The following is a 230,686-nucleotide window of genomic DNA, read 5'->3' on the forward strand; positions in this document are numbered from 1 at the left end:
GGGTTTTTCTGTTTTGAGGACGAGCCGAACGCCAATCTGCCAGGAAATCACGCCCGGCGACTTGTACATCCGTCCTGTTGAGCAGCTCTGCTCGATTTGAAAGGCATTGGGGGCCACACACGAAGGGAGCGTGCCGCTCTTCTGCAATTCCGGGCGAGGAATGCGTCGTCAGCATGAGAAAGCCGTTCCGGACCCGCCCCCGACACCATCGACAGCAGGCCTATGGCAGCAGAGGGGTTCCGACACCCTCTGTGAGCAGGATTGGTCCTTCGGCCGTCACTGCGATCGTATGCTCGAAATGAACGCTCCGCTTACCGTCAGCGGTCACTGCCGTCCAATGGTCCTTCAGGATGCGGACGCGTGCGGTTCCTGCGTTCAGCATCGGCTCAACCGCGAGCACGAGGCCGGGCTGAATGGGGAAGTCGTCCCGCTCCATCTTTTTGATGTACAGGTTCGGCACCTGCGGTGGTTCGTGCATCTCGCGGCCAATTCCGTGGCCCACGAAATCCTCCACCAGCGAGAAGCCGGCATCCACTGCAACTTTCATCATCTTGCGGGCCACGGCAGACCAGCGTGACTCCTGTCCCAGTCCGATGATCGCCGTTCGCAGAATCTCCTGGCCAACATCCATCAGTCGGCGACTTTCGGAGTCGATCTCGCCCACGGCGTAAGTCCAGGCGGAGTCGCCACACCAGCCATTCACCCGGCAGCCCGTGTCGATACTGACGATGTCCCCGACCTTCAGAACGTAGTCGCCGGGAATTCCGTGCACGATCTGCTCGTTCACGCTGATGCAGGTGACGGCCGGAAACGGAACCTTGCCGGGGAATCCCTTGAAGAGGGACTGGGCCTGTCGGGCGTCGAAAAGCTTCTCGATCTCCTGATCGATCTCGCGGGTCGTGACACCGGGGGCCACCATCCGGGCGGCAATCTGATGCGCCTCGGCGACCACTTGTCCGGCCGCCCGCATCTGTTCGATCTCACGCCTGCTTTTGAGAGTAATCATCGCCATGACGGGCCTTCTGCAGTGTCTTCAACAGGGCTCGCAGCTCAGAGCGCCCCGGATGCACCGACAGTCTCTCAAGGCCCGAGTTTCCAACTCGAAAGGAATCAGACGTCTTCGGAATCGAGCAGACCAGCCTTATTCCGCATCACCAGATGGCTGTCGATCTTCTGAACCAGATCCAGGGCCACGGAGACGACGATCAGCAGACCCGTTCCGCCGTAAAAGCTGGCGATCAGGAAGGAAATATCCATTCCCGAGGCGACTGCGGTCGGAATCACCGCGATCAGGGCCAGGAAGCCGGCACCGACATAAGTGATACGGACCATCACCTGATCGAGGTATTTCTCGGTGTGACTGCCGGGACGGTAACCGGGAACGAAACTTCCGTAGTCCTTCAGATTCTCTGCCATGTCCTTCGGATTGAACGTGATGCTCGTCCAGAAGTAGCAGAAGAAGTAAATCAGCAGAATGAAGAGCAGGTTGTAAGACAGACCTCGCCCGCTTCCACCAAAGGTGTTCGCAAAGGCCGAGAGCATCGAGCTCCCCGGGAACATCTGCGAAAGCCAGGTGAACACGAACATCGGGATCATCAACAGGCTCGAGGCGAAGATGATCGGCATCACCCCCGCCTGATTGACACGCAGCGGGAGGAACTGCTTCTGGCCACCGAGGACGCGACGTCCACGGACGTGCTTCGCGCTCTGGATGGGAATGCGGCGCTGGGCCTGCGTGATCGCGATCACTCCCATCACCACCGCGACGAACAGAATCGCCAGCGGAAGCAACTTGTCGATGCCACCCGCTGTACCCAGTCCGATTCCCTCTTTGAGAGCAGGACGAAGAAGTTCGAGTCCGGCGGCGGGCATCTGCGCGAGAATACCCGCCATGATCAGCAAGCTGATTCCGTTACCGACACCATACTCGTCGATCTGCTCGCCGATCCACATCAGCAGCATGGTCCCGGCGGTCATCGTCAACGTGGCGACGAGTCGATAGAACCAGGTGTCGTAGGCATCGAGAATGACACCCTGACCCATGCCGAGGCGATTATTCGCGAGCATGTTGATCCAGAAATAGCTCTGTCCGAGTGCAATGAGGACAGTGGCATAGCGCGTATATTCATTGATCTTCTTGCGTCCGGTCTCGCCCTCTTTCTGCAATTGCTCGAGAGGAGGATAAACCTGGCCCAGCAGCTGGAAAATGATCGATGCCGAGATGTACGGCATAATTCCCAGACCGAAGATCGTGGCGTTCCCACGGCCGGATGCCGATAAGAGAGCAACGGCTTGCATGAACTGGCCGATGCCGGCCTGGCTCTGCATCTTCTTGAAAGATTCAGCAAATGCTTCCTGATCAATGAACGGAAGCATGATCGAAAAGCCCATCCGATAAACGGCGAGCAGAATCAGCGTGATGAGGATTTTCTGGCGGAGTTCCGGAATCGTAAAAATGGTTCGCAGTCGCGACAGCATCGAACAACGTCCTTATCGTGTGCCTGCAGGGTGATCCGCTCTGCAAATCGCGGCTGCTTGACCCGCCTATCCTTCGTTCTGTTTTCGCGATCGGTCGCCAGCCGACAAATAAAACGCAGACTCACGCTGTCAGATCGGGAACCGATCGCAGCTTACTCCAGAACTTCAACGGTTCCGCCGGCTGCCTGAATCTTCTCAGCAGCTGATTTCGAAAACCGGTGTGCCTTGACCGACAGCTTCAAATTCAGTTCACCGTCACCAAGAATCTTGATGACGTCGAACTTCCCTTTGGCCATTCCCTTGGCGTGGAGCGTCTCAGGGCTGACTTCGGCCCCATTCTCGAAACGTTCTGCCAAAGTTGCAATATTGATTGCCAGAACCTTGGTGGCGAACTGGTTGTTGTTGAACCCCTTCTTCGCCACAACGCGGAACAGCGGCATCTGGCCCCCGGCAAAACCGATTCGCGCATGATATCCGCGACGGCTTCCGGCACCCTTGTGACCGCGACCCGACGTTTTGCCATGCCCGGAGCCTGGACCGCGACCCAGACGCTTGCGCTTCTTGTTCTTCTGTATCCCGCGGTGGACGTCATCAATAATCATGGCAAATCGTTCAGATCTGAAGTAGCTCTACTCGAAATTTCCGCAGCTGATCACACCGACGAGGATCAGATCTCCACGCCCCGGAGACGGGCAACGTCTTCCCGGGTCCGCAGCTTGGCAAGAGCGTCAAATGTCGCCTTGACTAGATTGACCGGATTCGAAGAACCGCGGCTCTTGGAGAGAATGTCTTTGATACCTACCAGCTCCACCACCGACCGGACGGTCGCACCGGCGATGATCCCGGTTCCGGGAGCCGCTGGAATCAGCACCACGCGAGACGCCCCGAAGCGGCCCTCGACCTGGTGCGGGATCGTTGTATTCTGCATCGAGACCCGTTGCAGACGGCGATTTGCCTGCTTCGTGGCCTTCTCGACAGCGATCGGAACTTCCGATCCCTTGCCGTACCCATAGCCGACGCGGCCGCTCTCATCGCCGACAACCACGAGAGCTGCGAAACTGAAACGACGTCCACCCTTCACGACGCACGCACAGCGTCGGATCTGAACGACACGTTCCGGATTCTTCGAACCTTGTCCTGACTCTGAAGCCACGAGGCTACTCCTGGGAGAATTCTTTTGTCTCGAATCAGCCGGCAGTCAGTCGGGAGAACCCGCACGACGTTCAGACTGACAGAAATGTATTCCTGCGAACCGCCTGTTGGCGGCAACGATTAAAAATCCAAACCGGCTTCGCGGGCGGCGTCGGCCAGAGCGGCGACCCGACCATGATAGCTATATGAGCCACGATCGAAAGCGATCTGCTTGATCCCGGCCGCCTGGGCCCGTTCTGCAAGGGCCTTGCCGACCCGTGCAGCGGCAGCTTTGTTTCCGTGACACTTGCCGACACCGCCGAGGCTCGCCTCGTTGGTGCTGGCCGAAATCAATGTCCGTCCCGCTTCATCATCGATGATCTGGGCGGAAATATGCTTGTTGCTGCGGAACACCGAAAGACGCAGCCGACCAGCGGTCGAGCGGATCCGGTTCCGGGTGTGATTCGCCCGTCGCCAGCGCTGCTTTGCGATGCGTTGTTGAACTCTCATGTCTTAGCCTGCCAGTCTCTTCCCGGGATGTACCGTCCGGGCTTGAATGTCAAATAACGCCGTGAGAACCGCGTCTGCCGAACTCACGTCAGCTACCGAATGCCTTACCGGCCTTCCGGCGAACGACTTCGCCCACGTAACGGATTCCCTTGCCTTTATAGGGCTCGGGCGGACGAACCCGACGGATATTCGCAGCAAACTGACCGACGGCATGCTTGTCGGCGCTTTTGAGGATAATTTGCGTTGGGGCGGGGATTTCGCAGAGGACGCCGGTCGGAATCGGAAGCTTCACGACGTTGGCATAACCGACCTGCAAAGCAACGGTCTTCCCCTGCAGGGTCGCCTGATAGCCGACACCCTGAATCTCGAGACGCTTCTCGAAGGGGGTCTGAACTCCCTGAACCATGTTGGCAATCAGAGCCCGGGTCAGCCCGTGCAGCGCCCGATTCTGGCGCTGATCATCCGGACGTTGTACGACGATCTGGCGACCATCGGCATCCCATGCCACAGTGATGTTGGGGTGCCATTCGTGAGCGAGCTCGCCGTTCTTCCCCTTCACCTTGACGGTGTTACCCTGGATAGCGACATCCACTCCGGCAGCCACAGGGATCGGCTTCTTACCAATTCTCGACATCTTGATACTCGTTTCGGGTTCGTTAGCCAGCCGTGGTCCAACGGCGACCGTGACCGCAGAAAATAACTACTATTACCAGACTTCGCAAAGGATCTCGCCGCCGACGTGCTTGGCCTTGGCTTCGCGGCTGCTCAGCATGCCCTGATTCGTCGAGAGGATGGTAATTCCCATTCCCTGCATCACGTCGGTCAGCTTCCGCGACTCGGAATAGACGCGGCGGCCAGGCTTGCTGACACGGGTCAGCTTCTGGATGACCCGTTCACCGGTCGGACTGTACTTGAGATGGATTTTCAACGTGGCCTGTGGCTCACCGGGGACCACTTCGAAGTCCCAGATGTAACCTTCACGCTGCAAAACTTCAGCGATGCCGACTTTGACCTTCGAGGTCGGCATTTCGACGTACGGATGCTCGATCATCAGGGCATTCCTGATACGGGTGAGCATGTCGGCAATCGGGTCGGTCATCATCGGAAGTTTGTCCTCTGGAAGCAGCAATCCGCTTCCGTCAACTCTGCAAAAGATTGAATCAAATCGTCATGTCGGCCGGCATGAGTGCCAGGCGACTGAAGGGAGACTACCAGCTGGCCTTTTTGGCACCGGGGACCAGTCCATTCAGGCAGAGCTTGCGGAAGCAGATGCGGCAGATTTTGAACTTCTGGTAAACAGCCCGGGGCCGTCCGCACAGTTCACAGCGACGGACGATCCGGCTGCTGAACTTCGGCTTACGCTTGGATTTTGCTACTTGAGCTTTGGTCGCCATGTCAATTGTTCCTGGTGCCTGTGATCCGGGCGAATTCTACTGCCCGGCGGGCAGCCGACTGTTGTTTACTTCTTGGACCCGGGTTCACGGAACGGCATGCCGAATTCCTTCAGCAGCAGCCGAGCTTCGTCATCCGTCTTGGCCGAGGTCACGATTGCGATATTCATCCCCTGGATATTCTTCACCTTGTCGGCGTTGATTTCCGGGAACACCACCTGTTCGTTCAGACCGAGGCTGTAGTTCCCCCGACCGTCGAACGCTTTCGGGTTCACTCCGCGAAAGTCACGGACGCGAGGGAGAACCAGTGTAATCAAGCGATCGAGAAATTCATACATCCGCCCTTGGCGGAGTGTCACGCAACCCCCGACCCGCATCCCCTCGCGGAGTTTGAACTGCGCGATGGATTTTCGAGATTGACGGACGGAAGGCTTCTGCCCGGTGATCTGACCCAGGTGTTCCATGGCTTCATCGAGGATTTTCTGATCCCCGATCGCCTTGCCGACACCCATGCTCACCACGATCTTCTGCAGCGCCGGCAAGCTGTGCGGATTGGTCCGTCCCAACTCTTTGGCGAGCTTGGGAGCGATCTCCGTACGATATTTTTCCAGAAAACGGGACATGTGTACCCAACCTCAATCCAGCCAGATTTTGATTTCGCTGCGTCAGACGCGCGAGAAAAGTCTCAACTACTTCGCTGCTGTGGCCTTGGCATATGCCGGACGGGGAGGGCTGACCTGCCCCACGGTTTTGCTGCATTTGCGGCAGAAACGCTCTTTGGCCCCGGCGGCAGTGTAACGCAGTCCGAGACGAACACCAGCGTTGCAGCTGGTGCAGAAGAACATGATGTTCGAACTCTGAATCGGCTTTTCCATCCGCAGGCGGCCCCCTTGAGGGCTCTTGGGATGTCCGCGACGGACATGCTTGTAAACCAGGTTCACACCTTCGATGACGACCTTCTTGCCGCCATCCAGTACCTGTTCCACGACGCGCGGAGTGTCGCTTTTGTCGTCGCCGGCAACCACCAGCACCATATCACCACGTTTGATTTTCATCGTTACACCACTTCAGCTGCGAGGCTGATAATCTTCATGTACCGGCGATCGCGAAGTTCGCGAGCCACAGCGCCGAAAATACGAGTACCGCGCGGATTGCCATCGTTATCGACGAGCACGATAGCGTTGCTGTCGAAGCGGACGTAGCTACCATCTTCCCGGCGAGTGCCGTAACGGACCCGTACAATCACTCCGCGGGTGACCCGTCCCTTGCGGAACGCTTCCGGTGCACCGGCGATGGACTTCTGGATACTGACGACAACGACGTCTCCGAGGCTGGCGGTCCGTCGCTTGGTGCCACCCAGCACGCGAATGCAGCGGACCGTCTTTGCGCCGGTGTTATCCGCAACATCCATAATTGTTTGCATCTGAATCATGACGACAGCACCTTCAAACTGGCTCTATCTGCGTATCACTTCGCGATCGGCACGAGTCTCAACGGAGACCTAGGACTTCGGTCCCTCGGTCGCGGCACTGACCGCTGCCTGATCGATGTCCGTTGCGGCGGAACGGGCGGCTGACTGAGCAGCCACGTGTTCACGAGCGAGGCGGCTTTCGATCTCATCGACACTGGTCACCACGCGGAGAAGTTCCCAACGCTTGGTCGCCGATTTCGGGGGGCATTCCACGATCTCGACCGTGTCGCCAACCTTTGAGACGTTCTTTTCATCGTGCACATAGCAGACGGTCCGGCCGCGGACGATCTTCTTGTACTTGGCGTGCTGGTAAACGCGCTCAACGTCAACGCGTCGAGTCTTGGCGTTGCGGTCACTGACCACGGTTCCGATCAAAGTTCGTCGCATCTCAATTACGCCTGGTCGGCTAAAATGTTTTTGTGTCGATCACGGGCCGGCCGCGAATCGATAGATCAATGAATTACTTGGCAGCCTTCAATTCGCGCTCGGTCAGAATCGTCTTCAACCGGGCAATCGAACGTCGCAGCTTCTTCAGGTTGCTGGGGGCGTCCAGCTTCTCGGTCGAGGCCTGAAATCGCAGCTGGAACAGCTCCTGCTGAGTCTGCTTCAGCTCAGACTTCAGCTGCTCGTCGTTCATCTCTCGAAGTTCTTTGGCCTTGGACATCACTCTACTCTGATCTTGATTTCAAATCGCTCGCGCGAAGACCGAACCCAGTAAGACAAGTCGCAGTGGCGATAACCCGCACGTCAAGGGTGCGGGTCACGGATCACTATGTTCCCGGCTGGCGCTCGACCAGGCGGACGCGAACCGGAAGCTTGTGGGCCACGCGGTTGAAACAATCGCGTGCAGCTTCCTTGTTGGCTCCAGCAATCTCAAACAGCACGGTACCGGGCTTCACGACAGCCACCCAGTGATCCGGCTCCCCTTTTCCCTTACCCATACGAGTTTCGAGCGGACGGGCCGTTACCGGCTTATCCGGGAACACCCGAATGTAGACCTTACCGCCCGAGCCGCGAATATACTGCGAGGCTGCAATACGGCAGGCTTCAATGGTTACCGCGGTCACATGGCCAGGCTGGGTCGATTGCAGGCCGTATTCGCCGAACACCACCGTGTTTCCACGGGTGGCATTACCTTTTATGCGACCTCTTTGGTTTTTTCGATGCTTGACCCGTTTCGGCATAAGTGCCATCGGTATTTTCCTCGTCCGTATAGTCGCCTAAGTCGACCCAAACTTTCACGCCAATAACGCCCTGTGCCGTTTTGGCTTCCGCGAAACCGTAATCCACATGCCGTTGCAAGGTCGACAAAGGAATCGAACCTCGGCTGGCCTTCTCGTTGCGGGACATTTCTGCTCCGCCCAACCGGCCTGACAGCTCGACCTTGACTCCAGCCACACCCGCTTCCATCACTTGATCCAGCGTCCGCTTGATCGCCCGACGGAAACTTCCCCGTTTGTTAAGCTGCTGAGCGACGTCTTCGGCGATCAGCTGAGCCCGACGGAACGGGTTGTTGATTTCAATAATCTTGACTTCCATCCGGCGTCCGAAGGTGTCTTCGAGCCGGGCCTTCAGGCGGTCGATCTCCTGACCCTTGCGACCGATAATGATCCCCGGCCGGGCAGAGTGCAGATAAAGGACGACCTGATCACGGGTCCGCTCAATCTCGATCTTGTCGAGAGCGGCAGACTTGTATTCTGTGTTGACGAACTTGCGAATCTTCTGGTCTTCGACCAGGAGATCACCGAATTCTTTCTTGGACGCATACCACCGGCTGCGCCAGTCTTCGGTGACCCCGATGCGGAATCCCAGAGGATGTGTCTTCTGTCCCATGAATGAATCTCTCGCTAGATCACGCCGCTAAGTCGTTGGGTGATTGTCTTACTGCACTTCAGGTGCGTCGATCGCCACGTGAATGTGAGCGAACCGACGACGAATGACGAAAGCCATCCCGCGGGCACGAGGACGCATCCGCTTGAACATCGGGCCGCCATCCACCTGGCAGTCGACGATCGGCAGGTTGTCCACATTGCGTGCGCCCCGATCCTCTGCATTGGCAGCTGCACTCCGCAGCACCTTTTCAAGGAAGCGGGCACCCCGATTGGGGACGTACTTCAAGGCTTCCAGCCCTTGCTGGACTGACATGCCGCGGATCAGATCCGCGAAAGGACGGACCTTGGTCGCGGAAATACGTGCGAAACGGTGTGAGGCTCTAACGTGTGACATCTTCGATTTGCTCCTGACTCCCCAGCAGACGGCGAAACGCCATTGACTACCGGTTCCCCTTGGCTCCGTGACCACGGAACGTACGAGTGGGAGCAAACTCTCCCAGCTTGTGCCCAACCATGTCTTCCGTCACATACACCTGGAGGTGGGCCTTGCCGTTGTGCACCAGGAACGTATGACCGATGAACTCGGGCGAAATCGTCGAACGACGTGCCCAGGTCTTGATCTGCTGCTTGGAACCCGAGGCGTCGAGCCGGGCGATCTTCTTCAGCAGGTTTTCATCGACATACGGGCCCTTTTTCAGTGACCGACCCATACTCACCTCTCCAGTAACTCTAATTCAATTCTGCAGCGGCCAATCTGTCCTGCTCGCTGCCCGATGTTCCAATCAAATCTTCTTCAGGCCGTTTCGACGTGACCGACGACGGCGAATAATCGCCTTCGACGATGACTTCCGACGCTTCCGGGTATTCCCACCCTTGGCCGGTTTGGCGGTCGGGCTACACGGATGGCGACCACCGGACGTACGGCCTTCGCCCCCACCCATCGGGTGAGCAACAGGGTTCATGGCCACACCGCGGACGTGAGGACGACGCCCCTTCCAGCGGGTACGGCCTGCTTTACCCAGGTTAATCTTCGAGTGATCGGCGTTACCGAGAACACCAATCGTGGCACGGCAATGACCCGGCAGACGACGAACTTCGCCCGACGGCAGAGTGATCTGTGCCCACTCTTTTTCAGCAGCATTCATCACAGCCCGGTTTCCGGCACTGCGAACGAGCTGGCCTCCACGGCCAGGCTGCATTTCAATATTGTGAATTTCAGTTCCCGGAGGAATCTTCGACAGCGGAAGGCAGTTCCCGACCTTCGGCTCTGCATCCGGGCCGTTCATGACCACGTCGCCCGCCTTGAGACCATCGGGTGCCAGGATATAGCACTTCTGGACGGTCTTCGTTTCCGGGCACTCGAATTCCAGCAGTGCAATGCGGGCACTGCGGTTCGGATCGTATTCGATGTGAGTCACGTTGAACGGGATTCCGTTCAGCACGCGCTTGAAGTCAATCTTCCTGTACAACTTCCGGTGTCCACCCCCACGATGGCGGGAGGTAATCTTCCCGTGGTGGTTGCGACCGCCGGTGCGGGTCAGGCGAACCGTCAGCGATTTCTCGGGTCGTTTCTTACGGTCCGTAATCTCTGCGAAGTCGCTGACGGAAGCGCCGCGACGTCCAGGAGTAACCGGTTTGTAAAAGCGAATTCCCATTTGACTCAGTCCAGTTCGTCCGCGTTGATCTCATTGAGGGCAGGAGCAAATCCTGCTCTCGGAATCCTAGAAGAAGTTGATGCGATCATCTTCATGCAACTGCACAATCGCCTTCTTCCAATCCGCTGTATGTCCCATCAGGGTTCGACTCCGGCGTGGCTTGCCGCGACGGGTCTGTGTCCGGACATCAACAACCCGCACATTCCACAGCGATTCGACAGCTGTCTTGACGACAGCCTTGTCGGCCTGCGGATGCACTTCAAACGCATAGGAATTGAAGCGCTGAGACTGGTGCACACCTTTCTCGGTGACGAGCGGACGCACGATCACCTGGTGCGGTTCCAGTTGAATTCCCGACGAAACATACGACATCTGACTTCTCCACAGGTCACTGCTCAAAATTCGCTCCTGCCCACGTGGCAGCGAACAATCATCCTGCAGTCACCGCCTCTTTCTGAGCTGCACGTGCCTGATCAAGAGCTTCACGCGTAATTAGCAACCGCTTCTGGTGCAGCAGTGCGTAGGCGTTGAGGTCCTTGACCGGCGAAATCCACAGATTTTCAATATTCCGGCCTGACTTCCAGGTCTTCAGGTCATGCTCGGGGATGACCAGCAGACAGGAGTCGGCAGCCACACCGAGGGCCTTCAGCATCTCGGCAATCGTCTTCGTCTTGACTTCGTTGACAACGAAGGAATCGAGCACGATCGCTTCCTGATCCTGAAACTTGCTCAGCAGGGCCATCCGGGTTGCGAGACGGATGGCCTTCTTCGGCAATCGGTAGCTCCAGTCCTTCGGCCGCTTTGCGAAGGTATGTCCACCCCCACGACGAATCGGGGACCGCTTCGTTCCGACGCGGGCATTCCCTGTTCCCTTCTGGCGGAACAGTTTCTTGGTGCTGCCGGCCACTTCGCCGCGGGTCTTGGTTTTGACCGAACCTTGACGCTGATTGGTCTGGTACATGACAACGACGTCATGCAGCAGCTGCTTGCTGACGCGATCCGCCAGCTCAGCGCCATCGAACGTGTAGGTTCCGGCGTCTTTGCCATTCATTCCGCGAACCGGTGCGGAAATTTTTGTTGTGTCTGCCATCGCTGGTACTTTCAGCATGCCGGGGTGAAAGAGCCCTGGCCACTCCTGACTGAACTATTTCGCCACCCGAATCATGACGTAACCGCCATTCGGCCCGGGGATGGCACCACCCACCAGAAGCATGTTGTTTTCTGCGTCCACGCGAACCACGCGGAGGTTCCGCACGGTGGAGCGGGTGTTGCCGTACTGGCCGGCCATCCGCCGACCCTTCTTGATCATGCCGCTGGTACCGCGATTCTGGGAGTTCGAACCGATACCCCCCACGCGGCGATGCACCTTCTTTGTACCGTGTGCACTTCCCTGGCCCTGGAAGTTGTGCCGCTTCATGGCACCGCTGGTTCCACGCCCCTTGCTTGTTCCGACGACATCCACTTCTTTGACGCCGTCAAACAGGCTGGTGGTCAGAACCTGTCCCACTTCGAGTGAGGCCTGTTCGCCATCGAGGCGAAACTCACGCACGAACCGCTTCGGCTCGCAGTTGGCCTTGGGGAGTGCCTGCACTCCGGCTTCAGCCAGGCGGCGCTGCCGCTTGCTTTTCAGCACAGCCACGTGACCCCGCTCAGCGCGGTTGGCACGATTGCGATTCCGCTGGTCCTCCGAACGAGCCTTGTCGCTCTCGCTCAGTTTGTCGTCGAAGCCGAGCTGCACCGCTTCGTAACCGTCCCGCTCCTGAGTCTTCAGTTGCAGCACGGCACAGGGGCCCGCTTCGATCACGGTGACCGGCACGAGTTGGCCGTTTTCACCGTAGACCTGCGTCATTCCGATTTTTCTTCCGAGAAGCCCGACGGGCATGGCTCGACCTCTTCAATGATTTCGCGTCATACATCACAACAAGGCGGGCAGCCGGCGAAACATCATCGCCCAACTCCCAACTGGCACCACCATCGCCAGCACGGCGAAAGCGACTCCGCGCCTTACGTGGATGCCTTGATCTTGATGTCCACACCAGCGGGCAACGAGAGCTTGTTCAGAGCGTCGATCGTCTTGCCTGTTGGCTGAACAATGTCAATAACACGCTTGTGCGTGCGAATCTCGAACTGTTCCCGAGACTTCTTGTCAATGTGCGGACTCCGCAGAACGGTGTACCGCTCGATCCGCGTCGGCAGCGGGATTGGTCCATGAACAATGGCACCCGTCCGCTTCGCGGTGTCAACAATGTCGGAAGCCGACTGATCAAGGATGGTATGGTCAAAAGCCTCCATCCGGATCCGGATACGTTCATTCGCAGCCACTGGTCAGCATCCTTCGCCTTAACGTACTCGCTTCAAACGCTTTACAATTTCGACAGCTTTCCCGCAGATGGGGGAAACGGAGGATGTTAGTCGCCTCTTTTCACTTTGTCAACGAACCACGCGAGCGGAATGACCTGATTTGTGCTGATTCGAAGCGATCCCGTGGCTTTTTTCAGCTTTCTTCTTCAGCAGGATGTGCGGCGGCATGCAGGATCAGCCGGGGAATCCAGCGGATGAGGTAGTAAATGCCCATTAATCCAAGCCCGTTGAGGATCAGGGTTGTTACCAGCATGGTGTTGGTATTCGTCGTCCCCGAGCGGTCGAGAAGTTCACCTGCCAGTCCGTTGACTGCCTGAAATCCACCGATCCAGAGTGAACCCTGGATGGCAACTGCGAAGGGAAGCGTTTTGGGCGTTCCGAGTTTCGTGGAGAGGGCGATGACAAGGCCCCAGTGGAGGGGAAATTGAATACAAATCGTGAGCAGCGCTAACAGGATGAGTCCGTAGTGGTCCCGGGCAGCTTGCCAGGTTTCACTGGCGTTCAGGCAGGCTGCCAGTCCCAGGCAAAACACCGCAAGCGGACCTCCCACGGTCCACCCGAGTGCTGCTCCTTTGAGTTTCTCGCGGAGCAGTTCCCAGGTGGTCAGTGGCAGCAGGACGATGGAGTCCAGCGTGTTTTGTCGGCGTTCATCTGCAATCAGCTGTGCTAGTGAGTAGCTGATCTGGGCGAGGAGCATGAGGCCGCCGGTAAGCCCGGTCGCGTTGAGCTGTCGCAGCGCCGTGCTCAGGTCCGGGGGGCTATGGTCGATTGTTGCGAGCCCAATGAGGAGTGAGGCGAAGAAGTAGCAGAGGCCGATCTGCAGGAGCCCGGTTGTGCCACCCGTGGCGTATCGGAACTCTTTGCAGGCAAGTGCGTTGTTCCATGTGCGAGGGCGTGTGCAGATTGCCGTGCCGGGAAGCTCCAGCTCTGGCGGTGGGGAAGGTGCCGCGGGGACGCCGTCCTGGATCGGTGCCAGAGGCTTGCCCCGTCCCTCTGTCGGGTAGCGAAGTACTCGGATTCCCAGCCGGGCAAAGAGGGAAATCGGAATCCCCAGAAGCAGCAGTGCCACGGAAAACTGCACAAGAGAGGCAGTTCCGGCTGCCAGCGCAAGGGTCAGCCCGACAGGAGTATAGGGGGTGATGGGAGAAACCAGCGATAGAATTCCGCTCGCCACCTTCGGAGCAATTCCATCGGCGATGCAACCTTGGGCAACCGCAGCGACAACATTGGGCACGAAGCAGAAAAACAGCTAAATCGCCCACGCGAAGATCCGTGCGATCTGGAATCGGCCCGCGGCGAGTGTGGCGTAGGACTCCACTCCCCCCACTGTCAGGGAAAAGGCCACGAGATAGGTCATGGCGGGGGGGATGGTTTCCCACCGCAGCCCGGCAACAGCCGTTCCCAGGGTCAGCAGGGGGAGGAACAGCAGGAAAATAGCTGCCTGCAGGAGCACCGGTGGAATTGCGGTCAGCCAGAAGACGCCTGCGGAATTCAGCTGGGTCAGCAGCAACAGCTCGTGAATTCCCTCAGAATCCTGCGATGCCCCGCGGCTGATTCGCGTGGCGACACGAGTCGCAGACAGTGCCAGACCGAAGCCGAAGAGAAACGCGGCCGACCGATTTCCCGGACTGGAGACTCCAGCAGCGATCTGGCCGCCGATCGAGCACAATCCGGCGACCCATCCAGCCGCCTCGGCCCAGAACTTCCAGCGCCGCATTTGATGAAGTGTGGCGTACAGCAGGAATCGGGCAAGCTGTCGCCATTTCATGGAAGTTCCCCAAGGGGTGGAATCGCCATAGAGAGTGGATTCAGATTACGTTACGTGAGGGTGGCAGGCAATTCGGGGGGATTCCGGTCAATTTCTTCCGTGTCGGCGTCGAATCACTCTGGGTGAGGCGATTTTTTTCTCCCAACGGCCTGTGCGGGTATCACTTCCGCAGGAATACGGGGAAACGTGGCTGTGACCAGTTGCAGCGTTCACGCTGATTCGCCATAATGCCCGATTCCTATTTGAACCCTAGCAATGTGTCCCGGGTGTGATTGATGGCGACGCTGAACAAAGTTGATATCCGCAAGATTCGTAAGAAACGTGCCCGCCTGAAGCGGAAGCTCAAGTGCCGTTTCTGTCCGGATGGGATCATTCCGCGTCCCGTCTATGTGGACTACAAGGATATCAAGACCCTGAAGCAGATGGTCGACCGCGAAGGTCGTATTCTGCCCCGTCGCCGCACCGGCACCAGCGCCATTTACCAGCGTGCTGTTCGCGCCGCTGTGTTGCGGGCCCGCTTTATCGGGCTGCTGTCTTACGTTGCGGAAGAGTGATCCGCCGTCTTCTGTGATTCGCACAGCAGAGCGTGAGACGATCGAAATGAGACGGGGAGAGCTTTGGGCTCTCCCTTTTTTTATTGGTGAGTCCGCTTCTCGCGGGACACCTTATTCTTCGGACATGACGACGAGTCACTGATGCTGCCACTCGTACGTGACCGCATTGCACTCAATCTGGCCGGCATTCGCGAGCGCATCGCTGCCGCCTGTGCCCGGGTGGGGCGTGCTCCGGACGAGGTCCGACTCGTGGCGGTGACCAAGTATTCTCCGCTGGCGGCAATCCAGGCGCTCACATCGCTGGGGCATGTCGATCTCGGGGAGAACCGCCCTCAGCAATTAATGGAACGGGCGCAGGCTCTTGCCGCAGGCGAAACATCCGATCTCTCCTCCGCTGCAGCAGCCCCGATCCGCTGGCACCTGATTGGTCAGCTGCAACGGAACAAGGTACGGGCCGTTCTTCCGTATGTGGCGCTGATTCACTCCGTCGATTCTCTCAAGCTGCTGGAGCGGATCAGCCAGATCGCCGGGGAATTGCAGCTGCAGCCGCGCGTCCTGCTCCAGCTGAGTCTGGCCGGCGAAGAAACAAAAAGCGGCTTCACCGCAGCAGAATTGCGAGCGGAGTGGTCGCAGCTGAGCGCGCTCCCGCATGTGCAGCTGTCGGGGCTGATGACGATGGCGCCGCTGACGGAAGATCATGATCTGATCGACCGGACGTTTCGCTCGCTACGGGAACTACGCGATGAGCTGCAGGCGGGCTCTCCCCAACTGAAGCTCACAGAGCTTTCGATGGGGATGAGCGGAGACTTCGAACAGGCCATCGAAGCGGGGGCGACGCTGATCCGGATTGGTTCCACGCTGTTCGCCGGAACGGATGAGCTGCTCTCCCGCTCGCCCGTCGAGTGACCCTGGCTACTCCGGAAAGGGAGGAGGGAGCGCGGGAGCCGGATTCACGGGGGCTGCGATCACGGGCTCAGTGTTTACCGCGGTCGGCAACGGCGGTTCCATCGCCGGCGGCAGACCGTTGAACGGCGGCTCGGTTCCGGTGGAAATCACTCGGTGTTCCGGCAGGTGTTGACCGTGGAGATTGATGCGTCGCTCGAGCCGCTCCAGAGCATCTTCGTAGGCGGTGTTCGGCCAAGGACCTTCGGAGAGATGGACTCCGGCGTATTCCAGCAGTGTCCCTTTCTCGAAGTGGACGTTCTTCACGGCGTTGTTGTATTCGATCACGCACTGATAGTAGTTCGTTTCGGATGCCGCCAGTCGACGCTGGGCATCGAGAACAAGATTCAGGGGAGCCTTGTCCGCTTCAAAAGCTGCCTGCAGGGCTTTGACCCGTTCGCGGGCCGCTTCGCGCCGGTTGTAGACGGTCAGCATCACCTGATAGGCCCGGTCGATATCGGCCATTGCGTTGCTGAGGTCATGGACGACCCGCTGTTCCTGTTCCTTCAGCAGCGCCTTTTCGCGGGCGAGCAGGAACTCGGCATTGCGGACCGCCGCGTGTCCCTGTCGAGAACCGAAGGGAAAGGCCATTTCCACACCGAACCGCGATTCCTGAAAATCGCCGCCGATCAGATTGTCGTAGGCGCTGGAGAACCGCTGAGGATTGTTTTCCAGCAGCAGGTCATTTCCGAATCCACGCCACCGCTGCAGTGCCACGACATCCAGATCCGGAAGGAGGAAGTTGCGACTGGCCAGGAGTTCGAGCTCGCGGCGTTTGACCATCCACTTCTGGCGACGCAGTTCTGACCGCTTCTCCAGTGACTCGCGCAGGCTCAGATCCCAATCGAAGACAATCTCCGCCCGGGTCGGTTCTTCGCTCGGTCGCAATAACTCGTGATCGCTCGTGGCGATGCCCATCAGGAAGCGCAGCCGCCGTTCGGCGACATGGACTCCGCCGATCGAGCGGAAGGTCCCGCCGCTGCTGCCGTTAAAGGTGCGGGTTCCATCGATCAGCCGACCGGTCAGAGCGTTTTCGACTTCTTCCTGAAAGCGGTAGTACTGCTCACGGGCTTCGGCCTCTTTGTCCGCTTCGCCGCCGATTCGTCCCCGCTCGTTGAGGGCCTGGACCCGTCGCCAGGTTTCCAGCGAGGAGTTTCTTGCGGTGATTTTGGCATCCAGATCGCGGTAGGCGAAATAGAGGTCCCAGTAAGCGTTTTCCACGTCGCTGACGAAGTCCCGCACTCCCGATTCGAAGTCGGCGATCGAGACGTCGGTGTTGATGCGGGCGACGAGAATTCCGGTGTAGACCCCGGGAATTTCACTCACGCCGGCGATGCGGCCAAAGTCGATGCCCGCACCACGCAGCAGCTTCTGGCGGTATTCCATTTCAAAGTTGACGTCCCACGCAGACGGGAACATGTTCCCCGGAGCATTGTTGGCGTCGTACTCGACATTGTGCCGCAAGGCATACTGGCCGCCGAACGGGGTGCGTTTGGCAATCTGCGACTGGAAGACTCCGGTCTCCTGGGCGAGCAGGCGCGTTCCGCCGCCGAAGAACTGGTTATTCAGGGCACGGTCATTGTGTTCGTAGAACAGGCTGGTGGCGAACGTTGCATCGAACGCCGCCAGAGCCGCCTGCGGACCGAAGCGGGGGTCGGTTTCCTGAATCGCGGGGTCGTAGGTTGAACGGTTTGCGAGTGGATTTCGCAGGATGATCCCCCCCAGATCCCGGAAGATCTTGGAGTTCGCCAGAGCGGACTGCATCGTCTCCTGCAGCGTGATATCGCGGAACTCTTCCGGCGCCGGGGAATTGATGGAGATGGGGCGGGGGGTGTAACTCAGCTGCGCGATGTTCGGATCGTCAACGTCCGGATATTCGATGGCGGTGGCCGCCTGCACGTAGGGGGTGGCGCTCAAGCCGGTCGGACGCTGCGATTTGCACCCGTTGAACCCCAGAGCCAAGGCGCACAGCGTGGCTGCGCCCAGAACTTTCCAGCTGAGTGGAAAGCACTGAATGCCGGTCTGGTCTTTGAGCCGCTGGCGATCCATGCCGTCGTGCTGACTTCAATTCGTTCGAATCGGAAGATTCCGCCGATACCCGACAACAGACTCATGTGGAGTGATCGGCACGTCTGCACCGATCGGCATTGCCGGACGGATCACTTTGCGGGAATCAACCGGAGGGGAGCGGGGGTGCCCTCGCATCGTCCGTTCCTGTCAGTTGGTCCGGTCGTACCGGTCGTAGGCCCTGCCGCGATGGAAGACTTCGTCGACTTTGCCGGGCATCACGGTCATTTCGACTGCACCGATCAGCAGGGTCCTGCCGGAAAAAGAGTGGCGGGCCACGTGACCCATCTCCGTTACACGTGCACTCTCTCCAGAATGTGAATCATGTCCGGCAGCCATTCGAGATGCTCGGGTTTCATCAACGTCGAGCGCAGGCAGGTCACCTCCGGTTCATCCCATTCTGCAATTGCCTGCAGCGATTCGAGACAGCTTTGCGGGAGCTTCAGCAGGGAGAGGTGTAAGTTCTGCTCCGCAGCCGCAGCGAAGATCCTCCGCGAGGCGGCGCTCGCATCCGTAGCCCGTTCGCTGCGGACGAACCAGACCACGATATCGAGTTCGGGGTCGGTGACCGCGCAGAGTCCCGGTTGACGGTCGATCCAATTTTTCAGCAGCAGCGCCGCCTGTCTTCCCCGCTCGAGGCCTCTGGCGAAATCTCCACCCCGGATCAGGGGCTGAAACTGAATCGTCGCCCAGAGGGCCACCGCTGCCGCTCCGTCGCGCGAGCACTCCAGCGAGATTTCACCCAGATGCAGATCCTCGGATGTGAAATAGGTGTAGGGAGAATCGTGCCGATAGACCGTGGCCACTTCCCGGTCGCGGAACAGCACACACCCGCAGCCGTAGGGCTGTAAACCGTGCTTATGCGGATCGACAACAATCGAGTCGGCGAGCGGCAGGGCATCGAAGGCCCGCCGCGCGGCGGTTCCCAGATTGCGGGCAAGAGTAAAGTAGCCACCATAGGCCGTGTCGACATGCAGCCGAAAGCCATAGCGTTCCCGCAGCTCAACAAGTTCTGCCAGCGGATCCACCGCACCCAGCCCAGTTGTTCCGAGAGTGGCGACCACGGTGCCGACGTCGCCCCCCTGCAAGACCTGCTCCAGATGAGAGAGGCTCATGCGGCCTGCCGAATCAGATTCGACCTTGGAGAAGGGGACGTTGAGTACCTGGGAGAGTCGCGAATGGGTGTAGTGGGCCTGCGCTGAAGCGACGATCCGCTTTCCCAGCGTCCGCTCGCGCGCGATCCACAGGGCTTCGAAGTTGGCCATCGTGCCTCCGCTACAGAGATGGCCCAGCGGGTCAGGCCAGCCGAACATCGCTCCCAGTTGCCGGATACACTCCTTTTCCATGGCGGTACTGACCCGACCACCGTCGATGGAGTGGTTATTGGGGTTCAGGCACATCGCCAGAAAATATGCCAGCTGCGCAATTTCAGCGGGGGGCTTCATCATCGCTCCGGCGTAGAGCGGATGGTGATACGGAAAATTTTCCTGCAGCCGCACGGCAACCGCCTCCAGCACGGGGCGAATGAGGTCGGGTTGGCGTTCGACGCCTGTCGGGGGAAGATGCTCAAATCCTTCCTGCAGTCGGCTGAGAGCATTTCCCAACAACTCCAGCGATTCGCGCGAAATCTTCATTGTTTATTGTCCATCGATGCTCTGTGCCGTGACCCGGCCGTAATACAGGCGGGTTTCGTACTCCAGCTTGACCGTCCCGTTGACTTCACAATCAGAGAAAATCTGTTGAATTGCCTGCAGCAGCGGAGAGTGGCCTGCGTGTTCCGGGCCGGGCATAAACGATGAAGAGAGCACCCGTCCCTCGAAGGCCTGTTGATCGAGCAGCTGCTCACTCTTCAGTGTCTGCTCCGCAAAAGTTCCGGCATCGAAGAAGGCTTTCAGTTCTGCGGTCTGCCGACGGGTCCGCTCCCGGATTTCGAGGTAGTCGACTCCATGTTCCGCGAGCAATCGTTCATACGCTTCGAGGAACGGTGTCCCGGACTCCCGACGTTCGTTCCAGACCAGCATGACCCAGCCCCCGGGCCTGAGGATTCTCGCGAACTCGGCCCGAGTCGGCTGCAGATCAAACCAGTGGAAGGCCTGCGCGGCGGTGATCAGGTCGACCGACTGATCGGGAAGAGTGGTTGCTTCCGCCGTGCCGTCGACAGCTGTGAAGTGCGGGTCTGAAGCCAGAGACTCTTCCAGAATTTCCCGCATCGCGGCGTTCGGCTCAACGCCCAGCACCCGGTTGCCGCGAGACAGCAGCAGCCGCGAGAAAATGCCGGTCCCCGCACCAATGTCGGCAATGACCGAACGGGCAGTCAGACCAAACTGGGCGATGGCAACGTCCAGAATCTCGGCAGGATATCCGGGCCGGTACTTTGCGTAGTTCTCGACGCGGTCGGAGAAGCGCTCGAGAGGTCGCAGCGGGAGAGACGCCATTTCCACACCATTTGCCGGGAGGTCAGGAAATCCGCGGGCTGTCAGAACCTGCCCGTCAGGGGACAGATCCTTTCGCCGTTCAAGTCAGACAGCCTGACGTTCACTATACTGGGGAGTGAACCGGTTTCGACAGGCGAGCGGGGGCGATTCGCCTCGTCAATCCGTGTTGTCTGGCGGGTGTCAGGTCCCGCGACCGACTCGATTCGCCGCCAGCGGCACCGGCTCGCTGGCAGAGGTCCAGTGGCTCCGGACAACCGGTTCGCTGCGCGGGCTGTTTGCCTGCGAGGAAGCCAGCGATGCCCCTCCTCCTTGGCGTCGACTTGGTTCGTCCGGTAAAAATGAGTCCTCAACGATGTTTCTTGAATTGTGGATCCTGTGACGTTCATGCAGCTGCGACTGACCAATCTGAGACTTCCCGTAGAAGCGGCTGAAGACGAACTTCCGCGCCAGCTCAGCCAGAAATTAGGCATTCGACGCGACGATCTGGGATCGTGGCGGATTCTCCGGAAGAGTCTGGATGCCCGTGCCAAAACAGACCTCCGGTTTGTCTACACCATCGCCGTCAATGTTCCGGATGATGACCGGCTGCAAGCCCGACTCATTGCCAAACGGGATGTTGAAGCGTTTGTCGCAACGCCGTTTGACGATCCCGGCTCCGGAGCGGAGCCGATGCCGCTGCGTCCCGTCGTCGTCGGTGCGGGTCCAGCCGGACTGCTGGCTGCGTACTATCTGGCAATTCGGGGGTATCGTCCACTCGTCATCGAGCGGGGCTATCCCGTCAAGGAGCGGGTCCCCGCCATTCGGGCGTTCGATCACGCACATGCCCCGCACGATCCGGAGAACAACTATTTGTTCGGCGAGGGGGGGGCGGGCTGCTTCTCCGACGGCAAACTGACCTGCCGGCTGAGCGGACCCGATGTGGACTGGGTGCTGCGGGCCTTCGTCGATTGTGGCGGCCGCGAATCGATTCTCTACGAACATCGCCCACATCTCGGCAGTAACCGGCTGCCGCTCATCTGCCGGAACTTCCGCAGAAAGATCGAGTCGCTCGGCGGCGAGTACCGTTTCCAGTGTCGCCTGGAAGGGATCGAACTGGGTGAGAGCGGGGTGACCGGGATTCACACCTCGAGTGGATTCATCCCCACGAATCATCTTCTGCTGGGAACAGGTCACAGCGCCCGGGATACCTACTCGATGCTCTACGGAATGCGGTTGCCGATGCAGGCCAAAGCTTTTCAGCTGGGGCTGCGCATCGAACACCCGCAGGCGAACGTCAACAACTGGAAGTATGGCAAGCGGGAGTACCTCGAGCTGCTCGGCGCTGCCGATTATTCGATGTCGGCCAAGGGGACGCGCGACCTCTACTCGTTCTGCATGTGTGCGGGAGGTTACGTGATTCCCAGCGTGTCGGAACCGGGTCAGTTCTGCAGCAACGGCATGAGCAACTCGCGTCACGATACCGAATTCGCCAACAGCGGGCTGATGATCACACTGGAAACGGACCAGTTCGGCAGCGATCACCCTTTGGCGGGCGTCGAGCTGCAGCGCAAGTACGAAGCGGTTGCCTTCGAGCTGGGCCTGCGGGAATACTACTGCCCGATTCAGCGGGCCAGTGACTTTCTCAAAGGGAAATCACTGATTGGTGACCGGAGCTATCCCAGCTCGTATCAGCGGGGAACCATCAGCAGCGATCTTCGTCAGGTGCTGCCTCCCGCAGCCTTACAAGGGCTGAAGGAAGGGCTTCCCATCCTCGATGAGAAATGGCGAGGGAAGTTCCTGAAGGATGCCACCCTCGTCGGTCCGGAAATGCGCGGGAGTTCCCCGGTCCGGATGCCCCGCGACCCGATCACTCGGGAAGCGCCCGGCATGAATGGGATTTATCCCGTCGGTGAAGGGGCGGGCTATGCCGGAGGAATCATCAGTGCGGCAGTCGATGGCCTGCGCAGCGCGCGGGAAGTCGTTCGACGGTATGCGCCTGTCGGCTGAAGGTGCCAACCCGCACGCGATTGCATTTCCGCCGTGATGGCTCGTTCTGATAGCATCACCGCTGAGGAACGGAGGCCCGCCCCCATTGGAGATTTCTGTTCCGCTTCTCCGCGCCACAGGAAAGAAAACCACATGCAGCTTGCCAGAGAGTCTCGTTCCCTGTTCCCGGTGTCACGATTCGTGCTCGGCTTGCTGGTGCTGCTCGCGGTGAGCGCCCGCCTGGCTGCTGAAGAGCCCGCGGATCGGATCCTCGCCAAGGTCAACGGTCAGCCTGTGTCTGCCGCGCAGTCGCAGTTCTTTCTTGCACAGCTTCCTGCGGATGCGACGTCCGACGAAACAAAACAGCTGACAGAGCGTCTGATCGAACGGGAGCTGATTCGCCAGTACCTGCACAAACGGAAGGTGGTGGCCGATCCGCGCGTTCTCGAACATCAGGTCGCCATGTTAAAGCACGTCATTACCGCCAAGGGGGAGGACGTTGATCAGGTTCTTTCCCGGCTGAAGCTGACGGACCAATCGCTGCGGGACTATCTGTCGCTGTCGATTGCGTGGGACCAGTATGTCCGCAGTGTCGTGACCGAACAGCAGATCCGGCAGGCGTGGGATGCCGATCGTCGCGAGCTGGATGGAACCCGGGTCCGCGTCGCAGAAATTCAGCGGGTGATTCCCCGCAAGGCGTCACAGGCCGACATTGACCGGGAAATTGACCTGCTGCAGGAGATCCGGAAAAAGCTGAACTCCGGCGAACTGACCTTTGCAGCCGCCGCGAAGCAGTCTTCACAAGGGCCGACGAAGGACAACGGGGGCGAACTGGGCGAAATTGATCTCACGCTTCTCCGTGAACCCGCTGCGAGAAAAGCGATTCTGTCGCTGCAGCCAGGTGACATCAGCGAGCCCGTCCGCACCGCGACCGGCGTTTGTCTGATTCAGTTGCACTCGATCACGCCGGGGGACCTCAGCCCTGAAGATGCCCGGCCGCAGATCCTGTCCCGCCTTTCGGACCATCTGTGGAAGGAACAGGTCGAACGGGAACGGCAGCAGGCTCGCATCGAGCTGCTGCCGAAGTGAGAGCAGTCATCTGTGAGCGTCCACCGCGCTGCCTGCACCTCAATGCTGCAAACCGGGTCTCTGCGCAAGGGAATGGTCGCCGTTTCACTTGATGCCATCGTCGCCACCCCTCGCTCCTTTTTGATTCTTGATTGACACCGATCTCTCTTCACGGAGTTTTGATGTTCCGTAATTGAAATGCGGTGCACCTACAGAGGAGCGAGGCACCTGGACTCGGTCGGAATTGACGGTGCATCCCGAGCCGAATACTCTTTCGCCTGCAAGGTTGGCTGGAATCTCGACATGAGCTGTGGACGTGCCGATGCTGGTATTCGGTCGCGTTCGACGTGTGAGAGCGAGGCCGTTGCAGTCGCAGGCCGAGTGGCGGAATAGGCAGACGCTCAGGACTTAAAATCCTGTGTCCGGCAACGGACGTGCGGGTTCGATCCCCGCCTCGGCCACTTGGTATCACCAGGCTTATGGCGAAGTTTGAGTCGGCAGGATTTGGCGCATCGCGCGACTGGTAGTGCCTTGGCAGTGGACTTGGGCGCGATTACCCGTCAGGCCTGTCAAACGCGGCCCGAGTTGCTTCAACTCGATAGGGGGGGCTCACGATTGCCGCGCACTTCGCAGCGGCAAGCCAGCGCTCAATTCAGGCCCGTCACAGCCACCCGGGCACGCGCCGCTCGGGGGGGGCGGTCAGAATAGATACGCTTTGGGAGTCCCCGCTTTTGCCAAGCGGAAATGAGCATTTCAACACACGAAACGCTTGCTGCGCCGGGGCCGGAAAGAGCAACCTGCTCTAGCGATCGTTGTCGACCAGCCGTGAGAAGATCATCCGGCCGGCGCTGTTCTGCAGGACGCTGGTGACCACAGTGTCCACATCGCGGCCGATCTCCCGGTTCCCCTGTTCCACCACCACCATCGTGCCATCGTCGAGGTAACCGACCCCCTGGCCGGCTCCTTCACCCTCCTTGATGATCCGGATGCGGACGTGCTCTCCCGGAATGAATCGGGGCTTGAGAGCATTGGCAATGTCATTCAGATTGATCACCGCGACCCCCTGAACGCCCGCCAGCTTGTTCAGGTTCACATCGTTCGTCACCAGTCGGCCATTCAGCTCGCGGGTCAGCTCCACCAGTTTCTGGTCGACAGTCTTCGCACCCCGGGGCTCGAACTCATGCACACGGATGTCGACCTTGGGGTCCTGCTGCAGTTTCTTCAGAACGTCGAGTCCACGCCGCCCTCGGCTGCGACGGAGTTTGTCGTGGCTGTCGGCGATGTCTTGAACTTCCTGCAGGATGAACTGGGGGACGATGAACTCGGAGTCGACAATGTTGGTATCGACGACGTCGGCGATACGGCCATCGATCAGGGCGCTCGAATCGAGGACGAGCGGCCGCCCCCCCTTCAGCTCACGGGAGAATTCGACGTAGGGAATCACGAAACGGAACTGGTTTTTCGTTTGTAAGAGAAACGAAATGCACCAGTACGGCAGCATGAGTAAGGAGAGGAGTGTCATACCCCCCTGGAAGGCTGCTCCCTCCCTCCCGAAGATCTCGGGCATGTCGAAGAGAGGTTTCATCGCCAGGTTGAGCAGGTACGCCAGCATCACACCGATCAGCAGGCCGAAGTAAATGGCTGAGACCGTTTCCACCCGTTTGCGGGGGGTGGCGACGTCGACGAGCAGGATGAACATCGACAGGCCGACGGTCACGAAGAAGGCCTGAACCGGATAATTCCGGACGATTTCCGGGACAGAGCGTTCGTTGCGGAATGAAAATGTCGCCAATGCGCTGACGCAGATGACGATGTAGATGCCTCGGATGATAAGCAGCAGCATAGGACAATCTATTCAATGCTCAGGGGACCGATTCCCGGAAATGCCCGGCAGATGCATTCCGCTGTGACCACCCGGCACGAAACCGGGATCACCACAGAATGACCACACTGGAAGGTCGCAGGTGAACCGGAATTCTCCCTCGTAATTTTCGCTAAAAACAGCAAGTACGGCCCCAAACGTCTGCTGTCTCCAGCAGTCACGACGTCGCAACACCAATCAGGGTCATGCAATATGCCGAACTTTCAGGTTGCCCAACCTGTGAGTTGTTCACTGGGCATCATAGTTGGATCAGCGGATGAATACTACCGGAGCTATGGAACTGTCGCAATTTGAGACGAGCACGGGTTCGGTGAGGGAGGGGCGTTCGAACGCGAAGTGACGATCGTCAGACCAGCAAATGACAAAAAAACAGCGGCCCGAGAGGACTCGGACCGCTATTTGTCGAATCTACTTCAGGTAAGCGTGACGCAGATACTAGTAGTCTGTTCCAGAGAGGATCGTTTGCCCATAGATATTCCCGTTTGGCGAAAGCAGCCTGGCGTAGACACCGTCATTAATAGTCTGTGAAATCGACCGACCGCTCCCGTCGCAAAAGATAACGTTCACGATCTGTGGGTGGAAAGAACTGGGGCGGGGAGCGGTGCCTGAGTCTGCGGAAAGATTACTGTTAATGCGGCTTGAACGCTCCGTGATTGACGTTGACGAAATTGGATCTCCAGAAAGCAAGAATCCAGCAGTCCCAATACCCCCAGAAGTGTCTGTCGACGAATTCTTGTCTAAATTGTCAATTGGGGTCCCTGGCGTTGTATCGGTGACACAAAGGCCGAAACCGACATCTCCAGTGGGAGCCCCTTCATAAATCGGATTGGCGCTTGAACCGCTGTTGATTGGAGGCGGAAGCCAACCACCGTTGTTGATGTTTTCGGAGATCATAATTGTCTGAGTCGTTCCGTCTCGCATACGATCAACAACCATTTTCTGAGAAGTCGGATTAAATGGAATCGAATTGTCGGATGTGCTCTGGCTCCCCTGTCGCCAGAATACACCAGTTGCTACGGTGCGTTTGGCGTATTCTTCATTGGACTTGGTTGTGCTTCCATCATCCAATATTTTCCATTTGTAGTAAACAGCTGCAGAGGGCGAACCCGCTTGGGTTTGAATTCTATGGACTGTATCTGATGCAGCGGTACTCCAAAGTGAGGAGCCTATATAACCTGCATTCGCTGCAAAGCTGAGGGAGCCTGCATTCTCCGCGGTTTGGTCATCCGGGCAGGTGTAAACCTTGATGTTAATATTGCGAAGAGGAGACAAGCCTGTGAGATCATTGACGTTTGTGGTCTTATGGGGGTCAGTGAGGTCGTCGTAAAGACCGGCTTGCTCCAAATAGGGAAGCAGCAAGACGGTCCAAGGGGCGGGTGAACGCATTGCATCTGTTCGGGGACCGGCCCCGGCTTCAAAATAATCCACTTTGCCCACGAGTGGTGGAAACTCACCATTATTAGCGGTGACATAACCCAAGGTCGCAATCCCGACGTTTCGCATATTGTTGAGGCAGGTCATGCGTCGTGCTGCTTCACGGGCATTCTGCACACCGGGCAGAATCAACGACGCCAGCACCGCGATGATGGAGATCACCACCAGCAGCTCGATCAGAGTGAACCCGCTCCGACGCGGAGTTCTGGTTTGCAAACGACTTCGACTTTTCATGGTTCTCTCCGCCTGGTCGAGGGGCTGCTCGTGGAACAATTCCCAATCAACTTCGCCCCGAATGAAATACTAATCCAATTCCCCTGACGTTCGCCAACACGGGAGGTTCGGGAAGCTGGCGGCTCGACCGGGGACAGCTGCTCGAATTTCATGCTGGGACTGTTTCATCACTCCGGACTGCTGTGTTGTTTTGCAGCAGTTTTGACGGTTGTGTCGCTCGTCGAGAATTCTTCGTCTGCTTTAAGTCTCAATTGTTTCTAGACTTCTGACAGATTTCAGGTCACTCGTCAACACAAAAAGGCAAATCTCACACCAGAAACGGAAACCTCCACGGACTTTTTACGGCAAATCCTGTCGGTGGATAATGAATTTCCGAAAATCAAACGTGTTGTCGGAAGGGTTGTACGCCTCTTCCAGCCGGGACATATCGACCACTACGAATTGCCGGTACGTCGGCAGGTCGTCCGCCTTCGCTCCCACCTGAACCGCACCCGCTGTGGCCCCCGATGAAATCTGGTGAGCGTCATGGAACTGGATTTCGATCCACCCACTGAAGATGTGGCTCCGATTGGTCGTGTTGTTCAGGACCTTGGAAAAGATCCGGTGCCGGGTGTGGAAATCGACCTGATCGCCGGTCGTGCCGGACGTATCGGTATCGGCTGTCGCCCGAGCTTCGAACAGGTGGAGTCGTTCCACATCAGCGCCGCCGTCGATTCGTCCCCAGGGAGATTCGGGATGACCCGTGACCGGGGGGACGGTCTGGGCGACATTCTTCCGGAGTACGGTGTCGACCTGCCCCTGATTCGCCGGAGCGGACATCAGCGAAGTGGACTGGAACGGCCGCGACCCGACCAGCCCCGGTATATGAATGCGGGGCGAGGCGGCTGACCCGTTATCAATACCAAAGAACAGGAACGGGTCGATCATGTCGCGTGAACGTAACAGTTCCCGGTACCAGTTCCGACCGATGTCAAAGCCGGCGTTCTGTTCGGCACTGGAGTCTGCAAAGGCGGGGGTGTCGCTATAGAGCATCGGGTCGTCGATCAGTGCAGCCAGCACCGATTCGTCGCGGACCAGATTCAGGTTCACCTTTCCGGGAGTCCGCCGCATCTTCGGCAGCAGCCCAATGGAGGGATCACCGTACTGCTGCAGATTCTGGGGAATGACCATCAGAAATTCGAGGAGCCGGTGCCAGCGATTGCCGACTGCGACCGGCAGCCGCGGCTCTTCCGGATCGAGGAACAACGTCCCGGCGACAGCTGGAATACGGCTGGCGTCCCCCGGACTGAGCTGTGCCTCGCGGTTGTAGTAACCGGACATGCGGGCATTCACCCCGAAGTTGGTTGTCGCGCGAGATGTGGCAAACTCCGGTCCATACAGCGGAATGGAGAACAGTTCCGCGAGGGAAGTGAAATCCCGGTCGAAATGGGGCTGCCAGAGGTTGAACGAGTCCGGAGTATTTTCATTCTCCTCTCCGAAGCTGTTCACGATGGTCGGATCGGGATTCATCGGCTCCGTGCCGTTCCAGATGTTTTCGCCGCGACGATCAAACGGCTGGGGACGTTCTCGCGATTTGAGCTTCTTCATTTCCTCGGTGAAAGTGGCACCGATATCGAACAGGGCAAAGCCCGGCACCGGAGTCCCCACACCGATTTCATTGATGAAAACCTTGTCGACTTCAACCCAGGGGTTGTCTTCGTTCTCCGCGTCGATGTTGTATGCGGGTCGGGCTCGGAGTGGGTTGAGCCGACGCCGGAGTTTGACGCGAATCTGCCCCCCCTCCTCCTTCACTCGGGTGGCGACATGCGGAGGGAAGAAGTCCCCCAGAGTCGTGATGGGTGTGACTGAAGAGAGCGGGGTGATGCTCCCATCGATCAACCGGAAGTCGTCCGTCGGATTATCGGTGATCAGATCGAGGTCCAGTGCTCCACTGGCCGGGACGATGGTTGTGAAATCTGTGGCGCCGTATTCATTGACCCGCATGTAGCTGGGACGGGGGACCCCGGCATCCTGATTGTGTGAATCTCCCGCCGAGCCGATAACGAATCTGCCCCCCGCATTCACCGTGGCAGGGCCAATGGTGAGTTCGCGGATGTGTGCGGCCGGCATTTCGAGGGGCTCTTCAGTGGGAATTGGCGCGGTCACGGGGCCAAACGCAACCTCCAGGCGGATCTGCCAGTCCCAGTTCAGCGTCAGGTTAAACGGCGTGCAGTTCTGCAGCTCAATATAGCTGAAGGAGCGGTCCGCTGTGTCGTTCCATTCGGTCTTGGAGTCTTCCGTCCCCTCTTCCGTATGCACAAAGAGCACTTCACTGAGTGTGAGGAGTTGAGCCTCGACCCCCCGAACCACGCCACGCTGGGCACCTGGGTTGGTGTCGGTGTCGTCAGAGAAGGGGTCGTCATCCAGATTCCAGCCGTCACTCAGGTCGTAGTCGTACTCGAACTGGGTGATCACCGAATCGGTATCGAGGGCGTCGACAAGGTTGACGGCAAACTGGGCCATCTGCTCGACCTGATCGTTGATGCCGTTGTTGTTGAGATCGTAGGTCGTCGCAGGTGTCACCGGATAATGCAGTAACGGATCGGGCGATGTCGGATCAAAGTTGGCAATGCCGGTCGCCACGGAATCCGGGGCACCCAGGACATACAGCAACACAAAGATGTCGCGGGCGTACTGCTGCCGTTCCTGCCGCGCGATGAATTCCTGATCACCTGAAGCCGGAGGAGTCGCATCAATGGAAGGGTGTTCGGTCAGCCGGGTGAAATTTGGAATGCCGTTGGCGGCGATCCCTTTCAGCACACGGTTGATGTTAATCCGTTGCCCCATGGAGCCGTTCTGTTGTGCGGCGCTCCAGGTAATCACTGAGGATGAAGACCCATTGTCGATCACACAGCTCAGCAGTTTCCGCAGCGAATCGCGGAAGGGATCTGTTGGGGAGTTGACGGGGTCGTTGCCGAATTCGGGTGGGAAGGCTCGCGGGTAAAGCGTGGCCCCACCGCTGGTCCATTCATTGAATTCATAAGAGCGATTGCCATTGTCAGCGCGATGACTGAATTCCAGCCGGTCCCAGCTGTCGGTCGTAAACCGCTTGCGGATCAGGGGAGCCAAACGGTTATCGCGGAAATTGTACGAAGCCAGTTCTTCAACCCGTGAACGCTGCCCGCTTGCCTGTTTGTCCGCATCGCTCCCCTGTAGCGCGAAAATCTCGCTGGGGTTGAACAGGGCATCATCCCCGTTGCGGATGGCGGGCTCGATTCGAACCTCGTCCGGTTCATCGATAATGGTGCCCGAAATGGGAGTGGGAGAAAACATGGCCGGCAGACGACTCTGCGTCCAGTATTCATCGTAAGAGGGATAAGCGAACTTGCCGTTGACCGTCAGGCGGCGGACCCGACCGTGGTTGTCTCCCGTCGGGGCCTGTGTCGCGTTACCGCTTCCGAACGGATCGATCGGATGACCGTAGTCATCGTAGTGATTATTAATTGTTGAATCGTCGTCATCGTTCAGTCCGCTGCCCCCCGGCTGAGGGATCACCAGACCGGTCAAATCGGGGGTCGGCTGGTTGATGCGGCCATTGGCCCAGTTCCGGAAGGCGGAGATGCTGCCGCTGTCACCGTATCGCCCCAGCAGCGGGGCATCGCCAATCAAGTTGCTTCCGGTAGAATTGAACTGCATGCGACCCGTCAGCAGCTGCACCAGTTCGACGTTCGAAAGCGCCATCCGCGTGGCGGGCTGTTCGCTGGTCAACCCGGTGTGATTCCCCAGAAGGTTGCCTAGCGTATCCTTGGTATACGCGATGTTGGAGGGGTCTGCGGTCAGCCCCAGACCGAGGTTGACTTCGAACGAGGAGAGACCCTGATTCGAAACCGAGAACGGACCGGAATTCATGCCATGTCGGCGAACCGTCAGCCCGGACAGGTTGCCGTGCGCATTCAGATTGAGGAGCCCGTCGTTGTCGGTCCATTTCATCATGGCCATCGGCACCACCTGTCGACCACCAGGGAGGTTGATGATCGGATGACCGATGTCCAGCAGGATCGAATCCCGGATGCCGTCGCGATCGACATCGCCATCGAGTTCGTACCAGATGTTGTTCAGATTGGTCGTCGAGAAGATTCCCATTTCGTTCACGACGCCGTTGTTGTTGGCGTCCAGCCGAAACGGAAACGGGCCGATCAGGCGATTCCGGTCACCGCTCTGCGCGACGGTGCCGCCGGCCCCCACATAGCGGTTCTGCGTCCAGCTATTGGAGTTGTCTTTTGCTTTGTGAAGGCTGTGGGGCCGCAGGACTTTATTGGTGGAGTTCGAGTTTTCAGCGTAATCTTCAAAGCCGGAACCGGTGCCGGTCATTGCGTCCAGCCGGCGGCGTGTGAACAGTTGCGGGCGAAAGTACGAGGGAATGACCACGCGGTAGCGGTTTGCGGTGTCTCCCAGCGTGGTCTCCAGCGGGACCGCTTCGTCAAACGCGAGGAACATGGAGTTGACGTCGGGATAGGTGTAGCCCGCGTTGGAGTGGAAGACATTGGCCTCTGCGGGGGTCGAGCCGGCATTGGCGGCCCGGCTGAAGTTCAGAATGAAGTTGTCCTGATCGCGAACTGTCGTCGGGTCGTAATAGACATTGAACTCGCCGGGCGTATCGTTGGTGCTGCCCCCCACGTTGAACGTCGGATCAGGGAAGCCGTCGCCGTTGAAATCGGCATTCACGACCATGCCGCGGCCACTGTACGGAAAGGGGCGGTACTGCAGTTCGTCGCCGCTGGCGAGAGGTGTGCCGAAGATGTGCGCCAGCATCGAGTAATGGGCGCCGGAGAGGACGCTCTGCTCTTCCGACTGCGGACGCGGACCGACAATCGCCTGCCGCAGCACGACATCGATAATGCGGTCAGGATCAAGCTCCAGCGACTCGGCACTGGCGAAGTACTCAGCGCTGTTCCGCTCCTGACTGGTCCAGCTGTAGAAGAACAGTCCCAGCACCAGCAGCGTCGACATCAGCGAGAGGACCACGATGATCACCGCTCCCCCGCGTCGACGATCTTCGGGCCAAGGCTTCTGGTTCAGGTGCATGTGACTCTCCTGATTCGCAACAGATTCACAAAACGGGGACCGAGGGGAATCCGTGACGAATTCTATGCAGTTCAGCGGGCTGCGTGTGCGGTGCATGTTGTTTACTCCACGAAGGAATGAACAACGCTGACGTAACGCGCGGCGTCATTCTGCGTATCGCGGTAACGGATGACGATCTGAATTCCCTTGAGAGGAACCCGGTTGTCAACACAGGTCCACTCGCTGGTCCCGTCCTGAATGACAGTGCCGGGAATCAGCGGATAGACCGGCTGCTGGGTGCCCATCTGCCCCGCCTTGGTGCAGACATAGACAAACGGACCTCGCACGGCAGCCGGAGCGCCCGCCAGCGAATCTGGCACAATGGCTGCGTTGAGTGAGGCGGTGCCGCCGCTTCCCCAGGTTGCAAACGTCTTGATTCGCCGATCGCGCCAGGGAATGCTGTTACCGGCGGAAGGATGCCAGGTGTCGAAGGTCGTGACCGTGCTGAAGTTCCCCGAACCTGTGCCGAGGTCGGTTCCCAGCAGTCCGGGAAGGTTGCTTGTCGGTGTATTGATGAAGGTGCTGTGAAGCCCTTCGTCAAAGATATCCACGTCAAACGCATCGACATTGGTCAGCACCACTTCCTCGCCGAGGTGCGTGTCGTCACCGTTGTATTGCTCAATTCTGCCATCCTCTCCCAGTGTGAGGTCTGGGCGCGTGAAGGGATTGGTGGTCGGTACTCTACCCGGCCAGCCAAACGTACCGTCCGCCATTTCGGCTTTGGTGTAACGTCCGAAGAATTGCCCCGTACTGTCGAACTCGACTGTTGCCCCATTTGCCGGATTGAACCCGAAGCGGTTCGCCGGAACCCCCAGTGGCATGTTCGCCAGGCCGAGATGGTTATCGAGTGACTGCAGGCTGTGGAACCAGAGGTAATTGCTCCCCCCCACAGACCGGCGTGTGGCGGAGTAGTCGAAGTCCTGATAAAACTCGCCCTGCGCACCGCCCACCGTGTAGTTCGGGTTCGAGAGACTGTAATAGGTGGCCCCCGAAGCCAGCGTCGGCTGGCTGTTGGTTGTCGCGGCTGAGGGATCAGGAGGATCCCGCAGTAGCAGCACCCGACGATACAACGTCCCGTTGCGACAGAAGTAGGCGATCTCCGCCGCGCGGGAAACACTCATCTCGTTGCTGGCATCTCCGTCATCCCGTTCCGGTTCGTTCGTTCCGTTAAAGGGAGTGAGCGGTTTTGACCCGCCGGTGTAAAGGTTGGTCGGGCCTGATTTCGAGGCATCACCCCGCTGGCCGACCCGGACCATGGCCGTGAACTGCAAAACATCGTCGATCTGATTGTTGTCATTCGAGTTGTTCTCGGAGATATACAGATACCCTCGCTGATTCACTGGATCGACGATGAGCTCGTCCCCGGGAGCAATCGGCACAATCCCCTGCACGGTTCCATAGGGAAAGGCTGCCTGCCGATAGGTCAGATTGGCCAGATCGCTGCGCAGCAGGGTGGCGACATTGCGGGCCCGCTGGTCATTGTTGGCCAGTGCCCGCTGGTCAGTGATCGTCGAGACCGCCGACCCATAGATCTGGGCGAACAGCATCATGATCAGCGCCACGAGTCCAGTCGCCACCAGCATTTCCACCAGCGTAAAGCCGGTGGAAACGGTCTGCGGATTCGAATTGGCGGGCGAGCGCCTCATGGGTCATCCTAGAAATTGTAAACGGTCACGATTCGTGGCATCAGGATGGCCTGCCCCACATCATTGGCCGTTGTTCCGATGGTCTGCTCCATGCAGGGGCGATCCAGCGTCAGGATGGCGGAGTTCGTGCCTTCCTTGATGTGCACGATCTTGTAGAATCGTGCCTGCCTCGCGTCAAACACGTAGCCGCCTTCCTTCAGGTTTGGCTGCGGAGCGCCGCCGCCCAAGAAGACAAGCACCTGATCCAGCGACAGCGTTGGCTCCTTAACGTCGGTATCTGCGTTGAATGCGTAGTTACCGAAGTTCGCCTTGTAAACGTACTCTGCATCGAGAGAGTAGTTCCGGTTGAAGAAGACGGCGCACGACACTTCCGGCTGTGCCAGAAAGCCGTTGAAGTGGACAGCGAGAAGGCTGCTATAACGAGGCTGATAACTTTCGACCTTCACGTAGGCATCGTAGCCGGTGGGAATCGGTCCACCTGCAATCGTGAAGGAGTTTGAACTGGCAATATCCACCTCGCGCCTGACATTCTTTGTCCGGTTAGAATTGTACAGATACACACTTGTTTTTGGTGGGATTCCGGCAAGGTCAACACCTGCTGGAGCTTGGATCATTGAGGAAGAGACCGAGGCAGGGACAAACGACAGATCCGTGGTGTAGGAGTCGATCACCCGGAAAATAGCATCGGTTTTTCCGCTCAGGCCGGAATTCATCCGGGTGCCGTCGAAAGCATTTGTTCTCCGTAGCTCGAATGCAGGCTCTTCGGAGGTGGATTCGCGGTTTCCAAAGATGTGCGGCTTGTAGGCTGTCGACACCAGCAGGCCGACTGGATCAACGACATAGTTGTAATACTCCGGATTGGTGACTGGATTAATGACGGTCCACTGCGCTGTTCCGTCGATGGTCGCACCGCTCAGGTTCCATTGCGGTTCACCGGCACCAGACGTACCTGCGGTCGTGCAACGAAGAATGGCATTGGGCTGCGGAAACAGTTGTCCCGGTGGCAGATTGGGGATAATGACCTCATTCACTGCGTAAGTGGTGTTCGGCTTCCAGTCTCCCCTCCACGTAACATTGAGCCCGTCACTCCAAGTCGAGTTATCTGCAGGTGGAACCAGCATCGCTGGCATCATGCGCGTCAGTTCCTTGACGTTGTCCACCAGCAGCTTCGAGTTCGTCAGTTCCGTGGCACGAATGGAACTGGCCACACAGAGCGGGAACAGCGTGAAGATCGGAACGATGCCCAGTCCCATGATCAGCAGCGACATCAGCACTTCCATCAGAGAAGCACCGGAGCGCGGCGGGACGATCGGAGTGGGGAGGATGCGGTGCCGTCTGTTCATGGCTTGGCTTCCTTCCCCTGGACGGCGAAGCGGAAAGGCTTGCTCGCGAAGTCATTGTTGTAGCCAGCTGTCTCGGCACTGGCCGTGGTCGGATCGACCTCAGAGACCACGATCGCACCGGTACTCGGAAACAGCGAGACGAGCCGTTGACCTTTTTCGGGATCGGCGGGGACTTGACCGGCAGGGATGGGACCTCCAGCACTGAGATTGGATCGGGCCAGCATGACATCAGAAGGATGGGCGATCCGGAAATGCAGCAGCTTGCCGGCGTTGGCGGAAACGCCGGTCAGTGTTCCCTGGGGTGAAAACAGAATATCGAGCGGTGCCCTGTAACTCGGGTCGAGATATGGTGATGGACGCCAATCACTGGGGACCATACTGCTGTCGAGATCGATGCAGGCCATTGGGCCGAGCGTGATGGGATCACTCGGGAGTAAAACTGGCGCCAGTTGCAGGTGATATCGAACATTGGTTCTTTGGATCGCGACCTGTTGTGTCCCGTTCCAAGAACTGGGTTGGTATCGTCCACCCAGGAGGAGTTCATCGGGCATCAGAATGTCAGTGACCGGCTTGATGGTCGTATACCAATTTCCCGAACCGACTGGGATTTCCATTCGACAACCGGGGCGAATGAGTCCAGTGTCATCAGAATTCATGAGCGGACCCCACGTGCCCGTACCCGCGTCAGTCACCTTAAATCTCTCTGGTTCGGTCGGGCTGGCAGGCATGATCACGATATCGGACAGCGTCCCCTCCAGCATTTCGGAAGACCCGACATAAGCCAGGCTGGTGACGATGCGGGGATCGTTGGCGTCCAGCAGCAGCCGCAGGCCCCGGACTTCCCCCGCTTTGATGGCTCGCGAGCGGGCACCTTCCAGTGCGTTCTTGAACGTGGCGGCTGCGTTGCTGATCCGGTCATTGTTGTCGGTGCGGAAGGCACCGATCACGACCGTCGTCAGGACGACGAAGATCGAAATGACCACGAGCAGTTCGACGAGTGTGAACCCGTCCCGCCGTCGCCTGTCGAATTGTCGGTGTGGACCGTTCACACGCATGCCTTATGGTTGCTGGCTGGTAATGTTGTCGCTGGCCTGATCGACGTTGACGATCTTGCCCAGCCGGTTCACCGCAAATGAATTGTCAGTGGGGAGCCCCAGGCCGAGCGCCTCGTCGGGTCCGCCAGAGACGACGAGCGGAACGTAATAGGTTCCGGGCTGGTGGTAGTAGTCAATGTTGAACGACTTGAAATCGGCAGGGTTCAACGGCGCAATGGTCAGCGAAGTTGCCGAAGTGAACGGCGTCGCGTTCGTGCCGAGCGGATCGAGCGGATCCACATTCACATTCTGCGGCAGCGTCGGGATCAGGGTCTTGACGATCGGACCGTTGGTCGCGTCCGTCACATCCAGTATGAAGCTCGTCGGAAAGTTGTAGAAGAACAGCGGCCGTTCCCAGGCATCGACAAAGGCTGAGAGCTTGACGCTGCTGATTTCGCTGACAGCTTGCTCAGCGACATGCCGGGGATTGATTCCATCGACGGTCAGGACCGGCAATGGGTAGGTCTTTCCGCCGGGAAGGACCTGCACTCCGCTTCCCTGGGTCAACGCCAGGTACAGCAAAGCGGAGCTGGCAGCGTCCTTGCAGTCTTCTGATTTTGTTGCTCCGGCCCAAAGTCCAGCCAGCGGGGCATCATCGTCACCGGTGCCGATTTCAAGGTTCCAGCCCCCCAGATCTTCCGGACGCTGCGGCAAGGCTTGGCGGTACATCATCTTCTTGAGGATGAAGGTGGCTCGAGGGACGGTGATGTTGTTAGTGGAGTTCAGCTGCGCGAGCTTCTTCGCCTCTACCGAGACGTCGGCCCGTTCAATCGCATCGACCCGCTGCTGGATGATGTCGTTCAGTTGACGGAGTGTCGCCTTGGTGGCGTTCACCCTGGCGTTTTCGGTGCTGCGTCCGATCGCCACAACCATCATCGAAATGACGAGCGCCATAATGGCGATGACCACCAGCAGCTCCACCATGGTGAAGCCGGCGCGACGCTGCGTCGGGGGATGTTTCTTAAGTACGTGCATGGGGACACAGAAACCTATGGCGCCAGAGGACCGGGATGGAAGTTGGTAATGTTGTCCTGCTCGACATTCCGGGCGCCGGAGAGCTGGCCCTTCGGGTTCTGAGGGTCGAAAGTTCCGCCTGCGCCATACTCACCATCTCGGCCGGGAGAGATGATCTGGTAAGTCTTGGCGTTGAACGCCAGGTTGGTTACAGGTTGTTTGTAGGTGTTCAAAAAGTTCGAGGCATCAGTCTGCAGATCGGGGTTGCGAGTATCAGGAGAGGGAAAAAGGTTGTATCCACGACCTTCGTTGCTGCTGGCAAAGAGATAGGGCTTGAGCTGGCCGGGGAGGGGGTCCCGGTATTCCGGCATGTAGGTTTCGGTATCTTTGAAGAATTCGTTGCACATCCGTGCGGGGTCGAACTCGAAATAGGGACCGTGTCGCTGACCTCCTCTGCGAAATGGATCTGCGGGGTTCGTGGAAAAGCCAAGGGGCGCCCAAGTGGAAGGATTTCCAGCACCTGATGCGACCCCATTCTGATCGATGAAGTCAGTCGCGCAGACCCCACCCAAAAAGAAAACGAGACATTCAGACCCGTTCAACGTAATCTTGTCGTCATCGTCGCCATCTCCATTGATGTCGCGGTTAATTGCGAAGTTGAAATTAGGCCAAGCTTGAAGAATGAAGGCCTTGGCTTCTCTCGTTGGCAAGTCGGTATCACCCCAGTCGGAGCCCTGTTCACACAGCACGATTGAACTCGGTGGTTCCACCCCGAACTTCAGTTTGAAGTCGGCAATCGCCTTTTCCAGATTCTTGATCTCGACCGTCACGGCGGCATTCCGCGCGCTGATTCTCGCGCTGTTGATCGCCGGAAAGAGCAGCGACGCGAGAATCGCGATCACAATGATCACGACCATCAGCTCGATCAGTGAGAACCCGCTCCGGCGGTTCGTGGCGATGAGCCGCTGCCGGGTCAACCGACTCTGTCGACGATGGGAAATGAAACTCGAACGCTGCATGGAAACCGCTCCGCTCGGAGGGGACAAAACTGATCGGGATTCGGGAGCGATGCCGGACAACAGTGCGGGAACACGCTGTCCGGAATCGCGGGAATGGCACCTTGGGGCGGGCTGGATCACCTGTGGCGAAATGATGCAGGCCCTGTTTTTTCTTGAACAACGGAACGCGTTGTTGCAAAACGGTTTTTGTCGAATTCCCCTCTTCGGCAGGAAAAGGCACGTTTGGTGCCGGGCACTGCCGGGGTCAGGAAGATTCTGCCCGACGCTGCAACCGCATCGGGCCCGGATCGATTACGACAGTTCGTTCAGCAGCTTGACCAGCGGCATGAACAACGCAATCACGATAAAACCGACGATCAAACCGAGGACCACCACCATGAGTGGTTCCAGCAGGTTGATCAGACCTTCCACCAGCACGCTGACTTCTTCGTCGTACACGTCGGCGACTTTGTACAGCATGTTGTCGAGGGCACCGGTCTCTTCCCCCACGTCCACCATGTTGACGACGAGGTCGTCGACGATGCGGGTTTCCTTGAGCGGCACAGCCATCGATTCCCCCTCGCGGATGGAGGAGTGAATATGGTCGAACGCTTTCCGGAAGACTTCGTTCCCGGCGGTGTCGCGGGCAATGGATAAGGCTTCGAGAATGGGGACCCCCGAGGCGATCAGGGTACCGAGAGTTCGGGCGGTCCGGGCAGTCGTCGATTTGGAGACGATCTGCCCGAGCACGGGTATTTTGAGTGTGATGCGATCTATTATGTACGCCCCGGTTTTGTTTTTCCTGATGAGCTTGTACATGATCAGAAGTGAGATCGGCACCACCGGAATCAGGTACCAGTAGTTGACCACGTTGTCGCTCATGTTGATGAGCACCACCGTGATGCCGGGCAGCTCCACGCCGAAGTCCAGGAAGATCTGCTTAAACTTCGGAATGATGTAGTACATGATGAAGCCGACGATCAACGTCGCCACGGTGATCACCGCGACGGGGTAAACCATGGCCCCCTTCACCTTCCGTTTCAGGCTCTGCGACCGCTCCTGGAACTCGGCCAGACGTTGCAGAATGATTTCGAGTGCTCCCCCTGCCTCCCCGGCTTTCACCATGTTGACGTAGAGGTTGTCGAACGCCTTGGGCTGCTTCGCCATCGCCTCCGAGAGGGTATTTCCCGACTCGACGTCCTCGATGACGCCCATCAGCGCGTTTTTCAGCGGTCCGGGCTTCGACTGAATTTCCAGAATCTTGAGGCTGCGGAGAATCGGCAGTCCGGCGTCCTGCAGGGTCGACAGCTGGCGGGTGAACATGGTGAGCTTCTTGGCGCTCACGCCGCCGATAGAGAAGGTCGCCTTCTTTCGGGGTCCGGCCTGCTTGGTCTGTTTGGTTTTGTCATCTTTCTTTTTGCGAGAGGTCTTCTCGGAGATCTTCGTCACGAAGAACCCCTTCTCGCGAATGATCTGCTGTGCTTCCTGCTCTGTCGGGGCTTCGATGGTTTCCTTGATTTCGAGCCCGGTATTATCCATGGCTTCATATTGAAAAACCGGCATCGAAAGCTCCTTCAGTAATCAGCAGCGAAAAGTGCGATTCGTTTCGAGTTTCAAATCTGGGGGAATCACTCAATCACTTGTTCTGGTCGGTCGACCTGCCCGTCTGGAATGTCAGTCGAGGTCTTCCATGACGGTTTCCCGGGCCACTTCATCGATCGTGGACAGACCGTCGAAAATCAGTTTCAGTCCCGCTTCCCGCAGTGTCGTCATGCCGTGGCTGCGGGCGAGGTTTCGCATTTCGTCCACGCTCGCATCGGAAGCGATCATGTCGCGGATGTCATCGTTGACTTCCATCAGCTCGTATATGCCGATGCGTCCCTTGTAACCGGAGTTGTTACAACGCTGGCATCCCTTGCCGTAATAGAATTTGTAGCGCCGGGCCTGCTCCACGGGAAGCTGGAGTTCCATTAACAGCTCATCACTCGGTTCAAACTGCGTCCGGCATTCCACGCAGATCCGGCGCACGAGACGCTGGGCGAGGATGGATTGCACGGTGGCGGTGATGAGGAACGGGGGGACTCCCATATCGCGGAGTCGGGTGATCGCGGAGGGGGCATCGTTCGTGTGCAGCGTGGAAAACACCAGGTGTCCGGTGAGGGCACTCTGCACGGCAATTTCGGCGGTTTCGTAGTCGCGAATCTCTCCCACGAGGATCTTGTCGGGATCGTGACGCAGAATCGCCCGCAGCGCCTTGGCGAACGTCACATCGATTTCCGAGTTGATCGGCACCTGCACCAGCCCGTCGATGTCGTACTCGATCGGGTCTTCGGTCGTGATGATCTTGGTTTCGATGTCGTTGAGTTCGTTGAGTGCGGAATAAAGCGTCGTGGTCTTGCCGGAGCCGGTCGGGCCCGTCACCAGCACGATTCCGTTCGGCCGTTCGATCATTTCGCGAAAGCGGCTGAGCGTCTGCGGGTCCATTCCGATCTTGTTCAGGTCGAGCTGCACGACGGTCCGGTCGAGCACCCGCATGACCACTGCCTCGCCGAACATGGTCGGCAGCACGCTGACTCGCAGGTCGACGGGATTGCCCCCGACGTTCAGTTCGATACGACCGTCCTGCGGGAGGCGGCGTTCGGCGATGTCGAGGTTGGCCATCACCTTGACGCGGCTGACGATGGCGGCAGCCAGGTGGCGGGGTGGGGGAACCATTTCGTAGAGCACGCCGTCCGCGCGGACTCGGATCTTGAACTCGTCTTCGAACGGTTCAAAGTGAATGTCGCTCGCCTGATCTTTGATGGCGAGGAGAATCACCATGTTCAGCAGCTTGCGAATGGGATGCGAGCCGGAGATTTCGTCATCCCCGCCGATCTCGTGCGGGCCCATCGCTGCGTTGAGCGATTTGGTCCCGACTTCCAGATCCTCCAGCTCGCTCATCAGCCCTTCCATGTCATCGGACTGACGGGTGGCGTAATGGCGGCCGATGGCGGCTTCGACTTCAGGGAGAGAAGAGACGGCTCCCCTCACGTCAAAGCCGAGGAAATTGCGCAGGTCGTCGAGCGCTGCCAGATTCTGGGGATCGGCCATCGCCACCGTGAGGACATTGTCCTTCAGGGAGATCGGCATGATCTTGTAGACGCCGGCCATGGTCTCGGGGACCAGTTCCAGCACCTTGGGGGGAATGTTGGTCTCTTCCAGATTGACGACCGGCATCCCGAACTGTTCGGCGAGGGCTTCGGTCACCTGGGCTTCGGTCACCAGCCCCATCCGCTTGGCGACCTGGCCGATCACTTCTCCGGGACTCTGCTTCTGTTCTTCGAGAACATCCCAGAGTTGGTCCTCGTTCAGATAGCCGAGGTCGACCAGAATTTGTCCCAGCTTCCGTTGAGCCATTGAAAAGAGTCCTGTGCGGGCAGCGGCAGTCAGTCAGATTCAGAAGAAGGTGCTGTGAACGGAAAAGGACACGACGGTCACGAATCGTCGTCTTCGTCCTCGGCATTTTCGTCGAACACCCCTTTCTTGGCGTTCGCGATACGGGCTTTCAGCTCTCCCGGATTATTGGAACGGGTGACGACATCTTTTTCCTCGCAGAGCCCTTTGCGCCACAGGTCGAACAGGGCGTCATCGAGGAGCTGCATGCCGTACTTCCGCCCCGTCTGGATGGACGAATTGATACGGAACGTTTTGGCTTCGCGGATCAGGTTGGCGATGGCAGGGGTGACCACCAGCATCTCGTAAGCCGCCACGAGCCCTTTGGGTTTACGGGGGAGCAGTGCCTGACTCAGAATGCCGATGATGGCCGCGGACAGCTGGGTCCGGATCTGTTCCTGCTGGTTGGTGGGGAACACGTCGATGATGCGGTCCACGGTCCCTTGAGCACCCGTCGTGTGCAGCGTTCCGAACACGATGTGTCCCGTTTCCGCCGCGGTGATGGCGGAAGAGATCGTTTCGAGGTCGCGCATTTCCCCCACGAGGATGATGTCGGGGTCCATACGCAGAGCACGACGGAGGGCCTCCGGGAAGCTCGGCACGTCGACACCGACTTCGCGCTGGTTGATCGTCGACTTTTTGTGGTTGTGGTAGTACTCGATCGGGTCTTCGAGCGTGATGATGTGATGCGATTCGTGCTCGTTGAGGTAGTTGATCATACTCGCGAGCGAGGTGGTCTTACCGCTTCCGGTCGGCCCGGTCACGAGGAAGAGACCGCGGGGGCGGGTGATCAGCTCGGAGATGATGGGCGGCAAGCCGAGTTGCTCGAAGGTCAGGAAGTCCGTCGGAATTCGACGGAGCACCATGCCGATGTAGCCCTTCTGCTTGAACACAGCCACGCGGAAACGGGCTTTGTCTCCGAAGGCGAACCCGAAGTCGGTTCCCCCTGTCTCCTGAAGTTCCTGCTGGTTCCTTTCCGGCGTGATGCTTTTCATCAACGCGGTCGTGTCTTCGGGAGTGAGCGACTTGGTCTCCAGACGCTGCATTCGTCCCCCCAGACGGACCACGGGGGGCTGTCCGGTGGTGATGTGGAGGTCGCTGACCCGCTCGCGAATCACGGTTTCGAGCAGTTTGTCGATCTGAATGGTTGCCATTACGGCCTTTCGTCACGCCGGATCACGAAACTCAGAACTGAGCGAGGAGAACCCTGTCCCGGCTCCCAATTATTGACTTCAATCCTGCGGCCGCACGTCCATGAGCCTTCCAGCCGCGCTTCACTTCTCCTTCGGAGATCCCTCGTTGCAAGACGAGGAGCCTATCTCGTAAGTATTTCCAGTTCAAATCTTAAGGCCACCGCCACGGGCGCGGTCCCGCAAAAATTTCCTTTCGCTCCGACCGTAGGGATGCTGCAAATCGCAGCGATGCTCGATCGGCTAATGTGTGTTCCGCCTGATGGCGCACCGCCTAGCCCCTTCTCTCAAGGCAGGGAGGTTCCGACACCTGTCCGGATCAGTGACCACCGCTCCGCAGCTTGTAGGCTTCGGTGAGTGTCGAAAGTCCCTGAAGTGCTTTGTCCACAGCATCTTCCACCAGGGTCTTCATTCCGAAGAGGCGGGCTTGGCGGCGAATGTTCTGGGCCGGTTCACTGCGGAACGCCAGATCACGAATTGTCGAATTGATCATCATCAATTCGAACACAGCCTTACGGCCGCGATATCCGGTGTGCTGGCAGTTCTTGCACCCCTTGCCCCGTCGGAAGACGGCGGTTGCGAGTTGCTCCGGTGTCAGTTCGAAGTAGTCGAGTTCGGACTGTTCGGGGACGTAGGTGTCCGAGCACTTCTGGCAATTGAGGCGGAGGAGGCGCTGAGCCATGACGGCCATGAGGCTGGAGGCGACGAGAAATGGCTGTACACCCATATCGATCAGGCGCGTAATAGCTCCGGGCGCATCGTTCGTGTGAAGTGTACTGAAAACCAAGTGTCCAGTTAAAGAAGCCTGAATAGCCATTTCCCCGGTCTCGTTGTCCCGGATTTCGCCGACAAGAATCACGTTGGGGGCCTGCCGCAGCATCGCACGAATGATCCGGGCGAAGTCGAGCCCGATGCTGTGCTTCACTTCCACCTGGTTGATCCCGGGGAGGTAGTACTCCACCGGATCTTCTGCGGTGATGATCTTCCGGTCCGGGCGATTCAGCTCCCCGAGGGCACTGTAGAGTGTGGTGGTCTTGCCGCTTCCGGTCGGGCCTGTCACCAGAAAGATTCCATTCGGCCGGCGAATGATCGTATGGAACCGCCGGTAGTTTTCCTCGCTGAATCCGAGGTTCCGGATCCCCACCTTGATGTTGTCGCGGTCCAGAATGCGCAACACCATGGCCTGTCCATGGTTGGTCGGCAGCACGCTGACCCGCATATCGATCTCTTTGCCGCCGACGCGGGTCTTGATTCGACCGTCCTGCGGCCGGCGTTTTTCGGCGATGTCCATGCGCCCCATGACTTTCAGGCGAGACGTCAATGCTGCCAGCAGCCGCCGTGGAGGGCTGTCCCGCTCCACGAGTGCTCCGTCGATTCGGTAGCGGATCCGGACGCGGTCCTCGAACGGCTCGATGTGGATGTCGCTGGCACGCATGTTCACTGCTTCGTTGATGATCAGATTCACCAACTTCACAATGGGGGAGGCCTCTTCTTCCTTGTTCGCCTTCGCGGCTTCGTTCATCTCCGTGTCGGTGAAGTCGATCTGCGTTTCCGTAAACTCCATCATCATGGTGTCAACGGATTCCGTTTCCGACTGGCCGTAGTTGCGATTGATGGCTGCCTGAATCGATTCCTTGGAGGCGGCGGTCAGCTCTACGTCCCGCGCAAGGAGAAATCGCAGCTTCTCCATGACCTCAAAGTTCATCGGATCGGGAACGGCGACCACCAGCTTTTCACCCCGTTCTTCGATCGGGATGCAGGTGTTTTCGCGAGCGACCGATTCCGGCACCAGTTCCACGAGCCGGTGGGGGATCTCGATCTCATCGAGGTTGACAAATGTGTAGCCGTACTGGACTGCCTTCGCCTGCGCGATCAGGGTCTCATCGATGTACCCGAGCTTGATCAGGGCGTCTTCGGGGTGCAGACCAAGATTGCGGGCCATCCCCTCCGCCTCTTTCAGCTGGTCGGCGCTGATGGTCCCGTCATCTACAAACTGATACAGCCAGTCGTTTCCCGCCATCGACGTCAATCCTCAATGCAGGTCATTAAATCTGGAATCGGGTCTGAACAGACCATCAGCGCAGCCAGACAGGACAGGTCATTGCCTGTGAGCCGGCGCCCGCAGTGTACGGTGGTCGCGGACCGGGCAAAAGCCTGCTGGCAACTGCTGAATTTGAATTCGCGGAGGAATCAAGAAATGAACCGGAAACAGGCAACTGATTTCCCGCTGCGGCAGCGCTCTCCCGAGGCGGAGAAGGCTGAAGTCAACGTCGCCGGGTACCCGGTGGCTTTCAGGGAACCGCTTTGCGGCGACGGCGGGGCATACAGCACCTGGCGCGACAATGCCGTGAGGATCACAGCACTGCCACGCTTCGAGTCTCTACAGGCACATGGGCTGCGTCAAGCGCAGCCCGCGTCGATTCGTCGGCAGAATCGTTCCGGTCAGGAGAACCGGAATCGTTCGGTTCATGTGGGTGGAAGCAGGGCGTCGATCTGCTGACGGACCCGAAGCCGCGCCGACCGGAAGACAGCCACGGAATCCGGCGGAAGCAGTCGCAGGCCGACTCTCCGCATGACCTGATTCAGTCGTTTCAGTAGCAGCGTGTCACTCGTGTAGTCCTCCAGAAACCGCTCGCGCAGGTACAGCTCGATGAATCTGCCGAGTTCGACGGGATCTCGCGTGGCGAGTGAACGGACCCCCTGTTCCACGCGGAGGGTGTCGACATTCTGCATCACCCGGTAGTACTCGTGAATCGCCTGCGGTTGATCTTCGATGAGCGTGGCGTCGATCAGCAGTTCGAGAACGATGTGTCCCAGAAAGCCGCAGTGCCATTCCTCTGCCGTGCCGAGGACCTCACGAAAATCCGCTGTGATGCCTCCGGAAACGTCATAAAAAGCGGAGCTATTGTGGAACCACTGGTCATCGTCCAGGTGCCTCAGGATGCCCCGTGCCAGTTCCAGTTCCTCTCCTGTCAGGGTCGGGATTCGTTCGTTCAGGACGCGTCGCCGGACCCGGCATTGGCGGTCGAGAACGCTCAGCCAGTCGGGGACCGCCAGGCCGGCCAGAAAGTAAGGGCGATCGAGATGCGGCAGAGCGTGGGCGAAATAGTTCACGACTTCAATGATAGCAGGCAGCCGCTGCGCGACGAGGTGCCGCCGGGTTTCTGCATTGTGGGGAATGTGACGTCGGATCTCCCCCGGAGGCCTCTGGAAATGGGTCTCCTGCTGGAAATGCCGTTTAGACTCTGTATAGTCTCAAAGGCTGCAGCACCATCCTTACTCTCTTCTGTACGGGTTCCGCTTCTGATATGTCCATTGATCAATCGACCCGCAGTGCGCCCCGGGCCAAATCGAAAATTCCCTTTGCCGGTGCAGCCGCCTCTGGGATGCTGTTTTACCGCCAGTTTCGCGAACAGTTTCATTTCACTGGAGCGGTGCTGCCCAGCTCTCGCGCGCTGGCCAAAGAGCTCTCAAGGTATGTGACGCAACAGCGTGTCCCGGGCAAGAGCCTGAGGATTCTGGAACTCGGTCCCGGAACTGGTCCGGTGACCGCGGAGATCTGCCGGGTGATGCAGCCCGGCGATACACTGGATCTGGTCGAGGTGAATGACCAGTTTGTGCAGCATCTGGAACATCGGTTCGCGACTGAGCCGGATTTCCAGAAAGTGGCGGATCGCAAGTTGATTTTTCACGGCATGGTGCAGCAGTTTTCACCGGCACAGCCCTACGATTTAATTATCTCCGGGCTTCCGCTCAACAATTTTGAAGTCCAGGACGTGCGTGACATTCTCCAGTTGATGGGAGAATGGACCAAACCCGGTTGCCGTTGTTCGTTTTTCGAGTATATGGGAATTCGCAGGCTGAAAAAGGCGTTCACTCGTCCTTCACCCAGCGAAAAGACCCGCCTGCAGGGGGTCGAAGCGGCAATCAAGGAGTTCCTGAAGAACGAAGAACACAAAGAATCCGTCTGGATGAATATCTTTCCGGTCTGGATTCATCACTTGAAGAAGCCTCTCTAAACGATGTCTCAAAAAGATCTCGATGATCTGCGCGCTGGCGTTCTCCGTTATCAGGCGCTTGTCTTTCCCACGCAGCAGCGCCGGTTCGAAGAATTGAGTGGCCGACAGTCACCCAAGTTTTTGTTTATCGCCTGCTCCGATTCCCGGATTGATCCTCAGACCTACACACAGAGCCAGCCGGGCGAACTGTTTGTGCTGCGGAATGCCGGCAATCTGATTTCCCCCTATGGAACCGGTCCTGCCGGGGACAGCGCCACCATCGAATTTGCGATCCGGGTTCTCAAGGTCCGGCACATCATCGTCGCCGGACATTCCGACTGCGGAGCGATGAAGGCTTTGCTGAATCCGGTCGACCTGGATCATCTTCCCGAGGTGCGTGGCTGGTTGAAATACGCACATGCCGTGCGGGAAGCTGCGGACGCCAGCTGGAGCGATCTTGATCCTCTGACCCGGCTGCGAAACGCGACGCAGTACAACACGCTGATCCAGATCAATCATCTGCGAACGCTCCCCTGTGTGTCGGCTGCATTGCAGCGTGGGGAACTGCAGCTGCATGCGAGCTATTACGAGTTCGGCACCGGGCAGGTGTGGGGATACAGCGTCGAGCGGCAGGAATGGGTCAGCATTGTGGAGCAGCTCGGTGCTCCGGGCATTGAAGAGCCGATTGAGTTGTAATTCTTTTCAACCGGTTGCCCGTAGCCGGTCGCCCGCAGATTTTTGAGTGTTCGGCAACAGTTGCACAGCGCACTCTTGTGCGGAAAGCTGTCTCCTGTCCATCAAAGCGCGCAGGCGGAAGCAGCTGGGCTTCAGGAAGTCGATCTGTTCTACGGCGTTGCCGGTCGAGCTGGCTGCGTTGTTCCATAATCCGCTTCGTCTTCCGCCAGGAGCGGTCGCGACGGGTCGACACGCAGGAACAGAAACGCTGAGATCGCGACAGCGACTGCCACCAGCTGCAGGGAGTGATCGTAGTTGGCGAGTGGTGATGTGGCTGCATCGGCTGTTGTTACGGCGGGAGTGGACCATCTCGCGACATGTCCCCAGACGATCAGGCTGGTTGCCCCTCCCATGTTCCCGCACATGTTCATCGCTCCCGAGACTGCTCCGGCATAGCGCCCGCCGAGGTCCATGCTCATGGCCCACACGGAGGCGAGCATCAGGTCGAGAAACCCGAATGCGGTGATGAGCAGGACTTTGGTGGTGGTCGGGTCGCGGGTGAGGCTGACGCTGGCCAGCAGGGCCGAAGTGGTGAGCAGACAGGTAAACGGCAGGATTCTCCTGCCAGTTTTCAGGCCGAAGCGTTTGACAAATCGGTCGCTGAGCCAGCCTCCGAAAGTGCAGGCGAAGACGCCTGCCAAAAAGGGATATTTCTGAAACTCTTTCGCTTCGCTGCCGACGATGTCCCGCCCCCGCTCCAGAAAATTGCCCATGTTGCCGAAGTAGAAGTTGGACGCCCAGGCATAGAAGAAATAAGCCATCAACAGCGGCCACAACCGGGACGCCCCGAAGATGCGCTTCCACGGAATGTTGGCATGCGTCCCCCCCTGATAGATCGGACCATCATTGTCAGGGCCGGGAGAATCGTCGTAGGTCGAGTACCAGGTGACGGCCCATACCATGCCGACGATTCCGAAGATGGTGAAGACATCGCGCCAGCTGCCCGAGTGTAAAATCCAGCCGATGGCCATCGGGGCGAGTGCTCCTCCGATCCGGCTGGAGCCCCAGATCACCCCTTGCATGCGGGCTCGCTGGCCGGCGCCGAACCAGCGCGAGGCGCAGCCGGAGATATTGGGAAAGGCTCCGGCTTCTCCCATGCCGAACAGAAAGCGGACGACCACCATCCCTGCAAAGGACGTGACCCGGCCGGTCAGCATCGTCAGTGCCGACCACCAGACCACGATGCGGGTGAGGATGCGACGATGTCCCCAGCGATCGCCGATAGCGCCCGAGGGGATTTCGAACAGTCCGTAGGCCACGGTGAAGGCGGACATAATCCATCCCCACTGCACATCGTTGAAGTTCAGGCTCTTCATGATGTCGGGCGCCAGTGTCGACATGCAGATGCGATCGAGATATGTGACGATCGCCAGCAGGGCCAGCATGAAGCCGACGCGGTTGCGTCGCCGGAAATGATTCGGCATGACGGGCAGCCCGAAGAGGTGTGGGTGTCAGGAGTCGCAGTCACCAGCGGTCGCTTGGGACAGTTCAGCAGGGCTGAACCGGCATTCACCCCGTCTATATGATGGGGATGTGATTATGAATTCGAGGAGTATGATGACTTCAGCCATCGACCGCAAACGATGCGCATGCTGCGGCGGGCAGCACGGAAGCGATCTCGCAGGATGTGGAGGGCCGTCGTGTGGGGGGCTGGGCCCGTTTCTGCTCAAGATGTTGAACCACAATCACGACGCAGGCCCAAGGACTCCTGCTTCCTAGGGATTCCCGGCGTGAAAGCGGGCAGCAGCCACCGGCACTATTCGGTTGTGGCGTATTCCGAGAAGCTGATCTTATTGAGAGGGCTTCCGTCCGAGAATTTCTGCCGCGTACAGATGTCGATGACCTTCATGAGCTCCGCATAGGGAATACGTGGTGCGACCATGATCAGCACCTGATCGAAGGGGGTTTCGCGGATGCTCAAGGTTTCCCGGAGTTCCTTGTCGAGCAACGCCAGTCGCGCCGGGGTCGCTTCCCCTTCAAAGATCGTGCGCTGGCCCACAGACACACTGCTGATCGCTCCATTGCCATCGTCGCGAATGGTGATGGGCAGCGTTTCCTTGACCATGATCCCTTCGCCCGCTGCTCCCTGGGGAGCATCGATGGCGACGTTGGTCATGGGGACGGGGGGTGGCAGGTTGACCAGAATTTCCCCTTCAATCGGGGAAGGGCGGAAGGTCAGGATAAAGAAGGCCAGCAGCTGAAAGGCCATGTCGAGCATGGCTGCCAGATTCAGCTCCACTTCACCCGGAAGTCGACGTTGTCGGCGCTTGCTCACGGTGCCACCTCGCGGTTCATCGCCTTGAGCGCAAACTTGCGGAAGCCCTGAGACTGACACGCCTTGATGGCCCGATTCACATCGGCGAACGGTGTCGACTGGTCAGCCCGGATGACAACCGTGGTGGGCAGCTCGGCATCGTCGGCCAGAGGTTTCCCGCTGAGTCGACGAATCTCGCGGATGCTGTGGGCCTGCTGTCGGACGAACTGTTCGACATCTTCAGCCTGCTCAAAAACGATCAGCTGGCCCTGGGCGTTGATGTTCATCACGATGCGGTCGGGATCGTTCCCGACGTCGACCGGACGGGCAGACCCGACCACCGGCAGCTTCAGGTTCATGTCCAACGACGCCGTCTTGAAGTTGACCACCAGCATAAAGAAGGTGATCAACTGAAAGACCATGTCGAGGATCGGTGTCAGATTGGGTTCGCCCCGCTCTGAGAAGCTAGCACTCATAAGGAATGATGGCTGAAGTCATTCGTGGCGGAAATCCTGGAAACGACATCGGGACGAAACCGGAATACTGTCAGCTGGCTGCGGGGGGAGGAGCAGCCCCTTCGCTGGTCGCCGGAGCTTTGGAACGCATGCCGTCATAGACGCGACGGAGGAATCCGTCCGCGACTGCCGCGGCTTCCGAACTGAGGCCCATGATTCTGTTTCGGAAATAAGCGAAGAAGAAAATCGCGGGGATGGACAGTCCCACGCCTTCGAAGGTCAGCACGAGGGCCTCGGAGATCCCCCCGGCCACTTCGCTGGGCCGGAGTTGTTCATTGGAGATGGCGATCACGCTGAAGCTGCTGATCATCCCTTTCAGGGTTCCCAGCAGTCCGATCATGGGGCCCAGGGTTCCCAGCACGGCAATCATGCTGATTTTCCGCTCCATATCGATGATCTGGGCGTCGGCGACCCGTTCCATGGCTTCGCGGGCTTCGGCGAGTCCGTTGCGGAGTTCGGAAATTCCCGTGGAGAGGAGCAGGCTGAAGAACGATTCGTCGCCACTGACCTGCTTGTAGATTCCCAGGAAATCACGCGATTCCGCCAGACGGGTGCATTCGTCGACGATGTCGTCCGGCAGGAACCGGGGCCGTCGCAACTCCATAAAGTTTCTTGTCACGGAGGCGACCAGATAAAACGAGAGCCCGAGAATGATCGCTCCGATCCAGCCCGAGGTGTGGATCAACCAGACCAGCATGCTCGGTTGAGCGGGAGCCTCTTTGGGGGCAGCTGTCGTACCGGCCGGTGCTGCGGCTGCTGCTTCGGGAGCGGCGGCCTCCTGAGAGTAGGCTGTGTCGCACACCGCAGGAGCCAGGCAGAACAGGCTGAGACCGAAGAAGAACCGAAGAGCCGAGCAGCGAAATGTCATGGAGGCACTCAAGTTTGAATCCGATTCGGCAAGGCAGGGTGTCGTCAATCTACACAATCACTCCGTCGATGGGCAGCGTTCGTGGGATTTGTTGCACCGCCCGGGATTTTGTTGGTGATTGTCAGGTGGCTTGGTTGACGTCTGTGGAAAAAACGACACCGGACCAAGTGGTCCACCTCGTTTGGGGGAAGGATCCGAGCACCGGCAGAGACCAGAGACACCCAGTTGGCCTGAGGGGCTCCTCCCGAGGGAGACCGGCCGGGCGTCTGGAGTCGGAGAAGCGCCATCCCTTGCAGGTTGGGGAGGGTTTTCCGGGCATTTTGTGAGGCTGCCACGCGGGGTTCCTCCCTGGACTGCCATTTGACAGACGGGGGCCGGTCTGCGAAACTTAGCGATTCAGATTTCGGGAATTCGCGGCACTCCGATGTGCCGCGTTTGTTTTTGATGTGCGCATAGGGACCGGTATGGCTTCCAAACGGCTTCTGGATAAACGACGCGAACACGAAGCGGCGGAAAAGCAGGGAAAAGTCAAAGCCCCCGCCGAAAAGAAAAAATCCGCGCGGAAGGCAACGACAACCCGCAAGCGAAAGGCCAAGGCTCCCGACCGCAAGCGGCTGTTGTGGGGGGTTTTCAGCGGTACGCTGAAAGAAGAAGGCCGCTTTGCCTGGGATGAAAAGGACAAGGCGGAAGAGAAGCTGGCTCAGCTGCGGGCCAAGAGCAAAAAGCTCTACTTTATCCAGCCCATCAAAGAGGTTCTGTCCGAATCGGCACGCCCGACGGAAGATGCGGCAATTGTCGAGGATGAAGAACTGCTCGTCGATGAAGACGCCGATCTGGACGATCTCGACGAAGAAGATGAGGACGAAGACGAAGACATGGATGAAGACGAAGGGGATGAAGGGGACGACTAGAGTCGAACCCTCGTTCCTGATGCCTCGCCGGGGGCTGTCGCTCTGAAGTGGCCCGGTCGGCAGGTCTTCGTGAAAATTCAAAAGCTGCACGCCGAGATCCGGGGTGCAGCTTTTTTTATGACCGTTGCAGGCTTTCTGTCGCGGGGGCGCCCCCTCGTCGTTGCCGCTTCTGAGTGTGAGTCAGTGTGCCCGCCAGCGAATCGCAGGGACGCTTGGCGTTCTGCCGGCGGAAAATCCAGCGTTCAATCAAGGTTTGTCGCTGAAACGTCGCCACGCTCCCTACGCCAGGTGCAACCGCACGTTGGTCTCTCCGGTGCCCGCGTAGACAGCATTTCGAGTGGTGAAATGCTGGACTCCACAGGGCGAGGACGGGTCGGTCAAGAGTCAAAATGCTCTAAAAGCGGTACTTGGGATTCCGCGTACTGAAGTCGTTTTCAGCCAGCCCGATGTTGGTCTTCAGTTCGGTATAGAAATAGTCCTCAGCCAGTGGCGGTTCCTTGTCGCGCCGACCGGGAAAATCGTAAGCCTGCACGCGCACCGGCAGACTCGTCGAGTCATCGACGTACAGACGAGTGGTCTGGAACTTCAGGCCCCCCTTCGCCTGTGAGTAGCTGACTTCGACCCCCCGGCAGACCACTTTCCCAAATGTAGTGGCTGGGAGGACTTTGACCGTGGCCCCGCCGAGATTGGCCTCGTTGACCCACTGTTCGAGGAGTGAGGTGACCATGTTCCGCAACCCGATCATGGTGATCGGATGGCGGTTCTGGTCCATTGCAAAGCTCCCTTTCGGGTCCAGCTCCAGTGTTCCGGCCAGTCCGGCGAACCCCACATCGTGGGCCAGAACGTTATTCTGGTTTTTGCCCGCAACGTACAGGGCTTCGCGTCCGGCGGAAGGCTGTTGAAACTTCAGATAAACACTGAAGGGGTTTTCGCGGATTTTCAGCTCGATACGGGAGTCCAGCAGCTTGTTGCCAATCCGTTCCCGGCGGACAAGAATCGCCTGGTAGTTGTCAATTGGCGCCAGTGCGGTCAGTCCCTCCTGGGCCAGTTTAATTGCGGGCGACAGGGGATGCTCCGCAGGAATGGCCTGGGCGCGCGTGAGCAATTCTTCTGCGGCGCGGGCGGAGCTGTCGCCCGAGTGAGTCACTCCCCAGGCAGCCACGCCTGCGAGTGTAGCCTTGAAGAAATCGCGCCGGCTGCAAAAAACAGACGTTCCCATGCTGACTCCATTCGAAAAGGGAGGATGAGCGGGTCTCCATCCCGTGGAACTGATCGGTTGGCCGGTGAACCCAACTTGCCGATGTTCTGTGTCTTTCAGATTGTAACGATGATTCCGCTCCGAATGTTCCCGGCCTGACAGTCTGGGCGGGACTTTCCGGCGAATTCCAGGCGGCGAGTGGAAAGTGGGCTCGAGCAGATTGCTCCTTTTTGTTCTTTGTGCGAGCGGGCCCCCGGGGAACCAAGGCATCAGGGAATGGTTGGAGCGGCAAGTCGGATCCCGATTTCCTCAAAAGGGATCGGAGGGGGGTACCTTCCAGTTCCGAACGCGGGAACCCCTTCTCAAATCCGGGCGAATGCAGAGCGGCCCGTGTACGACCGGGGAGTCGGCTGGCTATAATCGGATGTTGATTTTTCCCCTGCCGTTCGGGCTCAGGCCCGATGCCCCCGAAAGTTGTGTCCCGCCCCCCGCTCCTTTCAAGAATCATTCATCATGCTGCATCCCTGGACGCGATCGGGTTTCTCCTCTGCTGCGCGGCATCTGCGGCAGTTTGCAGTGCTGTTAACTGCTCTGGTAGCAGCAGGTTGTGGTGAAGAGTCGCAGATTCGCGAATATGCAGTGGCGAAGGTCAAATCGGCACCGGCCGCCAAGCCGAAAGCGGAGATGCCGGCGGTCAGTCCGGATAGCAGCTGGTTCCTCAAGCTGACCGGACCGAAAGACGAAGTTCTCCGCCAGATCATCCCCTTCTCTGCGATGCTGCGGACCTTTCGGGTGAACGAGAGTGGCGCTCCGGTCTTTGACGCACCCGAAGGCTGGGTCCGAACAGCCGGTCCAGCACCGCGTTACGAAACCTGGACGATCCCCGGGACCGAACCGCCGCTGGAAGTGACGGTCTCCGCGCTTCCGAGCTCCGGGGCGGATGTCCCCGGCTATCTGCTCGCGAATCTGAATCGATGGCGCGGGCAACTGGGGCTGGAACCATGGCCGGCAGAGGGCTGGATGGAAAAGGCACGCGAAGACCGCGAAGTCCTGATCCTCCCGACGGATACCCGGACGGTGGCCTTTGCCAATCTGACTGGCCAGACGAAGGAATTTGGGGAAAGCCGAGTACTGGCAGGGATCATCGTTCCCCTGCCCATGCCGGAGAAGTCGACCCCTCAGTTTGACGAGCCGTTTACCTATACCTTGCCCGAGGGGTGGAGCAAATCGACGGGAAGCTCCATGCGGCTCGCCTCCTTTGCTGCCCGGCACGAGTCTGGCACCGCCGATGTCAGCATCACCAAGTTCCCGGGGGGCGGAGATGATCTGGCGAATGTCAATCGCTGGCGCGGACAGGTCAGTCTCGAGCCGATCGACGAAGAGACACTCAAGAGCACAGCCGAAAAGTTGGACGTCGACGGGAAGTCGGCTCTCTATGTGGAAGCTCCGGGGAGCGAGCAGTCGATTCTTGCAGCCATCATTCCGGAGGGGGATTCGAAGTGGTTCTTCAAGATGCAGGGGCCCAAGGCGGCCGTGGCGGCTGAAACCGAACATTTCAAAGAGTTTTTGAAGTCGGTGAAGTTCAAATTACCGTGATGCAGATTGCAGTGCGGGCCCTCCGCCAGCATTCACAAGTGCAGAGCTCTCTCAGTCAGTCGGAAATTGCGGGAACAGGAAACGCGTAACATGGCCATTTCTGAATTACCGATTGAAGCCGACCATGAGACACCGGTCCCCCCGCGAGTTCTTTACTCGGCGAAGCCCGGATTATTGGTGCGGGCACTGCTGTCTCTGGCCTCCCTGAAGCTCACGGTCGCGTTGTTTGCCGCTGCCATTCTGATCGTGCTCTTCGGCACGCTGGCGCAGGTCTACGATGATATCTGGGAGGTGATGCGGACCTACTTCCGTGTGGACTTCCGCGAGTTGTTTACCGGGACGTTTCCTTATATCAACCTGAGCGAAGTCTTCGTCTGGATCGAGCCGAAGCTGTTTTTTCCGCCGGCATTTTTCCCCCGGGAGCCCGTGTTTCCCCGCGGGATGGAGTGGATGGGGCTGTTCTGGCCGCGAGGCTTACCGCAGTTTCCCAGCTGGGTTGGTTTCTGGTTTCCAAAAGGATGGTGGATTGGCGCTCTGATGCTGATCAACCTGTTCGCCGCACATCTCGTCCGTTTCAAGGTGCAGGCGAAAGGGTCGCGGCTGTTCCTGGGCTGGGGGACGATTGCTTTTGGAGCGCTGGTCACCCTGGGGGTGATCTCCAGCGGCTCCAGCGACGAGGGACTGCAGGCCAAACCGCTGATCGGTTATGACACCATGTGGTGGTTCCTGCAGACATCGCTCTTCGGTCTGTGTGCTGTCTGTATTTATGCCGCAGCATCCTCTCCGAAAGACCAGAAGCAGCAGCGCTGGGTGTATGGCGTACTGGCTGTCATGCTGGGGATCGCTTCGATGATCGCCTTCCGGTCGGACGCCGCCAGTGAAGCGACAATGCGCATTCTCTATCAGGTGATCAAGGCCACCGTCGCGGGGGTCGTGCTGCTGGCTGGCTGCATGATGGTGTTCAAGAAGCGGGCAGGCATCGTGCTGCTGCATGCCGGGATCGGCCTGATGATGCTGTTCGATGTGCTGGTCGGTATGAAGCACATCGAAAGCCAGATGCAGATCGTGGAAGGGGAAACCGTCAATTACAGCCGTGATACCCGGGAAATCGAGCTGGCCATTGTTGATCACTCGGACCCGGAGCGTGATCGGGTGCAGGCCATTGATCGCAGCCTGATCAGTCGCGACGGCTCTGTCGTGAAAGATCCCCGGCTTCCGTTTAACGTGGAAGTTCTGCGGTTCTACGGGAACGCGATTCCTCGCAGTCCGAAGTCTTTCGGGCCGATGGAAACTGTCCCCGAGAATCTGGCGACGGCCGGGATCGGGCAACAGTTGGTCGCTGACCCGCGGGCGACCTCCACCGGCACCGATGCCGAAGCTGCAGTGGATGTCCCGGCGGCATATGTGAAACTGACGACACCGGCTGGAGCCGACCTCGGTGTGTATCTCCTTTCGCCCTATCTGGATTTCGCGGGTGACAACCAGACCGTGCGCATTGGAGACAAAAGTTACGACATCGCTCTCCGTTTTCGGCGGTACTACAACGATTACGCCATCACGCTGAACGACGTCCAGAAGAATGACTATCAGGGGACCGATCGGCCCAAAGACTATTCGTCGTTTATTACACTCTCTGATCCGGGACGTGACACCACGTTTGATCACCGCATCTGGATGAACAATCCGATGCGTTATGCAGGCAAGACTTATTATCAGCAAAGTTATGCCCAACTGCAGGAAGGGGAGATGACGACCCTGCAGGTTGTGGATAACTATGGCTGGATGACCCCGTACGTGGCCTGCATGATGGTGGTCGTCGGTATGCTGTATCACTTCGGCGAGACCTTGCGACGGTTTCTATCCCGCCGGGCACGTGAGCAGGATGTCGGTGCCCAGGTGGCCGGTGGACTTGATGCGGAAGCCGTCGATCGCTTGCGGCAGTCTCAACGGAAGCTCGACCGCATCGGCTGGATCGTCACCGGAGTAGTCACTTCACTCGTGGCGCTGGTCTTCGTGGCTGTGGCGATGCCTCGCCATTCGAAGCCTGAAGAATTCAACCTGGCCGAGTTCCGGAAGCTGCCGATGTTGTACAAGGGGCGGGCGATGCCGCTTGATACTTTCGCCCGCAACTCGCTCATGCAGCTGTCGGATCGTCAGTCTTTCAAAGACAGCGATGATCCCAAAGCCCGATCGCAGCCTGCGATTGTCTGGCTGCTGGACCTCATGGCGGACAAAGATCCCTTTGAGCACCGTGTGATCCGCATCGAGAACGAAAGTGTGCGGGAAGCGATTGGGGTCCCCAAGCGGGAGAAGATGGCCTATTCACTGAAAGATCTGCAGGCTCATGCAGATGTGATTATTAAAGAGGCTCAGAAGGCCAAGGATGTGGCTCCCAAGGACCGCACCCTGTTTCAGCGGAAGATGTACGAGTTGGCCAATCGCGTGCTGTTCTACAGTTTCCTGCAGCATACTCTGGGAGATGCGCCCGAACTGCCCCAGAGTGAGCCGCGCGAAGGACAGTCCGAGATGGAACGGATGACGGTCCGTGCCGATCAGTTCCTCAGGTTCATCGCCGCCGGGAGAGAGGCACTCGCCGAAGCGAGTAAGGGATTTGGTCCGCTGCCGCTCGTCGTCCCGACTCATCTGGATGCGGGACCGCGTCCGAAGATCGAGGCTCTGAATACGGAGTGGGAACCACTCAGCATTGCCCAGGTGTATGACCAGTTCTATAGCGAATTCCCGGCACCGCATCCCCCCGCGCTCGATCTGTTTTTAAGCATGCTGAAGTCTTACAAGGCAGGAGAACCGAAGGAATTTAATCAGCAGCTGGAAGCTTATCGCGCCCTGCTGGCCAAGCATTCTGACCGGAGTGATCTGCCGGTCACCAAGGTGAACTTCGAAGCATGGTATAATCAGGTCGACGCTTATAATCTTTGCTCGTGGATGTATGTGTTCGCGTTTGCCCTGGCCGTTGCCGGCTGGCTCTGCTGGCCCCAGGTGTTTGGTCGGACTGCGTTCTGGCTCACAGTCTTTGTGTTCTGCATTCATACCGCAGCATTGATTGCCCGGATCTATATTTCCGGTCGGCCTCCCGTGACGAATCTCTATTCGTCCGCCATCTTTATTGGTTGGGCAGTTGTGCTGGCAGGTCTGATTATTGAGTCGATCACCCGTCTGGGCGCGGGAACTGTCGTGGCGACAATTGCCGGATTCGTCACGCTGCGAATCGCGCACGCCCTTGCAGCCGATGGCGATACCTTCGTGGTGCTGGAAGCGGTCCTCGATACCCAGTTCTGGCTGGCGACACACGTGGTCTGCATCACGCTGGGTTATGCGACAACCTACCTCGCGGGTCTGCTGGGAGTGCTGTATGTCATCCTGGGAGTGCTCACGCGACGGCTGGTGCCGCAGATGGAAAGGGAACTGACCCGCATGACCTACGGAGCGGTCTGTTTCGCCCTGTTCTTCAGCTTCTGGGGGACGGTACTGGGCGGACTCTGGGCCGACGATTCCTGGGGCCGGTTCTGGGGATGGGATCCCAAGGAAAACGGGGCCTTGATCATTGTGTTGTGGAACGCCCTCATGCTCCATGCCCGTTGGGGGAATCTGGTTCGTGACCGTGGTTTCGCACTGCTGGCAATTCTGGGGAACATTGTGGTCAGCTGGTCCTGGTTTGGAGTCAATGAACTCGGAGTCGGCCTGCATAGTTATGGCTTTACCGAGGGACGGTTGCTGTACCTGGCCCTGTTTGTGATGTCACAGATGGCGCTGGTGATGTTGGGGTTGTTGCCGCAGAAACTCTGGCGGAGCAGCAAGTCGCTGCCGGCCTGAGTTGTTTCGGTCGCGTGACGGATGCTGCACTGGCAGAGGTCTGGGGGGGCTTCTACAATCGCCGGTTGCCGGTGCGGCCCTCCCCGGATTGAGCCGCACGTTCCCGTTTTTAAACACGATGCACTAGCGATTTTCCATGCCCGATCCGCGCATCCCTTTGAAGCAACCCTGGGTCGCAGGACTGCTTGCGTTTCTGCTGCCGGGGGCGGGTCACCTGTATCAGGGCCGCTACTTCAAGGCCGGGGTCTTCTTCGTTTCCATTCTGGGCCTCTTCCTGACGGGCATGGCGATGGCGGAATGGCAGGCGGTGCAGCCTCCCGAGAAAAATGCCTTCAGCGCCCGCCCCGGAACGGACTGGCTCAAATACGGAGCTCAGTTGGGGGTCGGTCTGCCAGCGATGTATGGCCTCATTCAACGTGAGCGCTACGACAGTCAGGCCAACGTCCCCGTCAGCGAGATTGATCGGCCGCTCACGGCTCCCTTTGTCGGCGCGCTCGAATACCGTGACGAAAGCAGCCTGCAGCCGAATCAGATCATCTCGGGAACCATTCATCTGGAACCGACTCCCGAGCAGCTTGGCAAGCGGATGATTACCGGCACGCTGGAGACGACGGTCGGGGATCGTCCGGTCACATTCAAACTGACCAACCGGGTCGAGTTGGGGAAACCGATCGATGCCTCCAAAGGGCGGGAAGTGACCGCAGGCATTCTGGAAGACCGTGATGGCCGGGAGCAGGCGGTCGGCCGGATCGCCGGGGAGATTCCCCGTCCCTTCCTGAACTGGTTTGAAGCTCCGATGGATGATGAGCAGCAGCGGGACCTGAACCGTCGACTGGGAAAATTTCATGAGTTGGCGATGGTTTTCACCTGGGTTGCGGGCCTGTTGAACGTCCTCGCCATCTGGGATGCGATCGAAGGCCCGGCGCTGGGATATGGCGATGAGGAACCCGAGCCCGCTCCGGCGACCTGAGGAGCGGATTGACCCCCGGCGGAAGACGTCAGCGGAACATCGTTTATGAATATGACCTGGTATCTGTTTCCATTGGCGGCAGCGGTCAGCTTTGTCTGGACCGCCAGCCGCTACGAGTCGACGCCGCTGATCCTGCAGCGGGCGACGAAGCTGTTTCTGCAGATTCTGTTTTTCATGGCGATCATTCTGGTGGTGCTCTGGGCTCTCTCCTACAAGCTCTGAGATCGTCGGGCCGGTCCCGCGGGCCGAACCTTCACCACGGTTTGCCCGTCTGGAGGAGGCAGAGGGGCACCATGCCCTCTGGGCATCTGCAGATCTTCCGCTGCCGCCATGACATGGCCGACTGCGTGAGAATCCTCTACTCTGCATCCTGTACCTGAGCCGTGGACAGAAGGGGATTTCCGGGGGGCGATCCCGCGAGAAAATTCCCGAGTCTGTCCACTCCGGCGATCAGGTTCCGCAGTCCAGGTGTTGTGTGACAACCGATTCCGCATTTTTCAAAATCTGAGTTCAGCACTCCGCTGAATTCCAGTACGCATGACCGACAAACATGTCCGAAATTCCAAAGCTTTACGAGCCTCGTGCGACCCAGGAAAAATGGTTCCCGTATTGGGAACAACATGGCTTCTCCAATGCGGAGCCCGATGCGTCCCGCAAGCCGCACACCATCATGATTCCGCTCCCCAATGTGACGGGGGCGCTGCATATGGGACATGCCCTCAACGGCACTCTGCAGGATCTGATCACCCGCTGGCGACGGATGCAGGGCTTCGAAGCCTTGTGGATGCCGGGAACCGACCACGCCGGGATCGCCACGCAGGCGGTCGTCGAACGTCGCATGCTCGAGGAAGAGGGACTGACGCGGCATGATGTCGGTCGCGAGGCACTCGTCAACCGTATCTGGCGCTGGAAAGACGCTTATGAAACACGGATCATTGGCCAGCTGAAATCACTCGGCGCGAGCTGCGACTGGCGTCGAATCCGGTTTACGCTTGATCCGGTCTGTGCCGCTGCCGTGCGCCGCACCTTCTTCAAGATGTTCAAGGACGGCCTGATTTATCGGGGGAAGCGGCTCGTCAACTGGGACGCCCATCTGCAGACCGCCGTCGCCGATGACGAAGTGTTCGATGAAGAAATCGCCGGCCACTTCTGGACGTTCAACTATCCCGTTGTCGACGACCAGGGAAATCCGACCGGCGAACGCATCCGCTTCAGCACGACCCGCCCGGAAACAATGCTGGGAGATACCGCCGTCTGCGTGCATCCGACCGACGAACGTTATCTCGGTCTGATCGGCAAGCGCGTGCAGGTTCCCGTGAATGGCCGTCTCATTCCGATCATCGCCGATGCCCTCCTGGCGGATAAAGAACTCGGCACCGGTGCGGTGAAGGTGACTCCGGCGCACGATCCGAATGACTACGCCTGTTATCTCCGCAATCCGGAGATCGGGATCATCAACATCCTGAATCCGGATGGGACCCTCAACGAGAACGGGGGCGAGTGGCAGGGGATCGACCGACTGGCGGCGCGGCCCTTGATCGTCGAGAAGATGGTCAGCCTCGGCCACTTTGAAGCGGTGGAAGATCGCACCATTCCGCTCAAGCACAGCGACCGGTCCAAGACGCCGGTGGAGCCGTATCTGTCCGACCAGTGGTTCGTGAAGATGGACACGCTGGCACAGAACGCCATCGATGCGGTCGCAGACGGCCGCGTGCGGTTCTATCCGTCACGCTATGCGAAGACGTATCTCGACTGGCTGGGTGAGAAGCGGGACTGGTGCATCAGCCGGCAACTCTGGTGGGGCCACCGGATTCCGGTGTGGACCCGGACCTTCGACTCGGAATCGGAAGCTCAAGCTGCACGGGCAGAATTGAGTCACCCGCAAGGTTTCGCCGAGTCACGGATCCTCGATGCCGCGCCAACGACGGTGCTGGTTTGTCTTGATGAACACTTCGAAGAGGGCGATGACGGGTTCATTGCACTGCTGGAAGGGAAGGGCTTTGTTCAGGACCCCGATGTTCTGGACACGTGGTTCTCCTCCGCACTCTGGCCGCATGCCACACTCGGCTGGCCAGACACCCAGCACAACCCGCCGCTGGATCCCAACGAAGTCGCGAAGCAAACGCTTGTGGGACATTCCGTTACGGGACACGAACCAGAGACCGGGAATACGGTCTTGCCGTATTTCTATCCGGGGAACGTGCTGATCACCTCGCGCGACATCATCACGCTGTGGGTCGCCCGCATGGTGCTGACCGGCCTGTACAACATGGGAGACGTGCCGTTTCACCATGTGCATGTCCATCCGAAAATTCTTGACGGCTTCGGGCAGACGATGTCCAAGTCGAAGGGGAACGGCGTGGACCCGGTCGACCTGATCAACAAGTACGGCACCGATGCGGTCCGGTTCACCATCGCCTCATTTGCCGGTGAAACACAGGACGTCAAGCTGCCGATCAGCTACGAGTGTCCGCAGTGCGAAACCCTCATTCCGCAGACGCTCAAGCATCAGAATGCCAAGCCCGAAGGGGGCCCGAAGCCGACGATTCACTGTCCCAAGTGCAAGGCGAACTACCAGTACACCAGCCCGAACTACGACCCGGACCCCGGTGCGCCGGTGGCCCGCATGGTCAGCGAGCGGTTCGAGTACGGCCGGAACTTCTGCAACAAGTTCTGGAATGCCGCCCGCTTTGCCATGCTCAATCTGGAAGGCTACGAACCGGGTGAAGTGACCGCCGACCAGCTGCAACTGGAGGACCGCTGGATTCTCTCCCGATTGTCGACCGTCGTCCACGAGGTGACCGAGTATCTCGGACGTTATCAGTTTGATGCTGCCACGCGGGCACTCCGGGACTTCACGTGGAATGAGTTCTGCGACTGGTATCTGGAGATGATCAAGCCGCGGTTGCGGAAGCCGACCGCCGATTTTCCCGGTGCGGATCCCGTCACCCGAGCCACAGCTCAAAGGGTGCTACTGTCGGTGCTCGATTCGCTGGTGCGGATGCTGCAGCCATTCACTCCTTTCATTGCGGAGGAACTGTGGCAGCGTCTGCGGGAGATTGCCCCGGTACGGGCGCTGTCGACCGCCTTGAACAGCGGCCAGATCGGTCGAGTGGACCAGGCCGCCGGGGGGAACGGAAGCGAGATTCTGATCCCGCAACCGGTGGAAGAGGCGGCGATCATTGCCGGCTGGCCCGGTCTGCCCCGTGACTGGCAGGACGAGTCGCTGGAGAAGCGGTTCGCCCGTCTGCAGGAGACGATTGTGGCGGTACGGAACGTTCGCGCGATCTACAACATTCCGCCGGGAACCCCGGTCAAGCTGTTGATGCGGGCGACGGCCGACGTTGCCGGAGACATGCAGGCCGTGGCGGCACAGTTCGACAATCTGGCCAAGGCGGTGCTGGAAGCGGCCGGGGCGGAAGTGAGCCGTCCGAGTGGGGCTGCGACGTTCTCGCTGGAAGATGCGGACGGCTATATCCCGCTGTCCGGGCTGATTGACACCGCAGCGGAGCTGGAACGCCAGCAGAAGGAGGCCGAGAAGATCCGCAAGCACATTGCCGGCCATGAAGGGAAGCTGAACAACGAGAGCTTTGTCAGCAAGGCGCCGGAAAACGTGGTGGCCCAGGTTCGCGAGACGCTGGAGGGGCTGAAACGGCAGCTCGCGAGTATCGAAGCGGTGATTGCCGATCTCCGCTGAGCCCGCGTTCCGGCAGCACAGTAGTCAGCCCAGCAGGCAGCAATGAGAAAACCCGGCCACAAAGGACCGGGTTTTCCTGCACCTGGAAGGATGCCTGATCCTACGGGATGATCGGTCCCGCACAGCGGATCAGGTGGTCGTGGTCGATATAGACCACGTCTTCCGTCTGATCGACATGCGTGAAGGGGACCGGCCAGCTCGACCGCATGGTCTTCTCAAAGGTGACTGTGCACTTGTAGTGACAGTGACGCAGGCGGGCGGGACCGACTTGCGGATAGAACCGACACTCATCCGTCCGGTCGACGATGAGGTCAGAAACCATACGGACATTGTTCCGGAAGGTTTCTGCAAGATAGGGGACGCCACCCGCCGTATCGTCCGGCAAGGCACGAATGATTTCGTCCGGCGTCGGCGGATCGAGGCAGAACAGCGGAGCGTTCTCCCCTTCCACCGGGTCGAGAATCGGCACGCGTTTGTAGCGTTCCTCTTCCCAGTAGGTGTCTTCGATTTCTTGGCTGAAATAGGGAGTCACCGGAATCAGTGGTGTTGTCCCAAAGAACCATGAGAGGATAAACGCATCCTTCAGGAATCCGAAGAACAGCGTACAGCCGCTATTCGGAACGACTGTCATGGCCAGTGCCGCCACAAGCAGCCAGCGTTTCATCCGTGTCTTCCAGGTTGTCATCCGATCGCCTCCAGGTGCTGCGATGACGCAATTCAGGCGGGCTCGTCTTAAGACCATCCATAAAGAACGAACCTCTGCCCGGCATCTCTGTTATCGATCCGCAGGTTGTGCCAACTTGTGAAAATATTCGGGTTTTGCGGGATCGTCCGACGATGATGCGGTTGCGGTGGAAGACTGGGCAGACAGGGATGTCTGGTGTGAATTAGGGAAACAATCTTCGCGAAGTCTCAGGACTTGGGCGATTCTTTTTGCAGGGCAAATTCTGTGTCGCCCCGCTGAGAGTGTGTCAGCTCTCGCGACCTTTCAGGGCTTGAAAGGTTCCCCCTCTGAACGGAATCCACCGCGCGATCCCTGCGGCAATTTCTGCCGACAGGCTGGACTGGTCTCCATGCGTATTATCTACGGGTGCAATTCACAAGGGCAGGGACATCTGTCGAAGGCGGCCACGCTGGTCCCGCTGCTGGAGCGCCGTGGGCATGACGTGCGGGTGATCTCATCCGGTCCACAGCCCCCCTCGATTTACCAGTTTCGCTGGCACCGGCACCTCCCCGGTCTCCCTTATTCGCTACAACAGGGGAGAACCGATTACCTGGGAACCATGAAGCTCTGGCTGCGGGGGATTCCGGGGTATGTCACCGGCCTGACCGAACTGAAGCGGATTGTGCAGGAGTTCCAGCCGGAACTGATCATTTCCGACTTTGAGCCAATGACCGGCAGCCCGGCTCTGAAACCGGGATGCGAGGTCGTTTCGATGTGCCGCCAGGCGGCTTTGCTCGACCCCCAGTTGAGATTTCCGGATGAAGAAGTGTTCCAGTGCCGGATTGCCCGGGCCATCATCCGGCTGTTCACGATGGGAGCCGACCGGATGTATGGTTTCCACTATGAAGGGGGCTCACACCGCTGTCTCCCCCCCGTGATTCGCGAGGATCTGTGGTCGTACCCGCTGATCTCCGGGAAGCACATTTTCATCTATAACTATCACCCCACTGCCACCGCCAATGCACAGCACCTGATCGCCTGGTCGGAACGGACAGGAATCCCGGTGCGCGCCTACGGGTATCCGGGCGAAATCTCGCGAGGTCTGCACGGCAACGTGCTGTTTCAGCCGAGTGACCGTGTGGAGATGATGAAGGATATGGCCAGCTGTCGGGCTGCCATCGTCACGGCCGGGCTGACCACGCCGCTGGAATCATTTCTGATGCAGAAACCGACGATGGTGATTCCGCTGGAACAGCAATGGGAGCAGTTGACGAACGCCTGGCACATGGAACATGCCGGCATCGCCCGGATGTCGCACATCTGGGACTACGATGCTGCTCTGGAGATTCCTCCGCCCGGAACAGATCACCCGGCGTTTCAGTGGCTCACAACATCGCCGCAGCGCATTCTGGACGCCGTGCTGATGGAACCGTCACAACCGGAAAGAAAATTGCATCGCGAAGTGGCGGCTTAATCGCTCAGTTCGCCTGCAGTTTCACTGGCCACCCGCAGAGCGAGGGGGCGGCTCAATGCTCGCCGCTGAGACACAGCTCGCCGTTGCTGTCAATCACGGCATACTCTGGATCCCGCTCACTTTCGCGGCGGTTGTATTGCTGCAGCTCGTCAGTGCGATCGAGGTTGACTGCTCGACTCTCCCCGGGCCCCAGATGCACCCGGAATTTGATACTGGCAAAACTCAGTTCGTCACCCGGAAGAAGTGCCCCGCGAGTCACTCGCTGACCGTTAACCTTTGTGCCATTGGTACTTCCGAGGTCACGGATGAAGAGGAGTCCGTCGGTCCGGGCAATCACGCAGTGCAGCTTCGAAATACTGCCATTGTCGATCACCAGATCGCACAAACCCCGCTTGCGTCCGACAAGCGTCAAATCGCGTGTGATTGTGATTGGCTGTGATCCGTCGTAGGGAATCAACTGAGCAATCATACACGGAACCGTTCTTAGAAGTGTCTCACTGACGGGGGGCGTGGCGGTTCGGCAGCGTGTGTTGTCGCCAGAACGGGACGCGTGTTGCCGAATCACCTCGCCAAACTATTGTCCAACACTCTGTTGGAGAGTCAAGAGGACTCCAGATGCAACTTGCGCACCTAAACTCTGTATTTGTCCCAGCTTTATTTTATCGGTGCACCTCTCCCGGGCCTCAGAGTTTTTCCTGAAATTATTCAGGTGTGACGGCCTCGGGGGAGTCGTTCAGTTGTTCGCTTTTGGGCCAGTAGAACAGCACGATCGGAAGAATCAGGAGAGCCGCTGCAAAAAACATGGTATTCGGTGCCCACCCGCGTGAGGTGAAAACCTTGTTGAGCAAATGGTAATAGGCCCCCGAACTGCAGATGCCGATCCAGTTCGCGAGGTTCATGGCGCCGATCACGCGCCCCTTGTGTGCGGCCGGCGTCCGGGCCTGCAGATAGACCTGCAAGGGGACCGTAAACACTCCCGCACAGATTCCCAGTCCCACCAGTGCCAATGCCGAGCCGGGGACCCCCAGCCAGGTCCCACCGGTCCGTTCTCCCGGTAAACCGAGAAGGATCATGCCGGCGAACATGCCGGTGCACCCCCAGCGGACCAGTGCCGCATTGAAGCGATTGTGCGAGAGAATGCCGCCGATCACGCAGCCGATGGCGATTCCGATTCCCGTGCAGGCCGCCAGCTGTCCGGTCTGCGAATCAGTCAGCTGAAACTGCAATCGCCCCAGATCATTCACAGCGGCTGGATAGATCACTCCGCCGGCCATCCAGAACAGGGACGTGGCAGCCAGCACGAAAAACAGACGCTTGTTGCTCCAGATCACGCGCTGCGTGTCAGAGTTCACCGCCAGTGACGAGATGTGAAACGGAAGATCGGGGCGGGCGGGAGGCGTGGGGCGGACCAACAGCGACGTCATTGTCCCGAGCAGAGCTATTCCAATGGCGATGACAGAGGCCATCCAGAGTTCGCCACCGATTTTCTCCTTTGTCATTCCCGCGGCTGTGAAGCCGAGGATGATGGCCAGGAAGGTGGTCATCTGCACCATCCCGTTCACTTTGGGAAGTGCCTGCGAGGGAAAAAGCTCGGGGAGAATGCCGTATTTCGACGGACCGAACAGGGCACTGTGAGCCCCCATCAGGCACAGGACCGCCAGCATCGCGTAGACATTCCCCACCAGAAACGCGACCAATCCCATCGCCATCACGACGATTTCCAGCCCCTTCACCAGCACCACGATTGTTCGTTTGCTGTAGCGGTCAGAGAGGAAGCCGGCGTAACCGGAGAGCAGAATGAACGGCGCCGCGAACAGGATGGTGGCGATCCCCTGCAGATTCTCGCCACGGTTCGTGAGTGCCCGTTCCACGCAGTACAGCAGAACAATCTGCTTATAGAAATTGTCGTTGAACGCCCCCAGGAATTGCGTCGTGACCATCCCCCAGAAAGAACGGTCACGGGAGAGAGGAGGGTGATCCGGTTTCGTCGACGACATGCTGAAAGTCCTTTTCGAGCAGGTTGCTCTTTTCTGTCCCCACGCAGCAGGCGTTTCGATGGATGAAAGGCCTGCCTCCGCGTGGTGACGACGCGGAGATCAAAAATCAAAATGTGTCGAGGACGCGGCTGCGGATTTCCTGTCACCGGAGCGGATGCCATGCGGGCACCTGGAGCACGCATGCTCAGAACGTTACAGGTCGAGGTCGTCGACCTCTGCTGCTTCATCCATGATGATGCGATAACGCTCCGAGGCATCTTTCCCCAGCAGTTGGGCGAAGATCGCATCGGCTTCGACAGCGCTTTCGATGTCGACTCGCAACAGGGTCCGGGTCGCGGGGTCGAGTGTGGTCTCCTTGAGCTGGGAGGCATTCATTTCGCCCAGTCCTTTGAACCGCTGGACATCCACAGTTCGATTGGCGGGAAGCGAAGCCAGGAACTCTTCCTTGTCGCTGTCGTCACGGGCATAGAACCGTTCTTTACCCGCTTCGATCTTGTAGAGCGGCGGCTGTCCCAGATAGAGCTTGCCGACCTGAATCAACTCCCGCATGTGACGGAAGAAAAACGTCAGCAGCAGCGTGCTGATGTGATAGCCGTCGCTGTCGGCATCCATCAGCAGAATGATGCGGTCATAGCGAAGCTTGTGGATGTCGAAATGGGGGCCGATGCCGGTCCCCAGCGACTCGACGATGTCCTGGATTTCCTGATTCTGCAGGATTTTTCCCAGTGAAAGGGCTTCTGTGTTGAGGATTTTCCCCTTCAGCGGCAGCACGGCCTGAGTTCGTGAATCGCGGCCGCTGGCAGCCGTGCCACCTGCCGACTGACCTTCCACGATAAACAGTTCGCACTCCTCCGGATCGGATGAGCGGCAGTCGAGCAGCTTTCCCGGGAGATTGCTGCGGCGGGTGCCGGCCGACTTGCGTCGAACTTCCTTGACCGCTTCCCGGCTCGCTTCCCGGGCCCGGGCGGACAGGATGATTCGTCCCACAATCGAGTCGGCGACCGACCGGTTGTTGTTGAGCCATGTCTCGAGGGCTGCCCGGGTCATGCTGTCGACGAGTGACGTCATTTCCGGGTTGTTGAGCCGGTCCTTCGTCTGGCCCTGAAACATCGGGTCGTTGTGGAACACGGAGATGATCCCGACCGCTCCCTCCCGGATATCATCCGGCGTGATCGTCAGCCCCTTGGTCTTGATGTCGTGGACATCCATGTAGTTCTTGATCGCCTTGGCGATGCCGGAGCGGAACCCGGATTCGTGGGTTCCTCCCCCCCGGGTACGAATGCCGTTGACGTAGCTGCGGAGCTGGTCGTCGGTCGATTCGGTCCAGCGCAGCACCATCTCGACCCGGATTTTTCCTTCGTCTTTCTCGGCGGTGAAGACACTGTCGTGGACCGGCTTGCGCTTGTCATCCTGCATGATGCGGTCGAGATAGGCCGCAATCCCGTTGGGATGATGGAGCTCGAAACGCTCGTTCTTCGCTTCATCGAAGAAGGTGAGCTTCAGGCCGCCGTGAATGTAGGAAATGTCTTCCAGATGCTGGCGGATCGTCTCCGCATGGAAGGCAACGCGACGAAAGATTTCGTCGTCCGGCTTGAAGAAGATCTCGGTTCCGTGGCCCCGGAAGGGACGGACCTTTTCGACCTTGGTCGTGGGGCGTCCCCGCTTGTAGCGCTGCCGCCATTCGAAGCCGTCGCGGTGCACGGTGGCGATCATCGTCTCGGACAGAGCGTTGACAGCCGACGATCCGATCCCGTGCAGACCGCCGCTCCGCATGTAATTCTTCTCCGAGAATTTTCCCCCGGAGTACAACGTGGTCAGAATCACTTCCAGTGCGGACTTGCCCGTTTTCTTGTGCACGTCGACCGGAATTCCGCGGCCATTATCAGCCACACTGATCGAACAGCCGTCTTTGTGCAGCGTGACATCCACTCTGTCGCATTCGCCCGCCAGATATTCGTCGACGGAGTTGTCGACGATTTCCCAGACCAGATGGTGCAGACCGCGGGAGTCGACGCCGCCGATGTACATCGATGGCCGCTTTCGGACGTGCTCCAGTCCTTCCAGAACTTCGATATCGTCAGCGACGTAGCTGGACGAACTTTTGACAGTCGCAGCCATAACACTCCCGGTCTCATCGATTCGGTTACCGTTTCACGGCGAAACGGCAGGAATTCATTATTCAAATGCATTGTTCAATGGGATCAAGGGCTGCACGGTGACCCCGCTCCATGAAACGAGGGAAGGTGTCATGCCATACCGGCGACAGTCGACCTTCGAGCAATCGGGACTTGCGCCCTGATCCGCAGAGGGCGCATTCGTCCGGACCCGCAATTTGTCCGTCTCAGCACCCCCTACCCCGGAGAATAGGGGCGCGGCAGAGACCGGAGCAACTCCGGATTCAGGTCTGGAGATCGGCGGCGATGAAAATCCGCGAATTCGTGTGAGCGCGGGGCGGAAGAGTCGTCACCACTCTCGGCAGCTCTGCCTTTGGGAGTGACCGGCCCAATGGGGAAGGTCTTTGAACCTGTGTCGTCTTTCTCTGGAATCACTCAGTGAGCGGGATCGTAACAGTTTGACTGACATGCCAGAGGGTCGCGTCCTGAACTGCTGCGTTCTGCATCGGGGACAGCATCTTGTCAGCGATGGTCAGAGCGTAAGATGAAATTTGACAAGAGGTTGTTGATGACCGACGGGAGGCCTCGAGCCGGACGCGACTGCCGGATTTGAAGGAGTTCATCCCCGGCTGCGAGGCTCTCCCGCTTGAATAAACTTTTCAAATGCCTGCAATTCCGACAGAACGGCTTGATCCGTCTGGAACACCTATAAGGGGTTCAAGGGGGCTGCGGTACAAGCCGATAAGTTCTATCGTCGCACTCACAGCGATTTTTCCTGTGAACAGTGGCGACGACGTGTGTATCAGGGAAGACTGCACATGCGACCTCGACTCCGCTTATTCAACGGCGAAGATGATCTGAACTGCGTGGAAACACCCACAATGACGATCAGCTTCGGTGAACTCGCAACGATTATCGAAGAAGCCGGCCGTCTGCATCGGGCGTGGCTTCGCGATTTCTCGCATGACGATGTTCAGATTCCGGAAGATCTCTACGAAGTTCTGACGGAATACTCGCGACTCCGCCCCGGAGCCTGACATCTCCCGGCCGTAGCGATGTGCAGACCGACTGTCCAGCGCCTCGTCCGACTCAGGCTGACCGACTCCGGCGGACAGGAGTGTTGCCACCCAGGTGGGAACGGCTCTTCGTCGCTGATGCTGCCGGCGGTGCCGGGTGACGACAGAACTGGAAATGGCCAGGCTCGTGTCCCGCTCACGATCCTGATCCGTCGCGCTCAGGCCCCCGCGTCACTTCTTTTTTTGAGCAGTGGCTCCGACCCGTCTCCGCGCAGCCGGCATTTCATTTGGTGAAATGCTCGCTTCCGCGTGGCGAGACCGGGCCGTCAACAACCAGATTGTCTTAGTGAACGCGGCCACCCGCCTGCACCAGGTGGGCCTTGGCCTTGGCGTCTTCCGCTTCGGGAATCTTGCCGCAGCGGACATAGATCACCGACAGCTGCGTGTAGGAAAAGACATCGTTCGGCGCCAATTCGCACACCTTTTTGGCGTGTTCAATGGCCTCCTCAGGACGGCCCGCCCGCTGCAGATAGACCGCAAGCGCAGAATGGGAATCGAGGTGGTCAGGGGCGATCGCGACGATTTCCTTCAGTTTCTCGATCGCTCCCGGCAGGTCCCCTTGATTCTTCAGTTGAACGGCGGCGTCGTACATTTCGTGCGGAGTGGGCATCATCTCTTCCTGGCGCTGGCGAAGTCGAACTTCGAGTCTTGTTTTTCCAGATCATAGAGGCTGGAGGACAGGTGCTAAAGGACACGCCGCGGAATCCTGCGGCCCGTCGATAGCGGAGTGGCTGCGGGCGATTCCGCCGTCGGAGCCGCTTTCACATCCAGGAGGCTCCCCGTAAACTGTGATCGACCGGATGTTGCCTCTTATCAAAACCTTGCGACGAGCCGATGCCGACACTCAAGGGCGTGGACATTGTCGATACGTTCGCGGAAGCATTCCCCATCAAGGGGGCGCGGCTGATCATTACCGCCGCGCAGCTCCGCTGGGCGGTCACGGCTGCCACGGTCTTCTGCGGCAATGCCACCAGCGTGATTGCCTGTGACATTGAGGCGGCCATCGAACGGGAACTGACCCCTCAGGAGACCCCCGACGGTCGGCCCGGAGTCTCGGTGCTGGCGTTCGGGTTCGACCGCGATCGTCTGGAGTCCGCGCTGCAGCGCCGGGTGGGGCAATGCATCCTCACCTGTCCAACCACGGCCTGTTTCAACGGCATCGACGAATGTCCGCGGGACAAGCAGATCTCCATCGGCGGGGCGGTTCGTTTTTTTGGGGACGGTTTTCAGACTTCAAAGCTCCTGGCGGGGAAGCGCTATTGGCGTATTCCGGTGATGGATGGTGAATTCGTCTGCGAAGATCGGTTCGGAACGGTCACCGCGATCGCCGGAGGAAATCTGCTTCTGTGTGGACGCGATGCCGAGCGGACCCTGCTGGCGACCGAGGCGGCAGTCACGGCGATGCGTCAGGTTCGCGACATCGCGCTCCCGTTTCCCGGGGGAATCGTCCGCTCGGGAAGCAAGGTGGGCTCGAAATATTCCAAGCTGCGGGCCAGCACCAACGATGCCTATTGTCCGACACTCCGTCCGCTGACAACCTCGGCATTGCCCCCCGAATGCGGCGCCGTCTATGAAATCGTGATTGACGGGCTGACGTTTGAAGCCATTCAGACAGCCATGAGAGCCGGCTTGCAGGCCGCGGTCGATTATCCCGGAATTCTACAGATCACCGCCGGGAACTACGGCGGCAAACTCGGCAAACATCACTTTCACTTGCGCGAGCTGTTGTGAACGGATCAGAAACTCCTCCTTCTCCGAAACTGTTCCGCTGGTTCAGCGCGCTGGCAATCCTGACGACGCTGAGCATGGTCACCGCGCGGCTGATCGACGCCCCCCCTCTGCAGAGTGCGAATGACCGCTCTCGCTGGAGCACTGTCTGGTCGCTGGTCGAGCGGAATACCTACCAGATTGACGAGATCCGGCAGCATCGGGGCTGGGCATCAATCGATATGGTGCAGCACGAGGGGCACTTCTATTCCAGTAAGCCCCCGCTCCTCCCCCGGCTGGTCGCGGAGCTGTATCGCGGCATCAAACAATTCACCGGCTGGAATCTGCTGGAGCAGACGCACGAGATCACCTGCCTCATTCTCTTTCTGGTCAACATTGTGCCGATGGGATTGGCACTCTGGTCATTCGCACGGCTGGTGGAACGCCGCTGCAGCGATTTGTCCGGTCAGATTTTTCTGGTGACGGCTGCCTGTTATGCCACGCTGCTGCTGCCGTTCCTGCTGGTCTTCAATAATCACACGATCGCCGCCAGCGCCTTTTTTCTCGCACTGCCGCTGGCAATCGATCTTCTCTCCGGAGAGCGAACCGAGGAGTGGCGATTTGCACTCTGCGGGTTTCTGACGGCCTTTGGAGTCTGCAACGAGTTCCCGGCGGCCGCCTTTGGCACCGGACTGTTTCTGCTCCTGCTCTGGAGCTCGCCTCGGAGGGCCCTCACCGGATTTCTTCCCGGTGCCCTCATTCCGCTGATTGCCTTTTTTCTGACCACCTACGAAGCGACGGGCGGTTTCAAGCCGTTTTACATGTATTACGGAACCGACAAATACAATTTCATTCACGAGGGAGTTCCGAGTTACTGGATGGAGCCGCGGGGGGTCGACAGAGCCCGCGATTCCTTCGGGACCTATCTGCTGCACTGCACGCTTGGTCATCACGGCATCTGGTCTCTCTCTCCGATTTACCTGCTGAGTCTGCTGACCTGGTGCTGGCCCCGCTGGTGGGGCAGGTCGGAGTCGTTAACCGGTTCACCAGCGCCGACTGTCAGCCGCGATCTGACCTGGATTGTCTATCCCGCAACCGCCGCGATGACGTTGCTCGTGCTCGGCTTCTATCTCACCAAGACGGAGAACTACAACTACGGCGGAGTGAGTGTGGCACTGCGGTGGACGTTGTGGCTGATTCCGTTCTGGCTGCTCTCCATGATTCCCGTTCTGAATGCGTGGGGCCGCAGTGCCTGGTTCCGCTGGCTGTGTGGAGCGTTGCTCAGCGTCTCGGTCTTCTCGGCGTGGTATCCCGAGAATGCACCGTGGACGCAGCCCTGGCTGTTCCGGTGGATGACGCAACAGGGCTGGATCGATTACAGCGATCCGCCGGAGAAGTTTCAGCCGGCCCGTTTCTCCTGGATCGGTTCGATTCCGGACGGTGAGTTTAATCCCGCCCAGCCCGCCACAGCGGAATATCTGGCATACGATCTGCCGGAGATGCAGGACCGGCTCCGTCTGATTGACGGAGGAGGGGATGACCTGCAGCGGATCATTCGCATCGAACGAACCGACGCCGGAGGAGCGAAATTCACAACGGGCTACCGGATTGATGTGCCCAAGTTCCGTGCCGGGCTCCCGCCAAAAGAATTTCTGATCGGTCGCGACGATGGGGCGCCGCTGACGATCAGCGATTTCGAGTTGCTGGCCGGGGGAGGAGAAGACCGCCCGTATGTCAGCTCCGGGATTCGCTACATCAAAACCCGCTTGCGACGGGACGCCTTCAAATGTCACATCGGTTACGCCTGGCGGCATATCGAGACCCCCGAAGGCCCGCAGCGACTCTATCGGACCGTCTGGTTCTGTGATGAGCTTCCGTTCGGCATTCTGAAGTTTGAAGACCGCGTCAGCGATCGGGAAACGAATGCGATTTTGATGCGGCGGCAGTGGGAGTTGACGAGACTCCCTTAAGGAGCGGCAGCCCTCGCTGACGCTACGGGCTTTGTTCACACGGTGGGGAACCATTGTTGAGGCAACCCTCGCTGACGCTTCGGGCTCTGGTGGGATGGGCGGTGCTGCAGACGGTGCCAGTCAGTTCCCCTTGCCCATCTTGATTCGCGTGACGTGCCGCAATCGTCCACTTCCGTCGGCCGGTGGGAGCAGTCGTAACTTGGTCGGAAGCCACGCCGGCTTCTCCGACCGCTTTTCCGGCAGCGAGGTGATGGCCGTCAGTTGAGGACGCTCCTGCGGGAGATAATCCTCGACCGTCACCGGATGCAGATACAACCGCTTCCCCTCGATATATTCGCACAGAATGTCAGCCAACTCGCGGCTGATGCGCAGAGTCACTGCCACCCGGGGATCGGAGCGGAACGCGATGCCATAGTCCCCCTGCACCTCGGCATAGGGGCTGAAGTCGGTCAGCAGCCGTCCCCAGGTGACGTGATCGACATGTCGGATATGCTCAATCACTGCCGCGGCCAGCTGGCCATGCTCGGCGAGCTGCCTCCATTTGAGCTGCTCAACCGGCCCGGTCTGAATGTCTCCCCGGCGGACTTCTTCCTCCATGACCTGGATCACGCGATGATCGAGGGTCGCGGGGCGGCAGCGGGTGCGCGCCCATTCCCGGAGATGAAAGATCTGATCTTCCATGGTGATCGACAGGGGAATCGTTCGCTCGATCGCTTGCAGCAGGTCGTGCTGCTGCGGCATGCGTTGTCCGGCATAGGCCTCGATGATGGCGGTATTCACGATCTGTTCAATTTCCGCTCCGCTGTAACCGTCGGTCTCGGTCGATAACTGGTCGACGTCAAATTTCTCCGGCTTCCAGCCACGCTTGGCGAGGTGAATGTCGAAGATCGACTTTCGTTCGTCAAAGTTCGGAAGGTCGATGAAGAACAGGTCGTCGAACCGGCCCCGTCGTAACATTTCCGGAGGGAGCGCGGCGACCTCGTTGGCGGTCGCAACCACAAACACCGGGGCGGTATGTTCCTGCAGCCAGGTGAGGAATCGCCCCAGCATGCGGGTCATGGTGGCATCGGTGCGGGCTTCGCTCCCCAGACCGGCAAAGGCTTTGTCAATTTCTTCGAGCCACAGCACGGCGGGGGCGATCGCTTCCATCAGTTGCAGAACGTCGCGGAGATTCTGTTCCGAGCCTCCCCGACTCGATTCCAACAGGGCGCCGATATCCATACGGACGAGCGGGAAGCCCAGGATGCGCGCGATGGCCCGGGCGCTCAGGCTTTTCCCGCAGCCTTGCACCCCCGCCAGTAGAACCCCCTTCGGATTGGCGATGCCCTGAGCTCGTGCTTCAGGAGCAAATGCCGCGGCCCGCTGCTGAATCCATTCTTTCAGGCCGTCCAGACCTCCGATGTCCTTGAGACCTTCATTCAGGTCAAAGAATTCCAGCAGATTCGAGCCCTGAATCAGATGCCTCTTTTCCGTGACCAGATCCACGATCACGTCTTCATTCAGCTCTTCCCGACCGGCGAAGACCTTGTAAAAGGCGTGTCGCGCTTCCAGCAGTGTCAGTCCGAGCACCGCCTGCACGAGTCGATCCTCGAGAGCCCTGTCCAAAGACTCCTTGAGTCCCCGGGCCGTCGCCATGACTCGGAGCAGTTCGTCCCGGAGTTCTTCGGTGCCGGGAAGAGGGAGTTCGAGAACGGTGACATTCTTGACCAGCTCAACCGGCAAGGTATCGACGGGCGACATCAGGAGAATCGTTTTTCGCTGCGCTGCCAGCACCGGCAACAGGTCGCGAAGTTGACGAGTGACCGTCGGGTCGTTGAGGAACGGGTGCAGGTCCTTGAGCAGGAAGAGGTGTTCTTCGGGATAGGCGGGGATCGACGCCAGAAACGGGAGCGGTTGTCGGTCTCCCTCGGGGTGCAGGGAGGGTTGTGCTCCGGAGGCGACGGACCAAGTCACCAGGCCCCGTTCAAGATCCCCAGCCAACTCGGCGAGTTCCTCTTCCCAGCGCTGTTCCTCGTAGGTGTGCAGCAGCAGGAGAGGATTCCCCGCCAGAATCCGTGAGCGCAGGTCAGCGAGGATCTCGGTTGTTGACATGGGCTGCTCACCAGGTGATGTGTTTTGGCAACGGGTGCGATGCGTTCGGGAAACGGCAGCCGCTGCAGCAGGTCACGGTGTAGCACAATCGCGAGTGAAAATCCCGGAAATCCTGCTGATTTTGATGTGCTGTCTCCTGATTCCGCCAGCATCCCGAAATTGGCATGCGATCCGCTTTGTCCCGGTCCGGAGTCTGATTCTTCTCACGCGGAGCAGCGGTTCGATGTTCCTGACGGGCGCGACCAGCCGGACAGTTCAGTCCGTCTCAGATCGTTTTTTCTCACATAACATGGAAAGCACACTGCTGCTCAAAGCGTGTGGTTTCATCGAGGCGCATCGCGCCCGGATTATTGATGTCACCGAGCAGCAACTGCATGTGCGGATTGGACAGAACTGGCTGACGCGCTGGCTGAAAGGTTGTCACACCGCCTTGCCGCTCGATGTTGTGCTGAACTTTCGGAGCGTCAGGGACTGCGAGGAGTTTGACCGCAATCGCTACCGGCGACCGGTCGATTCGTATCTGGCGATCGATGTGGCCATCCACCCCGCTTCCCCCGCATGGGATGATCAGCGGTTTCAGGAGCACGCCCGCCAGCTAGTCTGGGTCATTCGCTCGCATTTCATGGCGTGCTGAAAAGTGCTTGAGAGGAACGAAGGACCCTTTGGCGCGTCGTGCCGGTCCGTGCAACAGACCTCACTGGCCTCACATCGTGAGTCCATTCATCCGGTGAACAAGGCAGAGTCAAGAAGCACACCGGGAGGGAAACAGTTCCCGACGCAGCAGGGCGGACCGGTCCCGCTTCCTCTCCGGGTTTTTTCGTGGCCTCGGGGGGAGGTCGTTTCTTGTGAAGATCCCCCTATTTCAAATCTGACTCCTCCAGCTGCTCGACAATTGTCTTGCCGATATTCAGCGAGGCGGTGGCGGCAGGCGACGGGGCGTTTCCGACATTGATGACGCGACCATTGCGCTGAATGACGAAGTCGTCGATCAGCTTGCCATCCCGGTCGACGGCCTGCGCCCGGACGCCGGACGGTGCGGTCACCAGATGATCCTCGCGAATCTCGGGGATCAGGCGTTGCAGCGCTTTGACAAACGCAGACTTGCTCCAGGATCGGTAAATCTCTCCCAGACCGGTGCGCCAGTTTCGCATGACCAGTTTGCGGAAGCCAGGGTAGGTCAGCGTTCCGAACAGGTCCCGGAGATTGATATCCGCCTTGCGATAGCCCGCGCGGGCGAACGCGAGAACCGCGTTGGGACCACACTCGACGTGGCCGTGAATCGTCCGCGTAAAGTGCACGCCGAGGAAGGGAAAACTCGGATCGGGAACTGGATAGATCAATGTACGGCAGAGGTGATGTACCGCCGGTCGCAGCTCATAGAACTCGCCACGGAACGGGATGATCGGGCCTTTGGGACGGTCTCCCGACATCTGGGTGAGCCGGTCCGACCACAGGCCTCCGCAGGTGATCAGGCAACGGCTGCGGATGTCGCCGGCGGTGGTGATGATGTCCACACCGGCGTCATCACGGCGGATGGCAGTCACTTCCGCATTCAGCAGGATCGTGTGTCCGGCATCGCGGATCAGTTGAGCCAGCCGCTGTGCCACCTGGTTGTAGTCGATGATCCCCGCTTCAGGGACATGAATCGCTTCGATCCCCGCGGCATGCGGCTCGAGTTCACGGAGCCGCTCCTGACCGATGATTTCACAACGGACTCCGTTGGCGAGTCCCCGCTCATAGATATTCCGCAGACGTTCCCGCTCCAAGTCGTCGATGGCAACGATCACCTTGCCGCAGAGTTCAAACGGGATTTCCTGTTCCGTGCAGAACTGTTCCATGGCCAGCTTGCCGGCGCGGCAGTTGAGGGCCCGCAGGGAACCAGGTTTATAGTAGATCCCGGAATGCAGAACCCCGGAATTATGGCTGCTCTGATGGGCGGCAACGCGAGACTCTTTTTCAATGATCGTAATGGAGATCTGGGGCCAGCGGCGCATCATCTGATACGCGGTCGCCAGGCCCACAATGCCGCCGCCGACGACTGCCACTTGACAGGATTTCAACCGGTGCTCCTTGAATGGAAACCAGAGGTAAATAGAACGTTGGGAATTCCGCCCCCTATCTTGAGGGTGAGGTTCCAGAGGGTCAACCCACTCACATGAGATGCGGTTTTCGAGCCTTCGTCACCACGGCATGAGCAGAAATCGTCAGTTGCTCACGAATTATCCTTTTCGGGAGGCGGCCCTGCGTAGAATTGTTGCCGTCGGAATGGTCCAGCACAGGTTCGGCGTTTTGTCCAATTTCACCTTCTTCACATTTGCCTGAACAACCTGCTGTGACGATTCCATTTGTGTCGCGAGGAAGAACTGGGGAACACGCCCGAGACCCTCGCAGTTGTTCGGAATCACCAGTTGGTCACCACCCAGTGGATCTTGCCTTGAGGAGCAGGGAGATTCACTACAGCGAGGAGTCAGGAAGATGCTCGTTCTCTCACGCCATCGGGATGAAAGTATCATGATCGGCGACAATATTGTCATTACCGTCGTCGACATTCGCGGGGACAAGGTCCGTCTGGGGATTCAGGCCCCGACCGAAGTTCCTGTGCACCGGCAGGAAGTCTATGAAGCCATTTTACGTGAACGGAGTCAGAATCTGGGTGACCAGGCAGCATCGGCCTCTTCCTGAGCAGACATGCCCAGTGAACGCCGTTCCAAATAAAAAGCGTCGTCGGAGCCTTTTCCGTCGACGCTTTCTTTTTGCGCCTCCCCTCGCAGGCTGATTGTCCCGGTCTCCGGCTGGTTCACATTTGCGACGTCCCAGCCTCCCTTTTCAAAAATGAATCGCGACGGCAGGCAATTCCAGATTGCACATCGTCGATCCAACAAGACAATTCCCGCATGTTCTGGTTTGTTGCAGCCTGTCTGGTTCCGGCCTTTGTCATTTCCTGGGCAGGAACGTTGCTCATGCGTCGATGGGCTCCCCGCTGGGGGCTGATCGATCAACCCGCTGCGCGCAAAGTGCACCTGAACCCAACCCCCCTGGGAGGGGGAGTGGCGATTTATGTGGGAGTGCTGGCTCCGTTGCTGACAGCACAGTTCGGGGCCTGGCTGCTCCTGCGTCTGCAGCCGGACTGGATCACCGAAACGCAAAGCAGCTATCTCGGCGGAATTCTCTACCGGAGCGGACAGCTCTGGGGCATTCTGGCCGCCGGCACGATCATGATGGTGATGGGGCTGCTCGATGACCGGTTCGGACTGTCGTGGAAATGGCGTCTGCTGATTCAGTTTCTGCTGGCCATCGGTCTGGTGAGTGCGGGGGTTCGCGGGACGATCTTCCTCGACCAGCCCTGGATCGGAATGGTGCTGACGGTTTTCTGGATGGTCGTGCTGATCAATTCGCTGAACTTTCTGGACAACATGGACGGCCTGGCCGGGGGGATTGGCCTCATTGCCTCGCTGATGTTCGCGCAGGTGATGCTGGGGACGGGGGGCGAGGTCCGCTGGCTGGTCGGGGGCTGTCTGCTGGTGCTCGCCGGATCCATTGCCGGCTTTCTGCTGCACAACTGGACCCCCGCAAAGATCTTCATGGGGGATGCCGGCAGCACATTTATCGGACTGCTGCTGGCCAGTATGACAGTACTCGGCACGTTCTACGACGATTCCTCGCGTGATCGCCATGTGATCCTGGCACCGCTCTGCATTCTGGCCATTCCTTTCTACGACTTTTTCTCAGTGATTCTGATTCGTCTCTCGCGCGGCAAGAGTCCCTTCCAGCCGGATCGGAACCATTTCTCGCACCGACTGACAGATCTCGGCCTGAGTCGTAGAAATGCGGTATTGACCGTACACTTCGCCACGCTCACAACCGGATTGGGGGCGCTTTTGCTGTACGAAGTGGAGGGCTGGAAAGGGGCGTCGCTGGTGATCGCCCTGGAGCTCTGCCTGCTGGTGATTGTCTCGATTCTGGAGACGACCGGTCGCCTGCGAGCACAGGAACTGAAAGAGGGGCAGGCTCCGAAACCGTAGTGCATCTTCGCTTCTGAGGTCCCCCTTCTCGCCACGCGGAGATGAGCATTTCATCACACGAAGCGTTGGCTGCGCCGACCTCACCCGAACACCGGGAGACGCGATCAGTTGGAAGGGGCGAAAAGCAGAATGCTGCGCGCAGCGGGCTGACGGTGTCAGCGGACCTGATAGTAATTGAGATACCAGTCCACGAACCGGGGAATCCCGACCTGAACTGGTGTTTTGGGCTGAAACCCGACATCCCGGATCAGATCGTCGACATCGGCGAATGTGGCGGGAATGTCGCCCGGCTGCAGCCCCAGCATTCGCTTGTTTGCAGTCCGTCCGAGGCTCTTCTCGAGTGTCTCAATCAATGTCATCAGCTCCACGGGAGAGTGGTTCCCGATGTTGTAGAGACGAAACGGCGCGGTGCTCGTTCCGGGGTCGGGCTGGGTGCTGTCCCAGTCGGGGTTCGGTTCGGCAATCCGGTCGAGCGTCCGCACGACCCCTTCAGCGATGTCGTCGATATAGGTCATGTCGCGACGCATCCGGCCGTTGTTGAAGACGTCGATCGTCTCCCCCGCGAGAATTGCCTTGGTGAAGAGGAACAACGCCATATCCGGACGGCCCCACGGACCGTACGCGGTGAAAAACCGGAGCCCCGTCGTCGGCAGGCGATAGAGATGGCTGTAGGAATGAGCCATCATTTCATTGGCTTTTTTGGATGCGGCATACAGGCTGAGGGGGTGATCAACAGCCTGATGAACCGTGAACGGCATGGCGGTATTGGCGCCGTAGACGGAGCTGCTTGAGGCATAAACCAGATGCTGCACGTCGTTACGGCGGCAGCCTTCCAGAATGTTACAGAAGCCGACCAGATTGCTCTCCACGTAATCGTGGGGATGTTCCAGCGAGTGACGCACTCCCGCCTGAGCCGCGAGGTGCACGACCCGGTCGAACTTTTCACTGGTGAACAGGTCGGCCATCCCCTGCCGGTCGGCCAGGTCCATTTTGACAAACGAAAAGTTCGAGAGCTGTTGCAGCTGCTTGAGGCGGTCGAGCTTCAGCTGCACGCTGTAATAGTCGTTGACATTGTCGAGTCCGACAACCTGATCGCCCCGGTCGACCAGGATCCGACTGACGTGCGATCCGATGAAACCGGCTGCTCCAGTGACCAGAACCTTCATGAAATCTTGATCCGCTGACGAAGTCTGGACGAGAGCGGGTTGCTCTGGCCTGTGTCCACTCGACACGAATTCCGGCGTGCAGAACGCCAAAACCGAGGCGGCAGAACAACGATGGGGTTGATGGAAACTCGACCGGTCCGCCACAGGAAATCTGCCGCGGAACTGGGGAGGGTGCCGCACGCGCGAAATCACATCTCCCCTCTCCATCTTGGATACCAGAGGGCCGCGCGTCAATTCGTCTCGCCGGGGAACGTGTGGAGAACTTACGGGTTGTCGAAGCGTGGACTGCCCGGAATGAACTTCGCGTCCGGATGGGACGGCGGGAGATCCAGAGACAGAAAGGCAAACAGATCGGTGAACTCCTGCATGGTCATGGTCTGTTCGAGTTGATCCGGCATCAGGGAACGGTCGCTGACGCGATACTCTTCGATCTCCGCACGGGGAACAGATTCGGTTTTGCCCCCCTGGATCTTCAGCAGCACACGTTCGCTGGTTTCCTCGATCGGCAGCCCCGTCAGTACCCTGCCGTCAGTCGTCACCAGGAGCCGCGCCTGATAGGCCTGTCCAATCACGGCAGACGGCTCCATCACGTTGGTGAACAATTGCTCCCAGTTGCTGCGGCCGTTCGATGTCAGGTCGGGGCCGACATCATTTCCCTCGCCGTAGATTTTGTGACACTGGGCGCAGACACGCTTGAAGACCTCGCTTCCCCGCTGCGGATCGCCTCGATGCGATCGGACATGGTCGCGGCGGTTCGTCAGGATGGCCCGACGCTCGCGGGTGGTTTGAAACTGCACCGTGCCGTAGACCTTTTTCAGCTGCTCCTGAAGTTCCGGATTCGGCAGCCGCGCGAGCCGTTGCAGCTGATTCATGTTGAGCAGTGATTTCTCGACTTGGCCATCGGCAATCTTCCGGAGCAGGGCTGTTGCCCATTCCGGCCTTTGGGTCAGAATTTCGACCGCCATCGGCAACTCTGATGAATCCAGTTGCGCGAGGTGATCGAGGATGATGTTCCCGATCCGCGGCTGAGGAGATTGCGCGAGCGTCGACAGCAGCGCGAACCGGAATTTTCCCTGCTCCTGAAGCTGCTGGAGCACCCGCTCCGCACTGCTGATGGCCTGAGGGTCGTTCAGGGCCAGCAGCGTTTTGAGGATTTCAATCCGCTGGTCTTCCGAAAATTGCGAAGATTGAAAAGCGGTTAAGAGGGCAGCACGGGCTGTGTCGTCGTTCCAGTAAGCGGTCAGCAATGTCATGAGAAACTGGAACTGTTCCGCTTCGTTCTGCTCCTCTTCTGCGGACAGCAACACCGGAGCCAACTGCTCGCGAGCCGATTCGAACCGCGGCCCCGACAGCACTTTACCGCGCACGCATTCCAGAAGTTCCTGCAGGCATTGCAGCCGAATGTTCTCTGGGAAGCTGCAACTGAGCCCGGCGCGTTTGGGCGCGATCGCCTGACCGCTGATTTGACCGAGCAGTTCGCCCGGAACCGATTGCGTCTCTGCCAACAGCCGGATGATTCGGGGGAGAAACGGAGCGACGGCTGCTTGCTGTGCAGGAGTCGCAGTGTCCAGACGGTCCATAATCGCCGCAAACTTCTCAGGCTGGGCTGCGATCTCACGATGACAGTTTTCCCAGACCATCTGCTGCAGATACTGGTCGTCGGGTGCCCGTGCGACAAGGTTGAACATCTGCTCCAGTTGCCGCGAGGCGCGCTGGGCTTTACCGAGGGCCACGGCGATTGCCGGCAGTTCCCAATCCTGGAGATCGTCGCGGTTCAGGCAGTAGTTGTGGGCGGCGAGAATTGCCTCGCCTTGAGGGCCGCGACTGGCGGCGAGCCGGACGCCCCAGTTTCGCTGAAACGGATCGGCCGAACTCAGGAGCGGGGCGAGCCAGCTCTGGTCGTGGTCCGGAAAGCCGGCGCGGGCCCACAGGGCATGCCGTTGGAACACTTTGGACTCCTCTCGCTGCAGGATCTGTTCGAGCTGCTTCGCTGTCTCGGGGTTCCCCCGTTCGCTCAGCAGGCGCTGCGCCGTCTCGCGGAAGAATACATTCGGATCGCCGAGCAGATTGATCAACTCGGCGTCTGAGCGGCTCGCGAGATCGAGACCGTGTGCGTACGGGGTCTGCTGATAGCGGAGACGATAGAGGCGACCTTTGGCCCGCTCGATTCCTTCGGGATCGGCCTGCGCATCCTGATAGCAGTGGTATTGGTCGTACCAGTCGAGAATATAGATGCAGCCGTCCGGTCCGATCTTCTGGGCGACGGGGACAAACCAGGGGTCATTGGCGGTCAGCAGGTCGGCCAGTCTGGGGGCGGCGGGGTCACCTGTTTTCGCGATGGACTGCTGCTCATCCTTGTTCCAGGTTCCCGCCTGAGGAGTGAAGCCGGGATGCGGCTCCCCGAAGTAAGTGCCGCCTCGACGTCGGACCACATCGGCATTTAGACTCCCGGAGTGGACATTCCCCATGTAAAGCGTGTTGCGGTATTCGGGAGGATAGGCCGGGCTGTCGAACCAGACGATTCCGCAGTACGCTGCCTGCACATGTTTGTGCTTCACAATCGATTCCAGCGGCCAGGAATGTTGACGATAAGGACCTCGCTGACGGATGTAGTAGCCTGATTCAGCCACATGCCAGAGATGATCGATGACGCACGCCGACAGAAACATGTCGCCGGCGTCGTTGATGGCAATCCCCCAGGGATTGCTTGTCCCTTCGCAGAAGATTTCAAACGCATGCGTGCGGGGGTGAACTCGGAACACTGCCGCGTTGAATGACCAGTCGGGGCGATCTTTCCGGTAGCGGGGATGGTCTTTGGGGTAGTTCACCCGGCATTGATTGAAGATGCCGTTGAGACCATACAGCCAGCCGTCCGGGCCCCATGTGAGTGAATTGGGCATTTCATGGGTGTCGGTTCTCCCGAAGCCGGTCAGGACGACGGTCGAACGATCTGCTCTGAGATCCCCATCGGTGTCCTGCAGATAGAGCAGATCGGGAGGATTCGAGACCCAAACCCCTCCATAACCGACGGCGATGCCGGAGGGAATGTTCAGTCCCTCCGCAAAGAGGGTGGTCCGATCGACTTTGCCGTCTCCATCGGTGTCTTCCAGCACTTTGATCCGGTCTCGGCCGACGCCGGGGGAAAGACGGGGATACTCGACGCTCTCGGCGATCCAAAATCGCCCCCGTTCATCAATGAACATGGCGACCGGATTCACGATGTCCGGCTCGGCGGCGACGAGTTCCACCGTAAACCCCTCGGGAACGGTCATTTTCCTGACCGCCTCTTCCGCAGGCAGCGGTGGCCCCGGGGCCCGCAGGTGTCGACGGGGGACCTCCAGCTTTTGTGCGAAGACGGGCAGGGAGAGTCCGCTGGTGCACAGCAGGCTGATCCAGACCATGGCGGAGCGCATGGGAGAACTCCAGAAGCGACAAGCGATCACCCGGGGAATCGCGTGAATTGTCGGTCAGGAGAGCACGGTTTTCAATCGAAAAGGGACATTAGCGTGCAGTTAAGTCAGTGTGAATAATGCGGACGAATGAAGTCTGTCTCATTCGGCGACATCAGAGATTCAATTTAATTAAGAGGTATATTAAGTTCCGGTTAAAACACGAGAGCTTATCGATATGAATTTAGCACGTGAGTCCGCTCGACGCTCCGTCGGAAATCGATGCAACGGGACGGTCTTCAGATAGCGAGAATCGTCAGCGTGCTCTAATCTTTGACAACTGCCGAACGGTCGGCTCGAGACAGCAGCTGCAACCGCGATTGTAAATCGGCGACAATGTCGGGCTTCTCAGCAGCGAGGTTCTTCGTTTCTCCCGGATCATGACGGAGATCATAAAGTTCAATCGCCGGGCGATCTTCCTGGGTGTTCTCGATCAGCTTCCAGTCTCCCAGACGAAGGCTTCGGGAACGGAATTGCGGACCGACTGTGTAGATTGGGTGATCGTCCCGCGTGGCAGTTCCGGTGATGACGGGCCAGATGTTGCCGCCGTCCCAGTGCAGATCCCGCTCGGGAACGACTCCGGCGAGGCTGCAGAAGGTTGGCATCCAGTCGGTCATCTGACAGGGTGCGGCACATTGGCCGGCCGGCACGACGCCCGGCCAGCTCACGATTGCGGGAACGCGAATGCCCCCCTCGTACACGTCCCCTTTTTTGCCTCGAAACGGACGGTTGTTTCCCGGAATCGGCCCCGATTGATAATCGTCAGCGGGATACTGCCGATCATTGTTTTCCGCTGTGCTCCCCCCGTTGTCACTCGTGAAAACCACCAGCGTCGACTCTCGGCGTCCTGATTGCTCGAGGGCTTTGAGAATCTGGCCGACAGCGTCATCCAGATGCATGATCGATGCGGCGTACTGCCTGGCCACGTCTCCCTGAACGGTAATGGGAACCTTGTCGAGCCAGGACTGCGGTTCCTTCAAGGGGAGGTGGACCGCAGTGAATGCGACATAAAGGAAGAAGGGATTGTTCCGGCGATCAGCCAGCCAGCGTAACGCCTCCGCTGTGATGAGATCGGTGACATGCCCCTCCTCGGTTAGCATTTTTCCATTCCGGTGCCATGTCTTGGAGTAGAGACCCTGTTTGTAAAAATGGTTCCACGGCCCGACTCCCCCCGCCAGGGAACCGTAGGTGTGATCGAAACCGAAATGATTGGGACCCCACTCCGGGGTCGACCCCAGATGCCACTTGCCTGTCAGGCAGGTGTCGTACCCCACCTGTTTTAATGCGGCGGGAAGTGTCACGGTGTCCCAGGGCAAGGCACGTTTGGCCTGGGGGCTCGTCACGCCGAAGCGGCTCCAGCAGCGGCCTGTCATCAAACCCGCGCGGGTCGGGGAACAGACCGGGGCGACAGTATGTTGCGTCAGCTCCAGATTCTCTGCAGCCAGCTGATTCAGGTGTGGAGTCGGAGCGTTACCTCCGTGGAACTCAACGTCGCCCCAGCCGAGGTCATCCGCCAGAATGAACACGATATTCGGTTTCGCGGGCTGGGCACTCCACACCGGAGGAGCGGCGATCAAGAAGAGAGCAGCGACGAACAGGCAGCAGCGAGTTTTCATGCAGGCCTCGACGGAATGTGCGAAAGACTGTAATGGGGAACTCAGCGCGTCTCGCCAGCAGACCGAATAAAATTCGCACGGTGAATGATCTGCCAGTGACTGGCGAGCAGAAATCTGATCGCCTTGGGGAGCGGACTCAGCCCTGTCCGGAGTGACCTTCTCTCATCTGAATCGGCCCGGCTCCCCCTCCCCGACCCACTGACTCGGAGTGGGGAGAGCAGAACAGCGTGGCGGCAAATACTCCCGGCGGGATTCGAACCCACGACCTTCGGTTTAGGAAACCGACGCTCTATCCTGCTGAGCTACGGGAGCGAACGCATGAAACATGCCTGCAAGGGCAATCCGGGTTCCGGTCGTGACGCCGGCCGCAACAGGCGGCGCAATCGAATTCCAGACCCGCATTGCCGGGTGTGTCGTCAGTTCCAGTCCGGTTCGTTTCACTTCAGAACGTCGACTGCGCGATGGCAATTTCTCCATTCCTGTCCCGTCAAGTTTCAGGGAGAAATGGAAACGTTCGTTGTCTCTCCACTTCGAAAAGACAGAATCCGGACCGCGACGAGGTTGGCTCTGACGGTGCACGGCAAGAGTATCTTTCCCGGACCCGAGAACTGCAAGCGGGAAGCGACGGAGGGCGAGGCAGTGCTTCGGCCTGCTTCGCTTCACTCGCAGGAAAGCCGCCACGCCAGAAAGGCCACTCCCCCTCCCCCCGGCATGAATGGGCCGCGATCGCTATTCAATGCAATGGGACCTTGAAGCCGCCAAGCTCCCAGCGGACGGTCCAAGAGGGAGTGGAGACGCGACCCTCCGGAATGGTCTCCGGAAGATATCAGCTGTGAGTCGGTTGGAATTGCAGCAATTGCGGCGTATCAGGGTTTTCGTAAAACTTACGGATGGGCAAAAAAGAAATCAGGGGTAGGGGCGGCCTGTCTCCTGCTGCGGAGTCTGATGGAGGGCGTTCATGCCGTCAGGATCGTGTGTCATGCTTGCGGGTTCACTGCGCACGTGAAAAGCGAACTGCAGGGGCGACGAATCCGTTGTTCCGATTGCCAATTGCCGATCACGGTTGCCGCAGCCGGGATGGGAGGAGTGATTTTTTACGAGCAACGATCGAAGTGACTCCTGCGGAACTCGCGGCCACCGCAAGCGGGTGAGTGCAGGCTGGCGTGAATTCCTCGTGTCACATCGTGACAGAGGGTCCACGAATGGTTATGCTGCGATCCGGACCGCTGCAGCCCGGAGGATCCGACGCAGCAGGGGGCGAGGGCTGAAATCGAACTTCTTTTCTTGCAGGGGCCTGCGGTGGAACTGAATCGCCGTGATTTCATTCACGTAGTCGGTCAGGGAGCTGCCTTAACAACCATCTCATTGTTCTCCGGGAGAAAGTCCGTGGCGGGTGACCCGAGCTTTATGAACAATCTTCCGGATCCTGTTGTTTCCGGAACGGAGCTGCCGACGTTCAAGTTCGAGCTGGATCGGTCGCAGGGCAAAGTGATCGGCGAGAGTTTTGGAAAAGAAGCGACTGTCGAACAGTTGCCGATATCCAAAGGCCTGGCGGGAGTTTCCATGCGGCTCGCTCCCGGCGTGATGCGTGAGTTGCATTGGCATGCTACCGCCGCCGAATGGGCTCTCGTGTTGTCGGGCCGGGCCCGAACGACCGTCGTTTCACCGGACGGCAGTTCCGAGACGAATGACTTCTCACCGGGTGATGTCTGGTACTTTCCCCGCGGCTATGGACACATGCTGCAATGTCTGGGCAACGAGCCGACGCATTTCATCCTGATTTTTGATAACGGCTATTTCTCGGAGTTCGGGACGTTTAGTATCTCGGACTGGCTGGGACACCTGCCACCAGAACTGCTGGCCAAAAATTTCGGTCTGCCGACGTCGACGTTTGCCACGTTCCCCAAAGAGGAAGTCTATTTCGCGAAGGGAGCGATTCCCCCTGAGCCGGCGGCTCTCCCGTTACAGGGAGAACGCCCCCCGCGGCAGACGCACAAATTCGAACTTCTGTCACAACCTCCGCATCGAACGTTTCCGGGAGGAAAGGAATGGCGCGTCGATTCCACCAATTTCCCGATCTCAAAAACGATGGCAGCCGTGGTTCTCGATCTCGAACCGGGAGCGCTGCGTGAGCTGCACTGGCATCCGACGGCGGATGAATGGCAGTATATTGTCGAGGGGGAACTGCGGGTCACACTCTTTGGTTCGCATGGCCGGGTTCGCACGGAAACTTTCCAGCAGGGCGATGTCGGCTACATTCCTCAGGGGTACGGCCATTCGTTGGAGAACACGGGCACGGGGAATTGCCGGGTCCTGATCGGTTTCAACACGGGGGTCTATTCGACCATCGATCTGTCGCAGTGGATTGCCGGCAATCCGGCGGATGTGCTGGCGACGAACTTTGGTCAACCGGCCGAACTCTTTGAGCGATTCCCGAAACAGGACGTCTTTATTACGAAGTCGATTCCGGGCCCAGCTGCGGACCAGCAGTGACTGTGTTGTCGCTTGATTCGAACGGGGCTGCGATTTCTTCGCTCAGAGTGGTCTGCACTTTCTGTCGCAGAGGTAGTTGCGGCAGCATGCAACTGATGAGCCAGCCGAACACGGCCACGGCGGCGCCGACCACAAACACGGTCGAGAACGACGCGGAGAATGCCTGCGCATATGCCGTGCGCGCCGCCTCGGGAAGTTGCTGAAACATTTCGGGTGTCAGATTCGTGCTGAACTGTTCGGCCGACATGCCTGCCGGGAGGACCCGTTCCAGATTGGTGTGCAGCCGATCTGCAAAGATTGTCCCCAGCACCGCGGTGCCCAGTGATCCCCCCATCAGGCGGAAGAGGATCGTTCCCGAGGTGGCGACTCCGAGATCACGATAAGGAACCGAGTTCTGCGTGGCGACGACCAGCACCTGAATGACCATTCCCAGCCCGAAGCCGAGAAACAGGAAGATCAGCGACGCCGTGCCGACGGAAGTCGCCTGCGTCATCTGCGACAGCAGAAACAGGGCGATCGTCATGATCGCGGTTCCCAGAACCGGAAACATCTTGTAGCGACCGGTACGGCTGACGACCTGACCAGAAATGATGGAGGTGGTGAGAATGCCTCCCATCAGCGGCAGAATCTGGATCCCGGACGCGGTGGGAGTCGAGCCCTTCACGATCTGCAGAAAGACCGGCAGATACGTCACTGTTCCAAAAAGGGTAAAGCCGACAATCGCGCCGACGGTGATCGCGACGCAGAACGAGCGGTCTGCAAACAGACGGAGCGGAATCAGCGGCTCCACAGCCCGCTTCTCCACTTGAATGAAGGCCAGCAGCGCTCCCCCTGCCAGCGCCAGCAACCCGAAGACCACGGGAGAGTTCCATGCCAGTGTTGTTCCCGCCAGATCGCTGACGAGGACCAGCGCACACAGGGCTGTCGCGAACAGCACAGCTCCCGCGTAATCGATGGTGTGCTTGATGCGCTTGTTCCCCGGGGGGAGCGTCAACGCGAGGACGACCAGTGCGAGGAGCCCGAACGGGAGATTGACGTAAAAGATCCAGCGCCAGGACCAGTTCTTTGTCAGCCAACCGCCGACCAGCGGGCCCAGGACCGCTGCGACCCCAAACACGGCACCGAACATTCCCTGATAACGTCCGCGGTCGCGGGGGGGAACGATGTCCCCCACAACGGCCTGCGTGGTGACCATCAGACCTCCTCCACCGAGCCCCTGAATCGCCCGGAAGATGATCAGCTGCGTCATGCTCCGGCTCATGCCGCAGAGGGCGGAGCCAATGAGGAACAGAACGACCGCGAACTGCACCACTCCTTTTCGTCCGTAGAGGTCACCGAGTTTCCCGTAGAGCGGGGTGACCACGGTCTGGGCGAGGAGGTACGCCGTGGCAACCCAGGCGAGCCCGGTGATGCCTCCCATTTCGCCGACGATGGTCGGGAGCGCTGTGCCGACGATCGTGGAATCGAGCGCTGCCAGCAGCAGCACCAGCATCAGTCCGGTGAAGACCACCAGAATTTGTCGCTGTGACAGGGGGGCGGGTTCTTCGGTCAAACTGACTGCCGACATGATCAGCTCTGGGGATCTGTGGGAACGGGACGGGGAAGATGGACCGCTCTGGGCGAAGATCCGCAGCACATCGTCATGAACCGGTTGGAACGGGATGGATGTGAGTCATCATAGCAGCGATCGGCAGCTGGGCAGTCCGAGTCGCGAGAGGTGAGCAATTTGTCATGAAGTTGATAGCATCGCAATGGGTTGGCGGGAGAGGTCGGGAGTGAGGCGAGCGCCGCCACGAAGCCTGAGCGTTCGAGGTGTTGTGTTATTGTAAGTTATTTCTGTGTCGTTGTTTATGAAAACGTTTTCGCGTTGGTGCTGCCAACGGTGCTCTGTTTATAAGTTGGGACGGCAGCGATTGACACAGCCAGCAGAGTAAATATACACTACTGCAGTGGTAATTGTTCAAGCCGCTGAGGGGGACCGGTCGATGAGTCGAGAACAGAATCCGCCCGCGACGGAGTTTGACCTTCCCGGGGAAGAGTCCAGCCGGAAACGTCCACCACCTCCTCGCTTCCGGCGGGGCTCCGTTCCTCAACTCAATGCCCGACCAGTGGAAGCTGCCATGTCCCCCAGCAGAAAGCAGGTCTCCGTCATGGAAAAGAATTCGACGTCCACTGCGAACCTGCAAGACGCGACTCAGCTCATTCATGAGGCTCTCAAGGGGCTGCGGTTCGGACATCTGACGATCGTGATTCAGGACGGGGTGATCGTGCAGATCGACCGGACGGAGAAGCGTCGAATCGTTTGAGTCCACGTTAAGACGCTGTTTCCGCTATTCCCCTTTTCACGTCTGTCCGAAAGGGATTCCCATGTCTGTTGACTGCGCATCGCTTCGCATCCCGGGCCGATTCCCGGCGCCTTCGAGCTGGACGCAGCAGAGCTGTGCCAGCCAGACGGATGTGAAACGTTGCGTGGACGCGGTGCTCAAGCTGATGCAGCAGCACCCGTTCAGCACCAGTGACGTGCTGGCGGTGCAGGTCTCGGTGCGCGAAGCACTCGAAGGGGCACTTTCTGATCCCCGCTCGGGTTGTCTGGGAGAAGCAGCCCCGGTGCGGTTTCAGTATCGGGTGGAACCGGATCATGTCTGGGTGGCGATCCGCGGGGAGTCGGGGGCATCGTCTACCGATCGTCCGCAGAAGCCAGGCCCCCATGCACTGTCACGGATTTACATGACCGATGTCGCGGTCAATCCGGAGGAAAACTCGCTGTTGCTGCATCGACATCGGGGACATGGGGCCGCCAGTCTGCCACATGGTTACGACTTCCAGATTTAACCTCAGCTCGACGGCAAAAGGTCGCTCGTTTTTTCCGAACCGCGGTCGGCATTTCGTGTGGAGAAATGCTCGCTTTCGCGAGGAGAAGTCGGGTTCATCAAATGTGAGTAGCCGATAAAAAATGCCTCGAAGAATTCACTTCGAGGCATTTTCAGTGAATTTCGGGGCTCTGAATCAGCAGCAGCAACAGACCGGAGTACCGTTGAAGCACAGGAAGCAGGTGCAGCCGTTCTTGATGCAGTTGGCGACTGCTTCGCAGCAGGCCTGAATCATCTGGCAGCAGGCGGCGTCGCCACTGGTGCAGGTAATGCAGCAGCCATCTTTCGTCGGTTCGTACTTGCAATGTCCGCAGCAGAGCTTGCAGTCCAGGCAGGTGACGCCGTTGAACTGGCAGCACAGCGAGCACTGGCCGCTGCTCAGCATCTGGCAAAGATTCTGCAGCGTACTGCAGGCGACTTCGTCTTCGCAGCTGCAGACGATCTTGCAGCCGTCCTTGCACTTTTCAATCCGGATTTCGCAGCGGGGGACCACGCACCAGTTGGTGGCGGGAGCGGCACCCGGTGCACAGGCGGCTGGACTTGCGGAAGCGCCAAATGAATTCCGCTCAACCATGACTGAACTCGTCATCAGAAACTCCTTTTTCGAAGTGGGGGGAAACAGAACTTCCCAAGCGAGAGCACCTCTGGAATGCCAGTCAGCTGCTCAAAATCCTGTCGCTGAATTGCCTCCCGTTGCCGGGTAAGCCCCATCCTGGTTGTACCTGACATGAAGCACTCAGGTGGTAAGGACTGTACCGCCTGTAGGGGGGGTGAGCAAGAGGCATCTCCGGAAATGGCGTTCTGGCCGCGACATCCGGCGCCCGACTCAGCAGGTTCAGCCGATGAAGAATGCCATGCAATCCAAGCTCGACAAGAATGCGTGTTGTTGTGACTCCCACAGCCTGCCAGGCGGTGAGGGGCTGATGCTGCGGTCCGCAGCAGACTGACTTCTCCAGATGACGCCCGGCCCCGCCGGGCTTTTTTATTGCCTGTCTGCTCCTCTCCAGGACGGGCAGGCGGACTGAGTCGACCGAATTCGGAGGCTGCAAATGCCCGCAAATCGTATTGCCCGCTATTATGGAATGGAATCGCCTCCTGCTGCCCGTGAAGCTTCCGAGCTCCCCGCCAGTGGATTCATCGCCCTGCCTCCCATGAGCGGGGCCTCCTCCCTCAATCCCATGCCGGACGTCTATCGGATCGCCCTGGAAGCGGCACGCAAAGAATCAGACCGCCGCTTTATTGAGCTGATGCGGTCCATCATGGAATAGCCCGGACCTCTTCAGGGTGATGTCGGCTGCAGAAGCTGCAGCGGCGACTTCAGCAGCCCGGCGACTGTCAATGATGATGGTCGTGATCGTGGCTATGGTTGTGATCATGATCGTGCCGGTGACCGTGGTGATCGTGATCATGCCCGCCCGTCGCGGCTGATGGAGCCACCACGGGATGTGGACGCTGCGTCTGCAGTTCCGGCTGCAGCTGCTCGAAGGCAATCATGGCTGCCCGGTAAATCTCGCGGAACGGGCGATTGTGGATCTGGGCGAGTCGGGCACAGTCATCAAACTCCGGGGAAAACTCCGGCTTCCCTGATGACTGCCAGGCTACCTTCCCCAGCAGGGGACCGAACGATGTCAGCACGGTGTGCGGTTGCCGAGCCCGGACAGAGCGTTCGAGCAGGTGCCGACGAATCCCCAGCGTGCCGGTCTCCGCAAACAGGATCTCTTCGAGTTTGTCAGCCAGAGCCGGGGGAGAAAGCACGCTCAGCAGGATGCCGGGCCGCTGCTTCTTCATCTGAATCGGCAGAGAATAGACATCGAGTGCTCCGGCTGACAGCAGTTGCTGCGTCGTGTAGCCGATCACCTCACCGCTGAGGGAGTCGAGATTGGTTTCCAGCAGCGTCACCAGATCCTGACCCGGACCGGTGACCGATTCACCGATGAAGACCCGCAGGATGTTCGCGCGATCGGGCAGATCGTAGGTGCCCGCACCGCACCCGATCGCCTGAATGGAAAGCGGAGGCAGGGGACCGAAGCGGTCCGCCATCACCTTGACAATGGCGGCTCCGGTGGGGGTCGTGAGCTCGGCTTCGATCGGCAGGTCACGGAGGGGAATTCCTTTGAGCAACTCCGCCGTTCCCGGAGTCGGCACCGGACAGAGTCCGTGATCGATCCGGACTTCTCCCCGTCCGGGCGGAAGCGGACCGCAGACAATCTGGTCGGCCTGCAGCAGATCGAATGCGATCGCGGCTCCGACGATATCGACGATCGAATCGATCGCTCCCACCTCGTGGAAGTGAATCGATTCCGGATCACTGCCATGGACATGTGCCTCCGCGATGGCCACGGCGCGAAAAATCTCGAGTGCCGTCTGACGTTGCCGCGGCGTCAATCCCTCCGCACGTTCGAGGAGTGCCCGAATATCGCTGTAGTGCCGGTGCGCATGCTGCTCGGGATGAACCACGCGGATCGATTTTGCCCGGAAGCAGCTCTTCATGACCTCGTGGACTTCGAGGGTCACCTCCGGCAGCTGCAGCGAGGCGATCCCGCGGCGAATGGCTTCGGCGTCGACACCAGCATCAATGAGAGCGGCCAGCAGCATGTCTCCGCTGATGCCGGTTGCACATTCCAGATAGAGGATCTTCAACGGTTGCTCCTTGGGCCGGTCACCAGTTCACGCCTTGTCGTTGCGAGGTTCTTCGGCAGGTCGGTTGTAGAGGAGTTCGGGGGTGATCCGCTGCACTTCTCCCTGCTTGTCGACGCAGGCCAGAATCGAACTGCCGGTGGCAATCAGTTCGGTCCCCCGGACCACCTCGTATTCGTGCTGCAGCTTGGCGGCCGTCCATTTCGAAAGGCGGGCTCGCAACGTCAGCTGATCGTCGTAGCGGGCAGGTCGACGATAATTGCATTCCACTTTCACGACGACGAGAAAGTAGCCCCGCTCTTCCATCGCCCGGTAATCTCCTCCCATGTGCCGAAAGAGTTCCGTGCGGGCGATTTCGAAGAAGGCAATGTAATTGGCATGGTGCAGCAGCCCCATGGCGTCGGTTTCGGAATAGCGGACGCGGATGGACGTTTCAAACCAGTCGGACATATCCTCTGCCTGCATTGTGGATCGCTGCTGCGATGCCGGTGATCTGTCGATTTCCCGGAACGTTCGGGGCCGTTCCTTCCACCCAGCACAACGCACGTGGCATTCTGCGCGGTTCGCGCCGGGCGCTGTATGAGATGGCAACCGCCGTGCGAGATCAAGGGGAACTGGAGAATCGATCCGCCAAGGAGCACAGGGAATTCTGATTGCGGCAGCCGGCAGTCGATTCCGGAGGGGACAGGAGCACGAACTTCGATTGCAAGGGCTGTTGCGAACGCCGGGTTGATTAGCGCTGCGCGGGGCCCTGCTTGCGGAGCAAGGCGAGGATTTCAGCGGTGGAGCCCGGTTTCGGGAGGTCGCTCCTGGGAGCAGGCGCCGTTGCGGGGGCGGGGGCTGGTTCCGCGGGAGCGGGAGTGGCCGCCACTGGGGGAGTCACTGCCGCAGAAGCTTCCGGCGCGGACTGCGCCTGTTGAGCCGCTTTGGCTGCTGCCTGCTGCTTGAGGACTTCGATCGGCGACAGTTTCTTTTCACCGGCGGCGGGCGGCGGCGAGGCTGCGGAAGGTTTCGCGGCTCGCAGTGCCTCGAGGGGACTCTGCGCAGCGGCGCCGGTGGGCTTGGCGGCTCGCAGTGCTTCCAGAGGGCTTTTGGCAGCGGTTGCGGGAGACGCTGCTGGTTTCGGTTTCTCCGACGGAGTCTCAGCGGCAGGCTTGGCGTGCTCTTTCGGCTTCGGAGCGGGGGCATCGACGACCTTCAGAAAGGTGGGGTCGATGTCGTACCAGCTGATGTCGACCGGATTGTCGAACTGCACGAGCGCCCGGCCGTTCATGTTCACCGTTTTGACCTGCCCGGTCAGTCCGGAGAACCGCCGGAGTTCGGGAATGCCTTCCTGAACGACAACATATTTGTCCGTCAGTTCGCGTTTGGAAACTTCCGCCTTGGCGATCATCATGGATCGAGACTTCCCAAAAGACGTGAGTCCGGTGTCGGGCAGATTTTCGACGACCGGTCCGTTGATTTCAAGCTCAAGTGGTTTTGGATGCGTTCAGGCGGGAACTTTCCCGGAAATGCGAGAGCGTCCTGGTTCAGCGTCGCCTGGCCGTTTCCCAATGGGGGCGAACCGCCGGGTTCAGCCTCTCCGAGACGCGGACCGTGGATCGAGTGGAACTATTCTTCTTCCTGCGCGTCGGTGCTCTGGCGGGTCATCTGCTCGGCAACTTCGGTCGGTGCGGCGTGTCCGGTATCGGTTTTGATCCGAACCGGCGAAATCCCCCGTCGCAGACGGGTCCGCATGTCATCCAGTGAAGCATCGCGACGGGTGAAGTATTTGAACTGGGCAGCTGCTTGCCGGATGAACATCTCAATGCCGCTCACGACATGGCAACCATGCTCGCGGGCTTCCTTGATGAACAGTGTGTTCTCGGGATTGTAGATCGTGTCGAACACGACTTGACCATCGCGGAACCAATGCTGCTCGTAAGGTGTCTCATTCATGTTCGGGAACATGCCGATCGGCGTGCAGTTGATGATGATGTCGGTGGAAACCGCCCCCCGATTGGCCCACGACATGAACTGGCACTGCAGCTCTTCCGCCAGCTTGGCTCCCCGGGCTTTGGTCCGGTTGGTGATCGTGACTGCGGCACCGGCGCGACAGGCTCCCAGCGCGATGGCCCGGGCCGCCCCCCCGGCACCCAGAATGAGCACCCGCTGACCATTCAGTGACGATTCTCCTTTTTGTTCCAGTCCCAGCTGGACCGAATCGAGCGCTGCCTGATAGTCGGTGTTGGCCGCGCACCAGCGTCCCTGTGAATCCTTGAAGAGGGTGTTGGCCGCCCCGATTTCGCGGGAGGCTTCATCAGCCAGGCCGGCAAACTGGAGTGCGGCCCCTTTGTGCGGAATCGTGACGCTGAAGCCCCGAAATCCCAGTGACTCGTAGGCTTTCAGGCTTTCGTTGAACTCTTCGGCCGGGACCCGCAGCGGCAGGTACACCGCGTTCAGCCCCATCCGATGAAAGCTCGCGTTGTGCAGCAGCGGGCTCCAGCTATGGCCGATCGGATCGCCGACCACTCCGAACAGAGCGGTCCGTTCACTGATCTGATCGTAGCGGTAGAGCTTCTTCACCTCTTCAAACGCGAGCTGGCCCGGTGCCATCACCCGGTCTTTGCTGAATGTGGCATAGGTGAACGGCGAGCCGAATCGCCCGCACAGCAGACGGCTGACCATGCCGATCTCGCCCATGCAGAAGCCGATCGTCGGAACCTTCGCCTCGGCGACGAGCTTCAGCATCCGGGCGTTGTCCAGGGGGGAGTTTGCCATCGTCGCGATCTTGACGATGTCGGCATCCAGCTTGGCCAGCCGGGCGTGAATCTCTTCGAGATTGTCAGGGGTTTTCTCGAAGTCGTGGTGGCTGACGATCCGCTTGGTCTTTCCATACCGGGGAACCTTGCGGGCGGTGTCTTCTTCGAGGTCGACGTATTCGACCCCTTCCAGAATCGCCTCGCGCAGGAGGAGGAGCCGCTTTTCCTCCGTGCCTGAGAACCGGCCTCCGTCGTCGTGCCGACGGCAGGTGACAATCACCGGCGTCGGGCGTTTCGACAGCTGCAGCTTCCGCAGCTCCGGATTGCGACCGATGTAATCGATCCGCAGCTCGACCAGTTCGGCGCCGCGCTCAGCGAGAGCTTCATGTTCTGCCACCATGCTTTTGTGGCGGGTTCGTCCGAGCGTTACGCAAATCATACTTCAGTCTACCGGCAGGCGATGGCAAATTCAGACAGGGTCCGTTACGTCGACTCTTCCACATCGGTCTCCCGCAGAAAGCGGGCGGCTTCTTCCGGGGCCACCGGGTTGATGTAGAACCCGCTTCCCCATTCAAAACCGGCGACCCGGCTGAGACGGGGGAAAATCTCAATATGCCACAAATAGTGCGGCAGGTCATGTGTGGAGAACGGAGCCGAGTGCAGGACGTAATTATAGGGGGGATCGTCAAGGCCGAGTTCAAGTTTCCGCAGGACGGTCTTCATGACCACTCCGAGGTCTTCGACCATCGGCTTGGGAATGTTTTCGAAATGGCTGGAATGCTGCCGCGGGAGAATCCACGTTTCAAAGGGAAAGCGGCTGGCATACGGACAGATCACAACGAAATGTTCCGTTTCCAGCACGACCCGCACTTCGCTGGCCAGCTCCTGCTGAATCATGTCTTCGAAGATGCAGCGTCCCCGGTAATCGTAGAACTCCCGGGCCCCTTCAAGTTCTTCCTGAATGGCGATCGGGACGATCGGAGTGACAATCAGCTGAGAATGGGCATGATCGAGTGAAGCCCCGGCACGGGCCCCTTTGTTCTTGAAGATCAGGCCGTGGACGAGACGGCGATCGCGCTTGAGGTCGACGAGCCGGTCGCGGTAGACCCAGAGAACCTCGCGGATGTTGTCGACGCTCAGCCGCGACATGTTGGTTTCGCGATGAGGACATTCAATAATGACTTCGTGAGCGCCGATGGCGTTCATCTTGTCGTAGATTCCCTCTCCCCGTTTTTCGAGCTGCCCCTCGACACGCACGGCGGGAAACTTGTTGGGAATGACCCGCACCCGCCAGCCGGGACCATTAGGAACCCCGCCATCGCGGTACGCCAGAATTTCGGGAGTGGTGGCGTCTTCATTGCCGGCGAGAAAGGGGTCAAAGGATTCGGTGGAGATCTCTTCACGGTCGCTGAAAGTGTTCGGTCGGCTCAAGCGGTCCGGGGCAATAATGACCCAGCGACCCACGATCGGGTCTTTTCGCAATTCCTGAGTCGAACGACCTGTGGTCATCAGCTACCTCTTTGCACGCAACAATACGAGCCCCAGCCAAAATCGAGAGAGCGCTCGACCCGGATGCCGGACACCGTGGAGAATTCGAAATGAATTGCGAGTACGCTGACACAGGGTAGACAATGTGGGCAACCCTGCTCAAGACGCGCAAAAAAAGAACGCGAGACGGTCCGAGGAAAGAGACCGTCTCGCGCACTCGTTTAGATCTGGAATGACGTCGCGATGATGTCAGATCCAGCCTTGCTGAACTACTTCGCCTTGGCAGGTGAAGGGAGTTCGCCGGCCTTCAGCAGTTCGCCGTAGGTCTTGCCGCTGGCGTCCTTCTGGTCTTCGATCTTGCCCAGAGCTTCCTGGACCTTGGCGACGTCCTTTTCAGGCACCACCTTGCCGCCATCGTCCTTCTTCAGGTCGAGGGCGGTTTTCAGTGCACCGGCGTAGTCGCTGAGCACTTTCTTGTTGGCTCCTTTTTCGCCACCGTGGCAGACACCGCACTTCTGCTCTTTCACCTTCTCATTATCTGCCAGCTTGTACTTTTCGGTCAAAGCTTTCAGGTAGTTGGGGCGAGCTTCCGCCTGCTGCGGCGCGGAAACCACGAGCAGCCCGGCGACGGCTGTCAGCATGAAACAAGTGCACAGTTTTCTCATACGATTAGCTCCAGAAACTCTGCGGTAGGTGAGTCGACGGCGTATCCTTCGTCTTGCCCAACAAGGGGGACGAGTTCAATGATTCAGGTGGGTACTTTGTCCATGTATCGGCACCGCCGGAGGGTCTGATTAGAATTCGCCAGTCCCCCGCTTGTCAACGTACGCTGCGACGACCGGGCGGGGGGGCGATTCGCCAGTTCATCGCAATTTAAATGCCGCAGGGTGAATTTTACCAGGAGACCAGTGCGGACGACTTTGCTGACCACAGGACAGGGGTGAAAACCGTATCGAACCTCGGTAGATTTCCTGTTCCGCAGTGGGCAGTCGGTCGGCCGCAACGAGAACACCGGTTCCCCGAGCTCTGCCGGTTTTGTGCATTTCAGCAGCAGTTACAGTATTCGCCGTCACTTTGCATGCGGGCAGAGTCTGGTCGTCACAGCAGCAGTCTGGCAGGGATTCACGGATGTCGAAGCAGTTTGATCGGGAACTTTCAGCGGCAATCCAGGCGGTCAGTCTGGCAGCGGAGATTTGCCGGACGGTGCAGGCCCAGATCACGCCCAACATGCTGGAAAAGAAGGACCGCTCTCCGGTCACAATTGCCGACTACGCCAGTCAGGCAGTGATCTGCCGTCAACTGCGCGAGGTGTTTCCCGACGACTTCATCGTTGCGGAAGAAGATGCCGCCACGCTGCGGGAAGAGGAACAACAGGGGTTTCTGGACCGGACCGTCGCCGAAATCCGGGCGGCCGGAATTGCCGCTGAGCCCGCCGAAGTGATTTCCTGGGTCGATGCGGGGAGCCACGATGCTGCGGCGCGCCGCTACTGGACACTCGATCCGATTGACGGCACGAAGGGCTTCCTGCGCAAAGAACAGTTTGCCATCTCGCTGGCCTTGTTGATTGACGGAGAGATTCAGGTCGCAGCGCTCGGTTGTCCGAACCTGCCGGGGCCGAACGGGACCGGAGTGCTGTTGACCGCCATTCGCGGCCGCGGTGCGAAAATGGCGCCGTTGACACGTGGAGTGCAGCCATCCGACTTCCATCCCATTCATGTTTCGAAGATCGCAGATCTTGCTGAGGCACGGCTGTGCGAGTCAGTGGAGTCGGGACACAGTGCCCACGACGAGTCAGCCGCCATTCACCGTCTGCTGGGGCTGCAGGCTCCTCCGCTCCGGATGGACAGTCAGGCCAAGTACGGCGTGCTGGCCCGTGGGGATGCCGAGATCTATCTGCGACTGCCGACCCGCAAGGACTATGTGGAGAAGATCTGGGATCACGCGGGAGGCGTGCTGGTCATCGAGGAAGCGGGCGGTCGGGTCAGCGATGTGCAGGGGAACCGGCTCGATTTCCATCAGGGAGCGACGCTGAAGAACAATCAGGGAGTCGTCGCGACGAACGGATTGCTGCACGATGTCGTGCTGGAGGCCTTAAAGTCGCTGCGGCAGTAGTCTGCCGCCGGGTCTCGTCAGGAATCGAGGCGTGCATCGCTGCCCGGGCTTCGGGACAGCCGAAAAAAGATGTGCAGCGCGGCGTCGACGAGCGCTTCTTCGCTTTTGATTTCGCTGTTCGCGCCCCGCGGAGATGAGCATTGCAGCTGATGAAACGCGTGCTGCGCGGGGATAGCCAAGAGCGAGCTGCTCTATTCGCCGCGCGTAATCCGGACCACTTCTTCCAGCGTGGTAATTCCATCCAGCATCTTGATGTAGCCAGCGTGCCGCAGGCTGGTCATCCCCTGCTGAATAGCCACATTGCGGATCTCTCCGGTGCTGGCCCGCTCGGCACAGAGATGTTTGATCTCGGGCGTATTGAGCAACAGTTCGTGAACACCCGTCCGGCCGGAATAGCCGGTGTCACGGCAGTCACGACAGCCGACCGGCATGTAGAGTGGAGCCGAGCCCCGCTCGGGGAAATCGGCAGGCAGGTCCCCTTCGGCCGGTTCGAACGGCTTCCGGCAGCGGCTGCAGAGGCGTCGCAGCAGTCGTTGGGCCAGCACCCCTTCCACCGTACTGGCGACGAGATACGGTTCAACTCCCATGTCGACGAGTCGGGTGAAGGCACCGGGGGCATCGTTGGTGTGCAGCGTGCTGAAAACCAGGTGACCGGTCAGCGACGCCTGGATCGCGCTGGTCGCGGTTTCGCCGTCACGAATTTCCCCGATGAGGACCACGTCCGGGTCGTGACGCAGGATGCTGCGCAGTCCGGCGGCGAAGGTCAGACCGATCTTCGCATGCACCTGAATCTGGCTGATGCCGTTGAGATGGTATTCGACGGGGTCTTCAACGGTAATGATCTTGGTTTCGGGGCTGCGGATTTCGTTGAGCGCACTGTAGAGCGTGGTCGTTTTTCCGGAGCCGGTCGGCCCGGTGACCAGCACAATTCCGTGGGGGAGCGCGATCAGCTTCTGGAATTTGTCGTACAGGTCCGGAGGGAAACCGACCCCCTGCAGGTTGAACACCATCCGCTGCTTGTCGAGCAGACGAAGCACGACCCCCTCGCCGTGAAGCATCGGAATGATCGAAACGCGGAGGTCGATATCCCGTCCCTGCACGCGGACGTTGATACGACCGTCCTGCGGGAGTCTTTTTTCCGCGATGTTCAGCCGCGACATGATTTTGAGTCGGGTGACGATCGCGCTGGCGAAGTGATTGATTTCCGGGGGAACCGGCTGCACCCGCAGGATGCCGTCGACCCGGAAGCGGACCACGAGGCCGGTTTCCTGCGGCTCCAGATGGACGTCGCTGGCCCGCTGCTCAAGTGCTTCGACCAGCAGTTCGTTCACCAACCGGATGACCGAGGGCGCCTGCGCGGATTCTGCGAGTTCACCCATTCCCTCGGGGATTGCTTCCAGCAGATCAACATCATCGGAGCGCTGGGCCACCAGCTCCTTAATGGTATCGCCGCCGACCCCCAGATTCCGTTTGATCAGGTCGAGAATTTCATTCCGGCAGGAGAGGACCGGTTCGATCCGCACACCGCCGAGCGTGCTCAGTTCATCGATCGCTTCCAGATCGAAGGGATCGCTGACGGCCACCTGAACATGTCCGTTCTGGCGAGTGAGCGGAATGACTTCGTGCCGGAAAATGGCGGTTGTGGGAAAGAGGTTGAGCAGTTCGCGATCGACGTTGAACTCTTTCAGGTCGACATAGGGCATGCCGAGTTCGTTGGAGAGCAGGCGCAGCGCGTCCTCCTCGCGGAGAATTCCCATCTCGACCAGCGCTCGGTCAATGCGTTGAGCGGGGCCGGTTTCCAGAGCCAGGTCGAGTTGCTGCTGGGTAATGAGCCCACATTCCAGCAGAAGGGAACCGAGGTTCATAGTCGTCGCTTTACTGTAAAATCATCTCAAAGGTCTGAGGTTATCGTCGGCCGCTCGTGGAGCCGCCTCGTCCACCGAAGCCGCCACCCGGCCCGCCGCCAAATCCCCCACCCCCTCCACCAAAGGTGCCACGACCACCAAAGCCACCCCCGCCGAATCCGCCGCTGCCAAAGCCGCCTCCTCCGAATCCGCTTCCACCACCTCCCTGCATCCGTTCGCGCATCCGCTGTTCGAAGAACTGACGGGCCTGATCACTGCTGGGGGCACCACCCGGGGCGGGGGCTGCACTATTTGAGGAGGTATCCGCAGTCCGGGCCCGGCTGCCGGTGGTGCTGACTTTCACATGCGGGATCAGTGAACCGAGTGTGCTCTGCATCAGGGCCGGGCTGGTGCTGTCGAGTGTCACGACACGGACGGTGCGGCGGGCTTCTTCAGCGGCCTTGTCGATCGACTGCACCAGGGCTTCCACTTCGCGGTACAGGGCTTCATCGGCCCAGACAATCAGGGAATTGGAATTGGCATCCACGCTGACTGCCAGTTTCGCCGCCGGACGGGTCTCTTCGTTTCCGCCGCGACCCCCACCGCCGAACATGGCGGCCATCGGGCTCCCCTGCTGCTGCCGCACGGCGGGAGGATCGATGTATACCTTGTAAACTTCCTTTACCGTGGTGTAGACCTCGTGGGCGTCGGCAAATTCCACGGCGATCATCCGCGAGAGTTTGTCACGGTAGGAATCTCCCAGCTCGGACGCATCGAGCACCTTCAGCATCTCTTCCACTTCGCGTACCTGCGCTGAAGGGCCGGAGACGAACAAGGCGTTGAGACGGGTGTCGGGAATCACTCTCAGCTGCGTGGCGTCGGCGGAAGACATCAGGCTGGAGCCCAGAGCAGAAAGACTGCTGGTCGAACTCGTGCTCGACGAGGCCCCCACGTTAATGCCCGGGAAGAGTCGGGAGAGCATCAGCGACACCTCGGTCGCGTCACCCGACCGCAGCGAAAAGACGGTCCACGTGACTCGCGGAGGAATCGTGGACAGCGTGTGATTCAGCAATTCTTCCAGATCATTCAGCTTCGAAGGATCGGAAGAGGAGACGATCAGTTCGTCTCCCATCACGGAGATATTGACCTTGGCGGACGAATCGTCCGACCGGGCGGGGGCATTCCCCTGTGGAGCACGTTGCCGCGGAGCGGGACGGGCGACCGAATCGGCGTAGTCCTGCAGCAGCTGCATCAGCTCAGGACTCAACCCATCATCAGACTTGGGGGCCGCTTCGGTCTGGCCTTCGGCCTGAGCGGCAAAACGGATCACCGTCCGGGCTGGCTGGTGATGTTCGGCCGCGTTGCGATCCGAGGGAGTGCCCGGGCGCGGTGATTCGTCCGTTCGGGTTTCGAGCGGAGAAATTGACTGCCGCTGCTGTGAGGAACGACCGCGCGGGTCAATGATCTGGATCGGCGTCGGATGGTTGGATTCCCACATCCGCTGCAGCAACGGAAGCAGCTCTTCGGGATCGCGTCCGCCGAGGGGAAGTGACCGGACCCGGGAGTTGTTATAGGCGTTCCGGTTGCCGGTCCCGTCTTCTCCCAGCTGGGAGAGCAGCGCCCGGATCTGAGTGAGCTGATCGCTGTTGCCGCGCACCAGCAGCTGGCGACCGTAGATGTCGGCTTCCAGCGTCGGCGCTTCCGCCCCATCCTTGAGGAAGACCGACTTCAGCATGGCGATGGCGGAGTTGACATCCATCTTCACCAGCGGGATCACGGCGACCTGCAGGCCGCCTCCCTTGCCGTCCATCTGCAGGATCAGGGCTTCCACCTGACGATGCTGATCGGGCGTGGCGAAGATATGAATCTTGCCGTTGCGGCCATCCTCATTGACGACGACTCCGGGAATCAGGGAGTCGATGGTTTTGGTCACTTCGCGCGGATCGGCCCCTTTCACGGTGTACACAACCAGATGGGGCTTGTTGCTCATGGTGGCGAATTGCTGGTTGCCGGAGCTGACATCAATCGTCTGCAGGGCCTGATCGATCAGCTGATGCTGCGCGAGCGTGGCGGTGACGAGCAGATGATTGGTGCGGGCATCGGTGGCGATCTGCATGTTCGGAGAGGCCGGAGCAGGCTGGGGAGCTCCGGGCCGTCCGCCCCGGTCCCGTTCCCCGCTGACATTCGTCACGCCGGTGCCGACTCCCATCAGGCTGCGGAGGAGAGTTTCCGCATCCGCCGCTGCGATGTTCTTGATGGCGTAAGCCTTGAAGGTGACAGCATTCGGTCCACCGCGGGCCGTCACGTCGGCCAGCAGATCGCGAATGCGACGGAGATTGGTGCCGATGTCGGTCACGAGCACCGAATTGGTCGATTTCAGCCCGACGACTTTTCCCTGCGGCCCCTTGATCTCATTGACTTCCACGGCGACCTGATCGATGTCAACTCCCTGCAGCGGGAAGATGACGGTGAGCAGTTCGTTTTTGCCGCGGCTGTCGAGGTCAGCGGGAGCGATGTTCGGAATCAGGTTCGGCGGAATCTGTTCATCAATATTGATACAGACCAGGAAGTCATTCCGGCGGACGAGGCAGTATCCCTTGGGAAGCAGATAACCATTGAGGATGTCGAGTGCTTCGGTCGGGGTGTATTCTGCCCGGTCGAAGTAGCTGAATGTACCCGGCGGAACGACGTTCAGGTCGAGGGAAAGTCCCGCTTCCTGTGCAAACAGACGCAGGACGTCGGTCCAGGGGGCATAGCGGAAGCTGAAGCTGAGCTTCTTCTCTCCGGCAGCATCCGGGTTCGATCCGGAAGTGTTGGTATTTGCTTCAGCGCTGGGAGCTGCGGGGGTCAACTCAGTCGCAGAGGGAGAGCGACCAAACGAGACCACGGCCTGAGCGCCGGGCGGGGCGGTTTCAATGAATACCTGCCGGGGTGTGACCGGTGCGGGGACCGCTGCAGCCGGTGTGGCGGTTGTCGTGGCGACGGTGGCTGCCGGGGCGCCCAGACGTTTGGTGTATTCGTCACGCTGGGCCGGTGTCAGCACTGCGAGATATTTGGCGTTCCATTCGGCGTCGAACTTCTTGCGTTCTTCATCGCTGGCGCCAAATCCGAGTTCGCGGAACGCTGCCCGTCGTTCTTCGCCGAGGGCGGCGAGTTGCGTTTTCTGGGCTTCAGACAGACCGAGTTCTTTGGCCAGTTCATCGCGCCCGATGGCGCTGGGGCCGGCTTTCTGCAGACGGAGTTCATTCGCGCGGCGGAACTGATCGGCTGAGAGGACTTCTTTGACTTTGCCTTCAGTTTCCAGGCGAGACTGCTCCATGCGGACCCGGAGTTCTTCGCGGACCTGCTCGCGCTCTTCGTCCGAGGCGGCTGATCGCATCCGCTGGAAGAGTTCGGAAGTGCCGCTATTGGAAGAACTTTCACGGGCGGCTTCCCGAAGGGCCTCGAGCCTTTGGATCTGGTCCGGAGTCAGTTTCAGTTCCCCGGCTGTGGCCTCGTCCCGGAGGTCGTCGAGCAGCGTGGCCCCCATGCCTCCGCGACCACTCCGGCCTCCAAATCCGCCTCCACCTCCGCCGAAGCCCCCTCCCCCTCCGAATCCCCGATCGCCGCCAAAGCCGCGGCCTCCTCCGGGACCTCCGCGGCGACCTTCATCCTGTGCGGCCAAAGACCCCGCAAAGAGGCTGACCAGCAGGACCAGGCAGACTGGAGAAGCGAGACGCATTGAAAATTTCATGGACATTGCGGATTTCCTGACTCACCGGAGCAGCTCATCTTATGCGGGAGCCCATCCCTGGGCCAGAAGTCGGCAGTTTGCGGGTTTTCCACAAACAATCCTGACTGGCGGTCCGATTTCCTTGAAGCGGGGTTTAACAGGTGACTTCAAATCGGAAATCGGCAATCCCCTTATCAAACACCGCCTTTACTCTTTCGGACCGGTCGTCATGCTGAAAACGAGAAAACTCCGGAAGTTCCGAATCTGTCTGTTGTTCTGTCTCGCCGTTGGGGCGGGGCGATGGGCCTGGGCGCAGCCCTCGGGGGGCTTCGCCGAGCGGATGATGTCACGGCTCGATACCAATCAGAACGGTCGTATTGATCCTGATGAGGCAGGCCAGATGTATCCGGAGCTCCGTGGGAGCCTGGAGCGTTCCGGAGTGGACATCAGTCGAGGTATTTCGGCGGCTGATTTGGAGCGGGCATTTTCCGCCATGCGTTCGGCGCAGGGCTCAGGCGGTGGACCGGGCGGCTCCCGGGGCTTCGGGGGAAGCAGCGGTGGAGGCTTTGGCGGGGACCGAGGGGGATTCGGAGGGGGCTATGGTGAACGTGGCGGCTTCCGTGGTGGAGATCGAGGAGGTTTCGGTGGCGGCCCGGGAGGGGGCGGCCCCGGAGGTGACCGGGGAGGCTATGGGGATCGAGGCGGCTATGGTGACCGCGGCGGGTACGGCGATCGGAGCCGTGGAAGCGAACGGGATGGGGATCGACGGGAGGCTGGCGGGGTGAAAGCTCCCACGGGGCCGGTCATGCGTCCGAAAGAGCGGGTCACCATTCCCCTTCAGCCCGCATTCCACGATGGGGATACCGATCACGATGGGCAGATCGGTATGTACGAATGGCAGCAATGGCGACGGGGTGCGATCGACGAATTTCTGGCGCTGGACCTGAACGGCGACGGGTTTCTGACGCCGGGGGAACTGGCCAAGGCTCCCGCACTGGCACCCGTTCCGGCGAGCCAGCTGGCGACGAATTCACCGGCTCCGATCCTCTCGGGTGGATCGGCAGGCGCGGGGATGCCGGTGTCCGCCCCCGCGGCAAAGGCGGCTGCCGGTCCGAGCGACGCGGAGAACCGGGCGGCCAAAGCGGCCGCTCGCTTCCGACTCCTCGATGGGAATAAGGACGGCACACTGAGCCCCGAGGAATTGGCAGCCTCCCGCTCGATGACAGCCGAATTTTCAGCAGCGGGGATTGATGTGAATGTTCCGATGTCGTCAGACCTCTTCCTGCAGAACTTTATCCGTTCTGAAAACGCGAAACCCAAGTAACTTTCCGCTGGAATTGACAGCCATCGTCAGCCTCGCGAACGTCTTCTGTTATGCCTGATTATCAATACACCGCCCGGGAACATTCAGGGCAGCAGGTCACAGGTGTGCTGACTGCCGCTTCGGAACGGGAAGCGCTGGCATCGCTCTCCGCGCGGCGGCTGTTTCCGATTCAGGTCTCGATCTCGGAATCGAGCAAGGCCTCGGCCCGGCAGATCACCCGTCGGGTGCCCCCCAAAGAGCTGGCAATCTTCTATTCGCAGCTGGCCGACCTGCTGAAGTCGGGCGTGCCGTTGCTGCGTTCGCTGGAATTGCTCGGCAAGCAGTCGTCCCATCCGGCGTTGAAATCCGTCCTGCAGGATGTGCGCGATCAGATCGCCGACGGCTCCCGGCTGTACGACGCCATGCGGCAACACCCGAAGGCATTCAACGAGCTGATGATCAGCATGGTCCGCGCCGGTGAGGAAGGGGGCTTCCTCGAAGATGTGCTGAAACGGATCGCAGTCTTCACCGACCATCAGGAGGAGCTGAAGGGGCGGGTGATGGGGGCCATGGTCTATCCCATCTTCCTGATGGGAACGCTCACGGTGGTGATCTCGGTGCTGATGATCTGGTTCGTCCCCAAATTCGCCACCATGTTTGAAGGGATGGCTCAGAAAGGGCAGCTCCCCTGGGCAACGACGACCCTGCTGGCCATGAGTGACTTTGCCCGCAGCTACTGGCTGGTGGTGATGGGCGCGATCGCCCTGGCCGTTTTCGGCATCAAGCGCTGGACGAGTACGAGTGAAGGCCGCCTGCAGCTGGACAGGCTCCGTATGCGGACCCCCGGGCTGGGGAAACTGTTCAGTAGCCTGTCGATTTCGCGATTCTGCCGGGTGCTGGGAACCCTGCTGCACAACGGCGTGCCGGTGCTGAACTCTCTGCGGATCGCCAAGGATGCGACCGGAAACAAGGTGCTGACTCTGGCTGTCGACAAGGCGGCGACACAGGTTTCCACCGGAAAATCGCTGGCGAGCCCCCTGCGGGCAAGTGGACAGTTCCCCGACCAGATCGTGGAGATGATTTCGGTGGGGGAAGAGGCGAATAATCTCGAAAACGTGCTGGTTGATATTGCGGACAATCTGGAACGTCAGACCAACCGGCAGATCGAACTGTTTGTGCGCCTGCTGGAACCGATGCTGCTCATCGTCATGGCCCTGGTTGTGTTATTTGTGGTCGTGGCGCTGTTATTACCGATCCTGAATTCGTCCAACATGGTTTAATACGATATCCTGATTTCCCCCCAACACTCCGCGTGTGGAAAGAGTAGAATTTACCCACCATTGTCCGTCGTCCGTCAGGGCGATGCCGTTCACAATTGCGAAGCTGGTTTCACGGATCGGAAGCGATCTTCGGGGGATGAATCCGGCAGCAACTCAGGAGAATCCATGAATCGTCGTCAAACTCTTCGCCGCCGCACCCGCACCGGCTTCACCCTGATCGAAATCCTGATCGTGCTCGGCATTATCGGTGTGATTGCCGCGATGGCGCTCCCCCGCCTGCTGGGGCAGCAGAAGACCGCGATGATCAAGACCAGTCGCGCAGCCATCAGCAATCTCGAAAGTTCGCTGGAACTGTATGCCGTCTCGAATCAGGGGGTGTATCCCTCTTCGCTGGTGGCGCTGACGCAGAAAGGGCCGGATGGCTCTGACCCGATCATCGACAAGGTTCCGGTCGATGGCTGGGGGGCACCGCTCAACTATGAGTTCCCGAATACAAAATCACCGAATTCCAGCCGGCCGGCCATCTGGTCGAACGGACCAAACCAGCAGAATGAGAACGGCGGGGGAGACGACATCAACAACTGGTCCGACCTCGTGACAAACTGAACCCGGCAGTACGCAGGATCGGCTGTCCGCAAGATCAACCGGGAAGACGCATGATGGTGTCCGAGCCATTCTGCCGGGGGCGGAGTGGCTCGTCGCCGTTCGCGAAGTTCACACCGGAGGCAATGTCCCGTCCCTGCGTTGCGGTTGTTCCTCGACAGTACGATTTCATTTTCGGCCCGTGAGGGCCTCGACCGGGGCAGGAGTCGCCCAACAGCTGAAGTGGTCATGTTTGATTCCCGGCGAATTCTGATTCGACGAAACCGCGGAGCCCGCCGGTCCCGCTCGGCGTTTACACTGCTCGAGATTCTGCTCGTGCTAGCGGTGATCGTCGCGGTGATTGCGATTTCCTATCCCCGGCTGAACGGAATGGTCCGTCAGCAACGGATGCAGGGAGTGACGGAAGAGATTCGCCGGTTTCTGGACCGCGCCCGCGTTCGTGCGATCGAAGAGGGACGAACGCTGGAAGTGCGGGTGGAAGCCAATGGCAGGCACTACCTGCTGCTGCCACACGATGCCGTCGATCCCGAAGAAGTGGCCAGCAGTCTGCGACCTGGTGCTCAGGCTGATGCCGCAACGACTCGTCAGCAGGACCCGTTCCTGGTGCTGCGAATGCCGGAGGAGTTTCACTTCTACCTGCCGAACGCCATGCTCGGCGATGCCCCGCGGGCAGAGCGGATCAGTGAGCAGCTGCTCGACATTGTGCAGAACAGTTATGTAGCGCGGGATCTGGTGTGGTGCCAGCCGATTCTCTATTTCCCCGACGGCACCGCGACGGATGGCAAAGTGACCGTCATGGATCAGAACCGGCGGTACGTCAACCTGTTTGTTCGCGGTCTGACCGGGGGCGTCGCCACGACGCCGATCAAGGTTCTCACGGAGTCGATCGGTGTTGCGGCGCCTTGAACATCCTCGCGGAGGCTCTCGACGGTCGTGGTCCGGTGCTGTCCGGTCTGCGTCGCGAAGCACTCGACGTGCGGGAATCTCGTTGTTCGAAGTCGTGATTGCGGTGTCGATCTTCTTCGGTGCGATGGCGGTGATCAGCCAGATTCTGCGGAACGGGACACGGGCCTCCGTGCGGGCCAATATGGGGTCCGACGCCATCGTGCGCTGCGAACGCTGCCTCAGCGAAGTGCTGACCGGCATCCTGCCATTGGAATCGGTGCAGGGAGTCCCCTTCGCTGACGATCCGGCCTGGACTTACACCATCAATGTCGTCGACAGCGGGACTCTGAATCTGCTGCGGGTCGAGGCGGTCGTACAACATCTCGGACCGGACGGAACGCCCAATGCCTCGTTCGAACTGGTCCGGATGATCCGCGATCCGCTGGCACTCATCGAGCCAGAGACCGCCATTCCGGAAGAGGAGGCATTCTGATGCGTCGGCCTGCCTCCCGGTCCGCCTTCTCACTGCTGGAAGTGATCATTGCTCTGGGGCTGACGGTTATTCTGATCGCGGCCATCTTCGCCGCGATCCGGCTGCAGGTGCGGTTCGATCTCGCGGGACGGGGCGAGGTCGCCTATGCGCAATTGCTGCGGGGGCTGATCAAGAAGGTCGACGGCGATCTGGGATCGATTCTGCTCGCGCTGCCCGATCCCGCATCATCGACAAGTCTCGACTCGTCTGAGTCGAGCGACAGTCCCTCATCAACCGGCGGGTCAACTTCTTCCAGCAGTGCGAGTGATTCGGCGGCATCGACGGAAACAGAACTTCCTGAGTTCATTCTGGGCGGGCTCAGCGAAGGGACGATTCCGGAAGTGTTTGGCCTCTACGGAACTCCCGACACATTGCACCTCACGGTCAATCGGCCGGCACGGGAACTCGGATACCTCGGGTTGGCCGCCGATTCGCGCGAAGTGAAAGATCTGCCGCCGGGAACCCACTACCGCAACAGCGACCTGCAGATCGTGACCTACGCGATTGCGCCGCTCGCCAGCACGTTCGCATCGCTGAAGCTGCAGTCGTCCCGTCCCCCGGTCGGTCTGGGGAGGCGATCGATCGATCTGTTTACGTTTGATTCCCCTCCCCTGACGCTGGCCCCGGAAGATGTGATCGCTGCTGAAGTAACGGAGGTCCAGTTCCGTTATTTCGACGGTTACAGCTGGATGGAGAATTGGGACAGTCGCGTCAGCAATTCGTTACCCGTGGCAGTGGAAGTGACCTTCGGCTTCTTCCAGCAGCCTCGGCCCTCCCTGAGCAATCCGAATGGTGAAGGGGGAACGGTGGTCCACATCCCCCACGTGTTTGAAATTCCCGGCGCTCCCAGGGTCGCTGCGGAAGCGTTGTAGACTCCTCCGGGACCACGAGACCGCTGGAAAGAGTTGTCGCCTCCACAAATGAACTGCACCTGGCCGACCGATGACCCCGGTTCACAGCGAGATGTGAAGATGAATGTCATGACCGTCAAACGTTCCTGTCGGCGGGCGGCACGTTCTGCGAGAGTGTCGCAGCCGGCGGGAAGTATCCTGGTGCTGGTGCTGATCGTCGTGGCCCTGTTATCTCTCAGTGCCCTGACCTACTCCAGCCTGATGACGACGGAGTACCGGGCTTCGAGTGCGTTTGCCCATCAGGCGCAGGCGGCCGCCGCCGCCAAATCGGGAGCGGAGTACGTCGCTGCGCTGTTGAGTTATGACGGAGCCGGCTGGGGAGGAGACCTCTACAACAACCCCGATCTGTTCCATGTGGCGCTGGGAGAGGGCTACGGCTTTACGATCATCTCCCCACTGGAAGAACAGGGAGTGTCTCGCAGCGGATCTGAAGGAGCGCTGCGCATGGGACTGACGGATGAAAGTGGCAAACTGAATGTCAATACGCTGGCGCTGTTTGATCCCGCGGATGGCATTGCGCGGACGATGCTCATGGGGCTTCCGGGGATGACCGAGGAGATCGCCGACTCGATTCTGGACTGGATCGATGAAGATGAGACTCCGCGCGAATTCGGAGCGGAGTCCGACAGCTCGCCGTACGCGACACCGGCCAATCGCCCGCTCAAGTCGATCGAAGAGTTGCTGCTCATTCCAGGAGTCACTCCCGAGCTTCTTTACGGAGAAGATGCGAACCGGAACGGACTGCTCGATGCCCGCGAGAATGACGGAGCGACATCGCTCCCCTATGACAACGAAGACGGCATCCTCGACCCTGGCTGGATCGCCTACCTGAGCACGCACGGGGCGGAGAGCAACCTTCGGCATGACTACGAAAAATTCGGGCAGCCCCGCATCAACCTGAATCAGTCCTCACTGGTCGACCTTTACGATCAGCTGGAAGAAGAGTTCGGAGAAGAAGTGGCGACATTTGTTGTCGCGTTCCGGAAAGGGGAACAGCTGGCCAATCAAGAACAGTCAGGGAACTCGGGCAGTTCCGGAGGGGGCAGTTCCAGTGGAGGGGGCAGTTCCAGTGGAGGGGGCAGCGGTTCGGGCTCGTCAGGAGGAAGCAGTGCGGCTGGTTCGAATTCCGGCAGCGGCAGTTCCGGATCTGGTTCCGGCAGCGGCAGCGGCAGCGGCAGCAGTGGAGGAAGTTCCTCCGGCGGATCCAGTTCCAGCAGCTCTTCCAGCTCAAATGCGAATGGCAGCGTCACGACCCAGAATCCCTTGCTGGGGCCATCGAGCTTCACCGCAGCAGCCTCGGGAGGAGCGTCCGGCAATGGTGCGGGGGGCGGTCAAATGGGCTCCTCCGGTGGCTCGGGGGGAAGCTCAGCAGGGAGCGGCGGGAGTAGCGGAAGCGGTGGTGGAGGAACTGGCGGATCGGGATCGTCCAGCGGGGGAGGGAGCAGCGGCGGCTCCTCTGGAGGAGGGACTGGTGGGGGTGGAAGTTCCTCCGGGAGTGGCGGCGGTGGAGGTGGTGGATCATCGGCAGGCGGATCGGGCGGAAGCGGGGGAAGTGGAGCCTCTGGCGGCAGCGGGAGTGGCGGAAGCGGCAGCGGCGGCAGCCAGGAGACCCGCGGGGGAATGACACTCGGAACGGCTGCGGTGACGATTCAGTCGATCTACGATCTGGTGGATGCAACGGTCGACGTGACGATTGACGGATCGCTTCAAACCCTGAAAAGCCCTTGGTCAAACGACCCGGCTGTTTTTCAGGAGACCTTCCCGATGCTGCTCGATGCCGTGGCGCTCTCCGATGAACCTGCGGTCACGGGGCGGGTGAATGTGAATCAGGCGAGTCTCGCTGTCCTGTCGGGAATCCCGGATATGCCGGTTGGGCTGCCGGAAATGATTATCTCGGCACGGCAGCAGCATGTGGCGGCGTCAAACTTTGCGGGGCAGTTCGGAAGTTCGTACTGGCTGTTGACGGAAGGACTGGTCGATCTGCCGACGATGCGCCTGCTCGACCGCTTTCTGACCGGACAGGGAACTGTCTTTCGGATGCAGATCGTGGGGCATTCGGATCAGGGGGGACCGATTGTCCGGGTCGAAGCCTTGGTCGATGCCAGCGGAACGGTTCCAACGATTGTATGGCAGCGGGACCTGAGCGAACTGGGACCTGGCTACCGGAAACAGGATTTGCCCTCATTTGGCGTTCCCTGACCTCGCGGGCGCGGTTTAATTAGAATAGGTCGTTGCCGGACAGGCAGTCCTGCTGGTCGACGAGTCACCCGGCGGAGGAAGCGATTCCGGCCCGGTTGCACAAAACAAGCTGGAAAACAGTTTAATGTCTGAGCGGATCCTGCTGGAATGGGGACGCGAGTCGGTGCGCGTGCTGACGGTCAGTGAAGAACTGACCCGTCGGGCTGCCAAACTCGCGGTGTCCACAAGCTTCATTGACCATGCCGATCCGGGCGTCCCGGCGCAGGAAGCGGGAGTCCGCCTGCGGATCTGGCTGGATGAAGTCCATGTTCCCAAAGGGAAATGTACCGTTGTCCTGCCGCGCGAAGCGGTCGTGATTCGACGGTTGTCGCTGCCTCCTGCCTCGCCGGAAGAACTGCCGGAGATGGTCCGGTTTCAGGCAGCGACGAAGGCCTCCGCACCCATCGAATCGCTGGTGCTGGATTATCTGCAGGTCCCCGGGACGGATGCCGAAGGTGGTCAGCAGGTGATCACAATGACCGTCGACCGGACGCAGCTCGACCGGATTACCCGCGTGCTCGATGCGGCCGGCCTGCAGGTCGACCACGTCACGATGTCGGCACTCACGGTGGCCCAGCTCGTCCGCGCCCAACTGGGAGGAGAGTTGGGGCAGGTTCAGCCTGACATGGTGATTTATCAGGTTGGCCGACGGGTGGAGTTTTCGATCATTGATCAGGGGACCCTCATCTTCAGTCATGCCCTGCAGCTGCCTGAAGCCGCCGCAGAGGGAGACCCGCTGAAGCCGCTGAAGAGCGAACTGACCCGTTCGATTGTGTCGCTCAACCAGACGCACCCACAGGCCGCGATCGAACGCTGTTTCTATGTAAGCGGTGATCACGATACGAATGTCATGCAGCTGCTGCGGCAGCGTTTCCCGCGCGGCTTTGAAACCATCTCGTCGACGGGAGCCCTGAAGGGGATCGAGACAGCCGGTTATGAATCGCTCGTTGGGGCAGAGCTTCCCCACGCGGATGACCGGCTGCGTATCGATCTGCTGAATCCGCGCCGAAAGGTCGAGCGTCCTGACCGGCGGAAATTGTACTGGGGTGTCGGTGGTGCTTTGGCTGCGCTGAGTGCGCTGTTTGGATATCTGGTTTTTCACACAGCCCAGAGTCGACTCAAGACCAGCATCCAGTTGCTCCAGACGGACATCAAAGACCTCGAAAAGAAGCTGGACATCGGCAAGCCCCGATTGACTGATTTTGACCGGCTGGCCAAGTGGAAGGAGAAAGATGCCGATACGATCGAGCTGTGGAATATTCTGCAGGCCCAGTTGCCGGGGACGGATCGAATCTACTTCACGAGTCTGAATATCACACCGCAGAACGGGGACGTCGTGGCCCGGTACACCGGGAAAGCGCAGGCCCGGACCCGCAGTGATGCCGACACTCTGAACCAGGCGCTGGCCGAGAATGGATTTGCGGTGACTCCCAAGGATGTCGTGATTTCTAACCGGGATCAGAACTACCCGGTGCCGATCGATCTGGATATCTCCCTGCTCCGTTCGAAGCCGGTGAACCCTCTCGAACCGGCTGTCGCACCCGCGACCTCGGTAAAAACCGCCGTCACTCCGGCTCAGACGAACGGAGGCCGCTAATGCAACAACGTGAAAAAATCCTGGCGGCCGTCTTCGCTGGCACGATCGGAGTCTTCTTCGGATTGCCCGTCCTGGAATCAACGTTTCTCGCGCCGTTGAAGATACTGGAGGAGCAGGAGATCAGACTGACCAAAGAAAAGAAGGAGAAATTTGCGAGCCTGACCGACCTGGCTCGTAAAGATGTCCGGATGAGAGAGTGGCGCGCCCGCAGCCTGCCGAAAAATTCGCAGAATGCCGTGCGGCTCTATCAGGAATGGGTGACAAACCTGGCGCTGCTGTCCGGGATCGACCTCACAAAAGTGACTCCCGAACCGGTTCGTCAGGAAGGAGGAACGTTCTCCTCCATCTCGGTGAAGCTGGTCGGGAAGGCCAAGATGCAGGAACTGGCACTGTTCCTGGAGCGGTTCAACTCTGTGGACCTGCTGCATCGCATTACTCGCTGCTATGTGGAAACTCAGGTGAACGAGGGAGATCCCGAACTGCAGGTGGAGATCACCGCGGAAGGAGCGGCACTCGCGACGGCGGACGACCGGTTGCGTCTGTTTGACCAGACCGAACTGGCTGCTCCGCTGGAAAAGAGCACCCGTGAACTGAAGGTGGCTTCATCGAAGGGTTTTCCTGCGAGCGTTCCGTTCCTCGTGCGGATCGGTGAAGAGTTCCTGAATGTCACCGAAGTCAAAGACAACGTCTGGACCGTGCAGCGGGGGGTCGGCAAGACTTTCTCGAGCCCGCACCAGGCCGGAGAAGCTGTGGAATACTTTCCGGTCCGCCCCCGGCCGGAAGCGGAAGCAGCGACCGTCGCCATGTGGAGTCACAGCCTCTTTACCAAGCCCTCGCCGGCTGTGAATTATGATCCGAAACTGGTCAGCACAACTCCTCCTCCCGCGATTCGGGGACGGAATTGGACCTGGACGCTGGAAGTGACGGGCTGGAACCCGGCCTTTGGCACTCCGACCTATTCGCTGATCAACGGTCCCGAGAAAATGGAGATCGATGAACGAAAAGGGACGTTGAAATGGACCGTCTCCGATCAAGTGGAACTCGGCGATCACCCCGTGCAGGTGCTCGTCTGGGGATCGAACGGCAAGAGCTCGGGGATCACGCCGACGGTGAACGTCCGTGTACGGAATCCCAATGAGAAGCCGGTCGTGGAGCAGCCCAAGCCGCTCCGCTTTTTCATCGGGCGTGAATCACGCTTCCCGATCAAGGCGAGCGATCCGGACGGGACCCCGCTCAAGTTCTCGCTGACGGAGTCTCCCGCAGGGATGACGATCGATGCCGCAACCGGGGAGATCCGTTGGACGCCGCCGCAGAACATGGCTCCGGCACAACTGACGGTCGCTGTGCAGGTGGCCGATTCCGATGAAACGCCTGAGATTGTTTCGTTGCGAATCCCGGCAGCACTCGAAGAAGATTCTGCCCGCTTCACCTATCTCACCGGGCGGGTCCGTCGGAACGATGGTGTGGTCGAGGCGTGGCTGCATGATCGCATTACCGGCCGGGCCACGACCGTACACGAAGGGGACAACGTCAGCATCTCTGATCTGGAAATGAAGATCGAAAAGATTCTCGACGATCACATTCTCGTCGATCGCTTCGGTCAGCGCTATCGCATTGATCTGGGGGTGCCGCTGGTGCAGATGCGACTGGAGGGGAGCCCGGCGGAAGTTCGTCCTGCCGTTCCGCCGACAGCGGCGACGGTCGCCCCCCCTGCCGATCCGAAACCGGAACCGCCTGCGAACTGAGAGCTGTCGCAGCGGGAGATCCGTTCGAACGACGGACTCAGATCTTGAACCGTTGATTCCTCAAGGGACGTCGTCACCAGCAACTGCAGAGAGCCGTCGTCTCGATCCACTGGCTTGGGCCTACGACGGAAAAAAGATGTCCGCTGCGATCCGGGGACCACAGCGGACATCGACATGTTGTGAGACCGGCGGCACTTCAAAAAGCGGTTGCCGGTCGTCGTGTCATCCAGCCCGGATGCCATGCTGAAGAAGGTTCGGAGACGAACACCCCTCACTTCATGATCCGGCATCCCTCACTTCACGAGTGAGGGAAGACTACTTCGCGCAGCAACCGGCTGCCGGGCCGACGCAGCACGCTGCTTCGGACCTACAGCAGGCGTTGTCGACACAGCACGGAGCTCCCGCGACACAGCATGCCGCTCCCGGAACACAGCATTCCGGTGCAGTTTGCGTGCAGCAGGCTGCGGATGATGTGCTGACCGCTGCCAGCAAGGCACTCCCCAACTTGACATCGGCCGGTGTGGTGGCGACTTCGCAACAAGCCGCCCCCGGGACACAGCAAACGCTGTCGGGGCAGCAGGCATTGGCAACCGGTGTTGCGGGTGCGGGAGCTGTAGCCCCGACGACAGCCACAGTGAGCAACGAAAACAGAACGGCGGAGACCGCCAGGAAACGAACAGACATGGAAAGACTCCTCAAGGATTGTCCTGAGTGCCGCAAGGGACCGCCGCGTGCAAATGACGGTGGAGACTGCAGCACATGATCATCGAAAACGGACGCGTGACCGGACGTCGGAACACGCTGACATCGCAGAAAGTCAGAGAGCAGTGTTCAGCATGACCGGGCCGCATTGCTGCTCGCGGCGAACAGGATTTCGCCAGCCGAATTCAGCTTGAGGACGCGCGGACAGCCACCTGCTCTACAGAGCGATGACCGTTTTCGGAGGGGGAAGAGGAGGAACATCACAGCGGCTCTGCCAGCTGCGTTGCTCGATTTCGAGAGTTTCGACCCGGGGAGCCACAGCCAGACGAACCACGTCGACAGCCAGAAAGCCAAGTGCAGGAACGCGGCCGCAGCAATTCTGGGTCGAACAGGGACATTCCGGCGCGGAACGCCCTGAGTCATCACCGACCGTTCCCTTCTGTCGGGTATGGTCGTGAGAGGATGCACAACAGGAAGAAGAGACCTGACTGTGAGCACAGACCCCACACCGGCAGTCAGCTCCGCAGGCGCTGGCGAGCTGAGAGGAGCACGTCCGGATGGCTCCCGTGCCGACAACCGGCAGTCCGGTCGTGAGCATCAAGGCAGTCAGAAAAAGGATCGACAGCGCTCGCATGCCCATATGATAGGACCGGACGAGCAACCGGGACAAGGGGGAAGTCGAAATCGATGACATTTCTACGGCGGTTCGTACATTCCTCTTCTGCGGCGGCGCAGGTCGCGTCTGGTGAAGGACCCACCCTACCGCTCGTCAGGTTCGAGGACAGGTTCCACAGAGGCCTGCATCGAAAATGCGACCGCGATTGATACCATAACCTGCAACTTCAACAGCGGTGGAAGACGGCAAGTTGTCGTGCCAGTTGAAACCAAGGCGCGTGAATCTCGCATGGCTTCCCGTGCGAACTGTTCAGAAAGATGGCCTTCATGACTCCCGGCGTGTGGACCGGCTGGAACCGCTTTCCCGAGTCTCCCCGAGGCCGGCTGTGGTTGTGCATTGCGATCGGGTTGCTCGCGTGGGGCACGTATCTGACCTATTACTCGGTCTGGTTTGGGTTAAATGCAGTGCCGTCGGCCACCGGCGACGAACCGAGCTATGATTCGCTCGGTTGGGAACTGGCCCACGGTCGGGGGTTTCAGATTGACACGGGAGAACCGGAATTCCGGGCCCCTTATGACGTCGCTGCCCGGCAATCGGATCTGTATGCACTGGGTGCGCCGCATGTCGGCCCGATCACGTTTCGGCCGCCCCTTTATCCTCTCGCGTTGAGTGTGGGAGACCGGCTCTTTGGCCGGCAATTGTGGTTCTCGCGGGTGCTGAATTCGTTCTGTCTGGCGACGATTTGTGCGCTCGTCTGCTGGTGGGTCCACTCCCGGTGGGGACTGGTGCCGGCCCTGCTCGGCGCTGCAATGTTCGTCCTGCTCGACACCAACACGCGGCTGTACGGCAGAGCGTATCTCACCGAACCGCTCTGTGCCCTCTGGGTGACGCTGCTGTTCGTCACTCTCTGGTGGGACGCGCGAAACCCTTCCCTGTTCAAAACCCATCTCGCAGGGCTGATTTTTGGATTGGGTGTGCTCACACGTTCGATGCTGATCCTTTGGCTCCCCGGACTGCTGCTCGTGGTTTACTGGATGGTCACGGCTTCTCAAGCGTCGCAGGGGAGGGAATCGACCTCCGCGACTCCCTTGAGTGGCGCCGGTCGTCGGCTCCCGCTCCGACTGCAGGGTGCCTCGCATGCGGTGCAGTTTCTGGTGATCGTGATGCTGGTTCTTTTCCCCTGGGGGCTGCGCAATTGTCTGGTGCTGCAACGGCTGATGCCTTTGGGAACGCAGGGAACCGTTCAGCTGACGGCGGGGTACAGTGATCTGGCCTGGGAGCGAAGAGGGATCTGGCCCAACATGGAAGTTGCCGGCCATTTTGACCCGGTGCTGACTCGTCCCATGACCATCATTGAGAAAGAACTCGTGATGGCGGATTACAGCAAGCAGCAGGCGTTCGCCTGGATCCGGCAGAATCCTCTCAAGGCGCTGGCCCTGTTCCCGATGAAAATCTATCAGGAAGTTCTGCCACGCACCTGGCCGCAGGCGATTCTAACTGCACTGGCGCTGGTCGGGGCGGCTGCGTTCTTCCGCCGGAAGGAGGTCCGGCTGCTGTTGGCGCTGATCCTGATTGATCTGACTGCGATCGGGCTGACGTGGTCGGTGGCCGATGGTCGGTTTTTGCTGCCGTTGCTCTTCGCGGAACACTTTCTGGCGGCAGCTGGACTCTGGTGGCTGGTCTGCCGGGTGAGGGGAATTCCCTGCCGACTCGAAACCTCCGTCCCGTCGTAGTAGAATCATGAACGGCACGATCAGGGAGCGAAGACATGCCGACTCTGACTTCCTTTGGATTCGGGTGGATTTTCCGTCCGCTGCAGATGGACGGAAACCCGTTCCGTCACGGCTCGCTTTCAGGGGTGAGCCGTGTGGTCTTGGTGAGCACTGCACTTCTGGGTTGCTTAGGCTCGGGACTGCCGGGGCAGGACACCATTGTCGTCGCCCGGCCGGTCGAGGTGGGGACCCCGCCGCTGGCCCGTCGACTTTCGCGGGAAGGGAGCCCCTTTCTGCTGCAGCACGCCAATGACCCTGTCGACTGGTACACCTGGGGGCCGGAAGCTCTGGAGAGGGCCCAGCTCGAAAACAAGCCGATTTTTCTGTCGATCGGCTATCAGAGCTGCCACGCCTGCCATCTGATGCAGCGGCTGGTGTTTTCGGATCCCGAAATCGCCGCCTTCATGAACAGTCATTTCATCAACATTCAGGTGGACTGCGAAGAACGCCCGGACCTGAGTGAGACCTACCTCCTGGCGCTGCAGGTCTATCTGCAGAAGACTGGTTCCGGCCCAGCAAGTGGCTGGCCCGTTTCGATGTTTCTGACCCCTGCGGGCAATCCAATCGCCGGGGGAACCTCGTTCCCGCCTCGTGATCTGGCCGACAGTCCCGGATTCCTGTCTGTGCTCAAGCAGGTGCAGGAAGCCTGGAAGACGCGCCGGCAGGAAGTGCTGGCGACGTCGGAGCTGCTGAGTAACGAAGTGGCTCACCTTTCTTCCCCGGCCTTCAGTCTGGCACCGGTGGAATTGTCGGGAAGTCTGGTGACGAATGCTGCTCGGGCGGTGGTCGACCTGCACGATGCGGAGTGGGGAGGATTTGCTTCCCCGCCCGGAGCTCGTGGTGAGAAATTTCCTGACCCCTGCCGGCTGCAACTGCTGCAGACGCTGATTACCGGCGATTCAACCACTGCGGCAGACGATGCCGCGCTGGTGGATCTGACGCTCGACAAGATGGCGGACGGAGGATTGCGGGATCATCTGGGCGGCGGCTTCCATCGGTCCAGCACCGACCGGGCCTGGCAGCTTCCCCATTTTGAAAAGCGTCTGCATGACAACGTGTTGCTGGCAGAGGTCTACCTCGATGCCTGGCGAAGAACAGGGCGGGAATACTACCGCCGGGTCGTGCTCGAGACGCTCGAATTTCTCCAGCGTGACCTGCTCAGCCCGACAGGCGGATTTCGAGCAGCGGTGGATGCGGAATGTGAGGGGGTGAATGGGGCCTTCTACACCTGGAAGCGTGAAGAGATCGAGCAGCTGCTGTCTCCCCGCGACTTCCAGCTGTTCGCGGCGGTCTATGGTTTGAATGACCGACCCTCGCTGGCGGATCGATATCTGCTGCGGCTTTCCTCGCCGTTGGAAGAAACCGCCGGTGCACTGGGAGTTCCCGTGAAAGAATTCCAGACTCGGCTCGGCAGCATCCGGGCCCAACTGCTGGCGGCACGGAATCAGCGACCACTCCCCCCACAGGATACTTTGATCCTGACCGGTTGGAATGGGCTCGCGGTTCGTGCCTTTGCACGGGCTGGGCATGTCCTGAAGCAGCCCGAACTCATTGCCGTCGCCCAGCGAACCGCTCTGCGACTGCTGTCCGCTCATCGTGATGCCCGGGGACGATTGCTGCGAACCGAAGTTCGTGACTCCGCCAACGTGCCCGGCTTCCTCGAAGACTACGCCTTTGTGGTCAGCGGACTGCTTCAGCTGCATGCGGTGACCGGCGAGGACAAATGGCTGCTCGCCGCACGACGGCTTACCGACGAACAAATCAGCCTGTTCTGGGATGCACGGGGACAAGGTTTTTATTTCACCGGGAACGATCAGCCCGTGGTCCTGGCGCGCGGCAAGTTCGCTTGTGATGGTTCCGTTCCGGCAGGGAACAGCGTGTCAGCCCAGAATCTGATGCGGCTGGCAGTGCTCACTTCGTCCGAACCGTATCGCGACCTGGCCCGCGATACTCTGGCCGCGTTTGCCGGACAGCTGGAAACTTCTCCGGACCGCATGTCCTGTCTGGCGCTGGCGGTTCAGGAATACCGGCACCAGCAAAGTGCCCAGCCACTGCCGGTCGCAGGCGGACAGCTGTTTGCGGATGATGCTCCGCAGCTGGCGCAGCGTCCCCCTCGTCCTGTGCCGACGAGTGAATCTCCCCCTGCCGAAGAGCCGTTGCAGATCAGTCTGAAGCTGGCTGCTGACGAAGCGGGCCGGCATCCGCAGATCAAAGCGGTCGGTTATCTGTCGGTGGATCGTCTGCCTGCGGGGGCCGCCTGCCGAGTGGCGGTTGAAATCGACATCGCGAATGGCTGGCACATCAATGCGAATCCGCCTCACCCCGACTTCGTGATTCCCACGCAGCTGTCACTGAAAACTCCTGATGGGGTGCAGCTGGAAGAGGTCTATTATCCGGACGGCAAACCGTTCACCGTTGCGGGGATTGACCAGCCCCTTTCGGTGTACGAGGGGAAGGTTTACCTCCTGGGGATTCTGACGGTCCCGGAAGGATTGCAGGGAGAGCAACAATTGTCGCTGCAGCTGCGTTATCAGGCTTGCAACGACCACAATTGCCTGCGACCGATGACGCTGCTGCTGACAACAGAGATTGGAGTCACGCCGAAAGGGGAAAAGGTCCAGTCGCGAAACCGGCCTCTCTTTGAGAAGCTGCTGAAGGCACTCCCGGTGAAATAAACTGGGCAGACAGCCCCTCTTTGCTGCGTGGTGCATTTTGACTGGGCGCTCGATCGGCTTCCTGGGGGCGGGGACTTGGTTTTTGGCCTTTGGGATCGGGGGTGCGCGGCGGGCTCGACTGCTCTAAAAGCAGATCCCCTGAGACGTTCCGATTATGCGGCTCATTCTGAAAAAACCGGATTTGCATTCGGTATTTTCGACAGCTAGCATGAGGCGGATCTCGTGGGAAACGGACTGAATGCGCTCGAGGAATGTGCGCGCACTATGATCGCCAATTGCAGATTTGCAATCTTCGTCACGGCGTTGATGCTGGGGAGCGGTTTCACCGGTTTCCAGGGGCTGTCGCATTCTCTCTTCGCAGAAGACCAGATCGAATCGCTGATCTTCGGCCTTCCTGTCAACCGACCGATAATCTCTCTGGTCGGCAAGGAACTGTTTGAGCCCTGGCAGTTCGTCTCGGGAAAGAAAGATGTCCCGCTGGAACAGACCTGGCGGATCGAGATGGATCCGGAGCCGGTACTGATCTGCACCGGACAGCCTTACGGATTTTTGCGGACACGCAACGAATACACCAATTTCGAGTTCGGACTGGAATGGAAGTTTCCCAAAGACGCTTGCGGCAATAGTGGCGTGCTCCTGTTCACTTCCGCTGAAGAACGTGTCTGGCCGACTGCCTTGCAGGTGCAGTTACTGCAGTCGGAAGCGGGTGCGGTCTTTCCCATTGGGGGGCAAAAGACCAACAACGAAATTCGGAATGTTCCTCCGGTGGCCCGTCCGGTCAATCAATGGAACGAATGCCGGATTACTTGTCGTGAAGGGGTCGTCACCGTGCAGGTGAACGGGCGGGAGATTGGAGAAGTCTCCGGCTGCCTGCCTCGCACCGGGGGGATTTCGCTGCAGAGTGAGGGGGCCGAAGTTCACTTTCGCCGCATCTGGATTCGCGAGATCGGCGACTCGCAGCAGGCGATCGTTTCGCCTCCAGCGCCTCCCGCTGCAGCGCGAATCAACTGAGTGATCGCAGGTTGCTCTTTCCATTCCCAGCGCAGCGAGCGTGATGTGTGATACAAGGAGCACCTCCGCATCCCGGGATGGCCTTCCCGGTTTCCCATTGTGCGTGACTGGCTGTGATGAATGGCCGCAAGCCGAACGGGCTGATCGGCACGATCACACGGTGAGGGACTCGCTTCCTGCCGGAGGTTTTCCGGCAATCTTCGATTGCCGGAATATTCCGTGCGGCCGGTATGATCGGTTCAGTCGCTGCGGGTTTTCCGTCGAATCCAAAGGAATGCTGCCTGTCGCTCCCCGCGAGACATCATTGGTAATCCAGAGTCTCAGGTACGTCCTCTCTGCCTGCCTGTCCGAAGACTATGCGCCCGCAGCTTTCCGAGATCGATCATCTGCTCCGCAGCCTCGGCTTTGCGACCGCTCTCCCGTCAACCGATTCGACGAAGCGGTCCGATGCGAGTGAGGCTGCGAACCGATCCGGCACTTCCCTCTCCAGGGAAAATTCCGAACGGATCGACGCCGCGGGACAGTCGCAGCGGCGGCCCGCTGCGGAACTTCTCAGCGGACGCTACCTGCCGCTGGCCCCCGATACGTTGCAACAGACGGGACTGACGTTGTCGGAGGTCAGTGACCTGATCCTCAAATCGCTCGCGAGCCGGGGAGTCGAGACCGGTTTCCTGATTGCGCGACAGGTGGGGATCAAGTTTCCGCTGGTGGAAAGTATTCTTCGTCAGCTCAAGATGGACCGCTACGTTGCCTATAAGACATCGATGGCGGGCGGCGACTACCTGTATGAACTGACCGATCTGGGGCGGGAACGGGCACGACTGCTGTCGAATCAGTGTTCTTACTTCGGCTCCACTCCCGTTCCGCTGGATCAATACATCGAGTCGGTGAACGCGCAGTCGATCATGCGCCGGAGACCGACTCTGAACGAGATTCGCCGGGCATTCGCCGATCTGGAACTGGGCGAGCGGATGATCTCGAACATTGGCCAGGCGATTCATTCCGGTCGGGGAATGTTTCTGTTCGGTGCTCCCGGGAACGGCAAGACGAGCATGGCCGAACGGGTCACCCGGGCCTACGGCGACACCATCTGGATTCCCCGGTGTCTGATCGCCTCGGGGGAGATACTGCGGCTCTATGATCCGAACCGGCACAAGCTCGTGGCTTCAGCCGAGACCGATCCCGATTTCATTGACGGAAGATGGGTCCAGATCGAGCGCCCCACGATTGTCGCGGGGGGCGAGCTGCGAATGGAGCATCTGGAAATTACGTATGTCCGGGGGAGCGGGATCGGGGAAGCTCCCCTGCAGCTGAAGTCCAACTGCGGGACGTTGCTGATCGATGACTTCGGCCGGCAGAGAATGGGGACCGACGAGTTGCTGAACCGCTGGATCGTTCCACTTGAGCAGCGGCATGACTTTCTGCATCTGGAAAGTGGACGGACGATCCAGGTCCCGTTCGATCAGCTGATCATCTTCTCCAGCAATATTGAGCCACGCGATCTGGTCGACGATGCCTTCCTGCGACGCATCCCCTACAAGATCGAAGTGAAAGATCCGACCGCAGAGGAGTTTCGAAAACTGTTCGTGCAGGTCGCCGAACGGATGGAACTCGAAGAGGCGGATGCGATCGTGGACCATCTGATCGACACGCACTACCGAGCTGCCGGGCGCCCGTTCCGCTATTGTCACCCGCGCGATCTTCTGCGTCAGGTCGAGAACCGCTGCACTCTGCACGATCTCCCGCGGGTGATTACGACCGAAGCGCTGGAGCAGGTGGTGGAAAACTATTTCTCGCTGATGTGACGCCGCGCAGAGTTCCGGGATGGCCCGATTTCGGCAGGCCCGGCCACGATGTCACGGGGAACTGGCGCCGGATGCAATAATGCCGACATCCAGCCGGCCATCTGTCTCCCAGTGGTCGCCTCCCCCGTTCTTTCCGGTCCGGATCTTGTGGAAGTCCGGCAACGAATAGAAGTCGGCCAGTTCACCGGTTGTTTTCAGATCGGCGAACAGCAGGTCACGTTCCTGATCGATGTTTCCCGAGATGTGATGTGTGATCTGCCCGGTGGTATGACTGAGCCCCACCGCGCGGTCGAACGTCGCTGCGCCGACCCAGACGGGCCGGTTGTCGGAATCGAGTGTGGGACTCTTCCAGAAGCGGACGTGATTCCGCTGCTTGGGGTCGTCGCCGACCGGCTTCTCGAAGGCCAGGTCTTCCTTGCGACCGAACAGATAAAGTGAGCTGACGGGGGCATCGTCGTAAGGACGACGAAAGACCGTATCGGCGGCGATCTTCAGCGAGCTTTTTAACGTGATCGGATCGGCGGGATACCAACCTGCCTTGATCATCAGGCGAATGACATCTTCCTCGCTCCCGATCAGTGCGACATTGAGCGGATCACCGGGAATGCCGGACTTCGTGGTGGTAATGCCTGGAATGTCGTCGAGCGTCGGATGTCGGTGAACGTACCTCCGCCACCAGAGAGGGGCAGCCAGGTAAGCCGTTGCCAGATACACCGCCGCACACAGACCAGCGCCGACCAGCACCTTCCGCAGAGTGTTGCGGCGATCCGGATCCGGTTCCGAGTCGGTTGGGACATCGGGGTGCGAAGGGTTGGACATGGGGCTGCTTCCGTACGCGGCTGAATTGTTGATGGACCTGCCATCGAGACCTGCTCCCGACACCGGTTCGTTCCGGACCGAGAGTAACGACTTGAAAACCGGGAAGCCGTGGCGAGTGCAGGCTGCTCTTTCCGTTGCTGACCTGTCGCAATTGCCCGACGAATCAAAATGCGTCAGACGGCGCCCGTTCGGGTGGCAGCGTCGGTCTGTTTGTCGACGTTGCTGGAGACCAGCAGGGCGACGAGTCGGGAGATGAAGATCGCAATATAAAACAGGCCGACGGTACTCTCGAAGATCGTCAGCATTCTGGACAGGTTCGTGACCGCAGTGACTTCATTGTAGGAAGTGCCGCACAGCATGGCGAAACTGTAAAAGCAGGTGTCAAAGCCGGTCGGGTTGGCGTGAATGGTTCCATCGACCTCGGTCACGACCAGCGAGCCGGGATACAGATTATTGACCAGCTGGTAGGCGAAGGCCCACATCAGTCCGATCATCAGATACGTTGAGATGCCGGCACACAGAACCTGCGAATCAACCGCAGGGGCCAGCAGAATGAATCGCAGGTGCTGAAACACGATGAACAGAGAAAAAATCACCGCCCCCGCCTGGAAGGGGGCGGCAGAAATCATTTCCGGGTAGTAATAGTGCAGCCATTTCCCGACGAGAGCCGGGACAGCCATGATCGCCGCGGCAAACAGCGTCCACCGTGTCCCACCGACAGCCGGCACCGCGGACAGAAGCACCGCCGACAGCAGAATCGTTTCGACGAGGTCGCCATGCTTGAGGTTCTCAACCATCGGCGACACGAAAAACAGCAGCAACAGCACCACAAGAAACTGTGCTGCCGAGAAACGGAACAATTCAAACGCCGCTGTCGGCAGAGACTTCCTCATGCAGCTCAGTCTGTTATTTCGAGATCGGAGCCTTGACTTTGAACCGGGATTCGTAGGACAGGCTGGCGATAAAGTGCTGGGCGGTAATGAACTGGTCGATGTTCAGGTTGTTGATGTCGGTCTTGACGGTGTTCAGCATGTCTTCGCAGGCCTTCTCGATGGCGGCATTGGAGTTCGAGCCGACACCGCTGTTCTGCGGAGTGCGGGCATCGAACAGCTGATCGATCGTCTCGCGATTGGCGCTGAAGATTTCACTGCGCAGGACCAGCGGCCAATGGATGATGCCGTGGACCCGGTCAAACTGGTCTTCCGTCAGGCGATGAGCAGCGGCCCGCTGCGACATGTCGCGTTTGTAGGCTTCCACCCGTTCACGGTCGACTTTGTATTCAGCAGCTTCCCGTTTCTGCTGATCGGCGATTCCCTGTTCGTAAGTCTGCCGCTTCAGTCCGATGTTCTTCAGATAATCGGCTTCGGCCTGCTGATAAGTAATCTGCGCTTCGGCATCTTCCTTCTCGTACTGTCCGAAATCGACAGCCATCTGTCCGAGTCCCTGTGCTGCCTGACCGAGGCCGATGCCGGTCCCCATGTTGGCGGTCATTCCGGAACCATAGCCCCAGCCGTTCCACGGATAGGATCCGAAATAGCCGTAACCGGGACGCACATAGCCGCTGTTGCGATCATAAATGTAGCGGTGCGGCAGAGGGACCTGGGCCTGTGCGAATTCTGCCGTCGCGGCCGTGATTCCGAGACAAGCGGTCAGACCCAAGGCCAGCGGAGTCTTTGCAAACCGGAAGGGGGACTGAAATGCACTCATCGGAAGAAGTCCTCGATTGTGTTCAGATAGGGAGCCGCAAGACGCAACGGGAACGATCAGCATCGGGGCTGACTACGATCGTCTCTACTGGAGGTCAAATTCGCAACACAATCCTGATTTGAATCAATGAATCCGAACTCTTTGTCAGTTTGCAGCTGCGATGAGTGGCAAACTTGATGAAATCGGACCGTCGATCGAGGCCTGTTCTGCCAGGTGATGCGGCGTGATCCCGGGCGCTGAGGGAGGAGTTTGCGGACTTCAGCGAGACACTGTAACTGTCCTGTTGGTCGTCTGGGACACGCAGATTGAATGGATTCTGCAGTCATCGCGCATTGTGATTTCCGTGCGGCGGGCAACGGCTCTAGACGGCCCGGCGATGGTTTCCCCGGGGGGAGGGGACGAGGCGAGGGGAGATGGCGAACCGACTGCTCTGAACAGGCCAGCCTGCCTGCGGAACGATTCTTGCGTTCGCCCCTCCGACCCGATATGACGATAAGGCCTCAAGTTGCCGGGTCAGCAGTTTGGGCCAGAACTCAGAGACGGAATTGAGCCCTCATGTCGGATCACTTCACGGGCGCCTCTGGCAGAAAGTCGGCGTGGTCCTTCGGTCTGTCGATCTTTCTGGGGGCCTGGCTGGTTTTTCAGATTCAGCCGGTCATCAGCAAGCTGATCCTCCCCTGGTATGGAGGAAGCCCGAATGTCTGGAACGTCTGTCTGCTGTTCTTTCAGACGCTGCTGTTCTGCGGATACTCATTCGCATTTCTGCTGTCGAGGTTCGTCCCGATCCGGGGACAGGTGGCGACCTATGTGATCTGTCTGATTGTCGCAGCGCTGGTCTCTCCGATCCGTCCCTCGCCGGCGTTCAAGCCGACTGGTTTGGAAGACCCCGCAGGGCACATCCTGCAGTTGCTGGCGTACCACATCGGCGCACCTTATCTGCTGCTCTGCGCCACCGGACCGTTGCTGCAGGACTGGTTTCGGCGGACGCATCCGGGTGTTTCACCCTATCGTCTGTATGCACTCTCCAACGCGGGTTCGCTGCTCGGACTGCTCACGTATCCATTTGTCATTGAGCTGCTGATTCCCGCATCCCAGCAGGCGAACCTGTGGTACTGGAGCTTCGTGGCCTTTGTCACCTCGATCGCGGTCTGTGGTGCGGGAGTCCTGCAGCGTGCCCGTCCGGAGGTCGTCGGTGAGACAAGGCTGGCTGTGGGAGACCGACCACGTGTGGCATTCGGGACCCGCGTCATGTGGTTTCTGCTGGCCTTGCTCCCAACGCTTCTGCTTCCTGCGATTACGGGCCGGTTGACGCAGGACGTGGGGGGGCTCCCCTTCCTGTGGATTGCGCCGTTGACGATCTACCTGGTCTCGCTGATCTGGTGTTTTTCAAGTGAAAAGGCCTATTCCCGAAATGTCTGGGGGCCGGCCTTTGTGCTGACGGTGCTGATTGTGACTGGATGTATGGTCGGATTGCGAACCCGCTTCACTCAAAGCCTGCCGACGCTGTTGCTGGGCCTGCTGTCACTCTATTTCACGATCTGTATGGTTTGTCATGGCGAGTTGTCGCATCTCAAGCCCGATCCCTCCCGGCTGACGGAGTTCTATCTCGTCATGTCGGCGGGTGGCGCGATTGGCGGAATCCTCTCGGGGCTTGTTGCGCCGCTGACGCTCAATGTGAATGTGGAATATCATCTCGGCCTGCTGGGAGTTTATCTGACGCTGCTCGCGGTCTGCTATCGGGATCCGAAGTCCCGATTTCATGGAATCCTGTCTCATCGGCCGGCGTGGTATGGGGCGAGCTTTCTTCTGCTCGGGATGGTTGCACTGCTCACGGTCGATTTTCGCAGAACGTTTCACGCCGCGATTGCGGTCAAGCGGAACTTCTACGGCGTGTTGCGGGTCGAGTACCTGCAGTCACCCGGAGCGACCTACGGCTCGCGACTCGAACTCGTGCATGGAGATATCCGGCACGGAGCCCAGTTCACGGCGCCCGAGTTTCGCAAGATCCGGACAACCTACTATGACGACCAATCGGGCGTCGGTCTGGCGATTACGAATCTCCGGCCGGGGGAGCCTCGTCGAATTGGGCTCATCGGCATGGGGACCGCCACACTTGCGGCCTATGGAACCGAACTGGACGAGATCGACTTTTTCGAGATCAATCCGGCGGTCCTCGACATCGCCGATACGCTGTTTACGTTCCGTGCTGACTGTCCCTCCCGTCAAAGGGATTTTGTCGGCGATGCACGGCTGACGCTCGAGCGGCTGGAACCGCAGGGCTATGACCTGCTGGTCGTCGATGCCTTTAGCGGTGATGCCATTCCGATCCACCTGCTGACGCGGGAAGCATTCGAAATCTATTTCCGGCATCTGAAGCCGGAGGGCATCCTCGCCATTCACATTACGAACAGCTTTTTTGATCTGGAACCGGTGCTGCATGCTCACGTCCGCGATCTCAATCTCTCTTCCGTCATGATCGATCGGAACAAGGATGAATCACGGACGATTACCCAGAGTAACTGGGTGCTGTTGTCACGTGATGCGCGGGTTCTGGCGAATCCGGTGTTTCAGAACCGGGGGAATCGCAGGAATCCCAAAAATCTCGTCTGGACGGATGAAAACAGTAGTCCGCTCCCGCTGCTGCGATTACTGAACTAAGTGAGAGGGGGAAGAAGTCCGCGAGGACATCCTCCCGGGCGAATCTTCGGGGATCGCCAACCGGTGTCACCAGTGCTGCGGCAGCCAGGAGGTTGAGTTTTCTGCCCGGATTGCCGACGATGGTTAAGACCGCCGCGCAGTCCCCTCCTCGGAGCCGGGACGCTGCATACAATCTGAGTGACAGGGCGTTCGAAAAATCCTGAAGTGTACAGGGGAGAACAGATGTTGATGATCTGTTTCCCTGCTTCTTGCCCCAGTGGTCGAACCCATGAAACATCTGTGGATCTGCGGGATACTGGTCTGGGCGGCGGCATCAGCCGTGGCTGCGGAACCGATTGATTTCGGTCGGCAGATTCGTCCGCTGTTGTCTGATCGCTGCTTCAAGTGTCACGGACCCGATGCTCAGAACCGCAGTGCCGATCTGCGGCTGGATGTCCGGGACGAGGCGGTTGCCGCCGCGATTGTCCCGGGAGCACCCGCCGACAGCGAGATCATCGCCCGCATCACCACCGATGATCCCGAGCTCAAGATGCCCCCGGTCAAATCTGACCGCAGGCCTCTTAGTCCGGACGAAGTGGCCCTGCTGAAGCAATGGGTTCAGGAAGGAGCTCCTTACGCCGAGCACTGGGCTTATACCCCGCCGGTGCAGGGGACTCCGCCAGAAGTGAAACTGCAGGACTGGCCGATTAACGAGATTGATCGGTTCACACTGGCCGGGATGGAATCGGCAGGGCTGGCTCCCTCTGCGATGGCCGATCCCCGCACACTCGTGCGGCGGCTGTACCTCGATTTAACGGGACTTCCTCCTACACCGGAAGACGTGGCGGCGTTTTGTCGCGAGCCCCTTCCCGCGACCTATGAGGCGCTGGTCGATCGTCTGCTGGCGTCAGAGCACTTCGGCGAACAGATGGCGATGTACTGGCTCGACCTTGTTCGCTATGCCGACACCGGAGGCTATCACAGCGATAATGAACGTGAAGTCGACGCCTTCCGCGATTACGTGATCGACTCATTCAACCGCAACAAGCCCTTTGATCAGTTCACGATCGAGCAACTGGCGGGAGACCTGCTGCCGGACGCCACTCTCGAGCAGCGCATCGGCTCCGGTTACAACCGGATGTTACAGACGACACAGGAAGGGGGAGCACAACCCAAAGAATACACTGCCATCTATCTCGCGGATCGGGTCCGGAATGTCTCGACAGTCTGGATGGCCAGCACAATGGGGTGTTGCCAGTGCCATGACCATAAATTTGATCCCTTCTCGCTGAAGGACTTCTATGCGCTGGGAGCGTTCTTCGCGGATCTCAGCGAAGTGGCGGTCGGTCCGCAGCCTCCCAATCTCCAGCTCCCCACGCCCGAACAGGCGAAGCAGATGGAGACGCTCCAGCAGCAGATTGACGAACTGGAAACGGCTCCTCCCGATCCGGCCGTTGTTGTGGAGTGGGTGCGGCAGCAGAGTGAAGAGCGTGCTCGGTCCGGCGGCGGTCTGCAGGTGAGCATCCCGTTGGAAGCGGTTTCCACACGGGGCACTGAACTTGTTGTCGATGCCCAGGGAATTGTTCTTGCTCGCGGGACCGATCCGGATCATGAAGAATTCCGGATCACTCTGGCGGCGACCGCTCCCGTGATCACGGGCATCCGACTGGAGGCTTTGGTCAGCAGCAGTTTTCCGAAGAAAGGATTAGGAAGAAGCAACGGCAACTTTGAACTGTCGGAGTTCATCGTCGAGGTCCTCCGTGACGGAAAAACCGAACCGGTCAAGATCACCGATGCTGTTGCCGACTACGAGCAGAAGAAATTCCCCATCCTGAATGCTGTCGATGGACGTCCGGAGACAGCCTGGGCAGTGGATGGAAATAAGCGGGCACAGAATTGCACAGCGCTCTTTGCTTTTGAAAATCCCGTGAGCGGGGGTGAGGGGGTGCAGCTGGTGGTGACGCTTCGACATGACCGCAGCGAGAATCGGAATGTCGGCAAGTTCAGGCTTTCGCTCTCGAGTGATCCTGAGTTACTGAAGCGCGGCCTCACTGAGCATTCCCCTGAGCTGGTGGCACTGTTCAACAAGCCGGAAGACAAATGGAAAGCGGCGGAACGGCAGCAGGTCGAGGCTGCGTATCTGGCTATGGCCCCCCAACACAAAGAGCGTCGGAAGCAGATTGAAGACCTGAAGGCGGAATTGGCAAACGTCCGGAAAACTGTACGGACGTTGCTGGTCTCCGAAAGTCTGCCCATGCCGCGAGACGTCCGTGTGCTGCCACGCGGCAACTGGATGGACGATTCGGGAGAACTGCTGCAGCCCGCCATCCCGTCGACCTTTGGGGAACTGCAGCATTCGGATCAGCGGGCAACCCGCCTTGATCTCGCCCGCTGGCTCGTGGATCGAAAGAATCCATTGACTGCACGGGTGTTCGTGAATCGGGTCTGGAAGCTGATGTTCGGCGCCGGGCTCGTACGTTCGCTCGAAGATTTCGGGTATCAGGGGGACTGGCCGACCCATCCCGAACTGCTCGACTGGCTGTCGGTCGACTTCATGGATCATGGCTGGGATGTGAAACGACTTGTCCGGCAACTGGTGATGTCCCGGACTTACCAGCAATCGTCGCTGGCTTCGCGCGACGCCCTGCAGCGCGATCCCTTTAACAAGTTCCTCGCCCGTCAGTCCCGATTCCGGATGAATGCGGAGACCGTTCGTGATAACGCTCTGGCTGTCAGTGGATTGCTGGTGAAGCAGGTCGGCGGGCCTTCCGTGAAGCCGTATCAGCCGAAGGGTTACTGGGTTCATCTCAACTTTCCCATGCGTGAGTGGGAAACCGATCACGGAGCCAACCAGTACCGGCGCGGGCTGTATACCTTCTGGTGCCGCACGTTTCTGCACCCCAGTCTGCTGGCCTTCGATGCTCCCAGTCGGGAGGAATGCACCGCGGAACGTCCCCGTTCGAATACACCGCTGCAGGCGCTTGTCCTGTTAAACGATCCGACCTACGTCGAAGCGGCCAGAGTTCTCGCGCAGCAGATCGCGGCGCTGAGTGGCAGCGATGAAGATCGACTGGATCGGGCCTTTCAGATTGTCCTGCAGCGATCTCCTCAGCCAGAGGAAACCGCTGTGCTGCTCCCGCTGCTGCATCGAGAACGGACGGTTTATCAGGAAGATACGTACCGAGCCGAGGCGCTCCTGAAGGCGGGAGATGCCCCGGCAGATGGAAGCCTTCCGGCTTCGGAGATTGCTGCCTGGACTGCCGTGACCCGCGTTCTGTTGAATCTGCACGAGACCGTGACCCGCGATTGAGTCGGGATTGCAGGAGAGTCACACCGATGATTGGTGAAACTGAAATCAATCTGCTCAGACGCCGGGCGTTTCTGGGCCGGTCTGCCGCCGGCGTCGGGACAGCCGCGTTGGCCTCGTTGCTCAATCGCCCCGCGCAGGGAGCGACAGTCAACGGCAGCTCACCCTGGCGGGGGACGGTGAACCCGCTGCACTTTGCTCCGCGCGCGAAGCGGGTGATTTTTCTGACGATGGCCGGTGGACCTTCTCATCTGGAAACCTTCGACGAGAAGCCGGAACTGGCTGCGCTCGATGGGCAGCCGATGCCCGAGTCATTCACGAAAGGACAGCCCATCGCGCAGCTGCAGGGACGGGCCCTGAAATGCATGGGGCCCCGGTTTCCGTTCGCACGATTTGGCGAGTCCGGGCAAAGCATCTCCTCTGTGTTGCCGCACATCAGCACGCTGGCCGACGACATCTGCATCATCCGGTCGATGAAGACGGAGCAGATCAATCACGATCCGGCCCATACTTTTCTCAATACGGGAACGCAGATTTCAGGGCGTCCCAGCATGGGGTCGTGGCTGCTGTATGGTCTGGGGAGCGAGTGCGACAATCTTCCCGGTTTCGTCGTCCTCACATCGTCCGGCGGGGGACAGAACCAGCCGATCGCGGCGCGGCAGTGGCACAGTGGATTTCTGCCGAGCCGTTTTCAGGGGGTGGAGTTTCACTCCAAAGGGGATCCCGTGCTATACGTCGGTCGCCCGCCGGGAGTCGATGAGAACTCGCAGCAGGATGTGATTGCTGCGGTCAATCAGTTGAATCAGCTGCGAAGGGGACAAGTGGATGATCCCGAGATCTCCACACGTATTGCGCAGTACGAAATGGCGTTCCGCATGCAGTCGAGCGTCCCGGATCTGATGGACCTGTCCCGGGAATCCAAAAGTACGCTGGAAATGTACGGGACGGAAGGGGGGGATGGTTCCTTTGCCTCCAACTGCCTTCTGGCCCGCAGACTGGCAGAGCGGGGTGTCCGTTTTATTCAGCTGTATCACCGGGGCTGGGACCACCATAGCAGTGTGAAAAACGGGGTCGAGAAAACGGCGTCGCTGGTTGATCAGGGGACGGCGGCGCTGATTAACGATCTCAGACAGCGCGATCTGCTCAAGGACACTCTGGTCGTCTGGGCGGGAGAGTTCGGTCGCACTCCCATGGCGCAGGGGACCGGGCGAGACCATCACATCCGGGGGTTCTCCATTTTCCTGTGCGGGGCTGGGATCAAGCCTGGGATGACATACGGCGCGACCGACGAACTGGGCTACTTCGCCGTGGAGAACGTTGTCCATGTCCACGATCTGCATGCGACCATGCTCTATCTCCTCGGAATCGACCATGAAAAGCTGACCTACCGGTTCCAGGGACGCGATTTCCGGTTGACGGACGTGTCCGGGCATGTGGTCCACGGCATTCTGGCCTAAGAGTGGGGTGCTCGTTCCGGAGCCCGCGCAGCAACCGTTTCGTCGGGAAATTGCTTCAATCCGCGTGGCCAAGACGGGGCACTCAAAATGCAAATTGCTCTCGGAGAACCGACTTCACGTGTCCCGGAGTGACGGTAAAACCGAACAATTTGCGAAAACACATCAGCTGAGCTTGATTTGTTGTCGACAAGACATCAGAGTGGACTGATCGGTTCGCTCGATGTTCCAGCCACGGAGATCCGCATGTTTGGATTCGGCCCGGTGGAAGCGATTATTGTCGGCGGCTTGTCGCTGATGTTGCTCGGAATCGTGATTGGGGGGATGGCGGGAGTTTTCTACCTGCTGACCACCGGCACAGAAGCGGCCGAGCCCAAGGTCTGACTGCTGACTGCTGGTTCTGGTTGCCTGACGCACTCCGCACCGGGGAACGGGATCGACGGGGGAGTCGACGCGCACAAACTCTCCTTTAATCCCTGTCCTTCCAGTGCACTCTGGGGTCAACAGACCGAAGAGGGGCGCTCGCTCACTGGCTTCTGATTGACGAGGCCCTGAAGTGCTCGACAGGCGTCGTTGAATTGGGGATCAGGCCTTGGGGGGATTCCAGTTGGCTTTTCACGCGCTCTGAAAAGCCGAATGGATCCCGCTCAGCTCACCTCTCGCCCAAATTGCGTCCCCCTGGTGAGAGCGGTCTTCATCTCTGTTGCAAACGTTGTCCGACGTTGTCGGAGACAGTCAGTTCTCCATCCGGTCGAATGTGAACCGTCAATGCCCCTGAGAGGTTCGTACGGAGGACGATTGCCGACGGGACCTCCCGCAGTGACGGCGCTGCATCCCGCTGTCCGGTACTCGCCAGCACGTAGTCCGGATGGGCCCATGCGTAGAACGCCGGAATGTTGGCATTGTGTCCCCCGTGATGGGGCGACATCAGCACATCAACACGCCGCGGAGGGAGCGCCAGCAGCGCATTGAGACCTTCTTTCTCCAAGTCTCCGGTTAAAAGAATGCGACGGCCCGCATAGGTCACCTCCACGACCAGGCTGTTCGCGTTGTCGACCGGAGAACGAAAATCCCCCGCCGGATGCAGCACCCGCATGTGCAAGTGAGGCGTCCCGGTGATCAGCTCATCTCCTGCCTGCAGCAACTGGATGTCGATATTCCGTTCTGCTGCCAGTTCGCAGAGCTGCGACGTGCTCTTCTGGTCGAAGTCGAGGAAGCTTTGTGCAAAGCAGAGCTTTCCGACTGAAACTTTTTCCAGCAGTCCAAACAGTCCACTGTAATGGTCGTGGTCCGCATGCGATACGAGGATGGCGTCGATTCTGCTGGCACCCCCACTCCACAGATAGTTGGTCAAGGCCCGCTCTGCACGGCGACCGTCGCCGAATGTTCCCGCGTCGTAAACGATGACTTTGCCATCGGGCAATTCCAGAACCGTCGCGAGCCCATGTCCGACCGAGAGAAGTGTGCAGGTCAGTCCTGTCTGTCGGGGTAGGGCCATTCCCAGCCACAGTCCGCACACCATCCAGACCAGCAGACCGCGCAGGGCCACTCGTGCCGTTTGCCGGTTTCCGAACCACATCCAGACTCCCGCCAGCAGGAGGTAAAAGACCACCCCCCACCAAAGCGGCGGTGTGGACCGGTAGAGGTGCCCCAACGGAATCAGCCGTTCCCAGCTGACAATGTCCAGAAAACAGCCGAGGCTGAACCGGAACAGAGCAGCCAGCGGCCGGACAATCAGCGGAATGCAGGTCGCACTGAACAGAAACAGATACCCCAGTCCGAGTACGACCGTGCTGAGAGGAATCAGCACGAGATTGAGCAGGATGCCTGCCGGGGAGATCAAATGAAAAGTGGACATCGTCAGCGGCAGGGTCACCACCCAGATGATGACAATCACGAAAAAAGACTGCACGACAGTCCCACACGAGCGCAAGAGCCAGTCATGGAGAGGTGACCGCTCGGGCGCGGTGGCTCCTCCGGTGAAGCTGGTCCACCACGCCTCCCACGGCAGCTGGTTTGTCCAGAGCAGCGCAGCGACCGCCAGAAAGGAGAGCTGTGCACCGACATCGAACAGGTCAGCCGGATGCCAGAGCAGCAATACCATGGCGGAGAGGGCCAGCAGGTTCAGACTTTCGGTGGGACGCAACTGTGAAAATCCGAACACGGACACGATCGCCAGAATCGTGGCCCGCAGGACGGAGGGCTGCTGATTTGTCAGCGCAGCGTAAGCCACGGCGCTGAAGATCAGGATGCAGGCGACAGTGCGTCCGGAGAGATTCCAGAAGCGGCAGCCGAGCAGGATGAACCAGAGGACAATGGCGACGTGCATCCCGGAGATGGCGAGCAGGTGCATCGTTCCGCTTTCAGAGAATTTCTCTCGCAGCGCTACGGTCATCAGCGTGCGATCTCCCAGCAGCAGTGACAACGCAACGGCCTGCTGCTCTCCCTTGAAGTGCCGCAGAATGGCAAGCCGGCACGCGGTGCGGGCAGATTCTCTCAGTCGGGCCAGTTGCCAGTACCAGCCCGTGGCCTGACCGACTTGCTGCACACAGCCCGGGTGGTTGGCCCGGAGAATTCCATCCAAACCCTGCAGCCTCAGGAAATCGCGGTAGTCGCCACTCCCCGGATTCTCGGGGGGGCGGGGAATCGAAAGGGTGCCGATCACCTCTACGCGGTCTCCAACCCCCGGGTGGACCAGTTGCCCTTCGACATCCAGACGGAGAAGTCCGCTGACGGGAAGCCACTCATCGCCGCTGGCGAGCTGCTCACAGCGAAACCGGCACACCGACCGGTCCACTTCCAGCCAGGAAGGGATGCGGGGACTGATTTCCGCCTCGAGAATTTCCACTTCGCTGTCGAGGACCCCGATCAGGCTGACCAGTCGCGGCTCTGTGCGCGCGTAGCTGCTCACATTGTTGGCTGCCCGGGTTGACCAGAAGAGATGAAACCGGGCTCCGCCGACGGCGGTGAAGGCCAGCAGCAGACAGACTGTTCCCCGGGGGGTATGTCGGAACGGGGGGGACCAGCCGACGATTCCTCCGACGAGGATGACTCCGGACCAGAACCAGAGAGGAACGTCGAGTGACCGATCAAGGAGAATCCCCACAGCCAGCGCCAGGCTGGCAATCAATGCCGGCCGGCGTGGAGCTGTCCGTGGAAACGCCCCCCCGCTGGTGGTTGCTGCGGCTGCCATGGTGGAGCTGCTGCCCGGCATGCTCGTCCAATCTGCGGATCACGTGGCTGTCATCGGGAGATTGACCGGAGGAGCGACCTGTTCAGTCGGTTTTCGCGGATTCTGTTGCAGCGGGTTCCGTCTGGCCCGGCTCAGACTTGGGAGCCTCAGACTTGGGAGCCTCAGACTTGGGAGCCTCAGACTTGGGAGCCTCAGACTTGGGAGCCTCAGACTTGGGAGCCTCAGACTTGGGAGCCTCAGACTTGGGAGCCTCAGACTTGGGAGCCTCAGACTTCATCGCAGGTGCGGCCGGGGCGGCTTCTTCAGTTTTCTCCTCTGTTTTCTCCTCTGTCGCTGTTGGCGTTTGCGGCTCCGTGAGATCGGGCAATGGCTCCGTCTCATTCGCCTGTGGGAACTTCAACTCGAAAGGTTTGCCGTTCAGCATCCCCAGATAGAACAGCGCCACCCCGCGCTGGTTGAAATCGGGGTGCGGTGTCAGAATTCCTTCGAGTAACTCTGTCGCGGGTTTCAGTCGGCCCGCTTCGAGATCGGCCTGGGCCTGCTGAAGTTGCAACTGACCGCAACGATCAGGTGTTTCGAACAGACTTGAGAAGGTCACCCGTCCCGTAATGGCTGCCCACAGGTCTGTCTGCTGGGGTGTGACGATGGAGGCGAACGGCTGCTGCAGCAAACTCTGCAGCGCTGTCCGCAATTGCGTGGTTTTGTCCAGTCCCCAGAGCTCCTGTGCCCGGTCGACATTCATCGAGCAGAGGTTGATGACTGCTGTCATATAACGCCACTGGGTGACCACCGGGAGCATTTCCGGCGGAATGTGTCCTTTCGGCATGCGCTGTTCCAGCGACTCGACCTGATCGTAGGCGTCAGAAATCCGACCGACATCCAGCAGCAGTGTCGCATACAGGATCTGCAGCGTCGGGATCTGACTGAGCACGGTGAGGTCCTGCTCCAGCAGCGACACCGCGAGAGCGGGACAGTTCCCGCTGACCGCGAGGCTGACGAGATCTTCAATCTTGGTTTTTGTGGCTCGAGCAGCATCCACTTTGGTGCGGACATCGTTGGTGATCTCGGTCAGCTGTTTGCCGATCTTCCGGATTTCTTCCTGACGTTCCGCAGCGTCGGCACCGGTGAAGATGGCGTCGGAGAAATCGATCTGTTCGTAGATGTTCCGGGCCATGTCGAGCTTCTGCTCCGCGAGCAGGATCTGGAACAATCGCAGAAGATCACGCTGTTCATTCCCGCTGGCACGTGCGGCATTGAACGCCGCGGTCAGAGCCTGAGTCGAGCGAATGGAGCGGCTTGTCTGTCCCCCTCCCGCGATGACGGCCTGCTGTTCGAGGCTCCCCAGAATGGAATACGCCTGACTGAGGACGCGGTACGGCAGGGGATGGTTGGGGTTCTCATGCAGTGCCTGACGCGAGTTGCGAATGGCCAGTGTCGCCAGAGCAGCGACCTGCTGGGCACTCATCCTCTGTCCGAAGGCTTCGCAGAGATAGATCTGATGTGCTGCAAGTTCAGCTGCCGAAGACGAGACCGGCAGTCTCTGGATCAGCCAGCGGTCATACTTTGAGAGGGCGGCTGGCCAGATCCGTGCCAGGTCGACAACGGCGGGTGGCTTCTCCGGCCGGAATGCAGTCTCCGAGAAACGAGTGACCCGCTTCTCTTCCACCGCCTTGCGTTCCACTTCCGGCAGATCGTCAAGACGTTCGAAGTCGGCCCCGGCGGCACCGAACGCGACCATCGAAAACTCCGGTCGAATCATCATCTGCAGCAGTGGCGTGTAGGGTGGAGGATTTCCCCACAGGCGGGTCATGACGTCGCGAATGCCGAAACGGGAGAGTTCAGACTTCCACAAATCGGGATCTGGTTCATCTGCAGTGTCCCCCTTCGCGGCGGCGACAGCCGGTTTTGCTTTCGCAGCGTCGGCTTCGGCCGGCTGGGTGTCTTCCTTCTTGGCAACTTCGGCCTTGCCTTCAGAAGCAGCCGGCTTTTCGGTGTCAGTGGCGGCACTGGCCTCTGCGGGCTTGTCGGCCGGTGTTGTCGATTCCGGTTTGGTCTCTTCGGCCTCCGGTTGCTCCTTGGGAGCATTGCGCAGGAACAATGATCCGCGGATTTCACGATGCAGCTTGGCCAGATTAGGGGCTTCGCAATACATTGTCATCCGGCTGTCGATGAAGGGCTTCTTTCCCAGCCAGATCAGCAGGTCCCCCAGATCGGGGACGGTGGGGAATATTTTGTCACCCCCCGCTTTGGAGACCACGGCCATTTCCAGATTCTCAATCCGGTTCTTCCAGCGCGGATCCAGTCCGATGCCGATTCGTCGGCTGGCCGGACCCATCAGCTGGCCATTCAACGCCAGGTACGAAATCGCGAAGAAGCCGAGAACGGTCAGCGCTCGACCCGCACGGCTGTAAAAGACGGCACCGGTGGTGACGGTGTAATCCTGTCGCAATGCACGCAGCGACCATTCCTGTGCATTCAGCCCGGCGATGACTGCGTTCACGATGGAGGCATAGCAGACAAAGCTGCCATAAAAGAGGGAGAGCACGTTGATCGCCATCCAGACGGCGACCCAGCCCAGATGGAGCTTGCGAAAATTCAGGCACAGGGTGGTGAACGAAACCGTCAGCAGGATCACCGCGAAGATGCTGAACACGTCCCAGTTCTTCCAGAATTCGGGCGCTGCCAGGCCGTAATGCAGCTGCGAGAACAGATCGCCCGCGGTTGCGTAGTCCCGTTCTTCCGCGAGGGCACGCCATTGCGTAAGCCAGGCTGTGAGGGGCCGTCCCGGCCAGGGGTTGGCAAGAATCCCCGCTCCCAGCGCAAGGCCGACGATCAGCGTGTTGCGTCCTGTCGCGGCTTCCGCCTGACCTCGTGTCGCGAAAAATTGGCCAGCTGCAAACAGGGCCAGCAACAGCAGTCCGGCCCACGCGCGAGGGTCGAGATTTCCCCACAACAGAAAGAGCACCGGCAGCAGCCAGAGCAGTCCGCAGCTGGGCTTCACCGTCCAGCGATGGCAAAGTGCCAGCAAGGCCACGAGCCCCAGCACGGTGATCGTGGCGGCGCCCGGTTGAATGATGGGAAAAATTGCGACCAGCGCACAGGCCGCGCACAGTGAACTCCACCACGATGAGACATTGCGGACTTGAATGCGTGACAGCAACCAGGCCGACACCGCCAGCGTCACCGCCCCGAGAATCGAGAGACTTCCCATGCCGCCAAGGGAGTGGACCCCCGCCAGGACAATGTCGCTCAGCCAGCCAAGGTTGACCCACGGACGGTTTTCCGTTGCAGCGGAAAAGACATCGGTTCGCGGCGGCAGGACCCCATGCGCGAGAGAGTATTCGCCACTGCGAATGCTCACGAGCAGTCGCGTGTCGGTGAGATACGTGCAGCCGAGCAGGACGCCGATCAGAATGCTGGCCCAGCGGAGCATGAAATCACCGCGCTGACATTCTTCCTCGAAGAGCTCAGGGGTCAGCTCTTCCCATTCCGGGAGTTCGTCGATCAGGTCCTGCCCCTCTTCGCTCATGCGTGAAGTCGCCGGTTTTTCCGACTTCGTTCCGTTTCCAGTTTCCACGACATCTCCACCTGTGGGGAGGAGTGGTTCGGCTGAATCGGATTGCGGATCAGTGGCCACGGGTGGAAACCTGCTTGAACAATGAGAGCGATGGTGGATGTCCCCCCTCAGCCCGTCCAATGCGTCGAGACTGCTGCCGTCCCCACCGTCAGGAGGAAACTGCGCAGGGCTCTCTGCATGGCTGGACCGGTGAACGACGACCGCCAGAAGATGAGGAAACCATTTGACTCTAAAAGTTGGCTGCGCACAGGGTCAAGTGTGACTCAGGCGGATGCCGGCAGTCCCCCGCAACTGGAGGGGAATTATTCGGGGGGAGGGGAGAGTGGCTCGACCGGAGAAACGGGTGATGCCGCCTGTAGCGGTGATTCCGCAGCAGCTTCCGCAGTTGACTGCACCTGTCCCAGTTCGACTCCCGACCGCACGAAATAATACAGTCCGACAAGCGTCACGGGGATGTATTGCGATAGATGGAAATAGATCGAAGCCGCAAAGACGGCAGAACCATCGAGCTTGCGCCCGGCGAGTGTCGGCAGTGTCAGGAAGCAGGCCTGAATCACTCCGAAGAAACCGGGGCCGGCCGGGACCGCCACCGCAAAAGCAATCACCGCCAGCAGCACCATCGCAACGACCGGCGAAACGACGATCCCAAAGCTCCACAGTGACAGCCAGATCAACGAACCATTCAGCGCCCATTTGACTGCGGAGATTACAAGAATCCCCGCCAGCAGTCGCACATTTTTCAGTGATCCCAACCCTTGTGCACTCGATTCCAGCACGCCGATCAGCTTGTGGCTGAAACTGGTGGGAATGAACTTCATCCGGGCAAGAATCCTGCGAAGCAGGTTGAGGAAGGGGACCGTCCAGAGGACATAAGCCAGCCCTCCCGCGACCGCAATCAAAGCCATGATTGCGAAGCCAATCGCCGCTTTTTCGATGGCAGGTTCCACTCCCTTGATGAACAGCAGTCCGATCGCCAGATAGGTGACAATCGTCATGCCGTCGAAGATCCGCTCGAGTGCGACACTCGTCAGCGACACAGGAATCGGAACCCGCTGCTGCCTTGAAAAAACAAAGCAGCGAATGAACTCTCCCAGTCGTGCGGGGAGGACATTGTTCATCGAGAACCCGATCATGATCGGCGGAAACAGATCGCGATACGGACGAAACTGGCCGACCGGCAACAGCATCAGCCGCCAGCGCCACGCCTTCAGCAGGTAAAACAGGAACAGCACGATCAGCATCAGCGGAAAGGTGCGGTAGTCGGCGGTGCGGAAGGCATGCACCATGTTCTTTACGCCGCCCGGCTCATTCAGAATCGGACGAATCGCCCACCACATGCAGAATGCGGAGATCAGCAATCCCAGCGACAGCTGGAATGCTTTTGACTGATAGAAGCGGGGCGGGCGGGATGTGGTCATCGGATTCTGCTGCTGCTCGACCATCTGGATTGTGGACTCCCCTATTCTCGTCATGAGGAGTGGTGCTGCTGTTCGGCCAGAGAGCGCACTGGGCGAGGAAAGGAAGAGCAACCTGTTCTGAGTCTGCGGAACGACAGCAGACGGGGTTTGTTATTTCAGTGATTTGGGCTTCACGCCCGCCAGCTGATGCACCCGCTTCCACTCTGCTTCAGTGACTGGCTGAATCGAAAGTCGCGAACCGCGCTGCAGCAGGACCATCTTCTGCAGTTCCGGGATCTCCTTGAGTGCCTCGCGCGTGAGCGGCTCCGGGAAGATCTGTACGAGTTGAATGTCGACCATGAACCAGGTCGGCTCCTCCGGTCGACTCTTCGGATCATAGTGCTGCTCGGATTTGTCGAACGCGGTGTGATCCGGGTAGCTCGAGCGGACCACTTCACAGGTGCCGACGATCGCCAGCGGATCGGAATTGCTGTGGTAAAACAGAACGCCGTCACCCACCTGCACATCATCCCGCAGCATGTTGCGAGCCTGATAGTTCCGGACACCGTCCCAGAAGGTCTGCTGTTTGGATTCGGACTGCAGGTCCTGAATGGAATAACAGTCCGCTTCCGACTTGAATAACCAATACCGCTTTTTCACTGGACGATGGCCTCGTTCCGTCATCGGACGGAGAATGTTGTCCGCCGTCCCCGCGACCGTGCGGGGGTGGACCAGAAGGATCTTGGCGGGCAGTTGCTGAAAGATGCCTGAATCAGGCGGATGACAGGACTCCGGGATGCTGCCGGGCTGCGCGGTCGACCGGGCTGCCGAGAACAGTCCGGAAATGAGCCGTTTCCGGGAATGAGCATACAGCGCCCGCGGGTCTGTTCTCAATGTGCCGCACCGTGACGGAAGGCGCTTTGCCCGGAATTGCAGGCCCCCTGACTCTGGGAGAATGGCCGTTTTTCCGGAAGAACTGGCGCAACTGCTGCGATTGCGCGAGGTCCCCAAGGCGACATCATTACGGAGGCAACCGGCTGATCGGCAAATCTTGCCTGGTTCACTCAACCCACATGTGGAATTTGGTCGATCTGTTTTTCTGTCTGTTCCTCGTTCAGGTCGATTCCATGTTGCCCGAAGCCTCACAAAGTACGATGCGCGTGCTGGCACTGTTCGCCGCCACGGCCTTCTTTGCCGGCCTCTGGAACGGAGACCAGCAAGAAACAGCACGTCCCCGGCCGGCGATGGCTGGCTGGATTCCGTATGCTCCACGCGACGTCTCCGGCCCGCAACTGGCGGTTCAAGACCGGACCGACGGGCTCGTTGCTCCGCTGATGGAGATTCGCCGCGGGGCTCAGACCCGCACGTTCTCAGTGGAGCCTGACGAGCTCTCGCTGACGTCCGCCGAAATCAGTGACCACCTGGCGCAACTCCCGATCGGGCTGGCGGCGGGGGATTACCGGATTGTGGACGATCGAGGTGGGGTCGGGTGGTTGCGGGTCCGCGTCAATGCGACCGGCGATGTTCCCGATCGGGGCGAAGGACTGCTGACGACTCACAGCGGGGGGACGGGGCTGAAATTTCTGCGGGTGAAGCCAGAGGAAATTGGCTTTACCCCGGCATTGATCCGATAAACGCGTTCAATACCGCGAGAATGATTCCGGCAGCCAGTCCGGCCAGCGCATCGTCCGCCATCACTCCCCAGGCTTTCGGGAGCCGTTCAAAACGGCGAATCGGCCACGGCTTGAGAATGTCGAACAGCCGGAACAGCAGGAAGCCTCCCACGGCTGTGCCGATGTTGAGTGGGACCAGCAGGAAGACCCAGAAGAAGGCGACGATTTCATCGTAGACCACCTGCTTGGGGTCTTTAACATTCAGCACGCGGATTCCGGCGTTGCAGATCGGAATCCCCAGCACGAAGGCGAGCGCTCCGCAGAGCGCCGTGTACCCGGGGGCTTGGCCGTCGGCTTGCAGCAGCCAGATCAGTGGTGGTCCCAGCAGGCTGCCGATCGTTCCCGGAGCTTTCGGAAAATATCCACTCCCCAACCCCGTGGCGAGCAGCGTCAAACCCCGATCCAGCAGCGTGGGAGGCGGCGTGTCAGTCATGGCAGTTCCACGCAGAGATGACCCTCTTCGACTCTGACGGCGAAGGTGCGTTGCCGGATCTGGTGGCTGAGACAGTGCCGGCCTGTGGAGACATCAAACTGCCAGCCGTGCCACGGACAGGTGACGATCGTACCGCACAGTGTCCCTTCGCCGAGTGGCCCTCCCGCATGGGGGCAGATGCCGTCGAGCGCGTACCAGTCGTCGCCCGTGTGGAAGACCGCCACAATCTGATCCCCCACGGTGAACTCCCGGGAGGTTCCCTCGGGGATCTGATCAACACTCGCCAGCCGGTGCCACATTCAATCGTGCGGGGTTAAAGACCAGTGGAAGTGCGCTCACTTCCGGGGCGGAGGGGTGAGAGAAACATTGCGCGACAAATTGTCCTGACGAACGAGGGCATATTGTTTTTTGATCTCCCCACTCTGGCCACGTGGAACTGAGCATTTCATCACACGAAACGCTTGCTGCGCGGGCACTGGAAAGAGCAACCTGCTCTAGAAAATCGTTCCCGCTTCCGGGCTGGAGGCTGTCGCGTACAGTCGTTTGGGAATCCGGCCTGCGAGATGTGCACTCCGGCCGGCGCGACAGGCGTCGCGCATGGCGTGTGCCATGAGCAGTGCATCCCGCGCCCCGGCAATTCCTGTATTCAGCAGCACGCCATCGCAACCAAGTTCCATCGCCTGGGCCACATCGCTGGCGGTTCCGACACCGGCGTCAACAATCACCGGATACTCCGGATCGTTGTCTTTCAGATACTCCAGGCAGATGCGGATGTTGTTCGGGTTGAGAATCCCCTGACCGCTGCCGATCGGGCTGCCGGCCGGCATCACGGACGTGGCCCCCGCCTCTTTGAGTCGACGGGCGGTGATCGGATCGTCCGTCGAGTAGCAGAGAACCTGAAAGCCGTCGGCAACGAGTTTTTCGGTCGCCTGCAATGTCGCCACCGGGTCCGGCAACAGGGTCTTCTTATCCCCGAGCACTTCCAGCTTGACCCAGTCTGCACCAGGGTTCCCGAGTCCAGAAAGGATCTCGCGACCGAGTCGGGCGACTCGCACAGCATCTTCGGCGTTAAAACAGCCGGCGGTGTTCGGCAGAATGGTAAACCGTTCCAGATCGATGAAATCCAGAATGCTGCGTCCCTGCGCGTCGATCAGGCGTTCCCGTCGAACTGCGACAGTGACGACTTCGGCAGCACTGGCTGCGAGACAGTCCCGCATCAGGTCGTACGTCGCATATTTTCCCGTCCCGACGATCAGCCGGGAGGTGAAGGTGTGGGTGCCGAGTTTCAGGGGAGCGAGTGCAGGTGTCGGAATTGTGGTCATCGAAAGGCAATCGTGGCTTCAAAGCCGCTGCTGGGCTGTAATCGTGTCAGGCGAAAATCGCCAAGATCGTCATTAGAGCATTTTGACTCTTTGTCTGCTCATTCCCGCCACGCGGAGTGGTCCATTTTGTCAGTCTGGACGTGCGGTGCGCCAGAACGGGAAGAGAGTCAACTGCTTCAGTTTAGCGGGAGACGGAACAGGGTCCACCCGGTCCGCCTCTTTCAGGGAATCAGGAGAGCCCCATCTTCCGCCGGTAGTGGCGGGACAGCAGGAGGAAGGCGATCAGATCATAGACCGCATGGGCGACGATCGGCCGCAGCAGGTTGAATTCCCCGGGCCCTGCTGCCAGCAGGCTGAAACAGCCCCCTAGCAGTGTGATGGCGGCGATATAGCTGAGCGAGTGAGGATGCAGGAATCCGAAGAGCAGGTTGACGGCCACAAACGACAATCCGGGGGAGTAGCGGGCTCCCCACGGTTCCAGGACCCCTCGAAACAGAAGCTCTTCGATCAAGCCGACCATTGCTGCGAGGAGAATCAGCTCGGGAAGCCGCAAGCCGGCCAGCGCCCTCCCGATCATCTCTTCGAACTCGGGAGGAACTGTCACGAAGTTGCTGGCGATCAGAACCATCGCGACTGCCGCACCGCTACCGATCAGCACGTCTCGCAGACTCCAGTGAATGTGCAACAACGGCTGCACATCGAGCAGATACGACAGACCGATGGTGATGAGCAGCATCCCGAGCAGAAAGCGGAGGGAGTGCCTGATCAGATCATCGCGGTGCTCGAGATTCACGCTGTCGGAACTTTGTCTTGCGTCAGGCAGCGGTCCATCTCGTTCAGCCGTTGTTCAAGTTCCTTGAGCTCACTCTCGGGCAGTTCATCTCCTCCGAATCGCACCTGATAAAACTTTTCCACAACATTCGCCGGCCAGGCCACCATTCCGGCTGCCGCCAGCTTCGGCTCAAGGTTGGCCAGCGAATGCATCACGAACTCCCGCTGGGTCTGCGACGGTTGCCGCAGCAGCCCTTGCCGACGCAGAATGTCGATCAGCTTCTCATAGAAAGCGATCCGGCGAATGCGGGAATCTTCATCGTCAGTCCGGCCGGTAATCAATCGGACCAGACGTTCCCACAATCCCAGCTTCCTCAAGACCCAGATGACGGCGCTGAGCGTGCAGAGCAGAACGAAGGCCACAACTCCTCCCTGGACGCTGAACCACCTGCGGGGAGAACGCAGGAAGCCGATGAACTGGTGGCGGTTGGGCTTATGTTCCTGATAAATCTGCTGGGCGACTTCCCATTGTTCTTTGACAGCGCGTGAGATCGGGAGATACAGGAGTTGCTGCTGGTTGTCACGCGACATGTGCATGCCATAGTTCCACATTCCCACCACGTCTCCCCAACGGGATTTGACGGTCTTGGCCTTGGTTTTGATCTTGGCGACCGATTCATTGCGGGCTTCGGGAGTCGGGTCGTACGTCAGCCAGTGATCGTCGATATACGCTTCGACCCAGGTATGCGCGTGCAGTTGCTGGACGAAAATGTTCTTGCCGTTTCCGACCAGCGTCCCTCCTTTGAAACCGCTGATCAATCGACTCGGAATTCCGACCGAGCGAAGCAGCATGGCCATCGCCGACGCATAATATTCACAATGCCCGGATTTGCGGTTGAACAGGAAGTCCTCCAGCGGGTCGATCCGTGAGTCCTTCACATTGAGCTTGAGGGTGTAGGAGAACTCCTTGGATCGCGACAGCCACTGATCAAGGCGATCTGCTGCCGTTTTGGGATCAGAATCGGGCCCGGCAATCTCGCGGGCCTTCTCGGCAAGCCGCTGCAGTTGGGGAGGGACGACCGTCAGTTGGTCCAGGTATTCCGCGAGAGCCTGGGGATACGGAGTTTCGCGCTCGAAGCGGAAACCGTAAGGGAGGTTGATCGGAGGAGCGTTGAGTCGCTCCTGGCGTCGATCGTAGTAACCGGTATCGGGAGGATCATCATTGATGCCGAGAATGTAGTTGAATTCACGCTCTGCCGATGTTCCTTTTGCCTTCAGCAGTTCATCGGCGAACTGGGCAATCATCAGGCGTTCGCTGTTATTGGGACCGCTCGACGACAGAACGTTGCCGTGGGAAAAAATCGTCTCGGTCCCGATCGGGCTGAGGCCGATCCGCATGCGAATCGTTGCCCCCGGCAGCGGTGTCCGCGGGAAATCGGAGATGTGTTTCTGAATCCGCTGCCATTGGCCGTTCTCGTAACGTTCCAGGACGGCTCCTCGCCAAAGCGGCTCTTTCTCAAGAAACTCCTGATACTGAGGGCGGGTAAAGTCCCGTCCCCCCGCGATGTGAGAGAGCGTGACCGACATCACGCGATCCTGATTTTCCAGGATCTCTCCGAGGTCTCCCAGGCGAACCTCCTCTGTGAAGCCTGTCAGCGGCGTGGCTGCCAGAGGGGAGTTGTCGAAAAATGAGAACGACTGCATCCAGACGCGCGGCGTAAATAGAAAGAAGACCGTGCTCAGCAACAGCGACAGACAGGTGACGACCAGCGTGCTTCCCACAAATCGGGGATTGATAATCGGCTGATGCAGGTCGCGTGAGACGCTCCCCCAAGTCGCCCCGAGTGCCGATTGCCCCTGCACGAGTGGTTTGTCAGCCGACTGGAGATCGGGATCGCCGCTCTGGGCGGACTGAATCGACCGGTACACCAGAAAGATGGCGAGCGTCCACAACGCCAGAAATGTGTACCCCACCAGCGCCCAGCCGAGCCAGAAAGAGTTCGTCAGCACCGAGGACAGCGCAATCTGCAGGATGCTGAGCGCGCACAGGCGCCAGTATTCCGTCTCAGATTTTTTCAGCAGCAGCACAACCCAGGTAATGTACACCAGCATGTGACCGGCGGAGAGCAGACGACCCAGGTACTGCGGACCCCAGATGAATTCTGCCAGCGCCGCCAGCAATCCCAGCACCGCGATCGTGGTCGGTACCCAGGTGGGGGGAACCTTTTTCTTCCAATCGATGATCAGCAGGGAGAAGATCGTCACCGGCACCGTGATGGCGGGAAGAATGGAACCTTCGGCAAACGCGAAGATGACTGCTGTGACCACGAGCAGTGCCGCGATACTGATCTGGAGAATCGGCAGGATCATGATTCGGTCACCTGGGCTGTGATCGCGGTGTGGGGCAGATCATAAAAGACGGAGGACAGGTCTTCCGAGGTCGAACCGTAGACCTGCACATCCATCGTGTTTCCATTGGTCCAGCGGGCGATCGCGCTGGAGACCACGTGCGGGCGGGTGCTGATGATGATCACGCGGCGCTGGCGGGAATAATCGGTGTCCAGGCCGTTGATCAGCGGGAAAACCTGATGTTGTGACGATTCCAGCAGCGCGAGTTCATCAAGCAGCACGTCAGCATGCTGATCACCGCAGTTCCCCCGCCAGTCGACGACTTCTTTGCCAAACAGCCGGACATTAAGCGAGGACTGGCGGGCATTGTGCAGATAGCTCATGCAGACCGTGGCGGCGAACCGGAGTGCCCGTTCCAGCTTGTCGCGGTCTGCCTCGGTCTGTGCTTCTGAAGTCCAGGCATCGACAATCAGAATCAGATCGCGGTCGCGGCTCTCCTGATAGTCGCAGACCATCAGCTCGTTCATTCGCGCAGACGTTTTCCAGTGGATCATGCGCGGGTCATCGCCGGGACGATATTCGCGGATCCGGTGCATTTCGTCCTGAAAGATTCCGGCGACCGGGCGGAGATGGTTGACCAGCTCGGCGGAATGCTGCAGCTGTCGCCGCCATTCCGGATTCAATCGGCCAAGCCTGGGATGAACCAGCAATTGCTGGCGGTCGTTGAGTCGGACGCCCCGTTCCACCAGCCCCAGGGGAAAGCGGGTGGTGATATGCACCGGCCCGAATTCGTACCGACCCCTCTCCAGCAGTTGCAGATGATAATGCCCGGTTGTTTCACGGCCTGCGGGAACCCGCATGAACAGCACTTTTGTCTCCAGCGAGCCCCGCCAACTGGTGACCCGGTCATGGACCGTCATCATCCAGACAGAGAGCCACCATTTGCGGTTTTCCAGCACGACGCTGCAGACGAAAGTTTCTCCCGCCATGACCCGGTCTGGCAGTTGACGCTTGACTCGCAGCCGCCGCAGCAATGTGAATGTGTACCAGCCGTTCATCACAAACGGCCCTGCCAGGAGTGTAAAGACCAGCAGCAGCGGGTTGTTGCGGCCCATCAGCGAGCCCACGAACAGGACCACCATGATCCCCAGGTAGAACAGGCCCTCCTTGGGAATGGAGAATCGCATCGAGCGATGTGCCGCTCCCGGCAGCATGGAGCTGATCATCTCCTTCAGTCCCCACAGGGCGATTCCCACGAAGCTGAAGAGAATCACCCAGTGACCGGCCACTCCCATGCGTCGCTGGAAGATATTGGTTTTCAGCTCGAAGACAATAAAGCCAATGCCCAGCAGGAAGGCAATGATCCCCTGAAGTGAAACCCGGCTCAGAGTGGCTTTCAATCGCATCAGCACGCAGCCCTGGTCAGCGGGAAATGAGTTCTTTCCGTTCGCAGCGGGACCCGCTTCGTGAATGCGCTCGGCGGACCCTCGCTGTCACTATCATAGCGTGGCGGAGGAGTGGTTGAGCAAGTCCGCGAAGCGGTCCGGAAAGGTCATTTTTCTTTCCCGCATGCCCGACAGGAAAAGTTGAACAGCCCGGAGGCCGAAATCCTCCCCGGATGCCGGATGACTCGTCAGCGTGCAGCAACTCCGGTTATTCGAACGGCTTCTTCTCTGGCTCCAAGGCGGGTTCCTGCACAGAGACGGGTTCCTGCACAGAGACGGGTTCCTGCACAGAGGCTGGTTCCTGCACAGAGGCTGGTTCCTGCACAGAGGCTGGTTCCTGCACAGAGGCTGGTTCCTGCACAGAGGCTGGTTCCTGCACAGAGGCTGGTTCCTGCACAGAGACGGGTTACTGCTCCTCTTCGTCATCTGCATCCCCTTCGCGGGGAGGCTTGGGGCCGAAGTACTGATACAGCGTGCACGCGATGCGGGCGTTGAACAGCTTGCGTCGACGATCGGCCGGCTTGCCGAACTCCCGTTCGAAATTCCAGGCAGAAGTCAGGATATACAGCGACCAGGTGTCGAGATCCCGCAGCAACTCTCCCATGTCGCGGTACAGCTGCTGAACCTGTTCCTCTTCACCCAGGCGTTCGCCATAGGGAGGATTGCAGATCAGCACGCCGAAATCGCGGTTGGTCGGGAACTCCACGAAGTCTTTCACTTCGAAGTGGATGTCTGTTTCCACCCCGGCGTAACGCGCGTTTTGCCGGGCAGTCTTGATGGCTCCCTTGTAGTGGTCGGTGCCGATGATGGCCATCGGCAAGGGCCGACGGTCCTCCAGATCGCGGGCCTCCTGACGGGCAGCGGACCAGAAGTGATTGGCGATCTGTGGCCATTCTTCACACAGAAAGCTGCGATTGCGTCCCGGGGCCAGATTGCGGCCGATCATTGCCGCTTCGATGGGGATCGTTCCCGATCCGCAGAACGGGTCGACCAGCAGTCGGTCCCGGTTCCAGTAACTGAGCTGGACGATGGCGGCCGCCAGCGTTTCACGGAGCGGGGCAGCGCCGACAAGCTGGCGGTATCCGCGCTTGTGCAACCCGTCTCCCGAGGTATCGAGCGTCATGAGCACCCGATCCCCGACAATCTGAACGTCGATGTAATACTGGGTTCCCGTCTCGGCGAACCAGTGTCGCTGATAGACTTTGCGGAGCCGCTCGACGATCGCCCGTTTCACCATCTTCTGGGTGCTGGGGACGCTCCGGATTTCGGACCGCACGCACCGGGCTTCCACCGTGAATTTGGAGTCGGCAGCGAGCCAGTTTTCCCAGGGGATTTCCGCGGTCTGGTCAAACAGCTGTCCGAAGTCCACCGCGCGGAATTCACCGACGACCACTTCCACCCGTTCGGCCGATCGCAGCCACAAATTGGCCCGGCAGATGGCGGATTCGTCTCCCCGAAAGCGAACCCGGCCATCTTCCACGATGGCGTCTTCATATCCGAGGGCTCGCAGCTCACGCACGACGACCGCTTCCAGACCAAAGGCTGTGGCCGCCAGAATCTCAAACTCCGCCATTACGTCTCCGTCGCCGGGGTTCCGTCTGCAGCCGCCGGAACGGGTAGAACCACATTCCATAGGGTACGAAGTTGACCGCCAGTGATTTTTCACAGCGGTCAGCGTTCTCTAGAACCCAGCTTTGCATTTGATTCAAAAGGCCCTCCGGCACACAGGCCGGTTCGGCATCGTCAGGCTGTGCGGGTCGGCAGTCACGGATTTCCACCGTACCGACCACGCAGCCACGCGGCAAATCCGCCGCGATGATTCCATAATTCTTGATTGCCTCACGCGCCGCGTCCAGTGCGGACAGCCGTTTGGAGGCATAGAGATAGATCCGTCCGCGGATCCGGGTTGGCATCCGTCGGATTTCAAGGGTTTTGATGCCTCGCAGAATCAGCTCGGCCCAGGGCTGCTGAATTCCCAGAGCAATCAATGTCGGATCCGGGTGTTGACCCCGGGGGCGACTCTCCGGCTCGTTGCTTTGCGGAATCCGGGGATTTGAAAACAGCATGAAACCGGTGACTCCGAATTCAGACCCACCGGTTTCATGAATTGGTTATTGGCTCTGACAAGAACCGCAGCCCCACTGATCAAGTCGCTGCGACGCTCTTGTTTTCCCGCCGGGACAGCCACAGCAGAACCGGACAGGCGATGAAGATCGAGCTGAACGTCCCGATGATAATCCCCAGGGTCAGGCAGTAGCAGAAGGTGTGAATCCCCTCACCCCCCAACACGTACAGGATCGCCAGCACCGCGAGTGTGGTCATCGAGGTCAGTAACGTTCGCGACAGCGTTTCGTTCAAACTTTGATTGACCATCTGTTCCGTCAGCGCCGGATTGCGGCCGCGGACTTCACGAATGCGGTCGAACACCACGATCTTGTCGTTCAGCGAATAACCGATAATTGTCAGGAAGGCTGCAACCACAGTCAGATTGATCTTGAAGTCGTCGAGCATCAGCAGCTGGCCCAGCGTGTTCCCGCTGAGGTAGGCACCGATCGCCATCAGTCCGAGCACGAGGAACACGTCGTAGAGCAGGGCGACGCAGGCGGCCAGACCGAATGTGACCCGCTGGAACCGCAACCAGAGGTACGCCACGATTGCGACCAGACTCAGGAAGATGGCCAGCAAGGCTGCTTTCTGAGTGTCGCCCGCAACGGATGAATCGAACGTGTTCACTTCTTCAAAGTGCGGCTCCGCTTCCAGCTTGTGTTCGACGGCGGTCAGCGTGGACTGGACCTGTTCCGGAGTGAGTGTGTTCGCAAACTTCAGGGTGATCTCACGAGAGCCATCGACTGCGGGATCGACAGCGACCGCTTCGACCAGCGGCTCTTTGGACTGGATTCCCAGGCTGGTCTTGAGGTGGTCGATCGCTTCCTCTGCGAGGCTGGCAGGCTGCATCGCCCGCTCCAGTGTAATCTGCGCTTCACGACCCCCGCCGAACAGGCTCTCGCTGGCGGTCGGCGTGGCCCCTTCTGCCAGGGTGGCCTTCGGGATTTCTTTCAGCTCGCCGACGCTGACCTGTTGTTCTTCCAGCTTGAACGGGGTCCCGGCGAACGCGTCTTTGATCTTTTCGGCGACCTTGTGTGCATCCGGCTCGATGGTGCGGATCTGGAAGAGCACCTGTTTGTCAGCCAGTTCATGGCGCTCCAGCGACAGCGACTTCTCGAAGTGTGTTTCGAGGGCCTTGCGGACTTCGTCAGCCTGCGGAGCATCTCCCACGAACTTGAAGGAGACCAGCGAGCCGCCGCGGAAGTCGATGTCGAGGTTTTCTTTGCCCCGGGCTGCAACAACCAGCAGGCCCAGTCCCAGCAGCACGAATGCTGCGGCCAGAATCGTTCCCCGCTTGCCGAGGAAATCGTAGTTACCCGCCTTGATCAGCGACATCATCTTCAACTCGGGCAGCCAGCGCTTCCGCTCGCCAATTTCGAAGATGAGGCGGCCGACATACACGGCCGTGAACATACTGATCAGAATCCCGATGAAAAGGGTGACGGCAAACCCCTTCACCTGATCCGTTCCAATGTAATACAGAATCACGGCGGTGATCAGCGTGGTCACGTTGGAGTCGAAAATCGTCATCCACGCTTTATCGAAGCCGTTCTTGATCGCCATGCGGGTACTGGAGCCACGCTGCAGTTCTTCACGCATACGCTCGAAGATCAGCACGTTGGCATCGACCGCCATGCCGATCGAGAGCACGAGACCGGCCAGACCGGGCAGGGTAAAGGTGGCGTGGATCATCGCCATCGCCCCCATCACCAGAATCAGGTTCAGCACCAGACAGACGTCGGCGATGATTCCCGGAACGAGGTAGTAAATACCCGTAATCAGAAAGACAGCCAGCAGGGCCCAGCCCATGGCTCGCAGTCCCTTTTCTTTCACGTCGGTTCCGAGCAACGGGCTGATGGTCGACTCGCTCACGGGCTTGCGAATCAGCGGAACCTGCAGGGCACCGGCGTTCAGCACGCTGACGAGGCTGTCGATGTCTTCCTGGCTGAAGTTTCCTTCAATGACCCCGGTTGAGCCGATGACAGCATTAATGGTCGGTGCCGAGTGGATCTCTTCATTCAGCAGGACGGCCAGCCGGTACTTGTAGCCGAGCCCTTCCTGAGGTTTGTATTTGGAGGTGAGCTGCTCCATCAGGTGCCCACCGTAGTCATTGAAGGTGAAACCGACAGCCAGCCCCCGGTCGGTCACCGTTTCACGGACGCTCTTGAGCAGTTCCCCGTCGATCCGCCGCTTCGGATCGGGATCGATGATCACGAGATACTCCAGCTCCTGCTTGTCACCAACAGTCTTGGTGCGGAAGTGGACACGGTCGCCCGGTTGCACTTCCGGTTCGCCGTTGGGACCGATCGCTGCGTGACGCCATTTGGCGACGAGGACGTCCTTGCCGTCCTTCTTGTCGTAGACTTCATAGACCGAGTCGCCCAGGCTGTCTGCCAGGCGAATAATGTCGGCATGAGCGGTTTCATTCGCCAGCAGGGCGAATTCCAGCTTTCCGAGATCGACGATCTGACGAATGGTCTGGGCCACTTTTTCCTTGTCGGCGCCGGGGACGATCACTTCCAGCCGGTCGTTCCCGACCTTGCGGACGCTGACTTCTTCGGTTCCGGTCGGGTTCACGCGGCGGGTCACGGCCTGGACCATCTTGTCCATCAGCTCATTGGTGACCGGCTTCCCGGAGGCTTCGGCCGCCTGCTTGTCGACCTGGAAGATCATGTTGGTGCCGCCGGCGAGATCGATCCCCAGCGAAATCGCGTCCAGTGGGGAGCGATCGTGGATCATCTGGTTGACAAAGGGGGTCAACCCCAGCACCAGCGTGAAAAGCACGACGCCGATTCGCGTGCCGAATTCCTTCAGCTTGAGCATCTGGGCGATCAGATTCCCCAGCACAAAGGGGATCACGCAGATGGCCACGAGCGTCAACAGAATTCCCCAGGGAGATCGCCCCGGGGGAGTGGTGACGGCTTGGGCAGTCTCTTCAGCGAGCAGCAGGAAGTTCATGTTGAAGCAGCTCATCCAATCTACTCCGTCCCTGTTTCTTGATGCCAGCGTCGTACCGGCCTATTGTGAACCCTGATGATGTCGATGGCGGTGCGGTTGTCGCGTTTTTCCGGCCGGATTGCAATCAAGCAGGCTTGTCGCCGGGAGGCGGGGCCACGGGAATGCGAATCGCTTCGGCCTGCATCCGGAGCTTTGTGTTGTCGTCGACGCGAATGGTCACTTCCCGGCGATCGTCTGAAACGCTGACGACTGTCCCCAGAATTCCGCCGATCGTGATGACGGGGTCATTCTTCTTCAGGGCGGCAATCAGCTCTTCCTTCTTCTGCCGTTCTTTGGATTCGCGGCGTCCGAAAAAGATCTGCGAGCCAATCATCACCACCAGGACGGGGCCCAGCAGGAGCAGCATCTGGGTCAGTCCACCCGAAGGGGGGGCCGCATCGACAGGTGCCGCTGGCTCGGCCTGAGCCAGCACAGTCAACAAAGTGAGACAGTGAAACATCAAACACGCCTATCCGGGGAATTGAGCAGGCTCATTCCCGTACCAGCAATGACCCTCGGCCGACGCCGTCGGGCTGGAAGAAAACGGGTAGTTTAGGGACCAACCGACATGCGAGCAAGATGGTCGCGTCGAAACTGATGTGCGGAATTTGATTGAATTGCGTTCCTTAAGTCTCGCACCAGCCGTTGGTAATACGCCAGATTGTGTATCGACAGCAGCATCGGACCGAGCATTTCCCCCACCTGAAACAGGTGCCGCAGGTAACCGCAGCTGTACTGCGTGCAGGCCTCGCAATCGCATTCGGGGTCGAGGGGCCGTGTCTCCAACTGGTACTTCAGGTTGCGGATCTTCACCTGTCCCCGACTGGTAAATGCCGTGGCGTTCCGGGCATTGCGGGTCGGCATCACGCAGTCGAACAGATCAATGCCCCGCAGGACCGCCTCGATGATGTCGATCGGCCGCCCCACCCCCATCAGGTAACGGGGCTTCTGCTCGGGAAGAAAGGGGACCGTGACGTCGAGTGTGTCGTACATCGAACTCGGGGCTTCGCCGACACTGAGTCCGCCGACCGCGTAGCCCGGAAAATCGAGCGGCAGCAGGCCTTGCGCTGAACGCTCCCGCATCGCGGGGTTGGTAGCTCCCTGCACAATGCCAAACAGGGCCTGGTCGTCCCGCTGGTGGGCTTCCCGGCAACGCTGGGCCCAGCGGGTGGTCCGATCCACGGCGATTCGCAGTCGCTCCTCGGGAACATCATGAGGCGGGCATTCATCGAGGCACATGATGCAGTCCGCTCCCAGATCCTCCTGAATCTGCATCGCCCGTTCCGGGCTCAGCTCCAGCAGGCTGCCATCGATGTGTGAGCGGAAGACCACTTTGTCGTCGCTCATGTTCCGGAGTTCGGCCAGGCTGAAGACCTGAAATCCCCCGCTGTCCGTGAGAATCGGGCCCTCCCAGTTCATGAAGCGGTGAAGTCCCCCCAGCTCCTTGACCACTTTCTCCCCCGGCCGGACCGCCAGATGATAGGTGTTGGCCAGAATCATTTGAGCGCCGACCTGACGCAGCTGCTGAGGGAAGACCCCTTTCACCGTCCCCCGGGTGCCGACCGGCATGAACGCCGGAGTTTCGACGGTGCCGTGAGGCGTCACCCAGCGACCGACGCGGGCGGCAGAATGGGTGTCGGTGTGGTCGAGATGAAATTCGAACGATGGCATGCCGGGCAACTTTGATCAATAATCGCGAAGCGAAGCTGTCAGGGTAGCCGGAGGAGCGCTCCCCTGTCACGGCTGCCGAGGGAGTTCGTCGACCGGTTCTGTTTTTCCCGGGACGCACGCCCGGAGACCGCGGCAGCGCTCGCCTGGAGTCACAATTGCCGCAAGCCTGCCGGGTAGGGAAGCGATGTCCGTTCAACCACTCATTTCACAAGCAGCCATCGCAGCGGCCGTCGCTGAGCTGGGGGAACGGATTTCCCGGGACTATCAGGGAAAAAACCTGACGGTACTCGGCGTGTTGACCGGCAGCGTGGTGCTGGTCACCGACCTGATGCGTCAGATCAACGTCCCTCACCAGGTCGGTTTCATTCAGGCCTCAAGCTACCGGGGCACCGCGACCAGTCCGGAGGAGTTGCGGCTGAATCTGGACTGGCTGCCAGACATTTCGGACAGAGACGTACTGGTGGTCGATGATATTTTCGACACCGGCAGAACGTTGAGCGCCATCCTGTCGCGACTGCAGTTGCACCATCCGCGCTCGCTGCAGACAGCTGTCCTGCTCTGGAAAAAAGAACGTCGAGAGGTGACGGCTCTCCCCGACTACTTCTGTTTTGAGATACCGGATGCGTTTGTGGTCGGCTATGGGCTCGACTTCAATGGCGCGTACCGGCATCTCCCCTACATCGGTGTGGTTGTCGACGAAGCGACGCCCCCCTGACCCCGAGAGCCTTACTTCGTGCCTTTTGCCGGCTTCGGAGTCTTTTCCGGGCGGGAAACCAGTTTGTTTCCATTGGCGATGGATGCTTTTTCCGTACTCAGTTTGGCCTGCAGCTGAGGGGAAAGCGTCTGTGGGTCGATTTTCGAACCGGTGATGTCAATCGTCGCCGTCATGGCTGCAAAGCCCTCCGGAAGTCGCGTGATCGGGCAGTTGCGGACCCGGAGCTGATAGGCAATCGGCACACTTCCGAAACTTTCCGGGAGTTCGGTGAATGGGTTGTCGGAGAGATCGCAGACCTTCAAGGCCCGCAGCTTCGAGATGGTCTCCGGAATTTCGCCAATGCGATTTTTGGCCATATTGAAATGACGCAACTCCTTCAGATTTCCAATTTCCGCAGGGAGTACCGAAATGTCGTTGTCGGCGAACTGCAGCTTCCGCAGTTTCCGCATTTCAAAGATGAATGACGGGATCTCTGTGAACTTGTTGCTGGTGTAATACATCCCTTCCAGGATTTTCATCTGTGCCAGCGACGGCGGCAACTCGTGCAACTGATTGTGTTCGAAGTAAAGAAAGACGACATTCCCCAACTCGCCGATTTCGTCCGGAATGCGTGAGATCTGGTTGCGGTTCAAGAACACATGCAGCCGGCCGACCGACTGAATCGGCACGATTTTTCCCTGATCGTCGACCATCAGCTGGCTGATTCCTTCAATGTCGGTCAGCCCCTGACTGGAGAGCAGCAGGCATTTCTCCCCTTCCTTCAAGTTGTTGGTTTGGTCGGTGGTGTTCGGCATCGTGGCGCCGGCAGTCGCCAGAAAGAGCTTGGGGGCCCCCTGTCGGGCAAGTTCCTTCAGGGTGATGGCGCTGGCGGTCGAATGTCGGCTGAGGATCAGTCCGAAGGCGAGCAGGGCAAGGCAGAAACGTTTCATGTCACGTTCTCGCTATCGATGGAAGGTTTGTCCGGAGGGAGCTGCGGGAACCTTGGAGACGACTCCCGGTCCGGCGGTCAGCCTGTGGTGGCTGCAGTGCTTCCATTCTGCCGAGTTGCGGACGCCGATACAACCATCAGTTGCCGCTGATCGGTTGTGTCGGTGCGGGATTGCCCGTCGCTCTGGTCAGCGGGCAGGGCGGGTGAGCAGCGTATTGTTTTCCAGCTGATTGTCGGGAGATTCATCCTGTTCAATGAAATTGTCGGTCGTTCCGATCAGCGTGTTGTTACGAATCACATTGTTTTTCGGAGCAACGGACGTGATCATGGCGGCCACCCCTTCCGGTCGGGAAGGGGTCGGCGGCTGGCTGGGCCAGGACTTGTTGCGATTCCTTCCAATAAGAATGGCCCACTCTCGGGCATCGACGATCAGGTTGTTTTCGATCAGACAATCATGCACGGCCGGATACGCTGCCGGGTGAGCGGGGTCCGGGGTTCCGTAATAGAGAACAATGCCGAAGGTTCGGGGCCGCACAATAGTATTGCGGCGGACCTGGTGCCCATGTCCTGACAGGCGAATTCCCCCCGTGCAGTCGATCAGCAGATTGTCCTCGATCACGCCGTTGTTTCCGCTCCGCATGACGACCTCGCCCGCGCAGTCGATAAAGCGGTTTCGTCGAATCGTGTTGCCGCCGCTCTTGCCACTGATGATCTCGATCTCGCCATTACAGCGAATGAATTCGTTGTCTTCGATCAGGGTGAGAGGTTCGACGAGAGACAACGGATAGGCTCCGTTCCCCAGCTGGATGGTTTCGCCGCCGTTGGCCTTCAGGGCGGGGCCATCGATGAAAAGATTGTGATCGATGCGGTTGCGCAGGGGTGGGCCGACTCGACGGGTATGGGCGTCGTTAGTGTGCACCTTGATGCAGCGGTGCTGGGTGTCGCGGAATCGGCAATGGTCGACCCGGTTATCCGCTGCCCCCTGCAGAAACCAGACCAGCGTTCCCCCGTACTCCATGCGGGCGGAGATGAAATCGCAGTCTGTCAGCCGGCAATTCGATGAGCCGTCGAAGAAGAAGACACCTCCTCCCCGTTTGGTGGTGACTCCCTGAAAAACGAAGCCCCGAAACTCCACAAACTTCCCTTGGGCCCGGATCTGAGTCGCTCCGGTGAAGGTGACACTGTGCGGTTGTGCCGGTCGAATGACGATCGGCGCCTTGGCGGAACCTTGGCCCTGCAGCGTGGCCTCCCAGCTGTCGTATTGACCGGGGGCAAGCAGAATTTCATCGCCGGGCTTGGCCCGTGCGAGTTCCGCCACCAGGGCGGCAGAGGTGCGGACCGTCACTTCGGCCGCCGATCCAGCATTCCCGGACAGGATCAGGGGCGCCAGGCCAAACAGCATCGCCATCCACTGGCAGCGAGCCAGAGGGCGGAGACGGGGGAGACAGGGCTGTGGGTGGAAGCAGGTTTGCGGTGTCAGTGTCGGTGTCATGGCAGTGTCATGGCAGGGGGGCGAGGCGGTGGGAAAACTGCGGGACGGGTGAAAGTGGTGTCGACGAAGAGACCTTTTGAGTGGTGTGGTCACCGCGTCGCCACCTGACTTCCTCCACGAACAGGGTCGATTCCCCCGGAATTCAGAACGCCCCCGGAAATCCGGCTCGTCACCTCATGCGAAGGGGAGGGAACGGGTCGTGCTTGATTGCGATCCTGGTTCGCAGTCGAAAGTGGGGACTGCTCGTGTCGACAGATCGCTGGCAAGAAAACAGCGGCGGGCTCCACAAGGGAACCACGCCGCTGTCAGCACTTTTCACGTTTCAGCGATCAGCCGTCTCCGGCTGAGAAATCAGTTGCATTCAGCCACCAGCGGACCGGCCAGTTCCTTCAGGTAGAACAGCTTGCCCGGCAGGGTCGGCATGTAGCTCGACGGAATCCACGGCGAGGGACCGTGACGCAGCGACATCCACAGGCTGAGTCCCTGCCACTGCATTCCGCGGCTGAGGGTCCCGTCGCAACCGCCGATGATCCGGTCAGCCTGCAGGAAAAGTCCCGGGCCAATCGTGTTGGCGTAACAGGGGACAAGCGTTGTGCGGCTCTTGAAGCTGGTAATCGCGTTCTGTTCGATCGTCAGCGGGTGGAGCTTGGCACCAATACGGTGAGTCGCGGCCTTCCATTTCGCATCGGAGTCGTACTCGGCGGCGAAATGCGGTTCCCAGAAGGCAATATGGCAGACCCGGCCGATGCCGAAGACCAGTCCCAGCTGTCCGCCGTTGGCGCGGATGTCGGCGATCTTTTCAGCGTAGGTCGGCAGGACTTTGGGAGTGGCGAAATGACGCTGCTTCTTCGGCACCGACAGCTTGCCGAGCGGACCGTAAAACGCCTGCTCCATGGCGTACTGAAACGCTCCGGGATTGTTGCTCGGGAGGGTATTCCCCTTGGCGTCGCTCCATTCATCCATGTTGAAGCCGAAGACATGGTCGCAGGAGACGTTCCACTCTTTCAGGAAGAAGACCGCCCAGCGGTACATGCCCATCGGGCCGACCGGCAGGATCAGAGCCAGCTTTTTCCCGGCGTCGCGGGCCGTTTTGATCGTCAGCGCGATTTCATGCCCCATGAACGTGTCGAAGTCACTCAGCGACTCGCAGGCGATCGGCTCAAATTTCTTGTGCCAGAAAGACTGCCGCTGTCCGATGGTGGTTGGATCGGGATCGATGCAGGCATCGATTTTGGCGAGATCCCATCCCTTCGGAAAAAAGTTCTCCAGCAACGAGCCATCAATCGTGCTGAGCATGTCCATGTGCGTTCCCTCAGGTTGCCGTTTGGCGGGTCAAAGTAATGAACGTGAGAAGAGATCTCGCTGCTTCCGGAGACCGACTGTCTCGGAGTTCAGGCAGGGATCTTCGTGCCGTCGGGGCAATTTAAGATTCTCTCGCGTCGGCGGGTAGCCATCTTGGCGGAATTGTGTCCAACGGGCGATCGTGCAGCACTTCAAACGGGCGAAAGCGGTTCTTGTAGCTCATCGACGGGCACCGTTCGATCCAGTAACCCAGATAAACGAAGGCCAATCCGAGTTTTCTGGCCACGTCAATTTCACACATCAGCGAGAACGTGCCCGGTCCGCGCTGCCGCCACTGCGGGGCATGAAAGAAGTAAGCGCTCGACAGCGAATTGGGAAGTCGGTCGATCAGGCCCACGCCGATCAGCTCACCCTGTTCGCGGTACTGCATCTCCCAACCGCTGGCGAAGCGTCCCGAGAGAAATCCCTCGGCATAGCTCTCTTCATTTGTCTGCTGGAGCGGCCAGCCGCGCCGTTCATGCATGTCCACATGCCAGGCGTTATAGAGGGCGATATGTTCATCGGTCACCGTCGGACGATGGAGCGTGACGTCGACCTGCTGGTTCTGCTTCCAGACTTTTCGCTGACTCTTCGAGGGCTCGAACCGGGGAACATCGATCCGGACCGGCACACACTGGGTACAGTGCACGCACTGCGGGCGGAAGACCCCGACGCCAAATCGTCGCCACCCCCGCTCAACGAGGTGTTCCAGTTCCGTCGGGCTGAGCGAGGCGAAAAAACGGTACTCCAGCTGCGCGGTCTCTTCGGGGAGATACGAGCATGCCCGAGGCGATTCCACCGTCTGCATTAACGGCGTGGGGAGATCAAGAGGATCGTTCACTGGGATAGTTCCGGTCTCGCTGAACAGCACAACAGCCCGCGACAATTGTAATCGCTGCGGGACGGTTTCGTCCTGAGAGCGGAAAAGGGGGTCGCTGCCGGACCCGATCGGGAACGCCGGGGGACTGTCGAGCCCCCCGGTTCATTTGGCCCTGGCGGGGGGCGGGAGTGTCAGGCGGCGTCGACAGGCGGGGCAAGAGAGGAAAGCAACCGGCGGGGGAGCAGTTTGGCTCTTTGATTGCCGCGTCCTCGCCGCGCGGAAGTCAGCATGTCCCCCTGCGAAACGCACGCTGCAGGGGAAGTGGAAAGAGCAGCCTGCTCTAAGCAGTAGCCGTCTGTTCGGAGAGATTCGGTGCGGGGCTGACCAGAGCGGCGATCTGTTCCAGATTGCTCGTGTTTCCAAATTTGATGTCCGCCAGCCAGATGCAGTCGCGTCCCATTTTCTTCGCGGTGTACAGCGCGAGATCCGCGCGACGGAGAATCGAATCAATGGTGTCGTCGCTGCTGCAGGTGGTGACCCCTGCACTGATCGTGATGTGGAAGGTCTTGTCGCGGAATGCACAGGTGGTGTGTTTCGCGTGCAGGCGAAACTCTTCCGCGAGTTTTTCGGCATCAGCGAGTCGGCAATCAGGCAGCACCACTGCAAACTCCTCCCCGCCATAGCGGGCAACAGAACCGTGGGGACGGAAGAACGACTCCATTTGTCGGGAGATTTCACGCAGCACCGCATCGCCGGCCTGGTGCCCCCACTCGTCGTTGAACAATTTGAAGTGATCGATGTCGATCATGATCAGGCACATTTCGCGCCGCGACGACTGGGCGTCTTGCAGCGCGGCGCCCAGTTTGCGGTCGAGTGCCTGGCGGTTAGCCAGACCGGTCAGACCGTCGGTCATGGCGGCGAGCATGTATTGCTGCAGGATCACTTCCTGCGTGCGCATATCAGATTTGATGGTTTCTGCCAGACCGACAGCGGAGACCAGCCCCATGAGGCCGCTGATCATCCAGACGGTGCTGATGGCTTCATTGGTGAAGGGAATCCATCCCGCGATCAGCAGACAAAGGCTGATCCAGGCGCAGATTCCCACGAGCAGCATGCGGGATGCCGTCCCGTTTTGTCGCCGCTCCATCGGTAAGTCGGCTAGGTTCAATTGACGCTCCCCCGAATCCAACAAGGTACGTTGAAACGTAGGATGAATTTCGGGTTCGACACGAGGAAGAGCGAACAATCTTGGCGAGAGAGTAGGAAAGACTTCGGCACAACCGTTAAAACCGGACCTCGATTCGTGTATGTCGTGAAATTCCGGGGTAAACGTTGGCGTGGCTCTGGGATCTCAGTTGTCTGTGGATTTGTCTCGCTCTCAACGAAAAAAGGGGTGATGACCTTTCGGTCACCACCCCAGTCTCATCTGGAGTCCGCATTGTGGAGCCGGTCTCGGAGTGACCGGCTGCTCATGAGAGCAAGTGGATCTTCAGTTCTCCCCCCAGCCCCGCGTCTGCAGCCTGCTTTACTGACAGACTTCCTCCGGGGGGACCTGGAAGGAGAGAGCAACCTGCCCTAGCCGGCCGTCACGGGAGCCGCACAGGCGGGTGCTGCACAGGCGGGGGCACAATCCGGAACACAGGGATCAACACAGACCGGAACCTTGCGGCAAACGACCTTCGGCACGCAGCGGGTCTTGGTCACCGTGACGGTCCGAGGAGTGCACTTGGACTTGGTCACGAGCTTGGTTTCGCACACCGTCCGCGGCACGCAGTAGGGAACCTTGCGGGTGCGGGTCTCTTTCACCATCGTGCAGGTGGTGTAGGGAACCTGCTTGGTCACCGTCTGGCAGGTCCAGGTGCAGGTCGTGTAAGGAACCTGGCGGGTGATGCATTCTTCGCGGTAGCTGCAGGTGGTGTAAGGAACCTGCTTGGTGCGGCATTCCCGGACCATGGTGCAAGTGGTGTAGGGAACCTGACGGGTGCGGGTTTCGCAGACGTACGAGCAGGTGGTGTAGGGAATCCGCTTGACGGTTGTCACCGGAATCTGACGGCAGACGGTGTACGGAACTTTGCAGGTCCGAACTTCCGGCACCATGCGGGTGCAGGTGACGGTGGTGTTCACGGTTTTGGGGCACCACACCTTGCGGCAGACGGTCCGCGGCGGGCACTGCACTTTTTCGATGCGGGAGCAACCCGGCTTGTAGACGCAGCAGCAGGAGTTTTCATCCCACACGAAACTGCCCGGATCCTGAACACAGCGTTCAACAACGGGGCCGGGAACGCATTCGGTGACGGTCTGCCATTCGCCGCACTGGACCGGAACACACTTGGTTTCGGTGACCGGGCGGAAATAGGTCTGGCAGACGTCGCGGTAGCAGGTCTGCATTTCGGTCCGGCAGGTGGTCACGCAGACATCGCGGTAGCAGGTCTGGTAAACCGGCTTGCGGACGGTGTAGCAGACGTCGCGATAGCAGGTGTTGTAGACCGGCCGCGAGACGGTGTAGGTCACAGTCCGGTAGCAGGTGTTGTACACCGGCTTGCGGATGGTGCAGCAAACGGTGCGGTAGCAGGTCTGGTAGCAGGGCTTGCGAACGGTGTAGCAGACCGTCCGGTAGCAGGTGTTGTAGACCGGCTTGCAGACCGTGTAGCACTCATCCCGGTAGCAGGTGTCGTACACGGTCCGGCTGCAGGTCACGGGAACCTGATAGAAGCAGGTATCCATGACCGTGTGACATTCATTGTACGTTTCGGTGCACCAGACGGTCTCGCGGACCGTGCGGTACTGCTGGGCGCTGCAGGCGCGGGCTTCGCAGTAATCGCCGCTGGGCGCGCAATTTTCTTTGGGACAACAACGGTAACGACCGGCCCCGCAGAAGAGGCCCGCTTCCGCTTCTCCCGCACCCGCCAACGCGAAAATCGCGATTGCGAGGGGCATCCACGTCATGTGTCTCATGGCTTAATCCTCGTTTTCGAACTCCAGATGATCCGCGAAACTCCTCCGACAGAGTTCCGTAGTCTGAAAGTTCGGCGTGCGCGATGATCCCTCTTCACGCAAGCTTCCCGTCTTACCCAAACGAACAAGTCGCCGTTGCGGTTCCCCCATCCGACTGTCACAACCGTCGTATCGGACGGCGCGAATGGGCCTCCGCCCCCGGCCGGGGTGCTACTTGAGGATCGACCGTTTCAGGAGTTGTCTGCAGTCTCATCGATACAGTCGACGCAGGCCGCTCACCGCCACTTGGAATTTCCCGGAAACGTCGTCACAATCCGCAATCTCGGTTCGGATGCCAGTTGCCTCCCACTGACAGGGAGTGCGCAGCGGGGCATGCAGCGGCGGAATCTGCCACACTCCATCTGCCACGCCACGAGCCTGAGGCTGCCGGCCTCTGCCCGGGACGGGACGCGGAGGCGGCCCGGTTGTCTTTCCTCTAGATACCTTCAGAAGTCGACTATGAAATTCGCGATCTGCCAGGAGCTGTTCGAAGGCTGGGACTGGGAAAAACAGTGCCGGACCATGGCGGAGATTGGATACACCGGAGTGGAGGTGGCACCCTTCACGCTCGCCGGCCACCCCCGCGAGATCTCTGCCGAGCGGCGGCAGGAGCTTCGCAAAATTGCAGCCGATCACGGACTGACAATCATTGGCTTGCACTGGCTGCTGGCGAAAACCGAAGGCTATTACCTGACCAGCCCCGAGGCAGCGACCCGTCAGCGCACCGCGGATTACCTGTCTGAACTGGGGGACCTGTGCGCGGACCTGGGGGGGAACCTGATGGTCCTCGGCTCCCCGTTTCAACGGAACCTGCTTCCCGGTGTCACTCAGCAACAGGCGGTCGACTATGCCCTCGACATTTTCCGTCAGGCAATGCCCCGGATTGCAGGCAGACAGGTCGACCTGCTATTCGAACCTCTGACGCCGAAAGAGACAGATTTCATCAACACCTGTGATCAGGCTGCGGAGCTGATCAAGGCGATCGACAATCCTCATTTTGCATTGCATCAGGATGTGAAGGCGATGCTCGGCGAAGGGGCGAATGAGCCGCTCCCCGCGATTATCCATCGTCATAAGGATATTACCCGGCACTTCCACACGAACGACAGCAACCTGCTCGGCCCCGGAATGGGAGAAACTGATTTCACTCCGATTTTCCAGGCCCTGAAAGAGACAGGTTACGACCGCTGGATCTCCGTCGAGGTCTTCGACTATCGCCCCGGGGCAGAACACATCGCCCGGGAGAGCCTGCGTTACATGCAGGAAATCGCTGACCGGATCGGCTGGAAATAGCCCATCTTGACACTCGGTTGCTGCAAAATGAATCCCTGGTGAAGTTTAGATAAAGTCGCGGCCGAGCCCGTGGTAGAATCCGCCGTTCATGTTAAGAACGCGCGGATCCCCCTTGTTGGGAAGAGAATTTCGGGCTCTATTTTCTCGCACTCGTCTTATTGAACTCCGCAGGCGTCCAGTTCGCCGGCAGAGATTTTCAAGTGCAGTGAAAATGGCCTTTGATTGTTCACCCCGGTTTTCATTGCGGTCCAACACCCTGCTGGGGTGGATTGCCGCGGTCGCCTTGTGCCTGTCCGCCGACGCCCTTCACGCAGATCCGCCGCTGAGCGGCGACGGATTCAACTCGGCAATCGTGCCCCCTGCACTCGCTCCGGCATCCGCTCCGTTGGAAGAACGGCTGCAGCGGATGGAGCAGCTGAACGAGCAGTTTGCCAGTGAATTACGGCGACTGAGTGCAGAGAATCAGAACCTCGCCAGTCAGCTCAACGCTCAGACACCCGCTGCCGGGGGGGCCGTGGGCAATTCCGTCGTTCCGCCGCCACAGGTCGCTCCAATCGAACTCGAGCAGCCTTCGGATGTGCTGACGGATCAACCCTTCGATTCCCTGCAGCCCCTGTCTCCACTGGATGAATTCGCCGCCGCACTCACCTGGGATACCAAGGATGGCGAATTCACTCTGGAACTCCATAGTGAGATGCAGGTCGACATCCGGGCTTACGACACACCTCATTCCTGGCCGGTCAATGATTTCAGCTACGATCTGGCCCGGGCCCGGTTGATTTTCAATGGTCAACTGACCAAACCGATCGATTACTCCCTTTCCATCAATAAAGGCCTGGGGTCACTCGACCTGCTCGATGCCTTCGTGAATTTTGACTACGACTCTCGCTTTCAGGTGCGGATAGGACGCTACCGCATGCCGTTCACGTATGACTGGTACTCGCTCAGCAACCAGTTCCTGCCGACGCCCGAACGATCCGTCTTCGCCATGAATTACGGTTACAACCGAAACACCGGCATCATGCTGCATGGAGAGATCCTCGATGGGATGTCCGAATACGCGATCGCTTCCACAATCGGCCCTCGCAATGCGTATTTCGACACCAATTCCTCCAAGGACATTCTGGCTTATTTCAACATTCGCCCCTTCGAGCACTCGCCGCACTTCAAACCGCTGAAAAACCTGAACGTGGGAGCGTCCATGGCCTACGGGATTCAGGATCAGTTTCCCTTGCCGGTCTCGTTTCGCACTTCCGCCAACGCCAGCGAAAGCGGCGGAGCTTTCGAGAACATCCCGCCCTTCCTGGTTCTGAACGACAATGTGATTGAAGATGGACTTCGCGAGCAGTTTGAGGTCCACGTGGCCTACTACTACAAGCAGCTGACGGTGATGGCGGCCTGGGACCACGCCCGCAACACGTACGGATTCGATGACCGCGGGGGCTCGGTACGGGTCCCCACTCAGGCCTGGCACGTCCAGTTCGGCTACTTCCTGACCGGGGAAGAAGTCACCCGCCGGACCTTTGTCCAGCCGAAAAGACCGTTTGACCTCCGCGCGGGCAAACGGGGACCGGGAGCGTTCGAGTTGACGGCCCGGTTCGAGAATCTCTCCATCGGGAGGGAGTTGTTCGACGGCGGCCTGGCCGATCCGAATCTCTGGACCAACAAAGTCTTCACGACCGACCTCGGCCTCAACTGGCATCTCAACAAGTTCGTGAAGATCTATTTCGACTGGCAGCACTGCGACTACGGCAACCCGGTCTATTACCGCCCCGGTCGAGCCAAAGATGATCTCAATCTCTTCTGGACCCGCTTCCAGACCTACTTCTAATTGCAGGTTGCTCTGTCCTCTGCTTGTGCACCGAGCGATCGACTCTTCATGCCGATGAAGAAATTGTCTCTGCAGAAGTAAGCCAGGAGGCGGGATTCCAAGTCTACCTGAAGCTGAAGTCCCCCGCCTGCGGCAAGTCGTAGAGCGAGTTCAGACCGAACAGCTCCAGAAACCGCTGGGTTGTCCGATAGCATTCGCCGGTTTCCGCATCGCGTTTCAGCACGACCAGTTCACGACGAAGCAGCTGCCGCAGGATCGTGGGGACGTTCTGTCGGCCGGTCGCTTCGATTTCCTCCCGGGTCACCGGTTGCTGATACGCGATAAACGCCAGAATCTCCAGTGCCTCCTGGCCCAGTTTGACCTCTTTCGGACCTTGTCCGTAAACCTTGCGGCGGACCGGTTCAAACTCCTCCCGCAGCTGCAGTTTGTAGCCCCCCTCAACGAGACGGATCTCATAAGGGCGACCTTCCGAGTTGTAGCGCGCGTTCAGGGTGGCGAGGAACTCTTCGACCTGCTGCGCGTTGGCTCCGCTCCCCAGTACTTCCGTGATCTTTTTGACGGGGAGAGGAGTTCCTCCGACGAACAAAAACGCTTCCACCACCTCCAGCGCGCTGATCGGACGAGGTTCGGCTGAAGAGGAAGCTGTGAGGAGTTCGGGCCCGGCGACCGACGCTGCTGGCGGGTGGGATTCAGCAACTGCGGCGATGCGATCGGGGGGGGGCGTCCGCTCATCGACGATGGTGGTGCTTGTGGGCGATGGTTCGAGCGGGGACGACTCCGGCTCTGGCTCCGGGACAAAGTCTTCCGGCAACAGTGCCTCGGCGGCCTCTGCAGTTTCGAGGGCGCGGAGATAGGCCGCCTCGATCTCATCCAGAGACAGCAGGACATCCTCATCGGCCGCTTCTGCAGTCTCTTCCACGGATGCCGGAATGTTTTCCGGCGCAGCGACCGTCACCCGAAATGGTTGTTCGGCTGTGGATTCAAGCGGCTCGGGTTTTCGTCCAAAAGAGAACATAAATGAGGATGCGATCGATCGCGGCAGAGGTTCAACGGGATTGCCGATTCAGCAACTGCGGTGAGGCGTTGGCAGGCCACGGATCGCTGGGAGCGGGAGCGGAAAACGGGATCGGCGCCGGGACTCCCGAATTTCCAGAAGGGACCTGAGCAGGAGGTTGTGCAAGAGTGGCCGGCGGACCTTGCATCGCCTGCAGGACAAATCTCGCGAGGCTTTGTGCGTAGAGGTCATTCCCCCGGGCATTGAGCTTGCCGGAGTCGTTGTAGAACAACGAACGGGGATCGCTTGTGCTCAGGAAGTCGGACAGGGCATTCTGCACCGGAATCAGTTGATCCAGCTCCGTCTTTTGCAGAAGCGCTTTCAGATCTGCTTCCAGATCGGAGGGTTGCTTCTGAGGTTCGGCCCCCAGCAGGGAATTCGAAGGTGCAATCGAGATCAGCAGCTGTCCAAAACTGGCGGTCACCAGTTGTTGCAGGGGGACAACCGGAGCCAGCGAGGCGGGTGAACGTGAACTGATGGGGCGGGGGACGGCCGCCCGGTCGAACCCGGCCACGCTGCCGAGTTTCCTCGTCAGATAGTCGACAGTCAGAAACTCGCAGCAGACCGCGTCGGGAATGTCATAGCCCTGTGCCGAGAGTCGCGGATGAGCGGCGTAAGCGGGCTGTCGGGCATCATCAAGCCGCAAGGCGCCCCGGCAAGGCTGGTCCGACATGAGGTCAGACTGGGCCAGACAGAGCAGCACCAGATCGGGTTGAGTGGTCGCCAGCTGATGGCGGAAGCGGAGCAGATTGATCAGCGGGCCCGCACCAGGGCATCCGGCATTCACAACGTCGAACGCTTGCGAACTGTTGCGGGAGAGGTGATGCGACAGCCGGGCCGGTACGGTGTGATCGTTGTCGGTTTCGCTTCCGAAAACGCTGTCTCCTCCCAGCACGAGAATCCGAAAGACTCCTCGCGGCTTGGGAACTACGACCGACGGTCCGCGCAGTCCCGCTTCATTGGTGCGAATGCGGATCGTTTCGCCGTTCTCAGCTGCACGCTGGATCTGGACCAGCGGCTTCACGTCGATCCAGGAGGAGGCACTCGGAACGGTCAGCTCGATGGACTCGTTGGCAGTCGTCGCGGCGATGCGCTGACGGAGTTGCCAGGCCCGGAGACCGACCTCCAGTGCGCAGACCCCGAGCCCCAGCAGCAGCACTGCCATGATGAGTCGGGACATGCCGCACAGGAGAAAGCGGATCATACACCCGCCGTTGGAACATTCGGTGTCCAGAGATGAGACTCAATCGAGTCCGCGAAACGGGCGGGACTTTATCCCAAGTCCCGAAAACAGCACAAGATGAGTCATCCCCCCCGGGCGGCCTGCCACTCCCGGAACAGCTCACGGAAGGGAGGCGTAAAGCGGTGCGGCTCCGAGAATAACATCTCGGCCACGAGCGCCGGCTGCAGCCAGGAGAGTTCAGCGATCTCTGCCGCATCAGGAACCGGAGGCGAATCCGAGGTGAGAAAGTAGAGAGCGGTGTGTTCGTAGGCTGTCGACGCGGATGCGGCGAGCTGGGAGATGTGGGTGAGCTCTCCTGCGAGCTGCAGCTCCTCGCGCAGTTCACGGACGGCCGCTTCCTGGTAGGTTTCTCCCGCATCGACATGACCTGAGGCGGAGGAGGTGAAGCAGCTGGGATACTGGTCCTTGGTCGTCGAGCGGAGTTGCAGCAGCAGGTCGCCGCGGGAATTCCAGACCCAGATGTGCACCGCCCGGTGAAGCAGGTTGCGGGCATGCACGACCGAGCGGGGGGCCTGTCCAATGACGCGGTCCTGCTCATCGCAGACATCAAACATTTCTTCGGACATTTCAATCCACCGCTGTTTCGAACAGGTCGCTTGTTCCGGTTCCATCGCAGCCAGAGTCTCGCGTGATCCATCACCGCACGCATGTTGCGGAAACGGGTGCAATCAAGACGGAGATTGCGCCCCTGCCATTTTCTGTATGCAGCAGGTTACTGACTCCTCAGGGGGCGAGGTTGTCGGTCAGCCGCCCTTCAGAAGGAGAGACGACCCGGATGCGCACATCGTCGAGATGCACCACTCCGGGCCCATTCAGCTCGAACCGGACCCGCAGCACGCCGTCGCTGGTGACCGGTCGAATCAGGCGGAATGCCTGCCAGCCATTTGTTCGCTCTTCATAACGCAGGGCCCCGGTCCGTCCGACGAGGGTCTCATAGATGTTGAAGTCATTTTCGATCCCGGAGAGATCGCGTGGCAGGCTGAACTCGCCAGTGATCAGCACGATCTGACCCGCCTTGACCGGAATTTCCGGACCGACAAGGGCGGCGGGTGTGCCGCGCGGGGCATTCGGCTTCACCATCATGGTGAGGTGCATTTTCCCTTCTGGTCCTCCCTCGGTCAGCAGCAGCGAGGCGTAGCGACTTTCGGGTGAATGATCTTTCCACGAGTCACGGAGGTCCTGTTCGTTTTCAAATCCGCCCGATGCCAGCAGGTTCGGAGAGATTTGTCGAGCGGTGCCGATTTCGTTCAGCAGGCGGTAGTGATCGGGCAGAGTCTGAAAGCTGACGGCTGCCAGGCTTGAAACCATCGAAGTCGCGGAACCGGTCGCGGTCTCCCAGTGGGCCCGTTGCAGCGACCGGAGATTCTGCATGGCACGCTGGCTGGCGATGCGGGCTTCGTTGGGGTTTTCGCGTGCCAACTCCTGTCGGGCCAGCTCGGTATCCGAGGTGGCGAGTCTCAGCCATTGATCGGCCTGGGGCAGCGCCGGAGCCAATCCCTGCAGCTCACGGTGAACGTCGGCCACCCTCGCGAGTTTCAGTTCGGCCAGGCGCACATAGGCCTCGGCTGCTTCTTTACGGAACATGCGGACCCGCCGTTGCAGCACGTCGGCATCGGAGGGACGCGAAGTAATGACGATAATCGACGACTGGTCAAAGTTCCGGAGATGCAGTTCGGTTCCCCCCGCCACCCGACTGATGGCGAGATTGGACTGGCCGACGCTGGTCGGCGTCACCTCCCAGGCCTGGGCGATGTCACCAATCCCGCGAACCAGGATTCGGGCATCTTTCGCGACCTGCGGCCCCGGCACGTACTGCGATCCCGGTTCGTTCCAGAGAGGGAGAATCATCAGGCCGAAGTCGGTGCGGAGGATGGTGGCCCGGACATGGCTGTTCTGCCCGGGGGCGATTTCTGCATGTGAGACCGGGTCGACTTTCGGATCCCAGCGGGAAGTCAGTGGAATGCTCCGGGCCGTTTTGTCCCGCAGGTCACCGCCCGTGTCGACGGGAATGGAGTCGACGACGCTCGCGGATGCGAGCCAAGGTTCCAGCAACCGACAATGCCATGAGAAAATCTGAATGGCGTAAGTCCGTTCTTTCAGCCCGGGCAGGTCGGTGTCGAGTGGAATGCGCTTCCAGAAACCAATCCCCTTGTATCCGGCTGCGATGGCGGCGTATCCCTGATGCAGGATCTGCTCCGGTTCAACGACCGGGATGGAATCATGCGGGCCCCGCTGGTCGAGCAGGGCATCGCTTGCTTCGGTCTGGACAAAGGTGAACATCGGTTTGCCGGGCAGAGAAAGATCGCGTCGGCCCCGCAACTGTTCAAAGTGTTCTGAGGTGGAGAGTGCCGTGTGGATGCCGAAGCGGCTGCAGCCCATCAGATCGATCCGGCGGTGGAACTCCCGCTCGGAACCCGAGACATCGGCGAGGATGGGGCGCCGGAATTTTCGATCGGCATCACGGATCTGATCGGCCAGTGCGGTGATGTAAGCGCGGTGCTCGGAGGGGATGTCGATGCCCAGCATCCAGGCCCAGACCTGCGCTGTGGAATCAGAGAATGTCGGGAGCGCTGCCCGCCCGAGTCCCACCGCTTCCAGACCGGGCATCGGCGGCTGCGCAATCGCTCCGATATCGATGTCACGCAAGGCCGTTAACAGCGCCTGATCTTCGTAGTCAGGAATCCAGAGCATGTTGACACCGGTTTTCCGGACATCTTCCAGACTCTCGCCATGATAGACGGTGAACAGTCCGAAAAAGGGTTCGCCCCGTTTCCGCAGTCGATCATCGGAAATCGTCAGTGCCGGAGGAACCACATTCTCCCGAGGGGTCATCTCCACGACGAGATTCTTTGGAGTGACGACGGGGCCGAACTGCAGATCATCCAGCTGAAGTATGGAGCCACCGGTCGGCAACTGAAAAGACAGAATCAGTTGATCGACATACAGCTCCCGCTCGTCAAGCAGATTCATGCCGCTGCTGGCGAGCTGCGCCCGCGCTCGAATCAGTCGATGCCGCACGCGGTCATCCGTCACAGGGCAGGTCAGTCGTTGCCAGTGGGCGGAAGGGGCGCAGCTGTCTCCGAACAGGTCGACCGCCAGCGGAATCCCTGTCTCGGGGTGGGCCTGATGGGGGAAGCGGATGCGTACTCCCAGCCTGACCCCCGCGCGATTGGAACGGACCCACAGGGAGGCGACCAGTTCGTCGAAGACGAGGGCATTGGGCACCGGAATCATCAGCCGCTGTTCCTGCACCTGCAGGGGTGATTCGAAAATCAGCAGTTCGCTCTTCGTGCCGGAATGGGGAGCGTCGTCATGCAGCTGATGCAGTTTGAGAAGTTCCCGCAAGGATGGGTTCGCGGGAACAGCGAGGACGTCTCCCACCTCGAAATCGTGCTGATGAATGGTGGTCTTGAGCTGCGCGATCGCAGGTGTCGCCAGCAGAAACGTCAAAACCAGCACAGCCAGCCCAGAGCGGATTCCACGCATGACCGAAAGGTTCGCGGTGGAATAATCGCTGTAATCGTTATCTTGAACGTCGCTTCGGGGTGTGAGAGCCAGAAATGCGAAGTTTTGCTGAGCGCTCTTGCGGGAGGTTGATGCGTTTTGGCAACATGCAGAAAGCGGACGAACGTTGCGATTTGGCAACGCGGCGAACTCTGGATTGTTGAATCCTGATGGACGGCCCCCCAAATTCCGCCGGACAGGCAAATCGTGGTGGACGGGGCGGAAGGTTGCACACATGGCCAATTTCACTCGATTTCCGGATGCGGGACCTGAAGAACTTCCCCGTGAACTCATGGAACTGGGGAAACGGATCGCCGCATTACCTGAACCTTTCTATCGCCAGCTTGAGCAGCCATATTCCCAAGTGGTGGATTGTGTTCGTCGTCGCCGTCGAATCCTGAATCTGGTGCAGGAGGCTCTTTCTCAGCTCCGACTGGATATCAAATACCTGATGTTTGATCTCGAAATTACCCGCCAAGAACGAGATGGACTGCGGGCCCAACTGGACGAGCTCGAGCAGGGAGATCGTGGCTCGAACTGGTGAGCCCTACTTTTAATTTGTGGGAGAGAGCACACCGCTCGCCTGCTGAATCGGTTGCCATTTTCCTTCGATCATCACCGGCACTTGGATCTTGGGATAGTTCACGTCATCGGTATGAATCGTGACGTCGGTGATGACCCGCCCCGGGGGCTGACCTTCCGCGACATGCACCTGAATCGGAATTTCCATCGCTCCGTCGGGTCGAACTTTTCTTTCCCCGATCACCGCTTCGAGATTCGGGCTGGAAGTGGTGACGTTGGTGATCTGCAGGTTCCTGCCCCGCTCATCGGTCACATGCAGGACTTTTGAACCCGCTTCTCCCTGCAGCTGGTAGAACGTCAATTGTCCGGGAGAGACTGTGACCTTGCGCTCGGGGATGATCAGATGGAAGGTCACGACCTGTTCCCGGGGCGTACCGTTGTCGTCGTAGTGGACGGCGACCGAATACGACTTGGGCCCCGGTTTTTCGTTCGCCGTTTTCACGGAGACGGTAAATTCGCCATTCTCCTGCGGCGCAAAGGTTTTCTTGCCTCCGGTCATCTTGGGAGCCAGACAGCCGCAACTGGCGTCCAGCTTGGTAATTGTCAGGGGGCCATTCCCGGAGTTGGTGAAGTTGAAGCGGGCCGGCACGGTTCCAATGGCGGGAACTTCGCGGAGGTTCACCGAGTATTGCTGCAACGCCAGCGCAGGGACGACCCTTTGATCGGCCAGCGGTCGGGGAGTGGGAATTCTTTCGGTGCACATGACCGCGGCGAGGCTGGGAAGCGCAACACAGGTCGCGAGCGCCAGCGATCGGAATTGCTGCCAAAGGTCACTGTTCTGTCCGTCCATGGGTCAACTTTCATTCGGACCGACTGCCCGTCCCGGCTCGTGACGGCACGATCTGCATGGAGAACAGGGATGCAGTCGCGACACACAGGCTGAGAGCGGCGAATTCCTCTGAAGAACCGTCCCGGTTCCCTGCAGCGTTGTACGGGAAAATTGGGATTTCTGGCAAGATGGCTTTGGGCATTCGCGAGGTCGCGACCCGTCGCGCTCCGCACGCCAAAGACGGCTGGCTGATCTCCTGCAAATCGTTTAAGATGCAGAGGATGCAACACTTTGAGGAAGGGGCGTTTGCCGTAGGGCACTGGCTCCGTCAGCCCCGCCACAACGGTGGAACGGACCTCCCGGGGACCTGTGACGATTTCCCCGCCTGTCGGCTTTGAGGGGAGGCTGTCGGGATCGGGAACTCGCAGCCGAGCCGCTTCCGCAAAATGTGTTGCCGATCAGACTCACCCTGCAGCCCGATTGAATTGCTCCCCCAAGGAAGCAACGACCGCAGACGTCCAAAACAGGATCGAGGAGACCGATTCGATGCAGACCAACATGACCGACCGCCGGATCACCTGGCTCGCTGCCGGAGCCCTGCTGGGAATGGCGATCTCGTACTACTGCCCGACTGAGCCGGCCTATGCGGAGACCGCATCGTCCAACACCAAGTTTGCGATGTGTACTGCCCAGACCCTGCTGGCGAACAGCGAAGCGGTCTTCATTCTGGACGGCGTGACCGGTCGTTTGTTCGGTGCGGCGTTCAATACCGCTTCCGGGACCTTCGCCCAGAGTTACGGTCGGAACCTCGCACAGGATTTCCAGACGACTGGCAACGCCCAGTACGTCATGGTCTCAGGGTTTGCCCAGATGAACACAGTGGGGGGGGTGACGCCCGCGTCGTCCGCCATTTATGTGGGAGAGCTCAACTCGGGCAAAGTGATCATGTACGGCTTCCCGTACGCCAACGGCCGTCAGGGAACCTATGACCTTGTTCCGGTCGCCCAGTTCCCGTGGCGTCAGGCATCCCGGTAGAACAATTTGACTTCGGACCGGCCCGAAGTCGGGAGGTGGAGCGGTGCACTCTCGCAGACAATGCACGACCTGCGAGGGCGCTCGCAAGAGCAACCTGCTCCAGTTCCTTTTCGACATTTTCTCCGTGCTGATTTTTGAGCTCTGTCGCAAGTGAATCACCACCATGGACGATGAACTGGAGGTGATGCGCGAGCTGACGCAGCATCCCGAGTTATTGGAACTCGTGAAGCAGCACAGTGGCACTGAGCTGCAGCTGCAGTCGAAATTGCGCGAGCAATATCCGGCCGGAGTCGTGCGCGCCGCTGTCAGTCTGGTGGAGTTGCGGCAGCGGGGCCGGACGAAATTCAGCCGCGCCGAGGAGATGTGGTTCGATCGGACCGGTCTCGAGCAGTCGACGCCTGAAGCGGTCGCGCTGCATAAGGCTTTACGCTTCCAAAGCTGCACCGAGCCGGTCTTCGATCTGTGCAGCGGGATTGGTTCCGACACGGTGGCTCTGGCCCGACAGGGGCAGCGGGTCATTTCTGTCGATCTCTCCCCGGTTGCCAGCGCGCGGGCACAGAGGAACGCCGCCGTGTTTGGGGTGGCTGAACGGATCGAGTTTCGCGTGGGCGATGCGACCGAGCAGCCGGTGACCGGGGCCTTCGTCCACATCGATCCCGACCGCCGGGCAGGACGGCAGCGGGTGATTCGAATCGAGGATTATCAACCGTCGCTGGAATTTCTGGAACAGCTCATCGCCACCACACGGGGCGCGGCGATCAAGCTTTCCCCCGCGAGCAACTTCGGCGGGAAATTCACGGGCTGTGAAGTCGAGCTGATCAGCCTGCAGGGAGAGTGCAAAGAAGCGACCGTCTGGTCCGGCGAACTGGCGGGCCATGTCGCCATGCGTGCCACCGTTCTTCCCTCCGGTTTCACCCTAGGCGGCAATCCGTGGGAACATCGCTCCTCTGTCGGTTCGCTCGGCAGGTTCGTTTACGATCCTGATCCTGCGGTCGTCCGAGCAGGCCTGGTCGATGCGCTGGCGGAGCAGTTACAGCTGACCCGTCTCGATGACACGGAAGAGTATCTGACGTCGACCGAACTGGTCAGCAGTCCTGCGGTGCAGGCCTTCGAGGTCATTGCCAATCTGCCCAACAACGATCGGGAGATTCGCAATACTTTTCGCGATTTGCAGTTTGGTGAAGTCGAGATTAAATCCCGCCATGTGCCGACGGCCGCAGATGCGATCCGCAAGAAGCTGCCCCTGTCCGGCAAAGGGAAAGGTGTTCTGCTCTACGCCCGACTGGCGGGAAAGACCCGTGCGTTGATTGCCCGCCGGATTCAGTCCGAGGCGGAATCGGAGTCGCAGAGGTAACCCATTCCGTGTGTGAACTGGGAGGCGTTCGATCGCATTGGTACGGTTCGAGTGCCAGCAAGTTCTTGGGAGTACGCACCGTCGAAGAAAGCACTTCACCGCGCAGGACACGCTCAGAGGCTGCGAGGCTTTGAGGGCGGGCACACTTTCTTCTCGGAGTGTTCAGTGCCTCCGTGGTTCTATCCTGGTTTCAATACTCGCTCCGGCTCCCTGGAATCACGTCCATTCACTCGGACGAGTCTCCTGCCTGCTCTACCGGACGATCGATTCCTTCTTCCCCTCCGCTGTCATGGAAGAGGATTGATGCTCCGCTTTGACCACAGCCTGCTGCGCCATATTTCGCAGGTATTCGTGGTCGGGCTTACGACGGACGCACCACGTCAGGTGCTCGACCGCTTCAGGATAGGCCTGATTCTGGTACAGCCAGACTCCCAGCGTCTGATGAGCCTGATATGAGGAAGGGTTGGCCGCGACCGCTTCTTTGGCGGCCCGGTAGGCGTTCTTGCGATCACCCCGTTCCGCGAAGCAGGCATGGGCCAGCAGCCAGTGTCCTTCCGCGACGATCCCCTTCATTTTGATCGCCTCTTTGACACTCGCCTTGGCGAGAGCGTCGACGATCATCAGGTATCCGTTACGATCTTCGCTTTTCTGGTAAGCGACCTGCAGCTGTCGCAGACCTTTCTGGTCCAGTTCAAAGGTGTCGAGGAAGAACTTGGGGGCGACGTAAGTCGCGAGGTTCTCGATGATCTGGCCCCGATACTCGGCATCCTGCCGAAAAGCTTTCTGCCAGTAGGTAATCGCCGTCGACTGGGAACCGTCCAGCCAGAGCTGCGTCCCGAGTGCGAAGTTCGACCGGGCATCGTGCGGTCGCCCATAGACCGCCTGCTGGACCAGCGCCCGTTCCTGCTCTTCCGAGCCCCCTTCCAGCCAGACGAGTTCAGCGAGTTCCAGATAAGGTCGCGGCTGCAGCGGACATCCCTGCAAGGACGCGCGGAAGTGCTGGATCGCCGAGTTTAAATAATGACGATTCTTGCCGAGCACGCCCGGTTGATCGAGCCAGCGATTCATCTCCTCCGGATCCTGAAACGAAAGTCGGGCTGCTTCCCGGATCTGGCGGAGGGGCATGCTGGTCTCTGCCTGATTCTGTTCCAGCGTGAACCGGTGCAGACAGGCAATTCCGGCCTGCAGCTGCGCGCGGTGATTGTGAGGGTCGGCCTCGGCCGTGGCGATGGCCAGTTCGTCCCGCAGTTTCAAAAGGGTTTCCGAGGTATTGAATTCATCCTTGGAGTTGGCATTCTCGCGAGAGCGTTTGGACAACCGCTGGTATTCGTCCCAGAGCGGAGCAGCAGCCACTTCCGGCAGCTTCTGTTGCACCATCCAGCTTCCCAGTCCGAGGGTCACCGGAATCGCGCACAGCCAGGCCAGTCGTGACAGGCCGAACGTCGGCGCCGGAGGAAGCGCATCACGGGCGGTCGTTTCGGAGAACCGCATCAGGCTGATGCGCCACGCACAGATGGCATAGATGAGCACCAGATTGACGCAGGCCGGTACGTACCAGACGAAATCAAACAGGGAATGTCCCAGGCTGACGAGAATTCCGGCGAAGGCAACGGCAATCACCCCCGACGATTGCGAGGTGCTGGCGTTCCACAAGCCTTGAGCACACCACAGGAGAGTGATGAGCCACAGCAGGCCCACCAGACTGGCTCCGGCGATTCCGGTTTCCAGCGGAATCTGCAGAAATCCACTCTCGGCGTGCGAATACTCTGTTCCGTTATGAGGAATATTAAACCAGCGCCAATAGACCTCGCGGTGGCTGCCGAGTCCGGTGCCGACGACAGGAAAGTCGGCGATGCCGTCCAGGTTGGCCTGCCAGATATTGCGTCGGGCGCCGTCGCGGTCGAGCTTTTGCAGGTCATTGGAAGTCAGTTCTGCGAAGTTCTGCTCCACCATGCGTGATGCGAGATCTCCGAAGATCAGAGTTCCGCTCAGTGAGGCGGTCGCCAGCAAAAAGACAATGGCGACGGCCCGCGTTCCCAGCAAATTCTTGCGCCAGAGAACAAGGAGCGTGGTCATCACGCCGACGCTGCAGAAAATGATTCCGGAGCGTGACATCGAGAGAAGCAGTGCGAGTCCGGTAATGGCCAGACTGGCTCCCCAGAAGGCGACTCGGGCGGTCGCGGAACCGTTGGCCTGTGGAGCATTCAGCGGAGGAGCGGAACGACGGCGTTCATGGCGAAACTGCTGGCTTCCGAGCCCTTCCACCAGCAGGAGGAGCTGCGCGGGGATTGTCAGTGACAGATAGTGGGCAAAGTGGTTGGCATTGGTGAAGGCTCCCTTGGCCACCGAACTGGTGTCCGTCTGGGGATGCTCGTAAAACCAGAAGAATTTTCCATTGCTCAGCAGCAGTTGCACCAGTCCAAACGCTGCCATCGCCACGCCGCCGACCGCAATCAGACTCAGCACGTTCCGGAGGTCATCCAGTCGTCTCAGTCGCTGGGCGGCGACAAAGAACAGCTGGCAACAGGCAACCACCATCACCAGGTTGCTGAGGGTGTCGTACGGCGTGAAGCTGATACGGTTCCAAGTTCCGGGCAGTAACGAGGAGTTCTCCTCGTTCCAGATCGAAAGGATCTGCGGCATCTTCGGAGAGAGTGAGTTCAGCCAGTCGGGAGGGAGCGGGCAATACTGCAGGATGATCAGGCCGATCCCCAGCAGCATGACCGGCTCTGCCCCGGTGAATTTCCACCGGGCATCTCCGGCGCGTCCCTGGAACAGACACCAGAAAAACATCGTCAGCGTGGAGAGGACACACAGGATCAACTGTCCCAGCGGTGTCCGTCCCCCCATGCAGAAGGGAGCGACCACCAGCGACAGCGCGAGTCCGAGATCAACCGCCTTCAGCAGCAGGGGCTGATCGGCAAAAGACGTTCGCTCGGATTTCGATTTTCGGGAAGATGTGTTCCAGCCTGACATTGAGCGCTGCTCCTTCCGGCAGCTTCCGGACACGAACCGGAAATTGCCGCTCCGACAGGACATGTAAACGGGTCCGGTACCCTACCGTTCCCGAGATGTGGCTGCTGGCAGCGGCGACTTTCTGGCCGTTGTCAGCAGCGTTCCTGATGACTCTTGGATTTTAAATTCGATGTGAAAGTGGACTCTCAGGCAGCACGGCTGAATCCGGCTTCTTCCAGATCCTGTTCGTTGTGCCCGTAACCATCGCCATAGCCGTAGCCATACCCATAGGCATAATCGTCCCCATGCTTGGGCTCGACATGGTTGACAACCAGACCGAGCAGCGGGCAGCCCAGCGACGTCAGAGCTTCCGCGGCACGCACCACCATCTTGCGCCGGTTCTTGTCGGGACGGACCGTCAGAATTGCCGCATCCACCAGCCGACCAATCACCTGAACATCCGCGACTGCCAGTGAAGGGGGCGCATCAATCAGGATCTGGTCATAGTTGGACTGGGCCCACAGGATCAGCTCGGCGAAGCGGTCGCTGGCCAGCAGTTCGACCGGATTCATCGGACGGGGCCCCGACGCGATTACGTCCAGTTTGGGAAGCGAGGTGTGAACCACACATTCCACGGCCACTTGCTCCACATCACGCTGATCCCGCAGAATGTTCGACAGCCCATGATGTGTGGAAAGTTCGAACAGCCGCGAGGCACCCGGCCGCCGCATATCTCCATCGATGACAAGTGTCCGTTTGCCCGCTTGTGCGAACACAACCGCCAGACTGGCCACGACCGTCGTTTTGCCGTCACTCGGCTCCGTGCTGGAGATCGTCAGGCACCGCAGCTGATCGGGGGAAAAGTCAATCGCCGTTCGCAGGGACCGGAACGCTTCTGACTCGACCGAATTGGGCTTGGCGTAGGGATACAGCGATGCCAGTCCCGTTTGCGCCAGCACCGGCAGCTTGCGAATCATGGCCAGAATCGGCGAGTTCAGGGTGAACCGCAGATCGTCCGGTGAGTGGAACCGGTCGTCGAAGAAGTCGAGCACATACACGCTGATGGTACTCAGCAGCAGCCCCAGCGCCACGCCCATCACTCCGGTCATCGACAGTTTAGGAGTGACCGGCCGGCGATCGATGGAAGGGGGGGTGATGGTCCGGACATTGATCCCCGACTCCTTGGAGATCAGGTTTTCCTTGATGCCATCGATCTCTTTGGACAGCTGAGCCCGGAGGAGATCCACATCGTCCTGCAACTGCTCCATCTGGGTCAGCTGATAGCCCGCTTTCAACGCCTCGTCGCGGGTCGCGATGAAGTTCGCGCCCATTTCCCGTTCACGCTGTACAGCCAGTTGATACTGTCGGGCAATCAGGGCCACCAGCTGCGGACCGAGTTGTTCGCGGCTGAGCTTCTGGAATTCTTCCTGCATCTGGCCGGGGCGTCCCCGCAGGTAACGCTCCGACTCCTGAATGCGCTCGGACAATTCCTTGAGCTTGGGGTGATTGGGCCCGAGGATTTCCTGTTTCGCGTTGAATTCGCGGCGAAGCTGCAGCAGGTCACGTTCCATCTGGGCCATGGCGTAGCTGTCGCGGCTGCCGATTCCCATCTGGGCCTGCAGGAGATTGCTTCCCAGCGATTCATCCAGACGGCTGGCGAACTCCTGCATGTCCTCGCCCCGCTGATAGGCGGCCTGCGCGGATTCCCAGAGCGCCTTGGCGTTGGCGGTCTCCATTTTGGCGAGATCGTAAGCCTTACGGAGTTCCAGAACGCTCTGATCGAGCACGTTCGTCAACTGGGTTTTGGAACCGAAAATCACCTGTGACTGGCTTTTGAGCTCCAGCAGCTGCTGCTGTTTGAGCCGCAGCTCCTGAGCTGTCTTTTCTTTGGCTTCCATCAGAATTTGCAGGTTGGCCTGCTTGGTGTCCTGATGCATCGAGTTCATGAATTTGACGTAGCACTCCAGCAGGGAGTCGACGACAAGAAAAGCGGTTTCCGGATTGACCGAGCGATACGAAATCGCCATCACATTGGTCCGCTTCACAGTCGAGACCGACAGGCGATCGCGGAAATGATTCAGCCACCGTTCGGCAGGGACATCGTGAAAGTCGATGCGATGTTCGGGCGGAAGCGACTTCAGCGCGACTTTGAGGACGCTGTCGCTCTGCAGCACCCGTTCAAAGTCGGGCATCTGGGCTGAGAGATCGCTTTTGCTGCGATCTTTCTCATCGAGCACATTTCCCCCCGCGTGCAACACAAAGAGTTCTGCGCTGGACTGATAAAGTCGCGTGGCAGTGGCGTAGTACACGGCAGCGAGGGTAAAGCTGAAAATGAAGCAGCAGATCACCAGGGTTTTCCGGCGCAGCGCCGACCGGTAGAACCTCAGCACCGAGGCCATGATGTCGATGGAATCGTGACTCTGGACGATGGCGTCCGTCGAGAGTTCCTGTTGGCTCATGAAATGGCGTCCCTGCCCGCTCTGCCCGGCAAAATCTGCCGGTCAGGGCCCCGCGATCCGTAATTGCGGGTGATCTTTAACCTTTTTCTGTAAATCACGGAAGAGGAATCTGCCGGTCTCCCTCCGACGCAACTCGTGAGGTCGTGAGACTTACGATGTTCCCCAGGGGGAGCACGGCGGAATCTGGAGCTCGTCAAGCTCCAATTGTTTCGCCTCCCAGCAGGGGGAGCACATGTCCGGTGATGTAACTGGAATCCGCATCACTTGCGAAAAACACATAAGCAGGTGCCATCTCCTCAGGTTGGCCGGGGCGTCCCAGGGGAGTCTCCGCACCAAAATCCCGGGTCTTTTGGTCACGAGTCTCGGCGGGATTCAGCGGTGTCCAGATTGGGCCGGGCGCAATTCCGTTCACGCGAATACCTTTCTCCACGAGATTTTGGGCCAGCGATTTCGTAAAGGCGTGGATCGCCCCCTTTGTCGAGGAGTAATCGAGCAGCTCTTTATTCCCTTCGATTCCGGTGATCGAACCGGTGTTGATGATTGAAGACCTCTTGCGCAGGAAGGGGAGTGCCGCTTTGGTCATGTGGAAATAGCCGTAGATGTTGGTTTTAAACGTTCGGTCCCATTGCTCCAAGTCGATCTCATCGAGCGACTTGCGGTGCTTCTGGTAAGCCGCGTTATTGACCAGAATGTCCAGCTGGCCGAGTTCGTCGACTGTCCGCTGAACGGCCTGTTCGCAGAATTCGGGATCGCAGACATCACCCGGAATCAAAACCACCTTTCGGCCCAGTTCCGTGATTTTCTGGGCGATGAAGTCGGCGTCGACCTGTTCCTCGGGAAGGTACACGAGCGCGACATCGGCCCCTTCTCGCGCATAGAGGAATGCCACCGCCCGGCCGATTCCCGAATCCCCACCGGTAATCAAGGCGACTTTCCCCTTGAGCTTCCCCGCAGCCTGATAGCGTGGGGCTTCGAAATGGGGACGGGGGGACATCTCCTGTTCGATTCCCGGTTCCTTGAGCCCTTGCTTGGGAAATGGGGGTTTGGGCTGGGTCCGTTGGGTGGTCATGGCGGTCCTCCTGGGCCTGATGGTTCGAAATGAAGCATCAGCCAAGGAGGGGCAAAAGAAGTGCCGCACCCTGAAGCAATCCGGAAGTTCACGGTCGCGACTGTTCGGGCCGCCCATGTTCAGGCGCAGCAAGGTCCTTTGATACCGCCGGTTGTGTTTCCAGTTTGCGAATCGGCGGACTTCGAGTTGCCCAGAGGTAAACAAAAGAGGGGCGGCAGCCGAGCGTTCAGCTCGCGGTCTGCCACCCCTCGTGATTCATGACTCTCCAGGTCGACTGTGAGAGTTCGATGCTCAGTCTTTCACGCAGGCCGTCCATTTCAGCACCGGAGTCCGGGCTGCGGCAATCTCGTCGGGGCGCCGGACCGGGGTGTTGTGCGGGGACTGGCGGAGCATTTCCGGATCTTCGGCGACGATCGTCCTGATCGCGGCGATGAAGGCGTCCATCGTCTCCTTCGACTCGGTTTCCGTCGGCTCGATCATCAGCGCTTCAGGAACGACCAGCGGGAAGTAGACCGTCGGGGCGTGGAAGCCGAAATCCAGCAGACGCTTGGCAATCTCCATCGCGGAGATCCCTTTTTCGTCCTTGAGCTTCTTGGCTGTGGCGACGAATTCGTGCATGCAGTATTCGCCGTGATTGACCGGCAGCACGTCCTTCAGCTTGGCCTTCAGGTAGTTGGCGTTCAGCAGGGCGTGTTCGGACACGTCGCGGAGACCTTTGGCCCCCAGAGTCCGCAGATAGAAGTATCCCCGCATCAGAATGCCAACGTTCCCGAAGAAGGAACGGACACGGCCGATGGACTTTGGTGGATCCGTCAGGGCGAATTGACCGTCGGCTGATTTGGTCACGACCGGTCCCGGCAGGTAGTCGGCGAGGAAGGAGCGGACGGCGATCGGTCCTGCCCCCGGTCCGCCGGCGCCGTGAGGTCCGGTAAAGGTTTTGTGCACGTTGTAGTGCATCATGTCGCCGCCGAAGTCACCGGGGCGAGTGATGCCGAGGATCGCGTTCATGTTGGCGCCGTCGATATAGACGAGTCCCCCCGCCTCATGCACGATGCGGGCGATGGTCGCGATTTCTTTTTCGAACAATCCCAACGTATTGGGGTTGGTCACCATGAACACGGCGGTGCTCTGGTCGACCTGCGCCTTCAGTTCATCGATTTCGACGAAGCCGGTCTTGGAGGGCTTCAGCTGGACGCATTCAAAGCCGGCCAGTGCGGCACTCGCGGGGTTCGTGCCGTGAGCACTGGAGGGGAACAGCACCTTCGTCCGCTTTTCACCCTTGTCGCGGAAGTAGGCCGCCGCCACGAGAAGCGCTGCCAGTTCTCCCTGGGCACCGGCAGCGGGCTGCAGTGAAACCGCAGGCAACCCGGCGATTTCCGCCAGCATTTCCTGCATTTCGTACAGCATCTGCAGCATTCCCTGTGAATCTTCCTGCCGGGCAAGCGGGTGCAGATTTCCGATGCCGGGGAGTCGGGCGAGCCGTTCATGCCGCTTCGGGTTGTACTTCATCGTACAGCTGCCGAGCGGATAGAAGTGAGTGTCCACGCACATGTTCTTCGTCGACAGATTCACGAAGTGCCGAACGACATCCCCTTCCGCCAGCTCCGGGAGCGGTGGTGGGGATTGGCTCAGGCTCGCCTGCGGAATCAGAGAGCTGAGCGGCACATCCGGGACGTCGCTGGAGGGAAAGGTTTCGGCACGTCGACCGGCGACGGACATGTCGAACAGGGAGCGGGTTGCCAGTTGATTTCGCATGTTCGCTTTGAACTAGTAATCGTGGTGTGGTGGATTCGAAGAGTGACGTGGAACGGCCGGGCTATTTCAGCGCCGCGACCAGGCGGTCAATCTCAGTGCGGGTGCGGGCCTCGGTGACGGCCACCAGCAGTGCTTCGCCGGTCCCTTCCGGAAGATTGCGGAAGCGGGAGAGCTCGGGGCCGATGTCGAACCCGGCCGCTGCGGCCTTGGCGATGACGTCGGCCGCTGTGCCTTTGGTCACCTTCAGCACGAACTCTTTGAAGAACGGGGCGGAGTACAGCAGCTCCAGCCCCTCCACCTGACTGAGCTGTTCCGCGGCGTAATGAGCCTTGCGACAGGACAGCTCCGCCGCTTCCCGGATCCCCTGTGGGCCCAGCAGTGACAGATAGACAGTTGCCCGCAGGGCCAGGAGTCCCTGATTGGTGCAGATGTTACTGGTCGCCTTGTCGCGTCGAATGTGCTGTTCACGCGTCTGCAGCCCGAGGACGTAGCAATCGCGGCCATCGCGGTCGATGGTCTTGGCGATCAGTCGGCCGGGCATCTTGCGGACATATTCTTCGCGGCAGGCGAGCAGGCCGAGGTAGGGACCTCCGAACTGCAACGGAATTCCGAGAGGCTGTCCTTCCGCAACACCGATATCCGCACCATAGTCGCCGGGACGATTCAGGATGCCGACGCTGAGTGGGTCAAACGACACCACGGACAACGCTCCCTTCCGCTTGGCCAGCTGGCAGAGCTGTTCGGCATCTTCGAGGCAACCAAAGAAGTTCGGATGCTGGAAGATCACGCAGGAGGTGTCCTCGTCAACCAGCTCGGCCGCCTTGGCAACGTCGGTCCGTCCGTTGATCGCCGGCAGCGTGACCACCTGCGTCGGCAGGTCGTGCAGATAAGTTTCGACGACCTGACGATATTCAGGGTGGACGGCTGCGGAGATGGCGATCTTCTTATCGCGTCCGTTCACCCGCATCGACATGAAGGCCGCTTCGCTGACCGCGGTTCCCCCTTCATAGAGGCTCGCGTTCGAGACATCGAGCCCGGTCAACTGACAGATGAGGGACTGGAATTCGAAGAAGGCCTGCAGCGAGCCCTGGCTCGCCTCGGGCTGGTAGGGGGTGTACGCGGTGTAGAACTCACCCCGGCCGGTGATTTCGTCAACGACGGCAGGCACGAAGTGATCGTAAGCACCGCCGCCGAGAAAGCTGACGCGACCCGACTGGTTTCGCTGGGCCAGTCCGCGCACATGCTGCTCGAGCTCCAACTCGGTCAGCGCCGGAGGGAGATTCAGCTCGCGCTTCAGGCGGACTTCATCAGGAACCTGTTTCAACAGATCTTCAATTGAAGAGACGCCAATGTCGTTGAGCATCTCGCGCTGCTGCGAGGGAGAGCTATAAAGGTAAGCCAAGACCGCCATCCTCTGGAAGATTCAATAAAGCATGCGTGAGCTGGGACGCACACGATCGAAGTCGCCATCGTCCCGGCGATGAAAGCATCGTGTGTCGACGGAGTGAACGCAACTGGACCGCCAGACATTTTTCAGTCGGTGAAATGGGCTGATGCGTGGAGATTGATGCGATGGGAAGAGGCCGGGGCGGAACAACGCAGCAACCGGTTTTACGCGGTTGACTTCCGTTCGCTTTCGGGTTTCTAAAGCGTTTCGGCAGGGTTGGGAATTGCTTCTGCGGGGCGACCTTTCCTCATCTTTTTTGGAGCGAGGGCGGAAGGTTCCGTTTCCGGACCCGGTGCCGGTGCCGCTGACAATCAACCGCACTGCGGGCGACGGGAGACCCGTCAGGAGCGACGGACCTCAATTGGCTTCTTTTTCGAGTGTGAATCCATGCGAAGTCACCGTGAACTCGGCCGGAATGATCCCCGGGTCGAGATAGACAATCAGCAGCTTCTGGTCGTCGCGCGAGAACTCGGCTGTCCCAAAATTCGCCTCGGCCTGAACTTCGGCTGCTTTCCAGCCATCTTTTTCCAGAGTCTTCCGCAGGTTGGCGAGCTCGGCAAGCGCTGTGCCGCTCTTGAGCTGGAACTCGATATGCGTCGGCTTGTGGTTCACGCTGTGTGCCCCTTGTGGCAGGGGCAGAATGTACTTCGGCAGGGCGGTTTCAGACTTGGCCTTGCTGGCGGCGACCTTTTCCTGAGCGATGCGCATCTCTTCGGCAACTTCACGCGCGGTCTGGAAGCGGAGCAGCATTCGAGTCTTTCCCTCGACGGTGCTCATTTTGAGCGTCAGCATTTCGTTCGCCGGGTTACGAAAGATCATCTCTTCGTAAATGGACGACTGGAACGGCTTGTCGGTGGTCGCTTCCCAGCCGGACGTCTTCAGGGCTGCCCGATAGTGCGTTGCCAGTTCCGCTGTCGAAAGAGGAGTGTCGGCTGCGAGCTGGGTGCGGGAATCGGAGTACTGCAGCTTGGAGGCCTCGGGGGGAGCCGGGAGGTCGGCCGAGAGGAGCGTTCCCGAAAAATCAATAATCGTTTTGCCTGCGTGGGCCGGAGCCGCCGTACAGCGGACGCTGATCCGTTGAGCTCCCCGCTTGTACCAGGCGACATCCCCTGCTTCGCCGTATGGCTCCCAGCCTCGGTTGCTGAGGATCAGAACTCGCAGGATTTTCGCAACTTCTTCCGGAGCGCCCGGCGTCAGAAACATGGCGGACGTCCCGCTGGTGTAGAGCGGTGTCGCCTCCTGCGGGACCGGCAGCTTCGCCACATTGACATTCCCGTGGTTGGTGATTGTCAGTGTGACGGAGTTTTCTTTCGTGGCGGGATACAGGGAGACCGACAGCAGAAATCCCTCTTTGGCAAACGTGGCGCTGACCGATTGCTCGTTCACATAGGACTGTGGCAATTCCTCCCACTTTTCGGCGACGAGTTGTTCCTGAATCGCTTTGAAGACGGTGGTGGGGCTCCCGCGAAGTTCGCAGTGGAGCTGGGCGACCTGGCCCGATTCCGGAAGGGTCAGCCCTTTGACTTTCCACGTCGACAGGTTAATCACCTTGGCGGCCTGTGCGACGGTGAGGGCTCCCTGTTCTTCCATGGCGGGCAGCTGACTGCAAACCCCGAGGCAGACCACAACAGCCGCAAACACTGGACGCATTACGGTGCTCCTGAAAAGAAGTCGCCGGCGGAATGAGGGGATTCGGCCGGAGACGGATTTCGCCTGAAGAACTTGTGGGTCTCTCGAACCCGCTTGTCACCGCGCAGTTCCGTGCTCGCCCAGTGGCGCTGTGATCGAGGTGACTCTTTCCAGTGCCCGCGCAGCCTTCGTTTCTGGTGAAACGCTCACTGTTGCGTTGGCGAGAACGGGTCAGTCAAAAACACTCGACTCGTTCCTCGTGATGCCTGTGCGGGCACGAGGATACCGGTCGGAGCCGGTTGCCGTTTCGTGTGCCCGAGCAACGCGATATTCGATCGATAAAAAACACCACCGTGCCCAGTGAGGGCGGTCGATCAAACATCAAACTCTGTGTTAGTGGCCGTCCTGCTGGGCCACATAATCTGCATGCGAGAGCAGCGTGTTGACGTCCGCCGGCTTGGACATGCGGATCTTCGCGATCCAGCCCTTTCCGAACGGATCCTCCGACAGCTGGCCGAGGTCGTTCTGGAGGTCTTCATTCACGGCGATGATTTCTCCTGCCACAGGCGCATAGAGATCGGAGACCGCCTTGACGCTTTCGATTTCCCCCATGGTATCGCCCACGGCAACGGTTCGTCCGGTCTGGGGCAGTTCCAGGTGGACGACATCAGTCAGTGCCTGCACGGCGAAGTCGCTGATACCCATTGTGGCCACATCGCCATCGACGGACACCCACTCGTGTGTCTTGGAAAATTTCAGGCGTGAAGGATCAGACACGGACGGTTACTCCAAAGAAGCAGAATCGGGGGAAGGTATTCAAATCCGGAAGGGACTCCGGGCTCAGGGGCACGAGAGGCCCGCTGTGCCGCGAAGCATACAAAATCCGGATCACTTCTGGGGAGTCTGTTTCCCCGCGGCAGCGACGGTTGCCGGTTGAGTCACTTCACCATTGTTGCCGTGGCAGTCTTCCTTGGCCTCCCGGGCCTTGCTGACGCAGCCGTGTGTTGCCTCCCAGGTCAGAATTTTTTCCAGTCGACGCTGGTGCCGTCCCCCTTCGAACTCCGTTCGCAGCCAGATTTCGACGATCCGGTCGAGCAGCCGGTCACCGAGCATGTCGGCTGAGAGGCACATGACATTGGCGTTATTGTGCCGACGGCTGTACTCGGCGGTGACGTCGTCATGGCAGGTGACTGCCCGTACACCGCAGAATTTATTCGCGGCAATGCACATGCCCATGCCAGTGCCGCAGACGAGAATCCCGCGATCCACTTCGCCCGAGCTGACCGCCTCTGCCACCTGAAAGGCAAAGTCGGGGTAGTCGACGCTTTTGGAATCATCAGGACCGAAGTCGAGTGCGGTGTGTCCGAGTTCTTCAAGCTGGGCCAGGATCTGGCCTTTGACGCGGACTCCGCGATGGTCGCTGGCAATCGCGATTTTCATTGTCGTGCTTTTTGCTCAGTGGGCTGGAAATTCAATCTGGTCGAGCCAGTGCGTGAGGTGACCCGTGATTTCGTCGCGGCAGCGGGCATATTCTTCCATGCCCGCACCGATGGGGTCGGACACGTCTTCGTTTTCCGGAGAGAGCAGGCGAACGTTGTTCGCCAGTTCCGGGAATGCGGAGACAACCGCCTCTCGGTGATTTCTCGTCATGGCGAAAATGTAGTCACAGCGGAACAGCAGTTCTTCCGTGACTGGCTGGCTTTCGTGACCACTCAGGTCGATCCCCTCTTCGCGGAGCAGGACGACCGCTTCAGGACTCGCGGCCGCTCCGCGCGGGGCCGCCAGTCCGGCCGAGACCACGACGAATCCACGATCCATCAGATCGTCTTCCCGGCATTTGAGCCGGTCAGCCAGCATCTTGCGGAAGATTGCCTCAGCCATGGGGCTGCGGCAGGTATTTCCTGTGCAGATAAACAAATACACTTCGCCTGCCAGTCTTGCTAAACGCCGTTCGCTGACGACTCCTGCCGATTCGATGCAATGCCCGTTCCGTTGCACCGCAACGACTGTGGGAGGCTCTGAAAATTTTCGTGATGCCGGCAAAATTTTTAAGCTGACAATGTCGTCCAGCTTCCCGTTCTCCAGTTTCTGGTCGGTTGTCCCGAGCGCGCTCAGGACCGGTGCGGATAGAGCCCGCAACAATCCGGCGACGAAGGGATCGGCCGGACAGTAATAGGCCCTTCCGTCAGCTGTCATCGCCCAGTCCCGGGAAGATTCCGGCCACTGCCGCGCCAAGCCTTCGACATTTTTGGATCCGCTTCGCAGAATCACAGGACCAGGCCAGCAGCGAGCGGAAAGTTTCTGGAAGAGCCGTGGAGCGTCGATCACATAATCCGCCACCACTTCAGCTTCCGCGATCGACACGACCGGCAGGACAGAGAGTGTCTGAGCCGCCTTCTGCAGTGCTGCTGCCGAAATTTCCCGGGTCGCAAGCCCCATCAGGTTCCAGCCACATTCATCCGGAACCAGTATGAGCTTTCCAGCCTCCAGTTCCGCCACCGCAGCCTGCAGGGCTGTGTGCGTGTCTGAAACCTGGTCGAGGTGAATTTCTCGGGGCATAACCGGGAGCTCATGCAGAGCAGCAGATATTGAGAGATTTGCTCAGATCGCCAGCGAGAAACAGATCGGATCGGAAGGAGCAGCTGCGCACATCGTATCCCAGATGAGCCCCCCCATCAACTGGCTGCACCGGGAGGCAAGCGAGTCACTGGAGGGACTAAACTGTGAGTCCGTCGTCAGTTCTGTCGGAATCCGGAATCCTGGCAGGGGATCTTCGACATTTCTTCACGTCGCAGGGAGACGCTGCGAGCAGCCGCAATTTTTCTGCCACGTTCGCGAGAATTCGGAGAACAACCGCCTGAATGGATTAGGATCTGTTGATTTTTGCAGCAGACAAGATCGGTTCAGCAAAGAAATCTGCTCCCCGCTGCAGTTGATTCGGAGAATCCTGTCCGTTATCCTGCCCCGTTTCCCTCCGTCCGCAGGGACGGTCCGGAATCACTATCGGGTTGTTGTTCAGTATTGAGGAATTGCCGTGCAGACGGTTCAAAAGTCGTATCTGGCGAAGAAGGAAACCCTTGCGCCGGAGTGGTTTATCGTCGACGCTAATAATCAGGTCGTCGGTCGTCTGGCAACCCAGATCGCGACTGTGCTGATGGGCAAGCACAAGCCAACGTACACTCCGCATGTCGACACCGGCGACTTCGTCGTTGTGCTGAACTGCGAAAAAGTTCGCTTCACCGGCCGGGCCATTGCCAACGAAGACAATCCGAACTTCACCCGCAAGATGGCCACCAAGGAATACGAGCACTTCACCGGTTATCCCGACGGTCTGAAGATCCGGACCGGTGCCCAGCTTCTGAAAATCCATCCGGAGCTGATTCTGGAAGAAGCGGTCCGCCGCATGCTTCCCAAGAGCAAGCTCGGTCGCAAAATGCTGTCCAAGCTGAAGTTGTATGTCGGAGACAACCATCCGCATCAGGCTCAGCTTCCCAAGCCGTTCCCGGAATATCTGGCCTGATTCGCGACGCACGCGTTCACGCTCCCGGCAGACACAACTGAATGAGACTGATTACGGAAATCTGATATGTCCGACGAGACCAACATTCCCGCTTCGACTCCGGCCACTCTGGCATCGGGCCTGGATATCGGCAGTGCTGCGGCTTCAGATGCTGACACCGTGGAAATTCCGGTTTATCAGCCCACGCTTCGCGGCAAGATTGACCGTTTCGGCGTGGCCTGGGGCACAGGCCGTCGCAAGACGTCAGTCGCCCGGGTTCGCATTGTCGACGGCAGCGGGAAGTTCACCGTCAATGACCGGCCTCTCGAAGAGTACTTTCCCGTCGTCCGCGACCTCGGCATGATCAAGTTGCCGCTGCGGGCTACGGATATGCTGGGCAAGGTGGACGTGATCGTCACCGTGAAGGGTGGCGGTTCAACCGGTCAGGCCGGAGCCGTGGTGCTGGGAATTGCCCGGGCCCTGCAGGCCAAGAACCCCTCGCTGCACTCGGTGCTGAGCGAAGGTGGCTTCCTGACCCGTGACAGCCGTATGGTCGAACGTAAGAAGTACGGTAAGGCTGGTGCCCGCCGCAGCTTCCAGTTCTCCAAGCGTTAATCAATCCGAACATTTCTCCCGTTGCTTTGGCAACTGGACTCATAAGACTGGTGATGGTGAAGCATGGCACATAAGAAGGGACAGGGTTCAACCCGCAACGGTCGTGACTCCAACGCACAGCGTCGGGGTGTGAAGAAATTCGGCGGCGAAGCAGTTGTCCCCGGCAATATCCTCGTCCGCCAGTGCGGAACGAAGTGGCACCCCGGCAAGAACGTCGGCATGGGAAGTGACTACACGCTGTTCGCTCTGGTTGAAGGGAGCGTGTACTTCGATCGTGATGGACGTCGCATCAACGTTCAGGCTGTCGAAGCCAACTAGTGAATCCGATTCGGACAGGGAATTCGAGCCATCGAAGAACCTGACGATTGATCTTCGAGCCGCACCGTGAACAATATGTCCGGTGCGGTTTTTTTATTCGTTGCCTTCCGGGGAAGATCATATGCCCAGTTTGCTGTCTCCCAATCGCCGGTCATTGCGGGGCTTGCCCGCTTCGGTGGGGATGATGCTCCTGGTCGGACTATTCTGGAGTTGGAGTGCGGGCTCGGTCTCTGCGGACGACGTGCAGACGGATGAGCAGAAATTTCTGGCGAACATCCGGCAGGTCACGGAGCATTTTCCCAGGGCAGGTGAGGGGTATTTCTCACCGGACGGTCAGTGGATTGTCTATCAGGCTTACCCCCTGGGCTACCCGTTCTATCAGATCTATGTCCAGCCTTTGGATGGGAAGTCTGCACCGCGACGACTGAGTCCCGGACGGGGCCGGACGACCTGCGCTTACTTCAGTCCCGATCAGAAGCAGATCCTGTTCGCCTCTGCGCACACTCACCCTGACCTCGAAGGGGAAGAGAAGGCTGCACGCGAGGAACAGCTGCAGCCTTCCCGTCGTCGCTATCAGTGGGATTTCGATCCTTCGATGGACATCTATGTTTGTCAGTTCGACGGCACTGGTCTGAAGCAGCTGACCGGCAGTCCTGGCTACGATGCTGAAGGAAGTTATTCGCACGATGGCAAGCAGATCGTGTTCACCTCAACGCGCGATGGTGATCCGGACCTCTACATCATGGATGCCGATGGTGGGAATGTTCGCCAGCTGACCAATACCCCCGGCTACGATGGTGGTCCCTTCTTCTCTCCTGATGACAAATGGATCATTTTTCGGAGCGATCGTCAGCAGGAACATATGCTGCAGATCTACGCGATTTCAGTGGATGGCAAGCACGAAGTGCAGCTCACCGATGACCTCAACACCGTGAACTGGGCCCCGTTTTTTCATCCGTCAGGGAAATCGATCGTCTGGACCCGGGCTGATTACTCGCGCGGTCCACAGGGGGCCAACTTCGACCTGTTTACGATGCCGATCGAGTCGACCGATTCCACGCTGAGCGGCGGACCGATCCGGCGAATTACGTTTCATCCCAAGGCGGATGTACTGCCTGTCTTCAGCCCCGATGGCAAGCAGCTGATGTGGACGTCGTCACGTGGAGCGGATGGGACAAGCCAGCTGTACGTGGCGGACTGGCTGGGTGAGGAGAATTGAAGTCCTGCTGCGAGTGTGTTTCGCATCGGCGTTTGGCGCTCCTGGCTTTCCGGGGGCTGACTGAGACGTCTTGTGACGAAGCGGGGTGAACCTGTTGGCGATTGTCCGGCTCCAAAATAAGAGCCGGGGAACGGTGATTGCCATGACCGCGAGCTGATGGCCACCCGCCACTGCAGGCTCCATTTTCCCGCGAGGAGCGAATTCGTCGGTTGATGAAATCGCCAACTGCGCGTGACCGCAACGGGGATGATCGAACATCAAAGTGTTCAGGTTCCGTGCGAGTGAATGACAGCTACTATCCGTGCAAACGGAAAAGGAAACCAGGAAGCGGAGATGAAGTCGTAGCGGACGCTTGCAGAAAGTGGTCGTTGAAACTCAAATATGCGAATCGGGACGTTTGGCGCAGTCGGCTAGCGCGCTTCCTTCACACGGAAGAGGTCACAGGTTCGAGTCCTGTAACGTCCACTCTTCTTTTCCGGTTTTCGCAGAGAAATAGAGGATTTCGAGGCTTTTCTGTAGGTTTTCCTGACTGCCTTGTCCTCTTCCGTCCGCTCCAGACCCTTGTTTTCCGCCCCAGTCTGCTTTGCATAATGCATTGCATGGCCGGCTGCTTCTCGGAAGTGATCATCTGTCATGGACAGGTAGTACTTCGCGGCAACCGCAGGTGTGTTCCCCAGCCAGGAGCAAACCGCCGGAATCGGGAACCGGTCACACAATTCCGTTTCCCGGGTTGCCCGTAGATTGTGGCAAAGCTTCGGCCAGGGTTTCAGTCCTGCCCGGCAATGATCCGTTCCAGTTGCTGGCGAAGATTACAATTTCGCTGCCGGTGACACATTCACCTCTGTTGTGAATGGAACCGCGGTGAATCGCGCCCGTGACGTCATTCCCCGTCAGGGAAAGATTCTCGTGCAGACGGAAGGGGCGGAGTTGTTCGTCCGCCGGCTCGAGTTACGTCCTCTGCCGGAGAAGTTGCCGTAGGGAACATGGTGCCGGCCAGCCATGCGGAGTGAGCGCTGCGGGTACCGCAATCACTTTCTGTCTGGGATCCGGAGGCATCAACCCTTCGTCCAGGAGGGCCTCTCGTTCAGAACTGCAGTCGGCCACGTGTTGGTGACACTGTGAGAGTGCGATTCAATTTCAGCTGATTATCTCCATGTCGGGTTGAGCCTCAGAATCTCATCTGTTTTGAATCCGAGAATCAACGGGCGTTCAACACCGGCGAGCGCAATCACGTCATACAGCTCGTCGACGCCAATCTCGAGCCAGAGCCACTCCACAATGTCTCCACTGTGGAGATCAATGATCACCAGTCCGCAGCGGGGTGGCACGTTTTCGCTTTGCAATCGCTCGTCCAGCGGCAGGCCAGAAAAGGACCCTCCGTGCCGGGGGCGGGAGAGTCCGATGATGGCGTAATTGTCGACGAGCGTCAGCCCCCGCAGGTAACCGGGGCAAAACGTGACCGCGTGAAAGGTCTCTGTGTTGAGGTCGACGTAACCGAACTCACCGCGTCCGGAGTTCAGGACCCACAGTCTGTCGCGGAAATAGCGGGGCGAGTGAGGCATCGACAGGCCACGGGCGACGACCCTTCCATCGGCGAGATCCAGAACAGCGCCCCCGTCACGCATGTGGGAGCGCCACCCCTGGACCTGATCGCTGAGTGCTGCGCAGGTCACATAACGGGGGACGCCCTCAACTGTGGCCAGCCCGTTCAGGTGACAGCGATCCTCCGCGGCCAGCTGCGAAATGTGAGGCGGCTTCCAGAGCGGTGTGAAGCTCGTCGACTCTCCAAATGTCGCCAGACAGCTGAAGAGCGTATTAACGAAGACAAGCTGACCCTCGCTCGTCAACGCGACATCATGGACATCGAGATCACCCGTCGTGTAGCCGATCTGGGGGACGAAGAGCCGGTCGTAACCCTGATATTTATCACCTTCCGGGAGGAAATTTTTAAACTTCCAGATCTGAAATTGCGTACTCATCCAGAGAGTCTGGCTATCCCCCCACAGTCCCATGCACCGGTTGAAAGTTCGTTCCACGACGGAGAGTTGCTGTTGTGCATTTCTGCCCAGCAGGATCAGCTTGCCAACCTGATAGGTGCTCAGGGCCAGGCTGATTTTGCAAGTGGTTAGCCATCCTATAAATCCGTCAGAACAGGAAATCTGCAGCCAGGGTTGGGCGGAGATGTCTGTCGGCTGGGGCAGAGCGGGGTGCTCGATCATGCATCACTCGATATGGAGCAGGTTGGGACTTAAGAATCTTAGCAACTCTGAGGAAGTTACAGAAACTGTAAGTGATACGTCTTGTCAGGGCTGATGGGGCTGAAGAGAATTCAGAGATTGCAGTTTGCCGATCTCGGACGGTGGGCAAGTTGGGCTTCCTAATGAGGGCAGAGTGTATGCTTCAGATCTCGTGGACCGGGCTCCTTCAAAATTTCTTTCGCCGCAGCACGCTGTCACGATCTCGTCGACGACGAGGGGCCCGTGTCGAAACGGTCGAAGCACTCGAATCCCGATTGATGCTGACCGTCAATGTCAGCAACGCCGCCATCGTACAGCCGGTGGGCGGGACCGCACAGATGGTCTTCACACTCACACGTGATGGCAGTGTGAATGACCCGCTCGGCGTGCAGTATGCCACGCGCGATGGGTCGGCCAAACAGGGCGTTGATTACCTCCCTGCGAGCGGCGTCGTCTATTTCGCTGCTGGAGAAGCGACGACTCAGGTTTCAGTGACCATTCTGAATAACAAGAAGACCGCTCCGCAGGCGAGCCTGTTCCTCGATCTGCAGGGGCTGGTGGATGTCACGCCGCAGTTTGCTCCGCGCGTGAATATCCCGGCGGGTGATGCCCCATCGGGGTTCGCTGTCGGTGATTTCAACGGCGATGGCCGGGGAGATCTGGTTGTCGTGGCGAACGAAAATGCCTTCGTCATCATTCTGCGGAACACGACAGAACCGGGAAGCTCAACACCGACCTTTGCCTCACCGTCTGTGATGACCGTCGCTGGACGTTCTCACTCTGTGGCTGTGGGCGACTACAACGGCGACGGTCGCCCCGACCTCGCGATAGCTTCACTGTATGGTGGCGATGTCGCCATTCTGCTGAACAGTACAGATGCGGGGTCCGATTCGATTTCATTTCGGCCTCCCGTCCGCTTCAATGTCGGCAGCAGCCCCTTCAACGTGGAGGCGGTGGATATGAATCAGGACGGTCTGCTCGATCTGGTCGCGATCGCCAATCCGAATCTCGTGAGTATTCTTGTCAATCAAACCGAGGTCGATTCCAACACTCCCAGTTTCCTGCCGGCGCAGCAGTTCCTGGGGCCCGATGCGAATCCTCGTTCGCTGACGATCGCCGACTTCAACGGTGACGGGAAGCCCGATGTCGCCTCGAGCAGTAACTACGGAAAGATGGTTTCCGTATTGCTGAACACGACGGAAGCGGGGGCGACAACCTTGTCCATGACCCCGCGTGTCAATCTGCCAGTGGGACATCTGGCGCACCACGCGGCCTCAGGTGACCTGAACGGCGATGGCAAGCCTGACATTGTTGTGACGAGCCACAACGATCTCGATGTCAACATCTACACCAACCTGACGACGGTCGGGTCCACGGATGCCGTGTTCGAGTATGTCAGCCGCTACAACGTCAACAAGCGGCCGGAAGGGGTCGCCCTCGTCGACGTCACCAACGACGGCAAGCTGGATATTGTCGTCACGCTGCAGAAAGATGCCGGGCAAGAGATCGCCGTCTTCCGGAATATCACGACTGAGGTTGGGGGGACTCCGCTCTTCGCCGACGCGGTGAAGTTTCGGGTCGAACAGAACCCGTTCATGATCGTCGTGCACGACTTCGACGGCGACGGTCTGCCGGACCTGGCGGTGTCCAACAACTTTGGTGACAACATTTCGATCTTGTTGAATCGGGTGGAGCAGATTGGCGATGGAACCGGCGAAGGACGAATCGTTCAGGCACCGGTGATCACCGGCTTCAGTGGCAAAGTGACGTATAAGGAGAATGCTGCTCCGCTGCAGATCGCCAAGAGTGCCAAGGTCACTGATAAGGACTCGGCCAACTTCAATACGGGTGTGCTCCGGGTCAGTATTACCGCGAATGGCGAGTCGACCGACCTCCTCTCGATTAAATCGGTAGGGTCCGGAAAGAAGAAGGTGACGACCAATGATCTCGGTGAAGTCTTGGTCGGAGGCGTGGTGATTGGAACGTTCCTCGGCGGACACGGAGACCATGACCTGACGATTCAGTTCAACGCCAACGCCACCGCGGATCGCGTGACCACGTTGCTGAGGGCGATTTCCTTCAGCAGCTCTTCAGACAATCCTTCGACGCTGCCACGGACAGTGCAGGTGACAGTCTCGGATGCGGACGGTGCCCATCACGGTGTCACCAGTACCCCGGTGACGAAAACCATTAATGTAACCGCCGTGAACGACTTGCCGGTGATTCAAAACTGGAGTTCGGAACGGGCCTATCATCCCGGCGGGGAACCGCTGCGGTTTGGGGGTGGAGCAACCCTCGCGGATGCGGACTCGGCAAACTTTGACAAAGGGTCATTGCGTGTCGACATCACATCCAACCGGCAGAAGACCGATGTCCTGTTGATTCAGCAAGGGGCCGGCCTGGAGATCCAGTATGGAAATGAGATCTGGATCGACGGTTCTCTGATTGGCCGGTTCTCAGGGGGAACCAATAACAAAGCCCTGGTCATTCAGTTTACTGCGGCAGCCACGCCGCCGCGCGTGCAACAATTGTTGCAGTCCATCACCTTCAGCAGCCCAACCACCCAGACTTCGAGCAAGACTCGAAAGGTGAGAGTGACACTGAATGATGGCGACGGTCGAGGCAATGTTGTTGTGAATCAGTCGGTTCTCATCTTCGCCCCGGTGATGACAGCGCAGCTTGTAGGGCGCGAAGACGAGACCGACGTGTAGTTCCCCGGCGTCCCGCGCTGCCAATGTGGCGCGCTCCCTGTAGGGCGCAATCTCCCCGCCCCTTTTCATCGCGTTGATCGCTCTTTATGCTTGATGGCGCTGCGCGGGAAGGGCTCCCGTTGCCGCCATCGGCTGCACCCATCCAGAATGTGTGGCCGGAACACTGCAGGTTTCCACCATTGATTCTGACGGGGGGTGACGTGTGAGCGGACAACGAACTCGGAAAGTGTGGGGCGGGCAACAAGGGGTCGGATCTGGATTTCGGACAACCGGCCGTGTCCTGAAGACACTGTCCACTTGTGGACTGCTGCTGATGGGAATGGCGCTGAGCCTTGCTGATTCTTCTCTCTCAGCTGCCGAGCCCAAGACCATCACGTTGACCGAAGACTTTGAAACCGGAGCAGACCGCTGGGAGCCGACAGACCCGAAAGCCTGGACTGTCGACAAGATCGAAGGGAATCACGTCTACCACATTCACGGCAACAGCGACTACAAGCCCCCTTATCGGAGCCCGTTCAATATTTCCCTGTTGAAGGATGTCGTCGTCAGTGATTTCGAACTGACTGCCAGGGTCAAAACTTTGCAGACATCACGCGGGCACCGTGATATGTGTGTGGTGTTTGGCTATCAGGATCCGGCGAATTTCTACTACGTGCATCTGGGAGAGAAGACGGACCCGCATTCCAATCAGGTGATGCGGGTGCAGAACGCCCCGCGAACCATGATCACTGAGACGAATGATGAAGGAACGCCATGGAAGGATGACACCTGGCACACGGTGAAAGTGGTCCGCAAGGTCGACGATGGTTTGATCGAGATTTATTTCGACGACATGGAAAAGCCCCGGAAGATTGCCCATGACAAGACTTTTGGCTGGGGGCGGATCGGTCTGGGGACCTTTGATGATCTTGGTCTCTGGGACGATCTGAAGATCAAAGGGACGTCAGCGGTCGAGGCAGCTGCAGGGCCAAAGTCCTCCGCAGCCCCGGCCCTTAAAACTGAAAAATAGTCTCCCGGCACTTCTGCTTGGCTGATGCCTGTGGCTGCATCGGCTCCTCCTTCATACTTGCCGAGGAACCGGGATGTCTCCCTGGACGCAGGTCTACACGCCGGTCGCGGATCATGTTTTGCTGTCGGCGCTGGTGGCGTCATTGCCGGTCGTCGTGCTGCTGGGGCTGCTGGCGTTCTTCGAACTGAAGGCACATCTGGCAGCGCTGATCGGGTTGGCGACGGCGCTCATTGTGGCGATCGGCATCTATGGCATGCCCGCCCGGTTGGCGGGACTGGCTGCAATTCATGGAGCGTTATACGGCCTGCTCCCGATTGGCTGGATCGTGCTCAATGCGATTTTCCTTTACGACGTCTCCGTTCAGACTGGCGGATTTGAAATCGTGAAGAACTCGATTGCCGGGCTGTCGGCGGATCGCCGCATTCAGGCATTGCTGATCGCGTTCAGTTTCGGCGCCTTTATCGAAGGTGCGGCCGGTTTCGGAACGCCGGTCGCCATCTCGGCCGCCATGTTGGTGGGACTGGGGTTCCGTCCACTGCAGGCGTCAGTGCTCGCATTGATCGGCAACACCGCGCCGGTGGCTTACGGCGCGCTGGGGACTCCGCTCATCGCACTGGCTGCCGTGACGGGATTGCCGCTGGAACCGTTGAGCGCTGCGGCGGGTCGCATTCTGCCGCTGTTCTCACTAATGGTTCCTTTCTGGATCGTCGCGGTGATGACAGGTCGCCGCGGTATCAGGGAAGTCTGGCCAGCCTGTCTGGTGTCGGGGTGTAGCTTTGCCCTCATGCAGTTTCTGGTCAGTAACTATCACGGCCCGTGGCTGGTCGACATTGTCAGTGCGCTGGTTTCCATGCTGGCGTCCATTGTCCTGTTGCGGTTCTGGCAGCCCAAGACGGTCTGGCTGGAAGAGGGCGCCACCCCACTGGCTGCCGTTTCGGAACAGCCGGCTCTGTCGCGCGGTGCAGTCGCGCGGGCCTGGCTTCCCTGGGTGGTGATGTCGGTGCTGGTTTTTTTGTGGGGGATACCGACGGTCAAGAAATCATTGAACGAGTTTAGCTGGGGTGTGCCGAGCCTGCTGCGCGCAGCGGGAGTGGAGGAGAAAGAGACCCCCGGCTGGCTCAATCGGGTCTCTCATCTTGAAGTACCGATTCCGCTGCTGCATCAGGGGATTGTCCGGGTGCCGCCGGTGGTCGACCATCCTCTCCCGGAGAATGCGGTTTTTAACATCAACTGGCTCTCTGCGACCGGAACGAGCCTGCTGCTGGCAGCGGTCCTCAGTGGTTTGCTGCTGCGGATGAGCGTCCGGGAGATTGCCGGGACATTCGCCACGACCTTGTGGCGGGTCCGCTATTCGCTGTTGACGATCTCGGCGATGCTCGCGCTGGGGTTCACGACGAAGGCTGCCGGACTCGATGCCACGATGGGGCTGGCCTTCGCCAGTACTGGAGTCCTGTTTCCGCTGTTCAGCGCGCTGCTGGGATGGCTGGGAGTCGCACTGACCGGGAGCGATACCTCCTCCAACGTGCTGTTCGGGGGCCTGCAGAAAATTACTGCGCAGCAACTGGGGCTCAATCCCATTCTGACCGCTGCAGCCAACACGACCGGCGGTGTGATGGGAAAGATGATCGACGCACAGAGTCTCGTCGTCGCCTCTGTCGCGACGCGTCAGGAGGGGGAAGAAGGGACGATTCTCCGCGCAGTCTTCTGGCATAGCCTGACCCTGGCAGTGCTGGTCGGCCTCGTCATTCTGCTGTATGCCCGCGTTCTCCCGGCGGACTGGATCCCAGCGGCTACATGATGCATTGCTTTACGGACGGAGAGATACCGGTCCACGTGAAACCTTCCGGCCTGTTTCCGGGTCGAGCATGAACATGGCATGTGGTGCGAAGTGGATGGTCTGGGCTGCACCCTTCCCGAAGTCGGTGCCACGGTCGCCCATCACCGCACTGCGAAAGCCGGCGCGCAGGATCCGCAGGTGCTCCTCGTTGCTGGTGAGGTCTGCTTCGTAGGCCATGGCTTCCGCACTCAGCATGAAGAGTCCGTAGCTTCTGCGGGAGGAGAGTGGACAGGCGGTGTAGCGGAACGTCTGCTCGTCTTCCTCCCAGCATTCACGGATCATCTGGTCGATCCCGACCGTGATCGCTTTCAAGACCTCCGGGTTGCCTGTGGCCCGGTGATAGCGGGCCAGCCCGCAGAGCACCAGTCCTTCCATAAACGGAACGTTCCCTTCGCAACGCTGATCCTTGTGACGGCAATGATCCTTTGCCAGTTCAATGACCCAGCCCCGTTGCCAGTCGATATTCTTGCGCAGCACCTCCCAGTTGCGGGTGGCGGCGTCGAGATACTTCCGGTCGCCTGTCGCTTCGTAGGCCGAGAGCACAAGAATAGTCGGCCATCCCAGCTCACGAATATGTGTGCCATACTTCATGGGCATGTGACGGACCATCGCATCGGCCATCTGGATGGCGACTTCCCGTGCCCGACGGTCACCGGTCAGGTGGTAATAGTCGAAATCGCCTGATGCCCAGACATGTCCGAAGTTGGTGCTGTGGCCCATCTGATAGGTTCTGGAAACCGGCAGCGGGGCGTTGTCGTAATAACCTCCTGTGTGATTCAGACAGTGCAGCCAGATTTCGCCGACTTGCGGCGGCGGTCCATACGGGTTCTTCAGCATCGGATTGACGGCGTGGACCACATCCACATCGATGTGATGCCGCGCCGCCTGCTCCGCGCGGGAAAAGTATCGTCGATCTCCGGTCCGCAAGTATTGGAGAAAAAGCCCGTGGGCGAGGTCATATTCCAGATTCCCCCAGTTGACCTTCCGTTCTCCAAACCAGTCTCCGTAATTTAACATCCCGTATTCCCGCAGCTTCTCGCGTCGGGCCAGGTGCGACTTCATCGAGGTGTCGACCCATTGGTCATAGCCGAAGTATTTCGCGGGATCGGCTGGGAGAAGGTTCCCCGCAGCCAGCGTGGAGCAGGCGTATTCCGGTGTGCAGGTCGCGAGAAGTGGCTCTTCTGTTGCCTGAAAGAAATTGCCGAGCTCGGCGACAGAGGGCTGAGAGTCGAGAAAGTTGAACCAGAATTCGTGCGTCCGGGCCACCCCGATTTTAAAGGTGTGGAAGCCATCGCGGATGTGGTAGTAGAGTCGGTTCTCTTCTTCGAGCGACTTGTTGGCATACAGGTCTGTCGGCAGCTCGGGGCAGATTCCGATTGTCTGCGAGCCGCCACTGACACTCAGACTTTTGGGCCAGTTCTGCCACATCTCGCGCAGGCCGATGGCGACTCCCTGCTCTTTCGAGCCCGCTGCCGACCAGCCCGGCGCCCGTTCTCCTGCGTCGGTCCCGTTCAGTTCGTAGTGCCGGTCGTCCCGTTGAAAGAGCCGGTCGACCGTCGATTGCACCGGAGAGCGCAGGCTGTGGTTCAACATTCCCCAGTCAGCTTCCGGAGCGGATGATTCCCCCCGTCGCTCGTTGACGAACAGGTCGAGCCGGGAAAGTGACGACATCAGCGACCGCTGGTCATCATTAATGAACGTGTAGCAGCAACGGACGAAAGGCTGTCCCCGATAGAAGTGCAACCGGACGACATAACGAAAGCGGGACTGGTCGCCCGACTGGTGGGTTCCTTCCAGCCGGAGGCTTCCCCGCAGTGGGCCGCTCGCTTCCACGTCGATTTTCTCCGGAGGGGCCAGCAGAAACTCGTGCCCTTCCTGATCGACCAGCCGGATCCCGCTGTCTCCCTCGGAGACAATCATCTCCGACATGGAGAACTTTCCATCGCCATTGCGATCGAGGCGAACCTGCCCGAGGAGTGATCCCGCTTTGTCGCTGAACTGCATCTGCAGCGGTCCGGTGACGGCCGAGATCGAAGAGCCGTTTTGCTGAAGGACCAGTGGTTGCGGGACCTGTTTGCGGGAGACGCCCGTACGAACCGTGAATGGCCGCTGTTCGTGAGGAGCGAGGTCTGTCTGAAAGTCGAGGAGCAGCCAGCGGACAGATTGATCGGGCCACAGGCAGAGGGCTTCCGCCTGGAGCGGGACCTCTTCCCCAGCGGCGTTGTACAAGGCGACCTTCTCCGCCGAGGCAAGTTCCCCGGCGGCGAAAGGGATGCCCGAAGTGACCGGCCAGCTGCGGCGCGGGACGCCGCTCGGTTCGGCGACGGTGATGGAGACATCTGCCGCCAGCAGAGGCGGCCCAGACAGGAGCCAGACAAGTGTCAGCAGCAAGTGAGGACGAGCCATGGAGGAGGCCTGGTAGGGAAGGACGGTGGGAAATCGGGAGGGACTCTGTATTCAGTATATATAATTGTGTGGCGGGCGACAGGGATCCGGGCTGCGCGGGAGCCTCTTGACCGCCTGTCGGGCCGTGCGATGATCGCCGGTGCGGGCCACAACTTTCAGGAGACGGAAAATGGCCGACGACAAGACGAAAAAAGGACCGCAGGACGCCGCCCGGGTGAATATCAACGAAGCCTACGAGGTGGAGTACTGGACAAAGAAGTTCGGGGTCTCCGCCGACACGCTGAAGTCGGCAGTCAAGAGTGCTGGACCGATGGTGAAAGATCTGGAAGCCCACTTCCGGAAGAAGTAGCGAACGGTCGCTGAGGTGCTTCCCCGACCCGTGGAGCCAGGCCCGTCACCCCGCTGCGATTGACGGCTTCGCGGCAGCTGAAGTAACGTCACCTCGCCAGAATGACTGGCAGGAGGAATTAGTCTGCGCTCGGTCGCAGCGAACAGAAACGGACTTCACATGCCAAGTAACCCACTCCAGGTCGGGCGCTACCGCTGCGGACTCGCACAGCCGCTGATGTTTATCGCGGGTCCCTGTGTCATTGAAAACGAAGAGCTGATCCGGGAGACCTCGCTCCGTCTGGCGGACATGGCTGCCCGCAACGGCTGGCAGATCGTTTTCAAATCGAGCTTCGACAAAGCCAACCGGACAAGCTTCAACAGCTTCCGGGGACCGGGACTGGAACGGGGGCTGGAGATCCTGGCCCGGGTCCGTGAGGAGACCGGCCTCCCCGTCACCACAGATATCCACTCGCCCGAGCAGGCAGCCCCTGCCGCGCAGGTCTGTCAGATCCTGCAGGTCCCCGCCTTCCTGGCCCGACAGACCGATCTGGTTGTGGCCATTGCCGAGGCGGTCGCTGCGCACGGGGGAATCGTCAACGTCAAGAAGCCGCAGTTCATCGCGCCGGACGACATGATCCACGCTGTCCGCAAGTGTGAAGAAGCGGGGGCAAAGAACATTCTGCTGACCGATCGCGGAACGACCTTCGGCTACGGTCGGCTGATCAACGACATGCAGTGCATTCCGACCATGCAGGCGATGGGCTGTCCGGTTTGCTTCGATGCCACGCACAGCGTGCAGCGTCCGGGGGGAGCGACCACGGGCGGCAACCGGGAAATGGTTCCATTTCTCGCGCGGGCTGCAGTTGCCTGCGGGGCGGATGCCGTTTTCATGGAGACTCATCCGCAGCCGGAAAAGGCCATGAGCGACGGGCCCAATCAGGTACGGCTTGATCAGCTCGAAAAGATCTTCCGCGAGCTGACGCAGGTGCGGGAGCTCGTGCAGTCGTTCGCCGGGTGAGAACGTCTTCTGCGACGAAGCAACTCAGAACACGAAGCGTCAGCGAGTGCTGACTTTCGGGGAGTCAATCTTCGCCCACGCTTCGTGCCCCACCGCAATCAACTCACGCTCTGCCAGGCATGTTCCCGGGCACTGTTGAGAATCGCGTCGCAGACCTTCTGGGTTTCGAGCGCCTCGCGGAACGTTGGTGAACAGGCCTTCCCGGTTTCCAGCGACTGCAGGAAGTCGGCGACGTGATGCACGAACGAGTGCTCGTAGCCGATCTGCAGCCCGGGAACCCACCAATGATCCATGTAGGGATGCTCCCCTCCGTGGTCGGTGACATGAATACTCTGCCAGCCACGCAGCGGACCTTCGACTCCATAGTCGAACAGCTGCAACCGGTGCAGGTCGTGCAGATCCCAGCGGAGCGACATCTTCTCGCCGTTGATTTCGAAGGTGTATCCTGCTTTGTGACCGCGGGCATAGCGGGTCGATTCGAACACCCCCAGTGACCCGTTGGCAAAGTGGCAGAGGACGGCGCAGGCGTCGTCGATTCCGACCGGCTTCTTCTCTCCGGTCGCGGTATGGACCCGCTCCTTGATGAAGGTCTCGGTCATCGCGGTCACGTCTTTGATGCCGCCGTTAAGCCAGAGGGCGGTGTCGAGGCAGTGAGCGAGCAGGTCGCCCGTCACTCCGGAACCGGCCGCAGCGGCATCCAGCCGCCAGAGCGCGGTTCCCCCCTGGGGGAGGTCCGCGGAGATGGTCCAGTCCTGGAGGAAGTTGGCGCGGTAGTGGAAGATCCGTCCGAGGCGGCCGCTGTCGATCAGCTGCTTGGCCAGAGTGACGGCGGGAATCCGGCGGTAGTTGTACCAGACGGTGTTCTTGACTCCCGCCTGTTCCACAGCGCGGCACATCTCTTCCCCCTCGGCCACGTTCATGGCCAGGGGCTTTTCACAGAGGATCATCTTGCCTGCCTGGGCAGCGGCGATGGCAATCTCTTTGTGGAGGTTGTTCGGAACGCAGAGGTCGACGGCATCGATGTCCGGTCGGGCGAGCAGCTGCCGCCAGTCGGTCTCGATCGACTCATATCCCCACTGTTCTGCGAAGCTGGTGATCGCTTCCTTCGACCGGGAGCATGCGGCCTTGAGCACAGGTCGGTACTGGAGGCTGGGGAAGAAGTCCCCGACCCGCTTGTACGCATTCGTATGGGCCCGGCCCATGAAGCCGGCTCCGATCATCCCGATGTTCAGCGCTTTTGACATGGTTATTCCTGCTGGGGTCCTGTGTGCTCTCCGGACTCTTCCGGATGCGGCTGCGATGCGTTCCGGGAGGCCTGTTCGCGCGGTCGGCGTCGGAGCTTCAGCTCTTCCAGCCGCTGCCGGATCTGCACCTCATGCCCTCGATTGACCGGTTCGTAATAGGTCTTCTCGACGCCGAGGTAATCCTGGTCGACCCACCCCCCTGCACCGGAATGAGCATACTGATATCCGGTGCCATGCCCAAGTGCCTTGGCTCCGCTGTAGTGAGAATCCTTGAGGTGCACCGGAACCGGGACAATGCGCTGGTGCTGGACATCCTCCATCGCGGCGTTGATCGCCATGTAGGAGGCATTCGATTTGGGAGCGGTCGAGAGGTAGGTGACCGCCTGGGCGAGAATGATTCTGCATTCGGGCATGCCCACCCGTTCGGTGGCCTCGGCGGCGGCGTTGGCGATCACCAGGGCCTGGGGGTCGGCGTTCCCGACATCCTCAGAGGCCAGAATCACCATCCGGCGGGCAATGAAGCGGGGGTCTTCCCCGGCGACCAGCATGCGGGCCAGCCAGTAGATGGCGGCATCCGGATCGCTTCCCCGCATGCTCTTGATGAACGCACTGGTCACGTCGTAGTGCTGGTCCCCCTTGGCATCGTAGAGGACTGCCTTCTTCTGGATCGACTCCTGCGCGATTTCCAGATCGAAGACAGGTCGACTCCTGTCGAGGGAGCGGACTCCGATTTCCAGCGCGGTCAACGCCCGGCGGCCATCGCCGTCGCAGATGTCGGCCAGGAACTCCAGAGCGTCGTCCGTTGCGGTCGCTTTCAGCTGACCGAGGCCTCGCTCGGAGTCGGTCAGCGCCCGTCGCAGCAATGAGAGGACATCGTCGCGGGACAGGGACTGAAACTCGAAGACCTGACTCCGGCTGATCAGGGCCGATGCGAGCGAGAAAAACGGATTCGCCGTCGTCGCGGCAATCAGGCTGACCACTCCCGCTTCCACGTCAGGCAGCAGAACATCCTGCTGCGTGCGGTTGAAGTGGTGCAGCTCATCGACGAAAAGGATCGTCCGTTCCCCGGTGGCTTGCAGGCGATTGCGGGCCTCTTCGAGTGCGCCCCGCAGCTCTTTGACTCCGGCCGAGGCGGCATTCAGGATGACGAAGTGCGAGCGGGTCTGTTGGGCGATCACTTCACCCAGTGAGGTTTTCCCGGTTCCCGGAGGACCGTAAAAGATCATGGAGCCCAGGCGATCGGCCTTGAGCATCCGGGGGAGAAGCTTCCCCTCCCCCAGAAAATGCTGTTGCCCGACGAACTCGCTGAGTTGCCGGGGACGCATCCGCGCAGCGAGCGGCAGCGCGGATTGCATCCACTGCTGCTCCTGCTTCTCGAACAGACTGGCCATTGAACTCTCCCTTGGTCACGGCCAGTTATAACTGGGGAGCAAGGCGAAAGGGAATTCGCGGCGGTCTGGCAGTGCGGCCGCTCGTCAGGGGAGTTCCGCCTTCTGGCTCCGGCGCCATTCCATCAGCATGTTGCAGAACAGCGAGCCCTGTTCGATGGCGTCGGCCAGAGCGTTGTGGGTGTGGGGAAGCTTGTCGAACCAGTGCCGGGGCATGTTCCGCTTGGTCGCCCCCCGGTACGAACTCCCCATGAGCGACATGGCGAAGGTCTTGACGTCGAGTGCGGAGTGGGAGAACGGGCTCTCGCCTGCGAAGCGGATCAGATACCAGTAGACGAACGTGAAGTCGAATCCGGCCGGGTAGGCGACGAAGACGGGAGTCCCTGGGAGGGACTTTACCCACGCGACATACCGGGGGAAGACCTCCTCCGGGGGCTCAGGAGCCTGCCGACACTGGTTCCAGGCGCGGCGGTTGCGCTCCCACCAAGCCATCGTCTCGGGGTGACCCTGTGCATCGGGAAGGGTCTGCACGTTGGCGCTGAAAGTGGCGACGAGCGTCTTGTCCGGCAGAAACGCCGCCGAGCCGATGCTCAGCAGCGAGTGCGGACCCGGGATCGGACCGTCGGTTTCGACATCCGTACTGACGTAGATCTCTGACATGGTTTGCTCAACCGTTGGTCACGGTACAGACGGCAAAAGTTTTCACGTGAAACGATTTCATCTTAGCGAGCCTCCCTGTTCCAGTTCATCAGAGACCACCGCCGTGGCCAGTCCCTGCGGCCATTCTTCAGAGCCCGTGGCATCAGCCAGGGCAGTCCCTGAGCCCGTGGTCACCGTCGTTTGCGACCGGTTACGAAGCGGGAGCGAGCCAGATTCATTAAACTCCCCGCATGAACCGAGTCATCTCATCGCGCTGGCTGCTGCTGTGTGTCCTGATTGTGGGCTTCGGGCTACGCGCCTGGAAGTTCGAACGGCTGTCCGTCGAGCACTTCGACGAAGGGGTCTACGCTTCGAACCTGTTCGCGGACCATCTGGGGTTCCGCTATCCCGACCAGCACCTGTATGCCCCTCCGCTGTTTCCGGCCCTGCTGGAGTGGGCTCTGATCCAGGGGGGGGCCCGGCCGCAGGCGGTTATGTGGGTGAATCTGCTCCTTGGGACCGCGCTGATCTGGGGAGTCTGGTGGACGACCCGTCAGCTCGTTCGGGGGCGAACTGGACAGGTGACCGTTCCTGATATCCGGTTGCAAACGTCCCGGAAGGGAAAGACGCAGGAGCCGGCAACCCTCTTCTGCTGGCGGGAACTCTCTCCACCGTCAGGTTCTTCCCCGGTCGATAACATCACCCCACTCGTGGCTGCAGTCGTCGTCGCGGGGCACGAACTGATGATCCAGTACAGCCGGGCTGCGCTCACCGACATTCCGGTCTGTCTGGCGATGACGTTGGCCGTCGGGGCGGGAGTCAGGGCACTCCGTTCCGGCTCCTTAATGTGGATAGCTGTGGCTGCGGTCTGCACGGCCTGGGGGTGGTGGACGAAGTACAATGGCTGGCTGCCGCTCGCGATTCTCGGAGCCGGCGTCGCGGGCTGGGGACTCGTGAGCCGACCCGGCTGGCCCGCCGTCCGGGCGGTGGCGATCCGGTACGCGCTCGTTGCCGGAGGAGCCCTTCTGTTGTGGCTCCCGTGTCTGCAGGAACTTCAGCCTTATGGGGGCTATGCAGCGGTCGCCGCCAACCACAAGGGGTATCTCGTCGGCTGGCGGGGGTGGTGGGACTCGGCGGTTCGGCAGCTGTCGGTGGACCACTTTTATGCGGGGTGGGTGACCGCTGGCACCCTCGGGTTGGCATCCGGGCTGATGGTCCGGCGTTTCACGTGGAAACAAAGTCGGACTGCGCTGATTTTTCCGATCGCGATCGGCCTGGGGGTGGCAGCGGTTGTTTGGGGTCTGGGCAGCCTCATTCCTTTGGGAATCCTCTGCGTTCTGGCGGTCGGTTGTACCGCGTGGGGGCTCATCCGTGGGAGCAAAAGTCTCCGGGAGATTTCCCTTTCCGACTGGATCGTGGCCGCCTGGGTATTGGGGCTGCTGGTCAGCACACCGCTGTACCGGGCCTATCCTCGACTGATGTTGCCCGGGCTGACAGGGCTGATCATTGCCGCCAGCATCTCCCTCGATGAAATTGTCAGCCGTTTGCAGCGGGGGAACACGCCAGAGGATGCGCAACCGAAGGTTGGGCTCGCCGGAAGCACGGTCGGCGAACTGACAGCGGTTGCGGGACTGTGCCTGTTGGCGACTCTCTGGGGTCTGCAGACGAGTCCCCCTGCCTGGCAGGACCGCCGCAGTATGAACAGGGCTGCGGACGAAGTGATTGCGGCTGCCGTTGAAGAGCTGAAAGAGCGTCCTCCCGCGACGAAGTCGGAACTCGATGCCCTGTTTTACATCTTCGGGGAGCCGGGGCTGTTCTACCAGCTGGCAGCCCGGAAAGAGGGACCGTTGGAGTTTGTCGCGCAGCCGGCGTCGAATCTGGGGATGCTGGAACCGGGGAAGTCCGACCCGCGCGTGGCAAACTTTCTGGTGACAGGTCCCCATGCTCCCACAGAGTCGCAGCAGCTGGCTGCGGATTCTCGCGTGGAGCTGGTGCGTGAGGTGACGCTGCAACCGAGTGATCTGGTTCTGCTCGACCAGTGGGCTCCCTCTCAGCTTCCCGCCGAGCGTTACGAGAAGCTCCAGCTGTGGCGGGTCGTCACTCGGGAGTGAGCAGCACTCGAAGAAGAGGTGTGCTGGACCCAAGGGAGCGGCTCAGCGTGGGAGAGCTGCGGTACGGGTGAGTGAGCAGCACTCTGACGCTCGTTCACTGAGTTGGTGGGAGGGGAGCGGGAGAGAGTCAGCGAGGGAGAGAGGAAGCACTCGCTGACGCTGCGTTCTCAAATGGGGCGGGAGCCAGAATACGGAGCCCCGGAAACGCGAACAGTCCGCTTGCAAAGAAGCGGACTGTTTTCCCCTGACAGCAATGGACTCATCGCCCCCGGATTAGAAGACATCCATTGTGTAATGGTGCCCCCAGTGGTATGGCTTTTCACTGGGATAGAAGTTGTGCCAGTCCTTGTTGTAGACCGGAATCCGCTTCTGGGTCGGATACCGGTAGTACAGGTGGTCGTAACTTTCCGGCAACTTCTGGAAGTTTTGCGGATAGTAGACATACGGATAGTAGTAGAATCGCTGCCAGTTGGTCGGCTGCCCCGGAGGGGCCGCTTCGGCGTGGCTGCCGCTGCCCCAGCCAGCTGCGACGGCAATGCCGCAGAGTGCAGCCAGAAGTGTGCGCCTGATCATGAATTCGACTCCTTGTCCCGGGATCTGGTCGACGGACCGCCAGTCGATTCGGGAAATGATGCGTGTGGACACTGCCTTGCAAGATCGGTTAGAAAGCCCCCGCACAACAGGATTTCTCGTTCGAATCGCTAGAACCGGAAGAATCTCGCAGCATGAGTTTTCCATCTTCCCGACTTTCCGCCCGGCGCCTCCCGCACGACCTTGCTGACGTGGTGAGCCGTGGATCTCTGGCCCTCTTTTTCCTGGGGTTGTGTGCTTCAATCGCCTTGGCTGGGGCTCCAGCGCAGGAACCGATCACGGCGGATCACATTCGTCCGCACATCACGTTTCTGGCAGATCCTGCGCGGGGAGGCCGCAGCGGTACCGCGAAGCAGGCCACCCGGGATTACATCATTCGCGAGTTTTACCGGAACGGGCTGCAGCCGTTTTTTGCCGGCGAATGGTCTCAGACGGTTCCAGCACGTGAGACCGGCAGTGATGTCTTCGAGCCGGCCGGCGAGAACATCGCCGGATTTGTTCCCGGGACCGATCCGGAACTGAAGCGGGAATGGATCATCGTCAACGCGCATTACGACCATCTGGGAGTACGGAAGAACGAGCTTTATCCGGGGGCAGACGACAATGCTTCCGGTGTGGCGATGCTGCTGGAAGTGAGCCGTCGAATCGCGGCGTCTCCGCTGAAACGAAGTGTCGCTTTCGTCGCCTTCGATTTTGAAGAGTCGCTCCTCTGGGGGTCGCGCTGGTTCATGGCCCACTCTCCTGTCGACCACAAGTCGATCAAGGTTTGCCTGACCGCCGACATGATTGGCCGGTCACTGGGGGATCTGGATCTGCCGATGGTTTTCATTCTTGGCGCGGAACATTCCCCCGGTCTGCGTGACGCGCTGGTGTCGACTCCCACACCGGAAGGACTGGAGCTGGCGCATCTGGGAACCGACATGATCGGCACCCGCAGCGACTATGGACCGTTCCGTGATCACGAGATTCCTTACCTGTTCTTCTCCACGGGCGAACACCCGGATTACCACACGCCGCGCGATGTGCCGGAGCGGATCGACTATGAAAAATCGGCGAAGGTCGATCAGCTGATTCTCGATCTGGTCCGCACGCTGGGGAACGCGGAAGAGCCTCCCCGTTGGTCCAAGGCGGAGTACCAGAAGCTGCAGGAGGCGCAGGCGATTCACCGGGTCGCGGTCCAGGTGCTGAAGCAGGCGGAAGAAGGGACGCTGCAGCTCTCCAGCATGCACAAGTTCTTTGTGTCGCAGGTGAAGTCCAAAACCGGCTACATGCTGAAAAAGGGATCTGTCTCCGACCAGGAGCGTCCTTGGCTGGTCCGCTCGGCGCAGGTCTTGTTGCTCTCTGTCTTTTGAAGCCGGACAACGTCTCTGAACGGCAATCTGCGAACGCGGGGCACTGCGGTTGATTGAGTGCCTGCAGCGGGGAACTCAGGTCATGGCAATGCGCCGACGGAGCAGGATCGCTGGCGGAATGAGCAGCAGCGTCCCGATCGCGTAGCGGACCCCCCCCTCTCCCAAGCGGGAGAGAATCGTCATGGTATTCAGTCCGATGACCGACAGCAGCATGATTCCGATTGTCGGCTGTACCAGCGCGGGAGAGGGAGTACGAATGGCGGCCACGGCTCGACGGTTGACCAGGAAGGCGACGGCGCTCCAGATCAGCAGCGCCATCCCCATTGTCGGTGGACTGCCGGCAGGGACCAGTGGTTGAAAGGCTGCGGGAAACGTGAACAGCCAGACGAGGCCCGCATTCACAGTGACCAATGCTCCCAGGAGCATCTGGCGATTGCTGTCCCGTGCTTCGGTCCGTGCAAACCAGGTCACTCCTGTGATGTAGAGTCCCATCGCGCAGGCGACGGCCAGTTGCGGCGACTGCCACAGCGACGCAAAGTCAGCGACTCCGCTGCTTGCCCCCAGCAGGATGTTGAGCAGCCGGCAGCTTCCCATGGCGAGCGGACCGAGCGGCGTTCGCTTCAGGAACCGGTCATATCCCAGAATGCAGACGGCCAGAATGAGGCCGATCAACAGGGAGGGGAGGCTGGTGCCCGCAGCGGCTCCGAGTCCAATCCCCATGAGTCCGAAGCCGAAGTAGGCCGCGTTTCTTCGTGAGACCTGTCCGGAGGGGATCGGTCGGCGCGGACGCTCGCGGGTATCCTGTTCCACGTCGAACAGGTCGTTCAACACCATCCCCGCGAGGTAAAGCCCGGCCGAGGCGAGCAACAGCAGGAGAAATTCCCGATGTGGCTGCAGGTCCGTGTGTGTCAGGAGATAGCCGGCAAAGATGTCAGCCAGTGCCGTGAAGACCGTGGGGATGCGGCACAGACGCAGATAGCTGAGCAGTTTGGATGGCATCGAGTCAGGCAAGGGGTAGAGGTTCGGCAAGGGCCCGCGTGATTCTCTTCTCCATTCTGATCGAACGGGAAGTGATGTGTCAGTGGCTGGGGGGAATGGGAGGTCCCATGTCCTCGAGCCAAAATACAAAAAAAGACGCCGAACCCGTGAGAGTTCGGCGTCTCGAATTTTTCGGTTTGCCGGAACGACTTCGCTGGGGAAGGGGAGGTCGTTTTTGGCGGGCCGATTAACTCAAATTAGTTGCAGGCACCGCAAGGAGCACCGCAGGTCGGGGCACAGGCGTTAGCCGGAGCACCGCAGGTCGGGGCACAGCAGCTCGGAGCCGGAGCGCAGCAGTCGCTCTTGTGGCATCCGTGACGACGGTGCTTCTTGAACCAGCCAGCGAGTCCGCAGTGCTTCTTGGGAGCACAGCAGTCGCTAACCGGTGCACAGCAGGTGTCAGGAGCTGCACAGCTGGGGGCACAGGCCGGAGCACCGCAAGCGGGAGCACAGGCCGGAGCGGCACAAGCCGGAGCACAAGCCGGAGCGGCACAAGCGGGAGCACAAGCGTTGCCGCAAGGAGCGGCACAGCTCGGATCGCTAGGAGCACCGCAGGTCGGTGCACAGCAGCTCGGAGCCGGTGCACAGCAGGTCGGCTCACAACACTTCGAACGGTGGTGCCCGAACAGACCGGCGTTAGCGATGTTTGCGCTAGCGGCGATCAGCAGAGCAGCAGCAATGTTTGTCCACTTCATCTTGAAATCTCCTCGACTTCTTCCCGGGGGTTGAGTTTTGCGGGTCATCGTCTACGCTGGCTTTCGCGAAGTCGCAGCGTCTTGTGAAGCCCGCCAGTCACCACGAACGTTGGGTCCACCTGCCCAAAGAATTCGGCGTTCGGCGAATTTGAATCGAGCTTGCCTCACAGAATTTGTGGCCGGTTTCTCCCCCACCCGCCACGTATTCCGTTTGTGACGACGGTAGCGTGCGGGCAGCTGACATCTTCGTTAGAAATGCTGCATCCCATCACTTGTGACAGATCCCTGAGGCAGGCATAACCGGTGCGCACGCTGCTCAGTGTTGTTTGTGCCAGCTTGGCAGTGGCCCTGATGGTGTTTTGCCTCACCCGCTTTCGCAGCGGCTGCAGTGCTTTAAAGCAGACGTCACTGACTTCCGCCTGGAATTGGGGGCTGCTGGCGCAACTGGCGTGGCTCGCATCGACAGCAGGGGCGCTCTTTCAATGGCAGCCGGCGCCGCGACTGGATCATCTCTGGTACTGGACCTGCGTTTTGTCGCTGTGCCCGCTGATTTCGGTGTTGGGGGCGCGTCGGCCCACCAATCGTGTCTGGAACCTGTTTATTATCCTGCCGCTGCTGGCGGTGCTGGGTTGGCCCGCCCTGACCGAATTATGGGGAACCCAACAACTTTCACCGTTGCGTTTACAGGCGCCGGTCTATCTGGGCTTTGTGCTCGTTCTGGTGATGGGCACGGGGAATTATCTGGGAACGCGGTTCGGCCTGCCCGTCGTGTTGGCCGCCGTGGCGGTCGGGATCGTGCTCGTCCCCTTCTCGACACAGATGGCGCTCTCGGAAGAGTCAACGCGTCTGGTCAGAAGCGTCGCGGCCCTGTTTTGGGGAACGGCCCTGTGGGGTGGACACCGCGCGGCGGAGCGTCCGGTCGTTGAGGAATCGCCGTTTGACCGGGTCTGGTTCGACTTCCGGGATGCCTTCGGGATCGTTTGGTCCATCCGCATTCAGGAGCGGATCAACGCAACGGCCCGGAAGGACCACTGGAGCAGCAGGCTGGGACCGCTTGGTTTCGAATGGACAACAGAGGTCCCTCCCGCTGACCGGGAAAAGACACTTCACAATCTGGAGCATGCACTCCGCTGGCACCTGCGCCGATTTGTCGAGAACGAGTGGATCGATCAACGCCTGCATCCTGCTCCGGACGAAGATGCTGGAACACCGGCGTGATCACCAGATCTTGATTTCCAGTTCCAGATCGACCCCATGCTGTTCGTTGACGCGGGCGCGGATCACTTCAATCAGATTGAGGACGTCGGCGGACGTGGCCCCTGGATGCGTCACAATAAAGTTGGCGTGACGATCGCTCACTTCCGCCCCGCCGATGCGGGTCCCTTTGAGTCCCGACTGATCAATCAGGGCACCTGCGCTCAAGCCGCGCGGGTTCTTGAAAATGCACCCGGCTGACTGGAAGGAGAACGGCTGCGTCGCTTTCTTGGTGATCCAGATCTGCCGCATCCGGCGGGTCAGTTCTTTGGCGTCGCCCGCCTTGAGCTCCAGCTCGACCTCGAGAATGGCCAACTCGTTGATTCCGCTGAAACGGTACTCAAAGGTGAGTTCATCGCCGCTGCGGACGAAACGCTCTCCCTTGGCGGTCATGAGGGTGACAGACCGGACAAACTCACCGATCTCTCCGTGGCGCCCCCCTGCATTGCATTTCACGGCGCCGCCGATTGTCCCGGGAATGCCGACGAGTGTCTCCAGCCCGGACAGTCCTTCACCCACGGTCTGTGAGATCACATTCGAGAGGAGGGCTGCTCCCCGCGCCCGGACGAGGTTGCCGGAAATGGTCACGCCGGCAAACTCATCGCCGGACAGTTTGATGACCACGCCACTGACACCTTCATCGCGGATCAGCAGATTCGATCCGCCGCCGAGGACCCGGATGGGAAGATCCTGCTGATCGGCGGTCCGGACGACGTCCTCGAGCTCTGCCACCGTGCGGGGCTCAATAAAATACTGCGCGGGTCCCCCCACCTTCAGCCAGGTGTGGGGAGCCAAAGGTTCATCGCAGCGGAGGATGTTCTGGAATTTTTCAAATGCACTCATGATGTACGCGCGTGAGGTCGCCCGCTCCCAGGGTCAGTATCAGATCTTCGTTACCGGCGTCAGTCTGGAGTGTGGGCCAGACATGGTCAAGAGTTTTGATCAGAGAAGCTTCTGTGCCAAGCTCACATATTTTTGCCGCGAGTTCCGCCACCAGTTGAATTTGTTCCTGCCCGGCCGATTCTCTCGCCGCGTAAACCGGAAGCAGATGGACCCGATCCGAGGCGGCCAGGGCGGCCGCGAACTCACCGAGCAGGACACGCGTCCGCGAGATCTGATGGGGCTGAAAGACGCTGATCAGTCGACGGGGGCGGTAAGCTTCGCGCGCGGCTGCAATCGCGCAGCGGATTTCCGTTGGATGATGGGCGTAGTCGTCGATGACGTGCGCGCCGCGCCACAGTCCTTTGGCTTCTCCCCGACGTCTGACCCCCGCAAATGTCTGGAGTCCATCAACCACCTGACAAAAACTGACTCCCCCCGCCGCGGCACAGGCAGCCGCCGACAGGGCATTGGCGACATTGTGGTGACCTGCGACCTGCAGCTGAACTGATGCCGTTTCACCAGAAGGGCTGCGCAACACGAAGCAGCTGCGCCCCTGAGCGGTCACGATCGTCGAGGCATGCCAGTCCGCGGTCGCGTCGGTGACGGAAAACGATTGTGCGTGTGCGCGCGATTTCCCGATCAGCTCTGCGGTCACCAGACAATCGCTGCGATACGTGATGACTCCAGCGGAAGGGACCTGGTCAATCAACTCCCGATAAGCCGCGATGGCATCAGAAAAATGGGGATAGCAGTCGAAATGATCCGGCTCGATTCCCAGAAGGCAGAGTGCGTGCGGCTGCAGCTCCAGAAAATGGCGACGGTATTCGCAGGCCTCCACGACCAGATCCGGACCGGTGCCGGACCACCCGCTGCTCTGGGGACCGATCAGTTCTGCCCCGCAAATCACAGTCGGCGAGCGGTCGGCAGATTGCAGGATCGTCCCCAGCATCGCCGTTGTGGTGCTTTTGCCGTGTGTCCCCGCGACGGCAAAGGCCCGGCTGTGACGTGTGAGAGCCGCCAACGCTTCCACGTAGCTGAACTGGGGGATGTCGAGTTGTTCGGCACGTTGTCGTTCAGGAGATTCCGGGGGGACGGCGGAACTGTAGATCAGCAGTTCCGTTTCCGGAGTGAGATGATCGGGATGATGCCCACGGAGAGGGGTGATCTTCCGTCGCTCGAGGGATGCCGCAGCGAGCGGGTCCGGGTCGAGGTCACATCCCGTAATCTCCCAGCCACGGCCAGCCAGAACTTCGGCGAGCGCCTTCATTCCGGCGCCGCAAATGCCCAGCAGATGCGCCCGCCTCGGAGGCTGGCGCGAGGCGATCAAGTCATCCGCGGAATGGAGAATCTCTGGGAGTTGCACAGGGGGCCTGTTGCTGGAGCTCGCCCCGATCCCGGGGAAGTGTGGCGGCGTTTCAGCGACAAACCTTGATTGAACGCTTGGTTTTCCGCCGCCGGAAGGCCAAACGTATTTGAGATTCGCTCTAGGGGCAGCATACCAGCCCCGTTCGCCCTGCGTCACCGCAAATTGCGGCAGAATCCCGGACCGTGCGGGAGCGTTTGGTCCACCTCAAGTTCCGGTCAGCGGAGAAGTTGTGTGGGGAATGGAGGGATCCCGAATGGATGATTGACAGGGGCTGCTGCATGCGTATGATTAAGTCTGCTCAAATGGTCTGCCATTTTCTGCGGGCCGAACGAGTGAACTCTGATCCGGCAGGTCCGGAGTGGTCACTCGTTGTCATCTGCCGACACCACTCTCCCTCCGGCGTGAAACCAAATCCGTGATGTGATGGGAGTGGACTATGTTCGGTTTCGGTATGGGCGAACTGCTGGTGTTCGCAATCGTGGTTCTGGTGCTGTTTGGTCACCGCCTCCCTTCTGCCATGAAAGGATTGGGCACGAGCATCCGTGCTTTCCAGGCAGGGGCTCGCGAAGAAGAATCGCCGCTGCTGCCTAAGTAACCAGATTTTTCTGTCTACCCCGGCTGCGGGGTTATCTCAATACAAAACGCGTCAGAAGCGAGAGGTGTCAGATGTTCGGAATCGGTACCGGCGAGATGGTGATTCTCGGCATTATCGGGCTGCTGTTGTTTGGAAAGCGGCTGCCGGAAGTGGCCCGCAGCCTCGGTAAAGGGATGGTGGAATTCAAGAAAGGAATGGCCGGGATCGAAGACGAGGTCCGCTCGGCGACCCGCAGTACTCCTTCCTATGCCAGCAGCCCCTCGCGTCCGAAAGTGGACGTCGACGAGCCGCAGGACAAGTGGGACGCTCCCAAGTTTGAGCTCCCCACGTCCGAGCCGAAAGAAGCGTCCGAATCGAAAGAGGCGGTGTAATGCGCCTCGACGGGGAGTGGCCGGTTCGCCGTCTGACGCAGTGAGCTCTCCATCACCTGAATCGCATGTGGCGAGGCGACTGGATACGAAGCAGTCCGGTGTCAGCGTCGTCTCGACGGTGTTCTCAGGTGTCCTCTCTCCCGGAGCAGGGCGCGACAGTGCAGACTCTGACTGCAGCGTGCTTGCGCCCAGGAGACGAGTCGCAGACCCGCTATTTTTGCTCCCCCCCCCTTATTTTGCGGTCCAGCCTCCATCCACAGTGAGGTGGCTGCCGGTCATGTAACTCGAGGCATCGCTCGCCAGCAGAATCGCTGCCCCCTGAATTTCCTCCAGTCGCCCCCAGCGGTTGAGAGCCACTGCCCCGACAATGTCCTTCTGCGCCTGCTCGGAATGCTGAATCGGGATGTTCATTTCCGTCAGGAAGGGACCCGGGCAGATGGCATTGCAGGTGATTCCAAAGGGGGCCAGCTCCAGGGCCAGTGACCGGGTCAATTGCAGAACGGCCCCTTTGCTGGAGGCATAAGGAGTGCGGTTCGCGAGCCCGACGAGGCCGAGCGTGCTGCTGACGTTGATGATGCGGCCGCTCCCCTGCTTCTTCATGTGGGGGACAACCGCCTGGGCACAGAGCCACGGACCTTCGACATTCACAGCTTGACACTTGCGGAACTGCTCGATCGTTAGTTCGTCAATCGGGCCGCGAATGTTGATCCCCGCGTTATTGACCAGCACATCAATTCTTCCGAACTCCTGCAGAGCCGCTTCGACCATCTGCTGCACTTCGGCAGCCTGCGAGACATCCGCAGCAAGCCCGATCGCGCGACGGCCATACTGGGCGGCGAGTGTGGCCGCGAGCGCCTGACTCTCTTCAACATGCCGGCTGACGACGACCAGCTCCCCCCCCGCAGAAGCGAAGCCTTCGGCCATTGCGGCGCCAAGCCCTTTTGAGCCGCCGGTGACGAGAATGACTTTTCCAGACAGATCGAATTGCTTGATGCCGGGGAGCACGACGGTCTCCTGCAGGAAAGGAAAATTTCACCTCACGCTATTAGAGCAGGTTGCTCTTTCCAGTGCCCGCGCAGCAAGCGTTGAGGTGATGAAATACCCAGTTCCACGTGGCAAGAACGGGTAGATCAAAAAACAAAATGCCATTGAGCATGTTGACGGTTGATCTGCTCGGATTCGCAATGCGGTCGTGCCCAGGATTCGGACCGGATCTCTCGTCAGGTTGTTTCTGTCTGAGGCGTGTGAGCGACCGCCTCCGTCGGCTCCCGTGACCAGCCGGTTCCAGGCATCCCAGGTGAGGGGCTGCGCCGCGTTCTACACCCTCGGCCGTTAACCACTCGCCTGACCTGTCTTTGTTGTCGGATCAAGGGACGTTCACTCGCAGCAGAAGGTGGGGCAGTTCTGGAAAGGATGCGAGTTCCAGTTCCGCCGAAGGGATTGGAAGAATTCCTGATGTCTGGATTTCATCCACGATTGCTCTGGGTCCCGGTCCGGATACGATGCAGACTTTCGTTTCCACTCGACAGGGCAGACTCCGGTTCGCTCGCGGGAACCCGGACCTTCGCAGTGTGCAAGATGCCATTTGGCGCCATGGCTGCGTAAACCGCAGCAGAGGAGCACGCATTCGTGAAAGACCCGATCTTTTATTGGGGCCTGATATTCGCGCTCTTGGAGCGTGCGCTCGCGATCGGGACTTCGCTCCATGCCATTTTGACGAAGCGCGAAACGCAAACAGTCATCGGCTGGGTCGGACTGATCTGGCTGTCTCCGTTTCTCGGTTCGCTGTTCTATTTCTGTTTTGGCATCAACCGGATCGAACGCCGCGGGCAGCGGATCGAGCGACGTCGCGACCGGAAGTTTATGGAAGCACTTCGGCGCGGGCGGTTCGTTGATCATGATGCCCGGCAGGAACTTCCCTTCCGGGGAACGCTGTTCAGCGTCGTTTCCAAAATTACGAGCAAGCCGCTGCTGACCGGAAACTCGGTCAAGCTGCTGGTGGGAGGGGAGCAAGCCTATCCGGCGATGCTGCAGGCGATCGATGAAGCGGTTCGTTCTGTCAGCCTCTGTTCCTACATTTTCGACAATGACCGGGCCGGGCAGGAATTTGCTGCGGCGCTGGTGCGGGCCCGACAGCGGGGAGTCGAAGTGCGCGTGCTCGTCGACGATGTCGGTTCGAGGTATTCGAAGCCCCCGATCACCCGCGTGTTGCGGGCCAAAGGAATTCAAACCTCAACGTTTCTGCCGACACGGGTGCCGCGGCTGGCTTTCTATGCGAACCTCCGGAACCATCGCAAGTTGATGGTGGTGGATGGACGGCTCGGATTCGCCGGGGGGATGAACATCCGCGAGGGCTGCCGATTGGACTGGGAGACTTCGCATCCGGTCCAGGACATTCACTTCCGCTTCGAAGGTCCGGTGGTCAGTCACATCCAGGAGACGTTTGTGACCGACTGGGCTTTCGCCACAGGTGAGCAGTTGCAGGGGGGAGACTGGTTCACGACGCCGGACCGCCGGGGACAGATCCGGGCCCGGGGAATCTCGGACGGCCCCGATTCCGACATCGACAATATTCGACTGGTGATTCTCGCCGGCCTGCAGGCGGCTGAAGCGCGGATCGACATCGTCACTCCGTATTTTCTGCCCGATCTGGCCATCGTCAATGCGCTCACACTGGCGGCGATGCGGGGAGTGCGGGTCCGTATTCTGCTTCCGCAGGAGAACAATATCCTGCTGGTGCAATGGGCCTCGATGGATCCGATCTCGAATGTGCTGCCATCAGGCTGTGAAATCTATCTGACAGCCCCTCCATTCGATCACACCAAGGTGATGCTGGTGGATGATGACTGGTCGCTCATCGGCTCCAGTAACTGGGACCCGCGCAGCCTGCGGCTCAATTTTGAATTCAACATCGAATGCTACGACCGCGAGCTGAATCAGCAGCTGACCCGACTGGTCGAGGGCAAACTGCAGTCAGCCCGGCGCATGACGATTGAAGATGTCAAGCAGCGTTCGCTGCCGGTCCGCCTGCGTGACGGGCTCGCCCGAATGGCGATTCCGTACCTGTAGTCACTGCGGCTCTTTTGCATCGTCGCGAGCGCTGCACCGACGTCGGGGGCAAGGCCTCGCCATCTCGCCACGCGCCGGGCGGGCAGGAGACATCTGCTTCAGGAACGTGAGACGCACGGAACCTGTCGGTGTTGCCCGAGCAGGTCTTCCGGCACCGGATAGTTTTCGAACTGCACGGTGTAGTGGTCTGCAAACCAGTCGCGCAGATGAGGCAGGCAATCTGCATCGAAATCGGGTTCCACGTGAAACAGGCAGCCTTCACGTGTGCTGCGGAGTTCGCAGTCATCGATGATCAATTCGCCCCGACCAATAACGTAGCGGGGCATTTCAAACATCTTCTGCAGATCAGACTGCGGCTGATAGATGGTGATGTCACCATCGGCGCCCGGCCCCAGATGCCCCTTGTGCGTCAACCCCAGAATGCGGGCTGGCCCCGCGCGGGTAATGATGGCGATTTCGCTGAGTGTGTACTCGCGAGTCAACTGGGGGAGGGTGCAGTGCTGACTTACTGTTGCGGGCAACTGCCGAAGGAAATCTTCACGGCGCGAGCGATCCATCAGCAACGCGATGATTTCCGGATACGCGAGGAACGCGGCCCCGTTGGGATGGTCCGTACTCATGGCAATGCGCCAGGGATCGTTCACCAGCAGATACCACTCCAGCCCGATCGCCCATTGCAGCGCATGCACGAGAGACTTGTTCTGATAGACAATGGGCACAATGCCGCAGCCCGCTTCCAGCTCTGTGTCAGCACTGACCCACTTGCCCGGAAACAGGCGATGCAGGTAATAGCCGACCGGACCGTCGCCGGTCATCGATGTCGTGTTGCCGAACATCACCTGCCCGACGTCGACAGTCAGGTTGGGATGGGAGTTGACGTAGTCCGCCAGTTCGGGAACCTTCGAGCAGAAGGTCGACTGATCATCTCCTTGCCCACCGTAGCTGTGAAACTGGATGTGCGTCAGATGTCCTCGATGGCCTTCCAGGGCGTGCATGGAAGCGAGGGTCGTCTGCCAGTTACCGGGAATCCCGAGATTGTTGCAGTGGATGTGGACCGGGTGGGGGAGGCCCAGCTCATCGATGGTCCGGGCGAGCTCACGCAGGATCTGCCGGGGAGTCGCCCCGAAGTGACCCACCCGATCATCGAGTGAACGACAGGTGCCGCCGCTCTGCTTCCAAACTTCGACCCCGCCCGGATTGACGATTTTTGTTCCATAGGCACCCGTGGACCTCATCAACCAGGCAACGAAACTGCGCAGTCGCTGCGGTTCACCGTCAGCGATCTGCTGCAGCGCGTACTGATTGTTTCCCAGCAGGACATAAAAGCCTTTGTCGAGAATCGGAGTATCCCGGAATTCCTCGTGCACATGTCGCGCAGCCAGCGGCGACACCGCGGCATCGAAGGCGGATGTATAGCCCATCCCCGCGTAGAGGTAGCCGGTGGCAAACGTGCTCGGAACACTTCCGACGGTGCCAGAGCGGAAATCATCCCGCTGGATCACTGGCCGGGTTCCTCGCTTTTCATCGGGGCGAAGTTTGCGGGCCGAGTTCACTTTCGGACCGGCGATGTGGCAATGCATGTCGACGCCCCCCGGCATCACCACCATGCCTGTCGCATCGATTGTTTTCTCGGGGGCTCTGTTTTGCGGCGGCGAGGCTACGATCTTGCCGTCGAGAATCCAGAGATCGCGGACCTCGCCGTGAATGTCATTCGCGGGATCGTAAACCTGTCCGTGGGCGATTTTGATAAGCGACATGCTGACTCAGCGGGTAAGGGGACCTGGCCTTCGGTTGGGCGAGAGCCGTCACACTCTACCACGAGGTGCAGTCGCTTGCCCGGATCGCTCCTCCCATCGCGATCAATCAACTTCGCACCGAGGGAAGTTCGGAGCCCCAGCTGGCAGGGAGCGAACGTTGGCGCTCGATTTGAGAACGCCAGCGTCAACCGCATTCCGCCTGCACGGCATTCCGATATGCCTGCTGGAGAGCACGGGCGACTGGACCGGGAGTTCCCGCGCCGATCTGCTGCTCATTGGCCTGGACGACCGAAAGGACCTCGGTCGACGTACCGGTCAGAAACAGCTCGTCCACGCTCGCCAATGAGTTCCGGTGCAAGGGCTCTTCGACTACGGGAATTCGGGTTTCCGCCGCCAGCTTCAGCACCAGACTGCGAGTAATTCCCGGCAGGATGTTGCTTCCCAGAGGGGCGGTCAGCAACGCACCTCCCCGAACGGCAAACAGACTGGAATGACTGCCTTCGATCAGCTGTCCATCTTCCTCGACGAAGACGGCCTCCGTACAGCCTGCGGCATGGGCAGCCTCGGCAGCCAGGCAGTTCGCCAGGAGGTTGACGCTTTTCAGATCGCAGCGTTTCCAGCGCAGGTCGTCCACCAGCAGGACCTTTGTTCCCGTATTCCGCAGTGACGCGTAAGGATCCCCTCCAGCCTTCACATAGATCAGCTCGTTCGGTCGACTCGGAGGATGTGGGAAGTGATGGGTCCGCGGTGCTTCGCCGCGCGTCACCTGAAGATAGATCTGCCCTTCGGCAATCCCGCTGTGGCCGAGTGTGGCGAGCGCCCGTTCTCCGATGACGGCAGCGTTAGCCGGAATTCGCAGGCTGTCGAGATTGGCCTGCAACCGGTTCACATGTTGCTGATAGAGGAACGGGCGTCCGTTGTAGACCCGCAGCACTTCGTACACCGCATCGCCAAAAAGAAAGGAGCGGTCCAGGACAGAGACCCGGACCGCCGACAGGGGCATCTCGACGCCGTTCCAGTTGGCCAGCGGCTCGTGCAATGTCATTTCTTATCTTCCGATTTCGGACAGGTCCGACAGACGCGGTCACTGTCAGTTCGACGTCGAACCATTTTCACCTCGCAGAAGCCGGCATGCGTTCTTGACGAATGCCGGCGTGCGGCGATTGCAACACTCATTGAGGACATTGTGGCTCTCGAGTCGCCCCATTCCGCGGAGCTGCAGTCCGCAATTCAGTACACGCAACACTTGTCGTGCGGGAGGGGAAACATCGCGCTGCGCGGGCTACTTCCCGACCGGAGCAACGCCCGGCTGATCGGGATCGGGAATGGTGACGGGGGTGTACTCATGAGCCCGTTTCCGTTCGACCTTGGCGGAGATGATGCTGTCGTTGGGCTGCATTTTACGAACCACATCGAGTCCCGAGACAACACGGCCAAAGACGGTGTGTGCGTTCGGATTCGGGCGATCGAGATGGGGAGTCGGCAGGTGTGTAATGAAGAACTGCGAGCCGCCGGTGTCTTTGCCGGCGTGGGCCATGCTGAGTGATCCGGAAAAATGCCGACGGGCATTCGGAGCCGATGACTCGCACTTGATGTGGTAGCCTGGTCCCCCGGTCCCGGCGAGAGGGGAGTTCTCGTTGCGACTGTTAGGGCAGCCCCCCTGAATCATGAAGTCGGGAATGACGCGGTGAAAACGGAGGCCGTTGTAGAATCCCTTGTCGACAAGGTTGATGAAGTTGGCCACCGTGTTGGGAGCTTCGTTCTCGAACAGCTCGAGTTCGACATTTCCCTGCGAGGTGGTCAACAGCACGCGAGGGAGTTGCTGGTCTGCAGCGGCAGCGGCTTCCTGTTGGCGAATTCCTTCTTCCGCCTTCCAGAATTCCACATACTGATTGGCCGGTTCGAGGTAACGACCTCCGAGCTCGTTAATGAGCTGATTCTTCTCTTTGGCTTCGTTCAGTACGGCGGCCGCTTCCGGAAACTGCTGGTTGGCGAAGCGGCAGATCCCGGCAAAGTTGACAGCAAATTTGTCCTGCGGCCGCTTCTCACGCACCAGATCTGCCAGCTTCTGACAGTCTTCAAAGCGGTTCTGGGCGAACATCAGCTGCATGACGTCGTCGGCGATAATCCCGGTTTCTTCATCCTGAGGATTGGCTGTGATTGCTGCCGGAAGCTGTTTTTCGATCTGGGGAAACAGGTCCGTGGTGACGTCTTTGACAATCTGCTGAAACTCGGCCACCAGCTTGGCCTGTTCCTCGGGCTTGGCCTGCGGGGCCTGCATCTGGATCTGTTCCAGCCTCTGGAAGAGCTTTTTCTGCTGCTCCATCAGCTGTGCCCAGGTTTTGGGAGTGGCGGGATCTTGAGCAGAGAGGGCCGCTGTTCCACACAGCAGAAAGAGGACCAGGCAGCAACTGAAACGCATGGCAGGCATCCTTGAAAAACCGGGGAGGGTCGTCCCGGTTTGGTCGTCAGACCAGGGAGTGTTGAAGGCAGGAACTGTGATACGGTCATCCTCGTGATTGGCATTGCTCCCGTATTTGCAACGGATTATTCCGGCGGGCAATTTCGGCCTTTCAAAAGCGAAATCCCGATCGTCTCATGATCATCACATCAGGACGAGCGGGATTTCCGGGAGATCACACAGGATGTCCTCTCAAATTGTCGTGCAGCCACCGGATTCGCACAGCTGCACCGACGACCGCGGAGGGGCAATCCGGCAGGTTACATTTCTTCGCTCTGTGTCTGAGAGGGGATCAGCACTTTGTATTGCTGAAACAGCGAGTTGGTGATGTTGTAACTGTGGTTTGCCAGGGTGTTGTTCATCATTGACGTGTAGTTGGGCTGCATCCCTTCCTTCAGGAATTCGGCCCGGGCCGCCTCCAGTTGCTCCGGCGTTCCAGGAGTGCGGTTCTTCACCTTCACGACGTAATAGATGGTGTTGTCCTTGTTGGGAACGACAGAGACGTCCCCCACTTTCATCTTGTTGAAGACAGTTTCAAAGAACCGGTTGCCAATGTCGGTCAGGCCCGGGATGACGGATTCCCGTACCGGCTGCTGCTGCATGAAGTTGTTGGGAGCAGTCAGCGGACGCTGCATCCAGGTGAACTCGGGCGTCTCACGAACGGTGAGGAACAGAGCCCCTTCTTTCCCGGTGACGGTGGAATTGGACAAGGCATCCGTCATCGGCTTGTCGCTTTCGCGGACCAGCTTGGCCAGTTCTTCAGCACGGGCTTTCGCGTTCGGCTCTGCTTTCTGGAGTCGCCACGCCTTGATGACCTGTTCCCGGATTTCCGGCTCGTCGTCGATGGTGATGGGAGCGTAATCCGCCCGGTCCTGCACCTTCCAGAACGCAAAGCCGCTATTGGTAAACAGGCTGGATGCTTCGCGGGGAACGTACAGTTCTTCGGGAGCCGACCGGAAAATCGTGTCCGGAACCTGTTCGGTGGCGATGGTCGCGGAGCGTGTGAAGGCCCGGCCAATGGGGAAATCTTCCGAGTTCGTCAGGGTCTCGTACGACAGGAGCGGCGTGACCTCGTAGGTCAGGCCATGTTCCTTGGCGTACTCTTCCATCTTCTTCTG

The 230,686-nt window shown here is 59.5% G+C and carries 183 protein-coding genes and 3 tRNA genes (1 of these 186 cut by a window edge); 66 read left to right on the top strand and 120 right to left on the bottom strand.

The annotated features are described in order from the left end of the window. Window positions 1-220: 220 nt before the first annotated feature. From map to SH664x_RS04405, 24 genes are all read right to left on the bottom strand, one after another. The gene (gene map, locus SH664x_RS04290) at window positions 221-1,012 is read right to left on the bottom strand and encodes a type I methionyl aminopeptidase (RefSeq protein WP_437205330.1); all 792 of its coding nucleotides are present in this window, start codon (window positions 1,010-1,012) and stop codon (window positions 221-223) included. A 98-nt stretch (window positions 1,013-1,110) separates the two neighbouring features. Continuing rightward, window positions 1,111-2,478: a preprotein translocase subunit SecY gene (gene secY / locus SH664x_RS04295; protein ID WP_437205332.1), complete on the bottom strand. Its 1,368-nt coding sequence runs from the start codon at window positions 2,476-2,478 to the stop codon at window positions 1,111-1,113. A gap of 152 nt (window positions 2,479-2,630) precedes the next feature. Then, complete coding sequence (gene rplO / locus SH664x_RS04300; RefSeq protein ID WP_437205333.1) at window positions 2,631-3,080, bottom strand: 50S ribosomal protein L15; 450 nt, start codon at window positions 3,078-3,080, stop codon at window positions 2,631-2,633. A 65-nt stretch (window positions 3,081-3,145) separates the two neighbouring features. Beyond that, the gene (gene rpsE / locus SH664x_RS04305; RefSeq protein ID WP_437205335.1) at window positions 3,146-3,631 is read right to left on the bottom strand and encodes a 30S ribosomal protein S5; all 486 of its coding nucleotides are present in this window, start codon (window positions 3,629-3,631) and stop codon (window positions 3,146-3,148) included. 119 nt (window positions 3,632-3,750) lie between these two features. After that, window positions 3,751-4,119 (bottom strand): 50S ribosomal protein L18, encoded by a 369-nt coding sequence (rplR, locus tag SH664x_RS04310; protein ID WP_437205337.1) that lies wholly within the window; start codon window positions 4,117-4,119, stop codon window positions 3,751-3,753. Window positions 4,120-4,207: 88 nt separating this feature from the next. After that, window positions 4,208-4,753: a 50S ribosomal protein L6 gene (gene rplF, locus SH664x_RS04315; RefSeq protein ID WP_437205339.1), complete on the bottom strand. Its 546-nt coding sequence runs from the start codon at window positions 4,751-4,753 to the stop codon at window positions 4,208-4,210. A gap of 72 nt (window positions 4,754-4,825) precedes the next feature. Then, a complete protein-coding gene (rpsH, locus tag SH664x_RS04320; RefSeq protein ID WP_437205341.1) occupies window positions 4,826-5,221 on the bottom strand; it encodes a 30S ribosomal protein S8 in 396 nt (131 codons plus the stop codon). Between the two features lie 106 nt (window positions 5,222-5,327). After that, window positions 5,328-5,513 carry a type Z 30S ribosomal protein S14 gene (locus SH664x_RS04325; protein ID WP_437205342.1) on the bottom strand — a complete coding sequence of 62 codons (186 nt, stop codon included), beginning with the start codon at window positions 5,511-5,513 and terminating at the stop codon, window positions 5,328-5,330. Between the two features lie 65 nt (window positions 5,514-5,578). After that, window positions 5,579-6,133 (bottom strand): 50S ribosomal protein L5, encoded by a 555-nt coding sequence (gene rplE / locus SH664x_RS04330; RefSeq protein WP_437205344.1) that lies wholly within the window; start codon window positions 6,131-6,133, stop codon window positions 5,579-5,581. Window positions 6,134-6,199: 66 nt separating this feature from the next. After that, window positions 6,200-6,565 carry a 50S ribosomal protein L24 gene (rplX, locus tag SH664x_RS04335; RefSeq protein ID WP_437205346.1) on the bottom strand — a complete coding sequence of 122 codons (366 nt, stop codon included), beginning with the start codon at window positions 6,563-6,565 and terminating at the stop codon, window positions 6,200-6,202. Window positions 6,566-6,567: 2 nt separating this feature from the next. Beyond that, a complete protein-coding gene (gene rplN / locus SH664x_RS04340) occupies window positions 6,568-6,942 on the bottom strand; it encodes a 50S ribosomal protein L14 (protein ID WP_437205348.1) in 375 nt (124 codons plus the stop codon). A 69-nt stretch (window positions 6,943-7,011) separates the two neighbouring features. Further along, window positions 7,012-7,368, bottom strand: coding sequence for a 30S ribosomal protein S17 (gene rpsQ / locus SH664x_RS04345; protein WP_437205350.1), 357 nt, complete (start codon window positions 7,366-7,368; stop codon window positions 7,012-7,014). Window positions 7,369-7,441: 73 nt separating this feature from the next. Beyond that, complete coding sequence (gene rpmC, locus SH664x_RS04350; RefSeq protein WP_437205351.1) at window positions 7,442-7,645, bottom strand: 50S ribosomal protein L29; 204 nt, start codon at window positions 7,643-7,645, stop codon at window positions 7,442-7,444. 106 nt (window positions 7,646-7,751) lie between these two features. Beyond that, window positions 7,752-8,174, bottom strand: coding sequence for a 50S ribosomal protein L16 (gene rplP, locus SH664x_RS04355; RefSeq protein ID WP_437205353.1), 423 nt, complete (start codon window positions 8,172-8,174; stop codon window positions 7,752-7,754). Further along, window positions 8,113-8,814, bottom strand: a complete 702-nt coding sequence (rpsC, locus tag SH664x_RS04360) for a 30S ribosomal protein S3 (protein ID WP_437205354.1) — start codon at window positions 8,812-8,814, stop codon at window positions 8,113-8,115. Before rpsC ends, rplP begins: the two co-directional genes overlap by 62 nt. Window positions 8,815-8,862: 48 nt before the next feature. Further along, window positions 8,863-9,207: a 50S ribosomal protein L22 gene (rplV, locus tag SH664x_RS04365; protein ID WP_437205356.1), complete on the bottom strand. Its 345-nt coding sequence runs from the start codon at window positions 9,205-9,207 to the stop codon at window positions 8,863-8,865. 46 nt (window positions 9,208-9,253) lie between these two features. Then, window positions 9,254-9,523 carry a 30S ribosomal protein S19 gene (gene rpsS, locus SH664x_RS04370; RefSeq protein ID WP_437205358.1) on the bottom strand — a complete coding sequence of 90 codons (270 nt, stop codon included), beginning with the start codon at window positions 9,521-9,523 and terminating at the stop codon, window positions 9,254-9,256. A 72-nt stretch (window positions 9,524-9,595) separates the two neighbouring features. Continuing rightward, window positions 9,596-10,468, bottom strand: a complete 873-nt coding sequence (rplB, locus tag SH664x_RS04375) for a 50S ribosomal protein L2 (protein WP_437205360.1) — start codon at window positions 10,466-10,468, stop codon at window positions 9,596-9,598. A 66-nt stretch (window positions 10,469-10,534) separates the two neighbouring features. Further along, the gene (gene rplW / locus SH664x_RS04380) at window positions 10,535-10,840 is read right to left on the bottom strand and encodes a 50S ribosomal protein L23 (protein ID WP_437205362.1); all 306 of its coding nucleotides are present in this window, start codon (window positions 10,838-10,840) and stop codon (window positions 10,535-10,537) included. A gap of 58 nt (window positions 10,841-10,898) precedes the next feature. After that, window positions 10,899-11,558, bottom strand: coding sequence for a 50S ribosomal protein L4 (gene rplD / locus SH664x_RS04385; RefSeq protein WP_437205364.1), 660 nt, complete (start codon window positions 11,556-11,558; stop codon window positions 10,899-10,901). A gap of 54 nt (window positions 11,559-11,612) precedes the next feature. Then, a complete protein-coding gene (gene rplC, locus SH664x_RS04390; protein ID WP_437205366.1) occupies window positions 11,613-12,350 on the bottom strand; it encodes a 50S ribosomal protein L3 in 738 nt (245 codons plus the stop codon). 122 nt (window positions 12,351-12,472) lie between these two features. Beyond that, window positions 12,473-12,790: a 30S ribosomal protein S10 gene (gene rpsJ, locus SH664x_RS04395; RefSeq protein WP_437205368.1), complete on the bottom strand. Its 318-nt coding sequence runs from the start codon at window positions 12,788-12,790 to the stop codon at window positions 12,473-12,475. Between the two features lie 172 nt (window positions 12,791-12,962). Continuing rightward, window positions 12,963-14,063, bottom strand: a complete 1,101-nt coding sequence (locus SH664x_RS04400; protein WP_437205370.1) for a hypothetical protein — start codon at window positions 14,061-14,063, stop codon at window positions 12,963-12,965. A gap of 15 nt (window positions 14,064-14,078) precedes the next feature. After that, complete coding sequence (locus tag SH664x_RS04405) at window positions 14,079-14,597, bottom strand: hypothetical protein (RefSeq protein ID WP_437205371.1); 519 nt, start codon at window positions 14,595-14,597, stop codon at window positions 14,079-14,081. 275 nt (window positions 14,598-14,872) lie between these two features. Between SH664x_RS04405 and rpsR the strand changes: the two genes are divergently transcribed. Beyond that, window positions 14,873-15,151 carry a 30S ribosomal protein S18 gene (gene rpsR, locus SH664x_RS04410; RefSeq protein ID WP_437205372.1) on the top strand — a complete coding sequence of 93 codons (279 nt, stop codon included), beginning with the start codon at window positions 14,873-14,875 and terminating at the stop codon, window positions 15,149-15,151. 141 nt (window positions 15,152-15,292) lie between these two features. Then, window positions 15,293-16,057 (top strand): YggS family pyridoxal phosphate-dependent enzyme, encoded by a 765-nt coding sequence (locus SH664x_RS04415; protein ID WP_437205374.1) that lies wholly within the window; start codon window positions 15,293-15,295, stop codon window positions 16,055-16,057. A 6-nt stretch (window positions 16,058-16,063) separates the two neighbouring features. Here SH664x_RS04415 and SH664x_RS04420 read toward each other — a convergent pair whose 3' ends face one another. The 4 genes from SH664x_RS04420 to SH664x_RS04435 all read right to left on the bottom strand — a co-directional run bounded on the left by SH664x_RS04420 (window position 16,064) and on the right by SH664x_RS04435 (window position 20,595). Then, window positions 16,064-18,142 (bottom strand): TolC family protein, encoded by a 2,079-nt coding sequence (locus tag SH664x_RS04420; RefSeq protein WP_437205376.1) that lies wholly within the window; start codon window positions 18,140-18,142, stop codon window positions 16,064-16,066. A gap of 168 nt (window positions 18,143-18,310) precedes the next feature. Continuing rightward, window positions 18,311-18,439, bottom strand: coding sequence for a hypothetical protein (locus SH664x_RS04425; RefSeq protein ID WP_437205377.1), 129 nt, complete (start codon window positions 18,437-18,439; stop codon window positions 18,311-18,313). A gap of 14 nt (window positions 18,440-18,453) precedes the next feature. Next, window positions 18,454-19,794, bottom strand: coding sequence for a pyridoxal phosphate-dependent decarboxylase family protein (locus SH664x_RS04430; RefSeq protein ID WP_437205379.1), 1,341 nt, complete (start codon window positions 19,792-19,794; stop codon window positions 18,454-18,456). Between the two features lie 3 nt (window positions 19,795-19,797). Continuing rightward, a complete protein-coding gene (locus SH664x_RS04435) occupies window positions 19,798-20,595 on the bottom strand; it encodes a class I SAM-dependent methyltransferase (RefSeq protein ID WP_437205380.1) in 798 nt (265 codons plus the stop codon). Window positions 20,596-20,979: 384 nt separating this feature from the next. On the opposite strand from SH664x_RS04435, the gene SH664x_RS04440 reads away from it, so the two are divergent. The 3 genes from SH664x_RS04440 (at window position 20,980) to SH664x_RS04450 (ending at window position 24,089) form a co-directional block, all read left to right on the top strand. Next, on the top strand, window positions 20,980-22,581 hold the full coding sequence (locus SH664x_RS04440) for an NAD(P)/FAD-dependent oxidoreductase (RefSeq protein WP_437205381.1): 1,602 nt from the start codon (window positions 20,980-20,982) through the stop codon (window positions 22,579-22,581). Between the two features lie 132 nt (window positions 22,582-22,713). After that, the gene (locus SH664x_RS04445) at window positions 22,714-23,649 is read left to right on the top strand and encodes a peptidylprolyl isomerase (RefSeq protein WP_437205383.1); all 936 of its coding nucleotides are present in this window, start codon (window positions 22,714-22,716) and stop codon (window positions 23,647-23,649) included. Between the two features lie 354 nt (window positions 23,650-24,003). Continuing rightward, window positions 24,004-24,089, top strand: a tRNA-Leu gene (locus SH664x_RS04450). 341 nt (window positions 24,090-24,430) lie between these two features. Here SH664x_RS04450 and SH664x_RS04455 read toward each other — a convergent pair. The 13 genes from SH664x_RS04455 to SH664x_RS04515 form a co-directional block, all read right to left on the bottom strand. Beyond that, window positions 24,431-25,471: a PIN/TRAM domain-containing protein gene (locus SH664x_RS04455; RefSeq protein ID WP_437205385.1), complete on the bottom strand. Its 1,041-nt coding sequence runs from the start codon at window positions 25,469-25,471 to the stop codon at window positions 24,431-24,433. Between the two features lie 474 nt (window positions 25,472-25,945). After that, window positions 25,946-27,178, bottom strand: a complete 1,233-nt coding sequence (locus SH664x_RS04460) for a DUF1559 family PulG-like putative transporter (protein ID WP_437205387.1) — start codon at window positions 27,176-27,178, stop codon at window positions 25,946-25,948. A 339-nt stretch (window positions 27,179-27,517) separates the two neighbouring features. Then, entirely contained in the window at window positions 27,518-32,242 is a 4,725-nt protein-coding gene (locus SH664x_RS04465; RefSeq protein ID WP_437205389.1) for a hypothetical protein, read from the bottom strand. Window positions 32,243-32,343: 101 nt separating this feature from the next. Next, on the bottom strand, window positions 32,344-33,927 hold the full coding sequence (locus tag SH664x_RS04470; RefSeq protein ID WP_437205391.1) for a PulJ/GspJ family protein: 1,584 nt from the start codon (window positions 33,925-33,927) through the stop codon (window positions 32,344-32,346). A gap of 8 nt (window positions 33,928-33,935) precedes the next feature. After that, window positions 33,936-35,195: a hypothetical protein gene (locus SH664x_RS04475; RefSeq protein ID WP_437205393.1), complete on the bottom strand. Its 1,260-nt coding sequence runs from the start codon at window positions 35,193-35,195 to the stop codon at window positions 33,936-33,938. A gap of 71 nt (window positions 35,196-35,266) precedes the next feature. Beyond that, entirely contained in the window at window positions 35,267-36,319 is a 1,053-nt protein-coding gene (locus SH664x_RS04480; RefSeq protein ID WP_437205395.1) for a pilus assembly FimT family protein, read from the bottom strand. Between the two features lie 9 nt (window positions 36,320-36,328). Then, on the bottom strand, window positions 36,329-37,339 hold the full coding sequence (locus SH664x_RS04485; RefSeq protein ID WP_437205397.1) for a type II secretion system protein: 1,011 nt from the start codon (window positions 37,337-37,339) through the stop codon (window positions 36,329-36,331). A gap of 14 nt (window positions 37,340-37,353) precedes the next feature. Then, window positions 37,354-38,337 (bottom strand): type II secretion system protein, encoded by a 984-nt coding sequence (locus tag SH664x_RS04490; RefSeq protein WP_437205399.1) that lies wholly within the window; start codon window positions 38,335-38,337, stop codon window positions 37,354-37,356. 291 nt (window positions 38,338-38,628) lie between these two features. Then, a complete protein-coding gene (locus tag SH664x_RS04495; protein WP_437205401.1) occupies window positions 38,629-39,879 on the bottom strand; it encodes a type II secretion system F family protein in 1,251 nt (416 codons plus the stop codon). A gap of 111 nt (window positions 39,880-39,990) precedes the next feature. Continuing rightward, window positions 39,991-41,712, bottom strand: coding sequence for a GspE/PulE family protein (locus tag SH664x_RS04500; RefSeq protein WP_437205403.1), 1,722 nt, complete (start codon window positions 41,710-41,712; stop codon window positions 39,991-39,993). 77 nt (window positions 41,713-41,789) lie between these two features. Further along, the gene (locus tag SH664x_RS04505) at window positions 41,790-42,902 is read right to left on the bottom strand and encodes a type IV pilus twitching motility protein PilT (protein WP_437205404.1); all 1,113 of its coding nucleotides are present in this window, start codon (window positions 42,900-42,902) and stop codon (window positions 41,790-41,792) included. A gap of 355 nt (window positions 42,903-43,257) precedes the next feature. After that, window positions 43,258-44,958, bottom strand: coding sequence for a GspE/PulE family protein (locus SH664x_RS04510; RefSeq protein ID WP_437205406.1), 1,701 nt, complete (start codon window positions 44,956-44,958; stop codon window positions 43,258-43,260). A 446-nt stretch (window positions 44,959-45,404) separates the two neighbouring features. Next, complete coding sequence (locus SH664x_RS04515; RefSeq protein WP_437205408.1) at window positions 45,405-46,052, bottom strand: hypothetical protein; 648 nt, start codon at window positions 46,050-46,052, stop codon at window positions 45,405-45,407. Window positions 46,053-46,246: 194 nt separating this feature from the next. Between SH664x_RS04515 and SH664x_RS04520 the strand changes: the two genes are divergently transcribed. Together SH664x_RS04520 and SH664x_RS04525 are read left to right on the top strand one after the other, a co-directional pair. After that, on the top strand, window positions 46,247-46,957 hold the full coding sequence (locus SH664x_RS04520) for a class I SAM-dependent methyltransferase (RefSeq protein ID WP_437205409.1): 711 nt from the start codon (window positions 46,247-46,249) through the stop codon (window positions 46,955-46,957). 3 nt (window positions 46,958-46,960) lie between these two features. Beyond that, entirely contained in the window at window positions 46,961-47,632 is a 672-nt protein-coding gene (locus tag SH664x_RS04525; RefSeq protein WP_437205411.1) for a carbonic anhydrase, read from the top strand. Between the two features lie 149 nt (window positions 47,633-47,781). On the opposite strand, the gene SH664x_RS04530 is transcribed toward SH664x_RS04525, so the two are convergent. The 4 genes from SH664x_RS04530 to SH664x_RS04545 form a co-directional block, all read right to left on the bottom strand. After that, window positions 47,782-49,095, bottom strand: coding sequence for an MFS transporter (locus tag SH664x_RS04530; protein ID WP_437205413.1), 1,314 nt, complete (start codon window positions 49,093-49,095; stop codon window positions 47,782-47,784). Between the two features lie 332 nt (window positions 49,096-49,427). Then, on the bottom strand, window positions 49,428-49,946 hold the full coding sequence (locus SH664x_RS04535; RefSeq protein WP_437205414.1) for an ExbD/TolR family protein: 519 nt from the start codon (window positions 49,944-49,946) through the stop codon (window positions 49,428-49,430). Then, window positions 49,943-50,347 carry an ExbD/TolR family protein gene (locus SH664x_RS04540; RefSeq protein ID WP_437205416.1) on the bottom strand — a complete coding sequence of 135 codons (405 nt, stop codon included), beginning with the start codon at window positions 50,345-50,347 and terminating at the stop codon, window positions 49,943-49,945. Before SH664x_RS04540 ends, SH664x_RS04535 begins: the two co-directional genes overlap by 4 nt. A gap of 124 nt (window positions 50,348-50,471) precedes the next feature. Then, window positions 50,472-51,308, bottom strand: a complete 837-nt coding sequence (locus SH664x_RS04545; RefSeq protein ID WP_437205418.1) for a MotA/TolQ/ExbB proton channel family protein — start codon at window positions 51,306-51,308, stop codon at window positions 50,472-50,474. A 464-nt stretch (window positions 51,309-51,772) separates the two neighbouring features. Between SH664x_RS04545 and SH664x_RS04550 the strand changes: the two genes are divergently transcribed. Then, window positions 51,773-52,219 (top strand): hypothetical protein, encoded by a 447-nt coding sequence (locus SH664x_RS04550; RefSeq protein ID WP_437205420.1) that lies wholly within the window; start codon window positions 51,773-51,775, stop codon window positions 52,217-52,219. Between the two features lie 394 nt (window positions 52,220-52,613). Here the strand turns inward: SH664x_RS04550 and SH664x_RS04555 are convergent, their stop codons facing one another. Continuing rightward, entirely contained in the window at window positions 52,614-53,438 is an 825-nt protein-coding gene (locus SH664x_RS04555; RefSeq protein WP_437205421.1) for a DUF1571 domain-containing protein, read from the bottom strand. Between the two features lie 492 nt (window positions 53,439-53,930). On the opposite strand from SH664x_RS04555, the gene SH664x_RS04560 reads away from it, so the two are divergent. The 5 genes from SH664x_RS04560 (at window position 53,931) to SH664x_RS04580 (ending at window position 63,511) form a co-directional block, all read left to right on the top strand. After that, window positions 53,931-55,013 carry a hypothetical protein gene (locus SH664x_RS04560; protein ID WP_437205423.1) on the top strand — a complete coding sequence of 361 codons (1,083 nt, stop codon included), beginning with the start codon at window positions 53,931-53,933 and terminating at the stop codon, window positions 55,011-55,013. Between the two features lie 90 nt (window positions 55,014-55,103). Further along, on the top strand, window positions 55,104-58,844 hold the full coding sequence (ccsA, locus tag SH664x_RS04565) for a cytochrome c biogenesis protein CcsA (RefSeq protein ID WP_437205424.1): 3,741 nt from the start codon (window positions 55,104-55,106) through the stop codon (window positions 58,842-58,844). Between the two features lie 136 nt (window positions 58,845-58,980). Beyond that, window positions 58,981-59,814 carry a DUF6677 family protein gene (locus SH664x_RS04570; RefSeq protein WP_437205426.1) on the top strand — a complete coding sequence of 278 codons (834 nt, stop codon included), beginning with the start codon at window positions 58,981-58,983 and terminating at the stop codon, window positions 59,812-59,814. A gap of 45 nt (window positions 59,815-59,859) precedes the next feature. Further along, window positions 59,860-60,036, top strand: coding sequence for a hypothetical protein (locus tag SH664x_RS04575; protein ID WP_437205428.1), 177 nt, complete (start codon window positions 59,860-59,862; stop codon window positions 60,034-60,036). Window positions 60,037-60,364: 328 nt separating this feature from the next. Then, a complete protein-coding gene (locus tag SH664x_RS04580; RefSeq protein WP_437205429.1) occupies window positions 60,365-63,511 on the top strand; it encodes a valine--tRNA ligase in 3,147 nt (1,048 codons plus the stop codon). 100 nt (window positions 63,512-63,611) lie between these two features. Here SH664x_RS04580 and SH664x_RS04585 read toward each other — a convergent pair whose 3' ends face one another. Continuing rightward, window positions 63,612-64,196, bottom strand: coding sequence for a hypothetical protein (locus SH664x_RS04585; RefSeq protein WP_437205431.1), 585 nt, complete (start codon window positions 64,194-64,196; stop codon window positions 63,612-63,614). Window positions 64,197-64,584: 388 nt separating this feature from the next. On the opposite strand from SH664x_RS04585, the gene SH664x_RS04590 reads away from it, so the two are divergent. Beyond that, window positions 64,585-65,649 carry a glycosyltransferase family protein gene (locus tag SH664x_RS04590; RefSeq protein WP_437205433.1) on the top strand — a complete coding sequence of 355 codons (1,065 nt, stop codon included), beginning with the start codon at window positions 64,585-64,587 and terminating at the stop codon, window positions 65,647-65,649. 52 nt (window positions 65,650-65,701) lie between these two features. Here SH664x_RS04590 and SH664x_RS04595 read toward each other — a convergent pair whose 3' ends face one another. The 3 genes from SH664x_RS04595 to SH664x_RS04605 all read right to left on the bottom strand — a co-directional run bounded on the left by SH664x_RS04595 (window position 65,702) and on the right by SH664x_RS04605 (window position 69,764). After that, window positions 65,702-66,118 (bottom strand): FHA domain-containing protein, encoded by a 417-nt coding sequence (locus tag SH664x_RS04595; protein WP_437205435.1) that lies wholly within the window; start codon window positions 66,116-66,118, stop codon window positions 65,702-65,704. Window positions 66,119-66,350: 232 nt separating this feature from the next. Beyond that, on the bottom strand, window positions 66,351-67,646 hold the full coding sequence (locus SH664x_RS04600) for an MFS transporter (RefSeq protein WP_437205436.1): 1,296 nt from the start codon (window positions 67,644-67,646) through the stop codon (window positions 66,351-66,353). Window positions 67,647-67,838: 192 nt separating this feature from the next. Further along, entirely contained in the window at window positions 67,839-69,764 is a 1,926-nt protein-coding gene (locus tag SH664x_RS04605; RefSeq protein ID WP_437205438.1) for a DNA gyrase/topoisomerase IV subunit B, read from the bottom strand. An 814-nt stretch (window positions 69,765-70,578) separates the two neighbouring features. Here SH664x_RS04605 and SH664x_RS04610 point away from each other — a divergent pair. Beyond that, on the top strand, window positions 70,579-70,797 hold the full coding sequence (locus SH664x_RS04610; protein WP_437205439.1) for a hypothetical protein: 219 nt from the start codon (window positions 70,579-70,581) through the stop codon (window positions 70,795-70,797). 322 nt (window positions 70,798-71,119) lie between these two features. On the opposite strand, the gene SH664x_RS04615 is transcribed toward SH664x_RS04610, so the two are convergent. Then, on the bottom strand, window positions 71,120-71,449 hold the full coding sequence (locus SH664x_RS04615; protein WP_437205440.1) for a tetratricopeptide repeat protein: 330 nt from the start codon (window positions 71,447-71,449) through the stop codon (window positions 71,120-71,122). 221 nt (window positions 71,450-71,670) lie between these two features. On the opposite strand from SH664x_RS04615, the gene fhcD reads away from it, so the two are divergent. Further along, on the top strand, window positions 71,671-72,567 hold the full coding sequence (gene fhcD / locus SH664x_RS04620; protein WP_437205442.1) for a formylmethanofuran--tetrahydromethanopterin N-formyltransferase: 897 nt from the start codon (window positions 71,671-71,673) through the stop codon (window positions 72,565-72,567). Beyond that, complete coding sequence (locus tag SH664x_RS04625; protein WP_437205443.1) at window positions 72,564-74,513, top strand: hypothetical protein; 1,950 nt, start codon at window positions 72,564-72,566, stop codon at window positions 74,511-74,513. Before fhcD ends, SH664x_RS04625 begins: the two co-directional genes overlap by 4 nt. Window positions 74,514-74,633: 120 nt before the next feature. Here SH664x_RS04625 and SH664x_RS04630 read toward each other — a convergent pair whose 3' ends face one another. Then, window positions 74,634-76,604, bottom strand: coding sequence for an AAA family ATPase (locus SH664x_RS04630; protein WP_437205445.1), 1,971 nt, complete (start codon window positions 76,602-76,604; stop codon window positions 74,634-74,636). Between the two features lie 289 nt (window positions 76,605-76,893). On the opposite strand from SH664x_RS04630, the gene SH664x_RS04635 reads away from it, so the two are divergent. Next, window positions 76,894-77,238, top strand: a complete 345-nt coding sequence (locus tag SH664x_RS04635) for a hypothetical protein (protein ID WP_437205447.1) — start codon at window positions 76,894-76,896, stop codon at window positions 77,236-77,238. Window positions 77,239-77,461: 223 nt separating this feature from the next. On the opposite strand, the gene lhgO is transcribed toward SH664x_RS04635, so the two are convergent. Beyond that, window positions 77,462-78,664: an L-2-hydroxyglutarate oxidase gene (lhgO, locus tag SH664x_RS04640; RefSeq protein WP_437205448.1), complete on the bottom strand. Its 1,203-nt coding sequence runs from the start codon at window positions 78,662-78,664 to the stop codon at window positions 77,462-77,464. Between the two features lie 415 nt (window positions 78,665-79,079). Here lhgO and csrA point away from each other — a divergent pair, with 415 nt between their 5' ends. Together csrA and SH664x_RS04650 are read left to right on the top strand one after the other, a co-directional pair. Then, entirely contained in the window at window positions 79,080-79,286 is a 207-nt protein-coding gene (gene csrA, locus SH664x_RS04645) for a carbon storage regulator CsrA (RefSeq protein ID WP_437205450.1), read from the top strand. Window positions 79,287-79,498: 212 nt separating this feature from the next. Then, window positions 79,499-80,626 (top strand): MraY family glycosyltransferase, encoded by a 1,128-nt coding sequence (locus SH664x_RS04650; RefSeq protein ID WP_437205451.1) that lies wholly within the window; start codon window positions 79,499-79,501, stop codon window positions 80,624-80,626. 155 nt (window positions 80,627-80,781) lie between these two features. On the opposite strand, the gene SH664x_RS04655 is transcribed toward SH664x_RS04650, so the two are convergent. From SH664x_RS04655 to SH664x_RS04670, 4 genes are all read right to left on the bottom strand, one after another. Continuing rightward, a complete protein-coding gene (locus SH664x_RS04655) occupies window positions 80,782-81,792 on the bottom strand; it encodes an NAD-dependent epimerase (protein ID WP_437205453.1) in 1,011 nt (336 codons plus the stop codon). A gap of 263 nt (window positions 81,793-82,055) precedes the next feature. Continuing rightward, entirely contained in the window at window positions 82,056-85,205 is a 3,150-nt protein-coding gene (locus tag SH664x_RS04660) for a PVC-type heme-binding CxxCH protein (RefSeq protein WP_437205455.1), read from the bottom strand. A 302-nt stretch (window positions 85,206-85,507) separates the two neighbouring features. Beyond that, complete coding sequence (locus SH664x_RS04665; protein ID WP_437205457.1) at window positions 85,508-86,857, bottom strand: sulfatase-like hydrolase/transferase; 1,350 nt, start codon at window positions 86,855-86,857, stop codon at window positions 85,508-85,510. A 238-nt stretch (window positions 86,858-87,095) separates the two neighbouring features. Continuing rightward, a tRNA-Arg gene (locus SH664x_RS04670) sits at window positions 87,096-87,169 on the bottom strand. Between the two features lie 1,074 nt (window positions 87,170-88,243). On the opposite strand from SH664x_RS04670, the gene SH664x_RS04675 reads away from it, so the two are divergent. After that, window positions 88,244-89,350 (top strand): cupin domain-containing protein, encoded by a 1,107-nt coding sequence (locus tag SH664x_RS04675; RefSeq protein WP_437205459.1) that lies wholly within the window; start codon window positions 88,244-88,246, stop codon window positions 89,348-89,350. Here the strand turns inward: SH664x_RS04675 and SH664x_RS04680 are convergent. Beyond that, window positions 89,310-90,917, bottom strand: a complete 1,608-nt coding sequence (locus SH664x_RS04680; RefSeq protein ID WP_437205461.1) for an MDR family MFS transporter — start codon at window positions 90,915-90,917, stop codon at window positions 89,310-89,312. The two genes, SH664x_RS04675 and SH664x_RS04680, sit on opposite strands and share 41 nt — an antisense overlap. Window positions 90,918-91,470: 553 nt before the next feature. Between SH664x_RS04680 and SH664x_RS04685 the strand changes: the two genes are divergently transcribed. Next, window positions 91,471-91,656, top strand: coding sequence for a YezD family protein (locus SH664x_RS04685; protein WP_437205463.1), 186 nt, complete (start codon window positions 91,471-91,473; stop codon window positions 91,654-91,656). A gap of 61 nt (window positions 91,657-91,717) precedes the next feature. Continuing rightward, on the top strand, window positions 91,718-92,182 hold the full coding sequence (locus SH664x_RS04690) for a hypothetical protein (RefSeq protein WP_437205464.1): 465 nt from the start codon (window positions 91,718-91,720) through the stop codon (window positions 92,180-92,182). Between the two features lie 174 nt (window positions 92,183-92,356). Here SH664x_RS04690 and SH664x_RS04695 read toward each other — a convergent pair whose 3' ends face one another. Then, entirely contained in the window at window positions 92,357-92,809 is a 453-nt protein-coding gene (locus SH664x_RS04695) for a hypothetical protein (protein ID WP_437205466.1), read from the bottom strand. Between the two features lie 460 nt (window positions 92,810-93,269). Between SH664x_RS04695 and SH664x_RS04700 the strand changes: the two genes are divergently transcribed. Beyond that, the gene (locus SH664x_RS04700) at window positions 93,270-93,488 is read left to right on the top strand and encodes a hypothetical protein (RefSeq protein ID WP_437205468.1); all 219 of its coding nucleotides are present in this window, start codon (window positions 93,270-93,272) and stop codon (window positions 93,486-93,488) included. A 67-nt stretch (window positions 93,489-93,555) separates the two neighbouring features. Here the strand turns inward: SH664x_RS04700 and larC are convergent, their stop codons facing one another. From larC to SH664x_RS04730, 6 genes are all read right to left on the bottom strand, one after another. Next, the gene (gene larC, locus SH664x_RS04705; protein ID WP_437205470.1) at window positions 93,556-94,860 is read right to left on the bottom strand and encodes a nickel pincer cofactor biosynthesis protein LarC; all 1,305 of its coding nucleotides are present in this window, start codon (window positions 94,858-94,860) and stop codon (window positions 93,556-93,558) included. A 27-nt stretch (window positions 94,861-94,887) separates the two neighbouring features. After that, window positions 94,888-95,307, bottom strand: coding sequence for an acyl-CoA thioesterase (locus SH664x_RS04710; protein WP_437205471.1), 420 nt, complete (start codon window positions 95,305-95,307; stop codon window positions 94,888-94,890). 283 nt (window positions 95,308-95,590) lie between these two features. Then, window positions 95,591-96,253: a hypothetical protein gene (locus SH664x_RS04715; protein ID WP_437205473.1), complete on the bottom strand. Its 663-nt coding sequence runs from the start codon at window positions 96,251-96,253 to the stop codon at window positions 95,591-95,593. A 215-nt stretch (window positions 96,254-96,468) separates the two neighbouring features. After that, complete coding sequence (aroE, locus tag SH664x_RS04720; RefSeq protein ID WP_437205474.1) at window positions 96,469-98,037, bottom strand: shikimate dehydrogenase; 1,569 nt, start codon at window positions 98,035-98,037, stop codon at window positions 96,469-96,471. A 44-nt stretch (window positions 98,038-98,081) separates the two neighbouring features. Further along, window positions 98,082-99,107, bottom strand: coding sequence for a galactose-1-phosphate uridylyltransferase (gene galT, locus SH664x_RS04725; RefSeq protein ID WP_437205476.1), 1,026 nt, complete (start codon window positions 99,105-99,107; stop codon window positions 98,082-98,084). A 248-nt stretch (window positions 99,108-99,355) separates the two neighbouring features. Continuing rightward, complete coding sequence (locus tag SH664x_RS04730) at window positions 99,356-99,727, bottom strand: hypothetical protein (RefSeq protein ID WP_437205478.1); 372 nt, start codon at window positions 99,725-99,727, stop codon at window positions 99,356-99,358. A 487-nt stretch (window positions 99,728-100,214) separates the two neighbouring features. Between SH664x_RS04730 and SH664x_RS04735 the strand changes: the two genes are divergently transcribed. Further along, a complete protein-coding gene (locus SH664x_RS04735; RefSeq protein ID WP_437205479.1) occupies window positions 100,215-101,198 on the top strand; it encodes a 3'(2'),5'-bisphosphate nucleotidase in 984 nt (327 codons plus the stop codon). A 191-nt stretch (window positions 101,199-101,389) separates the two neighbouring features. Here the strand turns inward: SH664x_RS04735 and SH664x_RS04740 are convergent, their stop codons facing one another. After that, window positions 101,390-103,063, bottom strand: a complete 1,674-nt coding sequence (locus SH664x_RS04740) for a GspE/PulE family protein (protein ID WP_437205480.1) — start codon at window positions 103,061-103,063, stop codon at window positions 101,390-101,392. A 40-nt stretch (window positions 103,064-103,103) separates the two neighbouring features. After that, a complete protein-coding gene (locus SH664x_RS04745) occupies window positions 103,104-106,781 on the bottom strand; it encodes a secretin N-terminal domain-containing protein (RefSeq protein ID WP_437205481.1) in 3,678 nt (1,225 codons plus the stop codon). 202 nt (window positions 106,782-106,983) lie between these two features. On the opposite strand from SH664x_RS04745, the gene SH664x_RS04750 reads away from it, so the two are divergent. The 9 genes from SH664x_RS04750 (at window position 106,984) to SH664x_RS04790 (ending at window position 117,848) form a co-directional block, all read left to right on the top strand. After that, window positions 106,984-108,078, top strand: a complete 1,095-nt coding sequence (locus SH664x_RS04750; RefSeq protein ID WP_437205483.1) for a hypothetical protein — start codon at window positions 106,984-106,986, stop codon at window positions 108,076-108,078. A 50-nt stretch (window positions 108,079-108,128) separates the two neighbouring features. Further along, window positions 108,129-109,337 (top strand): type II secretion system F family protein, encoded by a 1,209-nt coding sequence (locus SH664x_RS04755; protein ID WP_437205485.1) that lies wholly within the window; start codon window positions 108,129-108,131, stop codon window positions 109,335-109,337. Window positions 109,338-109,502: 165 nt separating this feature from the next. After that, window positions 109,503-109,943, top strand: a complete 441-nt coding sequence (locus SH664x_RS04760; protein ID WP_437205487.1) for a type II secretion system protein GspG — start codon at window positions 109,503-109,505, stop codon at window positions 109,941-109,943. Between the two features lie 225 nt (window positions 109,944-110,168). After that, window positions 110,169-110,846 carry a pilus assembly FimT family protein gene (locus SH664x_RS04765; RefSeq protein WP_437205489.1) on the top strand — a complete coding sequence of 226 codons (678 nt, stop codon included), beginning with the start codon at window positions 110,169-110,171 and terminating at the stop codon, window positions 110,844-110,846. Window positions 110,847-110,928: 82 nt separating this feature from the next. Next, a complete protein-coding gene (locus tag SH664x_RS04770; protein ID WP_437205491.1) occupies window positions 110,929-111,318 on the top strand; it encodes a hypothetical protein in 390 nt (129 codons plus the stop codon). Beyond that, a complete protein-coding gene (locus tag SH664x_RS04775; RefSeq protein ID WP_437205493.1) occupies window positions 111,318-112,229 on the top strand; it encodes a hypothetical protein in 912 nt (303 codons plus the stop codon). Before SH664x_RS04770 ends, SH664x_RS04775 begins: the two co-directional genes overlap by 1 nt. Before the next feature lie 33 nt (window positions 112,230-112,262). Next, window positions 112,263-114,467, top strand: coding sequence for a hypothetical protein (locus tag SH664x_RS04780; RefSeq protein ID WP_437205494.1), 2,205 nt, complete (start codon window positions 112,263-112,265; stop codon window positions 114,465-114,467). Between the two features lie 124 nt (window positions 114,468-114,591). Beyond that, window positions 114,592-116,103, top strand: coding sequence for a hypothetical protein (locus tag SH664x_RS04785; RefSeq protein WP_437205496.1), 1,512 nt, complete (start codon window positions 114,592-114,594; stop codon window positions 116,101-116,103). Continuing rightward, the gene (locus SH664x_RS04790) at window positions 116,103-117,848 is read left to right on the top strand and encodes a putative Ig domain-containing protein (protein WP_437205498.1); all 1,746 of its coding nucleotides are present in this window, start codon (window positions 116,103-116,105) and stop codon (window positions 117,846-117,848) included. Before SH664x_RS04785 ends, SH664x_RS04790 begins: the two co-directional genes overlap by 1 nt. Window positions 117,849-118,767: 919 nt before the next feature. On the opposite strand, the gene SH664x_RS04795 is transcribed toward SH664x_RS04790, so the two are convergent. Continuing rightward, window positions 118,768-119,244 (bottom strand): hypothetical protein, encoded by a 477-nt coding sequence (locus SH664x_RS04795; RefSeq protein WP_437205500.1) that lies wholly within the window; start codon window positions 119,242-119,244, stop codon window positions 118,768-118,770. Between the two features lie 248 nt (window positions 119,245-119,492). Between SH664x_RS04795 and SH664x_RS04800 the strand changes: the two genes are divergently transcribed. The 4 genes from SH664x_RS04800 to SH664x_RS04815 all read left to right on the top strand — a co-directional run bounded on the left by SH664x_RS04800 (window position 119,493) and on the right by SH664x_RS04815 (window position 126,429). After that, window positions 119,493-120,899, top strand: a complete 1,407-nt coding sequence (locus tag SH664x_RS04800; RefSeq protein WP_437205501.1) for a phospholipid carrier-dependent glycosyltransferase — start codon at window positions 119,493-119,495, stop codon at window positions 120,897-120,899. A gap of 35 nt (window positions 120,900-120,934) precedes the next feature. Beyond that, the gene (locus SH664x_RS04805) at window positions 120,935-123,613 is read left to right on the top strand and encodes a DUF255 domain-containing protein (protein ID WP_437205503.1); all 2,679 of its coding nucleotides are present in this window, start codon (window positions 120,935-120,937) and stop codon (window positions 123,611-123,613) included. 264 nt (window positions 123,614-123,877) lie between these two features. After that, window positions 123,878-124,624, top strand: a complete 747-nt coding sequence (locus SH664x_RS04810; protein WP_437205505.1) for a 3-keto-disaccharide hydrolase — start codon at window positions 123,878-123,880, stop codon at window positions 124,622-124,624. A 356-nt stretch (window positions 124,625-124,980) separates the two neighbouring features. Then, a complete protein-coding gene (locus SH664x_RS04815) occupies window positions 124,981-126,429 on the top strand; it encodes an AAA family ATPase (RefSeq protein ID WP_437205507.1) in 1,449 nt (482 codons plus the stop codon). A gap of 51 nt (window positions 126,430-126,480) precedes the next feature. Here the strand turns inward: SH664x_RS04815 and SH664x_RS04820 are convergent, their stop codons facing one another. From SH664x_RS04820 to SH664x_RS04830, 3 genes are all read right to left on the bottom strand, one after another. Continuing rightward, entirely contained in the window at window positions 126,481-127,248 is a 768-nt protein-coding gene (locus SH664x_RS04820) for an LssY C-terminal domain-containing protein (RefSeq protein WP_437205508.1), read from the bottom strand. A 173-nt stretch (window positions 127,249-127,421) separates the two neighbouring features. Continuing rightward, window positions 127,422-128,141: an ion channel gene (locus SH664x_RS04825; protein WP_437205510.1), complete on the bottom strand. Its 720-nt coding sequence runs from the start codon at window positions 128,139-128,141 to the stop codon at window positions 127,422-127,424. A 13-nt stretch (window positions 128,142-128,154) separates the two neighbouring features. Continuing rightward, complete coding sequence (locus SH664x_RS04830; RefSeq protein WP_437205511.1) at window positions 128,155-128,955, bottom strand: hypothetical protein; 801 nt, start codon at window positions 128,953-128,955, stop codon at window positions 128,155-128,157. A gap of 555 nt (window positions 128,956-129,510) precedes the next feature. Between SH664x_RS04830 and SH664x_RS04835 the strand changes: the two genes are divergently transcribed. From SH664x_RS04835 to SH664x_RS04850, 4 genes are all read left to right on the top strand, one after another. Beyond that, window positions 129,511-131,613, top strand: a complete 2,103-nt coding sequence (locus tag SH664x_RS04835) for a spermidine synthase (protein ID WP_437205513.1) — start codon at window positions 129,511-129,513, stop codon at window positions 131,611-131,613. 268 nt (window positions 131,614-131,881) lie between these two features. Beyond that, window positions 131,882-134,902 (top strand): PSD1 and planctomycete cytochrome C domain-containing protein, encoded by a 3,021-nt coding sequence (locus SH664x_RS04840; RefSeq protein ID WP_437205514.1) that lies wholly within the window; start codon window positions 131,882-131,884, stop codon window positions 134,900-134,902. 26 nt (window positions 134,903-134,928) lie between these two features. After that, window positions 134,929-136,356, top strand: coding sequence for a DUF1501 domain-containing protein (locus SH664x_RS04845; protein WP_437205516.1), 1,428 nt, complete (start codon window positions 134,929-134,931; stop codon window positions 136,354-136,356). A 180-nt stretch (window positions 136,357-136,536) separates the two neighbouring features. Further along, window positions 136,537-136,737 carry a hypothetical protein gene (locus SH664x_RS04850; RefSeq protein WP_437205517.1) on the top strand — a complete coding sequence of 67 codons (201 nt, stop codon included), beginning with the start codon at window positions 136,537-136,539 and terminating at the stop codon, window positions 136,735-136,737. Window positions 136,738-137,047: 310 nt separating this feature from the next. Here SH664x_RS04850 and SH664x_RS04855 read toward each other — a convergent pair whose 3' ends face one another. The 4 genes from SH664x_RS04855 to SH664x_RS04870 all read right to left on the bottom strand — a co-directional run bounded on the left by SH664x_RS04855 (window position 137,048) and on the right by SH664x_RS04870 (window position 145,204). After that, window positions 137,048-139,546: a ComEC/Rec2 family competence protein gene (locus SH664x_RS04855; protein WP_437205520.1), complete on the bottom strand. Its 2,499-nt coding sequence runs from the start codon at window positions 139,544-139,546 to the stop codon at window positions 137,048-137,050. Between the two features lie 82 nt (window positions 139,547-139,628). Beyond that, window positions 139,629-143,183, bottom strand: a complete 3,555-nt coding sequence (locus tag SH664x_RS04860) for a hypothetical protein (RefSeq protein ID WP_437205523.1) — start codon at window positions 143,181-143,183, stop codon at window positions 139,629-139,631. 242 nt (window positions 143,184-143,425) lie between these two features. Further along, window positions 143,426-144,541 (bottom strand): lysylphosphatidylglycerol synthase transmembrane domain-containing protein, encoded by a 1,116-nt coding sequence (locus SH664x_RS04865; RefSeq protein ID WP_437205524.1) that lies wholly within the window; start codon window positions 144,539-144,541, stop codon window positions 143,426-143,428. Between the two features lie 150 nt (window positions 144,542-144,691). Beyond that, window positions 144,692-145,204: an EVE domain-containing protein gene (locus SH664x_RS04870; protein WP_437207180.1), complete on the bottom strand. Its 513-nt coding sequence runs from the start codon at window positions 145,202-145,204 to the stop codon at window positions 144,692-144,694. A 389-nt stretch (window positions 145,205-145,593) separates the two neighbouring features. On the opposite strand from SH664x_RS04870, the gene SH664x_RS04875 reads away from it, so the two are divergent. After that, a complete protein-coding gene (locus tag SH664x_RS04875; protein ID WP_437205526.1) occupies window positions 145,594-146,154 on the top strand; it encodes a hypothetical protein in 561 nt (186 codons plus the stop codon). Here the strand turns inward: SH664x_RS04875 and SH664x_RS04880 are convergent. The 11 genes from SH664x_RS04880 to tgt all read right to left on the bottom strand — a co-directional run bounded on the left by SH664x_RS04880 (window position 146,132) and on the right by tgt (window position 159,287). Next, window positions 146,132-146,626, bottom strand: coding sequence for a phosphatidylglycerophosphatase A family protein (locus tag SH664x_RS04880; RefSeq protein WP_437205528.1), 495 nt, complete (start codon window positions 146,624-146,626; stop codon window positions 146,132-146,134). The two genes, SH664x_RS04875 and SH664x_RS04880, sit on opposite strands and share 23 nt — an antisense overlap. Beyond that, window positions 146,623-146,925 (bottom strand): Rieske (2Fe-2S) protein, encoded by a 303-nt coding sequence (locus SH664x_RS04885; protein WP_437205530.1) that lies wholly within the window; start codon window positions 146,923-146,925, stop codon window positions 146,623-146,625. The genes SH664x_RS04880 and SH664x_RS04885 overlap by 4 nt, the downstream gene beginning before the upstream one ends. A gap of 195 nt (window positions 146,926-147,120) precedes the next feature. Further along, entirely contained in the window at window positions 147,121-147,948 is an 828-nt protein-coding gene (locus tag SH664x_RS04890) for a thiazole synthase (protein WP_437205532.1), read from the bottom strand. Between the two features lie 229 nt (window positions 147,949-148,177). Further along, on the bottom strand, window positions 148,178-148,741 hold the full coding sequence (locus tag SH664x_RS04895) for a CPBP family intramembrane glutamic endopeptidase (RefSeq protein ID WP_437205534.1): 564 nt from the start codon (window positions 148,739-148,741) through the stop codon (window positions 148,178-148,180). Next, window positions 148,738-151,089 carry a transglutaminase TgpA family protein gene (locus SH664x_RS04900; RefSeq protein ID WP_437205536.1) on the bottom strand — a complete coding sequence of 784 codons (2,352 nt, stop codon included), beginning with the start codon at window positions 151,087-151,089 and terminating at the stop codon, window positions 148,738-148,740. Before SH664x_RS04900 ends, SH664x_RS04895 begins: the two co-directional genes overlap by 4 nt. Next, window positions 151,086-152,474 carry a DUF58 domain-containing protein gene (locus tag SH664x_RS04905; protein WP_437205537.1) on the bottom strand — a complete coding sequence of 463 codons (1,389 nt, stop codon included), beginning with the start codon at window positions 152,472-152,474 and terminating at the stop codon, window positions 151,086-151,088. The genes SH664x_RS04900 and SH664x_RS04905 overlap by 4 nt, the downstream gene beginning before the upstream one ends. A 445-nt stretch (window positions 152,475-152,919) precedes the next feature. After that, window positions 152,920-154,086, bottom strand: a complete 1,167-nt coding sequence (locus SH664x_RS04910) for a THUMP domain-containing class I SAM-dependent RNA methyltransferase (protein WP_437205539.1) — start codon at window positions 154,084-154,086, stop codon at window positions 152,920-152,922. Beyond that, complete coding sequence (locus SH664x_RS04915) at window positions 154,073-154,579, bottom strand: ASCH domain-containing protein (RefSeq protein WP_437205540.1); 507 nt, start codon at window positions 154,577-154,579, stop codon at window positions 154,073-154,075. Before SH664x_RS04915 ends, SH664x_RS04910 begins: the two co-directional genes overlap by 14 nt. Before the next feature lie 79 nt (window positions 154,580-154,658). Continuing rightward, the gene (gene secD / locus SH664x_RS04920; RefSeq protein WP_437205542.1) at window positions 154,659-157,592 is read right to left on the bottom strand and encodes a protein translocase subunit SecD; all 2,934 of its coding nucleotides are present in this window, start codon (window positions 157,590-157,592) and stop codon (window positions 154,659-154,661) included. Window positions 157,593-157,701: 109 nt separating this feature from the next. Then, window positions 157,702-158,076: a preprotein translocase subunit YajC gene (gene yajC, locus SH664x_RS04925; RefSeq protein WP_437205544.1), complete on the bottom strand. Its 375-nt coding sequence runs from the start codon at window positions 158,074-158,076 to the stop codon at window positions 157,702-157,704. A gap of 92 nt (window positions 158,077-158,168) precedes the next feature. Then, window positions 158,169-159,287 carry a tRNA guanosine(34) transglycosylase Tgt gene (gene tgt, locus SH664x_RS04930; RefSeq protein ID WP_437205547.1) on the bottom strand — a complete coding sequence of 373 codons (1,119 nt, stop codon included), beginning with the start codon at window positions 159,285-159,287 and terminating at the stop codon, window positions 158,169-158,171. A gap of 184 nt (window positions 159,288-159,471) precedes the next feature. On the opposite strand from tgt, the gene hpt reads away from it, so the two are divergent. Beyond that, window positions 159,472-160,002, top strand: a complete 531-nt coding sequence (hpt, locus tag SH664x_RS04935) for a hypoxanthine phosphoribosyltransferase (protein WP_437205549.1) — start codon at window positions 159,472-159,474, stop codon at window positions 160,000-160,002. An 11-nt stretch (window positions 160,003-160,013) separates the two neighbouring features. Here the strand turns inward: hpt and SH664x_RS04940 are convergent, their stop codons facing one another. The 6 genes from SH664x_RS04940 to SH664x_RS04965 form a co-directional block, all read right to left on the bottom strand. After that, window positions 160,014-160,931, bottom strand: a complete 918-nt coding sequence (locus SH664x_RS04940) for a leucine-rich repeat domain-containing protein (RefSeq protein ID WP_437205551.1) — start codon at window positions 160,929-160,931, stop codon at window positions 160,014-160,016. A gap of 186 nt (window positions 160,932-161,117) precedes the next feature. Continuing rightward, a complete protein-coding gene (locus tag SH664x_RS04945; RefSeq protein ID WP_437205553.1) occupies window positions 161,118-162,422 on the bottom strand; it encodes a chondroitinase-B domain-containing protein in 1,305 nt (434 codons plus the stop codon). Window positions 162,423-162,773: 351 nt separating this feature from the next. After that, the gene (locus SH664x_RS04950; protein WP_437205555.1) at window positions 162,774-163,724 is read right to left on the bottom strand and encodes a glucosamine-6-phosphate isomerase; all 951 of its coding nucleotides are present in this window, start codon (window positions 163,722-163,724) and stop codon (window positions 162,774-162,776) included. Window positions 163,725-163,845: 121 nt separating this feature from the next. Further along, window positions 163,846-164,604 carry an arginyltransferase gene (locus SH664x_RS04955; RefSeq protein ID WP_437205556.1) on the bottom strand — a complete coding sequence of 253 codons (759 nt, stop codon included), beginning with the start codon at window positions 164,602-164,604 and terminating at the stop codon, window positions 163,846-163,848. A 319-nt stretch (window positions 164,605-164,923) separates the two neighbouring features. After that, window positions 164,924-165,697: a GGDEF domain-containing protein gene (locus tag SH664x_RS04960; RefSeq protein ID WP_437205558.1), complete on the bottom strand. Its 774-nt coding sequence runs from the start codon at window positions 165,695-165,697 to the stop codon at window positions 164,924-164,926. 461 nt (window positions 165,698-166,158) lie between these two features. Beyond that, complete coding sequence (locus tag SH664x_RS04965) at window positions 166,159-167,538, bottom strand: hypothetical protein (RefSeq protein ID WP_437205560.1); 1,380 nt, start codon at window positions 167,536-167,538, stop codon at window positions 166,159-166,161. Window positions 167,539-168,036: 498 nt separating this feature from the next. On the opposite strand from SH664x_RS04965, the gene SH664x_RS04970 reads away from it, so the two are divergent. Both SH664x_RS04970 and SH664x_RS04975 read left to right on the top strand, forming a co-directional pair. After that, window positions 168,037-168,870 carry a sugar phosphate isomerase/epimerase family protein gene (locus tag SH664x_RS04970; protein WP_437205561.1) on the top strand — a complete coding sequence of 278 codons (834 nt, stop codon included), beginning with the start codon at window positions 168,037-168,039 and terminating at the stop codon, window positions 168,868-168,870. A gap of 211 nt (window positions 168,871-169,081) precedes the next feature. Then, window positions 169,082-170,701 (top strand): porin, encoded by a 1,620-nt coding sequence (locus tag SH664x_RS04975; protein WP_437205563.1) that lies wholly within the window; start codon window positions 169,082-169,084, stop codon window positions 170,699-170,701. Between the two features lie 103 nt (window positions 170,702-170,804). On the opposite strand, the gene scpB is transcribed toward SH664x_RS04975, so the two are convergent. The 4 genes from scpB to SH664x_RS04995 form a co-directional block, all read right to left on the bottom strand. Further along, window positions 170,805-171,656: an SMC-Scp complex subunit ScpB gene (gene scpB, locus SH664x_RS04980; protein ID WP_437205565.1), complete on the bottom strand. Its 852-nt coding sequence runs from the start codon at window positions 171,654-171,656 to the stop codon at window positions 170,805-170,807. A 91-nt stretch (window positions 171,657-171,747) separates the two neighbouring features. After that, on the bottom strand, window positions 171,748-172,959 hold the full coding sequence (locus SH664x_RS04985; protein ID WP_437205567.1) for a hypothetical protein: 1,212 nt from the start codon (window positions 172,957-172,959) through the stop codon (window positions 171,748-171,750). Window positions 172,960-173,060: 101 nt separating this feature from the next. Then, window positions 173,061-173,564, bottom strand: a complete 504-nt coding sequence (locus SH664x_RS04990; RefSeq protein WP_437205569.1) for an NUDIX hydrolase — start codon at window positions 173,562-173,564, stop codon at window positions 173,061-173,063. Window positions 173,565-173,721: 157 nt separating this feature from the next. Beyond that, entirely contained in the window at window positions 173,722-176,484 is a 2,763-nt protein-coding gene (locus SH664x_RS04995; protein WP_437205571.1) for a hypothetical protein, read from the bottom strand. Between the two features lie 253 nt (window positions 176,485-176,737). On the opposite strand from SH664x_RS04995, the gene SH664x_RS05000 reads away from it, so the two are divergent. Next, window positions 176,738-177,046, top strand: a complete 309-nt coding sequence (locus tag SH664x_RS05000) for a transcriptional regulator (protein WP_437205572.1) — start codon at window positions 176,738-176,740, stop codon at window positions 177,044-177,046. Window positions 177,047-177,055: 9 nt separating this feature from the next. Here SH664x_RS05000 and SH664x_RS05005 read toward each other — a convergent pair whose 3' ends face one another. Next, complete coding sequence (locus SH664x_RS05005) at window positions 177,056-177,874, bottom strand: DUF1573 domain-containing protein (RefSeq protein WP_437205573.1); 819 nt, start codon at window positions 177,872-177,874, stop codon at window positions 177,056-177,058. A gap of 167 nt (window positions 177,875-178,041) precedes the next feature. Here SH664x_RS05005 and SH664x_RS05010 point away from each other — a divergent pair, with 167 nt between their 5' ends. The 3 genes from SH664x_RS05010 (at window position 178,042) to SH664x_RS05020 (ending at window position 180,242) form a co-directional block, all read left to right on the top strand. After that, window positions 178,042-178,251: a hypothetical protein gene (locus SH664x_RS05010; RefSeq protein WP_437205574.1), complete on the top strand. Its 210-nt coding sequence runs from the start codon at window positions 178,042-178,044 to the stop codon at window positions 178,249-178,251. A 148-nt stretch (window positions 178,252-178,399) separates the two neighbouring features. Further along, the gene (locus SH664x_RS05015; RefSeq protein ID WP_437205576.1) at window positions 178,400-178,888 is read left to right on the top strand and encodes a hypothetical protein; all 489 of its coding nucleotides are present in this window, start codon (window positions 178,400-178,402) and stop codon (window positions 178,886-178,888) included. A 163-nt stretch (window positions 178,889-179,051) separates the two neighbouring features. Continuing rightward, complete coding sequence (locus SH664x_RS05020; protein ID WP_437205578.1) at window positions 179,052-180,242, top strand: class I SAM-dependent methyltransferase; 1,191 nt, start codon at window positions 179,052-179,054, stop codon at window positions 180,240-180,242. A 252-nt stretch (window positions 180,243-180,494) separates the two neighbouring features. Here SH664x_RS05020 and SH664x_RS05025 read toward each other — a convergent pair whose 3' ends face one another. From SH664x_RS05025 to SH664x_RS05065, 9 genes are all read right to left on the bottom strand, one after another. Beyond that, window positions 180,495-183,218, bottom strand: a complete 2,724-nt coding sequence (locus SH664x_RS05025) for an O-antigen ligase family protein (RefSeq protein ID WP_437205579.1) — start codon at window positions 183,216-183,218, stop codon at window positions 180,495-180,497. 185 nt (window positions 183,219-183,403) lie between these two features. Continuing rightward, window positions 183,404-185,656 carry a polysaccharide biosynthesis tyrosine autokinase gene (locus SH664x_RS05030; RefSeq protein WP_437205581.1) on the bottom strand — a complete coding sequence of 751 codons (2,253 nt, stop codon included), beginning with the start codon at window positions 185,654-185,656 and terminating at the stop codon, window positions 183,404-183,406. Between the two features lie 193 nt (window positions 185,657-185,849). Then, window positions 185,850-186,725, bottom strand: a complete 876-nt coding sequence (locus SH664x_RS05035) for an SDR family oxidoreductase (RefSeq protein WP_437205583.1) — start codon at window positions 186,723-186,725, stop codon at window positions 185,850-185,852. 291 nt (window positions 186,726-187,016) lie between these two features. Further along, window positions 187,017-188,480 (bottom strand): aminomethyl-transferring glycine dehydrogenase subunit GcvPB, encoded by a 1,464-nt coding sequence (gene gcvPB, locus SH664x_RS05040; protein WP_437205584.1) that lies wholly within the window; start codon window positions 188,478-188,480, stop codon window positions 187,017-187,019. A gap of 61 nt (window positions 188,481-188,541) precedes the next feature. After that, window positions 188,542-189,891 (bottom strand): aminomethyl-transferring glycine dehydrogenase subunit GcvPA, encoded by a 1,350-nt coding sequence (gcvPA, locus tag SH664x_RS05045; RefSeq protein ID WP_437205585.1) that lies wholly within the window; start codon window positions 189,889-189,891, stop codon window positions 188,542-188,544. Window positions 189,892-190,284: 393 nt separating this feature from the next. Continuing rightward, complete coding sequence (locus SH664x_RS05050; protein WP_437205586.1) at window positions 190,285-191,577, bottom strand: hypothetical protein; 1,293 nt, start codon at window positions 191,575-191,577, stop codon at window positions 190,285-190,287. A gap of 372 nt (window positions 191,578-191,949) precedes the next feature. Further along, complete coding sequence (gene gcvH / locus SH664x_RS05055; protein ID WP_437205588.1) at window positions 191,950-192,333, bottom strand: glycine cleavage system protein GcvH; 384 nt, start codon at window positions 192,331-192,333, stop codon at window positions 191,950-191,952. 111 nt (window positions 192,334-192,444) lie between these two features. Next, complete coding sequence (rpiB, locus tag SH664x_RS05060; RefSeq protein ID WP_437205590.1) at window positions 192,445-192,996, bottom strand: ribose 5-phosphate isomerase B; 552 nt, start codon at window positions 192,994-192,996, stop codon at window positions 192,445-192,447. Window positions 192,997-193,011: 15 nt separating this feature from the next. Then, entirely contained in the window at window positions 193,012-194,115 is a 1,104-nt protein-coding gene (locus SH664x_RS05065; protein WP_437205592.1) for a hypothetical protein, read from the bottom strand. A gap of 469 nt (window positions 194,116-194,584) precedes the next feature. Between SH664x_RS05065 and rplM the strand changes: the two genes are divergently transcribed. The 5 genes from rplM (at window position 194,585) to SH664x_RS05090 (ending at window position 197,672) form a co-directional block, all read left to right on the top strand. Then, window positions 194,585-195,076, top strand: a complete 492-nt coding sequence (rplM, locus tag SH664x_RS05070; protein ID WP_437207182.1) for a 50S ribosomal protein L13 — start codon at window positions 194,585-194,587, stop codon at window positions 195,074-195,076. 66 nt (window positions 195,077-195,142) lie between these two features. Next, the gene (rpsI, locus tag SH664x_RS05075) at window positions 195,143-195,670 is read left to right on the top strand and encodes a 30S ribosomal protein S9 (RefSeq protein ID WP_437205594.1); all 528 of its coding nucleotides are present in this window, start codon (window positions 195,143-195,145) and stop codon (window positions 195,668-195,670) included. Between the two features lie 63 nt (window positions 195,671-195,733). Further along, a complete protein-coding gene (rpmA, locus tag SH664x_RS05080; protein ID WP_437205598.1) occupies window positions 195,734-195,988 on the top strand; it encodes a 50S ribosomal protein L27 in 255 nt (84 codons plus the stop codon). A gap of 121 nt (window positions 195,989-196,109) precedes the next feature. Beyond that, on the top strand, window positions 196,110-197,207 hold the full coding sequence (locus SH664x_RS05085; protein WP_437205600.1) for a biopolymer transporter Tol: 1,098 nt from the start codon (window positions 196,110-196,112) through the stop codon (window positions 197,205-197,207). A 391-nt stretch (window positions 197,208-197,598) separates the two neighbouring features. Further along, window positions 197,599-197,672: transfer RNA gene (locus SH664x_RS05090), tRNA-Val, on the top strand. Between the two features lie 680 nt (window positions 197,673-198,352). Here SH664x_RS05090 and SH664x_RS05095 read toward each other — a convergent pair. Further along, window positions 198,353-199,426 carry a TIGR03032 family protein gene (locus SH664x_RS05095; RefSeq protein ID WP_437205601.1) on the bottom strand — a complete coding sequence of 358 codons (1,074 nt, stop codon included), beginning with the start codon at window positions 199,424-199,426 and terminating at the stop codon, window positions 198,353-198,355. A gap of 176 nt (window positions 199,427-199,602) precedes the next feature. On the opposite strand from SH664x_RS05095, the gene SH664x_RS05100 reads away from it, so the two are divergent. The 3 genes from SH664x_RS05100 to SH664x_RS05110 all read left to right on the top strand — a co-directional run bounded on the left by SH664x_RS05100 (window position 199,603) and on the right by SH664x_RS05110 (window position 204,962). Continuing rightward, a complete protein-coding gene (locus SH664x_RS05100; RefSeq protein WP_437205602.1) occupies window positions 199,603-202,155 on the top strand; it encodes an FG-GAP-like repeat-containing protein in 2,553 nt (850 codons plus the stop codon). Between the two features lie 313 nt (window positions 202,156-202,468). Further along, entirely contained in the window at window positions 202,469-203,164 is a 696-nt protein-coding gene (locus tag SH664x_RS05105; RefSeq protein ID WP_437205604.1) for a hypothetical protein, read from the top strand. Between the two features lie 73 nt (window positions 203,165-203,237). After that, window positions 203,238-204,962, top strand: a complete 1,725-nt coding sequence (locus SH664x_RS05110) for an L-lactate permease (protein ID WP_437205606.1) — start codon at window positions 203,238-203,240, stop codon at window positions 204,960-204,962. A gap of 9 nt (window positions 204,963-204,971) precedes the next feature. Here the strand turns inward: SH664x_RS05110 and SH664x_RS05115 are convergent, their stop codons facing one another. After that, window positions 204,972-207,407 (bottom strand): beta-L-arabinofuranosidase domain-containing protein, encoded by a 2,436-nt coding sequence (locus SH664x_RS05115; protein WP_437205607.1) that lies wholly within the window; start codon window positions 207,405-207,407, stop codon window positions 204,972-204,974. A 169-nt stretch (window positions 207,408-207,576) separates the two neighbouring features. On the opposite strand from SH664x_RS05115, the gene SH664x_RS05120 reads away from it, so the two are divergent. Next, on the top strand, window positions 207,577-207,756 hold the full coding sequence (locus SH664x_RS05120; protein ID WP_437205609.1) for a DUF3606 domain-containing protein: 180 nt from the start codon (window positions 207,577-207,579) through the stop codon (window positions 207,754-207,756). Window positions 207,757-207,915: 159 nt separating this feature from the next. Continuing rightward, window positions 207,916-208,755, top strand: a complete 840-nt coding sequence (gene kdsA, locus SH664x_RS05125; RefSeq protein WP_437205610.1) for a 3-deoxy-8-phosphooctulonate synthase — start codon at window positions 207,916-207,918, stop codon at window positions 208,753-208,755. A gap of 98 nt (window positions 208,756-208,853) precedes the next feature. On the opposite strand, the gene SH664x_RS05130 is transcribed toward kdsA, so the two are convergent. The 3 genes from SH664x_RS05130 to SH664x_RS05140 form a co-directional block, all read right to left on the bottom strand. Further along, window positions 208,854-209,999, bottom strand: a complete 1,146-nt coding sequence (locus SH664x_RS05130) for a Gfo/Idh/MocA family protein (protein WP_437205612.1) — start codon at window positions 209,997-209,999, stop codon at window positions 208,854-208,856. Between the two features lie 2 nt (window positions 210,000-210,001). Next, window positions 210,002-211,390 carry a replication-associated recombination protein A gene (locus tag SH664x_RS05135; RefSeq protein ID WP_437205614.1) on the bottom strand — a complete coding sequence of 463 codons (1,389 nt, stop codon included), beginning with the start codon at window positions 211,388-211,390 and terminating at the stop codon, window positions 210,002-210,004. An 84-nt stretch (window positions 211,391-211,474) separates the two neighbouring features. Next, complete coding sequence (locus tag SH664x_RS05140) at window positions 211,475-212,047, bottom strand: 3'-5' exonuclease (protein WP_437205616.1); 573 nt, start codon at window positions 212,045-212,047, stop codon at window positions 211,475-211,477. 230 nt (window positions 212,048-212,277) lie between these two features. On the opposite strand from SH664x_RS05140, the gene SH664x_RS05145 reads away from it, so the two are divergent. Beyond that, window positions 212,278-214,137: an ArnT family glycosyltransferase gene (locus SH664x_RS05145; RefSeq protein ID WP_437205617.1), complete on the top strand. Its 1,860-nt coding sequence runs from the start codon at window positions 212,278-212,280 to the stop codon at window positions 214,135-214,137. A gap of 273 nt (window positions 214,138-214,410) precedes the next feature. Here the strand turns inward: SH664x_RS05145 and SH664x_RS05150 are convergent, their stop codons facing one another. Beyond that, a complete protein-coding gene (locus tag SH664x_RS05150) occupies window positions 214,411-214,710 on the bottom strand; it encodes a hypothetical protein (RefSeq protein ID WP_437205618.1) in 300 nt (99 codons plus the stop codon). A gap of 152 nt (window positions 214,711-214,862) precedes the next feature. Here SH664x_RS05150 and SH664x_RS05155 point away from each other — a divergent pair, with 152 nt between their 5' ends. Continuing rightward, on the top strand, window positions 214,863-216,080 hold the full coding sequence (locus tag SH664x_RS05155; protein WP_437205619.1) for a M28 family peptidase: 1,218 nt from the start codon (window positions 214,863-214,865) through the stop codon (window positions 216,078-216,080). Window positions 216,081-216,155: 75 nt separating this feature from the next. On the opposite strand, the gene SH664x_RS05160 is transcribed toward SH664x_RS05155, so the two are convergent. Next, window positions 216,156-217,079, bottom strand: coding sequence for a UbiA family prenyltransferase (locus tag SH664x_RS05160; RefSeq protein WP_437205620.1), 924 nt, complete (start codon window positions 217,077-217,079; stop codon window positions 216,156-216,158). Between the two features lie 1,085 nt (window positions 217,080-218,164). Between SH664x_RS05160 and SH664x_RS05165 the strand changes: the two genes are divergently transcribed. Beyond that, window positions 218,165-219,031, top strand: coding sequence for a hypothetical protein (locus tag SH664x_RS05165; RefSeq protein ID WP_437205622.1), 867 nt, complete (start codon window positions 218,165-218,167; stop codon window positions 219,029-219,031). On the opposite strand, the gene murB is transcribed toward SH664x_RS05165, so the two are convergent. Further along, window positions 219,032-219,910, bottom strand: coding sequence for a UDP-N-acetylmuramate dehydrogenase (gene murB, locus SH664x_RS05170; protein WP_437205623.1), 879 nt, complete (start codon window positions 219,908-219,910; stop codon window positions 219,032-219,034). Further along, on the bottom strand, window positions 219,897-221,471 hold the full coding sequence (murC, locus tag SH664x_RS05175) for a UDP-N-acetylmuramate--L-alanine ligase (protein WP_437205625.1): 1,575 nt from the start codon (window positions 221,469-221,471) through the stop codon (window positions 219,897-219,899). Before murC ends, murB begins: the two co-directional genes overlap by 14 nt. A 280-nt stretch (window positions 221,472-221,751) precedes the next feature. Between murC and SH664x_RS05180 the strand changes: the two genes are divergently transcribed. Further along, window positions 221,752-221,910 (top strand): Sec-independent protein translocase subunit TatA/TatB, encoded by a 159-nt coding sequence (locus SH664x_RS05180; protein ID WP_437205627.1) that lies wholly within the window; start codon window positions 221,752-221,754, stop codon window positions 221,908-221,910. Window positions 221,911-221,981: 71 nt separating this feature from the next. Further along, complete coding sequence (locus SH664x_RS05185) at window positions 221,982-222,281, top strand: Sec-independent protein translocase subunit TatA/TatB (RefSeq protein ID WP_437205628.1); 300 nt, start codon at window positions 221,982-221,984, stop codon at window positions 222,279-222,281. Between the two features lie 231 nt (window positions 222,282-222,512). Here SH664x_RS05185 and SH664x_RS05190 read toward each other — a convergent pair whose 3' ends face one another. Next, complete coding sequence (locus SH664x_RS05190; RefSeq protein WP_437205630.1) at window positions 222,513-223,286, bottom strand: SDR family NAD(P)-dependent oxidoreductase; 774 nt, start codon at window positions 223,284-223,286, stop codon at window positions 222,513-222,515. A gap of 624 nt (window positions 223,287-223,910) precedes the next feature. Between SH664x_RS05190 and cls the strand changes: the two genes are divergently transcribed. Beyond that, entirely contained in the window at window positions 223,911-225,350 is a 1,440-nt protein-coding gene (gene cls / locus SH664x_RS05195; protein WP_437205632.1) for a cardiolipin synthase, read from the top strand. A gap of 98 nt (window positions 225,351-225,448) precedes the next feature. On the opposite strand, the gene SH664x_RS05200 is transcribed toward cls, so the two are convergent. The 4 genes from SH664x_RS05200 to SH664x_RS05215 all read right to left on the bottom strand — a co-directional run. Continuing rightward, window positions 225,449-227,107, bottom strand: coding sequence for a formylmethanofuran dehydrogenase subunit A (locus SH664x_RS05200; RefSeq protein ID WP_437205634.1), 1,659 nt, complete (start codon window positions 227,105-227,107; stop codon window positions 225,449-225,451). A gap of 184 nt (window positions 227,108-227,291) precedes the next feature. Then, window positions 227,292-228,152, bottom strand: a complete 861-nt coding sequence (locus SH664x_RS05205) for an aminotransferase class IV (RefSeq protein WP_437205636.1) — start codon at window positions 228,150-228,152, stop codon at window positions 227,292-227,294. Window positions 228,153-228,389: 237 nt separating this feature from the next. Continuing rightward, on the bottom strand, window positions 228,390-228,917 hold the full coding sequence (locus SH664x_RS05210; protein WP_437207184.1) for a peptidylprolyl isomerase: 528 nt from the start codon (window positions 228,915-228,917) through the stop codon (window positions 228,390-228,392). A 911-nt stretch (window positions 228,918-229,828) separates the two neighbouring features. Then, a protein-coding gene (locus SH664x_RS05215; RefSeq protein WP_437205638.1) for a hypothetical protein crosses the window boundary here: on the bottom strand, window positions 229,829-230,686 show its 3' end. It continues 1,848 nt past the right edge of the window; only the last 858 of its 2,706 coding nucleotides appear in the window; its start codon lies off the right edge, out of view — the gene reads right to left on this strand; its stop codon occupies window positions 229,829-229,831.

It is taken from the genome of Planctomicrobium aquicomposti, from assembly GCF_051466325.1.
GTDB lineage: Bacteria > Planctomycetota > Planctomycetia > Planctomycetales > Planctomycetaceae > Planctomicrobium.

Bases quoted from the DNA above. Each gene is read 5' to 3' on its own strand.
- rplC (WP_437205366.1), bottom strand. From the start codon at position 12,350: ATGCCCGTCGGGCTTCTCGGAAGAAAAATCGGAATGACGCAGGTCTAC.
- SH664x_RS04845 (WP_437205516.1), top strand. From the start codon at position 134,929: ATGATTGGTGAAACTGAAATCAATCTGCTCAGACGCCGGGCGTTTCTG.
- SH664x_RS04810 (WP_437205505.1), top strand. From the start codon at position 123,878: ATGATCGCCAATTGCAGATTTGCAATCTTCGTCACGGCGTTGATGCTG.
- SH664x_RS04885 (WP_437205530.1), bottom strand. From the start codon at position 146,925: ATGTGGCACCGGCTGGCGAGTGTTGATCAGATCCCCGAGGGAACCTCC.
- yajC (WP_437205544.1), bottom strand. From the start codon at position 158,076: ATGTTTCACTGTCTCACTTTGTTGACTGTGCTGGCTCAGGCCGAGCCA.
- SH664x_RS04420 (WP_437205376.1), bottom strand. From the start codon at position 18,142: ATGGATCGCCAGCGGCTCAAAGACCAGACCGGCATTCAGTGCTTTCCA.
- SH664x_RS04495 (WP_437205401.1), bottom strand. From the start codon at position 39,879: ATGCCGGTTTTTCAATATGAAGCCATGGATAATACCGGGCTCGAAATC.
- tgt (WP_437205547.1), bottom strand. From the start codon at position 159,287: ATGCCATCGTTCGAATTTCATCTCGACCACACCGACACCCATTCTGCC.
- SH664x_RS04510 (WP_437205406.1), bottom strand. From the start codon at position 44,958: ATGGCGGGAAACGACTGGCTGTATCAGTTTGTAGATGACGGGACCATC.
- rplV (WP_437205356.1), bottom strand. From the start codon at position 9,207: ATGTCACACGTTAGAGCCTCACACCGTTTCGCACGTATTTCCGCGACC.
- SH664x_RS05020 (WP_437205578.1), top strand. From the start codon at position 179,052: ATGGACGATGAACTGGAGGTGATGCGCGAGCTGACGCAGCATCCCGAG.
- SH664x_RS04530 (WP_437205413.1), bottom strand. From the start codon at position 49,095: ATGCCGAATCATTTCCGGCGACGCAACCGCGTCGGCTTCATGCTGGCC.
- SH664x_RS04830 (WP_437205511.1), bottom strand. From the start codon at position 128,955: ATGAGTGCATTTCAGTCCCCCTTCCGGTTTGCAAAGACTCCGCTGGCC.
- secD (WP_437205542.1), bottom strand. From the start codon at position 157,592: ATGAGCTGCTTCAACATGAACTTCCTGCTGCTCGCTGAAGAGACTGCC.
- SH664x_RS05085 (WP_437205600.1), top strand. From the start codon at position 196,110: ATGCCCAGTTTGCTGTCTCCCAATCGCCGGTCATTGCGGGGCTTGCCC.
- SH664x_RS04765 (WP_437205489.1), top strand. From the start codon at position 110,169: ATGTTTGATTCCCGGCGAATTCTGATTCGACGAAACCGCGGAGCCCGC.
- SH664x_RS05180 (WP_437205627.1), top strand. From the start codon at position 221,752: ATGTTCGGTTTCGGTATGGGCGAACTGCTGGTGTTCGCAATCGTGGTT.
- rpsC (WP_437205354.1), bottom strand. From the start codon at position 8,814: ATGGGACAGAAGACACATCCTCTGGGATTCCGCATCGGGGTCACCGAA.
- rpsI (WP_437205594.1), top strand. From the start codon at position 195,143: ATGTCCGACGAGACCAACATTCCCGCTTCGACTCCGGCCACTCTGGCA.
- SH664x_RS04655 (WP_437205453.1), bottom strand. From the start codon at position 81,792: ATGAAGGTTCTGGTCACTGGAGCAGCCGGTTTCATCGGATCGCACGTC.
- SH664x_RS05165 (WP_437205622.1), top strand. From the start codon at position 218,165: ATGGTGTTTTGCCTCACCCGCTTTCGCAGCGGCTGCAGTGCTTTAAAG.
- SH664x_RS04490 (WP_437205399.1), bottom strand. From the start codon at position 38,337: ATGCAGCGTTCGAGTTTCATTTCCCATCGTCGACAGAGTCGGTTGACC.
- rplN (WP_437205348.1), bottom strand. From the start codon at position 6,942: ATGATTCAGATGCAAACAATTATGGATGTTGCGGATAACACCGGCGCA.
- SH664x_RS05105 (WP_437205604.1), top strand. From the start codon at position 202,469: ATGGGAATGGCGCTGAGCCTTGCTGATTCTTCTCTCTCAGCTGCCGAG.
- SH664x_RS04840 (WP_437205514.1), top strand. From the start codon at position 131,882: ATGAAACATCTGTGGATCTGCGGGATACTGGTCTGGGCGGCGGCATCA.
- SH664x_RS05115 (WP_437205607.1), bottom strand. From the start codon at position 207,407: ATGGCTCGTCCTCACTTGCTGCTGACACTTGTCTGGCTCCTGTCTGGG.
- fhcD (WP_437205442.1), top strand. From the start codon at position 71,671: ATGCCGACACTCAAGGGCGTGGACATTGTCGATACGTTCGCGGAAGCA.
- SH664x_RS04595 (WP_437205435.1), bottom strand. From the start codon at position 66,118: ATGATTGCTCAGTTGATTCCCTACGACGGATCACAGCCAATCACAATC.
- SH664x_RS04730 (WP_437205478.1), bottom strand. From the start codon at position 99,727: ATGCTGACAGCCGTCGCCGGGCTGCTCGTGGTTTCCGCGCCGCAGCAG.
- SH664x_RS04500 (WP_437205403.1), bottom strand. From the start codon at position 41,712: ATGGCTCAACGGAAGCTGGGACAAATTCTGGTCGACCTCGGCTATCTG.
- SH664x_RS05145 (WP_437205617.1), top strand. From the start codon at position 212,278: ATGAACCGAGTCATCTCATCGCGCTGGCTGCTGCTGTGTGTCCTGATT.
- SH664x_RS04820 (WP_437205508.1), bottom strand. From the start codon at position 127,248: ATGTCCAACCCTTCGCACCCCGATGTCCCAACCGACTCGGAACCGGAT.
- map (WP_437205330.1), bottom strand. From the start codon at position 1,012: ATGGCGATGATTACTCTCAAAAGCAGGCGTGAGATCGAACAGATGCGG.
- SH664x_RS04505 (WP_437205404.1), bottom strand. From the start codon at position 42,902: ATGGCAACCATTCAGATCGACAAACTGCTCGAAACCGTGATTCGCGAG.
- rpsR (WP_437205372.1), top strand. From the start codon at position 14,873: ATGGCGACGCTGAACAAAGTTGATATCCGCAAGATTCGTAAGAAACGT.
- murB (WP_437205623.1), bottom strand. From the start codon at position 219,910: ATGAGTGCATTTGAAAAATTCCAGAACATCCTCCGCTGCGATGAACCT.
- rpsH (WP_437205341.1), bottom strand. From the start codon at position 5,221: ATGATGACCGACCCGATTGCCGACATGCTCACCCGTATCAGGAATGCC.
- SH664x_RS04665 (WP_437205457.1), bottom strand. From the start codon at position 86,857: ATGAAAACTCGCTGCTGCCTGTTCGTCGCTGCTCTCTTCTTGATCGCC.
- hpt (WP_437205549.1), top strand. From the start codon at position 159,472: ATGTCCGTTCAACCACTCATTTCACAAGCAGCCATCGCAGCGGCCGTC.
- SH664x_RS04900 (WP_437205536.1), bottom strand. From the start codon at position 151,089: ATGATCCTGCCGATTCTCCAGATCAGTATCGCGGCACTGCTCGTGGTC.
- SH664x_RS04560 (WP_437205423.1), top strand. From the start codon at position 53,931: ATGCTGCATCCCTGGACGCGATCGGGTTTCTCCTCTGCTGCGCGGCAT.
- SH664x_RS05010 (WP_437205574.1), top strand. From the start codon at position 178,042: ATGGCTTTGGGCATTCGCGAGGTCGCGACCCGTCGCGCTCCGCACGCC.
- SH664x_RS04465 (WP_437205389.1), bottom strand. From the start codon at position 32,242: ATGCACCTGAACCAGAAGCCTTGGCCCGAAGATCGTCGACGCGGGGGA.
- SH664x_RS05110 (WP_437205606.1), top strand. From the start codon at position 203,238: ATGTCTCCCTGGACGCAGGTCTACACGCCGGTCGCGGATCATGTTTTG.
- SH664x_RS04970 (WP_437205561.1), top strand. From the start codon at position 168,037: ATGAAATTCGCGATCTGCCAGGAGCTGTTCGAAGGCTGGGACTGGGAA.
- rplF (WP_437205339.1), bottom strand. From the start codon at position 4,753: ATGTCGAGAATTGGTAAGAAGCCGATCCCTGTGGCTGCCGGAGTGGAT.
- SH664x_RS04685 (WP_437205463.1), top strand. From the start codon at position 91,471: ATGTCCCCCAGCAGAAAGCAGGTCTCCGTCATGGAAAAGAATTCGACG.
- rplW (WP_437205362.1), bottom strand. From the start codon at position 10,840: ATGTCGTATGTTTCGTCGGGAATTCAACTGGAACCGCACCAGGTGATC.
- rpmC (WP_437205351.1), bottom strand. From the start codon at position 7,645: ATGTCCAAGGCCAAAGAACTTCGAGAGATGAACGACGAGCAGCTGAAG.
- secY (WP_437205332.1), bottom strand. From the start codon at position 2,478: ATGCTGTCGCGACTGCGAACCATTTTTACGATTCCGGAACTCCGCCAG.
- rpmA (WP_437205598.1), top strand. From the start codon at position 195,734: ATGGCACATAAGAAGGGACAGGGTTCAACCCGCAACGGTCGTGACTCC.
- SH664x_RS04985 (WP_437205567.1), bottom strand. From the start codon at position 172,959: ATGATCCGCTTTCTCCTGTGCGGCATGTCCCGACTCATCATGGCAGTG.
- SH664x_RS04995 (WP_437205571.1), bottom strand. From the start codon at position 176,484: ATGCGTGGAATCCGCTCTGGGCTGGCTGTGCTGGTTTTGACGTTTCTG.
- SH664x_RS04605 (WP_437205438.1), bottom strand. From the start codon at position 69,764: ATGGCTGCGACTGTCAAAAGTTCGTCCAGCTACGTCGCTGACGATATC.
- SH664x_RS04445 (WP_437205383.1), top strand. From the start codon at position 22,714: ATGCAGCTTGCCAGAGAGTCTCGTTCCCTGTTCCCGGTGTCACGATTC.
- SH664x_RS04880 (WP_437205528.1), bottom strand. From the start codon at position 146,626: ATGACTGACACGCCGCCTCCCACGCTGCTGGATCGGGGTTTGACGCTG.
- SH664x_RS05200 (WP_437205634.1), bottom strand. From the start codon at position 227,107: ATGTCGCTTATCAAAATCGCCCACGGACAGGTTTACGATCCCGCGAAT.
- csrA (WP_437205450.1), top strand. From the start codon at position 79,080: ATGCTCGTTCTCTCACGCCATCGGGATGAAAGTATCATGATCGGCGAC.
- SH664x_RS05160 (WP_437205620.1), bottom strand. From the start codon at position 217,079: ATGCCATCCAAACTGCTCAGCTATCTGCGTCTGTGCCGCATCCCCACG.
- SH664x_RS05100 (WP_437205602.1), top strand. From the start codon at position 199,603: ATGCTTCAGATCTCGTGGACCGGGCTCCTTCAAAATTTCTTTCGCCGC.
- SH664x_RS04695 (WP_437205466.1), bottom strand. From the start codon at position 92,809: ATGACGAGTTCAGTCATGGTTGAGCGGAATTCATTTGGCGCTTCCGCA.
- SH664x_RS04435 (WP_437205380.1), bottom strand. From the start codon at position 20,595: ATGGCGTCTCTCCCGCTGCGACCTCTCGAGCGCTTCTCCGACCGCGTC.
- SH664x_RS05095 (WP_437205601.1), bottom strand. From the start codon at position 199,426: ATGATCGAGCACCCCGCTCTGCCCCAGCCGACAGACATCTCCGCCCAA.
- galT (WP_437205476.1), bottom strand. From the start codon at position 99,107: ATGACCACAGGTCGTTCGACTCAGGAATTGCGAAAAGACCCGATCGTG.
- SH664x_RS04455 (WP_437205385.1), bottom strand. From the start codon at position 25,471: ATGCTGCTGCTTATCATCCGAGGCATCTACATCGTCATCTGCGTCAGC.
- SH664x_RS04430 (WP_437205379.1), bottom strand. From the start codon at position 19,794: ATGAAGATTTCGCGCGAATCGCTGGAGTTGTTGGGAAATGCTCTCAGC.
- rplO (WP_437205333.1), bottom strand. From the start codon at position 3,080: ATGATTATTGATGACGTCCACCGCGGGATACAGAAGAACAAGAAGCGC.
- SH664x_RS04865 (WP_437205524.1), bottom strand. From the start codon at position 144,541: ATGACCACATCCCGCCCGCCCCGCTTCTATCAGTCAAAAGCATTCCAG.
- SH664x_RS04570 (WP_437205426.1), top strand. From the start codon at position 58,981: ATGCCCGATCCGCGCATCCCTTTGAAGCAACCCTGGGTCGCAGGACTG.
- SH664x_RS04680 (WP_437205461.1), bottom strand. From the start codon at position 90,917: ATGTCGGCAGTCAGTTTGACCGAAGAACCCGCCCCCCTGTCACAGCGA.
- SH664x_RS04525 (WP_437205411.1), top strand. From the start codon at position 46,961: ATGTCTCAAAAAGATCTCGATGATCTGCGCGCTGGCGTTCTCCGTTAT.
- SH664x_RS04545 (WP_437205418.1), bottom strand. From the start codon at position 51,308: ATGACATTTCGCTGCTCGGCTCTTCGGTTCTTCTTCGGTCTCAGCCTG.
- SH664x_RS04990 (WP_437205569.1), bottom strand. From the start codon at position 173,564: ATGTCCGAAGAAATGTTTGATGTCTGCGATGAGCAGGACCGCGTCATT.
- rplR (WP_437205337.1), bottom strand. From the start codon at position 4,119: ATGAGAGTTCAACAACGCATCGCAAAGCAGCGCTGGCGACGGGCGAAT.
- SH664x_RS04610 (WP_437205439.1), top strand. From the start codon at position 70,579: ATGCGACCTCGACTCCGCTTATTCAACGGCGAAGATGATCTGAACTGC.
- SH664x_RS05150 (WP_437205618.1), bottom strand. From the start codon at position 214,710: ATGATCAGGCGCACACTTCTGGCTGCACTCTGCGGCATTGCCGTCGCA.
- SH664x_RS04325 (WP_437205342.1), bottom strand. From the start codon at position 5,513: ATGGCGACCAAAGCTCAAGTAGCAAAATCCAAGCGTAAGCCGAAGTTC.
- SH664x_RS04600 (WP_437205436.1), bottom strand. From the start codon at position 67,646: ATGTCGTCGACGAAACCGGATCACCCTCCTCTCTCCCGTGACCGTTCT.
- gcvPB (WP_437205584.1), bottom strand. From the start codon at position 188,480: ATGCGAAATCAACTGGCAACCCGCTCCCTGTTCGACATGTCCGTCGCC.
- rplP (WP_437205353.1), bottom strand. From the start codon at position 8,174: ATGGCACTTATGCCGAAACGGGTCAAGCATCGAAAAAACCAAAGAGGT.
- SH664x_RS04775 (WP_437205493.1), top strand. From the start codon at position 111,318: ATGCGTCGGCCTGCCTCCCGGTCCGCCTTCTCACTGCTGGAAGTGATC.
- SH664x_RS05015 (WP_437205576.1), top strand. From the start codon at position 178,400: ATGCAGACCAACATGACCGACCGCCGGATCACCTGGCTCGCTGCCGGA.
- SH664x_RS04825 (WP_437205510.1), bottom strand. From the start codon at position 128,141: ATGAGGAAGTCTCTGCCGACAGCGGCGTTTGAATTGTTCCGTTTCTCG.
- SH664x_RS04690 (WP_437205464.1), top strand. From the start codon at position 91,718: ATGTCTGTTGACTGCGCATCGCTTCGCATCCCGGGCCGATTCCCGGCG.
- SH664x_RS04855 (WP_437205520.1), bottom strand. From the start codon at position 139,546: ATGGCAGCCGCAGCAACCACCAGCGGGGGGGCGTTTCCACGGACAGCT.
- SH664x_RS04835 (WP_437205513.1), top strand. From the start codon at position 129,511: ATGTCGGATCACTTCACGGGCGCCTCTGGCAGAAAGTCGGCGTGGTCC.
- SH664x_RS04960 (WP_437205558.1), bottom strand. From the start codon at position 165,697: ATGCTGCTCGTGGGAATCTGCGCCTGGATCAGCCTTTGTCTGCTGATC.
- SH664x_RS04945 (WP_437205553.1), bottom strand. From the start codon at position 162,422: ATGACACCGACACTGACACCGCAAACCTGCTTCCACCCACAGCCCTGT.
- SH664x_RS04615 (WP_437205440.1), bottom strand. From the start codon at position 71,449: ATGATGCCCACTCCGCACGAAATGTACGACGCCGCCGTTCAACTGAAG.
- SH664x_RS05030 (WP_437205581.1), bottom strand. From the start codon at position 185,656: ATGAGCCAACAGGAACTCTCGACGGACGCCATCGTCCAGAGTCACGAT.
- SH664x_RS04735 (WP_437205479.1), top strand. From the start codon at position 100,215: ATGTCGAAGCAGTTTGATCGGGAACTTTCAGCGGCAATCCAGGCGGTC.
- SH664x_RS04540 (WP_437205416.1), bottom strand. From the start codon at position 50,347: ATGGTCTTTCAGTTGATCACCTTCTTTATGCTGGTGGTCAACTTCAAG.
- SH664x_RS04790 (WP_437205498.1), top strand. From the start codon at position 116,103: ATGCAACAACGTGAAAAAATCCTGGCGGCCGTCTTCGCTGGCACGATC.
- rpsS (WP_437205358.1), bottom strand. From the start codon at position 9,523: ATGGGTCGGTCACTGAAAAAGGGCCCGTATGTCGATGAAAACCTGCTG.
- SH664x_RS04485 (WP_437205397.1), bottom strand. From the start codon at position 37,339: ATGCACGTACTTAAGAAACATCCCCCGACGCAGCGTCGCGCCGGCTTC.
- SH664x_RS04650 (WP_437205451.1), top strand. From the start codon at position 79,499: ATGTTCTGGTTTGTTGCAGCCTGTCTGGTTCCGGCCTTTGTCATTTCC.
- SH664x_RS04965 (WP_437205560.1), bottom strand. From the start codon at position 167,538: ATGAGACACATGACGTGGATGCCCCTCGCAATCGCGATTTTCGCGTTG.
- SH664x_RS05205 (WP_437205636.1), bottom strand. From the start codon at position 228,152: ATGACATTGCACGAGCCGCTGGCCAACTGGAACGGCGTCGAGATGCCC.
- gcvPA (WP_437205585.1), bottom strand. From the start codon at position 189,891: ATGGCGGTCTTGGCTTACCTTTATAGCTCTCCCTCGCAGCAGCGCGAG.
- SH664x_RS04590 (WP_437205433.1), top strand. From the start codon at position 64,585: ATGCGTATTATCTACGGGTGCAATTCACAAGGGCAGGGACATCTGTCG.
- SH664x_RS04915 (WP_437205540.1), bottom strand. From the start codon at position 154,579: ATGCTGTTTTCAAATCCCCGGATTCCGCAAAGCAACGAGCCGGAGAGT.
- SH664x_RS04520 (WP_437205409.1), top strand. From the start codon at position 46,247: ATGTCCATTGATCAATCGACCCGCAGTGCGCCCCGGGCCAAATCGAAA.
- SH664x_RS04575 (WP_437205428.1), top strand. From the start codon at position 59,860: ATGAATATGACCTGGTATCTGTTTCCATTGGCGGCAGCGGTCAGCTTT.
- rplE (WP_437205344.1), bottom strand. From the start codon at position 6,133: ATGTCCCGTTTTCTGGAAAAATATCGTACGGAGATCGCTCCCAAGCTC.
- SH664x_RS05050 (WP_437205586.1), bottom strand. From the start codon at position 191,577: ATGCGTCCAGTGTTTGCGGCTGTTGTGGTCTGCCTCGGGGTTTGCAGT.
- SH664x_RS05065 (WP_437205592.1), bottom strand. From the start codon at position 194,115: ATGCCCCGAGAAATTCACCTCGACCAGGTTTCAGACACGCACACAGCC.
- SH664x_RS04470 (WP_437205391.1), bottom strand. From the start codon at position 33,927: ATGAGGCGCTCGCCCGCCAATTCGAATCCGCAGACCGTTTCCACCGGC.
- SH664x_RS05005 (WP_437205573.1), bottom strand. From the start codon at position 177,874: ATGGACGGACAGAACAGTGACCTTTGGCAGCAATTCCGATCGCTGGCG.
- SH664x_RS04785 (WP_437205496.1), top strand. From the start codon at position 114,592: ATGTCTGAGCGGATCCTGCTGGAATGGGGACGCGAGTCGGTGCGCGTG.
- SH664x_RS04975 (WP_437205563.1), top strand. From the start codon at position 169,082: ATGGCCTTTGATTGTTCACCCCGGTTTTCATTGCGGTCCAACACCCTG.
- SH664x_RS04405 (WP_437205371.1), bottom strand. From the start codon at position 14,597: ATGAAATGGCGACAGCTTGCCCGATTCCTGCTGTACGCCACACTTCAT.
- kdsA (WP_437205610.1), top strand. From the start codon at position 207,916: ATGCCAAGTAACCCACTCCAGGTCGGGCGCTACCGCTGCGGACTCGCA.
- SH664x_RS04660 (WP_437205455.1), bottom strand. From the start codon at position 85,205: ATGCGCTCCGCCATGGTCTGGATCAGCCTGCTGTGCACCAGCGGACTC.
- SH664x_RS05140 (WP_437205616.1), bottom strand. From the start codon at position 212,047: ATGTCAGAGATCTACGTCAGTACGGATGTCGAAACCGACGGTCCGATC.
- SH664x_RS05135 (WP_437205614.1), bottom strand. From the start codon at position 211,390: ATGGCCAGTCTGTTCGAGAAGCAGGAGCAGCAGTGGATGCAATCCGCG.
- SH664x_RS04795 (WP_437205500.1), bottom strand. From the start codon at position 119,244: ATGTCATCGATTTCGACTTCCCCCTTGTCCCGGTTGCTCGTCCGGTCC.
- rplD (WP_437205364.1), bottom strand. From the start codon at position 11,558: ATGGCAGACACAACAAAAATTTCCGCACCGGTTCGCGGAATGAATGGC.
- SH664x_RS04710 (WP_437205471.1), bottom strand. From the start codon at position 95,307: ATGTCCGACTGGTTTGAAACGTCCATCCGCGTCCGCTATTCCGAAACC.
- SH664x_RS04905 (WP_437205537.1), bottom strand. From the start codon at position 152,474: ATGCGATTGAAAGCCACTCTGAGCCGGGTTTCACTTCAGGGGATCATT.
- SH664x_RS04800 (WP_437205501.1), top strand. From the start codon at position 119,493: ATGACTCCCGGCGTGTGGACCGGCTGGAACCGCTTTCCCGAGTCTCCC.
- SH664x_RS04550 (WP_437205420.1), top strand. From the start codon at position 51,773: ATGGCTTCCAAACGGCTTCTGGATAAACGACGCGAACACGAAGCGGCG.
- SH664x_RS05035 (WP_437205583.1), bottom strand. From the start codon at position 186,725: ATGACCACCCAACGGACCCAGCCCAAACCCCCATTTCCCAAGCAAGGG.
- SH664x_RS05185 (WP_437205628.1), top strand. From the start codon at position 221,982: ATGTTCGGAATCGGTACCGGCGAGATGGTGATTCTCGGCATTATCGGG.
- rplB (WP_437205360.1), bottom strand. From the start codon at position 10,468: ATGGGAATTCGCTTTTACAAACCGGTTACTCCTGGACGTCGCGGCGCT.
- rplX (WP_437205346.1), bottom strand. From the start codon at position 6,565: ATGAAAATCAAACGTGGTGATATGGTGCTGGTGGTTGCCGGCGACGAC.
- SH664x_RS04555 (WP_437205421.1), bottom strand. From the start codon at position 53,438: ATGGGAACGTCTGTTTTTTGCAGCCGGCGCGATTTCTTCAAGGCTACA.
- SH664x_RS05025 (WP_437205579.1), bottom strand. From the start codon at position 183,218: ATGTCAGGCTGGAACACATCTTCCCGAAAATCGAAATCCGAGCGAACG.
- SH664x_RS04805 (WP_437205503.1), top strand. From the start codon at position 120,935: ATGCCGACTCTGACTTCCTTTGGATTCGGGTGGATTTTCCGTCCGCTG.
- SH664x_RS04875 (WP_437205526.1), top strand. From the start codon at position 145,594: ATGTGGAATTTGGTCGATCTGTTTTTCTGTCTGTTCCTCGTTCAGGTC.
- SH664x_RS04870 (WP_437207180.1), bottom strand. From the start codon at position 145,204: ATGACGGAACGAGGCCATCGTCCAGTGAAAAAGCGGTATTGGTTATTC.
- SH664x_RS05130 (WP_437205612.1), bottom strand. From the start codon at position 209,999: ATGTCAAAAGCGCTGAACATCGGGATGATCGGAGCCGGCTTCATGGGC.
- SH664x_RS04630 (WP_437205445.1), bottom strand. From the start codon at position 76,604: ATGTCAACAACCGAGATCCTCGCTGACCTGCGCTCACGGATTCTGGCG.
- SH664x_RS04890 (WP_437205532.1), bottom strand. From the start codon at position 147,948: ATGACCACAATTCCGACACCTGCACTCGCTCCCCTGAAACTCGGCACC.
- SH664x_RS05000 (WP_437205572.1), top strand. From the start codon at position 176,738: ATGGCCAATTTCACTCGATTTCCGGATGCGGGACCTGAAGAACTTCCC.
- SH664x_RS04750 (WP_437205483.1), top strand. From the start codon at position 106,984: ATGCTGAAAACGAGAAAACTCCGGAAGTTCCGAATCTGTCTGTTGTTC.
- SH664x_RS04715 (WP_437205473.1), bottom strand. From the start codon at position 96,253: ATGATGATCGCCAAGGCGGAAGTTTCCAAACGCGAACTGACGGACAAA.
- rpsQ (WP_437205350.1), bottom strand. From the start codon at position 7,368: ATGCGACGAACTTTGATCGGAACCGTGGTCAGTGACCGCAACGCCAAG.
- SH664x_RS04910 (WP_437205539.1), bottom strand. From the start codon at position 154,086: ATGGCGGAGTTTGAGATTCTGGCGGCCACAGCCTTTGGTCTGGAAGCG.
- SH664x_RS04415 (WP_437205374.1), top strand. From the start codon at position 15,293: ATGCTGCCACTCGTACGTGACCGCATTGCACTCAATCTGGCCGGCATT.
- SH664x_RS04440 (WP_437205381.1), top strand. From the start codon at position 20,980: ATGCAGCTGCGACTGACCAATCTGAGACTTCCCGTAGAAGCGGCTGAA.
- SH664x_RS04700 (WP_437205468.1), top strand. From the start codon at position 93,270: ATGCCCGCAAATCGTATTGCCCGCTATTATGGAATGGAATCGCCTCCT.
- SH664x_RS04950 (WP_437205555.1), bottom strand. From the start codon at position 163,724: ATGGACATGCTCAGCACGATTGATGGCTCGTTGCTGGAGAACTTTTTT.
- SH664x_RS05155 (WP_437205619.1), top strand. From the start codon at position 214,863: ATGAGTTTTCCATCTTCCCGACTTTCCGCCCGGCGCCTCCCGCACGAC.
- SH664x_RS04815 (WP_437205507.1), top strand. From the start codon at position 124,981: ATGCGCCCGCAGCTTTCCGAGATCGATCATCTGCTCCGCAGCCTCGGC.
- SH664x_RS04580 (WP_437205429.1), top strand. From the start codon at position 60,365: ATGTCCGAAATTCCAAAGCTTTACGAGCCTCGTGCGACCCAGGAAAAA.
- rpiB (WP_437205590.1), bottom strand. From the start codon at position 192,996: ATGAAAATCGCGATTGCCAGCGACCATCGCGGAGTCCGCGTCAAAGGC.
- SH664x_RS05120 (WP_437205609.1), top strand. From the start codon at position 207,577: ATGGCCGACGACAAGACGAAAAAAGGACCGCAGGACGCCGCCCGGGTG.
- SH664x_RS04635 (WP_437205447.1), top strand. From the start codon at position 76,894: ATGGAAAGCACACTGCTGCTCAAAGCGTGTGGTTTCATCGAGGCGCAT.
- ccsA (WP_437205424.1), top strand. From the start codon at position 55,104: ATGGCCATTTCTGAATTACCGATTGAAGCCGACCATGAGACACCGGTC.
- SH664x_RS04760 (WP_437205487.1), top strand. From the start codon at position 109,503: ATGAATCGTCGTCAAACTCTTCGCCGCCGCACCCGCACCGGCTTCACC.
- SH664x_RS04940 (WP_437205551.1), bottom strand. From the start codon at position 160,931: ATGAAACGTTTCTGCCTTGCCCTGCTCGCCTTCGGACTGATCCTCAGC.
- aroE (WP_437205474.1), bottom strand. From the start codon at position 98,037: ATGATTTGCGTAACGCTCGGACGAACCCGCCACAAAAGCATGGTGGCA.
- SH664x_RS04740 (WP_437205480.1), bottom strand. From the start codon at position 103,063: ATGAACCTCGGTTCCCTTCTGCTGGAATGTGGGCTCATTACCCAGCAG.
- SH664x_RS04475 (WP_437205393.1), bottom strand. From the start codon at position 35,195: ATGTCGCTGCTGATCATGGGACTGGGCATCGTTCCGATCTTCACGCTG.
- SH664x_RS04745 (WP_437205481.1), bottom strand. From the start codon at position 106,781: ATGTCCATGAAATTTTCAATGCGTCTCGCTTCTCCAGTCTGCCTGGTC.
- SH664x_RS04585 (WP_437205431.1), bottom strand. From the start codon at position 64,196: ATGACAACCTGGAAGACACGGATGAAACGCTGGCTGCTTGTGGCGGCA.
- SH664x_RS04460 (WP_437205387.1), bottom strand. From the start codon at position 27,178: ATGAAAAGTCGAAGTCGTTTGCAAACCAGAACTCCGCGTCGGAGCGGG.
- SH664x_RS04755 (WP_437205485.1), top strand. From the start codon at position 108,129: ATGCCTGATTATCAATACACCGCCCGGGAACATTCAGGGCAGCAGGTC.